The organism is Aquabacterium sp. CECT 9606 (assembly GCF_918741295.1).
Classification (GTDB): Bacteria; Pseudomonadota; Gammaproteobacteria; order Burkholderiales; family Burkholderiaceae_C; genus Aquabacterium.
Map to the genome: position 1 here is coordinate 453,109 of NZ_CAKKNB010000003.1, position 230,686 is coordinate 683,794.

A 230,686-nucleotide genomic window follows, 5' to 3' on the forward strand; every position below is an offset into this window, starting at 1 on the left:
CGGCTGCTCACGAGGCGGCCACCCGCATGCGGCAAACTCCAGGCAAAACAACGATTGAGCCCGCCTTGTCATGACGCCTGAAGCCACCCAGCCCCGCCTCACAAAACAGACCGGCAAAGTCGCCACCTGGTTGATCGGCGCCATGCTTGCCGCGGGCGCGTTGGGGGGCTGGTGGTACTGGCAGCACCGCAGCCAGGCCGCCCAGGACGGCGCCAGCCAAGCCAGCAACGCGCCAAACGACAAGAAGGCCGGGCGTTTTGGTGGGGCCAGCAAAGTCCAGCCCGTGTCGGTGGGGGTGGTCAAACGGCAGGACATCCGGGTCAGCGTCACGGCGATCGGCACCATCGCCGCGGCCAACACCGCCGTGGTCAAAGCCAAGATCGACGGTGAGCTCAAGGCCATCCACTTCCAGGAGGGCCAGGTGGTGAAGGCCGGCGCCCTGTTGGCCGAGATCGACCCCCGCCCCTTCCAGATCGCCCTGGCACAGGCCCAAGGCCAGTTGGCCCGAGACCAGGCGCAATTGCAGAACGCCAAACTGGACGCCGAGCGCTTCCGCGATCTGCTCGCCAAGGATGGCATCGCCAAGCAGCAGGTGGACACGCAAGACGCCCTGGTGCGCCAACTGCAGGGCACCGTTCAATCCGACCAGGCCCAGGTTGACAGTGCCAAATTACAGCTGTCGTACACCCGCATCACGGCCCCCATTTCCGGGCGGCTTGGGCTCAAGCAGGCCGACCTGGGCAACGTCTTGCACGCCAGTGACGCCAACGGTTTGATTTCCATCGCGCAAACGCAACCCGTGAATGTGGTGTTCGCGGTGCCCGACACGCAATTGCCGCAGATCACCCGCCAGTTCAAGGCTGGGCAGGCGTTGCCGGTCGAGGCCTGGGACCGTGAACAAAAGGTCAAGCTGGCCGATGGCAAGGTGGCCACTACCGACAACGCCATTGACGCGACCACCGGCACGATCAAGCTCAAGGCGCAGTTTCCCAACCTCGATGGCGGCCTGTTCCCCAACCAGTCGGTGAATGTGCGCCTGCAGCTCAATGTGTTGGAAGACAGCTTGGCCGTGCCGGGCGCCGCGGTACTGCGTGGCGCCAAGGGCACCTATGTTTACGTGGTCAACGCCGACAAGACGGTCAGCGCCAAGGTCGTCCGCGCCGGTGCCAACGATGGCGACTGGGTGAGTGTGCAAGGCGATTTGCAGCCCGGGCAGCAAGTGGTGGTTGATGGCACCGACCGCCTGCGCGAAGGGGCTCAGATCGACATCATCACGCCCGGTGCGGCGGCGTCGGCCTCATCCCCCAAGCGTCGCCACGGTGCGCCCTCGCACTGATCCAGGCGTGGCATGAATCCTTCCAAGATATTCATTGAACGCCCAGTGGCCACGGCGCTGCTCATGCTCGCCATCCTGCTGGCGGGCCTGTTGGCGTTTCGCCTGCTGCCGCTGTCCGCACTGCCCGAGGTGGACTACCCTACGATCCAGGTGTCCACCCTGTACCCCGGTGCCAGCCCTGACGTGATCGCTTCGTCGGTCACGGCCCCACTGGAGCGGCAGTTCGGCCAGATGCCCGGCCTGAATCAGATGTCGTCAACCAGCTCGGGTGGCGCATCGGTGATCACGCTTCGGTTCACGCTGGATGTGTCGCTGGACGTGGCCGAGCAGCAAGTGCAGGCGGCCATCAACGCGGGCACCAGCTTGCTGCCCAGCGATTTGCCGATGCCGCCAACCTACAGCAAGATCAACCCGGCGGACGCGCCCATCCTCACCATCGCCATCACCTCGCCCTCGCTCCCGGTGATCAAGGTGCACGATCTGGTCGAAAGCCGGCTGGCGCAAAAGATCTCGCAAGCGCCGGGCGTGGGCCTGGTCAGCATCGCGGGCGGGCGGCGTCCCGCCGTGCGCATCCAGGCCAACCCGACGGCCCTGGCCACCGTGGGCATCTCGCTCGATGATCTGCGCACCATCATCGGCAACGCCAATGTCAACCAGGCCAAGGGCAGCTTCGATGGCGCTGCGCGCGCTTCCACCATCGATGCCAATGACCAGCTCAAGGCGGCCAGCGACTACGCCAACCTGATCATCGCCTACAAGGCCGGCAACGCCATTCGCCTGAAAGATGTGGCCAAACTGGTGGACGACGCCGAGAACCTGCGCTTGGGCGCCTGGGCCAACACCACCGCAGGCGTGATCCTGAACGTGCAGCGCCAACCAGGCGCCAACGTGATTGAAACGGTTGACCGCGTCAAGGCCTTGCTGCCGCAACTGCAGGCCACCCTGCCCGCGTCCATCGATGTGAAGGTGCTGAGCGACCGCACCGTCACCATCCGCGCCTCGGTTGAAGACGTTGAGTTCGAGCTGGTGCTGGCGATTGTGCTGGTGGTGATGGTGATCTTCGTGTTCTTGCGCAGCGCCTCGGCCACGCTGATCCCAGCCGTGGCGGTGCCTTTGTCACTGGTGGGCACCTTCGGCGTGATGTACCTGGCGGGGTTTTCGATCAACAACCTGACCTTGATGGCGCTCACCATTTCCACCGGCTTTGTGGTGGACGACGCCATCGTGATGATCGAGAACATCGCGCGCTACGTGGAGGCGGGCGATAGTCCCATGGACGCGGCCTTGAAAGGCTCCAAGCAGATCGCCTTCACCATCATCTCGCTGACGATCTCGCTGATCGCCGTGCTGATCCCTTTGCTCTTCATGGGCGACGTGGTGGGGCGCCTGTTCCACGAGTTCGCGATCACCTTGGCCGTGTCCATCCTGATTTCGGCAGTGGTGTCGCTCACCCTCACCCCCATGATGTCGGCGCGCCTGCTCAAGCACACCCCCGAGGAAAGCCATGGCAAGCTGTACCAGGCCGTGGGCCGTGGCTTTGACCGGGCCATCGCCGGCTATGGCCGCATGCTCAACTGGGTGCTGGACCGCCAGGCCCTGACCCTGCTGGGCTTTGGCCTGACCTTGGTGATCACGGTGCTGCTTTACATGGTGGTGCCCAAAGGCTTCTTCCCGCTGCAGGACACGGGTGCCATCCAGGCCATCACGCAGGCGTCTCAATCCATCTCGTATGGGGCCATGGCCGAACAGCAGCAACGCCTGGCCGAGGTCATCCTCAAAGATCCGGCGGTAGAGAGCCTGTCCTCCTTCATTGGAGTGGATGGCGCCAACGCCACGCTCAACACCGGGCGCATGCTGATCACGCTCAAGCCCAAGGATGAGCGGGGCTTGTCGGCCAGCGAGGTCATCACGCGGCTGTCGCAGTCGGCCCGGGATCTGCCGGGCATTTCCCTGTACATGCAGCCCGTGCAGGACCTGACGATCGAGGACCGGGTGGCCAAGACCCAATACCAGGTCACCTTGAGCTCGCCCGACGCCAAGGACTTGTCAGCCGCCACCGCCCTCATGCTGACCCGCATGCGAACCCTGGCCCAACTGAGCGACGTGGCCACCGACCTGCAGGACGAGGGCCTGCAAGCGTTTGTCGACATTGACCGCGATGCCGCCGGCCGCTTGGGCGTGAGCGTGGCCGCCATCGACTCGGCGCTGTACAACGCCTTTGGGCAACGCATCATCTCCACGATCTTCACGCAGTCCATGCAGTACCGCGTGATCCTGGAGGTGGAACCCAGCTACCGGCTGGGGCCACAATCGCTGAACAGCCTGTATGTCTCGGGCACCGATGGCGTGCAGGTGCCCTTGTCGTCCGTGGCCCGCATCAGCGAAAAAGCGGCGCCGCTGGTGATCAACCACGTGGCCCAGTTCCCGGCGGCCACGTTGTCCTTCAATTTGGCACCGGGCGTGGCCCTGGGCGATGCGGTCGAAGCCATCAAGGCCGAGCAAGCCAAGATGGACCTGCCCGTCAGCGTCGAGACCGATTTCCAGGGCGCGGCCCGGGCGTTCGAATCATCCTTGAGCAACACCTTGCTGCTCGTGGTCGCGGCCGTGGTCACGATGTACATCGTGCTGGGCGTGCTCTATGAAAGCTACATCCACCCGCTGACCATCCTGTCCACGCTGCCCTCGGCCGCCGTGGGCGCCTTGTTGGCGCTGCTGGCCTTCCGGCTCGACCTGGGCATCATCGCCGTCATTGGCATCGTGCTGCTCATCGGCATCGTCAAGAAGAACGCCATCATGATGATCGACTTCGCGCTGGAGGCCGAACGTGACCAGGGCCTGAACCCGCGCGAAGCCATCTACCAGGCCTGCCTGCTGCGCTTTCGGCCTATCCTGATGACAACGATGGCGGCCCTGCTGGGCGCCCTGCCCATGATGCTGGGCACTGGCGTGGGCAGCGAGTTGCGCCACCCCTTGGGCGTGACCATGGTGGGCGGGCTGATCGTCAGCCAGTTGCTCACGCTGTTCACCACGCCGGTGATTTACCTGGGCTTCTCGGCACTGGTGCGGCGGTTCAAGCGATGAACATCTCGGCCCCGTTCATCACCCGGCCTGTGGCCACCACGCTGCTGACCATCGGCATGGCGCTGGTAGGGGTGCTGGCCTTCTTCCTGTTGCCCATCGCGCCCTTGCCGCAGATTGACTACCCGACGATTTCAGTGTCTGCGTCCCTGCCCGGCGCCAGCGCAGAAACCATGGCGGCCACCGTGGCCACACCGTTGGAGCGCGCCTTGGGCAGCATCGCCGGGGTCAACGAGATCACGTCCAACTCCTCACTGGGCAGCACGCGGGTGACCTTGCAGTTCAACCTCGACCGGGACATCGACGGTGCCGCGCGCAACGTGCAGGCCGCCATCAATGCCGCCCGGGCCTTGTTGCCCACCGGTCTGCCCAGCAACCCGACCTACCGCAAGGTCAACCCGTCCGATCCGCCCATCATGATCCTGTCTCTGACGTCCAGCACGCTCAGCACGGCCCAGATGTACGACGCGGCGTCCACGGTGCTGGCACAACGCCTGGCACAGGTCGATGGGGTGGGCGACGTGTCGATTGGCGGCGGATCGCTGCCCGCCGTGCGCGTGGACCTGAACCCCAATCAACTGGTGGCCAACGGCATTTCGCTGGACCAGGTGCGCATGGCTTTGGTCAACACCAATGCCAACCGGCCCAAAGGCACGGTGGAAGACGGCCAACGGCAATGGCAGATCGGGGCCAACGACCAATCCCGCACCGCCGCCGAATACGCGCCCATCATCCTGAGCTACCGCAACGGGTCGGCGGTGCGCCTGAAAGACGTGGCCGCAGTGAATGACTCAGTGCAGGACGTGCGCGCCTATGGCCTGGCCAATGGCAAGCCCGCCATCCTTTTGCTGCTCAACAAGGCGCCCAGCGCCAACATCATCGAGGCCGTTGACCGTGTCAACGCCATGCTGCCCCAGCTGCGCTCGTCCATCCCGGCCGGCATCGACCTGGACGTGGTGATGGACCGCACCCACACCATTCGGGCGTCACTGCGCGAGGTCGAGAAGACCCTGGCCATCTCGATCGGCCTGGTCGTGGTGGTGGTCTACGCCTTCCTGCGCAATGCCCGCGCCGTGCTGATTCCGTCGGTGGCCGTGCCGGTGTCGCTGGCCGGCACCTTGGGCGTGATGTACCTGCTGGGCTACAGCCTGGACAACCTGTCGCTGATGGCGATGACGGTGGCCACCGGCTTCGTGGTGGACGATGCCATCGTCGTGCTCGAGAACATCACGCGCCACATGGAGCGAGGCAAGACCGCCTTGCAAGCCGCCCTGGATGGGGCGCGTGAGATCGGTTTTACCGTGCTGTCCATCAGCCTGTCCCTGATCGCCGCCTTCATCCCCATCCTTTTCATGGGCGGCATTGTGGGCAGGTTGTTCCGCGAGTTCGCCGTGGTGCTGTCGGTGGCCATCCTGATCTCCATGGTCGTCTCGCTGACCACCACGCCCATGATGGCGGCCGCCTTGCTGCGCCCACGCCAGGCCGTGCGCCAGGCCCCGGGCTGGATCGCCCGGAAACTGGCCGCGTTTCAATCATCGGTGCAGCGGGGCTACCGCCGTTCGCTGGGCTGGACGCTGCGGCACCAGCCCCTGGCCTTGCTCGCCTTGGTCGCGGTGGTGGGCTTGAACGTCCACCTGTACCGCATCATCGACAAGGGCTTTTTCCCAACACAGGACACCGGCCGCATCATCGCCAATGTGCAGGCCGACCAAGGCAGCTCGTTCCAGTCGATGAAGACCAAGCTGGACAGCTTCATGGACATTGTTCGCAAGGACCCAGCCGTGGCCAACGTCACCGGCTTCACCGGCGGCGGGCAGCGCAACTCCGCCAACATGTTCATCGCGCTCAAGCCCTTGAGCGAACGCGATGCCTCGGCCGACCAGGTGATCGACCGCCTGCGGCCCAAACTGACCCAGGTGCCAGGGGCCAGCTTGTTCATGCGCTCGGGGCAGGACATCCGCATTGGCGGGCGCCAATCCAATTCCGAGTTTCAATACACCTTGCAGGCCGACGAACTGCAGGATCTGCGCACCTGGGAGCCCAAGATCCGCCAGGCCTTGAGCAAGTTGCCCCAACTGGAAGACCTGAGCAGCGACCAGGAGGACCGTGGCCAGCAGACCTCCCTGGTGATTGACCGCGATGCTGCCGCGCGCCTGGGTTTGACCATGCGCAACATTGACAACACCTTGAACAATGCCTTTGGCCAGCGGCAGGTGGGCGTCATCTTCAACCCGCTGAACCAATACCGTGTGGTGATGGGGCTGGCCCCCGAATACCTTCAAAGCCCGGATGCGCTCAAGAGCTTCTACATCACCTCGGACAGTGGCGAGCAGGTGCCACTGAGTGCAATTGCCCGCGTCGAGCCCACCTTGGCGCCCCTGTCGGTCAGCCATGACAAGGGCACTCCGGCCTCCACCATCAGCTTCAACCTGCCGTCGGGCGGCTCGCTGTCGCAGGCCACCGATGCGATCAACAACGCGGTGGCAGAGTTGGGTGTGCCGGTCTCCATCCGTGGCACCTTTGAGGGCACGGCCAATGCTTTCCAGGCTTCGCTCAAGAGCCAGCCGCTGCTCATCCTGGCCGCAGTGATCACGATCTACCTGGTGCTGGGCATCCTGTACGAAAGCCTGATCCACCCGATCACCATCTTGTCCACCCTGCCCTCCGCAGGCGTGGGCGCCCTGCTCGCCTTGATGCTGTTCAAGACGGAGTTCTCCATCATTGCCTTGATCGGTGTGGTGCTGCTGATCGGCATCGTCAAGAAGAACGCCATCATGATGATCGACTTCGCGCTTGAGCAACAAAGGCAGGCGACGGTGCGCGGCCAGGTGCTCAGCGCGGCCCAGGCCATCCACAAGGCAGCGCAGCTTCGTCTGCGACCCATCCTGATGACGACGTTGGCCGCCCTGTTTGGCGCCATTCCCTTGGCACTGGGCACTGGCGACGGCGCCGAGCTTCGCCAACCTTTGGGAATCGCCATCGTCGGCGGCCTGGTGCTCAGCCAGTTGCTGACGCTGTACACCACGCCTGTCGTCTTTGTGTGCATGGACCGCCTGAGCCGTCGACGCCAAAAGCGAGACCTGGTCCCGCATGCCCAGCCTTCCGCCGCCTGAGATCCCCCATGCCAGCCTCCTGCATCCGCCGCCTTTCACGCCTTGCCACACCTTGGACCTTTGCGCTGCTGCTGGGCGGCTGCGCGGTGACCCGGGTTGAACCACCTGTGCCGCCCCCTGCGCCCGCTCACTTCAAGGAGACCTCGCTGTGGCAACGCGCGCCCACCAACCCGGCGAGCCATGTGCCCGACGAGTGGTGGACGCTGTTCAACGACCCCGTTCTGAACGAGCTGCAGGGCCAGTTGCTCATCGGCAACGAGAACCTCAAGTCCGCCGTGGCACAAGTGGCCAGCGCCCGCGCTGAACTGGGGGCCAGCCGGGCCGCGCAAATGCCATCGTTGTCGGCAGGCTTGTCGGGATCGCGCAGCGACAGCGGCAACCAGACCAGCACCTCATCCACCTCCGGCCAGCGGGGGCCGCAGAACAGCATCTCACTGTCGGCCACCGCCGCCTGGGAGCTGGACCTGTGGGGGCGCTTGTCGCAAGCCACCCGTGGCAGCGAGGCCCGCTACCAGGCCAGCTTGGCCGACCTGGAGGCGGCCCGGCTGTCCGCCCGGGCCACCTTGGCACAAACCTACCTGTCGATGCGCACGGCTGAAGCCCAGCAAGCCCTGATCGAGCGCAGCATCGCGGGCTATCAGCGTTCGCTGGACCTCACGCAAGCCCGCTATCAATCGGGCGTGGCCGCACAGACCGATGTGCTGCAAGCGCAAACCCAACTCAAGACCGCACAAGTGCAGGGCCTGGAAGCCGCCACGCAGCGGGCCCAGCTGGAACATGCGCTGGCCGTGTTGCTGGGTCAGCCGCCATCGGCTTTCAGCATCGCGGTCAACCCTGCTCTGCCCAAGCCGCCCGAAGTGCCCACCACCTTGCCCGCCACACTGCTGGAGCGGCGGCCAGACATCGCCGCCGCGCAGCAACGTGTGAACGCCGCTTATGCCCAGATCGGTGTGGCGGATGCGGCCTTCTTCCCAGCGCTCACGCTGTCGGCCACGGCGGGTTACCGCAACTCCACGCTGAGCAACCTGCTGAGTGCGCCCAACCTGTTCTGGTCCATCGGACCAGCGCTGGCGCAAACCTTGTTCGATGGTGGCGCGCGGCGTTCTGCCAGCGAGCAGGCGCGGGCCAACGCGGATCTGGCCACGTCAACCTACCGACAAGCGGTGCTGACAGCCTTGCAGGAAGTCGAGGACAACTTGGTGTTGGCCAGCCAACTGCGGGCAGAAGCCCAGATGCAGCAAGAGGCGCTTGAATACGCCCAGCGCAATCTGGCCATCACCAACGAGCAATACCGCGTGGGCACGGTCAGCTACCTGAATGTGGTGACCGCGCAGACCTCGGCGTTGAGCAGCGAGCGCACGCTGCTGGACGTGCGCAACCGCCAACTGGCGGCCGTCAATCAATTGCTGAAGAACATCGCTGGGCGCTGGCAAGGTGCCCAGGCCCGGTGACTGACTGACGACATCAGTCGTTTAGACCTGGTCGTCGATCAGCTCTTCGCCATTGGTGCTGCGCATGGCCTGCTCCACCACCGCGCGCGTCAAGGTCGGCGCAAAGGTCTCGATCAAGGCAAAAATATAGGCACGCAAGAAAGCGCCACGGCGGAACGCGATGCGCGTCATGTTGACGGCGAACAAGTGCCCCGCATCAATGGCGCGCAGGTTGCGGTCACGCTCTTCGTCATAAGCGATCGAGGCCACCACCCCCACACCCATGCCCAGCTCAACGTAAGTCTTGATCACGTCAGCATCCATCGCGCTCAGCACGATGCGGGGTTGGATGCCTTCCTTGGCAAAAGCCTCGTCGATGTGCGAGCGGCCGGTGTAGCCCGAGTCGTAGGTCACCATCGGGAAGCGTGCCAGGCGCTGCAGGGTCAGGGGCTGGCCATCCAGCAAAGGATGATCGAGCGGCACCACGACGCTGTGCGTCCAGCGGTAGCACGGCAAGGTCACCAGTTGCTCGTACTGGTCCAGCGCCTCGGTGGCCACACCAATGTCGGCCTCGCCGCTCAGCAGCATTTCGGCCACCTGGCGGGGCGAGCCCTGGTGCAGACTCAAGGTCACCTGCGGGTACAGCTCGCGGAAGTCGCGCACCACCGAAGGCAGGGCGTAGCGCGCTTGCGAGTGGGTGGCCGCGATCGACAGCGGGCCGGCATCCTGCTGTGAGAAATCGCGCGAGGCGTTGCGCAGGTTCTCGGAGTCGGCCAGCAGGCGTTCGATGATGGGCAGCACCTCGGCGCCGGGCACCGTCAGGCCCGTCAGCCGCTTGCCAGCACGCACGAACAGCTCGATGCCCAGCTCGTCTTCCAGTTCGCGGATCTGGCGGCTCACGCCTGGCTGTGATGTGTGCAATGCATTGGCCACCTCGGTCAGGTTGAAGCCCCGGCGCACCGCCTCTCGCACTGATCTCAATTGTTGGAAATTCATAAGCGTTCAACCATCAGGAAGTGGTATCGGCAAAGCGGCGCACACGGCGCGGCTTGAGATGAACCGTGGCGCCCGTCACCAGGATGCCGCTATCGCGCAGGGCCGCGAACTCGCCACGGGGCAGTTCCACATCCACCTCGCCCTGGCCATCGGCCCGGCGAAACTCCAGGCGGGTGTTCGGGCCCACGGTCAACACATGCGCCAGGGTGACGGCGAGGCTGCCCTCCTCTGGATGGGCCAGCACCTGGATCTCGTGCGGACGCACATAGCTCACATCGTCAGAAGCACCCGTGCCCGCAGATTCAGCCACCGCGCCCGGTGCATGGTCACGGCCATGGAACAGGTTCACATCGCCCAAAAACTTGAGCACGAAAGGCGTGGCCGGGTGGTCGTAGACCTCATCGGGCGCACCGTCCTGCTCGATGCGGCCCTGGTTCATCACCACGATGCGGTCGGCCACTTCCATGGCTTCTTCCTGGTCGTGGGTCACGAACACGCTGGTGATGTGCACTTCATCGTGCAGGCGGCGCAACCAGCGGCGCAGTTCCTTGCGCACCTTGGCATCCAGGGCCCCAAAGGGCTCGTCCAGCAGCAGCACCTTGGGCTCCACCGCCAACGCGCGCGCCAGGGCGATCCGTTGACGCTGTCCGCCCGACAACTGGTGCGGGTAGCGGTCGGCGATCCAATCCAGCTGAACCAGCTTGAGCAGCTCGGTCACCTTCTTGCGGATCGTGGCTTCGTCGGGGCGTGTTTCACGGGGGCGCACACGCAGGCCAAAGGCCACGTTCTCGAAAATGCTCATGTGGCCGAACAGCGCATAGTGCTGGAACACGAAGCCGACCTGGCGATCGCGCACCGACACATGGGTGGCATCGGCGCCATGGAACAACACCGAGCCGCTGTCGGGCTGCTCCAGGCCGGCAATGATGCGCAGCAGCGAGGTCTTGCCCGAGCCCGAGGGGCCCAGCAGCGCCACCAGCTCACCCGACGGGATTTCGATGTTCAGGTTGTCACAGACCGTGACCGACCCGAATCGTTTGACGAGGTTCTTGACTTCAATGCTCATGCGGGAACTCCAACATCCTTGACTTGGGCCAGCTCTTGCCTGACCTGCCGCTCAACGATGAATTTCAAAACCAGGGTGACCAGTGCCAGGCTGGCCAGGATGGACGCCACCGCGAAAGAGGCGGCGAACTGGTACTCGTTGTACAAAATCTCGATGTGCAAGGGCAAGGTGTTGGTTTGACCGCGGATGTGGCCAGACACCACCGACACCGCCCCGAACTCACCCATGGCCCGAGCGTTGCACAAGATCACGCCATAGAGCAAGGCCCACTTCACATTGGGCAGCGTGACCTTGAAGAAGGTCTGCCAACCCGAAGCACCCAGCACCCGGGCAGCCTCTTCCTGCTCCTGGCCTTGGGCCTGCATCAGCGGGATCAACTCGCGCGCCACGAAGGGAAAGGTCACGAAGATGGTGGCCAGCACGATGCCGGGCACCGCGAAGATCACCTTCAGGTCATGGTCGCGCAACCATTCGCCCCACCAGCCTTGCAGGCCGAAGAGCAGCACGTAGATCAAACCGGCGATCACGGGCGAGACCGAGAATGGCAAGTCGATCAAGGTGAGCAAAATGCTCTTGCCCCGGAAATCGAACTTGGCAATCGCCCAGGCGGCCGACACGCCGAACACCAGGTTCAAAGGCACGGCGATGACGGCGGCGGTCAGCGTCAACCAGATGGCCGACACAGCATCAGGCTCGGTGATGGAGGCCACATAGACCTCCCAGCCCTTCTTGAAGGCCTCGAAGAACACCGACACCAGGGGCAAGAACAGGAACAGCGCCAGGAAGGCCAGCGCCACGCCGATCAGCAGGCGGCGCACCCAGGCGGGCTCAGTGCGGCTGTTGGAGATATTGGGAGGTGATTGCGACATGTCATTTGCCTTGACGTTTGCGGGTCCACGCTTGCAGGGCATTGATGGCCAGCAGCATGACGAAGGACATCAACAGCATGACCACGGCGATGGCGGTGGCGCCCTGGTAGTCGTATTGCTCCAACTTGGTGATGATGAGCAGCGGCGTGATCTCGGACACCATGGGCATGTTGCCCGCGATGAAGATGATCGAGCCGTATTCGCCCAACGCACGGGCAAAAGCCAGGGCGAAACCGGTCAGCAGGGCTGGCGTCAGGATGGGCAGGATCACCTTGGTGAAGGTTTGCAGGCGCGTGGCGCCCAGGGTGGCCGAGGCCTCTTCCAGCTCGCTGGCCAGGTCTTCCAGGACGGGCTGCACCGTGCGGACCACGAAGGGCAAACCGATGAAGGTCATGGCCACGAACACGCCGATGGGCGTGAAGGCCACCTTCAAGCCGAGGGGTTCAAGGTAGCGCCCAACCCAACCATTGCCGGCATACAAACCCGTCAAGGTGATGCCGGCCACGGCCGTGGGCAAAGCAAAGGGCAAGTCCACCAGGGCATCGATCAAGCGCTTGCCAAAGAACTCGTACCGCACCAGCACCCAGGCCACCAGCAGGCCAAACACGGCATTGACGATCGCCGCGGCCAGCGAGGCGCCAAAGGTCAGCTTGTAGGAGGCCACCACGCGGGGCGAGGCCACGGCCTCCCAGAAGGCCGGCCAGGTCATCGTGAAGGTTTTCAGAAAGGTGGCTGACAAGGGCAGCAACACGATCAGGGCCAGGTAGAGCAGCGTCAGGCCCAGCGCCAGGTCGAAGCCCGGCAGCACGCTGGGCTTGCGCAGTAAAGTTTTAGAGAAAATCATGAGTCAGCCGTTTGATACTGCCACGGTCACTTCTTGCCCACACCCAGGATCTGGTCGTAAGCGGCGCCATCGTTGAAGTGGTCCTTCTGCGCCTTTTGCCAGCCGCCAAACACCTCGTCCACGGTGAAGGTCTTCACCTTGGGGAACTCCTTGGCGAACAGGGCCTGGGCTTTGTCGGTTCGGGGGCGCAGGTGGTTCTTGGCCGCAATCGACTGGCCTTCGTCAGACCACAGGTACTTCAGGTAGGCCTCGGCCTGCTTGCGCGTCTTCTTGCGGTCAACCACCTTGTCGACCACGCTGACGGGGTTCTCGGCCAGCACCGTCCACTTGGGATAGACCACTTCGAAGTCGCCGCCGAACTCGTTCAGGATCAAGGGCACTTCGCTCTCGAAAGTGACCAGGGCATCGCCGATGTTGCGCTGGGCAAACGTGGTGGTGGCCGCCCGGCCGCCACCATCGAACACCGGCACGTGGGCAAAGATCTTGTGCACCAGGGCCTTGGCCTTGGCCGTGTCTCCGCCAGTCTTGATCACCGAGCCCCAGGCCGCCAGGTAGGTGTAGCGGCCATTGCCCGAGGTCTTGGGGTTGGGGATCACGACCGAGATGCCAGGACGGGCCAGGTCATCCCAATCCTTGATGTTCTTGGGATTGCCCTTGTGCACCAGGATGACCGTCACCGATGCGGTGGGCGCGCTGTTGTTGGGAAAGCGTTTGGCCCAATCGGCCGGGATCAATTGACCGCGCTCGGCCAACAGGTCGATGTCGTTGGCCTGGTTCATTGTGATGACGTCGGCCTCCAGGCCGTCGACCACGCTGCGCGCCTGCTTGCTGGAGCCGCCGTGCGATTGGTTGATGGTCAAGGTTTCACCCGTGGACTGCTTCCAGTACTTGGCGAAGGCGACGTTGTAGTTCTTGTAGAACTCGCGCGTCACGTCATAACTGACGTTGAGCAAAGTGGTGTCAGCGAAGGCAGCGCCAGCCAAAGCCGACATCGACAGAGCACCCACCGCAAAGTGGGCAATTTGTTTCTTCCAAGAAAAACGCATGACAAGACCTTTGTTGATGCAGCAAACGAATGTTAGAGACCAAACATGTGCAGAAGAAGCGCGCATTTGTCAATTACATATGCGATTAACGACTATGCAGAACAAAAATAGGCGGCTCTGACTGAATCAGAGCCGCCCGAATTGATGCCTTTTGGCTTCCGTTCAGGACGCCGCAGGCACCACCCCACTCGCTAGAAAACTGATCTTTGAGATTTATTTCTTGGTGTAGATCTGGTCGAACACGCCCCCATCGGCAAAGTGCGTCTTTTGCGCCTTGGCCCAGCCACCGAACACGTCATCGATCTTGATCAACTCGATCTTCGGGAATTGCTTGGCGTACTTGGCCAAGGCTTTGGCATCCGTGGGACGGTAGAAGTTCTTGCCCGCGATGTCCTGGCCTTCGGCCGAGTACAGGTATTCCAAGTAAGCCGTGGCCACCTCACGGGTGCCCTTCTTGTCGACCACCTTGTCAACCACGGCCACGGGTGGCTCGGCGTAGATGCTGAAAGGCGGATAGACGATGTCGAACTTGTCGGCGCCAAACTCCTGCAGGGCCAGGTGGGCTTCGTTTTCCCAAGTCAGCAAGACATCGCCCTGGCCACGCTCAGCAAACGTCACCGTTGAGCCGCGGGCTCCCGAATCCAGCACAGGCACGTTTTCCAGCAGCTTGCCCACGAAGGCCTTGGCCTTGTCATCGGAGCCATTGGTGCGCTTGAGCTCGAAGCCATACGCGGCCAGGTAGTTCCAGCGTGCGCCGCCCGAGGTCTTGGGGTTGGGTGTGATCACCGAGGTGCCGGGCTTGACCAGATCGTCCCAGTTCTTGATCTTTTTGGGGTTGCCTTTGCGAACCAGGAACACGATGGTGGAGGTGTAAGGCGAGCTGTTGCCCTTGAGCTTCTTTTGCCAGCCCTTGTCCAGCAAGCCGACGTTGGCGATGGCGTCGATGTCGTAGGCCAGGGCCAGGGTGACCACGTCAGCCTCCAGACCGTCGATCACGCTTCGGCCTTGCTTGCCCGAACCGCCGTGGGAGGCTTTGACCAACACGGTGTCACCAGTCTTGGCCTTCCAGTACTTGGCGAAAGCCTCGTTGTATTCCTTGTAAAGCTCGCGGGTGGGATCGTAAGAAACGTTCAGCAGGGTGACGTCTTTGGCCTGGGCGACCGCAGGAACCAAAGAAGCCACCCCCGCCACGGCGGTCAAAGCCGCGAGCGCAAGAACGTTGAAGGTGCGGCGAGTGCGAGAAGAGACTGCTTGCATGGTTTGAATCGTGGGTTGTGGTGGATCAATGGATGAATCCTAAAAGCCAGCCCATCGAAGCGGAACGAATAAAAATAGCTTTGCATATTCAATTAACAAACTAAAGCACGCAACTATCTGTTTTAGCGGAATAGTTCGAACATTGCAGCGGAATTAATCCTTTGATGTGCGCTGGCGCTGCAGCAGCCGCTGGACTGAAATACATATTTAATTTAATAATTATCAAATACGTAAAACAAATATGAGCGGGTTGTTGAGTAAAGCGTCGCTTGACCACGCATATCTCCTCAGGCACGGTCTTGTCACTTTTCACCATAGTCCCACAGCCGCTGCCTGCTCCATGACACATGCCCCCAAACACCCCATTGAAACGGCCCACACCGATTGGAATCTGGCCTCAGTGGTCTCTGGTTTGCGCCATTCACGCGAAACCACCCACAATATTCGCCACAAGGGGCGAATCAGAGAATTGCCCTCGCGCGAAGCGCTGGGCCAGATACTCCAGGGATTGCTGGCGGTGCTATTTCCCACACATTTGGGGCGGCCCGACCTCAATGACGAAAGCATTGATTATTTCGTGGGCAACACCTTGAACAGCACCCTGGTGGTGTTGGCCGAGCAAGTGAGGCGCGGCCTGCTGTTCGTGACCGACGCCGACGTTGAGAACGACGCCGCGCTGAGCGCCAAGGCCACCGAGATCACCCGCGAATTTGCCGCCCAGTTGCCGCAAATCCGAGCCCTGCTGGTCAGCGACTTGCTCGCGGCATTCCATGGCGATCCGGCCGCCAGCAGCCCTTCTGAAGTCTTGCTGTGCTACCCCGGCATGACGGCCATCATGTACCACCGCCTGGCCCACGCCTTGTATGAATTGGGCGCGCCCGTGCTGGCCCGGGTCATCTCCGACATTGCGCATGCCAGCACGGGCATCGACATCCATCCCGGCGCCAAGATCGGTGGCAGCTTCTTCATCGACCACGGCACGGGCGTCGTGATCGGCCAGACCACCATCATCGGCCAGGGCGTGCGCTTGTACCAGGCCGTGACCCTGGGCGCCAAGCGCTTCCCGGCCGACGACAACGGCGTGCTGATCAAAGGCAACGCCCGCCACCCCATCGTGGAAGACGACGTGGTGATCTACGCCGGCGCCACGGTGCTGGGCCGCATCACGATCGGCAAGGGCTCGACCATCGGCGGCAATGTGTGGCTGACACAAAGCGTGCCACCGGGCAGCCATGTGACCCAGGCGCAGTCCCAGTCCAAATAGTTTTTCCTCACCTTCCTGAATCAACGGAGTATCGAATGTCTGACATCCAAGAACAAAGCACGGCCCTGGGCGACGTCGCCGCCCGGCAGTTGGCCATCGCGACACGCACCGTGCCGCAAATGGCAACGATCACGCCTCGTTGGCTGACGCTGCTGCTGCAATGGGTGCCTGTCGAAGCCGGCATCTACCGCGTGAACCGCGTAAAGGATGCGTCCGCAGTGACCGTGGAATGCTCTGGCCGCGATGAACGCACCCTGCCCCAGACCTTCGTCGACTACATCGAAAACCCGCGCGAGTACATGCTGTCGGCCGTGAACACGGTGCTGGACGTGCACACCCGCGTGTCCGACCTGTACAGCAAGCCCTACAACCAGATCTCTGAACAACTGCGCTTGACGATCGAGACGATCAAGGAACGCCAAGAGAGCGAGCTGATCAACAACCCCGAGTACGGCCTGCTGGCCAGCATCGCCCCGGCCCAGCGCATCAAGCCGCGCACCGGCGCGCCCACGCCCGATGACATGGACGAGCTGCTGGCCAAGGTTTGGAAAGAACCCGGCTTCTTCCTCGCCCACCCGCTGACCATCGCCGCCTTCGGCCGCGAGTGCACCCGCCGTGGCGTGCCCCCACCCACCGTGTCGCTGTTCGGTTCGCAGTTCATCACCTGGCGCGGCATCCCGCTGATCCCGTCCGACAAGCTGCAGATCGAAGACGGCAAGTCCAGCATCATCCTGATCCGCACGGGCGAGAGCCGCCAGGGCGTCGTGGGCCTGTACCAGCCCGACCTGCCCGGCCAGCAAAGCCCCGGCCTGTCGGTGCGCTTCATGGGCATCAACCACAAGGCGATCGCCTCTTACCTGGTGTCGCTGTACTGCTCGCTGGCCGTGCTGACCGATGACTCGATCGCCGTGCTGGAAGACGTCGAGATCGGCAAGTACCATGAGTACAAGTGACTCCATCGCCGGCTTGAGTCTGCCGGATGTGGACACGCTGTCGAAGTTGGCGAACCAGTTCTTCTCGGCGCTGCCCAGCGGCGTGCCGGGGACCAACGGTCTGCCCTCCGGCTTGTCGCATCTGAGTGCGGCACAAGCCCACCAACCCAAGGTGCCGGGCATCCCGGCAGACGGTTCCGTGCCCACGGGCTCACCGGACTTCGGCTTTTCGCCGGGGTTGGTGCCGAGCGCGACCTCGGCCCTGCCCAGCGCGGCGGCGGCCACGGTCGGCACCCCTTTGCCTGAGACACCTGCGATTTCGCCATCGGTCCCGCGTTCGCTGCCGGTGACTCCTGCGCCGACCGTGCCGCCGCATCTGACGGGTGATGTGCCCTTGGGTGCATCCGCCCATGGTGTAGGCCAACCGAGCGCGCAGGGCGTGCCGGCGTCGCCAAGCTTGATCAACCCGCTGGCCAGCTCGCATGGCAACATCTACAGCCTGCCCGTGGCCAACCCGACGGACTTCGGTCTGCCGACGGACGCGGAGTTGAAGGCCTTGCTGTTACCGCGTTCGCCGGCTGCGGCCCTGTCGGCTCCCCCCTCGTCAGGTGGCCCTGCGTACTACTTCCTGGAGCACGCAGGCTTCCGTCAACCGGTGGGCCTCAATGTGCCCGGACTCAGCCCCGAGCCGGTGGCAGCTCAGCCTTTGGTCTTGTCCAACGCTTTTGACGTGAACCTGGTGCGTCGGGACTTCCCCATCTTCAAGGAGCGCGTCAATGGCCGGCCTTTGATCTGGCTGGACAACGCCGCGACCACGCAGAAGCCGCAGTCGGTGATCGACCGGATCTCGTACTTCTACGAGCACGAGAACTCGAACATCCACCGCGCGGCGCACGAGCTGGCGGCCCGCGCCACCGACGCCTACGAAGGCGCCCGCGAGACCACGCGCCAGTTCCTGAACGCCCGTTCGGTGAACGAAATCGTGTTCGTGCGGGGCACCACCGAAGCCATCAACCTGGTGGCCAAGAGCTGGGGCCGGGCCAACGTCAAGCAGGGCGACGAGATCATCGTCAGCCACCTGGAACACCACGCCAACATCGTGCCGTGGCAGCAACTGTGCGCCTTCACGGGGGCCAAGCTGCGCGTGATCCCGGTGGACGACGATGGCCAGATCCTGCTCGACGAATACGCCAAGCTGCTGAACCCGCGGACCAAGCTGGTGTCGTTCACGCAAGTGTCCAACGCCCTGGGCACGGTGACGCCGGCCAAGCAGATGGTGGCGATGGCGCACAGCGCGGGTGCCAAGGTGCTGGTGGACGGCGCGCAATCGGTGTCGCACATGCGTTCCGACGTCATCGACCTGGACTGCGACTGGTTCGTGTTCTCGGGCCACAAGATCTTCGGACCCACGGGCATTGGCGCCCTGTACGGCAAGGAGGCCTTGCTGAACGAGACACCCCCTTGGCAAGGCGGCGGCAACATGATCAAGGACGTGACCTTCGAGCACACCGAATACCACGATGCCCCCGGCCGCTTCGAAGCGGGCACGGGCAACATCGCGGATGCGGTGGGCCTGGGTGCGGCGCTGGAGTACGTGATGCGGCTGGGCATCGACGCGATCGGCGCTCACGAGCACCAGTTGCTGGTCTATGCCACGCGCCTGCTGAAGGACGTGCCGGGCCTGCGCCTGATCGGCACGGCGGCGGACAAGGCCTCGGTGATGTCATTCACCTTGCAGGGCTACAAGACCGAAGAGGTCGGTGCGGCCTTGAACAAGGAAGGCATTGCCGTGCGCTCGGGCCACCATTGCGCGCAGCCCATCCTGCGCCGCTTTGGCCTGGAAGCCACGGTGCGGCCGTCACTGGCGTTCTACAACACCACGGGTGAAGTCGATACGCTGGTCAACACCTTGCACCGCCTGTCAGGGGCGCACCGCAGGGTTTGAAAAAAAGCCAGCCCGTCGCAAAACGTGGCTGGCTTTTTGGTTGGGCCTCAGCTGGCTTCACCCCGGCGCATGGATCTTGGTCAGCGGGTTCATCGCCTGGAGCTGCGACGACGAACTCGTGTGGGTTGACAGGTCGGGTTGATCGCCCGTCCAGCTGGGGTCGGGGATCGAATCGAACACCTGCCGCAAACGCTGGCCCCAAGAACTGCGGATCATGCGGAAGTAAGCATTGGTGTCATCGATGTTGATGATTTTGTCGACCTTCAAGGCGTCGGCCTCGTAGACCATCAAATCCAGCGGCAAACCCACCGACAGGTTGGACTTCAGGGTCGAGTCCATGGAGATCAAGGCGCACTTGGCGGCCTCTTGCAAAGGCGTGTTGGGCGTGACGACCCGGTCGATCACGGGCTTGCCGTACTTGGATTCGCCGATCTGGAAGTAGCAGACGCCATCGATGCCCGCTTCGACAAAATTGCCGGCCGCGTAGACGTTGAACAGGCGCATGGTCTCGCCCTTGATCTGCCCACCCACGATGAGGTTGCAATTGAAATCGATGCCGTGGTGCTGCAAGGCATCGGCGTCGCGCGCGTAGACCTTGCGGATGGCGCTGCCCACGATGCGGGCCACGTCGAACATGCTCTTGGCGTTCCACAGAGTCACGGCCTTGCCGTCAGGGCCTTCGATCTGCTCGGTGCCCAGCAACTGCTTGACGGCCTGCGTGATGGCCAGGTTGCCGGCCGACAGCATCACGATGACCCGGTCATCGGCCTTTTCGTAGACCGTCATTTTTCGGAAGGTGCTGATCTGGTCCAACCCCGCGTTGGTGCGCGAGTCAGAGAGAAAAACCAGCCCGGCATTCAGCCGCATGGCAACGCAATAAGTCATGTTGAACTCACGGATTTGAGTCGGTACAAGGCGTCAAGCGCCTCGCGTGGGGTCAGGGTATCAGGATCGATGCTGGCGAGCATGGTCAAAGTCTCGGCTTCCGCAGGGGTCAAACCCTCTCCAACTGCCGGCGCCAGCGCCAATCCATCGTGCGCATCCAGGATCGGGTCCGATGCTACCGAGACCGCGAACAAGTCAATCTGGTCATCAGCATGGCGTTGCTGGGCTTCCAATGCCTCCAGCGTGGCGCGTGCCTGTCGGATAAGAGCATGCGGCATGCCAGCCAGGCGGGCCACTTGCACGCCGTAACTGCGGCTGGCGGGGCCCGGCTGCAACTCATGCAAAAAGACGATGTCGTCGCCCGACTCGGCCACGCCCACGTGCACGTTCATGGCGCGCGGGTGCTTCTCGGGCAGGGCCGTCAATTCGAAATAGTGGGTGGCGAACAGGGTGAAGGCCTTGTTCTTGTCGTGCAACTGGCTGGCGATGGCACCAGCCAGGGCCAGACCGTCGAAGGTGGAGGTGCCGCGGCCGATCTCATCCATCAGCACCAGCGAATGCTCGGTGGCGCCGTGCACGATGGCGGCCGCCTCGGTCATCTCCATCATGAAGGTGGATTGGGCGTTGGCCAGGTCGTCGGCCGCACCGATGCGGGTGTGGATGGCGTCGATCGGGCCCAGGCGGCAATTGGACGCCGGCACATAAGAGCCCATGGCGGCCAACAAGGCGATCAGCGCGATCTGGCGCATGAAGGTGGATTTACCGCCCATGTTGGGGCCGGTGATGACCAGCATGCGGTGGTTCGCGTCCAGGCGGCAGTCGTTGGGGATGAAGGTGACGCCGCTGGTTTCCATCAAGCGAGCTTCGACGACCGGGTGACGGCCTTTTTCGATCTCGATGCAGGGATGGGTGACGAACTCGGGGCGCGTCCAGCCCAGGGTGCCGGCACGTTCGGCCAGCGCAGCCAGGGCATCGAGCGAGGCCAAGGCGCGGGCCAAGGCACTCAAGGCGCCAAGGTGCGGCTGCAGGGCGTCCAGCAACTGGTCGTAAAGCCACTTTTCTCTGGCCAGGGATCGGTCTTGCGCGGACAAGGCCTTGTCTTCGAAGGCTTTCAGCTCCGGCGTGATGAAGCGCTCGGCGTTCTTCAAAGTCTGGCGGCGTTGGTAATCCAGCGGCACCTTGTCGACCTGGCCCTGCGTGACTTCGATGTAGAAGCCATGCACCTTGTTGTATTGCACGCGCAGGTTGCCGATGCCGGTGCGGGCGCGCTCACGGGCTTCCAGGTCGAGCAGGAAGGCATCGCAGTTCTGCGAGATGGCGCGCAGCTCGTCCAGATCCGGGTCAACGCCCGTGGCGATGACGCCGCCGTCGCGCAGCAGCACGGCAGGGGTTTCGGCCAAGGTGCGTTGCAGCATTTCGGCGATGCCCGGGTCGGGTTGCAATGCGGCGTGAAGTTTCTTCAGCAGCGCAGAACAGGCGCCCTCGCCTTCCAGGATGCCGGGCACGCGCAGGCGAAGTTCAGGCAGCACCAGCAAAGTGTCGCGCAGGCCGGCGAGTTCGCGCGGGCGCACCTGGCGCAAGGCCACCCGGGCGGTGATGCGCTCCACATCGCTCAGGCTGCGCAGGGATTCACGCAAAGGCTCAAAGCCTTGCTCTGCCGACAAAGGCTGCAGCAGGCAGGCCATGGCATCGTGGCGTTCGCGGGCGATGGTGCGGTCACGCGGCGGGTGCGTCAGCCAATGGCGAAGAGTGCGGCTGCCCATGCCGGTGCGGCAGGTGTCCAGCAGTGAGAGCAGCGTGGGCGAGTCTTCGCCGCGCAGGGTCTGGGTCAGCTCCAGGTTGCGCAGCGTGGCGGGCGGCAGCTCAAGCAGGTCGCTGGCGCGGGCCACGTCCAGGCTGGCGACGTGGGCCAAGGCCCTGCCCTGAGTGTGCTCGGCATAGCTGAGCAAGGCAGCGGCGGCCGAGTGGGCCAAGGTCAAGTCTTGCGCGTTGAAGGCCTGCAGGCTGGCCACCCGCAGTTGCTCACACAGTTTGCGTTGGCCCAAGGCGCTGTCGAACTGCCAGGTGGGCCGCGAAGTCAAGGCCGAGCGTGTTTGGTTCAGGTGCGCTTGCAGGCCAGCAGGGATGCGGTCGCGGTCATACAACAACTCGGCGGGCTGCAGGCGCGCCAACCAGCCCGGCAACTCGCGCTCGGCGCATTCGCTCAGGCCCAGGTTGCCGCTGGACAGCCCCAGCCAGGCCAGGCCACAGCGCGCCGGGCCATTGGCGCGGCCACGCTTTTCAAGCACCACCGCGACCAGCAAGGCATCGGCGCGCTCGTTCAGCAATTCGGTGTCGGTGAGCGTGCCGGGCGTGACCACACGCACCACCTTGCGCTCGACCGGGCCCTTGTTGGCCCCAACTTCACCCACCTGCTCGGCGATGGCCACCGATTCGCCCAGCTTGATGAGCTTGGCCAGGTAGGTATCGAGCGCGCTCACGGGCACGCCCGCCATGACCACAGGCTCGCCGCCAGATTGGCCACGCGTGGTCAGCGTGATGTCGATCAGGCGGTTCGCCTTGCGGGCGTCGTCAAAGAACAGCTCGTAGAAATCGCCCATGCGATAGAAGAGCAGCGTTTCGGGCTGCTCAGCTTTCAGGCGAAAGTACTGGGCCATCATCGGCGTGTGGCCGCTGAAATCCTTGTGATCACTCATTCTGGTCGCCCCACCCCGCAAACCTCACCCTACCTTGGTAGCGCCTTTCAGCGACGACCAGAACCACCATCTTCGCGCAGGCGGTCAAACGTCCGCGGGGTGGCCTTGATGCGCGTGCGGGTGGGCGCTTCGCCTGCGGTGGGCGCAGCAGCAGCTTGCTTCAAGGCCTCCAGTGCGGCATTGCCTTCGGCCTCGTCTCCGCCGGCCAGCGTGGCCGCTTCCTTGGCCAATTGCTCAGGAATGGTGCTGTAAGGCGACAAAATCTTGACCAGCTGGCCATAGATGCGCGGGCTGCCTGCCAACACTTCGCGGCGGTACAAGAAGTCGGACTCGCCGGTGAAGTTGCCGATCAGTCCACCGGCCTCGGTGACGATCAGCGCGCCAGCGGCGGCATCCCAGGGGCTCAGGCCGGTTTCAAAGAAACCGTCATACCAGCCCGCGGCCACGTAGCACAGGTCCAGCGACGCAGCACCCGGGCGGCGCACGCCAGCGCAGGCGGCCATCACCTCTTCGAACATCTTCAGATAGCGCTGGAAGTTGTCGCCCTTGCGGAAAGGAAAGCCGGTGCCAATCAGGCAGTCGAGCAAGCGGGTGCGTTTGGACACGCGCAGGCGGCGGTCGTTCAGGAAGGCGCCCCGGCCCTTGGAGGCGTAGAACATGTCGTTGCGGCTGGGGTCGTACACCACGGCCTGCTGGATCTGGCCACGGAAACTCAGCGCGATCGACACGGCGTACATGGGCAGGCCGTGGATGAAGTTGGTGGTGCCGTCAAGCGGATCGATGATCCAGACATAGTCGCTGTCCTTGGCGCCGAACTCGCTGCCCGATTCTTCGGCCAGGATGCCGTGGCCGGGATACGCTTCAAGAAGCGTAGAGATGATCGCGTGCTCTGCGGCCTGGTCCACCTCGGTGACGAAGTCGTTGTGCGACTTGGACGTGACCGTGAGGCGCTCCACGTCGAGCGATGCCCGGTTGATGATCGCCCCGGCTGCACGGGCAGCTTTGATGGCGATGTTGAGCATGGGATGCAGGGCTTGGGACATGGACAGACCTTGGGGAACTGTACAAAACCGTACAGAAAAGATGAAAGCCACCTGACCAGAAAAACCGGAGAGGCCAACGGCAGAGACGCGCAGCTATGATCAAAGAACGAGGACAATCTTCCATTGTAACGATCCCTCCTGCTTTTTGCACCCCCTCTTCAAGCGAAATCCTCATTGAATGAAGGACTTGGTGCATGTTCTTGAAGCCATGAATTCAATCCCCAACCGCTCCGACCCTACCCGATTCATCCTGATCGGCACCAGCCACCCCGGCAATGTGGGTGCCACGGCGCGGGCCATGAAGGTCATGGGCTTTTCCGACCTGGTGTTGGTGCGCCCGCGTTTTGCCGATGTGCTCATCCAGGAAGAAACCGTGGCGCTGGCCAGCGGTGCGGCCGACATCCTGGTCAGGGCGCGTGTTGTCGAGACCTTGGAACAAGCGCTGGACGGGGTCACTTACGCCATCGGCACGGCCATGACGCCGCGCGACTTCGGCCCTCCCACCTTGACGCCCCGCGAGGGCTTCGCGGCCTTGGCGGCGCAAACGCCGGCGCACCGCCTGGGCCTGGTCTTTGGCAGCGAACGCCATGGCTTGTCCAACGAGGACGCCTACCGTTGCCACGCCGTGATGAGCATCCCGACCAACCCCCACTATGGCTCGCTCAACCTGGCCCAGGCGGTCCAACTGCTCTCTTATGAATGGCGGCAGGCGTTGGGTGGTTTCGGGGTCAACGCACGCACGCCCGATCCCGAGCTGGCCGATGGGGCCGCCGTGCAGGGCCTGCTTTCGCATTGGGAAAAAGCCTTGGTCCACCTGGGATTCCTGGATCCCGCTGCGCCCAAGAAGCTGATGCCCCGGCTCAACCAGTTGTTCAACCGTGCCCAGCTTCGGCAAGAAGAGATCCACATTCTGCGGGGCGTGGCCAAGGCGATGCTGGACGCCGCACCGCCTGAGCACACCCTCCTTGCCTCGCGCCACCCCGGGTCTTTGCCTGAAGGCTAAACTGACAAGCTTCATCGGATAAGTCATAACAAATACACCCCATGCTCTTTTCCCGCCTGCGAGAAGACATCGCCTGCATCCTTGAACGCGATCCCGCCGCTCGCACGGCCTGGGAGGTGCTGACCTGCTACCCCGGCCTGCACGCACTGGCCATGCACCGTGGGGCCCACTGGTGCTGGACGCATGGGCTGAAGTGGTTGGGGCGTTTCTTGTCCAACTACAACCGCTTTCTCACGGGCATCGAGATCCACCCGGGTGCCACCATCGGCCGGCGGGTGTTCATCGATCACGGCATGGGGGTGGTCGTGGGCGAGACCGCCGAGATCGGTGACGACTGCACCATCTACCAGGGCGTGACCCTGGGCGGCACCTCGCTCAGCAAGGGTGCCAAGCGCCACCCCACCTTGGGCAAAGGCGTGATCATTGGTGCCAACGCCCAGGTTCTGGGCGGCTTCACCGTGGGCGATGGGGCCCGCGTGGGCTCCAATGCCGTGGTGACCAAACCAGTGCCGCCCGGTGCCACGGCCGTGGGCAACCCGGCCCGCATCATCGTGGCCAAGGTGGCGGTGCTGGATGCCAAGCAAGCCGAACGCGAAGCCCTGGCCGCCCGCCTGGGCTTCTCGGCTTATGGCGTGACCGAAGGCGACGACCCGCTCTCCCAGGCCATGCGAGGCCTGATCGACCACGCCTCGGGGCACGAGCATCAGATCACATTGATCTGGCGCGCCATCGAAAAACTGGCCCATGAAGCCAAGACCGAGGCGGGCCGCGACTGCCTGCCTTGCGATGCGCAGACCACCGAGCAGTTCAACGCCGAAGAGCTCAATCGCCTTGTGAAGTGAGTTGAACGCCGCAAACGCAGCGGCGCTCAATTTCCGGCCCAGCCCGCCGATATACCGCACGACCCGGAGAAATAATCCGGGCTGGCATGGGCTTCGCTTCAATGCGCACAGGCAAGCCCGCCGATCACAAACATCAAGGGCCAGATCCGTGAGCGCATGCCGCACCATCCGCCAGAAGTTCCTCGGGCCTGACGTCGCCCTGCGGGATATCCACGACTGGCGCGATCGGCTGTTGACCGCCATCTTGATGGTTGCGCTGGTGATGGGTTCGCTCACGGCCGTGCCCAGCGTGATTCAAGCCTGGCGGGAAGGCCAGACCGCCATCGCCGCTGTGGATGCACTGGCACTGGCCTGGGTCGTGTTCATGTGGCGCAAACGCGGGCTGAGTTTTCATTTCCGAGCCTGGAGCCTGCTGCTGGTGCTTTACGCCGTGGGCCTGGTGTTGCTGCTCACCATAGGCCCGGTCAGCCAGATCTACCTGATGGCCTTTCCGGTGATGGCGGCCTTGCTGCTGGGCTTGCGCGGCGCCTTGTTCGCCTTGGCCCTCGACGGGTTGACCTTGCTTCTGGTGGGCTACCTGGCCAATGCCGATTTCCAGCTCCCCGGGTTTCAAGGCCAGTCCCTGGGCAGATGGGCCGTCATCGCGGCGAACTTCATGTTCGTCGCCTCCCTGATCGCCCTCTCGTGCGCAACGCTGCTTCAGGGGCTGGAAAAATCGCTTGACCGGGTGAAGAAAGATGCCGCTGCACGCGAGGTGTCCGAGGCCGCCCTGCGTGCCAGCGACGCCCGCTGGAAGCTCGCGCTGGAAAGCACTGGCGATGGCGTCTGGGACTGCGATCTCCAGCACCGCAAGATCACCTTCTCGGACCGGTTCATTGAGATGTGCGGTTATGCGCCTGGTGAGTTGCCGCAAGACATTGACGCGCTGGACCACCTCATCCATCCCGAAGACCTGCCCCGCCTGAGGGAAGACCGGCTGGCCCACCTGGAAGGGCTCACACCCACCCATACCAATGAACACCGGGTTCGCTGCAAGGATGGCAGCTGGAAATGGCTCTTGACGCGGGGCCTGGTGATCGGCCGTGATGCAGATGGCCGCCCGCAACGCATGATCGGCACGCAAACCGACATCACGAGCCGCAAGCAATCCGAGGCCTTGATCTGGCAACAGGCCAACTACGACGGCCTGACCGGCCTGCCCAACCGGCAGATGCTGCGCGACCGTCTGGAACAGGACATCAAGAAATGCAAACGCGACGGGCAATCCGTGGCCGTGATGTTCATTGACCTGGATCACTTCAAGGAGGTGAATGACACGCTGGGGCATGACCATGGTGACATGTTGCTGATGGAAGCCGCACACCGAATCCGCCATTGCGTGCGCGACTCGGACACCGTCGCCCGGCTCGGTGGTGACGAGTTCACCGTTGTTTTGCCCGAGCTGGACAAGCTGCCCCGGGTTGAGCAAATCGCGCAGGACATCATCGCCGTCCTGGGCGAGGTCTTCCAACTGGGCAACGAGCGCGCTTACGTGTCGGCCAGCATCGGCATCACCTTCTACCCGGACGATGCCACTGAGATCGAGGACTTGTTCAAGCAGGCCGACCAGGCCATGTACGTGGCCAAGGACAACGGCCGCAGCCGCTTCAGCTACTTCACGCCATCACTGCAGGAAGCAGCGCAAACGCGCGTGCGCCTGACCAACGACATGCGCATGGCCTTGACGGAGCAGCAGTTCAGGGTGTTTTACCAACCCATCGTCGACCTGCAAACCGGCCGGGTCCGCAAGGCCGAAGCCTTGATCCGCTGGCAGCACCCCACGCGCGGCATGGTCAGCCCGGCCATCTTCATCCCCATTGCCGAGTCGAGTGGCTTGATCAACGAGATCGGGGATTGGGTGTTCCGCGAGTCCGCGGCCCAGGTCAAGCGCTGGCGGGCGCAATACCAGCCAGACTTCCAGATCAGCGTGAACAAATCGCCGGTCCAGTTCCGCCACGAAGACAACACCCTGCAAGACTGGTTTGCGCACCTGGACAAGCTGGAGCTGCCCGGTCAGGCCATGGTGGTGGAGATCACAGAAGGGCTGCTGCTGGAGGCCAACGCCGACGTGAGCGGCCAACTGCAGGCGCTGCGTCAGGCAGGCATCGGCGTGTCGCTGGATGACTTTGGTACCGGCTACTCCTCGCTGTCCTACCTGCAGAAGTTCGACATCGACTACCTGAAGATCGACCAGACCTTTGTGCGCGGACTGGCGCCCGCCTCCAAGAACCTGGCGCTGTGCAAAGCCATCATCGTGATGGCGCATGAACTGGGCATGCTGGTCGTGGCCGAAGGTGTGGAAACCGCCGAGCAACGCGCCTTGCTGACCGAGGCCGGCTGCGATTTCGGCCAGGGTTACCACTTCGCCAAACCCATGCCGGCCGATGACTTTGAAACCTGGTATCACACCAATTTGCCCGCGCTGACCGCCTGATAAGATCTTGCCATCAAGCCATGCTCGGGAGGGAGCAAGTTGGTGATTCAAGCCTGATGTCGCTCGACACGCTCTACACCGCCGAAACGCCTGAGGGCATCGCCTTGTCCCTGCGGCCCGCTGGCGTGATGTCCCGCTCCCTGGCCTACCTGGTCGATGCCGGCATTCGCCTGGTCATCTTCTTCTTCGCGGCCCTCATCGCCCGCCCCATGGGTGGCGTGGGGACGGCCTTCCTGATGATCCTGTACTTCGCGCTCGAGTGGTTTTACCCGGTCGTCTTCGAACTGACCAAATCGGGGGCCACGCCGGGCAAACGCATGTTGGGCTTGCACGTGGTGATGGATTCGGGCCTGCCCATCACCCCGGCGGCCTCGGTCACGCGCAACCTGTTGCGCGCGGCCGATTTCCTGCCCCTGGGCTATGCGGCTGGCATGCTGTCCATGATCACCCGACACGATTTCAAGCGCTTGGGCGATCTGGCTGCGGGCACTTTGGTGGTCTACCACCAGACCGTGCAACTGCATGGCGTGCCACCACCCGCACCGGCCACGCCGCCCGCCCGAAAACTGTCGCCCAGCGAGCAAGCCGCCATCATCTCCTGGGCCGGGCGCTCGGGGCGATTGACTGCAGCCAGGCTGGATGAACTGGCGGTGCTGGCCAACTCGGTGACCCGCCAGGAAACCGGTCTGCACGCGAAAGGCGAGCACGATGCCACGCGGCGGCTGCAAGGCGTGGCGCAATGGCTGCTCGGCCACCGCCAGGGAGGCGGCTCGCCATGACGCCATTGCAGTTCGAGAAGAACCACTCCGCCATCTGGGCCGAGCTTGAGGCCGCGCTGGACCGCCTGGAAGGCCTGAAGAACATCAAGAAGCCCAAACGCGGCGAACCGCCCCTGCCCGCCGTGGACGGCGCCCGCGTGGCCGCGCTGTACCGGCGCAGTTGCGAGCACCTGGCCTTGGCACAGGCACGCGCCTACCCCATCCACGTGACTCAGCGCCTTGAGACGCTGACCCAGCGCGGACACCGCCTCATCTACCGTCAGCATGACTACGGCGTGGCGCGCCTGAAGCAACTCGTGCTGGTCGGTTTTCCGCAAAGTGTGCGCGGCCACCGCTGGTACCTGCTGGTGGCCACCTTGTTGTTCGTGGTTCCCATGGTGGCGATCGGCTGGACCACTTACCTGGACCCTGGCTTCGTGCTGCACCTGATGGACGCCAATGAAGTCCAGAACTTCGACAGCATGTATGGCGACAGCAACCGGTCCATCGGCCAACAACGGCGCGCCTCGACCGACTGGCAGATGTTCGGCTACTACATCCAGCACAACATCGGCATCGGCTTTCAATGCTTTGCCAGCGGGCTGTTCTGGGGCCTGGGCAGTTTGTTCTACCTGGTCTTCAACGGGCAGTCCATCGGCGCGGTGGCCGGCTACCTCACCGCGCGTGGCTACTCCGAAACCTTCTACTCCTTCGTGGTCACCCACTCGGCGTTCGAGCTCACCGCCATCGTGCTGTCGGGGGCGGCGGGCTTGCGCTTGGGGCATGCGTTGTTGTCGCCTGGGCGCCTCACGCGGCTTGAATCACTCAAGCATGCTGCCAAGGATGCCATCACCGTGGTCTATGGCGTGATGGGCCTGCTGTTGATCGCAGCCGCCGTCGAGGCCTTCTGGTCGTCAGCCCGCTGGGTGGCGCCGGGCGTCAAGTATGGCGTGGGGGCCACTTGCTGGGTGCTGGTGATCGCTTATCTGGGCTGGCAAGGGCGCCCGGCCAGGAGCCCCCATGCGGATTGATGCGCTGACGGTTGAGCTGCGCCCGCGCAGCATGTACGAGGCCTCGGACCTGGGCGTGCTGCTGGTGCAGACCCACGCCCGCTCGGTCTGGCGCACCTGCGGTCCGGTCTTTGGGGTGGTCATGCTGCTGGCCCTGTCCACGGTTGAGATCGCCCCGTGGCTGCCCGGCCTGCTCATCTTCTGGCTCAAGCCCTGGCTGGACCGCAGTGTGCTGTTCGTGCTCTCGCGCGCCCTGTTCGGGCAGCCAACCACCTTCGCCGATTTGTGGCATGCCCGCTCCAGCGTCTGGTGGCAGCAATTGCCCCGCACCCTGACCTTTCGCCGGCTGTCACCCTGGCGGTCTTTCACACAGCCCATCTACCAACTGGAGGGCCAATCCGGCCGCGCCTTGCGTCAGCGAAGCTCGCAACTGCTGTCGGGCCAGCGCTGGGAGGCCAGCCTGATGCACACCGTCTTTGCCACCGCTGAGATGGTGCTCAACATCGGCCTGGTCGGCGTGCTGATCTGGCTGGCCCCCAATGGCGGCGGACTGGGTTTTTTCCAGTGGCTCACCAGCTCCGACCACGTGCTGACGTCGCTGCTGGGCACCCTGGCGTATGCCGTGGTGGTATTAGTGCTGGAGCCGTTCTACGTGGCGGCCGGCTTTGCCATGTACCTCAACCGCCGTGTCGAGCTTGAGGCCTGGGATGTCGAGCAGGAGTTCCGGCGTGCATTCAGTGCTTGATCCGATGAAGGCGTGCCGCACCACCCTCCTGCTGCTGGCCCTGTGCGCCGGTCATGGTCTGAGCTGCGGCCAGACGGTGCCACCGCCATCGCGCGAGCAGGTGCAATCGGCCCGCGACCAGGTCCGCAAGGACCCCAACCTGGGCGGCACCCGTCAGGAGCAAACCTTGCGCCTCAAGGACATGGACGCCTGGAAATCCAAGCCGGCCAAGAGTGAACCGCCCCCCATGTGGTTGGTCGGCATGGCGCGCTGGATCGCGGACGCGGGCCGGCTGCTCATCTGGGCCCTTGGGGCAGTGGCCGTGGCCTTGTTCCTGGTGGGATTGCGCCATTGGATTCGGGTGCGCGCCGACGTGGTGAACATCAAGACGCTGAAGTTGCCCAGCCACGTTCGCGAGCTGGACATCCGGCCGGAAAGCCTGCCCGACCAGATCGGGGCCACCGCGCGCGGCCTGTGGCTGCGCGGCGAGCACCATGCGGCACTGTCGCTGTTGTACCGGGGCGCCCTGTCCCGGCTGGTGCACGATCACGCTGTGCCGATCCGCGCGGCCAGCACCGAAGGTGAATGCGTGCAACTGGCCGCGCTCAGCCTGAGCCCCGAGCGGAGCGCCTTCGTGTCGCAACTGGTGAGCGCCTGGCAACTCACGGTGTATGGCGCGCGCACGCCCGATTCAGTCAGCGTGCTGGCCCTGTGCACCAACTTTGATGTCCACCTAAGCCCCATCGCGCCCCAGCCGGAGACCAAGCGGTGAAGCTCGATCTCTTGCTGAAAGCATTGCTGATGGCTTTGTTGCTGGCCGTGGGCGCATGGATCGCCACCCGCACCGAGTGGGTCACGGAAGAAGTGGCCACACCGCCCAAAGGCGAGGCACTGACCAACGAGCTGTACGCCACCCAGCAACTGCTGCGCCATCTGGGCGCCAAGGTGGTCCACCCCAAAGAGTTTTCCACCATGCCGCCGCGCCAGGCAACGCTGTTGCTGAACTCCTGGCACTGGGATTTGTTTCCCGAACGCGAACGCCTGCTGCGCGCCTGGGTGCACGGCGGCGGCCACCTCGTCATCAGCGCCGACATGCTCTACAACCAGCGCCTTCAAGCCTGGCTGCCCATCCAGTTGATGGATGACGAAAATGAAGATGAGGATGAAGAGGAGGCAAAGGATCCCGTGCCCGCCCCGGCATCAGCACCCTCGGTGCTTCAAAAGCCCAAGGTACCTGACTGCGACAAAGTCATCGAGCCCGATGGCGTGAGGCCGGCTTACGGTGAACGGCGCGAGTACAGCCTCTGCGGCGGACACGGCTATCCCCGGATCAAGGCGCCAACACCAGTTCAGTGGGCCATTGAGGGTGATCGGGGCCACGATGTGGTGCGCATTTCCGTCGGGCAAGGCAGCGTCACCGTGGTCACCAGCGAACGGCTGTTCCTCAACGACCAGGTCTTGTTGGGTGACAACGCCCTGCTGGCCATGGCCACCTTGCAAGTGCGCAAAGGCACGGAAATCTGGTTTGTGTCTGAAGAGGCGCGTCCGCCCTTGCTCACGTGGCTTTGGACACAAGGCTGGGTCGCCGTGGTGCTGGGTTTGCTGGCTGTGGCCGCCGCATTGTGGCGCGGTGCCATCCGCTTTGGCCCGCTGTCGGCCAAGCCGGTGCATGGCCGCCGCTCCATCGCAGAGCAAGTCAAAGGCACCGCCCAATTCCTCAGCCACCACGGGGCCCACGCCTTGCACGCGGCCCAGGTTCGCGCCCTGAATGAGGCCGCGCAAAACCACCTGCCCAATTACGCCACGCTGGAGCGCGGCGCACGCGCCAAAGCCCTGGCCCAAGCCACGGGTCTGGACGCCGATGCCCTCGCGCGCGCACTCGACAGCAAAGTCAAACGCTCCGACCGCGAACTGGCGCCCACGCTCGAATTGCTGGAGACAGCCCGCCGGCGCCTCAAGCCCTCCACACCATCCAGCCGATGAGAACACCCGATGCAAATCAAACCTGAAGACCTCACGCGCGCCGCCGAGCTGCTCAATGGCCTGCGCACGGAATTGTCCAAGGCCGTGGTCGGCCAGCGCGAAGCCGTGGACCAGACCCTGGTCGCCCTGGTCGCCTCCGGCCACGTGCTGATCGAAGGCGTGCCGGGCCTGGGCAAGACTTTGCTGGCGCGCACCTTGGCCAAGGCCATGACCTTGAAGTACGCGCGGGTGCAGTTCACCCCCGACCTGATGCCCTCCGACATCACTGGCCATTCGGTGTTCGACGCCACCGCGCGGGGTGAATCTGCCAACGGCATGGGCGCCTTGCGCGTTCACCGCGGCCCGGTGTTCACCAACCTGCTGCTGGCCGATGAGATCAACCGCGCGCCCGCCAAGACGCAAAGTGCCTTGCTTGAAGTCATGCAGGAATACCAGGTCACCCTGGAAGGCCAGACGCTCAAGCTGCCCCGGCCTTTCATGGTCATGGCCACGCAAAACCCCATCGACACCGAAGGCACCTACCCGCTGCCCGAAGCCCAGCTCGACCGCTTCCTGTTCAAGATCGACATCGGCTACCCCACCCACGACGAGGAGACCGCGATCATCCGGCGTGCCACCGAACGCCAGATCGGCGATCAACTCTCGCTGGATGGCATCGAGCCACGGCTGGACGAACGCCTGGTGCTGGCCTTGCAAGAGATGGCCTCCCTGGTTCGCACCGACGAGCGCGTGGCCGACTACGCGGTGCGGATCATGCGCGCCACCCGCCAGTGGCCCGGCCTGTCTTCGGGCGCCGGCCCACGGGGCGCGATTGCCCTGGTGCGGGCAGCCCGGGCCTCGGCCCTGCTGCAAGCGCGCGATTTCGTCACCCCAGACGACATCAAGGGCCATGTGCTGCCAGCCCTGCGCCACCGCGTCATGCTTGCGCCAGACGCCCAGCTGGAAGGCCGCCGTGTTGACGAGTTGCTCCGCGATGCGCTCGACAGCGTCGAGGCCCCGCGCCTTTGACTTGGCACGCCCGATGAGCCTGACCTTGATCCCCAGCCGCCGCGCGGTCACCGCGCTGACGGTACTCGCCCTGGCCAGCGCCTGCGCCTTGGTGGCGGGCGCGCCCTTGGCCGCAGTGGGATTGGTTTCAGGCTTGGTGCTGCTGGCGGGTATCGCTTGGGCGGGACTGGATCTTTGGCGCAGCGAGCAAGCCTGGCGCCAATCGCCCTTGCGCATCGAGCGCACCGTGCCCCACGCGTTGGCCCTGGGGGTTCAGCGGGTGCTCAGCCTCACGGTGATCAACGAAGGCAGCCGGACATGGCAAGTGGCCTTGTTCGATGAAGTTGACCCCAAGTTGGAGTTCCAAGGCCTGCCGCAGAACGTGAGCATCCCCGCGGGCAGCCGGGTTGACGTGCGCTACACCGTCACGCCACGCCAGCGCGGCATCGTGCATTTTGGCGCCACCCAGGTGCGCATGCAGACCCTGGGCAGCAGCTTCGAAACCCTGCGCCCACTGGGGCAGGCGCAAAGCCTGCACGTTTACCCCAACTTCGCGGCCGTGGCGGGCTATGCCTGGCTGGCTGGCGACCGCCGTCTGGCGCAAATCGGCATCAAGAGCTACGCCCAGCGCGGCATGGGCACCGATTTCAAGCAATTGACCGACTACAAGATGGGCGACCCCATCCGCCACATCGACTGGAAAGCCACCATGCGCCATGGTCGCCCCATCGTGCGCGAGTTCCAGGATGAGCGCGATCAATGCGTGATCTTCCTGCTGGATTGCGGGCGCCGCATGCGGGCCGACGAAGGCGTGGTCAGCGCCGATGGCAGCCATTTTGACCAAGCCCTGAACGCCCTGATGCTGATGAGCTATGTGGCGCTGAAAGACGGCGACGAGGTCGGGGCCATGACCTTTGGCACGGCCCCCGGCCAGCAACGGCACTTTGCACCTCGCAAGGGGTCGTCCACCCTCAATGCCCTGATGGCCCGCCTGCACGACATCGAACCCGACGCCACCCATTCCGACTACCTGATGGCCGCCCAGGACCTGCTGCGCGTGCAGCACAAACGCGCGCTGGTCGTGTTGTTGACCAACTTCAGGGACGAGGACTCGGCCGAGCTGCAGCCCGCGCTGAAGCTGCTGCGCGCACGCCACCTGGTGCTGGTGGCCAGCCTGCGCGAACGGGTGCTGCGTGAAGTGGCCGAGCAAGCCATCGAGCAACCCCGCCAGGCCATCGAGGTGGCCGGCGCCCACTTGTTCGAGCAGGCCCGGCGCGATGCGTTTCGCCGGGTCGTCGGCCTCGATGCCCTCTCGGTGGACGTGGAGCCTGGCCAGTTGGCCGTCGCCCTGGTCAACCGTTACCACGCCGTCAAGCGCTCAGGTTTGCTTTGATTTGATTTTCAACCCCAAGGAGGACGATGATGAGTGTTGCCAATCCCTACCAACCACCCCGCGCCGATGTGGCCGATGTTCGAAGCTCGTCGACAAGCTACCAGCCTGTGAAGTTCTGGTCTCGGCAGGGCCGAGTCAGCCGCCTGCAGTACCTGGGATATTTGATGGGCGGCTACCTGCTGACGATTGCCGCCGCGGCCCTCCTGGGCGGCATTGCCGGCGCGCTGGGCTTTGCAAAGGTGGCGCCCTTTGTGGGCTTTGTCGCACTGGTGCCCTATTTCGTGTTCTCGATCATCATGTTGATCCAGCGCACGCATGACATGGGATGGTCAGGCTGGGCGGCTTTGCTCGCACTCATCCCCTTTGCAGCGCTGGTGTGGATGTTCAAGGCGGGCACGCCTGGCGAAAACCGCTTTGGCGCACCGCCCCCACCCAACACCACCAGCGTGAAATTGCTGGCGTGCACGCCCGTGCTGATCGGGATATTGGCGGCAATCGCACTCCCCGCTTATCAAGACTATGTGCAGCGCGCCAAAGCCGCACAACTCCAGCAGCAATCAGCGCCCTGAGGGAGCTCAATGACTCAGGTCGTCAGCACGGTCCGCTGTGCTGACTTGGGCCGGAAAGCCGCGCACACCTGGGCATCGGTCTCAATGTAGGGGCCGCCAATCAGGTCAATGCAGTACGGCACCGCCGCGAAAATGCCGGGGACCACCGAGCGGCCCTCGACATCACGCAGCCCTTCCAGCGTTTCAGCGATGGACTTGGGCTGCCCCGGCAGGTTCAGGATCAAAGCCTGCTTGCGGATCACCGCCGTTTGCCGCGACAAGATCGCGGTGGGCACAAAGCGCAGGCTGATCTGGCGCATCTGCTCGCCAAACCCCGGCATTTCCTTGTCGGCCACGTCCAGCGTGGCCTCGGGGGTCACATCACGTGGCGCAGGCCCGGTGCCACCCGTGGTCAGCACCAGGTGGCAACCCTGCACGTCCACCAGATCGCGCAGAGCGGCAGCAATGCCCTCGCGCTCATCGGGGATCAGGCGGGGCACCCAGGTGATCGGGTTGCGCACGGCGCGCCCCAGCCAATCCTGCAAGGCCGGCAAGCCCTTGTCTGTGTAAACGCCCGAACTGGCCCGATCAGAGATCGACACCACCCCGATGCGAACCTCGTCCAGTTGGGTGCAAGTCAAATCGCTCACGCGTCAATCCTCGCCTTCGCCCTCGTCCAGCAAGTCGTCGCCATCGCCCTCGGTGCGGCCTGCGCCTTCCAGGGTCTGCTTGATGTGCTGGAACAACTCGCGGAAACCACGCCCGCTGCGGTTTTCAGGCGCAGCAGCAAAGTCCTTGCGGGCATTGCGGATCAGGGCGCGCATCTTCTGCACGTCAGATTGCGGGTACTCGGCCACCCAGCGCGTCAAGGTGTTGTCATCGGCCACCAGTTCGGCACGCCAGCGTTCGGCGTCATGCAGGGCCAACGCATTGCGCGCATGGCCCAACTGGAACGAGGCCACGGCCTCCTTGATGGGCTCCGGATCGACACCGCGCAGCAGCTTGCCGATGTATTGCATCTGCCGGCGCTTGCCCTCGAAGGACTTGGTGCGCTTGTAGTCATCGACCGCATCGCTCAGGGATTCGGGCAGGTCAATGTCTGCCAGGCGGTCTTTCGGCATGGTCACCAGGGCTTCGCCCAGGGCCTGCAGGTCGTGACTGTCCCGTTTGCGCTGCGATTTGCTCGGCCGACGGTAGCCGTTTTCGTCGACTTCGTCGTCGTCTGAGGGGGGAAACTGATCTTGATTCATGTGGTCGCTATGATACGAGGTCACACCCCTCACCGTCGCGAACCGCATACATGGCCGCCAACAAATCCTCCAAGTCCTCTTCTTCCAACGCCAAGCAGCCCGACTTGTCCGGCTTTGCTTACTCGCGCGATCAGTTTCAGCAATTGATCGAAGACGCCTTGAACCTGGCCCAGAAGCTGGGGGCGTCCGACGCCGCCGCCGAGGTCTCCGAAGGCATGGGGCTGTCGGTGTCGGTGCGCAAGGGAAAGCTTGAAAACGTCGAGCGCAACCGTGACAAATCCATCGGCATCTCGGTGTACCTGGGCCAGCGCCGGGGCAACGCCAGCACTTCCGATTTCTCACCCGCCGCGCTCGAACAAACCGTTCGCGCCGCCTACGACATCGCCCGCTTCACCGCCGAAGACCCGGCCGCCGGCCTGCCCGACGCCGAAGACCTGGCCACAGGGCGCGCCGCCAAGCGCGACCTGGACCTCTTCCACCCCTGGTCCATCGACGCCGCTCAGGCGGCCGAACTGGCGCGCCGCTGCGAAGACGCCGCCTTGACGGTCGACCCGCGCATCACCAACTCCGAAGGCGGCGGCGTGTCGGCCCAGCAATCGCACTTCCTGGCCGGCAACACGCGCGGTTTCCGGGGTGGTTACGCCAGCTCGCGCCACTCGCTGTCGGTCTCGCCCATCGCCGGCCGCGGCAACGACATGCAGCGCGACTTCTGGTATTCGTCCGAGCGCGATGCGCGCGATTTGGCCAAACCCGAGGTCATCGGCCGCTATGCCGCCGAGCGCGCGCTTGCCCGCCTCAAATCCCGCAAGATCGCCACCTGTGAAGTGCCGGTGCTGTTCGAATCACCCCTGGCCGCCGGTCTCCTGGGTGCCTATGTGCAAGCCACCAGTGGTGGCGCGCTGTACCGCAAGTCCACCTTTTTGCTCGACAGCCTGGGCACGCAAGTGCTGCCCAAGCACATCAACATCCTGGAGGATCCGCACATCCTCAAAGGCAAAGGCAGTGCCCCCTTCGACGACGAAGGCGTGCTGACCCGCAAACACCACGTGCTCAAGAACGGCGTCGTGCAAAGCTATTTCCTGTCGAGCTACTCGGCGCGCAAGCTGGGCATGAAGACCACCGGCCACGCTGGCGGCTCGCAAAATCTGATCCTGCAAAGCAAGCTGACCGACCCGAAGGACAACCTCAAGGCCATGCTCAAGAAGCTGCACCGCGGCCTCTTCGTGACTGAACTCATGGGCCAGGGCGTGAACTACGTGACGGGCGACTATTCGCGCGGTGCGGCCGGCTACTGGGTCGAGAACGGCAAGATCGCTTTCCCGGTCGAAGAGATCACCATCGCGGGCCACCTGGGCGAGATGTTCAAGCAGATCGTGGCCGTGGGCGCCGACGAGTACACCTACGGCAGCAAGACCGTGGGCTCCATCCTCATCGAGAAGATGAAGATCGCCGGGCATTGAACCCGGCAAATTGACGCAGGCGGGCAACACGGGAAAGCCCGCGCTTGCCCCGGTGCCGCCAACGCACCCAGCGCTTCTAGAATGTTCGAACCAAGCCCCGCTTGAGCTTCAGACCATTCCCAGGAGACCCGCCATGCAACGTCGTTCCTTCATCAACCGCGCTGGCCTGGCCGGTGTTCTGGCAGCCGGTGCCGCTCCCGCCATCGTCCGCGCCGAGCCCAATGTGCGCTGGCGCCTGGCCTCCAGCTTTCCCAAATCCCTGGACACCATCTTCGGCGCCGCCGAGGTTTTCACCAAGAAGATCAGCGAGATGTCGGGCGGCAAGTTCGTCATCTCGGTGCACGCCGGTGGCGAGCTGATGCCGGCCTTTGGCGTGGTCGATGGCGTTCAGAACGCCACGGTCGAGATGGCCCACACCGCGCCCTACTATTTCGTGGGCAAGGACGAAACCTTCGCCATTGGCAGCGCCATCCCCTTCGGCCTGAACTCGCGCCAGATGAGCGCCTGGATGTACGAAGGCAACGGCCTCAAGCTCATGCGAGAGTTCTACGCGCAGTACAACATCATCAACTTCCCCGGTGGCAACACGGGCGCGCAAATGGGCGGCTGGTACCGCAAGCCCATCAAGTCGCTGGAAGACATGAAGGGCCTGAAGATGCGCATTGGCGGCTTTGCCGGCAAGGTCATCGAACGCCTGGGTGCCATTCCGCAGAACCTGCCCGGCGGCGAGATCTACCAGGCCCTTGAAAAGGGCACCATCGACGCTGCCGAGTGGGTCGGCCCTTATGACGACCAGAAGCTGGGCTTCCAGAAGGTGGCGCCTTTCTACCACTACCCCGGCTGGTGGGAAGGTGGCCCACAGCTGGACTTCTTCATCAACAACAAGGCCTTCAACGCCTTGCCGTCTGAATACAAGGCCATGATCGAAGCAGCTGCCTCGCATGCCCACGTCGAGATGCAGGCCAGATACGACGCCGCCAACCCGCTGGCGCTCAAGCAACTGGTGGCCGCCAAGGCGCAACTGGTGCAGATGCCCAAGTCGGTCATGGACGGGGCCTTCAAGGCCTCGATGGAGATCTACAGCGAGCTGAACACCAAGAACAAAAACTGGGCCAAGGTCTATGCCGACTACGCCAAGTTCCGTGCCGATCAGAACCTGTGGTTCCGCTTCACCGAAGCCACATTCGACCGGTACATGCAGGCCGCCAAGCTGTGACCTGAGGCCCAAGCCAGGCCGGCCCAGGCCCTTTTGATCAAGGGGCCTCGGGCACGGGCAGGCCGCCGTCAGATGCCGCTGATGCCGCGTCGTCCACAGGACCTGACAGGTCGGCCGGCATCTCAATCTGGACGTTGTCCACATCGACCGCGGTTTCTTTGTCCAGCCAGTAGGTGACCGACTGGGGCCAGAAGATCACCACCGCCACCAGCATCAACTGCATCACCACCCAGGGAATGGCACCCAGGTAGATGTCGCGCGACAGGATGGGTTTGCTGATCGCGCCGCTTTTGAAGATTTGGTCGGCAATGCCCCGCAGGTAGAACAGCGCGAAGCCAAACGGCGGGTGCATGAAGCTGGTCTGCATGTTCACGCACAACAACACACCGAACCACACCAGGTCGATGCCCAGCTTCTGGGCCACGGGGGCCAGCAGCGGGATGATGATGAAGGCGATCTCGAAGAAGTCGAGGAAGAACGCCAGGAAGAACACGAAGATGTTCACCGCGATCAGAAAGCCCAACTGGCCGCCCGGCAGGTGCGACAACATGTGCTCGACCCAGCGGTTGCCATCCAGGCCCTGAAAAACCAGCGAGAACACGCTGGAGCCCACCAGGATGAAGATGACCATGGCCGTGACGCGCATGGTGCTGTCCATGGCCTGCCACAACAAGCTCACCGTCAGGCGCTTGTGGATGGCGGCCAGCACGATGGCACCCAGCGCGCCCAAAGCACCAGCCTCGGTCGGCGTGGCCAGCCCCATGAAGATGGTGCCCAGCACCATGAAGATCAGCACGACCGAGGGCACCATGCCCCAAAGCACTTTCTTCCACAGGCCCCAGCCCCGTTGCAAGCGGGCCTCTGGCGGCAACGGTGGCACCAATTTCGGGTAGAAGATCGCAATCAGCGCGGTGTAGGCCAGGAACATGCCTGTCTGCATCAGCGAGGGGCCAATGGCCCCCTTGTACATGTCGCCCACGGAACGGCCCAACTGGTCGGCCAACACCACCAGCACCAGCGAGGGTGGGATCAACTGGGTGATGGTGCCCGAGGCGGCGATCACGCCGGTGGCATAGCGCATGCTGTAGCCGTACCGCACCATGATCGGCAAGGAGATCACGCCCATGGCGATGACGCTGGCGGCCACCGTGCCCGTGATGGCGCCCAGGATGGCCCCCACGATGATCACGGCAAAGCCAAGCCCTCCAGGCCGGCGGCCGAACAATTGCCCCGTGCCCTCCAGCAGGTCTTCTGCCAGGCCACAGCGCTCAAGCACCGCGCCCATGAAGGTGAAAAACGGGATGGACAGCAACAGCTCGTTGGACACGATGCCAAACAAGCGAAGCGGCAGGTTGCCCATGAACTCGATCGGCAGGATGCCCAAGGCCACAGCGCCGTAGCCAAAAGCCAGACCCAGGCCGGCCAGCGAAAACGCCACCGGAAAACCAAAGAGCATGACCAGCACCAGCGCGCCAAACATCAATGGCGCCATGTGTTCCAGAGTGATCACTGCAACGGTCTTTCGTAGTGGGTGTCCATGTTGTAGGTGCCGCGCAAATAACCCACGCGTTTGATGATCTCGGACACCGCCTGCAAGGCCAGCAGCGCAAAACCCATGGGAATCATCGCCTTGATCGGCCAGCGCAACAGGCCGCCCGCGCTGGGCGACACTTCTTGCTGCACATACGAATCGTGGACCATGTGGACGCACAGCCAGCCGGTGATCAGGCACACCGGCAATAACACCAGAAGCAGCCCCAGCAGGTCGATCCAGGCCCGAGTGCGGGGGGCGCGCGAACCGTAAATCACGTCAACCCGAACGTGCTCATTCAGCTTGAGCAGCGCTGGCGCGCCCAGGAACACGGCCGCGCCAAACAGGTACCACTGCGCCTCCAGCCAGGCATTGGAGCCCAGGTTGAAGGTGTAGCGGATCAGGGCGTTGCCCGCGCTGAGGGCACACGCCAGCGCCAGCATCCACGCGGCCAGGTGGCCCAGGCGCACCGACAGGGCATCGACCCCTCGAACGAAGAGATGGCTCACCTGACCCATGGCCTGGCGCGCCTCAGCCCAATGCCACAGCTTGGCTGAACAGGCGCGAAGAGCGGGCCCCGCTGCGGCAGAACATCAATGTGGGGCGCGGCAAGGTCTTGAGCAACTCAGCGGCCTGGGCGATCTCTTCGGGCGACTGGTAACCGCCCTGCACTGGCAGGTAGGCGTAGGCCAAGCCAGCGGCCTTGGCAGCGGCTTCGATGGCGCTGGTGGTGGGTTGGTCGGGGCCACCTTCAAAATCGGGGCGGTTGTTGACGACGCTCTTGAAACCAGCGGCGGCCACGGCGGCCATGGCTTCGGGCGTCAACTGAGGTGCCACGCAAACGTCTTCGCTCACGGCTTGGATCGGCAGGTTCTCGGACATCATCTTCCCCTTAGGTTGAAACGTTCAGCCGGCCAAAGCGGCCTTGACCGCGGCGGAGACCAGGCCCATGTCGGCCTTGCCAGCCAGGCGCTGCTTGACCGCACCCATGACTTTACCCATGTCGCCAGGACCAGAGGCACCCAGCTCTGCGACGATGGCCTTGACTTCGGCATTCACCTCGTCGGCCGACAGGCGCTGAGGCAGGTAGGCCTCCAGCACACCGATCTCGAAGGCTTCCTTCTCGGCCAAGTCAACCCGGCCGGCGGCCTGGAATTGCTGGTGCGAATCCTTGCGCTGCTTCAGGAGCTTGTCCACGATGGCCACCGTGGCGGCGTCGTCCAGCGTGATGCGCTCGTCAACTTCCTTTTGCTTCATGGCGGCCAGCAACATGCGGATGGCGCCCAGGCGCTCAGCCTCTTTGGCGCGCATGGCGTTCTTCATGTCTTCGGTGATCCGGTCTTTCAAGCTCATGGTTGGCTCCTATTCTTGTTCAGAAACAACAAAGCCCGCATGGGCGTCCCCGCGCGGGCTTGTTCAGTCAGCGACCGTGGGAAGCGTTAGCCACCGCAAGCAGTCGGACAGGGAAACTGTGCTTAGTACAGCTTTTTGGGCAGCTGCATGCTGCGCACGCGCTTGTAGTGGCGCTTGACGGCGGCTGCCTTCTTGCGCTTACGCTCAGCGGTGGGCTTTTCGTAGAACTCGCGGGCGCGCAGTTCGGTCAGCAAGCCGAGCTTTTCAATGGTGCGCTTGAAGCGGCGCAGAGCCACGTCGAACGGCTCGTTTTCCTTGACACGGATGGTCGTCATTGATCAATCACTTTCAGTATGAATGCATTCACAGGGTCAACGTGCGCCATTGAAAGCACCACAAAGGCAAACCACCCGGGCCAGGGCCCGTTCCCAGTTTCCGCGGAGGAAACGGGCATGCCCCACGGGGATTGCCATTGTCGAGCTTTGTCAAGCCGCCTGCTTGTTTTTGTCAACAATCAAGCGTTTATTTTGACCCACCAACAAAGCCAGAGATTCTACTGCGAATTTCTGGGTTATTCCAGCGAAATCCCCTGGGAGGCTGCCAATTTGGCCCTTTCAGGGCCTGGCAAGGGTATCGGATCGGTGGATTTGGGTGGTAATTGACCCAACAACTGGGCCAAGGGTTCTTGCACAAAAGCCCGCTCGGTCATCCTGGGATGGGGCAGGATCAAGGCTGCGGAGTGGCGCATCGCGCCCTCCATCCACAGCAAATCCAGATCCAGGGTGCGGGGTGCGAGCGGTTCGGGGCGCTCCCGTCCCAAGGTCAATTCGATGGCCAGCAAGGCATTCAGCAACTCGTGCGGCGCCAAGGATGTGCTCACGGCGGCCACCGCGTTGAGGTAATCAGGGCCCTCCGTGCCGACCGGCTTCGTCACGTAAAACGAAGACACGCCCTCCAGGCTGGTCCAGGGCAAGGCCTGGAGTTGCACCAACGCCTCTTGCAGATTCTGGCGGGCCGGGCCCAGGTTGGCGCCCAGGCCCACAAAGGCCCGAAAGCGGGGCAGGCCTTCAATCACCCTAGCCTCCGTCGTTGGATGGCGCGCTGTCAACCGCACTGCCACCCTCGCCTTCACTGGGCTTGCGACGACGCCGGCGGCGCTTCTTGGCGGCTGGGCCGGGGCCGGCGTCGGACGCGAAGCCTTCGTCGCTGGCCGCCGAACTGGCATGGGCATTGGCGCTTGAACGGTTGCCCGTCCGAGGGCCTTGGGCAGCGCGCTTGGCCGACTCTTGCTGGCGCGCCACGTCCATCAGTTCGCGGCGTTCGTCGTTGTCGGCCAGCGAGAAGTCTTCCCACCAGGTGGCCAGTTCCTGGTCGGCTTCGCCTGATTGGGCGCGCAGACGCAGGAAATCAAAGCCTGCGCGGAAGCGCGGCTGCTCGACCAGGGTGAGCGGCCCGCTGCCCACGCGCTTGTCAAAGCGCGGTTGCATCGTCCAGATCTCGCGCATGTCGGACGCCAGCTTGCCGCGCCCGGAAATGTCGCCAATGCGGGCGTCGAACACCGCATCGGTCGCGGCTTGCAGGGCTGGGAAGGCGGGCTCGCCCTTGGCCAGATTGCGTTTCCAGTGGTCCAGCACGTCATGCCACAACAGGCAGGCGAGCAGGAAGCTGGGCGCCACAGGCTTGCCTTCAGAGACGCGGCGGTCGGTGTCGTTCAAGGCCAGCTTGACGAATTGCTCGCGGCCAGGATGGCGGCGAGCCTCATCAAACACGGCGTCCAGGATGGGGAACACACCACGATCCAGTCCCAGCTTGCGCAATTGATCCAGCGACGCCTGGGCGTGCCCTGTCTGCAACAGCTTGATCATCTCGTCAAACAGGCGCGATTGCGGCACATTGGCCAGCAGCTCGGACATGGCCAACAAGGGCTCGCGCGTTTTGGCTTCGATCTCGAAGTTCAGCTTGGCGGCGAAACGCACCACGCGGATGATGCGCACCGGGTCTTCCCGGTAGCGCACATCGGGCACGCCGATCATGCGCAGCACCTTCTTCTTGATGTCCTTGATGCCGCCGTGGTAGTCCACCACCACGCCCGTGCTGGGGTCGTAGTACATGGCGTTGACGGTGAAGTCGCGCCGCGCCGAGTCCTGGTCCTGCGGGCCCCAGACGTTGTCACGCAGCACACGGCCGCTGCCATCGACCACATGGGACTTGCCGGCCAGCTCGGATCGCGAGGTCTTTTCGTTGCCGGCCACCTGTTCGGCCGCGTCGGCGTCCAGGTAGGCACGGAAGGTGGAAACCTCGATCACCTCGTTGTCGCGGCCGCGGCCAAACACCACGTGGACGATGCGAAAACGGCGCCCGATGATGAAAGCGCGCCGGAACAGGCCCTTGACCTGCTCAGGCGTGGCGTTGGTGGCCACATCGAAATCCTTGGGCCGCAGTCCAACCAACAAATCGCGCACGGCACCGCCCACGATGTAAGCCTCGAAACCGGCTTCTTGCAAAGTGGTGCAGACCTTGACCGCGCGGTCGTCCACCAGGCTGGGGTCAATGCCATGCTCGGAGGCCGGCACTTCCACCCGTTTGCCAGTGGGAATGCGAGGCTTGCGCCCGGCTGCCGTCGCCCGAGGTGGTTTGCTGGGGTCTTTGCCCAGGATCTTGTCTATCAATCTCTTGATCATGAAAACAGTCGAAGAATGCGCCAGCCGCGCTCACGGGCCACGGCCTCGAGGGCCGGACTGGGATTGGTGGCAACGGGATCGCTGGCCAGGTACAGCAAAGGCAGGTCGTTGGGCGAGTCGCTGTAGAAGCTGACCCGCTCGAAATCAGCCAGGGCGTGGCCGCGTTCCGCCAGCCATTGTTCCACACGTGTGATTTTGCCCTCCCGGAAGGACGGAACGCCGTGGATTTCCCCGGTCACGCGCCCTTGGGAATCGCGTGCCAGGCCCACCGCCAACAGATCGGGCACGCCGAACGCATCGGCGATGGGCCGGGTCACGAACTCATTGGTGGCGGTGACGATAGCCAGCAGATCGCCTTGGGCCTCGTGCTCGCGCACCAGTTGCAAGGCTTGCGGCTGGATGGCTGGCAGCACCACCTCGGCCATGAAGCGTCGCTGCAAATCGGCTTGAGCTTCCAGGCTCAACTCGCGCCACACGCTGGTGCTGAAGCGTATGTACTCGGGCAACTGCAAAGTGCCTGCCACGTACTGCTGGTAGAAGCCATCGTTGCGGCGCCGGTATTCAAGCGGATCGGCCAGGCCGATGCGGATGAGAAACTCGCCAAACTCGTGGTCCGAATCGAGCGGCAACAGGGTGTGGTCAAGGTCAAACAGGCACAGGTTCATTCGGTCTCCAGGACCAGCATCCGCTTGAGCAGGGGCACGGTCACGGTTCGGTGTTCGGCCAGGGCGAACCGATCCAGTCGGTCAAGCAGCCCCATCAAAAAGCCCAGATCGCGGCTGTAGCGCACCAGCAGGTAGGACACGACGCCCTCGTCCAGCTCGATGCCGCGTCGGCTTGCTTCGCCCTGCAGCGCTTGGCGCACGCCAGTTTCGCTCAAGGGCGACAAAGCGAAGACCAAACCCCAGCCCAGGCGGGTGCGCAGGTCATCACGCACTGGCAGGTCCACGGGCGGAACGCTGCCGGCCGCCATGATTGACAAGGGACCAGCCACCTCGGAGGCGCTGGCCGACTCGATGAAGAGGTTGAAGGCCAGGTGTTGGAGGTGGGTGTCCAGCCGCTCACAGTCATCGATCAGGGCCAAGGTGGGTGCCTCGGGCAACTCGGCGTCCCACATCTGGCAACCCTGGGCGCTGACCCACATCACGTGGTGGCCGTGCGCCAAGGCCACTGGCACCATGGCACGCAGCAAGTGCGTCTTGCCACTGCCGGATGGCCCCCAGAAATAGGCCGCAGGCACCTTGGTCTGGTGCCCCGAAGGCCAGGCCTGCAACCAGCGCAAGGCCTGCAGCGCCCCTTCTTCGGCGATGAAGTCGTCCAGCCCCGGCATGGAAGCCGGTCCCAGGTCGAGCGGAATCTGCCGCATGGGCAGGCCAGACAGGGTCAACACATCACCCCTGCTCTGGATCGGGCGAGCCCAGGAACACCGGGCTTTGCCGATAGCGGGTCAAGGCACGACGCGCCAGCACCAACAGCAATGCGCTCACGGGCAAAGCGATCAAGACGCCCACGAAACCCAAGGCCTGACCAAACAACAGCAAGGCAAAGATGACCGCCAAGGGGTGCAAACCAATGCGACCGCCCACCAGGCGGGGCGTGAGGAAAAAGCTTTCAAGGACTTGCCCACCGCCATACACCACGGCCACCACGATCAACGGGTAGGCCATGCCCGAGGTGGTGGGGCTGAATTGCAGGACTCCCGACAACAAGGCCAACACCAAGCCCACGCCAAACCCCAGGTAGGGAATGCACATGGCCAGACCGGTGAACACGCCAATGGGCAAAGCCAGGCGGAAGCCGCCCAGGGCCAGCGCCACGCTGTAGAACACCGCCATGATCAGCATGACCAGCACCTGCCCACGCAAGAACTGCCCCAACACTTCGTCACAGTCGGTCAACACGTCCTTGACGGATGGACGCCAGCGCGGTGGCAGCAAACGCCAAGTCCGGTCCGCGATGTCATCCCAATCCATCAGCCAATAAAAGGCCAGCATGGGCACCATCAGCAAAAAACCCAGCAGGGTCATCAAGCCGCCGCCGCCAATCAGCACGGAGCTCAGGATGGTCCCGGCCCATTGCGATGCGTGGGAGTTGATCCAATCCACCAGCATCGCCTTGCCTTCTTCAAGGCTGGGCAACTCCAGCCCCAACTGCGACAGCCAGGGTTGCATGCTGATCCAAAGGTTGGAGAACAGATCGGGGACCTGCGTCTTCAGCATGGGCACCACTTGCGACACGATGGGCACCAGCAACACCAGCAAGGTCAGTACCATCAGCACGGCCAGCAGCACGCACAAGGCCACCGCCAGCGCGCGGGGCGCACCTCGCCTGACCATGCCGTCTACCGCTGGCTTGAGCCCGTAGGCCAGCACCAGGCTGAGCACGAAAGGCGCCAGCGCGGCGGCAAACTTCCAAACAAACAGCACCAGGACCGCCGTCAGCAGGCCCCAGACCAGTTTGGACTTGTAGGAATCATTCAACGATGTCATGTGAGGAGGATTCTATAGACCTCCTCGGCCCCAACCATGGCGCCATCATTGTTTGGCGTTGCCGTAGACAGCGCGCCGCGCTGCCTCCAGATCGCGCTCAAGTGCAGCCTGGTCACGCTTGCCTTCGGGCTGGGCCTGCCAGGAAGCGACAATGGCAGACTGGCGCCGCTTGAACTCCGTCAGGCGCTCCGCCTCGCGGGCAGCCTGCTCCGCATCGGGCTGGGGCGCCAGGCCCTCCAGCCGCGTGCGCATCGCGCCGAGGCGTTGCTCTCGCAGACGCTCATCGGACTCCAGATCGGTGAGCAAGGCGGTGCTCAGCAGCAAGGCCTCGCCCATGGTGACTTCGCCCTTGGCCAGGCGATCGGGCACCTGGGTCAGGAGGTTTTCGGCCAATTGATGACGCTGTTTCACGTCGCTGGATTCCGCCAGTGCTTGCCATTGCTCGAAACTGCGCTGAAAACGCAGGTAGGTCACGACGCGCTCCATCTCGGCTTTGCCATTGGGCTGACTGCTCATGGCGGCCTTCAAGGCGGCCCAATCCTCAGGTGTGAAATCCGAAGGCCGACCGTCGGCCAGCACCGTGGGCACGGACGCTGGACCGGTGACCAGCTCGGCAAAGACCGGTCTTTGAGCAGCCGATGCGGGCGAGGACGCCGACGATGAGACCTCGCTGGCATCCATGGCCTCCTGGTGCGCTTGCCACCACCAGACACCACCGCCCACAGCGAGCCCACCGATCAGCGCGGCGAACCATGATCGCTGCCAGAACTTGGTACTTTCTTGATATGTGATCATGAGGGCGGATTGTCCGGTTCAGCGTGAAATGCGGCTGCGCTCTTCCAGGGCCTGCTGCACCTTGGCCGGATCCGGGTTGGGTCCTTCCGTGAGAAGCCCGGGCAGGATGCGCATGTCTTCCACCCGCTTTTGCTCTGCCTGGACTTGGGCGTCGTCCGTGGGCTGCGGCGCGGCCAAGGCCATTTTCTTGCCCCACTCCTCGACTTGCTGTTCGCGCTTTTTCTCGTCGGGCTCCAGGTCTGACAGCAGCACCGTGGTCATCATCAGCGCCTCGCTCATCGAAAACTCGCCCTTGGCCAGGCGATCAGGCATCTGGTTCAGCAGGCTTTGCGCCAATTGGTGGCGTTGCTGCGCGTCGCGCGCGTCTTCCAGGGCTTGCCATTGCTCGAAGCTGCGCTGAAAGCGCATGTAGCTCAGCACTTTGTCGACTTCGGGTTTGAGTTGAGGCTTGGCGGTCATGGCCTTGTCCAGGGCGGCCCAGACGCCAGGCGCGAAATCGGAAGGGCGGCCACCGGCCAAGATGGTTGGGTCTGTGGCGCCCGGCAACACCGGGGCCGTCGTCGTGACCGCGCCACTGCTGGCCATCATGGGCTCGGAGGCCGTTGTGCTGACCGGCGTGGTCGCGTCCGGCCCGGAGTGCCCGGCGAACCACCACACACCAGCGCCAAGCACCGCACTGCCCGCCAGCACGATCAACAAAGGACGCTGCCAGGAATTTTTGGATTGATAAGTAATCATGATGTCCACAACCGATGTCAGAGAAACGCGCAGATTGTCGCCAATTTGCCCCGTCTTCAAGCATGGCATAAACCCACAAGCCGTGTAAACGCAACCACTACACTGGCGACCTGTTTTCAATGCCGCACAGAACTCATGGATTCGCTTGTTACCGATCCCAGGCTGGTCATCACAGTCTCCGTCGTGTTGTCCTACTTGGTGGGCTCCCTCTCATTCGCCGTGATCGTCAGCCGCCTGTTTGGCTTGAATGATCCGCGCACTTACGGATCGGGCAATCCCGGTGCCACCAACGTGCTGCGGTCTGGCCACAAAGGCGCCGCCGTGTTGACGCTGTTGTTCGATGCGCTCAAAGGCTATGTGCCGGTGGCCATTGCCCACCACATGGGCATGGCGCAAACAGCTGTGACCTTGATTGGATTGGCGGCCTTCATCGGGCATTTGTGGCCAATCTTCTTTCGCTTCGAAGGCGGCAAGGGTGTGGCCACCGCGGCGGGCGTCTTGCTGGCCTTCAATGCAACCCTGGGTGGCCTGGTGCTGGCCCTGTGGTTGGTGATGGCGGTGGTGTTCCGCTACTCGTCGCTGGCAGCGCTGACCGCGTCCCTGGCCGCGCCGGTCATTCAATGGCAACTCATGGGTGCCGGCCCGATGACCATCGGGGTGGCCATCATGAGCGCGCTGCTGATCTGGCGGCACGCCGCCAACATCCAGAAATTGCTGGCCGGACAGGAAAGCAAACTGGGGCAGAAGGCCGCCCCCACCCCACCGCAGCCATGAACGACATGGCCCGCCGACCTCATCAATGGTGGGTGCTGGCCGGCATCATGCTGGTGTTCGTGGGGGGCAGCAAAGGCTGGTCCTGGTGGGCCCAAGAGCGCGCGGCCTCCACCATCAGGCAGTTCGTTCAACCGGGCGACATCACGATGTATTCCACCGTGAGCTGTATCTATTGCGCCAAGGCCCGCGACTGGCTGGATAGCCACCAGGTGCCCTGGCAGGAATGCGATGTCGAATTGAACGCCGTCTGCCGCCAGACCTATGAGGCGCATGGGGCGCCAGGCACGCCGCTGATGTCCGTCAAAGGCCGATGGCACCTGGGCTTTGACCCGGCCTGGATGAGCGAGGCCATGCGTTTGCCGCCGCTCAACTCAAACCGGCCAGGCCCAACCTAGACAGATCGCCGCCGCCCTGGCGAACCACCACGGCATCGCCCGAACTGAGATCGATCACGGTCGTGGGCTCCAGAGGACAAGCGCCTGCATCGATCACGGCCTGAATCTGTTTTTGCAAGCGCTCGCGGATGTCGTTGGCATCGTTGAGCGCCACTTCATCGCCCGGCATGATCAACGTGGTGCCCAGCAAGGGCTGGCCCAGAATTTCAAGCAGCGCCTGGGCCACGGTGTGATCGGGCACGCGCAGACCCACAGTGCGGCGCGAGGGATGCGAAACACGGCGTGGCACTTCCTTGGTTGCCTCAAGGATGTAGGTGTAGGGGCCCGGCGTGCCCATCTTGAGCAGTCGGTATTGGCGGTTGTCCACCCGAGCATAGTTGGCCAACTCGGACAGGTCGCGGCACAGCAAGGTCAGGTGATGGCGCTCGTCCACGCCCCGGATGCGCCGCAGTGCCGTCACGGCATCCTTGTCGTCAAGGCGGCACACGAGCGCGTAGCTGGAATCGGTGGGCAAGGCCACCACCCCACCCTTTTGAAGGATGTCGGCGGCTTGCTTCAGCAAACGCGTTTGCGGATGCTGCGGGTGCACTTCAAAGTATTGAGCCATGGAGCCCTTTCAGGGCCGAAAGATGCGGTGCTCCAGGGCCTGCCACACAGGCTTCAAACGGCCAGGCAAATCGGGCAAGGTGCCCAGGTCGGTGTGACTTTCAGCAGGGTCGTGGAAATCGGAACCCCGCGAGGCCAGGAGGTCGAATTCGATCGCCATGTCGGCGTACTTGGCGTATTCGGGCACGGTGTGGCTGCCAGTGACCACCTCCACGCCACGCCCACCATGTGCCTTGAACTCGGTGAACAGCGCGTACTCTTCGTTGGGGGTGAAGCCATAACGGCCAGGGTGGGCAATCACGGCCTCGCCACCAGCGGCGGTGATCCAGTGGATGGCGTCAGACAGTTTGGCCCAACGATGCTCCACATAACCGGGCTTGCCCTCGGTCAGGTAACGCTTGAAGACCTCATGGGATTCGGAACAAATGCCCAGCTCGACCAGGTAGCGGGCAAAGTGGGTGCGCGAGATCAGATCGGGGTTGCCCACATAGCGCAGCGCGCCTTCGAAGGCGTCAGGGATGCCCACCTTGGCCAGGCCTTCGGCCATGTCGCGGGCACGGCGCTCGCGGCCACCTCGCGTGTCGACCAGGCCCTGCTGCAAACTGGGGTGGTCAGGGTCAAAGCCCAGACCGACGATGTGCACGGTCTTGCCCGCAAAGGTGACTGAGATTTCGGAGCCGGTCAGGTAGGCAATGCCTTGCGCATGCGCCGCAGCCCTGGCCCGGTGTTGGCCGCCGACCTCGTCGTGGTCGGTCAGTGCCCACAGTTCCACCCCGTTGCGCTTGGCCCGTTCGGCCAGGGCTTCCGGGGTCAATGTGCCATCGGATACATTGGAATGACAGTGAAGATCAGCGTTGAGCAGGTGCATGGATGTCCGTCGTGTGAAAGACATTTTACAAACCCGTCATGGCCAAGGCCATCGGGGATTGCAATAACCACACCAGCTAGCGGCCCCAGGCTCGCAAACAGGCTTGGGTCAGCTCTTTCACGAGTTGACCGTTGACCGGGATGCGGTAGCGCGTCTTGATGTGGCGCATGCCGCGGCCGGCACCTTCAAGCTCGGGAAACTCGCCCATCAACAGCACGCCATTGAACACCTGCAAGTGCGCATTGGCCTTGTGCAACACGATGGCCATCACATTGTCACGGTCGTTGACGAAGCACAAATTGCCCCACTTCACTTCCTGGCGCAGATGGGGCGCGGCATCCAGGATGGCCTGCTGCATGGCTTGCGCGGTGTCCCGCTGCTCAGGACGAAGACTGTCAAAAAATGCGCTGATTAACGCGGGAGACTGAAGCGGACGGCGCATGGGGGTGAAGGCCCGAAAAATAGATACAACATGGGGCATTGACGCACATCCACCCCCTCTCGAAAGTCAACAGTGACTTCGCGTGGATGTAAAGCACGAACACCTCTACCGGTGCTCTGAGGTGCGTGAAGCGCACTCAAAGCCGACTGATCAAATGTAACGGATCGTAATCACTCGTTGAATCCTCCAAATGAGGGTCATGAATGAATGTCGGCAATAGTTCTTCAAGTTTTAGGAAGGGTTACCCCGGTTTGGCCTTGGTATTTGCCACCCCGGTCACGGTAACTGGTTTCGCATACTTCATCGCTCTCGAAAAACAGCACTTGTGCACAACCTTCGCCGGCGTAAATCTTGGCGGGCAATGGCGTGGTATTGCTGAATTCCAGGGTGACGTAGCCCTCCCATTCAGGCTCGAAGGGCGTGACGTTCACAATGATGCCGCAGCGGGCGTAGGTGCTCTTGCCCAGGCAAATGGTCAACACACTGCGTGGAATCCGGAAATATTCAACAGTGCGCGCCAATGCAAAGCTGTTCGGCGGAATGATGCAGTAATCACCTTTGACATCCACAAAACTGCGTTCATCGAAATTCTTCGGGTCGACGACCGTGGAATGAATGTTCGTGAAGATTTTGAATTCATTGGCGCAGCGGATGTCGTAGCCATAACTGCTGGTGCCATAACTGACGATGCGCTGGCCGTCCGCCGATGCCCTGACCTGGTTGGGCTCGAAGGGTTCGATCATGCCGTGCTCTTGGGCCATCTGGCGGATCCAGCGGTCTGACTTGATGCTCATGGGGGTCTTTCTCTCCTACTCGACAGCCGCGATTGTCACTGATTGCGAGGCGGTCTCAGGTGCGGGGCAGGAAGGCCAGCCAGTAAATCAGCAGCAGATTGAACAAGATGGACATGCCCAGGGCGATTTGCCACAGAACCACCGGGTCGCGCGCCATCAAGGGCGTGGCGTGGGGCGCCAACAAAGGTCGGGAGGCCCCTCGCTCCAGCGCCAGGAGCAACTCCTCGGCCGTTTCGAAGCGCGTTTTCTTGTCGCGTGCCACGGCCTTCAGCACGATGTGGTCCAGCCAGATGGGCACGTCCGGACGGATGCGCGACGGCGCCACCGGGTCACGCCGATAGCGGCCGGTCTGGTAGGGCTCGATGTCGCCGTAGGGCAATCGGTCTGTGAGCCACTGGTAGAGCGTCACCCCAAGCGCGAACAAATCGCTTTGGGCATCGGCCATCGACTCGGTGGGCACCGCGCTCCATTGCTCGGGGTTCATGTAGCTGGGTGTGCCCGCGTGCAGCTCGCGCAGCGCCTGCGGCTCCTTGCCGGACAGGGCGACGCCCAGGTCGAGCACCCGCCACAGGCCATCGTTGCCCAACTGGATGTTGTCGGGCTTGATGTCACGGTGGATGACGCCGTGCTGGTGCAAACGCCCCAAGGACCGGGCCACTGTGGTGGCGCCCTCAATGATGTCGGGAACGCTGAAACGCTGTTTGTTGGCCAGCATGGCGCCCAAGGTGCGGCCCGCATGCCACTCGAAGAGGGTGTAGAACGCCGTGGGCTGGTAAGGCTCGAACACCTTGACCCAGCCACGCGCATCGCGCTCGGTGACGCGGGCCCCCAGCCACGCTTCGTGCGCCAGCATGGCGCGCTCTTCGGGATCGTTGGCGCGCGCTTCGTGCAAAGTCTTCAGGGCCATGACTTGGCCGGTGCGCTCGTCCAGCACGCGGTACAAGCGGTGCACGCCGTTGTTGAACACGTCGGCTTGCACGCGCAGGCCATCCAGCACATCGCCTTCCTTCAAGCGCGGCGGCACCGGCAGCAAACGCCCTCGCCTTTCAGCGTCTTCCAGCAAGGAGGCGGCCAGCCCTTTGATGCGGATGACCAGCGCCGTGGCGTTGTCGCGGCCGCCGCCGTTGACCGCTTTGGACACCAGCGCATCGCTGGCTTCCTGGGCGGTGCCTTGCTCGGCCAGGGCGCGAAGCTGCTTGGCCTTCAGCACACCATGCACCCCATCCGTGGTCAGCACGAAGGTGTCGCCGATCTGCAGGTCGCCTTCGATGTAATCCACGCGCACGCCGTCGTCCAGGCCCACCGCGCGCGTCAATCCATTTTGAAACTCCAGGGGGCCCAGGGCGTGGTCTTGCGTCAGTTGGGTGCACTCGCCGGCCCGGATCAGGTAGGCGCGGCTGTCACCCACATGGCCCAGGGTGAAGCCATGGCCGCGCAAGACCAAGGCGGTCAAGGTGGTCATGGCAGCCATGCCCCCGCCCGTTTCAGACTTCAAACCTTGGCGGCGGCGGTTGTGGTCGGCCAGCCAGGCATTTTGGGCGGCGATGACGCGGTCGAGGGCAACTGTGGTGTCCCAGGTGGCAGGTGTGGCGTAGTAGTCGGACACCAGCCCGAGCACGGAAGTTTGGGCGGCCTCCAGTCCCAGTCCACCGCTGGACACACCATCAGCAATCGCGGCGATCACACCCCATGCCTCTTCATGGGGCGCGGGACGGGCAGCGGCCGCGAAATCCTCCAATCCCTCACGCGGCCCACGGTGGCTGGCTTGGCCCACCTCAATGTCAAAGCTCATTTTTGAATCTCTTTTTCACATGACAAGGGCCAGAGCGCACCAACTTGATACATGCCCAGCCATTTTCAAAGCCTGAATGCAAGATTCTTGCCCACACGCGGTGCGTGATTGGGTTTCTCAAAATCGAACCACAGTGGTGCGCACCAAAAAGATCTGGCCTTGATATTGCTTCCAATCGCGGACAACGATCGGGATGTCCTGCTGGGGGTTGGTGAATCATGAAAAAGATGAAGCTGGTGATGGTGGGCAACGGCATGGCCGGTGTCCGCACACTGGAAGAGCTGCTGAAGGTCGCGCCGGATCTGTACGAGATCACGGTGTTCGGCGCCGAGCCACATCCCAACTACAACCGCATCTTGCTGTCGCCGGTTCTGGCCGGTGAGCAAACCGTGGACGAGATCATCCTCAATCCGCTGGCCTGGTATGCCGAGCAGGGCATCACGCTGCACCTGAACAAGAAAGTCACCAGCATCGACCGCAAGAAGCGCCTGGTGACGGCCGAAGACGGCACCGAAGCAGAATACGACCGCTTGCTGATCGCCACGGGCTCCAATCCCTTCATCCTGCCCGTGCCGGGCAAGGATCTGAAAGGTGTGATCGCCTACCGCGACATCGCCGACACGAACACGATGATCGAGACGGCCGCCACGCACCAGCACGCCGTGGTGATCGGCGGCGGCCTGCTGGGCCTGGAAGCGGCCAACGGCCTGATGCTGCGCGGCATGAGCGTGACGGTGGTGCACATCGCGCCTTGGCTGATGGAACGCCAGCTGGACGATGTGGCCGCCAAGCTGCTGCAGAAATCGCTGGAAGAGCGCGGCTTGAAGTTCATGATTGGCGCGCAGACGCAAGAGCTGGTGGGCAATGCCGACGGGCGCGTGCAATCGGTCAAGTTCAAGGATGGCACTGAAGTTCCAACCGACCTGGTGGTCATGGCGGCCGGTATCCGCCCCAACACCGAACTGGCCGAGAAGATCGGCCTCCATTGCAACCGCGGCATCGTCGTCAACGACACCATGCAGACGGTGACCGACCCACGCGTGTACTCCGTGGGCGAGTGCGCAGCACACCGGGGCATCGCTTACGGCCTGGTCGCCCCTTTGTTTGAACAAGGCAAGGTCTGCGCGAATCACCTGGCCATGTTCGGCATTGGTCGCTACACGGGCTCGCAGGTGTCCACCAAGCTCAAGGTCACGGGCATTGATCTGTTCTCTGCAGGTGATTTCATGGGCGGAGAAGGGACGGAAGAGGTGGTGCTGTCAGACCCGTTTGGCGGTGTCTATAAAAAACTGGTGCTGCGTGACAACAAGCTCATCGGCGCCTGCCTGTACGGCGACACGGTGGATGGCAGCTATTACTTCAAGCTGATCCGCGAGGGCCGCAGCATCAACGAAGTGCGCGACAAGCTGATGTTTGGCGAGTCCAACATCGGCGACACAGGACACCAGGGCCACAGCAAGGCGGCCGCCATGTTGGACACTGACGAGGTCTGCGGTTGCAATGGGGTCAACAAAGGTGCGGTGTGCAAGGCCATCAAGGAAAAAGGTCTGTTCACCCTGGACGAGGTTCGCAAGCACACCAAGGCCAGCGCCTCGTGCGGCTCGTGCACGGGCCTGGTCGAGCAACTGATCATGTTCACGGCCGGAGGCGACTACTCGTCCACGCCCAAGAAAAAAGCCCTGTGCGGCTGCACCGACCAGAGCCATCAGGATGTGCGCGAAGCCATCGTCGAGCAAAAGCTGCTCAGCATCAACGGCGTGTACAAGGCCTTGGCGTGGCGCACGCCCAATGGCTGCGCCACGTGCCGCCCTGCCATCAACTACTACCTGCTCAGCAGCTGGCCCAAGCAGGCCCAAGATGATCCGCAAAGCCGTTTCATCAACGAACGCAGCCACGCCAACATCCAGAAGGACGGCACCTACTCGGTCATCCCGCGCATGTTCGGTGGCGAGACCACGGCGGCCGACCTGCGCCGCATCGCCGACGTGGCCGACAAATACCAGGTGCCCACCATCAAGGTCACCGGCGGCCAACGCATCGATTTGCTGGGCGTGAAGAAGGAAGACCTGGTCAATGTGTGGAAGGACCTGGACATGCCTTGCGGCCATGCCTACGCCAAGGCGCTGCGCACAGTGAAGACCTGCGTGGGCAGCGAGTGGTGCCGCTTTGGCACACAGAACAGCAGCCAGTTGGGCATCGACCTTGAGAAGGCACTGTGGAAGATGTACGCACCACACAAGGTCAAGATTGCCGTATCAGGTTGCCCGCGCAATTGTGCCGAGTCGGGCATCAAGGACGTGGGCATCATCGGGGTCGATTCCGGTTGGGAAATCTATGTGGGCGGCAACGGGGGCATCAAGACCGAGGTGGCGCACTTCTTCACCAAGCTGAAGACCGCCGAAGAGGTGATGGAGTACAGCGGTGCTTTCCTGCAGCTGTACCGCGAAGAAGGCTGGTACCTGGAGCGCACGGTGCACTGGATCCACCGCGTGGGCCTGGACCACGTCAAAAAGAAGATCCTGGTAGACCATGAAGGCCGACAGGCGCTGTGGGCCAGGTTGCAGTTCTCGCTGGAAGGCGAACCCGATCCTTGGTTTGACTTCAAAGAGGCCAAGGTCGACACCCGCCAGTTCGAGCCCTTGGCCATTTGAGTTTGGCACCGGTTTTGTTGTCGTTGTTCATGTTGTTGTCAGGAAGTTCGAAGTATGTTGTGGCAGTCCCCCTTGTGTCGTCGTGCCTGGATGAAAAGCAGTTTGAAAGGCGGCTTGGCCTTGGCCACATTGACGGCACTGCCCGCCCAGGCCGAGATCAACAGCCTGAATGAAGCCATCAACAAGGCAGGACGGCAGCGCATGTTGTCCCAACGCATGGCCAAGGCCTGGCTGGCTGTGGGACAGGAGATCGATGCCGAACGTGCAGAGAAAATTCTGCTGGAGTCGATGGCCTTGTTCGACCGGCAGTTTGTGGAACTCAAGGCCTACGCCCCGTCATCGGAAATACGGCGCACCTACCTTGCCATGGAGCCTTTGTGGAGCGATTACAAAAGTGCCTTGATTGGCAGCACGCCCGAACGCAACTCGGCGCTCAACTTGTTGGCGCTGGATGCACAGGTCTTGAAGCTGTCCCACCAAGGTACCGAACAGCTGGAGCAGTACTCAGGCCGCGCCGTGGGAAAATTGGTCAACCTGGCGGGGCGGCAACGCATGCTGTCCCAACGCACGGCCAAGTTTTACCTGAGCCAGAACTGGGGTGCCCCCGTGCCCAATGCCCTGAAGGAGCTCAACAAGGCACGCACCGAATTCGTCACCGCCTTGCAAACACTGATGAACGCGCCGCAAGCCACCGAGGCCATCCGGCAGCAGTTGGGCCTGGCCGAGCAGCAATGGGTGTTTTTCGACCAGGCCTTGTCACGCTTGGGCGAAGGCAGCGGCGGCGTGCGCCGTGCTCGCGATGTGTTTTCGACCAGTGAACAGATTTTGCAGATCATGGACAAGGTCACCGGGCTGTACAGCCGCCTGGCCTGATCCGATAAAAAGCGCCGCCCTTGCACGCAAGAGGTGGCCTCCCGCTGAGATATTTTTGAGAGATGAACAACCATGAGCCAATGGAAACCCATTTGCAGCGTTGACGACATCCCCGTGCTGGGCGCACGCCGGGTGACGCGCGCCCAAGGCGCCGAAGTCGCCGTGTTCCGCACCGCGGATGACCAGATCTTTGCTCTGCTGGATCGTTGCCCGCACAAAGGCGGGCCTTTGTCGCAAGGCATCGTCTTTGGCCACAGCGTGGCTTGCCCCCTTCACAACTGGACCATCGGCCTGGAAGGCGGTTGCGCCCAGGCCCCCGATGAAGGCTGCACGCCCAAGTTCAGCGTCAAGGTCGACTCGGGCCAGGTCCACCTGGATCTGGACGAACTCAACAGCATCGCGCTGGATGATCCCAAGGCGCTTGCATGAACGCTTCTTCGAACGGCGCCACCCAGACGCGCGCCACCTGCCCTTACTGCGGAACGGGCTGTGGCGTCTTGATCGAATCGGTCAAAGGCAAGATCATCAATGTGCAGGGCGACCCCACGCACCCAGCCAACTTCGGCCGGCTGTGCACCAAGGGCAGCACCCTGCACCTGACCGCCGCCACTTCAGTCCAACAGCAAACTCGTTTGCTGACGCCCATGCGGCGTGCCGCCCGCGGCACTGCGCCTACCACGGTCGCTTGGGATGATGCGATGAACGACGCCGCCGACCGGTTTGCGGCCATCATCCGCGAGCATGGTCCCGAGGCGGTCGGCTTTTACGGCTCGGGCCAGTTGCTCACCGAAGACTATTACGTCATGAACAAGCTGGTCAAAGGCTTGATCGGGACCAACAACGTCGACACCAACTCGCGCCTGTGCATGAGCAGCGCGGTGGCCGGCTACAAGGCCACGCTGGGCTCGGATGCCCCGCCGTCTTGCTACGACGACTTCCAGCACGCGCAGACGATCTTCATCGTGGGGGCCAACACGGCCTACGCGCACCCCATCCTGTTCCGCCGCATCGAAGACGCCAAGCGCGCCAACCCGGCGATGCGCATAATCGTGGCCGATCCGCGCAAGACCGAGACGGCCGAAATGGCCGACCTCTTCCTGCCCATCCTGCCCGGCACCGACGTGGCCTTGTTCCACGGCATGCTGCACATCATGCTGAACGAAGGCCTGGTGGACATGGGCTATGTGGAGCGCCACACCCAGGGCTTTGAAGCCCTGCAGGCCATCGTGGGCGATTTCACGCCCGAGGCCGTGGCCAGCGCCTGCGGCATCAGCCAGGACGACCTGTTCAAAGCGGCACGCTGGTTTGGCGATTCCACCGCCACCCTGTCGCTGTACTGCCAGGGCCTGAACCAGAGCAGTAGCGGCACTGACAAGAACGCCGCCCTAATCAATCTGCACCTGGCCACTGGCCAGATCGGCAAAGCCGGCGCAGGACCCTTCTCGCTGACCGGCCAACCCAACGCCATGGGCGGCCGCGAAGTGGGCGGCATGGCCAACCTGCTCAGTGCCCACCGCGACCTGGGCAACGCGGATCACCGCGCCGAAGTGGCCCATCTGTGGGGCGTGCGTGATGTGCCCGCCAAGCCCGGCAAAACCGCGGTCGAGATGTTCGAAGCCGCCGCCAGGGGCGAGATCAAAGCTCTGTGGATTGCCTGCACCAACCCTGCCCAATCGCTGCCCGACCAGGCCACGGTGCGCAAAGCCCTGGAGACCGTCGAGTTCGTGGTGGTGCAGGAAGCCTTTGCCACCACCGCCACCTGCGCTTACGCCGACTTGCTCTTACCTGCCACCACCTGGGGCGAGAAAGATGGCACGGTCACCAACAGCGAACGCCGCATCAGCCGCGTGCGCGCCGCCATCCCGGCCGCGGGCGAGGCTCGCCACGACTGGGCCATCTTCACCGACTTCGGGCGCCGTCTGGAAGAGCGCCTGCCGGAACGCAGCGGCGCATATCGCCGTGACGTGACCACCCTCTTCCCTTACGACAAGCCCGAATCCATCTGGAACGAGCACCGCGAATCAACGCGCGGACGCGACCTGGACATCACGGGCCTGAGCTACCAGATCCTGGAGACCAACGGCCCGCAGCAATGGCCCATGCCCGATGGCCAAGCCACCGGCAAGGTGCGCTTGTATGAAGACGGCGTGTACCCCACCGCCACCGGGCGCGCCAGCTTCTCGGCCATCCGCTATGAGCCCGTGGCCGAGAGCCGCGATGCGCGCTTCCAGTATTCGCTGAACACGGGCCGCTTGCGCGACCAATGGCATGGCATGAGCCGAACCGGCACGCTGGGCCGCTTGTTTGGCCATGTCAGCGAACCGCTCATCGACATGAACCCCCAGGACATGGCCCGCCTGGGCCTGGCCGATGGCGATCTGGTGCAAGTGACGTCCCGCCGTGGCACCGTCGTCATCCCCGCGCAGGGCAGCGAAGCCATCGCGTCCATGCAATCCTTCATCGCCATGCATTGGGGCGAGGAATACCTCAGCGGCATTGATGCCGAGGGCAAGCCGATGACGGGCGTCAACGCGCTCACCGTGCCCACGTTTTGCCCCAAGTCCAAACAACCCGAACTCAAGCACGCGGCGGTCAAGATCAGCAAAGCCCAATACTCCTGGCGCCTGCTGGCCGTGGCCTGGATGCCGCAAGACCAGGCCCTGACGGTGCGTGAAGCGCTCAAGCCTTTGATGTCGGCGTTCGCCTTCACCAGTTGCGTGCCCTTTGGCCGCGAAGGGCAATCCGAGGGCGGCCCGGGCAAGGTTGGCGTGCTGTTCCGCGCCGCCGCACTAGAGCCTGCCAGCGATGCCCTGGTAGAGCGCATCGAACTGCTGCTAGGCATCGGCGGTGGCGATGTGCTGCGCTACCAAGACCGCAAGCGCGGCCAACGCCGGGCCATGCGCATGTCGCGCACCGACGATGGCCTGAAGCTGCAAGCCTTTGTGCTGGCGGGCGACATCAGCGCCGAGGCCTGGATCCGGCCCTTGCTGCAAGACGAGCTGGCCGCGGATGCCTACGGCCGGGCCTTGCTGTCGCCGGGCAGCACGCCACCGGTCGCCATCCAGAGCAAAGGCCGCCAGGTCTGCACCTGCTTCAACGTGACCGAGCCCGCCATCGTGGAAGCCCTGGGCCATTGCCCAGGCAATACCGATGAGCGCCTGGCCAGCCTGCAAGGGCAGCTCAAATGCGGCACCAATTGCGGTTCATGCATCCCCGAGCTGCGCAAGCTGATCAAGCTGCATCCCATGCCCGTGACCACGCCTTCCTGAGCCCACGATAATCAAGGTTTCAAGGAGACGCCGTTCGCGGCCAGCAGCATGAGCATCAGCGCGTACATCAAGGTCATCGGCCGGGGCAAGGACGGCGCCCGGCCCCTGACGGCCGAGCAGGCGCATGACCTGATGAGCCAGGTGCTGGCCGGTCAGGTGACTGACCTGGAGGTGGGTGCCTTTTGCCTGGCCATGCGCATCAAGGGTGAAGAGCTGAACGAGCTGGATGGCTTTGTGCGGGCCACGCTGGCCCATTGCCTGCCGATTCCCTCGGCGCCCTCTGGCGTGGTGCTGCTGCCCTCATACAACGGGGCGCGCAAATTGCCCAACCTGACCCCCTTGTTGGCCCTGCAACTGGCCAGGCAAGGGGTGGCCGTGCTGGTGCATGGACCAAGGCACGACCCCACACGCGTGACCACCGCGCAGGTGTTTGACGCGCTGGGCTTGCCCACGGCGGCCAGCACACAAGATGTGCAAGACGCCTGGCAAGCGGGCCGCCCGGCCTTCATGGACATCGCCACACTGTGCCCGCCATTGGCCAGGCTGCTTGATGTGCGCTGGACCATTGGCCTTCGCAACCCAGGCCACACCGTCGCCAAGCTGCTCGATCCCATCGTGGCCGAAGCAGGATCACGCACCATGCGCGTGGTCAACCACACCCATCCCGAATACGCCATTTCGCTGAATGCCTACCTCAAGCATGCCCAGGCCAATGCCCTGTTGATGCGTGGCACCGAAGGCGAACCCGTGGCAGATCCGCGCCGCCAGCCGCGCTTCGATGTGTTCATCAAAGGCTTGCGTGACGAAGGCCTCTCACGCGCCCCGGTCGACGGTGTGCTGACCGAGTTGCCCGAGCTGCCCAATGGCTTCGCCGCCGACACCACCGCCCGCTACATCCATGAGCTGATGTCGGGCCAGCAGCCACTGCCGTCGGCCATTTCTGCCCAGGTCAACTGCCTGGTGCAGGCCTTGAAGCAAGCCTGAGCGCCGCCCCCCGAGGCAGGGGCCAAATGCAACCTTATGTATATCGGACAGCCAAAGGGGCTTTGCTGTCATCAATAATGGGGCGCTATTCGCGAGTTTGTTCGGTAAAGCCCTCATGGGGGCCGTGCGCAGATTCGATTCAATCAGAAGCTTTCCAAGTTGTAATCGCACCCGGATGACGCCCGACGCTCCCAAACCAAGGTATTTGACGCTCCTCGTCGCCGCCGCACTCCTCAATGTCTACCCAGCATGGGGCGTGGCTCACGCGCAAGTCAAAAGCGAAGCCGATGCGTTGGCCAACTTGTCGCTGGAAGAGTTGATGCGGGTTGAAATCGTCTCCGCCAGCCGCCGCACCCAGGCCCTGGCCGATGTGCCCGACGCCGTGCACGTCATCACCCGCGACGACATCCTGCGCTCAGGTGTGCGCTCCCTGCCCGAAGCCCTGCGCATGGCCCCCGGTGTGGACGTGGCGCAAATGTCGCCCTCCGGGTGGGCCGTGGGCGTGCGCGGCGAGGCGGGCCGCTTTTCCAACAAGCTGCAAGTGCTCATCGATGGTCGCAGCGTGTTCTCACCCTTGTACAGCGGCGTCCTCTGGGAGGCCGAGCGCGTGCCGCTGGAGGACATCGAGCGCATCGAGGTCATCCGCGGCCCCGCGGGCGCCATCTGGGGCACCAACGCCGTCAATGGCGTGATCAACATCATCACCCGTGATGCCCGGAACACGCAGGGCAGCCTGGCGGTGGCCAGCGTGGGCAGCGACGGATCGGACCGCCTGCTGCTGCGCCATGGCACCGCCCTGGGCCAGGATGGCTGGCTCCGGTTCTATGGGCAGGCCGATCGCCAAGCCGATTCTGTCGATTCATCGGGCGCGCGTGAAAACAACAGCGCCCATGCCGAGACCGTCGGACTGCGCTACGACCAGGTCCTGCGCAACGGCTCACGGCTGTCCGTGCAAGGCCAGGCGCTGCGGTCCACCAAGAATGGCGAACTGCCCTTGCCCGATTTCACTGATTTGGCGCTGGCACCGACGGTTCAAAGCACCGAGAAAGCCATCATCAGCGCCTCGTTCGACACGCCACTGAGCGCGGCGTCCGAGTTGCATGTCCAAACCACCTTGCAGAGCCAGCGCAACGAGCAAAGTGGTTACGCTGTACAGCGTTCTGAATCGGCCGATCTGGACGTTCAACACCGATGGCACCCTGAGGCTTCACGCCATGACGTGCTGTGGGGCCTGGGCGTGACCTGGTACCAGGACAGGATCGACAGCGTGCCGCTGTTCACGGTCGACCCTGCAGCGCAGACTTTGGTGCATGGGCGGGTGTTTGCGCAAGATGAGTACGCGTTGCTGCCCGATCAACTCCTGTTGACCTACGGTGCGCGCGTCGACCACGATCCCTACTCCGGCGCGCAGGCCTCTCCCAACGCCCGGTTGCTCTGGAAAATGAGCGAGCGCTCGTCCAGTTGGATCGCGGCATCGCGTGCGGTTCGTGCGCCAGCCCGTGGGGAGGCAGATGGTGGCATCAACATCGAATTCCAAGGCACCGGTACCCCCCTCACCGCGAGGCTCGGGTTCAATCCGGGCGCCCGCATCGTCGAGAAAGTGACCGCGCTGGAGGCCGGCTGGCGCAGCCAGTTGCGCCAGAACCTGTCGGTCGACATGGCGGCCTTTGTTCAACGCTACAACCCTTTGCTGGGTGTTTCGCCCGATTTCATCAACGACTTCGTCATCGTCAGCGACACCACCATCAATGGCCGCCAAGTCGTCACCGCCGCCCTGACCTCTGGCACGCGCGCCACCACACGTGGCATCGAGCTGGCGGCCGACTGGCGCATCGCCAAATTCTGGCGCCAGCAACTGGCCTACAGCTACATGGAGACCCGTTTCTCCACGCCCGCGCTCATCACCACCCTGGGCGGCACGCCGCGCTCGCTCGTCTCACTGCGCGAGTCGTTCGATTTGAGCAAGCGCTGGATGCTGGACGTCTGGCTGCGCTACACCTCGTCTCGCAAAGACCCCTTGGTGCCTTGGCTCGACGTGCCATCCCGCACGGCACTGGACCTGAATTTGCGCTGGATGATGACCCCGGAGGTGACTTTGTCGGTGGGCGGGCACAACCTGGGCCGCCAGCGCACGCAAGAAATCAACCCGCGCATTTCGTCGCCGGTCGAGCGTGCTGGCTACGCCAAGGTAGAGGCATCGTTCTGACCATGCAGCGCCCAGCCACGACCACCCCGCAAGCCCTGTTGAAGGCAGCGCTTGGCCGTTGGCGTGAATCGCTGCTGGTGCTGGCCTGCCTGGGCACCGCGGCGTTTCCAGAGGCAAGCCAGGCCGCGGAATCAGAAGCCAGCGAAGCCGCGATCCAGGCGGCTTACCTGTTCAACTTTGCCCGGTTCACCGAGTGGCCCGCCAGTGCTTTCGTGACCAAGACCGCGCCGCTCAATTCATGCCTGCTGGGCCGCAGAGAGGCTTTGGCCAACGCCATGATCAGCCTCAATGACCGGCCCGTTCAGGGCCACCCGCTGCGCTTCTTCCAGCCTGAACGGCCCGAGGAACTCAAGTTATGCCACCTGGTTTTCATCGCCGAGACCGACAGCCGGCGGCGCGCCCAATATCTGCAGATGCTGGCCACGCAACCCACGCTGACGGTCAGCGACATCGAAGGCTTTGCGCAGGATGGCGGCATGATCCGGATCATGCGGGTGGGCACCCGCTTGCGCTTCGAGATCAACCGCAACCAGACCCAGAAAAGCGGCTTGAAGCTGGCCGCCGACCTGCTCAACCTGGCCACCAACATCGTGGAACCTGAGAGCGGGGCCAGCCGATGAACCCCTGGATCCACCCCCGTCAATGGAGCTTCAGGCGCAAGCTTTCCATGGTGCTGGCCGCCTCGACCATGTTGGCGGCGATCGTGCTGTTCGTGGCCACCACCATCCTGGACCTGCGCTCCGAGCGCAACCGGCTGTACACCAACACCTCCAGCGTCACGCAGATCCTGGCCTTGAACGCCCGCGCTGCTTTGGCCTTTGGCGACTCGGACGCGGCCCGCGCCGTGCTCAACAGCCTGAATGCCTTGCCCGAGGTCAGCCAGGCCATTCTGCTGGACCCCGCTGGCCGAAAGCTGGCCATGTTCGCCCGTGCCGAGATGTACGTGGAAGACACGCCGGGCGCGAGCGACGAATTGATCAAACAAGCCATCCATGTTCAGCAAGAACAGTCATTGCGATACGACTGGACCGCCTTGAGCCTGGCCCAGCCCGTGGTGCTGGACGGCGCGCGCGTGGGCACCTTGCTGGTCGAGGTCGATCCCCGCCACATGCTGCAAGGCATCTACTGGCGCGCCGGCCTGTTGCTGAGCCTGAGCCTGCTGGCCTCTCTGGCCGCCATGACGGTATTGCTGCCCCTGCAAAAAAGCGTGATCCAGCCAATCGTCAAGCTGGCCGACAGCATGCAAAAGGTCTCGCAAGACCACCAGTACGACCTGCGGGTCAAGACCCACCACCGCGACGAGATTGGCTCGCTCTACCAGGGCTTCAACGGCATGCTGGAAGAGATCCAGGCACGCGACTCGACCCTGGCCGCTTACAACGCCTCGCTGGAAGACACCGTGACCATGCGCACGGTCGAGTTGCGCCAGGCCAAGGACGCCGCCGAAGAGGCCAACCGGTCCAAGTCGCAGTTTCTGGCCAACATGAGCCACGAGATCCGCACACCCATGAACGGCGTGCTGGGCGTGCTCGACCTGCTCAACGACAGCCTGCTCAATGACCGCCAACGGCATTTCGTGGGCCTGGCGCGCTCGTCTGCCGAATCCTTGCTGGCCATCCTCAATGACATCCTGGACCTGTCCAAGATCGAGGCGCAAAGCATGCGCCTGGAGTCCATCCCCTTTGACCTGGGCGAGTTGGCCGAGGAAGTGGCCGGCCTGTTCGCCCAAGAGGCGCAGTCCAAAGGGCTTGAGCTGATCTGCGAAGTGACCCCCGAGGTACCACCGTTGCTGGTTGGCGACCCGGTGCGTGTTCGTCAGATCCTGGCCAACCTGATGTCCAACGCCATCAAGTTCACCACCGTGGGCGAGGTCATCACGCTGGTCAAGATGACCCCGGCGGGTGACGTGGAGCTGACGGTCCGCGACACGGGCATCGGCATCCCGGTGCCCGTCCAGCAAAAAATCTTTGAGGCCTTCGCGCAGGCCGACGAATCCACCACGCGCCGCTTTGGTGGCACGGGCTTGGGCTTGAGCATCACGCGCTACCTGTGCGAACTCATGGGTGGCCGCATCAGCCTGAGCAGCATCCCCACGCTGGGTTCGACCTTCGTGGTCAGGCTGCCCTTGCCTTCCTTGGCACGCCCCGCCTTGACTGCACCCGAATCGGTTGAAGCACCCGAGCCTTCGTCGCCCCTCGCAGGGCAGCGCGTCCTGGTGGTTGAACCTCACCCGGCCACGGCCGCCCTGCTGGTCCGCTACTTGAAAGCCATGGGGATGGTGACCACCTCGTGCCCGAGCGACCACGAAGCCGCCAAGCTGATGGCCGAAGCCAGTGCGGCGTTTGACCTGGCCGTGCGCTGCAACAGCGCCGGCTCCAGCGCACCGGCTTTGCTCAGGCAGGTGCCCACGGTGTTGTTGACCTCGCTGGAGGGCGACTTCTCGTCCGACCCGGAAGCCAACCGCCCCGCGCCACTCGTGTGGCTGAGCAAACCCATCCGGCGCCGCAGTTTGCAAGAAGCCTTGCACAACGTATTCCAACGGCAACGGGCGACCGACCCGCAGTGGAGCCGCGCGCCCTCACCCGTCAAGCCCGCGGCCAGCGTGCGTGTGCTGCTGGCCGAAGACCACCCCGTCAACATCATCGTGGCCGAAGAGCAGTTGCGCCAACTGGGCTGCGATGTCGTCATCGCCAACGATGGCGCTGAAGCCACGCAACTGTGGTCCACCGCCCAGCAGTCACAAACCCCGTTCGACCTGGTGCTGATGGATTGGCACATGCCCGTGCTGGATGGCCTGGGCGCCACCGAGGCCATCCGCTTGTACGAGGCACAACGTGAGCTCAAGCCCACGCCGATCATCGCGCTGACCGCCAATGCGATGAGTGAAGACCGCGAACGCTGCCTGCAAGTCGGCATGGACGACCACCTGGCCAAACCGTTCGGGCGCGCTCAGTTGGCGGCACTGCTGGCGCGCTGGGCGCCGGGCTGGCGCGAGCCTCGGCGATCACGCCGCGGGCCCAATGCCCCCTCGGTTGCGCTGCCCTGATCGGATCGCGCTACATTGACCAGGTTGCACTGCCTTCCCCAGGAACCTGATCATGGCCAGCCCCCGCCTTCCCACCTATTTCATTTCGCACGGCGGCGGGCCCTGGCCCTGGATGACGGCGCAAATGAACGGGGCTTATGACCAATTGGAAGCCTCGCTGAAGGCTGTGCCCGGCCAATTGGGCCAGACGCCCAAAGCGGTGTTGGTCATCTCCGGCCACTGGGAAGAGCCCGAGTTCACGGTGATGGCCGCGCCCCAGCCCCCCATGATCTACGACTACTCGGGCTTCCCGCAGCACACTTATGCCATCACCTACCCCGCGCCGGGCTCACCGGCATTGGCCGAGCGCGTGCAAACGCTAATCAAGGCAGCGGGTTTGCCAGCGCGCTTGGACGCGCAGCGAGGCTTTGACCATGGCACGTTCGTGCCGCTGTTCTCCATCTACCCAGAGGCGCAAGTGCCCGTGCTTCAACTGTCCATGAAAAGCAGCTATGACCCGGCCGAGCACCTGGCCCTGGGCCGAATCCTCGCGCCTTTGCGAGACGAAGGCGTGCTCATCATTGGCAGCGGCTTGAGTTACCACAACCTCCGCGCCTTCGGGCCTGGCGGCCAGGCAGCGTCCAAGGCCTTTGACCAATGGCTACAAAGCGCCTTGGTCGATTCAAGCCCGGCCGAACGGTCCCGGCGCTTGCTCGATTGGGCTTCGGCACCCGCCGCTCGCACGGCGCATCCGCGTGAAGATCACCTTGTGCCGCTGATGGTGGCAGTGGGCGCCGCCGAAGGCGAAAGCGCCCAATGCGTTTACCACGAAGACAACCTCTTCGGCGGCATCACGGTGTCCAGCTTCATGTTCGGCGAAGGTCATGCCCCATCCTGAACAGGACGTGGCCCAGCATGGCTTGGGCCAATTCGTGTTCACCGATGAAGATCTTGCCCACTTCGTCTTGCTCCAGCAAACGGCCTTCGGCCTCGTTGTGGGTGCGCACCACCACCTCAATGGCGGGGTTCAGGGTGCGGGCGATCTCCACCATCTTGCGCACATTGAACGAGTCGGGCGTGGCAATGACCAGCATGCCGGCCCGCGCCACGTGGGCCTGGATCAGCACGGACGGGTCAGATGCATTGCCCCAGACGGCCGGGATGTTGTTGGCGCGCAGTTGCTCCACCACTTCGCGGTTTTCCTCAGCCACCACAAAAGGCAGGTTGCGGTCGATCAGGGCCTGGGCAATGCGGCTGCCCACCCGGCCGTGGCCCACCAGAACCACCTGCCCCGTGAGCACCGATTGGGGCACGGACATGGGCAACTCGGCAAGAGGGTCGTCGCGCAGTTCCAGGCTGCGCGCCAGCGCCGAGCGGGACCTGATCCAGTTCTGCGCCGGCTCAATGGCCGCGAACAGCAATGAATTCAACGCGATGGAAATCAGGGCACCGGCCAGGATGAGGCTGTAGCCTTCGGGCGTCAGCAATTTGAGTGTCACGCCCAGCCCTGCCAGGATGAACGAGAACTCGCCGATTTGAGCCAGGCTGGCACTGACCGTCAATGCACTGTTGAGCGGATAGCGGAAGGCCAGGACCAGCGCCATGGCAGCGAGCGTCTTGCCAACCATGATGATCGCCACCACGACCAGCACCCTGAGTGGCTCTTGCAACAGCACGCTGGGGTCGAACAACATGCCCACCGACACAAAAAACAGCACCGAGAAGGCATCGCGCAGCGGCAGGGATTCTTCGGCCGCGCGGTGGCTGAACTCCGACTCGCGCATCATCATGCCGGCGAAGAAAGCGCCCAACGCGAAGGACACGTCAAACAGCTTGGCCGAACCATAGGCCACGCCCACTGCCGTGGCCACGACGCACAGCGTGAACAACTCGCGGGAACCGGTCTTGGCCACCAGCCACAGCACCTTTGGGAACACACGCCGCCCCACCACCAGCATCAGCGCGATGAAGGTGGCCACCTTGCCCAAGGTCAGGCCCAGGGTGAGCCAGAGGCCTTGGCCGGAGGCAGCAGCATGCGGGTCGACCGTGCCGCCCAACATGGGTGCCAGCGCTGGCAGCAGCACCAGCACCAGCACCATGACCAGGTCTTCCACCACCAGCCAACCCACGGCGATGCGGCCGTTGACCGATTCCAACACGTTGCGCGCCTCCAGCGCCTTGAGCAGCACCACCGTGCTGGCCACCGACAAGGACAGGCCAAACACCAGCGCGCCACCCAGGCTCCAGCCCCACAACATGGCCGTGCCCATGCCCATGGCGGTGGCCACCGTGATCTGAAGAATGGCCCCTGGGATGGCAATGCGCTTGACGGCCAGAAGATCGGCCAGCGAGAAATGCAGGCCCACGCCCAACATCAACAGCATCACCCCGATTTCGGACAACTGCCCCGCCAAGTCCATGTCTGCAACGAAACCGGGGGTGGCAGGGCCGATCACGATGCCGGCCAGCAGATAGCCCACCAAAGGCGGCACTTTCATGCGCGAGGCGATGAAGCCAAAAATGAGGGCAAGCCCAAAGCCTGTGGCAATGGTAGAGATCAAGCTGACGTTATGGGGCATGCAGAAGAAGCTCCTGTGAATGGGTGTTCAAAGGTGCAGTCTATCGGCAGTGCGCCAATGCGGGGCTCAGGGTTCGATGCGGGGCTGGCCGTTGAGTTGATGGCGCATCTTGGAGATCTCGACGTAGACATCCTTGCGCACACGCGAGATGCCACCCAGTGGGCGGTGTTCGGCAATCGAATGCCAAGGCGTGAAGGAGCGGATTTCGCAAGCTTCACCCTGCTCAGGCACCTGGGCGCTGATCTGGATCTTGGCCACCGGGATGAAAGGTGAATCTTTTTCTTTCCACTCGATGGTGGGGTCTTCAATTGGCATGGTGCTGGGCTTGACCCGCGTCTGAACCATGAAATCGAAGCAAGCGCCACCCGTGGCCAGTTGCGAGGTCAAGTTGTCGCCCAGGCGATCCTTGGTGTCGGACGTGGTGTTGAACGTGCTGCCCGCGCAGGGCTTGGCCGAGAACTTCATCTGCTGGGGGCCCAGCTTGGAGGGCGTGGTGCTCCAGTATTGCGAGGCCAAGGGGTTGACCACCTTGCGGCCCTGGATGGCCAGCAGGATGGCGGTTTCGTGGAACAGGTGCGTCGCCAGCCAGCCGGCCGCGGTGAACCCATTAGTGGACATGGCTTTTTGGAACACCACGTAGTCGTCTGCGTCGCGGATGAAGAACACCGGGCTGTTCATCATCAGGAAGTCCTGCGTGCTGGCCGACTGCTCATCGCTCAGCAATTTCTGGCCGCCCACCCCCATGACCTTGACCGCCATGCCGCGGGCGTCGCCAGTGTGGTCGTCCTGGCTTTGGCCGGACCCGTTTGAAAAACGGACCACCGCGTTGTAGGAACGGGGCGTGGCGAACAGGCCCTGCGCCAATGCTGGTGGCAGTTGACCCAGCACGGTGAACGTGGATTGCACACAGCCATGCGCCTTGCGATGGGCATCGCGGAAGGCGTGGCCGTTCTCATCAAAGCCCTTTTGAACCATGGCGCGGATGCCCGTGACCATGGCGGCCGTGGCCTCCGCCTCGCCAGCGGGGATCAGCTCGCCATCGGCTGACGGGGTGGCTGCGGCCCAAACTTGGGGGGCCGTGGCCAGCAAGCAGGCATACAGCACTGTTGACAGAACGCGGGGGGTGGACATGGATGAACCTCCGATTTGTTTTAGATCGTTAAATGAGAAACGATCAGATCTCAGGAGGATAAGCGGTGCCGCTCATTTAACCCATAAGGGAAAGTATCCCAATCCGGCTTGAACCGTGTCGTCATGGGCGGGCACCACCACCAGCGCAGGGTCTTGCTTGAGCAGTTCGCGCATTTGCTCGATGGTGTGCTGGGTTTGCCCGCGGTCCTTGTCCACGATCAGGCTGGCGGGCCAGAACTTGGGCCTGCCATCCTTCAAGGCGTCGGCCCGCCAGACCGCATCGCCGCAGAAAAAGAAGCGTTTGCCGGAATCCACGGTGACAAACATGCCAATGGACCCCGGCGTGTGGCCGAACATGGGCACCAACACCACCGTGCCATCGGCAAACACATCAATGCTGCGATCAAAGCCTTTGTAGGGCTGCGGCTTGAAGTCGAGCGCCTGCCAGCGGATGGACTTCAAAGACACCTGCGAAGGCCAACTGCCGCCCAGGCCCGGCGCGGCGTGTTCCACCACGTGCAGCTCCTCAGGCGCGGCCCAGACCACGGCCTCGGGGAAATCACCCAGCCCGCTGGCATGGTCCCAGTGCGCATGGCTGAGGAAGATGCGCTCGATCGGCGGGATGCCGGCCTGGTCCAGCTGTTGGCGGGCAGGCACCACCGGGTCTTCGTACTTGAAGAAGGCCCGGGCCCACCAGGGCATGTCTTGCTGATACTGCTGGGCGACTTTGCTGCCCAGGCCCGAATCGAAGAGGAAGTGGGTCTGGCCATGCTTGACGAGGATGGCTGAGAAATTGCCGTCGACCTTGGTGGTGAAGCCACCGCCCGACACCATCATGCCTTTGAGCGTGGTGGTCTTGCCGGTTTTGACGATGGCAAATTCGACGCCAGCTTTGGCTTGCGCGTGAACCGACCAACTGGCCAAAGCGATGATGAGGGACAACAAGTACTTGAACATCAGGATGCTCCCTTGGCGGAATGGATGAGGATGGGCAGGTGGGTTTTGAGGCGGCGCAAAGGGTCGCAGTTGTGCTGGGCGCGGGCGAGCAGCAGGGCGCCTTCGATCAGCATCAACAGGTTCTCGGCCAGGAAGGACGCCTGGGCGATGCCATGCCCGCTGAAGTAGGCCTGCAGGCCGTCCTGCCATAGGCGATAGGCGCGCGCACAGGCCTCGCGGATTTCGGGCGTGAGAGAAGCCTGCTCCAGCGTGGTGGTGGCCACGGGGCAGCCTTTGGTGAAGTTGGAGGATTCCAACTCCGCGATGAAGAAGTCGATGACCGCCACCATGGCCGACTCCGGATGGGCGTGTGGCAAACACAGCGCCGTCAAGGCTTGGGCCAGCTGACTGGCCGACTGGTCCAGCGCGGCCACGGCCAGTGCCACCTTGCCCCCCGGGAAGTAGTGGTACAGCGAACCCTTGGGCGCGCCACTTTCGGCCACGATCTGGTTCAAGCCAGTGTTGTGGTATCCGGCGGTTTGCAGCAGACGCGCGGTGGTGTCGATCAAACGTTGTCGGGCATTCATGGCGTAATTATAACGACTGGTCTATATACAAAGCAAGGCCGCGCGGCTGCAAGGTTGATGGCGGCATGACACCATGCCCCTCACGAAGATTTGCGCAGGTCTGGAGAACTCATGAAATACCGCGAACTGGGCCGCACTGGCTTGAAAGTCAGCCTGATCGCTTTGGGCACGATGACCTGGGGCGAGCAGAACACCGAGGCCGAGGCCCACGAGCAGTTGGATGTGGCGCTGGATTCGGGCATCAACCTGATCGACACCGCCGAGATGTACCCCGTGCCGCCCAAGCCCCAGACCCAGGGCTTGACCGAGCAATACATCGGCACCTGGCTGAAAAAGACTGGCCGCCGCAACGACATCGTGCTGGCCACCAAGGCCGCCGGCCCCTCGCACCAGGCCGCGCGCCCCTCGCACATCCGCGGCGGGCGCCTGAATTTCAACCGTCAAAACCTGTTCGAAGCGGTGAATGACAGCCTGAAGCGCCTGCAGACCGAGCACATCGACCTGTACCAATTGCACTGGCCCGACCGCCCCACCAACATCTTTGGCCAGCGCAATTACGAACACATCAAAGATGTGGTGACCGTGCCGATCCTGGAGACGCTGGAGGCGCTGCAAGACCTGGTCAAGGCCGGCAAGATCCGCCACTTCGGCGTGTCCAATGAATCGCCCTGGGGGCTGGGCAAGTTCGTTCACCACGCCGAGACCCGCGATCTGCCGCGCGTGGCCAGCATCCAGAACGCCTACAGCCTGGTCAACCGCAGTTTCGAGACCGGCCTGTCGGAGATGTCATTGCGTGAAGACGTGGGCCTGCTGGCTTACTCGCCGCTGGCCTTTGGCGTGCTCAGCGGCAAGTACCTCAATGGCCAGCGCCCAGCCGGCGCCCGGTTGACTTTGTTCGACCGCTTCACGCGATACCACGGCGAGAACACCGGGCTGGCCACGCAGGCTTATGTGGATCTGTTCAGGCAGCACGGCATCGACCCCGCGCAAGGCGCCCTCGCCTTCGTGAACAGCCGCGACTTCGTCGCCAGCAACATCATTGGCGCGACCACCTTGGTGCAATTGCGCAGCAATATTGCCAGCGTGGATGTGACTTTGCCGCAGGCGGTGCTGGACGGCATCAACGCCATCCACGACCGCTACCCGAACCCGGCGCCTTGAACAATCAATCAATCAGGCTTGCGTGGGCCGATAGCTCCAGCGCGGGATCAACAGCAAAGCCGCGAACGAGGCCACCGCAATCACGATGGTGATCCACACCATCACGGGGTTGTTGGCCATGCGTTCGGGGTAGATGCGAAGCATGGCACCAATGCCGATGGCATTGCCACTGGCCACCAGCACCGCCGCAGCGTAGTCGTGAAAGCGCCGTGCTCGGTTGGCGCCATGGGCCCACTTGGGGTCGGTGTTGTAGCTGGGCAGTTCACTGCCTTCATTGCCCAGGCGCTCCAGCGTGGACATGAAATGGCGCAGATTGGTGATGGCCCGCTCGGCCTTGTAGTTCAGAAAAGCCAGGCAGGTGGAGGCCACTGGAAAGCCCAGCACCAGCCATTCGATGGGCAACTCGTGCGAGCCCGCCCCCGGTTTGAGCGCCACCAGCGCCGCCAGCAGTCCAACCACCAGCGACACGTACAGCGACAAGGATTGCTGCCGCTGGCTGATGCGCGCATTGACCTCTTGCGAGGCTGCGATGAAGCGGTAGTTGGCGTCGACCAGGTGCTGTTTTTGGCTCATTGCGCTGGATCTTAAGGCTTGATTGCCTCGGCCAGGCGTTCGGCGGCCCAGGGCGCGGATCAGCCGCATCCCGTCCTCGTGCCTGATGTCGTCGTGTTGCCGGGGCCAAGTCGGGCTTGGTCCACACAAAGCCTTGCTGAAACTGCAGCAAGCGCACTGCCTTTAAATGCTGGCTTTGCGGCATCGGCGACACGCAAATCACCAGCATTGATCGATGTTTGCACGCAAGAGACGCCCTCTTCATCAGATATACGTGGAAATGAGCTAGAGCTTTGGCACAATCACGCTGCCCGCTTTCGGGTGCAACGGATAAAAGCGTCACATGAACAAAACCGAACTGATCCAGCATTTGGCCACCAAGCATGACCTGACCAAGGCCGATGCTGGTCGCGTCCTGGAAACCTTGCTGGACGTGATTGTCTCCACCGTCAAGAAAGGCGACTCCTTGACGATCCCTGGATTCGGCTCCTTCAAGCAACACGCCCGCGCTGCCCGCAGCGGCGTCAACCCCAGCACTGGCGCCAAGATCAAGATCGCCGCCGCCAAGCTGCCCAAGTTCACGCCTGGCGCCACCTTCAAGGCCGCCGTCGACCCGAAGGCCGCCGCCCGCAAGGCTGCCAAGGCACCTGCCCCCAAGGCTGCTGCTAAAAAGGCCCCTGCCAAGAAGGCCGCTGCCGCCAAGAAAGCCAAGAAGGCTTGATTGACCTGAGGTGCGGGGCTCAACGCGGGCCCTGCACTCTTGCACGCTTCCCAAGCATGCATATGCCAATCGCTTCGTTGTGAACACCTGGCCTGGGTGGATACCCTCAGTCCATCACACAGCAACAACGAAGCCGCCCCATGACCATTTCCGCCATCAATGTCCGCAATCAGTTTCGCGGCAAAGTGCGAGCCATCATCGAAGGTCCAGTGGTTTCAGAAATCGAGGTCGAAACCCCTTCCGGCCTGATCGTCTCGTCAGTCATCACCACCCGGTCTGTCAGGCAACTCGGCCTGGTCGAAGGCTCCGATGTGATCGCCCTCGTCAAATCAACCGAGGTGTCGATCGCCACCCTGTGATGCAAGGCGCTCTGCCAATGCGGCACACCGCGCGCATATGCAGACCTGGCCACGCTGATCCTCGGGCACCCGCGCCAACAGCGCCGCACTGAACGTGGCCTGGTGGCACCAGCACGAGCCCGCATCTGCTCCCGCCGCCACCGCGCAAGCGTTGGGGCCGCCGCAAAGGGGGCAATCGGTTTGGAGCAAAGTCATGCATGCACTTTATCTGATGCCGGTCGCCGCGTATCTTTAAGCAACAGGTGTGTGAGAGTCGCGCGCTGCCGAGGGCCGCAGCGCCCACTTCGATGCATCAACTTACAGATCAAGCTGGGTCGACGTTATGGTCGCCACCTTGCTTTAATGGAGGTTGGACATGGAACAAATGATGCAAGCTTATGCAGGGCGCGATGCGGTGATCGTGCGCGTGCCAGTGGGCGGTCGTGGCGTGCGCGTGCTGGTGTCCAGAGAAGCCCTGGAAGAACGGTTCGCCGCAGGCCCCGCGCCACAAGACTGGGTGTATGCCTACCAGTCACACGCCGAAGTGATCGATGCAGTGGTGCGTGCCAAAGTGGCCAAGGCCAGCCCCGAACCGGTGGTCATCTCCAAGCATGATTTTCCGCTGGTGCAGTGAGCGTCATTTCAAGTTCGTGATCGCCAACATGATGATCACGAACAAGGCGACACCCGCATCCACCCACCAATCGCCAAGCAGGCGATCCAGGACGGATTTCTCTGATTTGCGTCTCATGGTGTGAACCCCTTTCACTCGCATGGCATGACTCAGAATTGATGCATCAGCGCCATGGTGCTGGTGCTTCGCGGAAAGCGATTGTTCATCCGAACTGGGCCACTTGCAAACCACTTTCGACGCGAGAAGGGCCTTTCAAAAACCCATGCAATTGGCGTAGTAAGTGACCGTGCCAGGCCAGTCGGAAAACACCCCCTCGACACCCACTTTGCGGGCCAGTACATCCAGTGCCTTGAGCATGTCGCTGTCCTTCTTGATGGCTTTGCCTTCGGGGTCGAACTGGTAGTAACTGCCCTGCCCAGCCGCACCTTTGGTCAGGTTCACGCGCTCGAACGACCAGGTGATGATCCGGAAGCCCGCGGCCTTGATGTCAATCGCATAGCTTGAGGGCACGACCTCGTTGGCATCGTTCACGGCCAGCAGGGCCCACATGGGTGGCGCGATGATCTGGACGCCCGCTTTTTTCAGCTCGCGCAAACGTTCCTTGCTCATGCGCTCGATCTTGAGCGAAGGCTCGATCGGGTCCAGGTAAACCGCTTGCTTGCCAAACGCCGGCTCCTGCTTGATCCAGTACAGCACGTCGTTGATGTTGAAGGACTGCGCGTACACCTTGCGAGGATCAACACCCGCGTCCTTGTAGGTGTCGATCAGTTTTTGAGCGTACTGTGCCTGGCCGCCAAAGATCGACTGGATGCGAGCAGCATCGCCGTCCTTCAACTCAGGCGTTTGTGACACGCCCCATTGCTTGACCAAGGCGATGTGCTCTTTCAAAGTCACGACATTGCCAGCTGGGCGGCCGGTGTACAGATCAGTGCGCCAATTGGCCGTGCCCCCCAGGTAGCCAGCAGCCGTGGTGGCGGCCGGATTGCTGGCGTCCATCTTGGCCCTCAAGGATCTGAACTCGCTCAAACTGATGTCGCTGGTGCAACACTTGGGGGCCGGGCCACCGGGTGTCCAAGGCACCGTGCACGAGGCATTCAAGGGGGTGTTCACGATGTTGGTGGTGGTGTGCAGATCGCACTCCGAATGGCGGCACACCAGTTCGCCATCCTTGGTGAAGCTCACATCGCATTCGATGATGCCCGCGCCCATCCGGTTCGCGGCCTCGTAAGACTCGCGCGAGTGCTCAGGAAACTCCAGCGGGGCACCACGGTGGCTGATCGAGAACTGGCTGCGGTAGAACGGCCCGGTCTCGCATTGCTGCAATCGGCTTTTGAGCTTGCCATCGTCCAGACCATCCACCAGGTAGAAGGGGCGCACGCCCACCTGCACGTTGGTTTTCTCGCCATGGCGATGAGGCCTGTCATCGTCAGGCCGGTCGCCGGCCCAGGCCGCGCCGCTGGCCCATGCCGACGCTGCCAGGATCGTTGCGCAGATCAAACGTTGGAGCTTGGCGTTCATGGTGGCTTGTCCTGATTTGATGGTTGGTGATGCCAGCGAATTCTTGACGCGGCTGCCCGACAACCATGTGACAGGGCCTGATCATTTCGGCGCCAAATTCACGGTTGACACAGCCCTGATTTATTGTATAAATCGTTTATATCAATTCATCAAACTGTCATCATGAGCAATACCGATACCGAGAACGTCAAAACCAAGCCTGAAGCCAAGGCAGCCAAGCCTGCCGCAGCACCCGCCAAAAAAGTGGCTACCAAGAAGCCCCCGAAGGCGAAGGCTGCTGCCCCGGCCCCTGCTGCCAAGAAAGCCGCACCGCGCGCCGCTACCGCCAAGCCCACCGTGGTGGCCACCACACCCGTCAAGATCAACAGCCCGGCCAAGGTCAAGCAAAAGCTGGTGCGCGACAGCTTCACCATGCCCCGTGCCGACTTCAGCCTGATCAACTCGCTCAAGGAGCGTGCCCTGACCTTTCGCCGCCCCACCAAGAAAAGCGAGTTGTTGCGCGCCGGGCTTCACGCCTTGTCATCACTGCCTGACGCCAAACTGAAGCTGGTGCTGGAAGGCCTGGTTCCGCTGAAAACCGGCCGACCCAAGAAGGGCGAATGAGCCATTCGGCTCATGCCTGAACCTGCGCCAACACCATGGCCAAGCTCTTTCGCCTCGACAAACGCAGCTTTGTTCCGTCTCAAACGCCCCAGCGTTTGACGGGCCATGACGCGCCCGAGGCCCTGATCGAGCTGAGCGATCTTCAGCGCATCCTCGACGAAGCCGGCTCACAGGTCGAGGTCACACAGTTGTGCGAGGTGCAAGCCGGCCCCCACCGTTTTCCGGTGCAGGCCATCGCTTTGGGCAACCCCAGCAAGCAAGTTCCTGCGGTGGGCTTCTTCGGTGGGGTGCATGGCCTGGAGCGCATTGGTTCGCGCGTGGTCATGGCTTACCTGCGCAGCCTGGTCATGCGCTTGAAATGGGACCACCAACTGCACCGCCAGCTGGAATCCATCCGCCTGGTGTTCATGCCCATCGTCAACCCGGGCGGCTTGTGGGCCGGCACGCGCGCCAACCCCCATGGCGTCGACCTCATGCGCAACGCGCCCGTGAACGCCAGCGAGGCCGTGCCCTTCATGCTCGGTGGGCAGCGGCTCAGCCCCGCCCTGCCCTGGTACCGAGGGCCCGCTGGCAAACCCATGGAGCTGGAAAGCGAAGCACTCTGCCGGGTCGTCGAGCAAGAGCTGCTCAGCCGCCGATTCAGCATGTCCATCGATTGCCATTCCGGCTTTGGCATGGCTGACCGCATCTGGTTTCCACATGCCCACACCACCCGGCCCATCAGGCACCTTCCGGAGATGCTGGCACTCAGCCAGATCTTCGACCAGGCCTACCCTCATCACCGCTACGTGTTCGAGCCGCAAAGCCGGCAGTACCTCACCCACGGTGATCTCTGGGACCATCTGTACCTGCGAGCTTGCGCCCAAGAAGATAGAACCCTATTGCCTCTGACCTTGGAGATGGGCTCCTGGCTCTGGATCAAGAAAAATCCACGGCAGATCTTTTCCAAACAAGGCATCTTCAACCCCATGGCCGAGCACCGGCAGCAGCGCGTGTTGCGCCGCCACATGGCCTGGCTGGACTTCATCACCCACGCTGCGGCCAGCCACGCCAGCTGGGTGCCCGAAGGCCCAGCCCGGCACGCCCACCGTCAAGCCGCCCACGAACGCTGGTACGGATGACTGGCCCAACCCACGTGCCCGAAACCTGGATCTTGCTGCGCGGACTGACCCGCGAACAAAGGCACTGGGGTGACTTTCCTGGTTTACTGGCCGCCGAGCTGCCAGGCGCCCGCATCGTGCCGCTGGACTTGGCGGGTAACGGCCGCTTGTGCGCGCTGCCCAGCCCAGCCACCGTGCCCGACATGGCTGAGCAATGTCGAGCCGAACTTGCTCGCCAAGGCATTGCGCCGCCATACCACGTGCTGGCCATGTCGCTGGGCGCCATGGTGACCACAGCCTGGGCGCTGGCCCATCCGCACGAAATACAAGGCTGCGTGCTCATCAACACCAGCATGCGCCCTTTCAGCCCGTTCTACCGGCGCCTGCGGCCTCGCAATTACCCATTGATGCTCAAGCTGGCTTTGCTCGGCGGCATGGCCAGGCAATGGGAAGAAGCCATCATGGCCATCACCACGCACCACCCACCCCAGCGCGAGCAACGTTTGCGGGACTGGATCGCCTACCGCGACGAGTGCCCCGTCTCGCGCGCCAATGCACTGCGCCAGCTGTGGGCTGCCGCACGCTACACCGCGCCCATGGAAGGGCCCTCAGTCCGCACCTTGATCTTGAGCAGTACGCAGGATGGCCTGGTCGCGCCCCAATGCTCACGGCAACTGGCCGCCTGCTGGAACACCGACTTCGCCGATCACCCCAGCGCGGGCCACGACCTGCCGCTGGACGATGGCCTCTGGGTGGCCTCGCAGGTCAAGAAATGGCACGACGCCGGGTCAAGTCACTGAAGAAACGTCCAGGCGTTTGGCGCCAGGCACCTCGATCACCACATCAGACAAGGGATAGGCCACGCATGGCAGGATGTAGCCGTCGCGCTTTTCTTCCTCGCTCAAGCCGGGCCACTCGATGCGGTACGCCACTTGGCCGTTGACCAAGCGGCAAAGGCAAGTCCGGCAGGTACCGTTGCGACAGGAGCGCGGCAACTCAATGCTGGCGGCCAACGCGCTCGCCAGCAAAGTTTGGTCGGCCGACACCGGCAGGTGCATGCCCATGGGCTCAATGATCAACTCATGCAGGCCTGCACCACTGACTTCGCTCATCCATCGCTCCAAACACGGGCACGCCGTTTGCCAGCCGAAGCAGGTAATGCCCTGGAAACCAACGTGAACGATACCCTGCAATCCACCTCTTCCCCAAGCACCACGGCGTATGAACCCGTGTCTTCCCGGGCCTACCGTTGTCGCTGTGGGCGTCCCGTGTTCTTTCGCAACTCCGTGTGCCTGGCCTGCAAAACACCCTTGGGCTACGAGCCCACCCAGGCGCGCGTCATCCCCCTGGACCCTGCCGAGGAAGCCAACGTCTTCGTGCGAGCAAGCCCGCTCCAAGGCCAAGATCAGGATCTGGACCAGAACCAAGGCGAAAAATACGTCCGCTGCGCCAACTTCGCCAGCGCGGCCGAGTGCAACTGGCTGCTCCCCCAGTCACAGGCCGCCCAGGGCGTCACCCTGTGCCAGGCCTGCCGCCTGAACCGCACCATTCCCGACTTGTCCGACCCTGAGAACCAGGAGCTGTGGCGCCGTACCGAGACGGCCAAAAGGCGGCTGGTGTCTCAACTGATCGCCTTGAAGCTGCCCGTGGCCTCCAAGGTTGGAGAGGATCCTGAACGCGGTCTGGCCTACGACTTCCTGCGCTCACAGCCCACCGAACCCAGGGTGATGACTGGCCACGACAGCGGACTGATCACCATCAACCTGGAAGAAGCCGACGATCCCACGCGCGAGCGAACACGAAAAAGCATGGGCGAACCCTACCGAACGCTGCTCGGTCACTTCCGCCATGAGGTCGGTCACTATTACTGGGATCGCCTGGTGGACCACACTGATTGGCTCGAACCCTACCGAGCCCTCTTTGGCGATGAACGCCAGGACTACGACGAAGCCGTCAAAGTTCATTATCAAACAGGCGCCCCGCTGGACTGGGGCGTGCATTTCGTCAGCGCCTACGCCTCTGCCCACCCTTGGGAAGATTGGGCCGAAACCTGGGCCCATTACCTGCACATGGTGGACACCGCCGACACCGCCGCCAGCTTTGGCATTGACCTCACGCGAATCGGCCTGGAAACCGAACCCTTTGACACCGAAGTGCTTTGGAACAAGGACACAGGTGCTGAAGGAGACGCTTTCCTGGCCCTGGTGAACGATTGGGTGGGCCTAACGGCCGTGATGAACGAGATGTCGCGCAGCATGGGGCAGCCCGACTTCTACCCCTTCGTACTGTCGCGTGAGGTGGTCACCAAGCTGCACTTCATCCACTGCGTGATTCACGCTGGCTGGCAGTAGGCTGCGTCTACCCGTTGGGTGCGCCTTGCTGCTCGCCCCATGTGCCCACCTCAATCTCAGCCCACTCTTCGGGTGGGACATGGCCGCGCACGTCTTGCCACAACTCCACCGCCACCAAGGTGGCCAAGCTGGGGCGCAACTGGGGGCGCAGCTCAGCAATGCGCTGCGCGCAACGCTGGATCCAGGTGGTTTTGGGATGCGCATTCATACTGTTATTTTATACAGTATTTCATCCAAACTACCCTACCCACATCACGATCAAGGTTCCTGCCAAGGCCAATGCCGCGCTGATGTCGACCACCCAATCGCCCAGCAGACGTGAGAACAAGGACTTGGATGAGGTGGGCTTCATGCTGGGCTCCATATCTGGTGGTTGGTCAACACAAGGGATCTCCAGATTGGCTTGCTCGTGTGACACGGGGAAGACAGACCATGCTCACCATGGCCTAACCGGGGCACACCCTGTCTGGTTTGGGCGCTGGTTGCCACTACCATGGCCTCACCATCTTCCCGGAACAGAGCCATGACCATTGAAGAACGCATCGACAAGCTGGAAGAGGACATCGCGCAGCTCACCGTGCAGAACAGCGAGCTCGTTGCACTGCTGCAAAATTTGGGAGGCCACCAGCGGATGTACCACGCGGCCATCGAATCGATCATCATTTCCCATCCTTATCCCCAAGCGCTGCGGCCCGTGCTTGAAACGCTGCTGGCGGCGGTCGATGCGGCCATCGTGGCCCGCGCCGAGTCCGACGACCACCTGGAAGGCGCGCAAGCCAGCCAGGAATGCTTGATGGCCGCCCTGGAGGAAGCCGAGCGCTTGAGTGAGCTTGAAGACGGTGAAGCCTGACACGGCTTGCCCACATTGCTGCGTGCTGACTACCAGGGCCACGTCAAAATTCCCACCACGGTGCACAGCATCAAGCCGAAGTCCAGGCACCAATCCAAATCAATGCGCCCTGCCTGGGCCCTTCTGGCGCCCCCGCTCCGCTCCTGTGGAGCCCGCAGAACCTCGGCTCTCGGGCGGTATCCCCAGGACACCACCTCGAGGTAGGCGCGACGCTCAGCGGGAATGATTCCTTGCTCGTCCTCCCAGAGGTCTTTGGCCGCCAGGGCGGCAACGCGAGGGCGCAACACGGGCTGAAGCTCCATCAGGCGCTTAGCGCATTGCTCAATCCATTGGTCTTTAAGTGACGCTTTCATACTGTATATTTGTACAGTATTTTGGCTTGCTTGTGAAGCGCTTATGGAGTTTCCACAATGCTGCCCGAACTACTTGACTTCAGCTTTCCAGGCACACCCAAACAAAGGAGCCAGCCCCATCAGGGCAAAGGTTCCAGGTTCAGGCACCGCCGGAACTCGATAGCCCACCCCTTACGGACGTCCAGAGTGTTCTAGGTGTTGCCAGGACTGAAGCCACGCTTGACACTCATCGCATCTTCAAACCTAGCCCACCCAGAGGTCCTTATGCTGCGATGTCTGCTTCTATTCGTTGCCTTCATCGGCCTGTCCCCTGTGGCGTTCGCACAGGTCTGCTGTCCTGGCGGGTGCGTTCAAGATGGGGCCCGTTGTATTCGGACAGGTCCGACTCCTTCGACTTGCCCAGTTCAGGCATGCCCACAGTCAAGGCAATCCACGAGAACTCCGGCCATTACCGGTAGCGGTGGAAGCGTTCGGTTTCCGACCAGAGAAGGCCAGCATCTGTGCTGTGACCCGACACGCGCCCCAGGTGGGAGCTATACCAAGACTTGCCGCGACTTGGAGATGCGATGCGTGAATGCCAATGAACTCCTGGCGACATGCGGAAGCGGCCACGGATGGGTCAGGAGCACGTTGCCCAATGTCAACTCCTGCCTAAAAATCGAGAACATCAACGGAGAGTTGAAGTGCAAGAAGCGCACGAAGAGGCCTCGCACGGAATGCTAGTTTGCATGTAGAGGGGCCTGCAATCCAGCGCTCAAAACAAAATCCCCCTAGGAGAACTATGCCTCATAGGGGGATTTGAATTTGTGGGGTGGCTGATGGGAATTGAACAATTCAATGAAGACCTGATGCAGCCTGGGTTTTCAAAGTCAAAACCACCGCTGTTCCCCTACCTGTTCCCCTACAGCGCAGGCCCTCTTGCGAGACTCTGACAGTGGGCCCAACATGTTGCACGCGCAATCCGCCAAGAAAACGAACCGTGCTTTCGAAGTCGCGCTAACGCACGATATCTTCCAACGAGAGCAACTCAGCATTACTACTTTTTACGCCGACGAGAACTTCCTCATCGCGATCAATATGCCGCCTGCGGGCGAGTCGTCTGGCAACGCCGCCCCTCAATGAATCAAAGTCTCCAAGGCTCACCCTTTGGCCGGACACTGTCACGGTAAACGTCAGCTGTGTCAGCCGCTCAACTTCGGCGATCGACACCTGGAACGTCATGTATGGTGATGACAGCTGATCAACGGTGCCTTAGCGCGAGAGACATCTGCGCGCAGCCGGACCGCCTCCAACTGAGCGAGCAGGGTCTGCGTGGCCACAGTCCAATCAAAGCGACCACCAGGGCGCCCAGAGCGAACGCCGACCAGAAGATCGCTGTCATGACAATGACTCGCTCATGGGCGGCCGCGGGTTCAAACAAGGACGGCCACGACAGGCCGACGCATGGACAGTGGCATCGCCGGCCCGCGGCCGAAGCGCACCACCAGATCCGGCCGTTGGCTGCCCAGGCCGAGCGCCCGTGCGAACTGAGGCCGGATCGACCCGACCTCGACGGGCTGATTCAGGAAGGCGTTGCGCAGGCCCAGGGCGCTGGCCTGCAAGGCAAAGCGCTCGTAGCAGCGGCCCGCTTCGATCCAGTGCGCTTTGTCGCTGGCGTCGGAGGCAAACACGGCGATACCAGCCGAGTTGCGGATCTGCCGCGCGTAACGATCATTCTCGGACTTCGGCGTGTAGAACAGGCCCATGGCGCGGCTAGCCAGCCAGCGCGGCATGGTCGGATTGCCGGTCGTGGCCGCAAACAGGCCGTCACCTGTGCTTTCAGCCTCGCCAGCGCTGAACCGGATCCATTCCTTCAATTCGGCAACGAATGCGGGATTGTCCATCTGTGCGGTATTGCCCGCGACCACGTACGCCAGCACCTTTTCCATGGCTGCGCGTCCGGTCAATAGCATCACGCGCACACCGTTGCCAGTACCTGCCCGCTCCAGAAGCCGAAGCTCGTCGTTTGAAATGGGCTTGCCGTCGTAGTCCCCACGGGTGCATTGACGCTTGGGGATGACCTGGAACAAGGGCGTGACCGAGGCCCGAGTGGCTTCCAAGTGCACGGTGATGGCGCCCTGACCCCCAGGATCAAAGCGGGCGTTGGCCTGCATGCCAGCGGCCAGCGCCGCGTGCGCCAGGTTCTCTGTGGCGCAGCCCAATGAAACGTAGAGGTGGTGGTCGTCGGGATCGACAGCAGGGCAACGCCGAGACAGGTCGGGGGCGATCACAATGGCCTGGTCCTGCAGGTGAAAGGTCCAGCATTGGGTGTTGTGGCTTGATGGCGCCAGCGTCGCGAACCTCACCAGTTCACGCATCAGAAACGCGCGGTCGCCGTCGGCGCCTGCAAGCGGGCGGCGCAGTGCGCGAGCCGCGTCTTGCTCGTTCGAACTTGATGAACACGCCACCAGCGCTGGCGAAAGTACGCCGCAGGCAGCGGCACCGAGGACGACTTGTCTGCGCATCAACATTGTGACTTTCGTTGGTGGTTCAATGGGGGGTGCATCAACCTGCCTCAGGAGCAAGCAAATCTGGCCCTAGTGCCTGCCATGCCTGCTCTCTAAGATCTGCAGGAACTTGGTGTCATGCGCACCTCACCCAAGCACCACCCGCTCGTGCCCGTGCACAAGCGCTGTGTCGGACCGGCAAATGGCGCTGTGCAATGAGTAAGGCATGGATCTGTTTCTGGCTGGGCTGCTTTTCAGCTTGGGCGAGCACGGTGGATTTCTCACATGGCCTTTGACTCGGACACCGTAGCACGCGAGGGCCTCAATCAGCGTGCGCTAGGGCGCATAGGGGCTGAAGGGCGAGGTTCGAAGGCCATTCGCCCCCGAGACGAGGCTGCGCGGCCGGGGAAGGCACTGACCTTGCGCCCTCTGGTGGCGTGTCTGGCTGCGTCATGGACGGGCTCATCGGTGGCAGCAGTCGCGTTAGACCGGTCATGGCCGGGTCTCAAAAAATTGCGAGCTTGACGGACTGTCCAATGGGCCAGTAACCTCACCACAGAAAACTGCATGCCCAATTTGGGATATACATGCCATCAAGCCCCACTTACTGCTTGCACCGCAAACACTTGGTGAGTGGGCCGCATCCAGGTGATGCGTCATCCTTGACGCATATCCGTTCACGGCATCACCTTCGGTGAGGCCTAAATTGAAGTGGGCCTTGCCCCCTCAGCTGTCCCTCTACTAAGGAGTAGTTCCATGTTCGATCACATTGGCTTTGGCGTTACCGACTATGCGGCGAGCAAAGAATTTTTTCTCAAGGCGCTCCAGCCACTGGGAATCAGCATCGTCATGGAAGGAGAACATGGTATTGGCATGGGGTCGAACGGGAAGCCCTCCCTGTGGCTGTACCAAACCTCCGAGAAACCAGCGCCAATGCATCTGGCGTTCACAGCCGAGAATCGCAAGCAAGTCCAAGACTTCCATCGCGCCGCCCTTGAAGCTGGCGGCCAAGAAAACGGGGGCCCTGGCCTGCGTCCGCACTATCACCCAAACTACTATGGTGCGTTCGTCATTGGGCCCGATGGTCACAACGTTGAGGCAGTCTGCCATCGCCCCGAGGCCTAGCTCGCTGCCGAAATGCCAGTCGATTCAATCCAAGCCGATGTGGCGTGGCGCAGCGCAACCAGGTGGCAAACGGCGACGCCACGGCTAAGGCACTGGACTACAGCCTCAAACGCTGGGAGGCGCTCATGCGCTACATCGACGATGGCAGGCTACCCATCGACAACAACTGGATCGAGAACCAACTGATGCGGCCTATATCAGTCGGGCGCAAAAATGGGCGTTTTGCAGGATCACATTCTGGCAAGCCAGCGCGCCGCTGCGTTCATGAGTCTGGTTCAGTCGGCCAAGCTCAATGGAGTGGATCCGCACGCCTACCTGCGCGGTGTGCTGCCAGGAGCGCCAAATACCTCGCATAAAACTCAAGGCGTATCTACTATCTACTATCTAGTTGAAGTTTCTTGAGAGTGCAATGTATCGAGTGGGCTCAGCACCCCTGCCCCAACCAAGATCACGTGCCGTGTAGATCATGGTGGTGCTGACATCACTGTGCCCCAGCAGTTCTTGCACGGTACGGATGTCGTACCGTGCTTGCAAGAGGTGCGTGGCGAAGGAATGGCGCAGTGTGTGGGGCGTGGCCAGCTAGACCAACTTGACCGCCACCACGGCTTTCTTGAACGCCCGTTGAAAGGCCTGATCCTGAACATGATGCCGCCGCATGAGGCCGGTCTGGGGATCTAGCGCAAGGTCGGACATCGGAAAGACCCACTGCCACGCCCATGTCTTGCCCGCATCCCTGAATTTATGATCCAGCGCATGGGGAAGCCACACGCCCTGGACACCACTGGCCCGTGAGCGTCTGGCCGTCCCATCTTGCACTCGGCGGATGACGTACTGACCATGGTGTCCACCTATTTTTGGTGGACACCTATGAATCCCAATCGCTCTAGTTGCTCCAATCGCCGCACCCACAGTGCCGAGTTCAAGGCCCAGGTTCTTAGCGAATGCCAGAAGCCAGGTGCGTCCGTGGCGGCCGTCGCCGTGGCCCACGGCCTGAACCCCAACGTCGTTCGCAAGTGGCTCGCTGGGCAGAACCTCAAGCGCATGGGTGCGTCGATGCCTGCGACTGCGCCGCGCGTGCCGCCCTTGCAGTTCGTGGCGGTCGAGTTGGCCAAGCCCGAACACCATCTGGCCAACCTGCCTGCCTCGCAGCCCGACATCCGCATCGAGCTCGAACGCGGCGGCTTGCAGCTGAAGTTGCAATGTTCCGCCAGTGCGGGGCCAGCGTATGCGGCCCTGCTGCGTGCGCTGGCAGACACGATGGCTGTTGCCTGAGGATGGCCGCCATGATCCGCATCGACACGCTATGGCTGTGTACCCAGCCGCAGGACATGCGCGCCGGAGCCGAGCGGTTGCTCAACGTCGTTGTCAACACGGTCGGCCAGGCCCGAGCCCACCACGGCTACCTCTTTGCCAATGCGCGAGCCACGCGCATCAAGCTGCTGGTGCACGACGGCTTCGGGGTGTGGTGCGCCACCCGCCGGCTGCACGCCGGTCGCTTCGTCTGGCTTGAGCGCGACTCGGCTGTCGGTTGCGCAGTGCCAGCACTGCAACTGACCGCGCAGCAATTCGACGCCCTGGCACTCGGACTGCCCTGGCAGCGCTTGGGTGAGTTCAACGTCATCAGCCGCTCCTGAGTGCGGCGGCCCACCGCAATCGGTTGACATCGCATCTGCTGATGTGCAGCCGGCCTTGGCTGGTGCAACATGCCGACCATGCTCGGCGAAGTCGCTACCCCCCGCATCGACATCACGCAACTGCCTCCTGAGGCAGCTGCGCTGATCGCACGCCTGCAGCAGCAGATTCAGGCCCAAGCCCGAGAGATCGCCTGGCGTGATGCCAAGCTGGAGAAGGTCAACTTCGAGCTCGCACGCCTCAAGCGCTGGAAGTTCGGCGCCAAGACCGAGGCCATGACGGCCCAGCAACGCGCCCTGTTCCAAGACACGATGGCCGAGGACGAGGCCAGCCTGCGCGCACGCCTTGCCGCGCTGCAAGCCGACCTGCCACAAGCACCCAAGACGCCCAAGGCAGCGCCGCGCAAGCCACGCCGTCAGAAGCTGCCCGAGCACCTGGAGCGCGTCGAGCACCGCCACGAGCCCGAGGACACCAACTGCCCGAACGCCGAATGCGGCCGGCCCATGAAGCGCATCGGCGAGGACGTCAGCGAGAAGCTGGACATCATCCCGGCCAAGTTCTTCGTGCACCGGCACATCTACGGCAAGTGGGTCTGCAAATGCTGCCAACTCATGCGCCAGGAGCCGGCCGAGCCGGACGTGGTCGATGGCGGCATCCCGGCCAGCGGCCTGGTGGCGCACACGATGATCAGCCGCTTCGTGGACCACCTGCCGTATTACCGGCAAGAGCCCATCAACGCCCGCTCGGGCGTGCACACCCCGCGCTCGACGCTGGCCACCTGGGGTGGCGCCGGAGGCGCCAAGCTCGAGCCTTTGTTCGAACTGCAACGCCGCTTCGTCCTGAGCTGCCGGGTGCTGCATGCTGATGAGACACCGGTGCCGCTACTGGAGCCAGGCGCGGGCAAGACCAGGAAGGCCTATGTCTGGGCCTGGGCACGCAGCCATCACGACCCGCATCCGGGCGTCATTTACGAGTTCTGCCTGGGCCGAGGCGCCCAGTACCCGCTGGCCTTCCTCGGCGGCAATGGGCCGCCATGCCCTGAGCCGGGGTGGAGTGGCACCCTGATCACGGACCAGTACGCTGGCTACAACGCCGTGCTGGACGCCAAGGTCTACCCGCAGCGCCGCTCAGCGCTGTGCGCCGCGCATGCTAGGCGGTACTTCGAGGAACTCAGCCGCGGAGGCAGCAGCGCCAGTGCAGTGGCCAGCGAGGCCATGCACCGCTGGGCGAGGATCTACCATGCTGAAGGCGCCTTCGCCGAGATGGACCACGACGACCGCCGACGGGCCAGGCAGCAGCTGAGCAAGCCACTGTGGGACGAGTTCGAGGTGTGGCTCAAGCTGCAGCGAGCGCAGGTCCTCGATGGCAGCAAGATCGCCCAGGCGATCGACTACAGCCTGGGCGCCTGGAAGGCACTGACACTGCACCTGGATGACGGCGCGGTGGCCATCGACAACAACCACATCGAGCGGCAGATCAAGCCGTGGAAGCTGGGCGCCAAGAACTGGCTGTTCGTGGGCAGCGAGTTGGCTGGTCGGCGCGCGGCGGTGGTGATGAGCCTGGTGCAATCGGCCAAGCTCAACGGGCTGGACCCGTGGGCCTATTTGCGCGACGTGCTGGCACGCATCCACTCGCATCCCAGCCACCGGCTCGGTGAACTGCTGCCGCACCGCTGGCGGCCGGAGTAACGATGATGGGCGTGATCACGCAGGCTGTGATGGTTCAGGCGGACATCGACGTCAGGGGCATGGGCCCTGCACAGAAGGTTCACCTGGCCGACGAAATCTTCGCGCAGCAGCCCAACTTGCTGGCCTCGATCCTGGTGCTGCCCAACATGGGCGTAGACATGCTGACGCTGGAGGTGCCGCTGCACATCCTGTTGGTGGCATTCAAGGCGATGAAGCTCAGCGGCCATACATGGCCGCTCATCTCGGAGGACGTGCAGGAAAGGTGCCTGCAGCGCTTGACGGCCCGCGTACGCTTCAACGAAGGATTGCCCGAGCATCTGGCCGACCAGATGGTCCAGCAGTTCTGCGACGAGCATCGCGAGCGCTACCTGCTCGCGTTCGTCTACGGATACCTCGGCGACCACGATCTGATGCAGGTGCGCACCGATGCCGAGAAGTACCTGATGCTGGCCGCCCTCAACCTCGTGGAGTGCCTCGCCGACGTGGGGGCCACGACTTCGTCGTGACGATCACGGGCTCGCGCTCGGGTCAAGGTGGGATGGCTGGACGCTCACACTGGCCCGATCGGCCTCCCACATGGCGCGTGATGCTCTCAACTGAATTCGCAGTGGGTCGGCCAACTTGGCTGGCAGCATCACCACCCGGTCCTTTGCGCCCTTGCCTTCTCGAACAACGATGGTCTGGTGTGCGAAATCAACGTCCTTGACCCGAAGCCGCAGACCTTCCATCAAGCGCAGTCCGGTCCCGTACAGAGTTTGGCCGATCAGCCGATGGCTGGGATCGATAGCCTGCAGAACCGCGGCCACCTCTTCGGGGCTGAGCACCACGGGCAGGCGTCTGGTGGCCTTGGGGCGCCCTATTTCCGCCAGCCAAGGAAAATCCATGCGCAACACTTGCCGGTACAGGAATAACAAGGCCGACAGCGCCTGCTTGTGGGTGGAGGCCGAAACCTGGCGTTCATTCGCCAACCAGGCGAGGTAGGCCTCCAGCTCAGCTTGCCCCATGTCCTTGGGGTGCCGAAGCGCGTGAAACCTGATGTACCCCTTGATCCAGTAGAGGTAGGCTTCTTCCGTGCGTATGCTGTAATGCATTGAACGAATGCGGTCGCGAACATCGTCCAGCAGTCGCGGCGCCTTGGCTGTTGTTGATTGCGGTTCGAGCATTGAGGCCTAACTTTGAGAATAACCTGGGAGGGCAACTGTATGGATATACAGATCATTGGCGAAAGGTGCTGTCACCACAAGCCCTCTGGAGGCGGTGATGCGACGCATAACCTGCCAGGTTATTCATCAATGCCAAGGCCTAACTTGCCAGGTTATGTGGCGTGTTGAGTCATACATTGCGTTAGGCTTTTATGCGTAATTTCGAGACTGACAATCCATCGCTCTTCGAACGCTGCTTTGCAGCCGCTTTCTCTGGCCTGGCAGCGGGAGCGACGTATGCAACCTGGCTGTTCTTTCACACTGGCACATGGGGCCCCGAGCAAGTAGAAGCATTCAAAGACATCGGGAAGTGGGTTGTCCTTGCTGGAGCCGTCGTCGGTTTTCTGGGCGGAATCTCTTTAGTCGCGTGGCTTTGGGGCGAAATCTGGGATACATCAAGCCAGCCGCTCTTCTCACTTCGTACTGCGGTTGTTCTGCTGGTATTGGCCGCAATAGCTTATGGCATCTTCAAGCATATCCCCCAATGAATCCCCATAACAAAGCCACCCTGCCTACGCGCACCAGCCTAACTTTTTGGTCAAGCCGACACCCACAAGCTCCGCTTGTGGGTACCCTCCGCACTTCGTGCTCCGGTGCGGCTTACCGCGGGCGTTAGGCCTCTCAGTCTGACCATGCGCAAAGTCTTTTATATAGTGCTGGTGAACCTCCTAGCGGCCCTGGCGTTCTGGGTCCCTGAAGGCAATTGGGTTGCATCTACCTATTCATCTCAGGTCATTGGTAGACCGCACGTGAAATCATCACGCGGCAGCTACTACTTAATGATCGGAAAAAATGTAATGGCATGTCGCGAAGGAGCCATTGGGATCACTCCAGAGTGCCCGTCACTACCTCAGCTTCTAAAGCAATCTTCTGCATCTTGCATCGCAAGCCTTGCCACCATCCGCACAAAGTTTGGCCTCAATCGCGAGGTCCTGGTTGCGCTCGAGTGTGGCGGCCACTATGTCTATGGTTTCTCCGCTGAGTCGCTTCAAGCCTTCCGCGTGCGTACTCGCGATTTCGATCTTCGCTACTTTTTCTGGCCGGCTCAAACGCTCTTGTTGGCGTACTCGCTAACAAAGTTATATCCTGCGAGTCATCGGCCATGAGTTCACAGAAAGATTCAACAACGTGCCTACGCGCAGCGGCCTAACTTTTCGGTCAAGCCGACACCTACAAGCTTCGCTTGTAGGTTCCCTGCGTGCTGCGCACTCCGGTGCGGCTTACCTGTAGCGTTAGGCTTTTGGTTGCCTTCAATCAGCAAAGTGGCAGAAGCCTCTGGCCATTGATGCTTCCACCGTTTGATCGTTTCTCGGCGTTGCTTTCTTTGGCACTCATGCACTGCGCATTCTGGCCAGGTCCGGCGCCCAGAAGCACCGGGGTTCGCAACGCGGTGGCGCAGCAGGTCTCCATCTGGCTGTCTGCCCTTTGGCAGCCTGCTCACCGCAATGCGGCACCAAAGTGCCACATGCCGCCGCTTGCTGGCTTCCTGTCCTTCGGCAGTCAGCACAAGGTCATCAGTTGGCCAAGGCTGCCCAGGCCATCACCAAGTCGCAGTCAGGCACTTGCGGTGGTTCACGGCTTGGCGTTTTCCAAAGCTGGGAGCGAACTTGGGGCGCGGCAGGAATCAAGTGTCAAACGAAGCAGGCTGATCGCCTGCTGTTTGCGTTCTGGCCAGGCGCAAGCGCATAAGGCAAAATCTCTGCACGCACACAAAGGGAGTCCGGGCATGCCACCGTCAAGCATCCAGCAGCAAAGCAAAGCTTGCGTGCGCTCATCGGCTGTTCCTTCTCGCCCCAGCCTAACGTGTCGGTCAAGCCGACACCTACAAGCTCCGCTTGTAGGTTCCCTGCGCGCTTCGCGCTCCGGTGCGGCTTACCTGTGGCGTTAGGCTCTTTGCGCAGTAGGAAACGACGGATGCCAACTTGCCGTATTTGCCAGCACGCCTTCAATTCTCTGAAATTCCAGACTGAGAACATCAGTATCTGCACACGTTGCGTCAACACTCTCAACGAATCCCCAGAGCCCGCACGGAGTTCAGAGGCGCGCTTATCCGAAAAGCTGGCTCGCGGTATGCAACGGAATGCCGAAGGTGACTTGCATGCCGATGAAGAATGGAAGCGGCAAAAAGCCAAGAGAACCTTGGCGGACATAGATGCCGCTGTAGCAGCAGGCCTACACAACTGGATCACAAGACTGCTGGCGAAGCCAGAAAACAATACGCGAGACTTCAAGCTCATGCGAGCCCATCGACGGGGGCTACTACGCGCAGAGGGATTCGCCGATTACCCCAAAGAATGGGCGGATGTCGCCCATCGAATTCGACGCCGGGATGGCTACAAATGCACATCCTGCGATGCCACCGACACCACGCTGGACGTGCATCACATCATCTATTTGTCTAACCATGGCACTAATCAGCAAAGCAACTTAATCACGTTGTGCAGGAAGTGTCACGAAGCCGAGCACAAGCGGATATTCGATTGGCCAGAAGCGAAAGACCCAGAATCACCAAACCCAATTCGACCATCCCCAGAGGTCCAAACATCTACACCACTTACCACACCGCAAGAACAGCCTTCAGTCATGCCAACAACTGGACCGGCACTAACCATGTTGGCCGATATAGTTGCGCCGCCATCACCTAGAACTGAACTGTGCTGCCCAAACTGCCTCACGGAGCTGACCATCCCATCGAATTTGGCGTTACCTGGAAAGATAGTTCGCTGCCCCAAATGCATCGTCACATTCGATTTCGAAATGTCAAGGTCCAGGGCAGCACCGGCACAAGTAGTACGGACATCCAACCAGTCTGTAGTTCAATCCCCATCCCGGCCTACTGACTTTTCGCGTGATACCACCCGAAGCCCAGATGTGATCCTTACATCAAAGTCGCGTAAGCCAGTCAGTATGGGTACGATTGACCTGCTGGTCGTCTTGGCCGCAGCATTAGCATTTATTTTCCTCATTTCCTCTTCATCTTTTTGAGCAGAAAATCCATCCCGTGATTTCACATGTCAAATGCAACACCGTGCCTTCGTCCACCGGCCTAACTAGTTGTTCAACAGGACGTCTACCAGCTCCGCTGGCAACCGCCTGTTAACGCGGGCGTTAGGCTTTCAGCTTCCTTCAATCAGCAATTCGGCATGGCCCTGGCCCTGGCCATTGATTCTTCTGCCGTTTTATCGTTTCACGGCGTTGCATTCTTTGGCACTCATGCACTGTGCATTCTGGCCAGGTCCAGCACTAACAAGCGCAGCAGTTCGCAACCGGGTGGCGCAGCAAGTCTCAACCTTGCTGTCTGCCCTTCGGCAGCCTGCTTGCCACCGTGCAGCGCCAAAGTGCCACACGCTATCGCCGCTTGGCTTCCTGTCCTTCGGCAGTCAGCACAACTCCCATCAGTTCACCAAGGCTGCTCATGCCATCGCCAATTGGCCTGCATCCACATGCGGTGGTTCACAGTTCGTATTCAAATATCAAGGTCGGTGGCATTTCCACGGCTCACACTCCACCGGCGTATTCCCAGCTTGCGGCGCGTCAGGCACAATTCCATCTAGTCACACAAGGGAGTTTTGGCGTGCAAAGGTCAAATGCTAGTCAGCAAAACACGGCGCGTTTTGGCTCATCCGCCGTTCCTTCTCGCCCCAGCCTAACGTGTCGGTCAAGCCGACACCCACAAGTTTCACTTGTGGGTTCCCTGCGCGCTTCGCGCTCCGGTGCTGCTTACCTGTGGCGTTAGGCTTTGAGAATCGCACGTATGAAGGCAGCAACTTTAATCGTAGCTTTGGTTGCTGCTCTAGCAGTTCCGACACTCCTATTTATCGGGAATGTTGGTGCCAGCAAGGTCCAATCAGAGTTGTCTGTGGTGTCGGGGGAGTTGAAATTCAATGCGGGCAAGAGAGGAGACTCTCCCAGCATCGAAGTCAGCACCTCGACAAGGAAGCTGAAGTTTGTATGCCCAAGAAGTGTGCGAACATTCCCTTGCAATGAACCACAGGAAGCGTTTCGTCTTGTTGCTGGTGGTGCAGGAACAATCCGTTACTACAAGTACGAAGTTGCACCTGCCGATGCTGGGCAGGGCATCATCCAATCAGTACAGTTGGGCAATCGCTTGTATTCATTCCAATAGTCGGAAGTCCTGCATGTACTCAACGCCCTCTCCTACGCGCACCAGCCTAACATATTGGTCAAGGGGACAATTATGCTTCGCATAATCGCCCCTTACCGCGGGCGTTAGGCCTCTCGACATGGGAAAGAAATTGAGTCCGCAAGAGCTTGCTATTTATCGTGCAGTCGATGAAGTGCTGCACTACGTCTGGGACCCGATTGGCGTTTCCACCGTGCCGTACGCCCGCGACGAATACCATGGATATCTGCCAAAGGTTTTTGATCTTCTTATTGCAGGCAGCGCCGCCGAAGCAATCGCGGCACATCTATCGCAAATAGTCACAGAACGGATGGGGCTATCCGAAAATCTCGGCCACGACCTAGCGATTGCCAAAATCCTTTTGGAGTGGAAGGAAGTCATTGGTGAAAAGCATAAATAGAAGCAATTCGCAAAATCAGCCCTTCGGCATTTCCATGCAAACCGTGCCTTCGCGCAGCGGCCTAACTGGTTGGTCAAGCCGACACCAACAAGCTTCGCTTGTTGGTTCCCTCCGTGCTACGCACTCCGGTGCGGCTTACCGCGGGCGTTAGGCTTTTAGTTACATGGGTCTCGTTATCCTTCCTATCGCTTTCGCCATTGGGCTTACTTGGCTTGCAGGCACATTTTTTCTTGCATACAGCGTGTGGCTGCTTCTAAAAAAATTTCCTTCTGGTCGCACATTGGGCATATTCTCCGCTTGCATTATCTGCTCGCTTAGCTGGTACTTTCCTAACAGAGAAAGCATTGCAAAGCGCCAGGAATTTAACCGCCTTACCACCGATTGTGGCTGGACAGTAATTCACACAACTCAAGAAGTAGATGGCATATACCTTGAATCCAAAGATGCCTCGACAAACGTGGAACAATTCAGCTCTTTGCTTAAAAATTACAAAATAATAGAGTATGCCGAAGAAGGAGGGAGAGTCGCGCAACAAACCCAGTCATCAACGGGCCCTTCTGTAATAAAATTTAACAGTTCGCGTACACAGCGGTACGGCCTCAGCTTCCAAAGCTCAAAATTCAAATATTTTCGCCGCGATGAAGCAGTGATTTTTGATTATCAAACAGGGCAGAAGCTTGCCGTAGATATCCAGTATTGGCCTAACGAAACGCCAGATACTTGGGCCGACTATGCTTTACGCTTACTCTTAGCCGGCCCAAAACCTGACTATTGCCAATCGACTCCGGTTGCCCTCAACGAAAGGGTCAGCAGCGTATTAGTTCCATTGGGCATGAAATGAGGCCTGCATATAACAAATGCAACGCCATGCCTTCGCTCACCAGCCTAACTTTTCGGTCAAGCCGACACCAACAAGCTCCGCTTGTTGGTTCCCTCCGTGCTGCGCACTCCGGTGCGGCTTACCTCGGGCGTTAGGCCTTTTTGAGGTGCACAGCAAACATGGAGCCCAAAGATGGCCAAAAATGATGAAACTTATCGCGTTGTTGTCGTCGAGAGTTTTGCCCCTAAATCCACATCGGGGTTACATGGCGAGGTTCATGTCCGACCTATCGATGGTCAGGGTCTCCCCACGACATTGCACGTAGAGTGCTCGAAGAAGCTATGCAGAGACTATCCAGTGGGCACGCGATTTCGCATTCGAGCAAAGCTCACAGATCGCGAAGGCAGTGGAGACTTCCTCTACAGCTACCACGCATGGCCAGTAGAAGTTCTGACCTAGGGGCGCTTGCATGACTTTTGTGAGCACTCGAACCCAACGCAGCTGAGCGAACATGCCGAATTCTGGCTTCGCGCCCCAGCCTAACATTGCGTTGCAGCTGACGCCAACAGCTTCGCTGTTGGTACCCTTCGCTGCGCTCCGGCGCCGCTGAACTTGGCGTTAGGCTTTTGGTTGCATGAAGTCATGCAATGTGGCGAAGTCTGGCCATTGATGCTTCAACCGGCTTCGCGTATGTCGGCGCCGCTTCCTTTGTTGGCCAGGCATTCCGCGTTTTGCAAAGCACAGATTTAACAGGCTTCGCGGGTCACAACTTGGCGGCCAGGCCAAGTCTCAATCTGGCTGTCTGCCCTGCGGCAGCCTGCTCACCACCGCTGTTCGCCAATGCGCCTCACGCCATCGCCTCATCGCGGGCCGTCCTACGGCGGCCCAGGTTCACCACTCGCTCACTGCAAGCCAACGCACAAACCATCACGGCATATTGCTTGGCCAAAGTCACGTTGAACATTCAAGCCACTGCAGGCCATTGCCTGCAGCAAAGTGGCGGCACAATGGCCAAGCAACTCCAGGGGGCAGCTATGCGGTTCGCAATCAAATTCACGGCACGGGTAAGCGGGCTCAACCCCTCTTCCACTTCGCGCCCCAGCCTAACTGTTCGGTCAATCCGACACCCACAAGCTCCGCTTGTGGGTACCCTCCGTGCTTCGCACTCCGGTGCGGCTTACCTCGGGCGTTAGGCTTTTGGCTGCCTTGAACGTCAGCTATATGTGGCATCTCTGGCCATTGATGATTCCACGGCTTGTTCGTTTTGTCGGCACTGCATCCTTTGGAACTCGCGCGCTGCTCGTTTCTCAAGGCACAGATTTGTCAGGCTTCGCGGGTCACAACTTGGTGGCAAGGCGAAGTCTCAATCTGGCTGTCTGCCCTGCGGCAGCCTGCTCACCAACGCTGTTCGCCAACATGCAGCACGCCATCGCCTCATCGCGGGCCGTCCTTCGGCGGCCCAGGTTCACCGTCGTCTCTTGGCAAGCCACCGCCCAAACCATCACGGCATATTGCTTGGCCAAAGTCACGTTGAACATTCACGCCTCCGCAGGCTCTTGCATGGCCGCAAAGTCGCGGCACAATGTTCAGCAGCAAATCCAAGGGGCGGCTATGCGGTTCGCAATCAAATTCACGGCACGGGCAAGCGGGCTCAAACCCTCTTCCACTTCGCGTGCCAGCCTAACTGGTCGTTCAACAGGACGTCTACCAGCTTCGCTGGTAGCCGCCTGTTAACTCGGGCGTTAGGCCTTCACTAGCGACAGAACATGCAGCTCATCAAACAAAGCGAAATACAGGTGTTGCGCAACTCCGGAGTGGAATCGGAGCAGTTAGTTTTTCCAGAATCATCACCGGATGCAAAAGCAACCGTCACCCGCGTCACAGTGCCGTCAGGCACAACCAACCAACGCCACGTGCACGAAACGTCTGAACAAATCTGGGTGGTGCTTTCTGGAGGTGGCACGCTTCTACTCGAAGGCACGTCTGAAGTACAAATCCAAGAGGGTGACGTAGTACGCTTCGCCCCAGGCGACGTTCATGGCTTCTTCAACAGCAGCAGCAGCCCGTTTGTTTACTTATCCGTGACAACACCACCCCTGAACTTTAGAAGCGCATACGCTAAAGGCTGGGGCGAGAATTTGAAGCTGTAGCTACTTATGGCCATCGCCATGCAAGGCCGCATCATCATTATCCATAGGCAGTTCAGCGTGGTCTCATCTGTCTTTGCATCTGTCACCCGCCTAACTCGGCGTTCAACTGGACATCAACGTGCTGCGCACGTTGCTGCCAGTTAACTGGGGCGTTAGGCCTCCAGAAGCACCATCTATGACGATCAAGCAAAAGCCACCAAAGGGCGACAATCGCTACCGGGTACATCGCTCTGTCAAGCTTTACGTAGCGAAGCTTGAATGCGGCACCGTCAGTTGCACTTGGTATATCAATGAGTCCATCGAGCGCGTCGTATATGTCGGATTGAACGGAACTGAGAAGGTGCTCTACAAAACGGACTTCTATGAGCTTCAGTCACCAGAACGGCTAAAGAGCTTGGTGAAGAGCCAACTAAAAAGTGGCGGCGGCCTTCATATTGGCGGCAAGTCGGTCAGTGCTGTTGATGGAGAAAGAACCTATCAAGCGTATCCTTTCATCGACATCTCAAACCAAGCGGACAGAAAGCAGCATGACATATACCGTAGGGTTCAAGGGCAGCAGAGAAGCGAGCAAAAATCAAAGTAGGGGAATCGCAGTGAAATTTACAACCAAATCCACGGCCAAGCCAAGTCAGCCTCACCCAACTTCCTCTTCGCGCCCCAGTCTAACTCGGCGTTCAACTGGACATCAACGTGCTGCGCACGTTGCTGCCAGTTAACTGGGGCTACAAGGGCTTCCCCATCTGTCAAGCAAAACGAATCCCTGACCAATCGCGCAAGCGATTGATCTGACGAATACAAACCACCAATCTTCAGGGAGAACAAGCGGGGACATCGAGCAGGGATAAGGACGGCGACACTACAAACGGCCTTTGTTGCAGCTCATCGCTGCGGGCCCTGATGAAAGACGCGCGCGGGGGCTCCATTCGTTAGCCAAGGTCGCCAGATGGCACCTTCCAAAGTTAACCGAGCATTCCCCGCGCAGGTCCAACCTGGCTCATCAACGCTTTCGTCACACCATGAAGATTCGGTTCATCAATCGTGCCGCTTCATCAAGCCAAGGGCTTGAACGCTTCGCCTTTGCTGAGCATCGCCCAGGCCATGCGCGCATTCTTGGCCGCAATGGCCACCACCGCTTTCCAGTAGCCTCGCCGCTCGGCCACGCTTTGCGCCCAGCGACTCAATCTGTCCGTCTTGTTCTTACTGCTGACCAGCACCGCTCGGGCGCCCAGGATGAACAAGCATCTCAAGTACGAGTCGCCCGTTTTGGTGATGCGCCCCAGCCGCTGCTTGCCACCCGAGCTGTACTGCCCGGGCACCAGACCCAGCCAGGCCGACACCTGCCGACCGCACTTGAAGTCGTGCCCATTGCCGATGCTGGCCAGCAAGGCGCTGGCCGTGGTTGGGCCAATGCCGGGCATGGCCATCAACTGGCGGCCTCGCTCGTCCGATTGCGCCATCACTTTGATGTGCTGGTCGTACTCGGCGATGCGCCCGTCCAGGTGGTGCAATTCGCTCAGGCTGTCACCGATGGCCGTATTGGCCCAACCGGGCAAATCTTCCAGGTGCAGGCCCGCTTCGCGGCGCACCACTTCGGCCTTGAGCGGCAGCACGATGCCAAACTCCGACAGCAGGCCTCGGATGCGGTTGATCGTGGCCGTGCGTTGCTCAACGAACCCTTGCCGCACTCGGTGGATGCTCAACCGCCCTTGGGCGTCTTCGCTCTTGATCGGCACGAAGCGCATGTGCGGGCGCTGCACGGCTTCGCAGATGGCCTGCGCGTCGGCCGCGTCGTTCTTGCCTTTGCGCCCCGACAGCCGATACGGCGCCACGAACTTGGGCGCCATCAAGCGCACCGTGTGGCCAAAGGCCTGGAACTGGCGCGCCCAGTGGTGCGCACCGGAGCACGCTTCCATGCCGATCAGGCACGGCGGCAACTTGGCGATCATCGGCAGCAGCGCGTCTCGCTTGACTGCCGGCTTGATCAACACCGCTTTGCCCGCTTCGTCGATGCCGTGAACTGCAAAAACGTTCTTGGCCAAATCAAGGCCGATTGCAATAATGCTCATGACTTCCCCTTCCGAATGAACCGTTGATGGAGACTTCGCACTTCCCATCTTGGTCCTTCAAGACCATTGCCGCCAATATCCGGCGGATAGTTCGGGACGGGGAAGTCCCTTTCATTCGTTAGGCTTTTGGTTGCATGAAGTCAGCAATGTGGCGAGGTCTGGCCATTGATGCTTCAGCCGTTTGCACGTATGTCGGCGCCGCTTCCTTGGTTGGCCGGGCATTGCGCGTTTTGCAAGGCACAGATTTAACAGGCTTCGCGGGCCACAACTTGGTGGCATGGCCAAGTCCAATCTGGCTGTCTGCCCTTCGGCAGCCTGCTCACCACCGCTGTTGGCCAACGTGCCGCACGCCATCGCCTCATCGCGGCCCGTCCTGCGGCGGCCCAGGTTCACCAGGGTCTCACGGCAAGCCACCGCACAAACCATCGGCATATTGCTTGTGCAAAGTCACGTTGAACATTCAAGCCACTGCAGGCCAATGCCTGCAGCAAAGTCGCGGCACAATGGTCAGCAGCAAATCCAGGGGGCGGCTATGCGGTTCGCAATCAAATTCACGGCACGGGCAAGCGGTCTCAAACCCTCTTCCACTTCGCGCCACAGCCTAACTGTTCGGTCAATCCGACACCCACAAGCTCCGCTTGTGGGTACCCTGCGCGCTTCGCGCTCCGGTGCGGCTTACCTCGGGCGTTAGGCTTTTGGGTGCCTTCAATCAGCAATGCGGCAGAAGCCATTGGCCATTGATGCTTCCACCGTTTGATCGCTTCTCGGCGCTGCTTCCTTTGGCACTCACGCGCTGGTCATCTTTCCAGGCACAGCGCTAATGGTCATCGCGCTTTGCCGCGTGGCGGCCCGGCAAAACTCAAGCTGGCTGTCTGCCCTTCGGCAGCCTGCTGACCGCAATGCAGCGCCAAAGTGCCACGCGCAGTCGTCTGCTGGCTTCCTGTCCTTCGGCAGTCAGCGCAAGGTGATCAGTTGGTCAAGGCTGCCCAGGCCATCGCCAAGTCGCAGTCAGGCACTTGCGGTGGTTCACGGCTTGACGTTTTCCAACGGGTGGCGGCGAACTGGGACCTCTGCAAAAATCAAGTGTCACACGGGCAGTCCGCCTGTCGTCGGCCTGCAGGCACATGTGCATCAGGCAGAATATCGGCACATCACGCAAAGGGAGTTCAGCATGCCAAGGTCAAGCATCCAGCAGCCAAGCAAGGCTTGCTTTTGCTCATCGGCTGTTTCTTCTCTCACCAGCCTAACTTTGCGGTCAAGCCGACACCTACAAGCTCCGCTTGTAGGTTCCCTGCGCGCTTCGCGCTCCGGTGCGGCTTACCTGTAGCTACAAGGGCTTCCCCATCTGTCAAGCAAAACGAATCCCTGACCAATCGCGCAAGCGATTGATCTGACGAATACAAACCACCAATCTTCAGGGAGAACAAGCGGGGACATCGAGCAGGGATAAGGACGGCGACACTACAAACGGCCTTTGTTGCAGCTCATCGCTGCGGGCCCTGATGAAAGACGCGCGCGGGGGCTCCATTCGTTAGCCAAGGTCGCCAGATGGCACCTTCCAAAGTTAACCGAGCATTCCCCGCGCAGGTCCAACCTGGCTCATCAACGCTTTCGTCACACCATGAAGATTCGGTTCATCAATCGTGCCGCTTCATCAAGCCAAGGGCTTGAACGCTTCGCCTTTGCTGAGCATCGCCCAGGCCATGCGCGCATTCTTGGCCGCAATGGCCACCACCGCTTTCCAGTAGCCTCGCCGCTCGGCCACGCTTTGCGCCCAGCGACTCAATCTGTCCGTCTTGTTCTTACTGCTGACCAGCACCGCTCGGGCGCCCAGGATGAACAAGCATCTCAAGTACGAGTCGCCCGTTTTGGTGATGCGCCCCAGCCGCTGCTTGCCACCCGAGCTGTACTGCCCGGGCACCAGACCCAGCCAGGCCGACACCTGCCGACCGCACTTGAAGTCGTGCCCATTGCCGATGCTGGCCAGCAAGGCGCTGGCCGTGGTTGGGCCAATGCCGGGCATGGCCATCAACTGGCGGCCTCGCTCGTCCGATTGCGCCATCACTTTGATGTGCTGGTCGTACTCGGCGATGCGCCCGTCCAGGTGGTGCAATTCGCTCAGGCTGTCACCGATGGCCGTATTGGCCCAACCGGGCAAATCTTCCAGGTGCAGGCCCGCTTCGCGGCGCACCACTTCGGCCTTGAGCGGCAGCACGATGCCAAACTCCGACAGCAGGCCTCGGATGCGGTTGATCGTGGCCGTGCGTTGCTCAACGAACCCTTGCCGCACTCGGTGGATGCTCAACCGCCCTTGGGCGTCTTCGCTCTTGATCGGCACGAAGCGCATGTGCGGGCGCTGCACGGCTTCGCAGATGGCCTGCGCGTCGGCCGCGTCGTTCTTGCCTTTGCGCCCCGACAGCCGATACGGCGCCACGAACTTGGGCGCCATCAAGCGCACCGTGTGGCCAAAGGCCTGGAACTGGCGCGCCCAGTGGTGCGCACCGGAGCACGCTTCCATGCCGATCAGGCACGGCGGCAACTTGGCGATCATCGGCAGCAGCGCGTCTCGCTTGACTGCCGGCTTGATCAACACCGCTTTGCCCGCTTCGTCGATGCCGTGAACTGCAAAAACGTTCTTGGCCAAATCAAGGCCGATTGCAATAATGCTCATGACTTCCCCTTCCGAATGAACCGTTGATGGAGACTTCGCACTTCCCATCTTGGTCCTTCAAGACCATTGCCGCCAATATCCGGCGGATAGTTCGGGACGGGGAAGTCCCTTTCATTCGTTAGGCCACTCGAACCCGCCATGCCCACATCTTCGCCACCAGAGTACCGCGACAAGTTTGTAGCCTTCATTGACGTACTTGGCTTCAAGCAGATGGTGGAGCAGTCGACTCGTGGCGACGGCGAGACTCTCTCTGAAGTCTTAGCTATGCTAGAAGCGTTCGGTACGCAAAACGAGCGTTCGCTGTTCCAGCAGTATGGCCCCATGGTATGTCCTTGCTCTCGGGTAATTGAACGAAGCATCCTGCCAGAGTGCGTCATCCGAAGGCGTCTCACTGACGCGCCCTCTCCAAATCGCTCCGACTTAATCGCTCAGCAGAGGCGTTTGGCGGTGATTCGACTGGATGAAGAAGCGCCCACACAGAGGGTCAAGCCCATCAATTTCTCGAGCAGTCTGCAAATCTCGCGCCATACATGTGATGCCGAATTTTATCTGCCGCCCCCCCCCTAAGTGAGGGGTGAAGGGCGGGTGATTTCCATGGTAATTTTATAAAACATGAATTGAGTCGGATTTCGCCTCAATTCAAATCTGAAAAAACAGGGGTGGGAATGATCATCAAGTCAGTTATTGATGGAATGTCATGGCGACGTGATCGTCGCCAAGTCAACTGCGTTGACCCAACCCCTTCATTTAATTTAGTGCCCTGCAATTAGGCCGCACTTGGGTTCGGCTACCCTTTTCACATGCAATCATGTTAAGAAGAAATTTTCTACAAAAATTGTGTACCGGAATTGCAGGGTGTACACCTGCATTCCACGTTATCGCATCAAATGCTGTCGGATCTGAAAATCCAAATTGGCCATATATTGTTGGTTCTTGGCAAATTAAAAATAAAAAATTTATCGGCGCTTGGTCTGGAACGCTATTAAAGCAAATTGAAATACCCTTTCGCCCACATGAATTACTGTTTGATCCAAGTGACCAAACAAAGGTAATTGCAATTGGGCGAAGACCAGGTCGCTTCATTGCCAAAATTGACCTTAAGAATGATTGCGTTCTTTTTAAAAAACACATTGAATCCGCCCGTCGATTTAACGGGCATGCAGCTTTTTCAAATGATGGACAATTTTTATATACAAGCGAAAATGGGGAAGGCTCAGGGCCAGGCTTTATTGTCACACGAAGAGCTGACACGTTAGAGAAAGTTAGGGAGTATTCATCCTATGGCGTCGGACCACATAGCATCATTTTAGACGACGCCACCCCTAACACAATTATTGTGGCTAATGGAGGCCTTTTAGCCATTCCTGACACATACGATTTTCGAGAGCCAATCGACTTTGATTCATCGCTTGTTCGAATTAATTTAATTGATGGGTCGTTGATTGGCCAATGGCGACTAGAGGATCAAGATCTAAGTATTCGACATTTAAATCGCTCTCGCAAAGGAGTATTGGGGGTAGCCTTGCAAGCGGCGCATTCCGATATTTCAAAGCGACTTCGCGCCCCCGTACTTGCAATTTTTAACGGCGAAGATCTTCAAATTGCAGAGTCGAGTAATGATATACCTCTAAACGGCTATGGTGGAGACATAACCTCTAGCAGCATTGCTGGCCAGGAGTATTTTCATGTTGGTTGCATGCACGCAAATTTGCTCGCATGCTGGGACTCAAGTGGAAAATGGAATGGAGCTTTGCCCCTTAATACAGCGTGTGCGGTCAAATCAGTTGGCGGGGTGATTTACTCGCCAACGGAAGGTGGGACGATTACCTCGACTGTCCTGAACAAGAAAATAAAAGACATTGAATCGGGACTGTCTTGGGATAATCATATAACCATACCAAGCCATCCGCCAATATGAAAAAACATCAATTTTAATTTAAAATGGCATGAATAGAAATTTAATCTTTAAAGTACTTGTTTGCTCTTTTATCTTGACAGCAAACAATGCCGAGGCAGGTGACGGATGCGGCAATGTTGATGGGTGCGATTATGATGTGCCTATTGATTTTGATTACATTGAAGCGCAGATGGCAATGCTGCCTGATACAATAATTTCAAATTCATTTTCGAATGAGAATTCGGCATTCTCGTTTTCAATCTACTCCACTTCATATAATACCGGCCCAAACATCCAGGGGGCATTGCCGACAACAACGGTAAGCGGGTCGGCTAGTAATTTTAATTTTTCACTTCCAATGCCCACATTATTTCCAAATGCGAATATTGGCACGCCGGGTGGAGGAGGTGGCGGGGGTGAACCAGGAGTTGAGGTTTCAAGTGCTCCGGTGAATGACGAGTGTAAAACAGCTCGTCCCGTAGTAATTAGAACGGGAACTAAGATTCGTACTGATGTTGATTTCAAAGGCTCGCATAGCTCTGCTTTATACCTAAAGCGAACTTATGGCTCAAAGATTGCGCCCATCTCTATTTCTCGCCCGGGTGTATTTGGACTCGGTTGGGTGTCAAATCTGGATTTGCGGCTACTACTTTTATTTCGTGATGGAAACGTGTGCAACACCCCACAACTCCCGTATTGCGACTTTGAAAATCCTGAGGACGTGTATGCATTAATGCGAGTAACTCCAAATGGGACCTATGCCTACACAAGAGATGGGACAGGCACCATGAGAAGAGTAGATTCCATATATGCCTATGAAACCATTAATTACGACACTGTGAATTTTCTATGGAGCATAGAATACAAAGATGGGACCATCGAAAAATATGCGCGAGAAGGGCACCTTGTTAGCATAACAGACAGGCATGGGAATGTAATAAACTACGATTATGTATATGGCACTCCAGCGCGGATAACATCCGTGACACACTCGAACGGATCCAAGATTAGTCTCGGCTGGACAGGAGATAGAGTGACGTCGGCGACGGACATGAATGGGAATGTGGTGAACTATGGGTATACCAACGGTATATTGACGACTGTAACCTATCCAGGTCCCACTCCCACAGCTTCCGCCTACACGTATCACTACGATACGACGGTCGATAAGTTTGTAGGTGTGTCTATTGGTGGAGCCCGCTATACGATCAATGACTATTATCCGGATGGCAAGGCCTATCACAGTGGCCTGGTCGGAGGTTTAGAGAAGGATACTTTCTCGTACGGCACTAATACGGATGGCAGCTATTTTACGCAGGTCACGGATGTGAACAACCTAACGGCAAAATATACCTTTAAAAATATCGGAGGTGCTGAACGTTTGATCAAGGTGGACAGGGGCGCTGGTGTCGGATGTAGCGCGGCGGGCAGCAGTCAAGCTTATGACCCATCCGGCTTGTTGGTCAGTCGAGATGATTTTAATAATCATAAAACTTGCTACAAACTTGATGCCTATGAGAACGAACTTGCTCGGGTTGAGGGACTGCCTAACACAGCGGTTTGCTCATCCGTTTTAGCAGATGGCGCGACGCTTCCAGCAGGGGCTCGTAAAATATCGACCAAGCTGCATCCAGACTGGTTCTATAAAATAGATCAATTTGAACCTTATAGAAGGACGACTTGGGTTTATAACGGACAACCCGATCCAACTAACAATAACGCGTTAGCCAGTTGTGCTCCTGAGAACGCCGTTCTGCCTGATGGCAAAAAGATTGCTGTTCTGTGCAAGAAAATCGAGCGGGCCACATTAGATGCTAATGGAAGCGCTGGCCTGGGTGCCTCAATGAACAATGTGGCGCTTGTGCGCGTCAACAATTACACTTATAACGAAACTGGGCAGGTTTTGACTTATACAGACACCAATGGGAATAAAACTGGTTTTGTATATCACTCAGATGTCCTATTCACCGGGATTGCACCCAATATGGCGGGGCACTCAAAAGGAGATTTAAAAGAAATTACTGATGCCAAAGGTTTTTTAACGCAATTCACATCCTACGATAAATCTGGTCGACTTTTGGGAATGACAGATGTGAATGGTGTTAATTCCACATATAGCTATAACGCCAGGGGACAGGTTCAAACCATGAATCAGGCCGGTCAGCAAATCAGCTTTGAATACTGGCCAACAGGTCTGTTGAAAAAGGCTATCCAAGCTGATGGTAGCTCACTCAGCTATACCTACGATGCCGCCCTTCGTTTGACCGACGTCAAGGATAATTTGGGCAATTCTGTCCATTACACCTTAGACGATGCAGGAAATCGTTTGTCTGAGGATGTGAAGGACAACAGCGCGACGCCCGTTCTTACTCGGAATATTACCCGAACATATGACGCCTTAAATCGCGTGCGTACGCTTATCGGAGCTGGGCAATGATTCGTGATGTTGAACCGTTAAAAGGAAATTCGATGCTGCCACCTATCAGCTGTAAGGCAATCGTAGTGATATTGGTAGGGTTGGCGCTTTTGCCGCCTGCAGCATTTGCACAGCAGGCAAGCTCAAGTCAATTTGAGTACGACTCGCAAAGCAATTTAATAAAGTTCACCGATCCCAATGGAAAGGTGACGGACTTGGTGCCAGACAACTTGGACCGATTGCAAAAGCAAACTTTGCCAAAGCCGACAGCCGCCGCTGCACGTCCTGAAATTAGCTACACCTATGATGCACTTAACCGGCTGACGAGCATCAAGGATGCGAAAGGGGCAATCACTACATATACGCCAAGCGGATTAGATGACCTTACTCAGCAGAGTCCAGACACGAACTCCTTGGTACGAAACTACAACAAAACAGGTCAGCTCAATCTCCAAACAAACCATAAGGATCAGCAAAGCGAGATTCAATACGATCCGCTTAATCGACCAAAATATATTTGGTATTACGACGAGGCGGGTCAATACTTAGGTCAGACATTGTTTGGCTATGATGCCTATAATACAACCTCTGGTTCAGAGAACTATGGTCGGGGGCGCCTGACTACGGTGGCCGAATTCGACGCCAATGGTTTAAGCCTCACTTCGACAGCGTTTCGTTATGATCAACTGGGGCGTATAACAAGGCGCTGTCAGTTCATCAGTGGTGCGGACACGGCCACAGCGTGCACGGAAACCGATGCCCTTTACTACCGTTGGGGAGCTATTAGTAGCGTTAATGCAGGTCGACTGGTTGGATTGACTTATCCCTCTGGACGCAAAGTGGATTACCAGTTTGATGCCTTGGGCCACATCACAGGAATCACCACAACCCACCCCAATGGGAGTTCCGCGATCACGGTGTTGTCTAACATTGTGTACACACCGTTAGCGATGGCTTCCAACGGTTATGCAATTAAAAGTTGGAACTTTGGAGCCACTCCAAGCACACCGCAGCAGTCCTACAGGCGTGGCTACGACACATCTGGGCGACCATCTTACTTTACCTTGGGCAGAGGCGCCTTTGGCGTCACCAACTCGATTAATCAATTGTATTTGGATGACGCCGGGCGGGTCATGACCATCAACAGTTACACCGACACTGGTAGTTTGCAATATCAGACTTATGGCTATGATGATTTGAATCGTTTGCGCAGTGCCAATTTGAATGGAACGACCTATAGTTACGACTACGATGCTAATGGGAATCGCACACTGAAAACGACCTCTGTGGTCAGCACAGCTTATACGTACTCGGGTATAAGTGGTCGGCTTGCCACGGTCAAGGTGGGTGCTGCGGCTAGTCAAGCAATCACGACTGATAGTGTTGGCAACATCACACAGGACCCAGTTGCCCCGGCAGGTAACGTCAAGTACATCTACGACAACCGTAATCTGGACCCTTATGGACGATTAATCAAGACGCAGGGGCCGGGAGCTCAGTACAGCTATTTGAACAACAATTTTGGGCAACGCCTCAGAAAAACGGGAGCAATATATACTCCCGCAGGTGGGTCGGCCATCAATCCCGTGGCCTACATTGGAAGCACCGACACTGTGTTCCAGTACGACCTGCAAGGGCACTTAATCGCAGAGCAGGATGCCAGTACAAAGCAGATCAAACGGGAGTACATCTGGCTAGGTGACACGCCCGTCGCGGTGATTGCCGGCAGTACGCCAACCAGCATGGTCACTGCAAGCAATATTGCAACTGTCTATTATGTCCACACTGACTACCTGAGCACGCCAAGATTGGTAACAGACACAGCGGGCAAAAAGCGCTGGAATTGGTCGATGGTGACAAACGAGCCCTTTGGTGCCAGTGCCGCCAATGAAGCCCCGGAAAGTCAGGTTGCAGCTCAACAGTTCACTCTGAATCTACGCTTCCCAGGGCAGTACTTAGACAAGGAAACCGGCACTTTCTACAATTACCATCGCACTTATAATCCAGCAACAGGTCGTTATGTCCAATCCGATCCCATCGGGTTGGATGGTGGGCTCAATACATACGGCTATGTTGGCGGGAATCCGCTCAGTGCTGTCGATCCAGCGGGGCTTGAGATGCTCATCATGCTCAATGCCAGCGACGTGAATTACTCTGCCGCCATCTCAACTCCCGACACGCCGGGTCTGTTGACCATAATCTCCCATGGCAGTCAGCACTCCGTCAGCCAGATGAATGCAGGACAACTCGCCAATTACATAAAAAATAGCGGGAAATGGGAAAATGGCATGCCCATTAAGCTGGACGCTTGTAACACCGGGCGAGGGGCGGACAACATTGCAAAAAATTTAAGTAGCCTGCTTAGTGTCCCAGTTACTGCCCCTAATGCAAAGTCACTTACTTTTGGTTCTTACAACATGGGGGCATGGAACACCCTAAACATTCCCTTCACAAATCTTGGTATTGCCATTACTCCGGGTATGTGGATAACATACGACATGGGAGGGCAATGAAATGTCGAGAACTAGTAAGTTCGCTGCTTGGGGATTGGCTGCGGCGATTTTAATGGTACTTGCTCTTGTACTTGTTCACGAGACAGATTGTTGTGAAAAATCGGATCCACAAGTCAAATCCCTCTTGGCATTAGCTGAGCAGGGCGACCTATTAGCCATCCGAGAACTGTATGTAAAAGCAAGTTCAGATGGAGTTACTCCTATGGTTGAGCATTGGGCGCTGGAAGGCGCCATTCGCGGAGACCCGAAGTTGCGAGAAGACTTTATTCTTCTTTTTGGGCGGATGGACGTCGGTCGCAAAGGGCAACTTCTCAGTGTTCTACGGCGCCGAACTGATCAGCCGGGCACAGCTTGCCTCCTTACTTTACTTGAAAGCCCCGGCGCGCCGATGGGTGATCACTGCTTGGAAAACACGACACAGAAAAGAGTTGGAAACGGTAAAATATAACTCGAACTTTCTGTAAAAATTTCCACAAAACACGTGGGTTACATGCCCGCAAATTTGCTCGCTTGCTGGGACGCAAGTGGAAAATGGAATGGGGCCTTGCCCCTTAATACAGCGTGTGCAGTCAAATCAGTTGGCGGGGTAATATACTCGCCAACGGAAGGTGAGACGATTACCTCGACTGTCCTGAATAAGAAAATAAGAGACATTGAATCGGGATTGTCTTGGGATAATCATATAACCATATCAAGTCATCGGCTAATATGAAAAAAACAGTCCTTTTTTAAAAATCGCATCATTTTTAATTAAACCCAGCATGAACAGAAATTCGATCCTTAAAGCACTTGCTTGCTCCGTTATTTTAATAGCCAACAATGCCGAGGCAGGTGATGGATGCGGCAATATTGATGGATGTGATTATGATGTGCCTATTGATTTTGATTACATTGAAGCGCAGATGGCAATGTTGCCTGATACAATAATTTCAAATTCATTTTCGAATGAGAATTCGGCATTCTCAATCTACTCTACTTCATATAATACCGGCCCAAACATCCAGGGGGCATTGCCGACAATAACGGTAAGCGGGTCGGCTAGTAATTTTAATTTTTCACTTCCAATGCCCACATTATTTCCAAATGCGAATATTGGCACGCCGGGTGGAGGGGGTGGCGGGGGTGAACCAGGAGTTGAGGTTTCAAGTGCTCCTGTAAATGACGAGTGTAAAACAGCTCGCCCCGTAGTGATTAGAACGGGAACTAAGGTTCGTACTGATGTTGATGTCAAAGGTGCGCATCGCTCTGCTTTATACGTAAAGCGAACTTTTAACTCAAAGGTGGCATCTACACTCTCTTCTTTTATAGGGATATTTGGTCCTGGGTGGGTCTCAAATTTGGATCTGAGATTGATTCCTATATTTCGTGACGGATCCACATGCAACACTATGCCAGGATCTTATTATTGTGAGTATGAAAATATTGAAGATGTACATGCATTTATGCGAATATCTTCAAATGGAATTTATGCCTACGCCAGAGATGGCGGCGCAATGAGAAGGGTAGATTCAACGTTTGCATACGAAACTATAAATTTCGACGACAATAATAGCATGTGGTGGATTAAATATCAAGATGGAACAATTGAAAAATATGCAATGGACGGAAGGCTTATTTCTATAACAGATAGATACCGCAATACAATAATTTATGATTATGCATATGTTAACAAGTTAACATCAGTCACCCATTCGAATGGATCCCAAATTAGCCTTGGTTGGACCGGCGATCGAGTGACGTCGGCGACGGACATGAATGGGAATGTGGTGAACTATGGGTATACCAACGGTATATTGACGACTGTAACCTATCCAGGTCCCACTCCCACAGCTTCCGCCTACACGTATCACTACGATACGACGGTCGATAAGTTTGTAGGTGTGTCTATTGGTGGAGCCCGCTATACGATCAATGACTATTATCCGGATGGCAAGGCCTATCACAGTGGCCTGGTCGGAGGTTTAGAGAAGGATACTTTCTCGTACGGCACTAATACGGATGGCAGCTATTTTACGCAGGTCACGGATGTGAACAACCTAACGGCAAAATATACCTTTAAAAATATCGGAGGTGCTGAACGTTTGATCAAGGTGGACAGGGGCGCTGGTGTCGGATGTAGCGCGGCGGGCAGCAGTCAAGCTTATGACCCATCCGGCTTGTTGGTCAGTCGAGATGATTTTAATAATCATAAAACTTGCTACAAACTTGATGCCTATGAGAACGAACTTGCTCGGGTTGAGGGACTGCCTAACACAGCGGTTTGCTCATCCGTTTTAGCAGATGGCGCGACGCTTCCAGCAGGGGCTCGTAAAATATCGACCAAGCTGCATCCAGACTGGTTCTATAAAATAGATCAATTTGAACCTTATAGAAGGACGACTTGGGTTTATAACGGACAACCCGATCCAACTAACAATAACGCGTTAGCCAGTTGTGCTCCTGAGAACGCCGTTCTGCCTGATGGCAAAAAGATTGCTGTTCTGTGCAAGAAAATCGAGCGGGCCACATTAGATGCTAATGGAAGCGCTGGCCTGGGTGCCTCAATGAACAATGTGGCGCTTGTGCGCGTCAACAATTACACTTATAACGAAACTGGGCAGGTTTTGACTTATACAGACACCAATGGGAATAAAACTGGTTTTGTATATCACTCAGATGTCCTATTCACCGGGATTGCACCCAATATGGCGGGGCACTCAAAAGGAGATTTAAAAGAAATTACTGATGCCAAAGGTTTTTTAACGCAATTCACATCCTACGATAAATCTGGTCGACTTTTGGGAATGACAGATGTGAATGGTGTTAATTCCACATATAGCTATAACGCCAGGGGACAGGTTCAAACCATGAATCAGGCCGGTCAGCAAATCAGCTTTGAATACTGGCCAACAGGTCTGTTGAAAAAGGCTATCCAAGCTGATGGTAGCTCACTCAGCTATACCTACGATGCCGCCCTTCGTTTGACCGACGTCAAGGATAATTTGGGCAATTCTGTCCATTACACCTTAGACGATGCAGGAAATCGTTTGTCTGAGGATGTGAAGGACAACAGCGCGACGCCCGTTCTTACTCGGAATATTACCCGAACATATGACGCCTTAAATCGCGTGCGTACGCTTATCGGAGCTGGGCAATGATTCGTGATGTTGAACCGTTAAAAGGAAATTCGATGCTGCCACCTATCAGCTGTAAGGCAATCGTAGTGATATTGGTAGGGTTGGCGCTTTTGCCGCCTGCAGCATTTGCACAGCAGGCAAGCTCAAGTCAATTTGAGTACGACTCGCAAAGCAATTTAATAAAGTTCACCGATCCCAATGGAAAGGTGACGGACTTGGTGCCAGACAACTTGGACCGATTGCAAAAGCAAACTTTGCCAAAGCCGACAGCCGCCGCTGCACGTCCTGAAATTAGCTACACCTATGATGCACTTAACCGGCTGACGAGCATCAAGGATGCGAAAGGGGCAATCACTACATATACGCCAAGCGGATTAGATGACCTTACTCAGCAGAGTCCAGACACGAACTCCTTGGTACGAAACTACAACAAAACAGGTCAGCTCAATCTCCAAACAAACCATAAGGATCAGCAAAGCGAGATTCAATACGATCCGCTTAATCGACCAAAATATATTTGGTATTACGACGAGGCGGGTCAATACTTAGGTCAGACATTGTTTGGCTATGATGCCTATAATACAACCTCTGGTTCAGAGAACTATGGTCGGGGGCGCCTGACTACGGTGGCCGAATTCGACGCCAATGGTTTAAGCCTCACTTCGACAGCGTTTCGTTATGATCAACTGGGGCGTATAACAAGGCGCTGTCAGTTCATCAGTGGTGCGGACACGGCCACAGCGTGCACGGAAACCGATGCCCTTTACTACCGTTGGGGAGCTATTAGTAGCGTTAATGCAGGTCGACTGGTTGGATTGACTTATCCCTCTGGACGCAAAGTGGATTACCAGTTTGATGCCTTGGGCCACATCACAGGAATCACCACAACCCACCCCAATGGGAGTTCCGCGATCACGGTGTTGTCTAACATTGTGTACACACCGTTAGCGATGGCTTCCAACGGTTATGCAATTAAAAGTTGGAACTTTGGAGCCACTCCAAGCACACCGCAGCAGTCCTACAGGCGTGGCTACGACACATCTGGGCGACCATCTTACTTTACCTTGGGCAGAGGCGCCTTTGGCGTCACCAACTCGATTAATCAATTGTATTTGGATGACGCCGGGCGGGTCATGACCATCAACAGTTACACCGACACTGGTAGTTTGCAATATCAGACTTATGGCTATGATGATTTGAATCGTTTGCGCAGTGCCAATTTGAATGGAACGACCTATAGTTACGACTACGATGCCAATGGGAATCGCACACTGAAAACGACCTCTGTGGTCAGCACAGCTTATACGTACTCGGGTATAAGTGGTCGGCTTGCCACGGTCAAGGTGGGTGCTGCGGCTAGTCAAGCAATCACGACTGATAGTGTTGGCAACATCACACAGGACCCAGTTGCCCCGGCAGGTAACGTCAAGTACATCTACGACAACCGTAATCTGGACCCTTATGGACGATTAATCAAGACGCAGGGGCCGGGAGCTCAGTACAGCTATTTGAACAACAATTTTGGGCAACGCCTCAGAAAAACGGGAGCAATATATACTCCCGCAGGTGGGTCGGCCATCAATCCCGTGGCCTACATTGGAAGCACCGACACTGTGTTCCAGTACGACCTGCAAGGGCACTTAATCGCAGAGCAGGATGCCAGTACAAAGCAGATCAAACGGGAGTACATCTGGCTAGGTGACACGCCCGTCGCGGTGATTGCCGGCAGTACGCCAACCAGCATGGTCACTGCAAGCAATATTGCAACTGTCTATTATGTCCACACTGACTACCTGAGCACGCCAAGATTGGTAACAGACACAGCGGGCAAAAAGCGCTGGAATTGGTCGATGGTGACAAACGAGCCCTTTGGTGCCAGTGCCGCCAATGAAGCCCCGGAAAGTCAGGTTGCAGCTCAACAGTTCACTCTGAATCTACGCTTCCCAGGGCAGTACTTAGACAAGGAAACCGGCACTTTCTACAATTACCATCGCACTTATAATCCAGCAACAGGTCGTTATGTCCAATCCGATCCCATCGGGTTGGATGGTGGACTTAACACATATGGCTATGCAAATGGAAATAGTCTTAGCAATATCGATCCATATGGCCTATGGACAGTGGAAGTAGGCGGGTATTTGGGCGGCGGAGGGGCCCTTACTTTTGGGCGCGATCCCTCAAGCGGCACTGGTTTCATGGCATTAAAACTTGGAAAGGGTCTTGGATTTGGTGCAGCCTATGACCCCCTTGGTGGCCGCGCGGGGGGCGATGCCACTCAATGCGGCAAAGGAGGCGTAGGTGTCGGATTCTTTGCCCAGGGAGGCGGAAATTTGGGTCCCTTGTCAGCCAATGTTGAGGCCAATGTAGGAAAAAACTATTTTGGTTGGTTTAGTTCGTCAAGCTCTTACGGAGGAGTTTCGCCAAAGGCTTCTTTAGACACCAAATGGGGGATCGGCGCCGGGGCAGCTGCGGGTGTCGAATTTACGGTGTTTGGTCAGCCATGAAGACTTCATCTCGACTACGAAATGGAATGGGGACGGCATTGTTGATCCTTGCTGCGCTGATCTTTCTACCTCCCTTGGTTGTGGACAAACTTGACGCATGGCACGAGGCACCATCTCTTTTGGCAGAAAATTCTCGTCTGATTGAGCAATGCGGACTTGGGGTTCGCGTTGACTTAAGTAGATGGTTTTACACCTATCGATTCTCTGGCAGCAACGCATATGCTAAATTTCGTGCCACGGCTATAAGCTCTGTATGTAACAAATCATTAATTGTGGAATTGAAGAAGCAGGGAAACGTTTGGCAGTTAGTAGAATGGAAGGATTACTGAATTGTCGTGGCCTTGCGTGCGGTAGGGCCACGTATTGGCAGCCTTGATCGTGAACTCCATGGCAATATATACGATGCGGTTTTACATGCCAATGTTATCTGGATTGAATCAATGCATTGGGGGTGATTGAATGCGTCAGCTGCTTTCATTGCCTTTTCTGAATACAATCCTCGGTGACACGTCCGACTTTTAAGTTGGTTGTAGTTTATACTTGCGGCATGGTGCATAGTTGTTATTAAGAAACCAATGCGCATATTTAGACTTTAATCACCCAAAGGGTTCGAGGCAGTACTCGTATTAAAATTAAGGTGTTTGGAATTAACGTGCTTTATATTCGACTCATCCGGAACCGCGGCTTTACGTTGTTAGAATTGCTGGTTGTCATGGTGATCATTGGCCTGCTGGCCAGCTACGTCGGCCCACGCTTTTTCGAACAAGTTGGCAAGAGCGAAATCAAGGCCACCCGCGCCCAGATCGATGCCTTCAGCAAGGCACTGGACACCTACCGACTGGACATCGGCCACTACCCCACCACCGAACAAGGCCTCAAAGCCTTGATTGATCGGCCCGCCAACGAGGCCAAGTGGGGTGGCCCTTATTTGCAGAAGGACGTTCCGGCCGATCCCTGGGGACAGCTATACCAGTACAAAGCACCGGGCGACAACAAGCGCGACTACGACATCGTCTCATTTGGCAAAGACGGCCAGCGCGGTGGCGATGGTGACGCTGCCGACATCGCCTCCTGGCAAACCGGCCGTTGAGCTGATACCCATGCGCTTCCATCTGGATGTGGTTCAGGGCCGAAGCGCCCCTCAAACATTGGTGATGGACGCCATCAGCCTGGACGATGCCAAGGCGCGCTTGCAGCAACAAGGCTACATCGTCCTGTCCGGTCGCGAAGAAAGCGGCGCGTTCAAATCCAAAGCTGTCGGCCAATCCAGCGCCAGATCCAATCGGCGTGATCTGGTGCTCTTCATTGAGCAGCTGCACGCCTTGCTGCAAGCCGGGCTCAGCCTCATTGAAGCGCTGGAGACCTTGCGCAAGGGGGCGAGCGGCCGATGGGCAGAGATCATCGGCCAAGTTGACACACACCTGCGACAAGGGCAGACCTTGTCCAAGGCCATGGAACATCAGCCCCTGTTCCCACCCCTTCTGATCGCCATGGTTCGGTCGGCTGAGGTGACCTCCGATCTACCGCAAGCATTGACTCGTTATCTTGAGCACGAGCGCCGCTCGGAACAAGTCCGGCACCAGATCACCTCAGTGGCGCTGTACCCGGTTCTGCTGATGGGCGTGGGCGGCAGCGTCATGCTGTTCTTGATGCTCTACGTCATGCCTCGCTTTGCGAGGGTGTTTGAAAGCATGAACAACCTGCCCTGGTCCGCCAAGGCCATGGTGGCTTGGTCTCACCTTCTCAAAGCCCACGGCCTTGACCTGTTGCTGGGGGCGGCCGTGATCGCAGCTGCATTGGTGAGCGTTTTGGCGGTGCCCACCTACCGCGCCAAGCTGCTGAACCGCATCCTGGATATCGGGCCGCTGGCCAAGCATTTGCGCATTTATTTTCTGGCCCGCTGGTACCGGACCATTGGCATGTTGGTGGAGGGTGGCATGCCCCTGCCTGAATCGCTGGCTCTGGCCAACCAGGTGCTGCCCCTGGGCCTCAGGTCAAGTGGCTTGGCCGTCGAACAAGCCATGCGCCAAGGACTGGCCCCATCGAATGCCTTCATGCTGGTTGGCATGGCCACGCCCGTGGCCGAGCAGCTTCTGCGGGCGGGTGAACGCTCAGGCGATGTGGGGGTCATGCTCGGGCGTGCCGCCGAGTTCCACGAAAACGAGGTGGCCAAGTCGCTGGACAAGACCATGCGGATCATTGAACCGGTCGTGATGACCGTGATCGGCCTGGGTGTGGGCGTGGTGGTGGTGTTGATGTACCTGCCCATTTTTGAGTTGGCCTCGGCCATCCAGTGAAAGCCATCGCAGCACCCATGACGCCAGTTTCCTTTTTGTCTCAAAAATTGCCCGATGCCATTCGCGCGGTGTCCTCCGGGGGCCAGCCAGCAGACTTGCTGGTCAGCCTGCAGGCGGGGTTCGAGACCAATGGTGCGCTGGTCAGTTGGCTGGCCCATGAACTGGACATGCCCGTCGTTCAGATGGCCGATCTGGGCAAGTGGACGCCCCGGTTTGACTTGCTGTCGTTCGTGGACAGTTCGCGCATGCGCTGCGCCTTGGCTCAGGATGGCGATGGCGGCTTGCAACTCGTGGTCACCGACCCCTTCGATCAAGACCGGCTTGCGTGGGCGCACACGGTTCTTGGCCCACACACCGTGAGTTTGGCCAGCAAAGAGACACTCGAAGCTTGGCTGTCTCACTGCGAGGCCCACATGAGCGCCTTGGGCACGATGACGGTGGCAAGCTCCAGCGGCGGCGCTGTCAGCGCTGCAAAAGCAGAACAATTGAGTTTGCTGCAAATCGGCGCCGACGAGAGCCCGGCTGTGCGCTTCGTCAACTCGACCTTGTTCGATGCACTGCGCACGGGCGCCTCCGACATCCACCTGGAATGCGACCCCAACGGCTTGAGCGTCAAGTTTCGGATCGATGGTGTGCTCAGCCTGCAGCGCCACATGGACAGCATCGAACTGGCCACCCAGGCCATCAGCCGCATCAAGGTGATGGCGCAACTGGACATTGCCGAAAGGCGCATCCCCCAGGACGGCCGCTTGCAGATCAATTTTGAGGGACGCAGCATCGACATCCGCGTCTCCATCATGCCCAGCATCCATGGCGAAGACGCCGTGCTGCGCGTGCTGGACCGCCAGCACCTGGCCCAAAGCCTGGAGGGGCTGACTCTGTCCAAGCTGGGCTTCAATCCCGAGGCCATCACCGCCCTGCAACATTGGAGTTGCAAATCGCACGGCATGATGCTGGTTACCGGGCCGACTGGATCTGGCAAGACCACTACTTTGTACGCGGCCATTGCAGAAACCCACAACCCGCGGGACAAGATCATCACCATTGAAGACCCGGTGGAGTACCAACTCCCCGGCGTTCTGCAGATCCCGGTGAACGAACGCAAGGGCTTGACGTTTGCACGCGGGCTGCGCTCCATCCTTCGCCACGATCCGGACAAGATCCTCGTCGGAGAAATCCGCGATGCAGAGACCGCCCAGATTGCCATCCAGTCGGCCTTGACAGGGCATTTGGTGTTCACCACGGTGCACGCCAACAATGTGTTCGATGTGGTGGGCCGCTTCACGCAATTTGACATTGACGTCTACACATTCGCATCGGCCATCAACGGGATCGTGGCTCAACGGCTGTTGCGCAAGGTTTGCCCACACTGCGCCATCAAGGCCACACAACCGTCCGACCTGCCCTCGGCGCAGGATCAAGCGCATCTGGTGACATCTTCCAGTAGCCACCAATGGCTGCAAGCCCAAGGTTGTGAGCACTGCAGAGGTTCGGGCTATTCGGGGCGCTTTGCGCTGGGAGAGATCCTGGAAATGACGCCCACCATGAAGGGGCTGATTGCCGCTCGGGCGCCTTTGGATCAATTGCAAATTGAAGCGCAAAAGAATGGCTGGGTGGGTTTGCGGGGTTTGGCTTTGAACGCCGCCGCGCAGGGGAAGACGACGATTGAGGAGGTCAATCGTGTGGCTTCCTGACGCGTGGCGCTCGCCACCCTACATGCTGCGACTGGGGCAGGCCTTCATTCAACTGTGGCAGTTCAATGGCCGCGACTGGGCGCAGATTGAAAGCCAGGCGGTGCATCACCTGGCCCACGATCAGTACACGGAACTTTCAGAACTGCTGCCAGGCATCACCCAGGCCCTGCCTCACGGGGCTCGCGTGCAGGTGGTGGCCGATTCCAAATGGATGCCGGTCAGCCTGATTCTCACAGGAAGCAAGCCTTTGTCGAGAGCCCAAATCGATGTTCTGGCCAAGCACCGCTTCTCGCAGATCTTTGGCGAGCACGCCAAGGTCTGGAACATCCAAAGCAGCTATGTGGCAGGTGATCCCCAAACCATGGCGTTTGCCTGCCCCAGTGGACTGCTGACCGGCTTGCGTCAAGGCATCGAGACCCAGCAGCCGGGTGGGCATGTCCGGCACCGGCTGGTTGGGCTTGCGCCCACCTTGTCCTGGACATGGGAGCAAATCTGGCGCTCAGGCGCAGGGCAAGCTGCTACTTGGCTTGTCCTGGCAGAGCAAGACCGCAGCATTTTGGTCAGGGCCCCCAAAGGGCAGGCCCTGGGACTGCAACCTGCTGGACCGATTCTGCAAAGCCCTGCTCATCTGGACAAAGTGCTCCGCACCGAAGCCCTGCGCTTTGGCGTGTTTGAGGAGTCCACCTCCGTGGCGGGCTTCTCGTTCGAGGCCATTCCAGAGATGGCGACCCGCCCTTCATCGGATGCATTTCATTGGCAAGTGCTTGGAACCCAGGGGTCCACTACGTGAGGGCCCTGCGCATTGACTTCGTGAGGTCGCCAAGCCAGCCCATGCTTGGTTGGCTGGTACTGGCCCTTGCCTTGGCGATGCTGGGCTTGGCGGGCTGGCAATACCTGGCGCTCAAGCATCGGCAAGAGGCCTTGGCCAAAGCGCATCAACAGCAAACTCAATTGCAAGCTGAAAGCGAACGCCAGCGTCTGGTCGCCCTACCCCCGCCCATGCCGGCGTATGTGGACGACAAACGATGGCACCGCGCCGCCCACGAACTGGCCCTGCCTTGGATCAACACCTTGCGGGCCTTGGAGCAGGCGACCAAGCCGCCCATCTTTTTAGTGGGATTCAAATCTGATCCGGCCACTGGACGACTGCAATTGGACGCGGAGGCACCCAGCCTGGATGCTGCACTGGATTTCGTGACTGCGCTTCAAGCCGCGCCTGCTCTGTCTCAAACTCAGATCTTGTCTCACGACGAGTCCTCTGATCCGCAGGGCCGACCCTTGACCCGCTTTTCTCTGCAAACCAGGTGGGTGCTGGCACCATGAACACGCAGCTTGTCCGCATCGCTGCTGCGCGTCTGTTCTTGCTGCTCGGCTGGCCTGGTTGCGCCGGAGTCGCCGGCATGGCAATCGCCTTGGCACTGTTGGCGTGGGTCCATCAAACCCATCAGGCGGCACGGCCATTTTCAGCGGCCACGCCAAGCACGCTCACCGCGCCTGCTCAGGCCGCATCGGCGCCATTGAATCCCATATTGCCCCATGCCACTGAAGCCATTGCGATCCTTCGGATTTTGGAGAGTGAGGCCAAGGCCAACGGCCTGGCTTGGCCGCAAGCCGAATACCGCATCACCCCCTTGAGTGATGAAGCCTTGTCCGCCCTGGAGATCCGAACGACGCTCAAAGGCCCCTACCCCCAATTGCGGCAACTCATCACCACCTTGCTGGACAAGCAGCCCGCCATGGCCTTGCGCGAATTGGCCTTGTCCCGCCCCAATGGGGATGCCATCGAGGTGGAGGCCAAGCTTCACTGGACGGTGTTCCTGGCAGATGGCTGGCCGCCAGCCACCCAAGAGGACAAGCCATGAGCCGTCAGCGGCTTGTGTTGTGGCTGGGTTTGTTGGCGCTGGTGCTCGTCATTCGGTGGTGGGACCCCATGGGGCGCCCCAAAGCCATCGAAGCCGCCTCAGGCGCTGTGGAGCGGGTGAGCCAGGCTGTGGCCCCCAATCCATCGCCTGCGGCAGAAGCTGCTTCTGGCGAGGGGCCCTCTTGGCCGGTACGCCCAAGCACACACGATGAAGACGCGGGCAATGCTTTCCTGGCCCGTGGGCAAGTGCCACCTCCAACTCCGCTCAAACCTACCCCTGTTGCAGCGCCTGCACCCACGGTCTATGTGCCGCCTCCACCACCACCTCCAACGCCCCCACCTTTGCAGATCATCGGCACCTGGGGCGATGAAACCAATCTTGCCGTCTTTGTGGGCGGCCCGCAAGGCACCGTCCTGGCACGACAGGGTGAAGTCATTTTCTCTGACTACCGCGTGCAAAGCATCACCACACAGCAACTGACATTGCTTCAGAACAGCAACCAGCGCACATGGAATTTGCCCATACCTGCAGCGCCCTCGACTTTGCAAACGTGGCCTGGCCGATGAAGCGCTTTGTACTTCATTGCTCTCTGAACATTTCCACACCGCGACGTTGCAACGGCGCAGGACACCCATGAGTACGCATTCATTCCTCAGGCTTGCTCAATCTGTTTTGGCAGTGCTGTGCCTGACCAGTTGCGCTGGCTACCAAACTTACCGAGAAGGTCAAACGGCCATTGCCGAAGGCCGTGTGGTGGATGGCTTGGACAAGATCAAGCAAGCCTCTGAGCTTGCTCCTGGCAACTCGGACTACCGACGCGCCTACCTGAATCAGCGCGATGCGATCGTCAACAGCCTGATCCGCCAAGCCGAACTGAGCGTTGCCAACAACAACTTCGGTCAAGCCAAGAACACCTACAACCAGGTGCTGCTCATGCAGGTGGACAACACCCGAGCACGCGCAGGGCTGAACAATGTGGAAGCAGCGCAAAGACACGCCAAGTTGCTGGATGCCGCTGTGGCCATGGCGGAAGCCGGTGACTTGGACGCTGCCATCGTCAAAGTCCGGCAGATCCTGTCTGAAAGCTCCACGCATCGGCGTGCCATGGCCACCCTGAAACGCCTGATGCGTCAGCAAGCAGAAGCCACGGGCAAGGAATTGGGCATCTATCCCCAATTGAAGGCCACCTACCGCACACCCGTGTCGATGAGCTTCACCAACGCCAGTCTGCGGCAGGTCTTTGAGGCCTTGAAGCTGGCCTCCGGATTGAACTACCTGTTCGACAAAGACATGGCCCAAGACAGCCGGGTGACCATGTCGTTCAAGGACAAACCCGTTGAAGACGTCTTACGCCTGGTCCTGGCCACCAACCAACTGGCGTACCGGATCTTGGACAGCGACACCTTGCTGGTCTACCCCAACACGGCCGGCAAATCGGCGGACTACCGCGAGATGGTGGTCAGGTCCTTTTACCTGAGCAATGCCGACGTCAACAAAACGGCCGCCATGATCAAAGGCATTGCCAAGGCCAAAGACGTGTTCGTGGATGAACGCCTGAATCTCATCGTGATCAGGGATTCCGCCGAGATTGTGCGCTTGTCAGAAAAGCTCATCGCCGCGGCCGACATCGTGGAACCTGAAGTCATGCTGGAACTGGAAGTGATGGAGGTCAATGTCAACCGTCTTCAGGAGATCGGAATCCAATGGCCAGATGCCATTTCCGCCTCGATCACTGGGGCCAGCGGCGTGGTCGGCCAACTCACACTTGATGAACTGCGCCATGGCGGTGGCCTGGTCAACGTCAACGTTGGCAATCCACTGGTATCGGCCCAACTGCGAAGCCAGAAGGGGGACTCCAACGTTCTGGCCAATCCCCGGGTTCGCGTTCGCAACCGACAGAGCGCCAAGATCATGATTGGGGACAAGGTGCCGGTGATCACGGTGACCAACACGGCCAACGTGGGTACGTCAGAGTCCGTCAGTTACCTGGATGTCGGACTGAAGCTGGAAATCGAACCCACGATTTCATTGGATGACGATGTGTCCATGAAGCTGAGCCTGGAGGTCTCCAACATCGTCGACACCATCACGCGCACCAGTGGTACTCAGACGTATCGGCTGGGAACGCGCAACACCTCGACCGTGTTGCGGGTGCATGATGGGGAAACCAATGTGTTGGCCGGCCTGATTCAAAAGGAAGATCGAAGATCCAACACCGGGATTCCGTATCTGAACGAGTTGCCCGTGCTGAGCAAACTGTTTGGACGCTCTTCAGACCACGACTCCAAAACGGAACTTGTTTTGTTGATCACGCCACGCATCATTCGCAATCTCGACGTTCCTGGTGTTGGCCTGCAAGAGTTCACATCAGGCACCGAAAACGCCATCGGCGCTGCCCCGATTCAACTGGGTATCGGCAAAACCCAGACCGAGCCAAAGCCGGGTACAAGCACTGTGGCGCCTTCCCCAGTGGCAGCGCCAACCTTGGGACCAGCTTCCATGGCCCAACCACCCTCAGACAACGGCTCACCGCAATCGATCGCCCCGACAACGGCTATTGCACCTGCGGCAGCACCCTCTCCCGCCCCGCCAGCGATGCAACCTGAGGCTGAACCCGACATTCCTTTTGCGCCCCCGCCTCGTCGTCGCACCCCCAACACCCTGCCGCCTCCGGCTGCTGTCTCGCCCAAGCCTTGACTGAGGCCACCACGATGCAGCCTTGCAACCATTCAAGACAGCCACCAAACGGGTTCAGCCTCATTGAACTGCTGGTGGTTGTGGCGATGGTGTCGATATTGGCCTCCATTGGCTTACCTTTGGCTGAACTCGCACACAGGCGCACGCAAGAAGAAGAGCTGCGCCAGTCTTTGCGTCAGATTCGCTCCGCCCTGGATGCCCACAAGAAGGCCACCGATGCGGGCCAGATCGTCAGACAGGTGAACGCCAGCGGCTATCCGCCCAGCCTGGATGTTTTGGTCACCGGGGTGGTTGATGCGCAATCACCGAGGGGCAGCAAGTTGTTCTTTCTTCGCCGACTGCCCAGGGACCCCTTCGCGCCTGAAGAAATCGGCGACGCGGCCCAGACATGGGGCTTGCGCAGCTACGAAAGCACGGCAGAAGACCCAAAACCAGGTAAGGACGTCTTCGACATCTATTCCAAATCCGAGGGGGCCGGCATGAATGGCGTACCCTACAGAAAATGGTGAGCATGCCCCAGGGTGAGCGTCATTCACACAATCGTGGGTTCACCTTGATTGAACTACTCGTGGTGCTGGCCATCATGGCGACGCTGCTGTCCATCGTGGCGCCCCGGTACTCGGAGTCGGTTGACCGTGCGAAAGAAGCCACCTTGAAGACGAACTTGCGGATCTTGCGCGAGTCCATTGACAAGTACCGCGCGGACACCGGCAAGCTGCCCGAGGCACTGGACAGGTTGGTGGCGGCCAGGTACATCCAGGCCGTGCCTGTCGATCCCATCACCGACCAGGACAACACGTGGCTGCTGGTGCCGCATCCAGATGGAATCACCCCAGGTATCTACGACGTTCACAGCGCTGCAGAAGGCGTCGGGCGTGACGGCAAACCGTTCAACCAGTGGTGAGCAAGGGATGACGGCCCCCGCACAGCACCGCCAAAACGGATTCACATACATTGGTGTGCTGATGGCCATCGCCTTCATGGGGATCGGTTTACTGGCGATCTCGGAAGTATGGACAACAACTGCGGAGCGCCAGAAAATGGCACAGCTTGATTGGGTGGGTGAACAGTATGTACAAGCCATTCAAAGCTACTACTACGCCAACACCGGGTCGCTTCATATCTATCCGAGCAAGCTGGAAGACCTTCTGGAAGACAAGCGGCACCTGAGCATCAAAAGACACATCAGGACCTTGTATGCCAACCCGTTCACCAACGGCGACTCCTGGCAAACACTTCCAGCGCCCGGAGGTGGAATCCAGGGCATTGAATACCAACGGCGCGACTCAGATTATCCGGTCACGAAGCAGTTCGTTTTTGTCCCTGCAGTGAGCGGCAGCAGATGACGAAATGCTGCTGGCCAGCCGGACTTCCCCGCTGCCGAATGACCCAGATGATGACCCGCAACTCACTTCGCAATGGGACAGAGCGCTGAAGGTTGTAACCATAGGGGAACAAGCTCCACATTGGCCGGCACAAGCCTGACTGTTCCCCAATATGTTCCCCTCATTTTAGCGGGATACAATGACACGGCATGAGCCGTCAAGGCATAAAAAAACCCCTAAGTCATTGATTTACTTAGGGGTTTTGGGCCTTTGTGGGCCGTCATCAATTGTTTCAATGGGGTGGCTGATGGGGATTGAACACTTCAATGAAGCCCTGATGTGGCCTGGGTTATCAAAGTCAAAAACATCGCTGTTCCCCTACCTGTTCCCCTAAAGCACAGACCCGTTTGGTGGTGCCGTCATCGGGTGGGTGCGTCCATCCCATTGCTTACTCTGAGCCACCTCTTTTTTTAGGTGGTCAGTTTTCGGTCGGCGAGGTCCTCCTCCAGTGACAAGTCGGCCAAAGCGCTCGAATCGAATATGCTCCATGCGACAACATTGCCTGAGCCATGCTAACAATCCTTCGAGCCGCTTGCCTCGTTCTCCTGGCCCTCGCGATCTTTGCGGTGGCAGCTTGGCTTCACTTCTTGGGTACCGGCTGGTGGTCTGCGGCAATTGGCGCAATCCTTGGATACGCCGCACTGCTGTCGGGCTTCTATCTCGGCAAGGGTGACGCTTGGCATCAACAAAGCTTTCGTCTTGTTCACGACTTTGCCCTCGCTACCGAACGACGCGCAACCGAGTCGCTGGCTGTTCTGGCTTTCGTCGTGGTCGGGCTCGGCTACGGCGCATACGGGGCCAGGCCAGCACCCACAAACTATTTCGAGGTGCGCGTCTATGATCGGGTCGACTTACCTGGGAAGCACCTTGTTGGCACGGCTATCCTCGTCCACACGCGAACGGACGGATTGACCCATCGCGAGGTCGTGGGTGACGATGGAGGTGCTGTTTTCCGCTCTGTGACGGCACCGACGACACTCGTCTATCAGGTCGACATTGCGAGCGCTACACCCCCCTTCGTCACTGGCGGCAATTACACACTGGACCGCTTGCCTGCCCAACTGGCGATCGATGTCGCTCAGATCCCCGCCGAGCGACGCATCGCATTGTCGCGCGGCGGCGGATCCGTACCGATCACCCAGATTCAGAGCTCCTACCTGGCCGGTGTCGACGAAAGGGGAGATCGATCACTGCAGGCTGCCAATGCTCCGTGGGGGGTGCCGGAAGCTGCCATCGTCGTCAATCGTTTCAGTTATGTGCTCGGGTTCGACCCGGTCAAGCGCCTGCCGCGATGGGTTGCTTACTCTATCGGCTCAACTCAATCGCGGGTTCTCCGAGATAAGCAATTCATCAGGGATCCGGCTATTGCGCCGGACGTCCAAGCGCGACCGAGCGACTACACGAGAACCGGGTACGACCGAGGCCACCTCATCTCTCCAGCTGATCTGTTCTTCAAGGGGCCAGTCGCAGTGGCGGAGGCTTTCTACATGTCAACGGTAGCGCCGCAAACCCCGTGGCTCAATCGAACTGCTTGGGCGACCCTCGAACAACGCGTCCGTTCCCAGGTGCTTGCGCGTGGCGAACGCGCCTTCGTGATTGCGGGTCCCCTTTACTTGAGCGATGCAGGTTCTCCTGGATTGCCCAATACGATCAACAACGGAATCCCCGTGCCTTCACACTTCTTCCGCATCGTTGCAGTGGCTAGGGGCCACGAGTCGCCCGACGTCTTTGCTGTGATCTTACCCAATCTAGAGAACGGCCAGGCATCGATCCAGCTCGACGACTACGCCGTTTCCATATCGAACTTAGAAGTCCAGAGCGGTTTGACATTCTTCCCGTTGCTCGAACCGGCAGTTGCCAGACGAATCAAGGATCGGGTCGTCGTCCCATGGCGGTGACATCGGGGAGTGAGCTTCGGATCCATGATTCAGATTCCCACTTGTGGCTGACCCCTCGGGAAACCCTCAAATCACAACGTCAAAGGTGACGATCAACCATGGATCGTCAACGGACTCGGCTACGTTCCTGGGAATCGCCACAGTAGGCGCACCGTTTCCTTCCTTGACGATCACCTCCTCAAACTTCGAGAGTCTCCACTGGCCCTCCTGGTCGAGCTCCATCCAAGCGAACGTGGCTACCCGTCCCACATTCAGCCGTGATCGAAACATGAACGGGAACAGTTCGTCTCTGAGTTGGAGTGTCACCGGCGCTTGCGGCTGACGTTTTGCCTGCTGCCACTCCGCCGCAAAATCCTGCCGAACTGAAATCAGATTGACTAGACCGCTCTTGCCGTCGCCGCGCACGAGTGCGTTGAGCTGAGCCGAAAGCGATTGGGTCGCCAGTTTCGCCAATGGCTCTCCTCCGTCACGCGAGGTGTATCGAACGTGCACCACAAGATCCGAAATCGTTGAGTAGTCGAATGCGCGAAACTCCTTTGGCAATGCAAACGTCCAGTCCGAGATCACTCCACCACCCTCGAATGGAAGAAACCGCTCATCTCGAAAATTCAGCTCGAACAGGCCACTGTCGTTTTGGCTCGAACTGGTTGCGATCGGCTGCAGGGCCAAGTAAGCGGCCGAAAAGTTGGATTCGTCCGCGTATGTCCCCTGCACTTGCTTCGATCGGCGTAGCCAGGACTTCGTCAAGCTCAGCGTGCCACTGACGCTGGTGTAGGGACCCACCACGCACGGCATAGAGATACTGACGCTCTTGATCCGGCGCATGAAGTGCCCTGGGAAGTCCAGATCGAACAGCACCTCTGGCAACTTGAAAGAACACTCACCCGTAGCTCGCAAGACCATCAGTGCCTCGCCGTCAAGTTGACGCAGCGAGACGTGCTTTGTAATCTCGAGTTCCCTTTCATTCTTCTCCAGAAAAGCTGCTTCCATGCGCCGGATGTCGAGCGCCAATGCCTCTCCGGCCATCAGGCCCTTCTTGAGGTTGTCCCAATAGCCTACCTGAATGAAGTTCGAGTCTTTGTCTTCGAGGCCAAGCTCAAAGCGAAAGGCCTTTTCGGCCCGCCGTGCCGCCGCAAGCGCCATCTGGAAGGCACGAAAGTGCAGCCCTGCCGCCTGACCGCTCATCCAGCGAAAGAGCTGCTGGTTGCTGAACTTGTCGCGCATCAGAGTGTCAATTACGTCGGCATTCTCGATCTGCTTTCGATGATTCTTCTCTTCCAGTTCAGCGATCGCTGCGCGCAGTTCTGCCGCGGCGATCTGCATGTCGACCTGCGCCAATTCTTTGGCCGCCAAGTTAGACTGGAAAGCCCACTCGTCAACACGGCGCTTGTGGCCGCCGATAGTTGCGCTGCGGTTGCCTTGGAAACTCGCGGTGCTAGCGCCGACTCCCTCAGCACTGCCAATTGCGCCGAGTGAATACCCGATATTTGAACCACCGAACGTGGTCTTATACGGGTCTGAACCAATTGTAAAGTTGGGGAATGCGTGCGCAATCCCAGCAGCCGTCTGCCAGTGTCCACTGGCAATGGTGTGGTCGTTGGCCACGTTGAGCCAGCGCAAGTGCTCGTTCTCACTCGTCGTTAGTGCCAAACCACCTGTGTCACCGCCGGCTGCCTGCGCGGCGGCAGTGGCTCGTTCGGGTGTACTTTCGAGATGCGCGATCACGCCTTCAGCCGGTATGGTGGCGGATGATTTTCCAAGCAAGCGTTGATACTGAATATATCGAGTAGCAATAAGCTCCCGAGTCTTGCACAACGAAGCGGCGTTCAGTAACGCCTCATCCACTTGGCTTTGTCTTACCGATCTGATCAACTTCAGCATTGCGACTTCATGCGTTGATCGCGTCAATGCCAGCATCTCGCCATCCTGTCGCTCGATCGACGACAAGAGGCTGGACCCGAGTGCCTTGACTTCATTGGCGAGTTCTAGCGCTTTCTGGATCAACATGTTGAACCGGTGGAAGGGCATCGGTCCCTGCAAGTCGCTGATGACAGAAGCGATATCGACGCCAGCCGCAGTCGCCCGAACAAGGATTGCGGGATCGATAGGGGGCTCATACAGAGGCAATTGTCGCGCGGTACCTTCGATGTTCAACGAGTTGCGCACTTTGAATAGGCGGTCCTCGACCGTAGCCCAATAGCTCGAAAGCTCATGGTTGGCTGGAATGCCGAAATACAGGCCCCAGAAGCTAGATGACGCACTGGCCACATTGTTGCCAACATTGACTCCACTGGCTGCTGGAATCATAGATTCCAATTCGACGAGCACATTGGAGAAGTCATCGATACCCTGGAGTTCTCGATAGGTCCTGACGTCCGCCATCGTGCCGACCGAAACGCGCGAGGGTCGTCGCCCGAGGATTCGGGAGGCCAACAAGTAAAGCTGGGTCGCCTCGTTGATACTTTCGATGGTGTCGGTTAGGAACAGCCTGTCAGCCCACGCGATGAGATTATCCAGGTACTTCATCACCACGAAGAACTCGTAGGCCCTCGGGCGCGCGCGCGCAATTGCGTGCGGTTGGAAAGGGACCTCTCGCCATGCAGCTATCTGATCCTGCAACTTGGTGCTGCCTGCAGCCAGATGAAGCAATTCCTGTTCAATCGACATGCCCGAGGCGCCGAGCCTCTGGAAAGGCGCAAAGCGCCAGAATCGTCGTGCATCATCGCCTTCTCTGTCCGACATCGGATCGAACACGAGATGGAACCAGCGCTGCGCTTCTTCGTAGCGCTGATTCCCGGTGAGCTGTGTCGCCACCATGATCGGAACGTGAAAGAACGTCTCCCAGTTGTAGACGCTCCACGGCAAATCGGCATCAAAGCCGATGCTGATGGACGAATAGCTCTTCTCGGCATCAATGGCAGTGCCATTCATAATCTGGATGGCCGCAAATGACTGCTGCAACTCCATTGCATGGATCAGCTTGCCATTGCCAAGGGCGCGGCGCAGTTGGGTTCCCCAAAGGCAAGAGGAAGGCACAACGTTGAACAAGGGATTGCCGTCAGGCACTGGGGCGCGACGGCGCAAGATCAAGTCATAGCTAGCGTCACTGTAGGCTGAAACGAATGCCGGATGGCTGCTCGACAACAACGGTGGCGTAGCTACGAATCTTCCCGCAGTGGCCTTTTGCAGCTCAAGGCCCGAATCAAGTTCTGCTGGGCTTTCTATCCCGGCGACTTCGCGATACATCGACAAATAGTCATCGGTATTTCTATAAGGTATCGCCACGGCCTCTTCGGAAACTTGCACTTCGCTCATTGCTATCAAAGCAAGGTCTGTCAGAACAAAGCTTCCGACAATCGCGGTGACCGGTAGTGGTCGGTCAGGCGAGACGAGTGCTTTTTGTACCTCGCTCATCTTATCCGGACGGACGATCTCGAATACTGCATCGCCGATCAAGGAGAAGCTGTCTATCGACGATACGTTGAAGCTCTCGCGCGTGCTCAGGGCTTCGTACTGGCCATTGGAATCGGCCCTGCCAACGCCGAATCTGAGAGAAGCCACACGCCTGGCGTCATCAGGCGGGTCCCCGGGTAAAGCCGATTCCTCAGTGACGAGATGCTCCAGCAGGGGACGATCACTTCCGAATTTGAGTTCGCCCTGTTCGCCTTCTCCTGTTCCAAACGCAACTCCCCTGGGTGATAGCGTTGCGTCCAGCGTGACATCGAGATCCGTCGCTACCCAGTGGTAGATTCTGCCAAACGTGTCGCGGTATCGGGCCAGGTTGCGGACATGAACCGAGGCGACTTGAGGCCTACCGGCAGTATTCTCAGGGCGCTTGTAAGGCACGATCTGCAGAGCGAAGGGTCTTGGAGTGACCGCAGTCGTCCACTCCACCGCTCCTCGGCAAATGATTCGCAACTCATCCGAGCCGTGCTGAACCAGCCGAAACGCCAACCCGCGGGCTTGGTCAATGTTTGGCGGCGAGGCCCACCACAACTGCCCTTGTCCGCGCTTCGGTGCTGTCCAACCTGTTCGCTTATGGCGTACGAAATTCATGGTGATCTTCATCGCCTTCTGGTCACCCTCGGCTACTACTGTGGGCCAAGCGACGTGAATTGCGCCTGCGAACTTGAAGATCAACACGTGCTCGCTGTCAATTCCCGCCACCACCTCCTCCCACGGCGTCCAGTATCCCGCGTCTGAATGGGGTGGAATCCGCCACTGGCGGTAGTAGTGTCGATGCGGCGAGCTTCCGTCACGACCCAGCAAATGCACGATACGCAGACCATCATCGGCCGATTCGTCGCACATGCTGACGACCGTCAATCGAGCAATGTCGCCGAGCCTCTCCGCGTAAGCCTTGAAGGCTTCCAGGCCTGCCTCGTGGTTAACATCGCTCTGCAGCAGGTCACTTTCAAGCTGACGAAACACCTCGGACTTGTCATCCCGCAGTTCCGGCTCGATCCAATTTTCGGGAAAGAGAAAGACCTTGCGGTTTGCCTCCCAGACGCGGTAGTTCTTCATCCACACCCACTGCTCGGCGTCGATGGCCTCGGGCGGCACATCAGGCTCCAGATTCAAGAGGCAGCGCTGAACGAACGATTGCACCGACGCGCAGGCCTGCTTGATGCGCGATGTCTGCGCCGCAGGGCGCATTTCGACATCAATGAGGTACCGGTCGTACAAATCGATGCTGTCGCGCAATTGATCGCGGCCTGACAGATACGCCACCAGGGCAGCGCGCTGCCTCTCACGAAGCGTGTCCCGCAAGGGCTTCGACACTGCGGCCCAGCCGCTCTCCGTATGGCGGGATCGCGCCAGGCGGCGAATGTCCGCCGCGGCAGTGAGGTTGACGTCAGCCAGGGACCAGGCTAGACACTGCTGCGCAGTCGCGCCGATGCGGCGCATCACCGCAAAGCATTCGACGAGGCGCTTCAGCACGTACTCGGACTGCATGGCGGCCTTGAGTGCATCGGCATCAGGGAAGTTGAAGCCACGCGGGCCGAGCAGGGCGGCAAGGTCCTCGAGGTTCCACTCGGTTGCCAGATGCACCTGCTCAAGCACTTGTTCGCGACTCGCGGCGCCATCTGCGGCGACGGCAAAGATGCGGGCCAGCGAGGCCTCTCCATCGGGCATGGCATCCCGCAGTCGAAAGAGATTGACGGCGCGCAGCAGAGGGCTAAACGACTCCGGCGACTCGTCGGACGCGGCCGGCAAACGGTTCGGGTTGAGCCATCCAAGCGGGCCCGCAGACGATCCAAAGAGCCATGACAGCGACACGTCAGTCAGCTTGAATTTCATCACAAGCGCGGCCACCTTGGCCAGGCGGGCACAAGTTCGAAACAGCTGAGGGAAGCACTCGGACGTCACGGGATCTGACGGATCGCTCAACACGAAGTCGGCATTGAGAAAGTCATTGATTGCAAAGCCCAACGAGTCATTTGCCGACGAAACGAGCCACTCGCTGAGCAGCTTTCCGATGGTGCTTGACGCCATGCCGAAAGCCGCCTGCAGGCGATTTCGTACGAGTGTGGTCCTTTGCTGCTCGATCTGTTCGGACTCTGGCTGGGACGACGCAGTTCCAGTGACGGCGGCGAGTTCCAGGCGCAATTCACCAAGGAGACGCGAAGTAGACTTCTCTTCCTCGCCCGCTTCAGCGAGCGACTGCTTGTGCGATAGCAGGCGCAATGCTTCGCGCGGTGTAAAGCCAGCAGCTTCAATATTCTCGACGATCAGTACTCTGGAAGAGATAACCCCGTGCACCACGAAGCCGACGTCGCGGAAGTAGTTCGTACTGTTCTGTGAGTTCGTCGGGAATCTGCCCGCCTCGCCAATCACACCGTTCTGGCCGTCGCCAACAACGGTAAGGTAGCCGTCCTGGGCCCGCGCCACGCCGTTCTCAGTGAACGCGTACGATGTATTCGCATTAACCGAGACGATGTACACCGTGCGAGCCTCAATGCGCACCGAATGAGGCAGGCGCTGCTCCTGCCAGCCGGAAGAGGACTCGTGGCGGAAGTGGACCTCAGCCAACTGCTTGCCCGCCACGTTCCAGAGCCGACCGACGTGAACGCCGGTTTCACCTTGGGGCTTCCAAAAGCGGATTGTGTTGACCTCGCCGGGAGTGCTGGTTTCAAATTTCAGACCAAGTTCGACGGCTTGTTGGATCGCTACGTTGCCCTCCGGATCCTTCCACACTGACGCCATGCTGTCGGCCATCCTCAGGCTGAGAACATCAAGCAGGGCCTGAACCTCTATTTGTTTGGTCCGCACAATCAAGCCGGACCAGAACATTGAGGACAAAAGGACGAGATTCAGCTTGGGATCCTCGCCATGCCAATCGAGAAGCAAGGACGTGTCTTGAAGCGAAAGCCCACACGCTGCCGCGATGTGGGGGAGGTGATCACGGGCGTTCGCTTGCGGGTCAACAAGTTCGTTTCGCGCAGCGTTCAAGCCGAAAGCCGGGTCCGGCGGATTGGCGATCGATTTGTTGAGGAACAACCTCTCGTACAGGCACTCGAGCAGTGGCTCGCCGGTCGCGGTGCGGTCACGGTATCGATGTGTGGCGAACAGGCTGAGTGCATGCTCGGAACGACCATAGTGATCGCGATTCAACAATTCGAAGCGGTCAATCACCGCGATCACGTCGCTGGCAATCTTAGGCCAGAGGGCTCCGCCTGGACGCGATGCGAAGGCCAGCGCTTGATCCAGGTCGCGCATCGGCCAGCCGATCTTTCGCCACAGCCTGACGAAAATGTGCATGCGGTTGAGCACTGCCACGACATCGGCCTCTTCTCTCGATGTCACCAGCCTGGCGCGGTTCAGGTCGCTGCTGCGCACTTGGCGGTTAGTGTCCTCAAGCTGGACCGTGCCCAGTTCGACATGCAGGACCCATTCTTCATCCTCGATTAGCCCCGCGCGGATGGTCGACAACTCACTCCATGCTGGCTCGGTGGGGTCAGCGCCTTCGAGATCACCGTCTGTCAGGATGGTCGGCGTGGCGACTCGGCTTCTATCGTCAGATGTATTGACAAAGCGCATCTCCAACAACTCGCGCAATTCATCGTAAGTAAGGCCAGACTGTTGCAGGAAGACGCCCACGCCGCACTGCACTGTGCCAGTCTCATCAATCCAGCCCATCAGGACGTTGACCCAATGCCCCCGCTCAATGCGTTTGGTGCTGTCACGGGGATCGGGGATCGAATTGCTGGGCGACAGTTCAGCCGCCTTGAAGCCCCAGAAGTTCCAAAGCCCCGAGTCCGGGTCACCTGCGGTGCCCGTGCCTTGTTGCTCGCCTGAGATGATCCGCATCTCGGCGGAAGTGAACCCCCGTCTTTCAACCGCCGAGCGAGCGTTCGCGCTCGTTAGCGGGGCATTTTCCGGGGCCTGAAAGCGAGTGCTGCGGTCGAACGTCTCCATGAGAAGGGCCCGCGAGACGCCAAGATGCGAGAGAAAGATGCGAGACTGCTCGCAGGGCAGATCGAAGGGCATTGTCCAGGGATAGCCGGCGCTGCTCAATCTTTCGTACGCCTGTCCGATTGCGTGCTCTGGCTCACTTGCGATCTGCTCGGCGCCATCAGAAGTCTGAGGCACAAACCAGTCAAGGACGAGCGTCGTGCTTTCGCCCCGGGAGATTGCAATGCGGTATCCCTTGCCTGTGAGCTGCCATTGCGAACTCGCCTTCAACACATCAACGCGGTCAAGTTCAGTTGACTTAACACCAACGGCCCTTTGCAGTGCTGCTTGAAGCTGCGTGGGTATGCGCTGGGTATCAAGCGCTGTGACGATGCCGGGAACTTCAGCGGCCTCAATCTTCAGATTGATCGGAAGTCCTCCGACGGCAGCACTTTCAAGCGTCTCAAGCACCAAGTCCACATAAGGAATCACCGTTTGACCATTGGCGCACGACAGCTCGATGTCAATGAGGTCGGGGCGCCGCTGCAAGAGCGCTCGAAGCGCGGACCGCTGGTTATCAGCGATAGGTTCCGAGTGCGCTAAGAGAGCGTCCGGTACTTCATCTGGCGGCACACTCGCAGGCCATGTTATGGTGAAGTTACACGTTGCGTTGGCCACGTCGGGATGGCGCGCGTTGAATAGCTTGGCCGCGAACGAAACGTCGCGGATAAAATCCTGCGGGTTGGCGGGCTGTTCGTACCGGAGCGTTCCTGTGAAGGTGCGGTTAGCCAGATCGAGAGTCGCATTTTTGGTTACTCCGTCTGACGAGTCGAGTTGTATTTGAAAATCAGATGTTCCGGATATTGAAAAGTTGCCGCCAACGTCCACATCGCGGTCCTGGCCCCGCTGCCCTCTGATCGGCGGAACTCGCTTTGGGTCAGTAATCTCTATTGAGCCTGAGACTGGCGCCTTGCTCAGAAATATCGTTCTCGTGACGGTATCCAAAACACGCTCGACTCTATCAACGACCGTTTTCAGTTCAACCCGATAGGTCCACCCTGTGTCAACGAATGCGATTCTGGTTGCTGCAAGAAACCTGTTTGCGGTGCCAAATTCAGCGCCTGTCGCCTCATTGACATTGTTTGTCACCGTTATTGAGAACCTGCTCACCCCTGAGACTTCGTAGTCTCCGTCCACAGTGAAGCGATACTCTTCCTCGTTGTCTTGAATCGTGATCTTCGAATCCGAAGGTACAACATTGAAGAGTCGCCCAGCGGGATCCCTTCTTGAGACATTGAAGGAGTGCGTGGCTTCGGCAAGGACCTTGGCGTCCGGGGTTGATCCCTTCAGCAACTGGACCACGATGGTCTGCTGCCCTGCGGGCATCTTGAACAATCGAGAGTACTGGGACGCAGCGGCTATCAACACAGGTTCTTGAGACGATGTGATTTTTATCCATGTATCGGTCACGCCCCCGGTGTCGCACTCACCGACTACCTCGACGGCAGCGTAGTCTTCGTCAGCGTTGAAGGAGAAAGTCGAGTTAGGTGTGGGAGATAAAATGCTGATGGACGGCAGCCTCACCCGCTGGAGGAACTGAAGCAGGTCCACGTAATAGGCCGAGGGGCTGAGCACCGACAGGCAAGGGTCGCTGGACGAGCCGTCAAGCGATCCAAAAAGCGTTTGCAGGTCGGGCAGAACCCTGCCACTTGCCAACAAGTCAGAATCTCTGGGGATTGCTCTTGCGACGGACGACGCCATCACCGCAGGGTCGTTGCCAGTCGCCCGATACTTCAAAGCAAGATGCAGTGCAGTCGAAGCGATCTGTTGCGCAGTGCCATAAATCTCCTTCGCCTTTTCTTCACCGATGGCCGGATGGCCGCCGAGCTGACGGATAAACGCGCGCCTGCTTTGACCGGCGATGGCTAGTGCGGAAGTGAAGCCCTTTGCCAGCAGAACACCCTGTTGCCGGTAACCGTCAGTGAGCTTGACGGTCCGCTCCAACTTCAACAAATCGCGCCTCAAGGCATGGTTGTCTCGAATGCCAGCGCGCTCTGCAGTGGCTCGCTGAGACAGCACGGCATCAACGTAGCGCTTGCCGAACTCGAAATCTGGGTTGGTGTTGAAGAAGTTGATCAGATCGGCCGTGGCGACACCTGGCCATGTGAGAACGTTCTGCTTGATGCGTGCAGCAATCACTGCGGTGCGGCAAGAACGTTCCACACCCCGCTCCAGCTCGGCTGCATAGGACGCGTGTGCCTCACCGGCGCCGGCTGGGTCGCGATTGGCGGACGCCCCAGGCGTGTCGAACCGCTGCACCAGACTGCGCCAGTCTTCGGCCAGCAACGGTGCGAGGTAAGCCAGCGAGCCATATGGCCGGTTCACATCAATCACTTCACGGTGGTGCAGTTCATGCACCAGAGGCAGATGATCCTTCGTCAACGCAGCCAAGGCCAGCAGGCGCAGCGTCAGGGCAATCTCGACCGGTTCGAACCCGTTTTCTGCCAGTCCGTCTGGATCGATCATTCTTTCGGTCTCGGCGTCCGCAAGCAGCTCTGCCACGACGTGCAGCTTCTCCTCAGACAGGAGAGCTGCCACAGCAGTCGCTGCGGTCCCTTCGGATTGCGTCGGCGCACGAAAGAGATCAGCGGCTGAGAGAGCCTGACCTTTCACTGTAGCGCTCAGTTCACGAGCCACTCGACGCTTCCAGATCAGGTTTGCGGCCGCATCTGTCCAGGAATCGCCCACGTCAGTGCGCGTTCGCGGCATTGTGTTTCGTCGTTCCGCATCCGCGCCCGATGCCCGCAATCGGTCGACCTCTGCCGGCTGCGGCGCCGCCACGATGTTGGCCGACTGAGCACGCTCAAGCGCTTGCCTAAGTCGGGTGAGCGGCTGCATGACCAATTCCGGTACGGCAGTGGGCAAGCCTTGACTGAGCCATGCGTAGAGTACTGATTCAGGCAATTGACCGTCACTACCATGCGCCGGGAAGTCGCGCGCTAAGCGCGCGCTGGCGGCTAGTCGTTCGATGTGCTTTGCATGTTGGCCGGTAACTGCTGCGAGGAAGGTTACCTGGTCAGCGGTGAGATCATTTAAAGCAGTGCCGCGTAGCCTCGGCTCAATCGCCGCCTTCAGCCGTTCATATTCTGATTGGATAACAGCAGTACGTTCTATCAGCAAATCAACAACTGCGGCTGAACCAGCTCCTGGGATGAGCGGCGAGATTGCCAGCAGCTCGCCCTCTGCGCCCATAGCTTTCACAATCAGGTCAGCAACTGTTTTGTTTCTCTTGCTGAGTAGCTCTGGGGAATAAGTCATTAAATAGACGCCCATCGCGTCGGCTGAACCCTCTCCTAGCTTGAGTGGCTCGCCGACCAAGTCGCAGTCAAATGCTACTAGGTCGCAATGTGCGGCGGGTGTGCCGTCCGAATACGTAACTGACCCGGATATGCGGTACAGGCCTGCATCTATTTGAGTGATTATATGAGTCAAAACGCTGCTCCTCAAACAAAGGAATTCGATTTTGATTGGCGGCAGCCTAATGATTTAGGTAGGCAGCATTTGTTAACAGTCAGGGCTTAATTTGTTGGGGGCCGGTTTTGTACAGCAGCGATTCAGCAGGTCAACCAAATTACCGGAGCCCAGGGCGGTCTGCAAACGGCCGAATGTCAGATGACCCTTGTCGCCTGCGATCACAGTCACGATGCCCCAGTCACCCAGGACGACACCGGTTTCGACCAGGTTGACGATGGATGGCGCGATTTGCATTTGTGTGGGTGCCAAAATGTAAGGGCCTCGTAAATTATGTCAAACGGAAGGTTAAGGTTTCAAAGCCCATTGCTTCACTGAATGCTGTGTAGGGCTCATTCCGTTTGACGAGTAGCTTTGATCAATAATCACGAATCCACCTTGATCAGCTAAGCCTGTGATCAATGCCCTCTCCACTGCAATAGAGTTATCCAACCATCCGGCCCCTAAGGTAAGAGCGAACACTCCCGCCTTTTTCATGCCTGGTGACTCGTCAGGATCAAATACATCTCTTGAAGTTGTAGCGTTCCCGTATTGATCAGCTGCGGCGATAGCACCTGGAAGTGCGGACAACACTCCTACGGTTCTTGCTACAGTGATAAGTGTCTTTGCCCCGGAATTTGCAAGGCCTAGAGCCTTGGTCAAAAATCGAGACAAAGGCGACGGTGCGCTTGCAGTCGCAGTCGCGGTCGCGGTCGCTACGCCTTCTGCTTTCAATCGGTTAAAGGCATCTGCCACTCTTGGTGATAAATTGGCCGGGGGCTGTGTCTTACCCTTTAATGCATCGTCCCACATTAGCGCGCGGTTGGACGGCTTCATGTCGATTGAACGCTCTCCGGTTTTAGGATCAATTACTATATTTGCTTCTGCATAAACTTCTTTTAATAGGCTCATTTCAGGACTTTTATCGGTTAAATGCAGCTTGTTAAATTTAGTTGCAGCGGTGTCGTAACCAACCTTTCCTCCACCTGATTTAGAAGTTGATGCTTTATCCCAAATTGCTTTTAGCTCATTTGTGTCTCCATGAGAAGCTTGCAGCATTTTTTGTCCAGCTTTAGAAAAGGCCTGTTTACCGTTTAATTTCGCGTTTTTCAGGCTAATCGGTTCGACTGGCGGTCTTGGACTTACAGATTTGACACCTTTAAAACTATTTTCTCTTGCCGTATATGTGGTTAAATTAAATGGATTGACTGCTTCGTTTGGAAATTTACTCTTAGGTAAAGTATGCTCATTCGTCAAAACTAAATCTGACCGAGTTAATATTGGGTCATCTGGGGCCATGCCATATTTGTCTGTTTTACAGATAGGGGTGCTGGCACAAAATGTATATGGACTCACGGGCAAGTTGCCGATATCTGGATCAAATGATACCCACCTACCCAACCATGGTGAGTAATACCTTGCCGTGTGATAGCTCAACCCACTCTCCTCATCCCGCCCCATCCCAGTATACCGATAGCGCTTCGGCGGCGCCTCTTTTGCCCTATCCATCAACCGATACGCACTAGTCCCATACGAATGAAATTCCTCATAAGAAATGATCTGACCCTCAGTATCCAACTCCAGCCCCACCGTGCCCAAATGGTTGCTATACTGGTAACGGAACAACGTCTTCGCACTAATTGATAAACCATCTGGGCGTGAGTTGTCAGCGGAGATCACGTCATCCACCAGCAGCACCTGCTGCTCGCCTTCAAATAAATGCAGTGACTCAATTTCTTCCACCACAACGTTTTGCGCATTGCGGCGGCGGTACAACTCATAGCCACCAAGGTAGATGCGATCTTCCTTTAGCGTGCCGCCGTTTTGCGGGTTGCGGGTGATGTGTTTGCGTGTGCGCTGCTTGTCGATGCCATAGTGATAGCGGGCCAAGCCCCCGCCGCCCATGTCGAAGCCACGAATCATGTCGCGCCAGTCCCACTGAATTTGTCGGCCCCACCTTTCGTCCTCTCTGATCGGCGGTGGCGCGTCTGTGTCCCGCCGGTTCAGGTTGAGCATGCTGCCGCGGGAGTCGTGTTGGAGGGTGAGAGCATCTTCTGTGTTGTTGCCCAGCCAGGTCTGGTGCAGTCTATTGTTGTCCGCCTGGGTCCTGTAGTGGCGCGTCCAACTGCCGGCACCGGCTTCATGCGCCATCTCGACGAAATTGCTCACCGGGTCGTAAAGGTAGCGTTGGGTGTAGTTGCGCAACTGGTCGCCCGACGGGAAGTTGCCTGGGCGCCAGGGGCCCTCGCGCAGTGGCGGGGGCTCCTGCTCATCATGCTCGCGTCCGGTGGCCTCGGTCAGGCGGTAGAGCGCATCGTAGGTGTAGTCGTTGCTGGGTTCGACGAACTGGCCCTTGAAGAACACCGCATCCTGCGCGTCGTCCTGGATGTGGGTAATGTTGCCCACGGGGTCGTAGCAGTAGCAAAGGTTCTGCACACCGCAGGGGCGCTGCGGGCGCGGTTGTGAGGCGGTATTGCTGATGCAATCGTCTGGAAACTTAGCTGCCGATCGCCGCGTGTAGAGATGGGTCAGGCGAAAGTTCCTTTCGTCGTAGCTGTAGCGCGTTTGGGCACCGTTGCCCAAATTCAGGCTTAGCTTCTGTCCCTTTGCGTTGTATTCGATGTGCTCGATGGCCTGGGCGCTTCGGGTCGGGTCAGGTTCGAAGGTGACTGCACCATCGGCGCGGGTGGTCTTGCTGGCCCGTACGTGCAGCCACTCGCTTTGCAGCGCGCCACGTTCGTTGTAGTTGGGCTCATAGACCGCCACCCTGTTGGTCTGCCCGGGAGTGTCTTGAAACGTGCCGTCGGGCGCGAAGGTGATGTCGCGGTGCCAGTTGTACAAGCGCGTCATGCGGCCCAGCGCATCGAACTCTGTGATGTGGCGAAAGGTCTCCTGCTCCAGCAGCTCGTTGCGTGCGGCGGTGTGCCAGTTCAGCAGCCCGTCGTCACCGTCTGAATGCGGCAGGATCAGCCGGCGGGTCACGTGGGTGGGCTGGCCCAACAGGCTGACGCGCTCAACCGTGGCCAACCCGCTGGGGTCGAAGTGGCTGACGGACTGGCCGATGAGGTTGCGCTGCTGCGCATCCGCCAGGCTGATTGGGCCGGCTGCATCGCGTGGTGAGGCGGCATCGCAATAGTCGAACGCTTCCACCATAGCCGGCGCATCTGCATCGATCTTGAGCCACTGCGCGGTGGGCCGATGCAGCGGGTCGTAGTCGGTGCGGTACAGGCGTGCCTGGATCGCCGTGTCGGGGCCACGGTCGTTGAAGTCCCAGGCCAACATTGGCTTGCCGGCAGCGTCCATCAACATCCAACGGTCACCGGCGTCCATGCTGTGCTGATAGAGCAGGTTGCCAGCCATGTCGTAGGTGGGTGCGCTGTAGACAGTGGCCCCGCCTACCGGGCGAGACGGGATGTCCTCGTTGTCTTGATCTGCCAGCCGAGTCGGCTTGTTGGGAAGGATGTACTGCATCACGAGGTTGTCGCGCGCATCGCGAATCCACAGCGGCTTGCCTTCCGCGTCTAGCTTGGTGTACGTGAGGTAGTAGTCGTCCGTCCACTGCTTGCCGCCGAATTTGTGAGGCCCTGTTTCATCTTCGACGCGGTTGTGCGCCACGGCGATGACGTCCCGCCCCAGGCTGTCCAGCAAAGTCAGCGACGGCGTCTCAGCATGGCGCGCGGTGAGCCAGCAAGCCCGCTGTTCGTGGTCAACAGGGGAAAGGCCTGGAAGTGGAACGGGCAAAGGTGATGCAGGATCGAATTGATTGCGGGCCTTGTACCAGGCCGATTCCAGAACCGTGTCGTTCTGGTCCCAGGTCTTCGCATGCCATGGAGAAAACTCGACGCGGCTCAGCGTGCCGTCAGGGAACTCGGTGCGGACGACGCGCCCGGCGGCGTCGTAGTACATGACCGGTGAGACGCCGGTTTCGACAGGCTCTTCGAACCAATGAGAGTCGGTAAAGTAGGGCTCGTACTGTTTGACCGGCTTGCCCTTGTTGTTGAGGATGGTCTTTCCGTTGACCACCCACCGCGGTAGCGAGACGGCTGAGATGGCACCAATCCCAAACCCTTCTCCGCCGTCGCCGACGTAGCCACCGCTCTGGGTAACGATGTATATGCCACTTAGAAGTGAGAAGTCTGCCGGCCTAGTGGGGTCTGCAATCTTCGTGCGGAAGCTGTCAAAGCTGAAGTCGACATCAAAAGGATCCGCATGCGGCCCGATGTTCAAACTGAGTTGGGCATAGTTGTTGGCCTGACCTCGAAAGTACAGCAACACATTGAAGTTGAGTCCGCGTGGCGCGCTGAGAAAGCGAAAACGCAAGGCGTTGTAGTTGCCAAGGTCCAGCGAGATCGGTGTGTATCGGATGTAGGTTGTGCCGTAAGACCAGTCGAACCGGTGATACGCGCCGACGTCGCTGGAAAAAGCGAAGGCGTTGGAGGCACTTGCGATATCCAATGATGCGGCCTTTCCTGCATCGCCCCACAAGGACATTCCCAAAAAGCGCTCGCCGCCGACCATCGAGCCAGCCTGGGATTGAACAACATCAATGCGTCCGCCGCGAAGCAGTTTGTCTGAATCGACTTCTCCCAGCAGGTTGGCAATGCGCCCTGGCTCGCCAACAAGCTCACTTGTCGTGGCTGACACACCTTCCATCTGTATCCCTGTGAGAACTTCACTGCTGGTCGCGCCCGCCCTATCTGAGGCGTTGACAGGTAAATCAGAGCTTGAGATCAAGTAGCTGGAAGCGAACGGACCCGTCGAGAAGTCGTCAATCACCTGCTCGGCTGGTTGTGGGTCTGTTGAGCTTGTGGGCCTGGCCTCCGCACGCACCTTTTTCAGGAGCAGATTGCCACTGCCATCTGAATACTCGAATGCGATTTGGAGTGGGCTTTTCTGCCCCCGCTCGAGGCTCGCAACGTGCTTCTCGCGTTGGATGGTTGCAGCGCACGGAGGATGTTGACCGTAACGGACCGACCCATCGGGCGCCAGCGTCTCGCCGAAATGGTGGACGTGCCGAATGCTTGCGTCTTGCAGCAAGCCACGGGCAACCGGCATGCTGAAGTCTTGCGTGAAGAAGGCGATGCGCTCGGCGAGGCTCGGCTCGAGGTGCTCATCAAGCGAAGCAAGGTTGTCGCCCTCGTCTCCTTTGCCTTTGACCGCCGCAGCTGCAGGCAGGCCCAGAACGTTGAACGCTACTTCGGACAGGTTGCCGTTGACGTCCTGTACCTCGCGAGGTGCCAGCACCCGGTAGTCGAACCCTACGACCTTCGACGTGTTGCCGAGTGCGTCGGCCGATGCGGCAACGAACAAGTCGAGCGGGTCGTACTGCAGCGTGGTTTCATTTTTGAACGGATCGGTGTAGCTCTCCGGCAAGTAAAAGTGCCGGTGCGCATCGCTGGCGAATCCGGCAGTGCCAGAGCGCATCCAGTATTCGCTGGAATGCATGCCGATTTCAGAGCCCGGCCAATACCCGCTAACCGTGATGTCATCGAGCAAGTCCAGCGCCGTGCGAGCGGGGCGGTTGCCTTCTGCAGGCAGCGCCTCCCAGGCCAGCTTGTCGCTAAGCGGACCCGCAGCATCTGCTTGGCGAAAGACAGCGCTCAGCAGGTCGGCTGTGAGTGCAAGCTTGTAGTCTTCAAACTTCAGCCCCCGGGGGCCGTGCTTGCCGAAGGGCAAGGGCTTCTTGTTGTCGAGCGGTTTCTCATCACTTGCGTCATCGAAGTACGCGCTGCGCGCATGCTCGACGATGCGTCGTTGTGGTACGGCACCATCAGCCACCTCATGGTATTGCTTGAAGGCGACAGCAATCGGTGGTGGCAAATGGCTGGGTTGCGGGCCGTACACATCGCTCAGATGCAACTTGCGAAAATCCGCAAGGCTGAAGTAGTCGGCATCGGACCTGGCAATGCCGTTGAGTTCATAGCCCAGCACCTCAAACGGCAGCCTCAGCCGGTGGTGGCGGATCGGGCTCGCATCGCCCGCCCGTGCGGGCGTGACGATGTCTTGTGTGTAGTGCGACTCGGAATACGCGACGTGAAGCTCAGCCTGCAACTGGGCAATGAGTTCCGCGCGCGGCAGACCCGGGTAGATAACTGGCTGGACGCGACCATAGCCAACTGCAATGCTTTGCTGCGGGTTACCCAAATCGTCGTGGCTCAGATTCAAGGTGTGGGCGACCCGCGGATCAGGCTTGAGTGCAGATTGATCCTTGGGAAGTGGCAGCTCATAGTGATAAGTCAGCGCTTCGCTTTCCGTGACCAGGAACACGGAATGAAGGTTGGTGCCCCGTGCTTGCAAGCGCTGGATGTGGCAGTTGTGCGTGGCACTGGAGTAGAGGCGAACCGGAGTGTGCTTGGATGGCATGGCGACCAGATCGCCCAGGTCCAACTCGTATGCCTCCAGCCGCAGCACCATGCCTTTGCAGGCACGGAGGGCCTCGCGCCACTCGTCCGCGCTGAGGTCACTGGATAACTCCGGCTCAGGCAGCCGCTTCTCGCGGAAGGCGCCAGGTCCTTGAGGCAGGCGCGCTGCAAAGCGCTGCGGAAAATACTCGTGCTCGAACTGACTCAGGATGCGCTGCCGCTCGAGCGCCGCGCCGGTGTGGTACCAGGTGATCGTCTTCACCGGTGGCTGGTAAAGCGTCTGGTCCTTGGTGATCCACGGGCTGCCCACATTGCCTGCCGCGAAGGTGCCAAAGTCTTCCACATCCAGCTGCTCCACACGGCCGAACCCTCGAAATTCGCGCTCGGTGCCGTCGAAGTAGCCATGGTGGTAGCTGTAGGTGCTGCTAAATGCTGTGCCGCGCCACTTGTCGCGTGCCGTCACCTTGCTGACGCAATGCACCGGAAAGGGTAGCCGGGTGATCCAAGGTTGACCGGCCTGCTGATCTTGCAGATAGAAGCGGGTGGACGGTGTGTATTCGATGTCAGTGGTGGCGCCGAGGTTGTTGTCGACCTTGATCAGCAGGTGCGGCTTTTCGTGCTGGCGATGGCGTTCGATGGACTCCAACATGCCGCCCATTAGATCGATGTAGCAAACGGGGTGGCTGGCGTCGGCCGGCAAGTGCGAGTTCCACACCAGGCATGCCGTGCCGTTGCCAAACAGATCGACGACCTGCACGGCGCCGAGGTTTTCGGTGGCAACCGGCAGATTGACGGTGAGTGGATTGCTCAGGCTGTTGCCGGATCGGTTGAAGTAAAGCTTCGCACCCTCGCGGCCAAGGTAGATGATGTCGATGGGGCCACTGCCGTCGATGTCTGTCAGGCGGATTCGTCTAGGGTCGAACAGGTCAACATGGTCGAAGCGAGGCGAGTTGCCGAGGGTTACCTTGCGGCCGAATCGGCCATACCCCAGGTTGGGCCAATAGCACACCTCGCCGTTGCGGATGCGCACGAGGTCGGTCAGGCCGTCGCCGCACATATCGGCCAGGAAGATGGTCTGGGTGCCATCAGCAAAAACGATGCTCGCCCCCGCGTTTTCATCCGGCGCCAGGCGGGTTTGCTGAGCGGCGCTGAAACCCCGTTCGTCGAGCGAGGGATACCAGGTGAATACCTCTTGCTCTGTGATCAGCGCGTCGGCGTGGCCATCGCCAGTCAGGTCCACGAAACGCAAGTTGGGATCTTGCCAATCTATGTTTGGAAGGTTGGCAAAGGGAACATGTCGCTTCCAGCCGTCGTCGCGGTCGCGCTCATGGAAGCCAGGCGTCGCGCCGTCGAATTCAACGAGGTCGATCTGCCCGTTCCCGGATAGGTCCATGAACTGTGTTCGACTGCCGTCAGCCACGGCCATCGCAGGGGTGCGCGCCACTTGGCGCATGGCGCCGAACTGGCCATCACCAAGGTTAGCTTTGTAGAACCACCCGCCGGCTTGTTCGGCGAGAACGCCAGAGAGTCCTTCCCCATCCAGATCAATCCACCGGTAGCCGGGACCTTGAACGCCTACCGGCAGATTTTCAAGCTGAACCGGATCGATGATATGCACAACTTGGCTGACGACAGGCTGGCTGTAGTCGAACTGCACAGGCGGCAGCTCTCTCCATTTGTACTTGGGCATAGCCGCCGGAACCACCTTCTTGTAGCTGCGCTGGCGAACGCGCCGCAGCGTGGCGTACCCAGTGTGTAAGGCATCGAGCAGTGCGTCTGGCTTGTCGTACTCAAAGTCCGTCGAACGAACGAGGCAGCCTTGGCCGACTTCCTGCGCCTTAGGGAAGTTGTGGAACATCAGCACGCGCTGACAAAGGCGGTAGGTCCGAACTTCGAAGCCGGCGCGGTGACTGGAGAATGCATCGTCTCGCGAAGCCCAGTCGGTGTCGGGCTGCGGGGTAGGGAACCTTCCGTCCTCGGCGCGTCCTTGGTGATCGCCATAGTCGAATACAGCTTCGAACATCCAGGTCTGTGGCAGCGCGTCAACGGCCAAGGAGTCCAGCTTGGGCAAGTAGGGCTCGACATTGCCGTACAAGATCCGCTTCAGATAGCGGTTCGATTGTCGCGCCGCATCCTGGCGATTGGTTTCCCACACCGTCCTCGTGTCAACATTGCGAGCATCCTCCAGAATGTATTGGTAGACCGCGACGTTGCCCTTGTCGTCATGCGTCTGGCAGATCAGCCATTGATAGACCCGGCTCGGATCGGCAGGGTCGACGACTTGGCTGCCATCGTCCTTGCCATACCAAGTGGTGATGTTGTCGCGGCTGATCGTGCGCCAGAACGAGGTCTTGCTCTCCCCGTCGACCACCCACCGCTCGATGCGAGCAAAGAGCCCTTCGATGCGAGGTCGGTATCGATGGATTCGGTACCATTGCCCCGCGAGTTGAACTGCGGCATCAACAACGCGATTGCCAGCGTCGTCAAGAAGAGGTACCAAGTCTTCGGCGCCAGACAAGAGGAACACGTCAGACTCATCCGCATCCAGGTAGCGCGGGAGGCCCTTCTCGGTCTTTCGGCTAATGCTCGGCAAAGCAAGCGACCAACCTAGCCCGAACGTGCCCTGGCCGGAGCCAGAGTCATAGCTCAGTGCCAGTTGGGGTCCAAACCCGCCCCGTCCTGGCGACAGCGTAACCGGGACAGACATGGAGCCGGTACCAGTAATTGGATTGGCCGAGAACTTCTCTCCGATGCCGCGCATTGCACCGCCACCTTTGGGCAGTGACACCGCCGGTGGTGACACCAAGAAGTTGCTGGCGGCATCGGACCGTGGAGAAGGCGACGCTCGAAACGCAGCAGCGCTACCGCCATGGTGGCGGCTTTGCTCCGACCTTGGCACCCCAACAGTGTCCTCTTGCATCGCGGCAGGTCCCTGTAGATTCGTCGCGGATTCGATTCGCCCAGGACCAGACCCCTCCTGCACGGCCCATTCTGGAAGGAGACGAAACGCAGCAGACACGAACTGTTTGGCGTTGTCGCTGGCTCCTTTTTTTTGAATGCTAGCTGCTCTTTGATCGGCTGCCAATGCCTTGAGCGGCTTTCTATGGGGCTTCGTGTTGGCGCCGAGCCAGAAATGAGCCAATGTGCCGACAGGTCTTTGAGCCAGTCCAATATGGGCAAACGCGCATGAACGCTCATGAACGCTCATGAACGCTCATGAACGCTCATGGTGTCTCGAAATGGTGGCTCACAGCTTCGTCGGAACGGCCCCCTGATCTGGCTCACTTTCGCGTCGGCCGCAACACTATTCCTATCCGTAAGATAAGCGATAGTCCGTGTCCGGTGAATCAGGGGGCCGTTTCACTCTTCCGTATCGACGTCGTAAAGCAGGAACTGGTTAAGCTCGTCGAACTCTTCCTCGGATAGCGGGGCAAATGGATTGGCCATCGATTGAATGCGGGATACGGCAACGACCGTGATTCTCGCTCGCCCATCACGGGTGCGACGTGCCCATCACGATGGGTATGGGCCGCAAGGGGGGTGGTCTATTGACCGCTTACGTTTATTCCGTGAAAGCGAACCTTTGTCCTAGGCCTCGCTCCTCCGCGGCTTTGACCACCCATGAAGCCACGGCGAGGTCCAGAACCCCTAATCCAAAGGGGCTGAACACCCGCAAGGTCGGTGTCGGAAAGACTGGTTGTTCGAGCCGGCCCTCGATTAACTCTGCCAGCGTACCGGCAATGAAATGGTGATGGCCAGCTTCAATCGCCGCCTTGTGCAGAGAGGTGCTCTCTCGGCAAACATGGTCCACATCGTCGACCAGGTTCCAACATTTATGAATCGCCTCAGCCGTAAAGTCTCGTAGAGAGACGTGGAGCACCACCGCACCCGGCTTGAAGCTCGCCGCATCGTCGAGGTAAGGACGCGAGGCGGTCGTTGCAATAGATACCAGGTCGGCGTGTGCAATGGCTTCGGGTAGCCGGGAGGCTATGGTGACTTCGCATCGCGGCATGATCTGGCCGACTTCATTCGCTAAGCTATGCGCGGCCAAGCCGTCTGGATCAAAGAGGACTATAGACTCGATACTGGGCATCAGCGCGCCAACGAACCCGGCTATCTCTTGGTTGATCCGGCCACCGCCTAGAAATGCCATTGTTCTTGGCGGACTGGATTCGCAGAGCCAGCCAGCTGCGAGGACAGCGCTGGCCGCCGTCCGTTTTGCGCTAATGAGGGCGCCTTCCAGCATGGCTATCGGAACGCCGGTTCGCATGTCGTTCAACACGATGACTGCAGAGGCACGCGGTAGCCCGTTTCGCACATTGCCGGGAAATGACGAAATCCACTTGACACCTGCGACGTTGAACTCCTCTCCAAGGTAGGCTGGCAAGGCGATAATACGGTTGACATCACTGTGCGGAAACCGGAGGAAGACGGAATGGGGCAGGCTAGTGTGCTTGCGCGAATGCGCAAGGTAGGCAAACTTGACAACTTCTACCAGTTCACGCTCACGGGATGCGAGCAAAGCAGCAATCTCGCGCGAGCTGAGGATGATCACGGTGTTGCCACGGCACTGCGTTCACCGTCCTCTTGTAGTAGGCCATTGCGCCGCGCCCACTCATCTGAAAAGATGGTGTCAAGGTAGCGTTCACCACGGTCGGGAAACAACAGTACGCAGGTGAGTCGGCCTGACAGTGATTGGCCGCGCTCCATGTATGCCGCCGTCACTGCCCCGGATGAACCGCCGACTAGCAGCGCTTCTTTCAAGAGCACTGTCCGACAGCCAGCAACGCACTGTGCATCACTGACTCGAACGAGGTCGTAGCGGTTAGGCTCTTTCATCAACGGCGGGATCACGGCTGCACCCATGCCAGGCAGCAGTCGCGTGCCCGATGGTTTGGCGAAGATAGAACTGGCGACCGAGTCGACAGCGATAATTCGAGTGGGGAGGCCCTGCTCGTCAATATAACGAGCGCAGCCGACCAGCGTGCCACAAGTGCTGACAGAGCAAATGATCAGGTCGGGAGGGTAAGTAAGCGCCTGCACAATCTCATGCATGGTGATTTCGTGTGCCGCTGGGTTGTCGGCATTGGCGTACTGGTTCGGCCAGTAGCTGTTGGGGACAATTCGCAGCAATTCCTGGACGCGTCTTAGTCGCTGCTCAAGGAGACTGCGGGCTGAGTTCCCGCCCAACGTCACGACCTCAACTTCGGCGCCCTGCAGTTGCATCAGCCGTAGATGGGTAGAAGTTGCGCGCTCATCGGTCACACAGATGAAGTGCAGGCCTAATCGGGAACATATTTGGGCCAAGCCGACACCCATGTTGCCTGAGCTAGATTCGACAACCGTGCCGCCAACTGCTAGTTCACCGCGTTGCATAGCTCCGGCGATCATGGCCATCGCCGAGCGATCCTTAGAACTGCCACCAGGGTTGAAGCCCTCGACCTTGGCATACAACTCGTGCAGGGGAGTTAGCGCCAACCGATCCAGACGTACTAGAGGCGTATTGCCGATTGTGGCCAGAACGCCAGGCAGTGGCGCAGTCACAGGATGACTTGTACCCATATTTCGCTCCCCTTCCTTGTTCAAACGCTTTCGAAATAGCGCTCCAATTCCCAATCTGTAACAGATGAATTGAACTCCGCAACCTCGAACCTCGCATGCTCCGAGTAGTGATGAACAACTTGCTCGCCGAAACAATTGCGTGTGAAGTCGCTTTGTTCAAAATGACGGATGGCATGCTCCAACGCGGTCGGCAGGACTTCCTCTTGAGCCTGAGCATAGGCATCACCTTCGCATCGCGGTCCAGGATCCAGTCGTCGCCGCAGGCCCTCCTCAGTCGCAGCCAGTACGGCAGCCAGTAGTAGATGCGGGTTGGCATCGGCGCCAGGAACACGGAACTCGAAACGCCGAGCGTCCGTGCCGTCACCGCAGACGCGGCAGGTGGTGGTGCGGTTGTCTATGCCCCAGGTTCTCCCATTGCCCGCGAATTGTTTGCTGGCCGTGCGGCGATATGAATTGATGGTGGGCGCATACCAAAGCATCAGGTCAGGAAGATGAGTAAGAACACCACCGATGGCGTGGCGCAATAGAGGGTTGGTGTCAACCGAGCCTTCGCGCAGCAGGTTGAGTCCGTTTGCATCGTGTAGCGAGCAATGCACGTGGCAGGAAGACCCGACGTCGGCCGCAGAGGGCCGAGCCATGAAACTTGCGCTAAGGCCAAAGGCATGCGCGATGTCTTTGCAGGCCATCTTCAAAAGGCATTGGCGGTCCGCCATCTCCATCGGATTGTGATGATGGATGTTGATTTCCCATTGCCCACGGCCCCACTCGGAACGTGAGAAGGCGACTTCAATCCCGCTTTCGATCAGGCTGCTGCGCAATTGCCTGAAAAACGGCTCGAGCGAATTGGTGGCACGGTTGATCAGGTCTTGGGACCGAACACCGGGCGTTGGCTTCAGTTCACGCCAGGATCGGCTCCGGCTGGACTCATAGTCGCCCTCGAACAGGAAGAACTCTAACTCCGTCCCGACCTGGGCAAAGCGGCCGGCACTCGCAAGCGCTGCCTGCTGACGCCTGAGGATGGTCCGCGGCGCGATTGATATCTCGTTCTTACCGCCTATCTCAAACAGATCTCCGAATGCAAAGGCCGTACCGTCAAGCCACGCCAGCCGGCGTAGAGTCGCAAGGTCGGGCACGAGCCGAATGTCGTGCCAACCGGTGTGATAGCCGGTGAAGGAGACCTGCATGCCGACAGACTGCGAGAAATCCCATCCCAGCGCGCATGAAGACACGTTGGTACCGACCTCCAGAACACGAAGGAATTCCTGTGACGACAGCCGCTTGCCGAACGGCCGCCCTTGCAGGTCGATGCTCGCAACAATAACTGTATGGATGTGGCCTGAGTCGAGCAACTCCCGGGCTTGATTCTCGCCGTTTCCCATGGGCGAGTTACCGCCAGAGCGAAAGCTTTGAGGTCATAGGGTTGACTAACACCTTCTCTCCGAACACGATAACGGCCAGTGGGTCGCCCGCAGAATCCTTATGCACTCTCATGAGAAGACTAGATTCAACGGCACTGTCCTGCAGCCTGTTCAGTTCGCCGACCTTGGCTTTCATCACAATCAGCGAAAGCGCGGAGATATTGGCATGGCACCATCCGCTTGCGTCTTCGAATTCGAGCAGGTGCATGTGCACGACATCTTCGGCTTTCGCGCTCCCGCCTAACGCCAACGCTGCGTTAGCAGCTGCCTCTAAGAGAAGCTGCTCATCTGAATTCTTGCGCAGCGCGAGGGTAAACTTGTGCGTCGTAGCTTCGCCACTCATAACGTTACGCCTTCGGCTGACAAGTTTGACGTGGGAGCCAGCGCCGCCACCTGTTCAGCTTGACCAGCGACCAAAACGGCGTAGTACTCGAGTTCTTCCGAAGCACTGGCCTTGGTGCGTTGCAGTTGCTCGACATAGGTGTCGCCGGTCATGGTCTGTGTGAAGTCGACAAGCATCAGCCCCTGTGAACGGGCACTCTCACGCGAGTCGCGCAACTGCTGCTGCGAGCATCTAACGACGCGCAGCGGCGTGTTGCTCTGCTTCAGCTGGGCTCCCATGCCGACGCAGGCATGTGCCAAACCGTTGACGACTACACCGAATGGCTTGTCGCCATCGACCATTGCAAGTATCGAGTACATAGTGCCCCTATCGTCAAGCAACCTTTTTACACACAAAGAAATACGCCTCGTGTTCGTGCACTGTCGGCCGAAATGGAATATGCGGCGGGTCGGTCCACCGGCGTTTGACGCTGTCGATCACGCGCAGTCCTTTCGGCAACAGTCGCTCGACGTCGCCGTGTTCGAAAAAGCGGAACAGCGTATTGTTGAAGAGATACGCATTCTCCCCTACCCTCTCGCCCTCACCAAAGGCCGCGTCGCCTGGGGTAAAGACATTGAAGCCATAGAGCCCGCCAAGCCGGAGGATGCGCCTCGCTTCAGCCATGCCCTCCGCTGGGTCGACGATCTGGGGCAAGGCGTCATAGCACTGCACCACATCGAATTGATCGCTGCTCAGCGGCGTACAGCTCATGTCGCTCTTCAGTAAAGTGGGCAGGGAAATGTTCTCATCCTGACAGCGCTTGGCAATGCGCTGCAGTGCCGTGGCGGACATGTCAATGCAAGCAACCGTGCACGGGCGCATGAGCCAAGGCCAGAGGTTCCGGCCATCGCCGCAACCCATGTCAGCCACATGAGGCGAATTAATTGAACCTACCCTTCGCTGTAGGTCGAGCACCGCCGCATCCGGCTCGTCCTTCCAGGCTGCAGCACTAGCATTAACGTAATAGGATTCCCAGCCTGAATAGACATCCATTACCGCCTCTCCCGAATTCATTTATGACAGTACTATGACGCTGCCGAATCATCCTGGACGACGCGGAGGCCGCAATGCTCGAACCTATCAGCAGGATCGTCGGCCGCTCGCAAGAAGGTCGCCGGGGCGCCCACATCATGGTACCAACCGCCTCCCCTGTCAACACGCCTCAAGCCCTGCTCACCAGTGAACTCTGGGAATCGGCCGCCTCGCCTCGCAACGATTTCTAGGTCTGCAATATCGATAAAGCAATTGGCACACCACTCCCACACGTTGCCCGCCATATCAAGTGCGCCACAGGGCGAAGCGCCACCTGGGTACATGCCGACCGGTGTTGTCATGCCAGGTCCAGACTCCCAGCTGTTCAACAGCGAAGGGTTCCAGTCGTCGCCCCAAGGGTAACGATACTTGCGGTCGCTGGAGGCATCCCAACTGGCCGCTTTTTCCCACTCCAACTCAGTTGGCAGACGAATGCCAGGAAAGCGTTGCGATGCCCACCGGCAGAAGATGTCCGCCTCGAACCAGCTGATGCCGACGGCTGGATGCTCGGCCAGCGACGCCCCGTCTGCCGCTTCAACAAACAAGGCTGGCGCCTGCAATGCTGGGTCGAAGTGACTATAGATGCGGTTAGTAATGGCGACCCGGCCGATGCGGAACTTAGGTAGGTCCGCACGCAAGCTGACGCAAACCCAGGGTGGCTTCAGCGGGTCGTCCGCTGCAGCCCCGAGTTCGAATGGGCCGGCCGGCACCTCGCACCAATACGGCAGCCTATCCGAACCGAGATCAATCGGATCGAACAAGTCGTCTGGCGGCGGAGGGATGTGCTTGAATAGATCGGCCAACAAAGTGCTGACTCGACTGCCGCCCGAGCGCAAGCATGCTTGTCGAATGAAGTGGAGGTCACCTCTCGGGATAGCGCTTCCCATCGCCTCGTGGTAGGTACGCAGCACGCCAATGAGTTCATTGGGTGCAAGCAGGCTCTCCAACTGCTCAAACAGTGTCTGACGCTGGTGCATGTCGGTGGTGTCGGGCAGTTGCAGGATCTGCAACGCGGTGACCGAATCAACATGACTGACTTCGGCCAGTGCCCGCAAAGCGAGTCCTGGCGGGCCGCGGAGCAGTTCAAGAACGTATCGCGAAGGTAGCGCTGACATCCCTGCGTAGAAGACGAGCACCTCGGCCCATTGCGGATCGTCCACACGATCACGAACAAACTCTTCGATTTCTACCAACGAAAGGCTGCTCAGCGCCCGAGCGCAGAGATATTCTCTAAAACCGCGATGTAGGTAGCGAAAGGCACGCCTTAATGCGTCGACCGGTAGCAGCAGGCCCGTGTTGGAAGTGAGCTCCGCTAGATAGTCGCGCGCGCCTTGCCAACCTGCTTGTCGCAAGGCAGGGCCGGAGGATGACACTAGTAGCGATTCGATCTGCCGCCCCGTATAGACCTCAGATGGTGCCCGCGAATCGGCTGCATGCAGGTCATAGCTGAGCTGCGCCAGGATGCCTTCTGCAGCTTCTGGATTGCGCATACCGCGACCGCCCCTATGTCGTCCTTCGAGAAGCATCTGCACGGCGGTCTCGAACAGGGCTGAGCGCTTGTCCAGGGTCACGCCCAATTCGCCCTCCTCCTCATTGGCCAGAAGCCCAAGCAGCGACAACGTAAGCGGCATGCCGGCTAGGTCACGCAGGTCGGGATTTCCAGCGATGCTGCGCAGCAAGAAAGCGCAGCGGACCGGGCCACAAATCGGCAGGAGCAGGCTTCTTTGCTGGTCGTGCCGGAAGGGGGCAATTTCCCAGACCGAGAACTCCGGCGCAGCTCGAAAACCGACCTTGCGTGATGCGACGATGGCGACGTTCCCTTCATGACGAGCCAACTGGCTCAATAGGCGGAGCAGCAATTCGTCACGGCGAAACTCTGTAACCTCGTCAAATCCGTCGAGCAGTAGGACGAGCCGGCCTTCGTCCAGATACCGGGAGACCACGCTCCACATGCCCTGAATAGACAGTCCTTTGCCGAGTGCTTCTACCGCGTCCTCCAAAGACCAGGAGACATCACGGATGTGACTAGCCTCGAACTCCGCGAGCGACAGCAGAACCGGAAGCTCGCCCGAGCCTTCACGTGCTAAAGCACCCAGCCTCGCAGCTTCCATCTGTAGCATGGTCGTCTTACCACTTCCCGGATCGCCAAGCACGAAAGCGCGGCGCGTGCGGCGCTTGCGGATCAAATCGGCCAAAGTTAGCTTCTCTCTGAGCGCGAGCGGGGACAGGTCGCGCTGGTATCCGGAGCTAAGTCGGGGTAACGCGCCAGCGGTATCGCGAATGCAAATGTCAACGGCGACCGAAGGTAGCGCGACACCGACCGGGAGAATTGGTGAGGTCTTGCTTTGCCATGCGTCGACAAGACTGCCGGCAAAGGTGCGAACCATCTTTGCTGCTTGGTCGAGTGGCGCTGGCCGAGGGCGCAGCTCACTAGTGCCTTGCAGGGGCCTGCCCGACTCGCGAGTAAAGGCTAACGTCAGCCCAATGCGGTGGCACAGCCGCGCCATCCGCTCCAGCGGCGTGCCATAAAATCTGCCGCTGGCGCTTCGGCGATCACCTACTTCGCGCGTGAGGCCAACGACAAAAAGGCCGGCCTCCTCCTGCTCGTGTGAAAAAATACAAACGGGTGCACCGGAGATACCACGGAGTTGCTCGTGCGTGAAGACCTCCGCTGCCAATTCCAGCATGTCGATGCGATCGGCAGCTGCATCATCCGAGCGCAGTGATTCCACACCGGCCACCCGCCCCCAAAGATTTGAGAACTGCGTCCGCATTCCGCTGGCACATCCGCGAACCAAGAAAGTGGCGCGCGACAACTCTTCCAAGTCCCACATTGCGCAGGGCAAAGGTTCGAGCAAAGGATCCTCTGATAACTCAAGGATAGCGATATCGCCACCGGTCAAGTAGGAGTCAACACCAACCACACACCTAACCCCGACCGTGCGATGGTCAAAGCGCAGTCGCATGTCGGCGTCCTGGCCTAGCGCATGTGCTTCGGCCACACAATGATGGGCGGTGATCGCGAACTTTCGCTCGGCGTCCGAGGGATCGCGCAAGTCGATGAGAAAAGCCGTGCCCAAGCTAGCTAGGACTTCTTCTGCGACCGACGATGGGCCCAGCATCTCCGCACTTGCGGCCCGCAGTCGCTGTAGGTCGGTCAGCTCAGACATGGCCAGGCGAACCAGTCAGACCAGCACCTGGAAGCCGCCAGCCGGCCGCAGCTGGATCAAGGCAATCTGCTTATCGCCCCACAAGGGCCTTTTACGTTGCAGCGCACCGAGGGCTGCCTGCACGTCACTTTCCGCAGTAGCTTGGTTCCCTGAACCTTGGCGAACGTAGGCCAACGTTTCAACTGCAGTCGGAAAGCGCGCAGGCGATTCCTCATTGGCAGCCTTCAGCCAGAGCAGCACCTGCCACTCTAGTCGATCCTCAACGAGGCAGCCTGAGGACAACGTTGCCCCAAGGATCCGGAACGCGAATGTCAGCGCTGCGATATAGCCAGCCACGGGTAACACGTTTGCTCCAACTGCTGCCTGTAATGCAATCGGAATAACAGAGACAACTAATGAATTGATGTCTCGGGGCGCGTCTTCGACAATGGCCAGGCGAAAGGGTCCGATCTGGCGTGTCGATACACCAGTGGACGTACTCTGCGCCAGTCCGAAGTCTGCCAGGATGTTACATAGGCGCCAGGTAGAGGGTGCTTCCAGGATAGGCACTTCTGATGTGTCTGGGTGCGTTTCCTTCAAATACCCATTGACTGAGTCCGCAATCGATTGATCCAGTGACCGAAACATGAATTTCTCCCTATTGGTCAATTTGAAGCACTTTGCCATATCCGCCAATATGGTAGAAAGTGTCTGAGCAATCCTACGCGCTCGTCAATAGATTTAAGTTTTCTTCTAGGGAAGGTCTGCACAAATGAGTGCTGACTGCACGAGAGGTGCCTGAAGTGGCGATTGCGGCGGCAAACCGGCCTTTTTTGCGGATGGTTGGTCAGCAATCGCCCCATCCCGGTCCATTTGGACGCACTCATGCCAGGGCTATCAACAACTGCCAACGCGCCGTCCACAGGTTGGACAGCGCAAACAACGTATGGAACTGAGCCGTGTTTTTTGCCAAGCCGCGATAGCGGACTTCACGCGCCCGAACTGACGCTTATTGAGATTTCCGTAAATCATGACAACCGCTGAGCCATTCGTGCGTTGTAGCAATACTTGGCAAGTATTGGGTGCATGGCATGGTGACAAAGCGATTGGATGAAACGGTAAAGCGGCGCGTGCGTGCAGGGCGAATGCTGCTGACGAGCAAGACGCCAGCGCAGGTGGCACTCGCTGTAGGCGTGGCACGGCAGACCGTGTACACGTGGAAAGCGTTGCTCGATGAGGGTGGCATTGATGCCTTGCGAGCGATGCCTACGCGAGGCCGACCGGCACGCCTGGATGACGCCCAACTACAGGCACTGGCGCGCGCGTTGTTGGACAAGCCCACCGAGTACGGCTTTGGCACCGAACTGTGGACGCTCAAGCGCGTAGGCGTACTCATAGACGCCTGTACGGCGTCAAGTTTGGCCAGACGCAAATCTGGCGCATCCTGGGCGGCCTGGGGTTCTCCGTGCAAAAGCCTGAGCGCCGAGCCATCGAGCGAGACGAAGATGCTGTGCAGACCTGGAAGAGCAAGACATGGCCTGCGCTCAAAAAAAAGCCAAGCGTGAAGGCCGACTGATCGTCTTCATCGACGAGTCTGGCCTGAGCGAGAGGCCCACGCGGGTGCGCACCTGGGCGCCCAAGGGGCAGACGCCAGTCATCCAGTTCCACTTCAATTGGAACCACATCTCCGTCATCGCTGGGCTCAGTCGAACGAACTGCCTGTTTCGCCTGCACGAGGGCTCGATCAAGAAGGAACAGCACGTCGAGTTCCTCAAGGCGCTGCGTGCTCATTTGAAGCAACCACTGCTGATCATCTGGGACGAACTGAAGGCCCATCGCAGCAAGCTTGTGCGCGAGTACCTGGACTCCACCGACGGGGCCGTGCAGATGGCATTCCTGCCGCCGTACTCGCCGGACTTGAATCCTGTCGAGTTCCTGTGGGCCTGGCTCAAGCGCCATGCCTTGGCCAACTTCTGCCCAGCCAACCTTGACGAACTCAACGTCACCGCCCGCAACAAACTCAAGAGTGCGCAACAACGCCCCTCCATCATTGCGGCGTGCTGGGTTCAAGCAGGGCTCTGGTGATGTCGCCATTTAGGGAAAGCTCAATAATCACGCGGAACGGGTGCTCGACCTTGGCCCGGATCTGTGCCTTGACGCGCTCGATCTGATCGACCAGTTTGCCCTGCGGGCTGTCCTTGTCGAGTGCCCGCAAGCCTGGACGCATGGCAATTTGCCATTGCACTTCTGGCTTGGCGTCTGGCCGTTTGGCGCCCCCCTGGTAGCCCGCATCGCCGAAGGCGTTGACTTCGTCGGCCTTGCAAAACCACCACACCCCCGATGAATACAGGGCGAGTCGTGCAATCGGGGATGGTCAGAACTCTGGATTTTCGGTTCAATGGCACTCAGTTTCTGGGCGTTTTGAGAATCTGAACAGATGAGCACGCCCGACTTCTTTCGCGCCCGGCTGGACACCATGATCGACCTGCGCCACCCGCTGGCCGTGCTGGCCACACGGATGCCGTGGACCGAGATCGAGAAGTCCCGGGCGCCGTCGTTTGCACGCAAGGCGCGCACGGGCAGCATGAAGCTGGAAGCCGATATGTTCGGCCCCACCGCCGTCGTGGTTGCCGCGGTGGCCTTAGCGCTGCTGGACGCCCGCGTCTGCCCATCCGCCTGATGGTGGCGCTGCTGTACCTCAAGCACGCTTTCAACGAGAGCGATGAGTCGGTGGTCGAGCGCTGGAGCGAGAACTGCGTTTGGCTTCTTCAGCGGCCAGCAGTACTACGAGCCTCGCATACCCTGTGACCCCAGCCAGATCGGGCGCTTCAGACGTGTGCTCGGTAAGGCCGGGGTCGAGCAATTGCTCAAGACCACCATCGAGACGGCGGTGCGCATCCAGGCTGTCAAGAAGAGCGAGTTCGAGCGCGTCATCGTCGACACCACAGTGCAGGAGAAGGCCATCGCCCATCCGACGGACAGCCGCTTGCTGGAGGTCGCACGCGGACAACTGGCCGAGATGGCCAAGAAGCTGGGGCTGTTGCCCAAACAGACCTTTGAGCGAGAAGGCCAGACGCTGCGGCGCAGGGCTGGGGGCTACGCTCACGCTCGCCAGTTCAAGCGCCTGCGCACCCGCACGCGCTGTGACAATGGCTCAGGCACCTGCATTTGTGCCGATCAATCTGGCACCTGCAGCCGAGCCCATGGACCGTTCTACCCTCGCATCAGCCTCCGGTATTTGCATTGAGGTTCTGGCCACTCAATGGCGACGCTGCCTGCGCGCAGTGTTTGCGCGATTGGCTTAAGTGATCCGAATCGATGCAGCCTTGCTGGCCGTCGAACCATTGGACATGCGAGCAGGCACTGATACGGCACTGACCCGGGTGATAAAGGTCTTCGGCGCCGCTCACCCGGCCGACACCAAGCCCGAACTGCTGGCTGTGGCACCCAACCAGGTTTGGTCCTGGGACATCACCAAACTCAAAGGGCCAGCCAGTGGACGTGCTTCCACCTCTACGTGATCCTGAACACCTTCAGCCGCTTTGTCGTGTGCTGGATGTTGGCGCCGCGCGCGAGCGCCGAGCTGGCCCAGCAACTCATTGCCGAGACGGTCTCACGCCATGACGTGGCGCCTGGCACGCCGATCGAGGCGCCGCCATGCGCTCCAAACCGGTGGCGAGCTTGCTGATCGATCTGGATGTTGCCAAGAGCCATAGCCGACCTCACGTATCGGACGACAGGCTTCCATGAAATTACCGGCAACGTTCAGCACCATCGTGCCAGCCAACGCGACAAGTGAACGTCTCCTGTTGGAGAATACGCGGCAGCAACTTCCTTCGCGCAATGTCCCAGCGCCGATGGCCATCTCCGCACCGGCGCCTGCAGCACTGACCAAATCTTCCGGGACCCAGCAGCATGGTCATGATCCGCTTGCCAAAAGCAAAGGGGACAAGCACAGGCGAAAACGTTGAGTTCAGTCGGCGAAGCTGACTTACAAACACCCCGGCTTCGGGCTCGGTCAAGTGCGCTTTTTCGCCCAGATTAATCTGCTGCTTTTAGCGAATCTCAGTCGGCAGCTTCAGCAGTCCTGAAGCAGGCCCGCAAACCCGCATCGAATCACGCCACGCGAGTTGGAAATAGCTGCTTCAACGATGCGTAAAAATTTCCTGCGTGAACGTCGTAGCCGCCCGAAGAAGGGTGGAGTTCGTTGTGCCACCAGCTTGCGAGGTTGGGCAGCAAACCTTGCCCGTTCACGAAGGTGACATGCGGATGAGCGCCGGCGAGTGCCTGTATTTCCATCGCAAAGGTGGCAAGCATCACCCTTACAACTGCTGCGCGGGCCTCTTGCGAAGGAAAGCCACGCAAGTCAAATGCGGGCTTCATCCATGGCCCTAAAGCGTTAAAGCACACGCCCCTCCCGTCTGGTATTGCAAAGTCGTAGCCGTGGAACACCAGGCTGGTGGTGGGGCTCAACCGGTCACGCATCGCGATCAAGTCCTCGTAGCCCGCACGCACGAGCGAAAGCGCAGCAGCGAAACGAAGTGTGTGGAGGTGCGACTCTGGCGGCTGGGTGGCATCCCAGTCCTTGATCCATAGTGCCATCGGATTATCGACGATGTCGTTGCCACCTCCAGAAAACAGCAGCACATCCCACGCGCCCCCGGCAGGGCAACCATTTTGCAGATGCTCTGCAAGCAGCTTGTACTGCTCAACGCCCAGCATGAATCGCACCTCGTCGCCCGCCTTGGCGAGGTTGAGAATCGGCACGCCAAGGCGCCGTTCCAGGCGGGGTACCAAGCCGCCCTTGATCGCAAACGGCGGGTAGTCGAACCACGAATCTCCTTCTGCCAAGATTTGCAGTGGCACGAACCCAGCTGGTGCCGTCGCAGGCGACCTAGGGGCACGACCCGCGACTGCTGGAACAGGCGCCCGAAGAGAACTGCGCACGCCGCGCTGTTTCAGGATTGTCATCGTCGCTTCGTACTCGCGCACGCGGCGGACGATTTCCGCATCTTGTGCCTTACGCAAGCTTTCGCGCTCGGCAGCGACGCTGCGAGGCGTTGCCAACACTGGCTCCATGAGTGCAGCCACTGGCCGCGCCATGGCCTTGGGCCGCTTGGCCGCCGTCAACGCCTTGGCTTCGGCCAGGGTCAATGGCCCGGTCGAAGGAACCTTCTTTTCGAGGCCAGCCGTTAGTGCCGTGGCGTTATGTGCTCGCTGGCTTTGCGCCTTCGCAGTTTTAACCGGTGCTGTTATCGCCGTCTTTGCTACATTTAGTGCAGCTTTTTTGGGCAATTTTTTTGTACTGGCTTTGATACTCTTCGCTGGCGCTGTCTTTTTCGTTGAGACCATAAGGAACCTCCCTTGAGTTGCTGCTAGTTCGCACCGCGTAATCCTCAGGGAAATACTCGGGCCTTGACAACCCCCAAGACGGCTCTGTCCCCATCACGATACATTTTTCGAAGTCAACCCCTGCCAAGTTAGGGGGCTGCACGCCATGGGAAGCGCGCTTACCATCTCGATGAATTCTTTGACGACGCACGTGCCGATGGCGCGCGCTATATGTTGATCATGGAGGTAAAGATGTCGAACGCCAACGCAAGACAATGGATCTGCGCAACGCGGCAAAAGCGCCCGCCGGGTGTTGAAACCAGAGGCCTGGCAGACAAGAATCTGCTATGGCAGCCCGGTCAGGAACTACTCATCGGCTTCTTACAGGGCTCGACGAAGTTGCAAAACCGAGTCTTCGAAACCGCCCTGCACTGGACCTCACCCGACGAGGGCGGCGCTAACCTCGTCTTCAAACGCGCAGACAAGCCCGAATCAGCCCAAATCCGCATCAGTTTTGACGAAGCAGGTGGTTCATGGTCGATGGTGGGCAAGGACGCTCTGGCCGAGAAAAAAACCCAACCTACGATGAACCTGGGTTGGGCCACCGAGACCACCAACGACCAGGACTTCTCCAGCGTCGTGCTGCACGAGTTCGGACATTCTCTAGGCCTTCTGCACGAGCACAACCACCCTGAGTTGACGCTGCGCTGGAAGAAGGACGTGGTCTATGGCGACCTAGGGTCACATCCCAACAATTGGTCGAAGGACGATGTGGACTACAACGTCTTCGAGCAGTACTCAGATGAACGTGTGGTGATGTCCGACAAGCCCGACCTAGTGTCCATCATGATCTACACGATTCCCGCTCGTTGGCTCGATGGGCAACAAGCCATCACGCCGTCGGATCATCTCTCCAAGGGAGACATCCAGTTCATCCGAGAGATTTACCCCTGACGGGCTCGTCCCTTAGTACGACATGCCAACCGATGCCGTGATTGTCAGTGTGGCCGACTATCCAAGCGGCAACCGGTTGCTGCGCGCACTGCCCGGAGCAGCACGCGACAGCCAGCGCATGCAGAAATGGCTGCAGGCGAACACCGAAGGAGTATCAATCAGGGATTTCACTTGGCCCCCACCGCCGCCCGCGCTCCCAGGTGCCGATGCATTGCCATGGAATCGGCTGAGCATCGAGGCCACAATGCAACAGTTGCTCGTGAGCGGGTTGCATAAGACACGGGACCGATTGTTCTTCTACGCCTCGGCGCACGGCATGTCGGTGCCCACCAACCCGGCGATGCCTGCGGTCTTTTGCGCGTCTCATTGGCCGACTACCGCGCCAGATTTGTTCTTGTCAAGCGGGTGGGTGCCGCAGTTCACGGGGGCACCCGTCTACGACGAGTACCTGTGCTTCTTCGACTGCTGCAATGAGTGGCAACCCGGCACATTGCCGGTCTTCCAACCACTGAACCTGCCAGCGCGCCCGGTGCCCCCGCGTGTTTTAGTCGTAGCGGCGTGCAAACCGGGACAGCAGGCGCTGGACACCCCCACTGGCGGTGTGTTCACCGACGTGCTGCTCGAAGCGCTGAGCGGCTCGGCTGGCAAGCCGGGCACAGCCCAGGTGACTGCTGCCGATGTCGTCGCGTACCTTAAGGAGAACGTTGTCATCCGCGCTGCGCAAGTCAAGCCTGGTCACGTGCAGACGCCAGTTGAATGGATGGACCCCAACGCGCACGCCGACCTGAACGCGTTCTTGCTCTTCGACCGACTCCCCGTCAATGCCGCTGACGTGACCTCCTTGCTGGACGGGCGAGATCCCTCCAACGTCGAGGTGCTTGACGCAGAACTTGAGCCGAGCGGCACGGTGCTGGCGGCGCCCGATGGCGTCGCGATGCTGCCAAATCTCTTCGCCGGCAAATACGTGTTGCGCTGCGCAACCGACGGTTGGAAGAAGACCATTCGACTCAAGACCACGGTCGCCGATGATGGCAGCGTCGTGTCTCGAGTAGAGGCTTTGCCGTGAGCCGCGCCGTTTACCACCTTCACATCGCCGGCCCGGCCGGCGCCGTGTTCCGCGTGACGGATGGCGCGGCACGCTGCGTCGGCACTGGAATGCACCTGCTTGACATCGATCTGCCACAAGGCATTTACACAGTCAGCGCCTCGATGGGTCGCTCGGTCGAGACGCGTGAGGTGCTTCTCGACGAATCGCAGAGCATCGAACTTAGTTCAACGATGCCCAGCTTCGGCGAACAGGCGTTCGCCATCGCGCCTGAGGTCCTCGTCGCACTCGGATCACATCCCCTCCAGCCAGGAGGGCAGCTGATCGCGCTGCGGGGCCCCTGGCGTGACGAGCAGACCGCTGCCGACCGCGTGTCACTCGATTGTGACGGCCGCGCCGTGGCAGCGCTCCGTGAAGGTCTGGTGCCCGACCCGAGTGGAGTGGGTGTGTGGAGCTGGCAACTGTTCAACCTTGACACGGCGTCCAGACCTGCGGTTTTCAACGTTACTCGGTCAGTGTGCACCAAGTCTAGCGCTCAAACCCGACCGTCGGCCGATGTGGCTACCACGGGATCCAAAGACTCGGCACCGCAAAAGGTTAGTCATGTGCTGCCGCACTGGGGCGACTGGATGGTGTGGGCCGCCTACCCGGCTACGGCCTGCGGAGCACCTGCAGGCGTGGATCTGCCGATGCCCTACTACCTGCGCCTGCGCCTCACACGTGTCGGCGCCGCGCCCGCCGCGTTCTTGCAAAGTCTGTCGGACCAGGTTTTCACAGCACTGGCCGCGCGCAGCGGCCTGCCTTTAACCAAGCCTGTGCTCGATTTGCTGCTTTTGCCCGACGATATCGATCCGCTACTGGTGCTTGCCGCTGCGCACCTCGCCTCAATCACGCTGGCTTCGCTCGGACGGCTGCCTCAACTACCTCACGATGCGTCAGCTTCGACTTCGCAGCCCAATGGCTCATCGAGCGCCACGCAAAACGAGGCGCTGATGATCGACACAGAAGCCCTGCACCAGCGCTTCCACGCTTGGCTAGCGAAGCACGAAAACGGGCCGCTGGCCAATGCACCCGACTTGGTGGCCGCGCGCTTTCTCTTCGCACTCAGCACAAGCGCGCACTTGCGTGTTCCGCCTGTGCTGCTGCGTTCGCTCGACAGTTTGATCTACGTCATGGAATCGCCAATGTCCCGCACGGCAGGCGCCATCTTCGACGAGACCGTCTGGGGCCCTAGGCTGCAGATTTCCGACTCGTTCGCCTTCCTGCAATGGCTGCCAGATTCTGACTATGCGCAAGAACTGCTGAACAACGTGAAACGTTCACTCGAAAATGCTCAAGCAATGCAATCCATCGCTGGGATCATCGAGCAAGCCAGCGCCAAGATCGCTCGGAAATACGTGATGGCCTCGGCGTCACGGAGCAAACAGCCCGAGCTGCCAGCCTCCATGCCGGCAATGCGACACTTGCCGCCCGGCTCGGACTTTGACACGACTTTCGAACAGCCGCGTGAGCCGCAAGGGCTCGACGTCGAGGCATTCATCCAGAGCAACGTCATGAGCTTGCGCATTCCCGCCTCAGCGATGGAGCGCCTCGGCACAGTTCTCGGCAGCTTGTCGATCGATCAGGACAGTGTAGGGCGTGCAATGCAGCAATTGGCCGTACGAATCAAGAATGACTGAGAAGGACGCACGTGTGGTCGGTTGCAGGAATCAAGGTTTCATTCCATCGCATTGGATTGACCGACTGGACGCCCAGCGGGGTGTTGCGCAGTTGGGCGGAGGCGCACTGGCAGCCAACCCCTGGTGGCGTGGCGATAGCCTGCTTGCCGACCGAGGCACTCTGGCTCGGCTTCTCCGACAATCCCCGGCCAGCCATGGTCGTCCTGACCTGCACAGACACCGCCGAGACCGCCCGTCTGCAAGTGCCATTGCAGTGGCAGCTTGGCTTCTTGGTTGGGGCAGATGCACAGAATCGCCCCATCACCCTGCGCAATGCAGCGTCATCCAACTTTCGACTCGACGTTCAACAGCGAGAACCCACAAGCCGCGATTCGTTCGAACTGGTACTGATGTCGCCCCTAGCCTGGAAAACACGTTTCGGACCGATCGACATCGCGGCAGCCGAGCCCCCTGCGGTTGTACCAGCGTACTCGCGCATCGTGCGGCCCAAGACCGGTCCACCGCGTTGACAGAACTGACGCACTCCGACTACCCATCCCATTTAACTGACACCCACCGACGGAGTTCCGAACCATGGCACGTTGCCCTTTCTCCCTTTGGAGCCCCATCACCGGTTCATCAGGGCCACATCTCGGCGGACCATTCAAGATCATTCATCACACCACAGAAGGCAGTAACGCGCAGGGCGCGTTCAGCGCCTTCCAGCGCAATCGCTCGGATCCGCACTTCACCGTCGATGCGACGACGATTTACCAGCACATCGACACTGCGGAGGGTGCCCGGGCGCTTCGCAACGAGGTAGGCGGGGTGCAGACCAACCGTGACTCTGCCGTGCAAATCGAATTGGTGGGCTTTGCGCACCTCCCCAAGGACCGAAAGGCGCTGATCAACCTGGCGCGCCTGTGTCGCTGGATCGAGCAGACCCATGGCGTACCCAACATCTGGCCCGCAGGCCTGCCTAAGCCAGCCAAGAACGGCCGTGACCCAGGCCAGCACAACCGGAGCGTCAACACCTGGGACAGCCAAAGTGGTCATTACGGCCACTGCCATGTGCCAGAAAATTCGCATTGGGACCCGGGCTACACAGAAGACGAGGCCAGCTTCCTGATGGAGGCCAGCTTCGACGCAGCCGGCAAGCTGATAAGCCCGCCCCCTCCAGCAGTGCCAACACGTGCGCCGCTCAAGCGCGCAGCCGGGCTGGTACCGAACAGCCATGCCCCACAACAGACCACATCAACCATGCCAGACCACGGCGTCGTGCCTACGGGCCTGCAGGCTTACGTGCGCGACTTGGCACTGTGGCCACCCTCCCCGCCACTACCAGGCACGCTCCCAAGCGCCGCCAAGAAGACGATCCGCCGTGCCGCAAATGCCCAGGTGACCAAGGATTCAGCCGGCATCAATATGGGTGGCGTGCTCTCTTTTGTCGAAGGAGTGAGCGAGGAGGATAAGAACGACGTGCTCTACTCTGTGCAGCTTGCGCAGCGCGCGGCCAGCGGCATGTTCGACCGATTCACTCAGACTCAGTTTTGGTATCAGAAGTACACCGAGGTTCTGCAGGCCCTGGGATGGGCCAGCGAGCAATTCAGTTTTTCTCTCTTCAAGCAGGACGAAGGTGAGTTCCGCATGGACCAGGCCGCACTGGGCATCATCACTGCCGTGGCCACGCAAAACCAACTCGCAGTACTGAAGCAGGCAGTCGATGCGTTGTCAGAACTGGCCGAAGACGACGGTCCGATCGTGCTGTTTGACTTCCATTCGTCAGTGCAGTCCAGTGGCAACTTCCAACTGGGAGCGGTGCAGCGTACCGAGAATGGCGCTGTGTCGATGGCCCTCGGCAGTTTCTACTTTCATGCCGTGGACGGCCGTCGACGCTTTCTCTTCCTCGGATGGGGTGCGCGCAAAGTCCAGTTCTGGTCCGCCGCGCAGCGCATGACTCTGAACAAGGACTTCTACGCCCGCCGGCGTGCCGACGTCATTGCCAAACTCGACGCGGATGCCAAGAACTACATTGCAGACTTGAAGATCACCAAACGCTGATGCAGCATATATGGCCTATTGGGCAGAAGCGTACATCGCGGCCACGAAATCAGGCAACGCATGGAACCGCAATACCGCCAATCACTTCTGCTGCACTGACTTCTTTTGCTCATTGCAGACTCATGACCACATTTGTCAGACACCCGTGCCGCATCTCTAGGTACTCTGCGATTCAGCATCATCTTAGCGCCGATATTTCATGAGGCATCTAGATCTCGTCCCGCGAGAAGTCGTAGCCGTTTGCGTAGCCCTTTTGATCGTCGCGTGCGTCTTGTTAGGCTCTCACTTTCTGCGTGCCGTGAATCGGATCAAAACAACGCGTCAAGGGGCCACGGACTTCCTTTCATACACGGCAGAATGGACCAAGTGGATGGCAGGCATCCAGACAGCAGCGCTTGGAGTGCTGGCCCTTGCCGTGCTGGACAAAGACTATCTGCATGGTCGAAGTCTCTCCGGAATGCAGTCGGCACTTGCCGTCTGCGCATTTGTATTGCTTGGATGCGCGCTTTTGGCCAGTGCATGGGTGCTCTCCTCGATACCATCTCAGGCAATTCGGCTTCATGCCGTTCTCGCCAAACAAACCGAACTGAACGCAGCCTTTGATATCTACGAACAGCCCGTTTACGGCTGGTTGGTCAAAGCTGATGGTGACCAAACGAAGAGAGATTCCAGGTGGGCAACGAAAGTGTTCACGTTCGGATACCTCCTAACTGTTAAGCACACATTCTGGGTCCTCGGACTTCTATGTCTCGGGGGGTTAGCGGCGACCATCTTTCTCACTCCGCCTCCGGCAAAGGCTGAGTGCCCTTCAGCCTCCCCCACGGTACGCACTACGCCAGCTGAATCGAATCAAGGACCGTGATCGACGTTGGTCTGGCGTGCCGTGGCGCAGGCATAGGTTTAGTTCGACGCCACCAGCGTGGCTACGAAGATCTCCGCGGCGCTGATCTCACCGGTAAGGGGGTCGATGACGGGCACAGTCTGCCCTGCCTGGGCCGCAAACAGCTTCTCACCGCCCACATGGGCTTGGCCCATCGAGCCGACAACTCTTGAGCGCACGGACAACCTCGGTGTAACTGAGATTGGCGTGGAGGTGCAGGCGCAATGCTTCTCGGACCTGGCGCGTCGTGAGTCTGTTGGTTGGCATCGGCTCGGACCGAATAAAGCGGCGAACGTGAAGCCGGGTCAAACGATGTGAAATGGCCCCCTGATTCACCGGGCACGGACTATTGCTAATCTTACGGTCATCACTACCAATCAGTGCCGCAGGCGCTGATCCATCGAAGAGAAGTCGGCCCTCATGCGCCCCACTTACGAGGCTGGCCAGGCCGTTGATACGTCGACTTGCAGATCCTGTGAGGGTTTGGCGCGTTCAAGCCTGCTACCTGAGTCTGTCGAGCGCACCGATGCCCTCCTTGCAAACCAAACTGCCTTTGTTGCTCGACATAGGTTTGACCTTGCCCCCGTTTGTAAAGCTCCCCCAACGCCAGCAATGAACCCGTCAGCGTCGCGCAACCGAGAAACGGCATCAACAGCTTGTTCATTGAGGCGAACTCGACGGCTGCCCTGTTGTCTTCGAGGACGAGTTCGACTTTGTGCCACCCTTGCCGCTGATGCGCGACACCATGGCCATGACCGACGATAGCTGCGCACCCTCGCGTGTCTGGAACGAGCCCAAAGTCAAGGCCGCCTTGCCCTTTTCCGCGTAGCCCCAGAAGTCCCAGCATCCCTTTGGGTTGAAGCCCGCGCTGAACAAGTTTCCATTCGAATGCAAGGCTTGCGGGTAGAGGATGACCGTGCTGCTGGCGTCAGCCCATTCGTTGAACCCCGCTTGAAGTACAAAAGGCGGCGCTCGCTCACCGACTCGCTGTGGCAGATAGCCTTGCCCCAATTCGCATCCATGAAAAACGACGTGCAGCTTACAAACCCCTGCCACCCTCTTGCACTGCGGCGGGATGTACAGCCAGCCCGTGCTGTCGAGCCCCAGCGCAGTGGCAGGGCGTGACCAGAACTCCTGCTGATCAAATCGGACGAATTCTCCGCTTGCAGTGCGCCGCTGCGGCGGAGGTACGTTCTTGCCCTCGCCTTGGAGCCATTGCAGGATGGCCCCGGCCGCATCGAACTTACAATTACCCAAGCCGATTTGCAGGGAAGATTCGCAGGGCCCGCCCTGATTCAACGTGGGCATCACCCGACCGGCCTTTTCAGTGGTGAGCACTTTGACAAGGGTGCTGTTGCCTTGAACGGAGCGGTACTGCTCCTCGATTTGTTTCGAATGAAAGGGCCGCACCAAGGCGTTCTTGCCTTCCGCGATGATCATGACACGCTGTCGATCCAGGTTCTTAGAGGGGTCAATGAGAGCAGCCGACTCTAGTCGATGGAGGTCGTTTTTGAACAGCGCCACCAGTGTCTCGGAGGGAAGGACCGTGCATTGGCTATTGGCATCCACCGTCGGGAGACATGCGCACTTGAAAACGGCGCCACTTATGGACCCACGGCTGCAGTTGTACGGCGCGCCTCCGATGGTTCCTATACCTGCGATGGACGCGGAATGCGCAACGGCCAGTTGAACAGCCATATTGGCGCCAGAATCAAACCCCGACACGGAAATTCCAGACGGATCAATCGATAAGCGAGGCAAGAGTTGAGCTCTTACCCGGCCCAGCGCGCTGACTTCGTCCCGCAGGGCGATAGACTGTTTTCGCACAGTCGGTTCTACCTCGCGTCCGACCTGCCTGGCATCCAGCTGATCGGCCTGGGCGGTGAGCAAGGCCTCTCCTGGTCGGCTGTCTCCCTTCTTCAGCGCTTCCAGCGCGGCTTTCTGTTCAACGGTGGCATTGGGCTGGGCCGCCTGCTCTGCGAGCCGTGCGGCGGCAGCCAGGCGCAGACTGTAGTTCTCGTCCATCAACTTTATGTTGCGCTCCTGCAATTGGTTGTTTTGCTTCTGCAGCGCGCGAAGGAGGGCAGGGTCGCCTTGGATGATGGTTTGTAGCCGTTGGTTGATCGACACCTTCGAGTTGCTGACGTTGCCCAATTGCACATCCTGTTGCCCCTTTGTCGTGCCGACGCGAGGAAGCAAGGCGCACAGACCTGCGGAGAGCAGAAGAAGAGGAAACCGTGTCAACCAAAACTTCAAAATGAAGCTCACTGGATTTGGTTGAATTTAACTTCAGAGTCCTTCACATCACTCGCTTTCCCAATTTGCTTCAAGGGCTTGCTCGCACCTGATATCGCCGATTGGTTAAAGGTAACTTTGGATTGCTCAATTCTGCCCAACTCCGCTGTTTGCGTCCCTGTGGGTTCTGAAGCGGCGGGGACAGGCAAGGGTATGGACGAGGCGACTGCCTCCGATGGACGGGAGGCAGCCTGATCACTCCCAGGGTTCATTTGCCACGCGAGCAGGAACCCTCCCAAGACGACCAGGAACGCCAGGCTGTAGCAAGCAACAGGCCACCACGTCGGTACACTTTGACCATTTCTCCGCGCTCCGAAGGCGAACACCGCGGCCAAGGCGACGCTGATCAATGCGATGGGATGGGTGACGACATCTGGGATGGCTGACATGGATGCGCCTCTGTCTAAGAACTAGTGGAGGCTCGACGTCAGACACGTCTACCCAGTCTTGCAAGGCTACGGCTGTCAAGCTTGGCTGACCCTCCCTAGCCTTAGGGATCGACGGGGGACGTCTGAAACGCCCACATGTTGCCGAATTGATCCCTTCATCTCCGCCCCGTCTCAGCCAGGAGGGGACGTTTGCCAGGGGTGGCTGAATGGGCAATCGCGCGCTTAGGAAATGGTTTTCGGACGCGGTGGCGACACGACGGGTGCAATCGAAGGCCGCGTGCTCTCGCCTGACTTGCCGAACACGAAGGTCATCGCACTCGCGCCCATGAGCACCGCCCACCCGGCGTCAATCCGCGCAACAGTCCCCAATTGGATCAGGTCTCGCCAGACGATGTACAGGACAAGCAGATTGAAGAACACGACTTGAACGCGGTGAAGCGCAAGACCGTCTGCATCATCGAAGAAATCCTCCCAAAATCTGGTCTCGACTGGGTTCGTTGGCTTGCGAATCAGATCAATCAGCGCGCTGAAGCCGGTGGTTGCACCGCTGATGGCCAGCATGAACACAAATCCGCTTTCCGTCGCCGACGGCATTGCGCCGATGCGCAGCACCATAAGCAGCACCGCCGATATCGTCGTCAAAACCCAGAGGCTGAGAAGCAGGCGTGACACGGAATAGCTCATGTAGCCATCGCGCCGATCCTGCAGCAGCTTGGACCACCGCCATAACGAGGCCAGCAGGAGAATTGAGCCGAACAGTGCACCCCAGGCCCAGCGCGGACCTCCTATGCCGAGGGTCAACTTCAACTTCTCTTTGGCAACCCCAACCTGCGTGCTACCGAGGCCTACGCCGACAGTTACAGTGCGGATTCCGTCGGTTGCCCACAGCTTGGCAAGCAACTCGGTCCATCCGGGACTGCTTGTGACAGGGCGATTCACACGAAACGCGAGGGTCACCATGCCTCTGTGATCACGAATACGCTCCACCGGCGTGAGCCCGGTTAGCGGATAGTGGTCGAGGAACAGGGTCAAGTCGCTCTCGAGGCACTTGGCGACGAGAGATTCGACTGGGTCGAATGTCACTTCGATACGGCTACCCCACTCCGCAGTCGCTCCTTTCATCAGTTTAGGCTGAGGGATCTTGAAAGTTTCGGGTGTGACAGCTTTTGCGGTGGCCTTAGCAGCCAGTTCGGTAGAGGCCTGTGTAGCTCCGGCGGCCATTGCGGCTTTAACTGCAGCGGCTGCCGCTGCTACAACAACCACGTCCTGCGATACCGTCTGAGGATCGGGTGCCAGCACAGTGAGCGCAGGGCACTGCACCGCGTTGATCAAGGAAGTTGGCGATGCCGTGGCCTGAGCTAGCGCAAACTCCGACAGGAGCAATGCCGATACTGTCACCCAAAGATACACGCTCGTTTGACGGAAGCACATTTCGGACACCCCGGGACTTGAGCGGATCATCCGCCCTGAATCTGATTGATAACTCCTGCGACTTGGCCCAGTCCGACCATGATGGACTCAACGGTTTCGTCCCGGGCGATCATCACTGCCAGTTGAGCGGTTAGGTCCTTTACCAGCTGTACCTGGGCAGCGTCTGGTGGGTTGATTGCGAGAGCGCTCGCCTGAAAAGCGAGCATCCTCGCATCTTGGACCTTCATTCGCGACTCGGTTCCGAGAACCAGGCTCTGGAGATGCAACACTACTGCGTGGTCGACCCCTGCAGGATCACGCGACGCGTCGATGATGGCGAACTCTGCTTCTTGCCGCTTCGTGATGAGCGTGTTGTATTCGTCGTTGTAGACGATGAAGTAGTTCGATAGCTCGCGACCTGCGGCAGCCGCGTCCTCCAGATTTACTCCGGTCATCCGCTCTTGAAGTTGTGCAAGGTTTGGCATAGAGGATCCTCTCTTGACTATTTGCTGATTGCAGCGGCAACCGAGGTCGCTGCGGCCGCTGAAGTCGCGTCAAGCTTCGCCTCTGCTTCGTCCCGTGCTTTCTTGCTGTCGTCCAACAATTTTTTGGTCTCGGTACGGGTGTCCTTGAAAAACTGTATGAGGAAAGCCGCTCGCTCCTCAGAAGTTTGCTGTTTGGCAAGCCCGGCCAACGTCAGTGCAGCCTTGTCTAGTTTTTCAGTCGAGATTGACAGAGGCGAGAAGGCTGCGCCTAACTCGGCCTTGGAGGCCGCTTCTGCGGCCTCAGCCTGAGAGGACGCAAGTGCTGCTTTATCACCGTGCGCGACAAGTGCTTCGAACATCTTGATGATGTCTGTGCCATCGGTCTCCCTCAAGATCGCGATTTCCCGCTCAGTTTCTGTTTGACCGTTGTATGCCAAGGTCCGCACAGAGTTGATATGGGCAACCCTGACTGATGCGGTTGCGTTAAGCCCCTTCTCGAAGGCTGCCAGTGCAGCAGAGGCGATGGCAACATGCTTTGCAGCCAGTTCCGCCGAGGCGGCTGCGGCGTCAGGCGCCGCTACAGCCCGCCCGGCGACCAACGCCAGCATGAAAAGGAGTGCATTGCCTATGTGGTTCAAGATTGGCTCCTACTTGATGTTGACTGCGATGCCCACCGCAGCTAAGGCCTGGACGATCTGCGCAGTGAGCGACGCTGCCTCTATGGTTGTCACACCGTCCAAATGATAGGCTTGGAGTTGATTGATAGGCACAGACAGCAGCGTGTTCCAACTCGCGAGCGCCGCCTCCGATTTCACCAGCGCCTCCCGGTACTGGGTGTCGATCAGGCGAAGTTCCGCCGTTCTTTGCTGGTCGCGAGCGACGCTGTAGCTCTCAGACAGTAGGGCCAGTGCACGATAGGCTCGGCGGCTACCGCTTTCTCCAGCGCCATCAGGCGCTCGCCCGAGCGACTTATCCTCTTGGAACTGCCTCAACGAGGCGCAAAGCACAGTGGGCTTTTGCGGGCAATCAACGCGCGGCTTGGGTGGCTGGCCTAGTGCTCCAAGCTCTGCCTTGGCCCTCACAAGGAGCGAGACTTCCGACTGCGTTGCATCGAGGTACTCCCGCGCATGGTGAACCCGTGCCTTGGCGAGTTGCACGCCCGCCTGGGCCGCCGCAAGTTGGGCCGCAGTCAACTGTTTGTCTATCAGAAGCGGCTCCAGTGCAGGCAGCTTGCCCACTTGTTGGTATTGTTTCAAGGCCTGTGCAAACCGTGACGTGGTGCTGATGATCGCTAGCCCGGTCTCCAGGTCTGGATCACTTGAAGTCGCCTCGGCGCCACCCAAGGCCCCGAGAATGGCATTTAGCTGATCTAGGCGCTCCTCGTTGATGGCTTTGACGCCAAAGTCGCCGAGCTTCCGCAGTTTGCCGATGACCTTGCACAACTCATTCTCACTCGGGTCTGCAGCCGGATCTACGGCTTTGTCGCCACCCGCGGGGGCACTTGCTGCTGCAGCTGGCGCGGCGGCGTCCTTTTGGGTCTTGCACGTCAGATCGACAGGAATGCTTGCGTCTTTACCAGCTTTCTGAGCTGCTGCGAGAGCTGCGGCTGCGGTCTTGAGCTTGCCCCCCTCTTCTTTCGCCTGCTGGTCCTGTGCCTTGAGTTCGCCCTCAAGTCTTTCTAATTCGGCAGTTGCGAACCTCAGTTGGCCGCCAGTATCCTTCGCTGTTTTCGCCAATTGCGCCCGTGCGGTGAGAACCTCACTGCACCGCTTGCCCACGGTCTTGATCGGCTCTACGAAAATCTGAGCGATAGGCGAGCTTTTGAGCTTAGGGTCAGCGTTCTTTAACAGGTCAATGGCCTTTGACGCGTCGGTGCTGAGCTCCAGCGCACTTACCTCCGAATTGCAAGCAGGCAGGGACGAGAAGGCTGGCTGAAGCGCCGTCAGGTGATTTCGTGCCAGCTTCTCTCTCAGCTCTGCGTCCCGCACCGCAATCTTGCCCTTATCGTGCGCCTTTGAACCCGCGACTGGGTTCTCATTCACACCGGTGAGCTCTGCCAGTCGGGCATCCGCCAACTTGTGAAAGCGCGCAACGATCCCATCATCGGTCGTTCGCTGCTTCGACGTCCCGGCCTCGCTGACCAGCGCCAGAAGTTTCAGGTTGCGCTCGGCATGATTGGTGACGCGAAAGGCCTCAACCTCCTTGGTGTCCAATGCGTCAAGGATCGCTCGAGCCGCCTTGATCGACTCCGTGATCTTGCTGGCGTCGTAGTCCTCTTTGGCGCTCGTGGCGGCCGTGTCGGCCGCTTTGTTGTAGAGATGCAATGAGCCGCAGCCCATAAGCGTGCAAGCCAGGCCGACTGCGGCCGCCAATCGTGTCAGCTTTTGCATAGCATCCTCCAGCGTGGAATCTTATGAATCCGGGGCAAGAAGCGCCATCCCAAAGGGTAAGGATGGCGTTTGTCCGCATTCTGTGGTTAGAGTGTCTGCGCCGATTCAAATCTGAGCCACCGGGGGGGCGGCGGAAATTTTGGACTGGTTAAGCAGCAAGCCCCAGGCTGACTCGGTACTCGGCAGGACTCCGAGCGCCCAGGGAAATCTTGATCCGTTCTTCGTCGTACCAGCAGATGTATGAGCCCAGGGTCCCGAGTCGAGATCATCTGACGCGGCACGCCGTTTTAAAGTCTCACGATTTCAACCCGACAGCATCTCGTCCCCACCGCTCGCCGACGATCGGAGCAGCAAACGGATCTGAGCGGCAAAGTTATTGACATCGATGGGCTTGGAGATGTAGCCATCGCACCCGGCAGCACGCATTTTTTCCTCGTCGCCCTGCATTGCAAAAGCGGTGAAGGCCACAATCACGATGCAACCTCACTTCCTGAAGATCCCAATGCGTCAGCTCCGTGGGATGTCAAATCCTTTCACACGATGTCGCCATGGTGATCGCTGGAACCTCAGCCTGCACAGGCTTGTTCTTCCGCCACGGCATCACGCCCACGACCACCACGCTGCAGCATTTCTGCGATTGGCAATGCCGCGACTCCCCTCATTCACTGAGCGATGGCGTAAACAGGTCGTTCGTGAGGGTGCCACCAGCTTCGCGCTGCATATGACTACTCGGACCATGCGCCCCTGCCGCGACAAGCTGACCGCCCTGAACCAGCAAGCCATCGTAGGCCAACACTCTCAAGCGATTGATCCGCTTCGTCCCCTTCGGGAATCGGATCAGGTCATCGTAAAGCCTGGGGTGATCAGCCCGGGTCAGCTCAAACACCATGCGGATCGGCTCACACGGCGGTTTGGCATCGCCGCTCATTCAGCACCCCCGGACTCGGCCTCACCTGGGCCTGAACGCGATGCCTGCATGATGCTGCGGGCATAGTTCTGCCCTGCGAGCTGAAACCCCCGCACATTGGCGAACATCGGCTCCTTCACTTCATGGATCTTGTGCAGCGGGAACGCCGCCTTGACCGCTTTACGGAACAGGAACGCCCCGCCCCCAACCAGGATGATGTTCTGCAGGCTCTGCGGTGATTCGATCCACTCCCTCATGGTCGACACCGCCTGCGCCGCAACCGATTCAGCCATGGGCAAGTGGCGACTCATGTCGTAGGCCTTCTGATAGATCACCGGCGACTTGCCGGTACGCAGAGCCCGGTCAATGACGTCGTAGTCGTTGTATGGCGTGCCAATGCTGTTCGTGATGTCACGGGCAAGCAGTCGAAACACATCCGACATGCCTCGGTTGAGGGAGTGGCTTTGCTTTTGCACCATGCGCATCCCCCTGGCTACGATCCAGTCGAAAGTTCGCGAACCCGGATCGATGATCAGGCTTTGCTCGTTGCCAATGGTGGTCATTCTCTTGTGCTCGGCGGCGTAGTGAACCAAGGCGCCCTGGGGCTGCGCTACGGCGAGCGCCTTGCCAACCGTCACCGTTCGTCCACCGCCCACATCGTGGCTGCCCACCATGAGCTTTTCCAATGCGGTCTTCTTGGCCGCGAAGTGTGAAACGGGCAAGCCAACGACGAGCAGATCGATGTGACGCAGCTTCATCATGCTCAACGCCCCACGCAGCAGTGCCAGGTACTCCGGCGACTCGGTGTATGCGTCATGCAGTTGTCTGGCCCGGAAGGTATCTGCTGCAAGGCCAACATCAGGGCCGACCTCGTAGAACAGAGGCCCGACGGGGATGCACACCGTTTGGCGGCGCTCGCTTGCGGGCAACGCTGGCAAAGCATCGCTGCTGGGGTAGGCGACGGACTGGAAGCCGGCGCAGCGGATGTCTGTGCCCGTTGCGGCCGTGACGAACTTGGTGTTGCCTGATCCGACATCCACCGCTCTGACGATCAATTCCATGATGAGACTCCAAAACAAGGTTTCAGGGGTGACCAGCATCGACATGCCGATGCGATCTCGCCACGCAAAATCCCCGCTCAAATGACTCGGTTTCGTCATCAGGCCAACACGGTGTCAGCCAACTTGCGCTGCACTGACATTGAATTGGCGCTGGAGGTCGCCGGGATGAGCTTGGGGCCTTGCGTGTGTCACCACGTTCTCATTCGAATGACACCCGTCAACCCCTGGCACCAGGCCGCCCTGCCCTCAATGCCCCACTCCAATTCGCTTTCGCAATTGACCGGATGGGAACCAGAGGCAAGCCGATCTGCTGTCAAGCCCGCATGCAGCCTGGCTCTGCGGCCCTATCGGTAAATAAGCACGGCTCAAGGGTGCGTCCCGACACCCACATTCGCCACCCGCATGGCCCCACGATCCGGGGCGATTGCGGCGGCCTGCCTTGACCTGGTTTGGCCATCGGCGTCAACTACAGATTCCCGAGGGCCGTCCTGGCCCTGCTCCTGATGGAGCAAAAGGCGTCGCAGTCGTTACCTGCCCTTCAAGCTCCGGCCTTTTGAGCCGGATCTGTCATCGCCCCTTGAGGTGATGGCCGTGAGGATTGTTTCGCAGTGCATGCACCAGTGGCCTGGCCAGCGTTCGCGCTGGGCGTTCCTGAAACGCGCCATGGTCTTCGAGCACGCAGTCGGCACCCGATGCCGAACCGCTGTTCCCGTCATCCCTTTGAGCACGCGCCTCAGCGCACCGCACGGTTGTGTTGGCATTTTTAGGCTCCCCGTGCGACCTCGCTCATGAACTCGACACCGCCCTGGACTTTCGGTCAGGGGTGGACCCATGCGAGTGGATGGCGCTCCGAATCCAGAACTGATCCACCACAGACGCGTGAGGCCAGACCTTCGCGCCGATGCCATCCATGCCCCCGAGGCACCTTGGCATCACCAACCCCAGGGCTGCAGAAATGCACGACTGGGCCGGATCAACCATTTCGTTTTTAAGACAGACCGAGCGGGCCGGTGTCGATGCATCACAGCAGGCACACCGACCGGCAAACCTTTGGGTAGGCGCAGCACTCGTCGTGGTCGGGTGGCGCGCTGAATCTTTGACCACGAACCGATGGGGCGACGGAATCCGTGCCATCGGCGATCTCAATGGGATTCCACCTTCACGCACACCATCGTGCGCACCGTCGTACAACCCCAACTCGCTGTTCGGGCAGCGGGCACCTGACCATGGAATTCACATCATGTCTGAGCCATCCACCCCTCGACCCTCCAGGCGCCGGATTCAGGAACCCTCCAGCCCCGGGCGCTCAAGCCAGCATCAGCCCACGCGACGGCAAAGCTGGGCAGGCAAGACGCCGCAGGAGATCCTGGCTCGCCACCCCGCAGGCCAGACACCGCCCTTGAAGGTGCTGGAGGTGTTGATCGAACTGTTCAACACCCTGCACACCTCGCTGGCCAAAACCGTCTCGCACAAGACGCGTCAGGAGCGTGCCCAGTTCTTGCGGCGCTTCTTTCGTGAGCTGAAGGCCAAGGCCGGGTTCAAGACCGTGCCCGACCCGCGCAACCTGGGGCAAAAGCACATCCAGGCCATGGTGCAGGTCTGGCAGCAAGAGCACCTGGCACCGGCCACGATCCAGACCTACCTGAGTTTTCTGCGCGGGCTGGCCATGTGGATGGGCAAGCATGGCTTCGTGCGAGCGCCAAGCCACTATGGCTTGAGCCTGGACGAATACCAGCGGCATGAATACGCCAGCCGGGACAAGAGTTGGTCGGCGCAAGGGGTGGACATCGACGCACTGATCGATCAGGTGTGCCAGCACGACCGCTATGTGGGTGCATCGCTTCGGCTGATCCACGCGATGGGGCTGCGGCGCAAGGAATCGGTGCTGTTCAGGCCGTTCGACAGCATCGTGCCCTTTGAGGCCACCGGCCTGCCGCCCGATGAGCAGGAGGCGGATCGGTATGCGTGGGTCAAGGGCAAAGGGGGACGGGTGCGCTACATCCCGCTGGACCGCCCAAGCAGGGTCCTGGCGGTTGAGTTTGCGCAGGGCGTGGTGTGCAGCCAGGATGCGCACATGGGCGATCCAGCCCATGACCTGCGCAAGAACCTGAGGCGCTTTGACTACGTGGTGGCGAAGTTCGGCATCACGGTTCGCGAGTTGGGGGTCACCGCGCACGGGCTGCGGCACGAAGTGCTGATCGGGCACTATCAGGCCCTGGCCGGTGGCCCGCCCCCGGTTCGCGGTGAGGGCACGGTGGCACCCGAGCTTGATCGGGCTGCGCGGCAGGCCGTGGCCCACCTCGCTGGCCATGCCAGGCCCCGCGCGGCTGGTGCTTATTTAGGGGCCGCCCGCCCTCGGAAAGACCCGCCCGACCTTGACGGCCATGCGGATTGCGAGCCTTCCCACCCATAGGGCCGGAAGGGCTGAAACACATGACAGCGGTGGTGCAAGATCATGACACTGAGCCACCTTGCAGGCTGTTTCAGGAAATGCCCTGGCTCACACCGCCAGTTCACCCACCGCATCAGCATCGGATGCCCCGACATGGACGGCGCCACCGCCATCGCCAAGCGGCTTCGATGAGGTACCCGTGCGCAGGCACATCGGCAACCATGCCGCACCGGCCATCGCCTGCTCGGCCCCGCTCACGGCTGCGTCCTTCTTGAGCGCCGCCAGTGGCGCTGCGGCATTAATGTCCACCGCCTCGGTCACCACCTCCAGGATGCGCCCCTTGGACACATGGTCCAGGTACGAAGGGCCACTGGCTGTCCACCAACGGCGCATGTCCAGGCCAAGCGCCAGCGCCAGGGCATCCGTCCTTTGGGTCGCAGGCTCCACACCGTAGATGCCCGTGACCGTCGAGGCAACGGCAAAGGTCAGCAGTTGCAGCACCGTGGCCTGGTCTTGCGCCAACAGCCAGGGGAACATGGCATCCAGGTCTTGCGGGAGCTTGTCAGCCCAGGTGCGGCGCTCGGCATCCATCCGCAGCCACGCCGGACTGGTTTCGATGTCATCGGCGGCAGCTCGCAGATCAGACTGGCTGTCCGTGGCCGTGATGGCCAGGACCGGGTCCTGCTGGTGACAGCGGTAGCCGTGATTCAGAAAGAGCTTTTGCGCCAGTTGGGCCGTGATCGCCACCAGCGCCACATCCGGGCGGGCAATCAATTCGGCCTGCACGGCGGCCACCCGGTGGGCGGTCAGGCGGCGCATCAGCTTGTCGGAGTGAACAGGGCGGGTCTTGGGTGATGGCAGAGACACCATGCCCGCTTGCACCCCGCCCTCGCCTGCTTGCCGTGCCGCTTGCGCCATGTCGCTGCGGTCATCGGGGCGAATCAGGCCGCGCTTGACTGTCGGCGTGCCGTTCTGGTCCACATGCACCACACAGCCCGCCTGCTTCATCAATTCGACAGGCCATGTGCTCAGGTCGGCCTCGATGGCCTTGCCCTGCACCTGCAGTGCCGCGACCTCACGCTCCAGCTCATCGGCTTGATCTTCATCGCCTTCATCCAAGGCATCCATCTGATCCTGCAAAGCGGCCATCCTGGCTTGCAGCGCATCCAGACTGGCCGCTTCCTGCTCGGTGGGGGCACGCCGGGTCTTGTGAAGCTCACCATGGCTCAGGTAGTCGTCACGGACCCAACGCGCCTGCACGTCCACCCACTTCCAACCTTCGGCGGCCACCTGCCTGGCCTTCTTGCGCAGCTTGTCCGTCGCGAGTTGATGCAGCAGGGGCACATCCAGCAGGTAGGCCTTCTTGTCATCGTCGCTGAACAGGTCGCGCCGCAGGGCACCACCGGCCTTCTCGTAGGCCTTAAGCGTCACGTACCTGGCCACCGGATCCCGGTCGGACTCGACTTCATCCTGGGTGAGCAACTGGCGCAGGCATTCAGGGCGGCGGTTCCATGGCTGCAGGCCCGCCCAGGCTTGCTCCTGCTTGTCATGGTCATCGACCAGGGCCAGCGCCATCAGGCAATCCAGGCCGATCTCATCTGCCCGAAACTGCGCCATCAGCTTGGGCGACACGCTGGCCAGCTTCATCCGGCGTTTGACCACCAGGGGCGTGACACCAAAGGCTGCGGCCACGTCCTCCACGGATTTGCCCTCACCCAGCAATTTGGCAAAGGCCAGGTACTCGTCGGCCGGGTGCATGGGCACATGAAAAACGTTCTCGGCCAAGCTGGCCAGCAACGCCTTGTCAGCGGGCACGATCAGCACGGGCACCGGGTAGTTGTCAGGGATCTCGCCGCTGCTCGCCAGCAGGCTCAAGGATTCCAGGCGGCGGCCTCCGGCGCACACGTCGAACTGGCCCTGCACACCTTTGACGACGATCAGGTTCTGCAACACGCCACTGTCCTTGATGGAGGAAGCCAACTCGGCAATGCTCAGTTTTGAAGTGCTGCCGCCCGGGCGCACCTGGTAGTCCACCGACAACACCAGCTTGTTCAAGGGCACCGTGGTGCGAGGGGATGCCGCGATCACGGCATCGATTTCTGCTTTGGTGAATTTCATGAGGGCTCCTGCACGGTTGAGGGGCAGGCGATGCGCCTGTCCATGCATTCAGAATCTCATCGGGCGCGCTGAATTCAAGTCCGCACACGGCAAGCAAAATAGCCATCGCCCAGGTCTTGAACAGACCCGCCAGAAACCCTTTCCCCATCGATCCACAGACCTGCGTTGGTCACGATCAGGTGACGAAGCGCGGTACCATTTCGACTACTCCGGTAGGGCTGATGATTCCTGCCAAACCATTCACCCCTGATCGGTCAGAACACGCAGTCAGTACGCGCCGATACATCCTGACGAGGTCCATCGTTGAACGCATCGGCCACCACTGCGCTTTCTGTCCTCAGCTTCTGGCGTGACCTGGAAGTCTTCAACATCCCGACCGCGCCATCGGCCAAGGACGGCTCGGACCAAGTCAAGATCGTCACGCCCCCACGCGGCAGCAAACTACCCTGGCAGAGCGCTGAGTTCAGACCAACCGAGACTCACGGCTACATCCACGTCGTCTATGTCGGCGTGGCCGACACCGAAGACCTCTCGCGCCTGACGCTGCAAGCGGTGTTCCCTGACCAGGACCTGAGTGAGCGCGAGCGGCAGCAGCGTACCCCCGGCAACGGTTGGCTCGCCGCCTTTGTCGCCAACGAACACGGTGTCCCCAAGCTGGACAGCTACCTGCCCGCCAGCTTTGCCCATGGCGTCGATGCGCTTTGGCATTCGCAATCCCTGGACAAGATCAATGCCAGGCTGGTGCGTGCCCGCGACGAGTTCGGCCAGCGACGCCACCGGATGTCGCAGGTGTCAGCCACCCCCGACCACAACCCCGATCCCAATCTCGATACCAAGGCCATCGCCAATGGGGAGGCCAACACCGACCAGCCCCTGCCAGGCCCCTTGACCTGGGCCGACCTGGATGAAGAGGTGGCCACCGTGCTCAAGCTGCTCGGCTCGGGTGCCGATGCGCCGGACATGGTCTGGCGCGTGGTCGTGCGGGTCACTCGCGTCAAGCGGCGCTTCCTGGATGCCAACCTGGATGCGGCCACCGACTACCTGAACTCGTTCTACCTGGACGACCTGGATCGCCTGATCACGCAGGCGCGCAAGAACAAGCCCTTTGGCAAGGCCCTGGGCAGCTACCTGGGTGCGCCCCTGGATGACAGCCAGCGCATCGACATCCTGGAGCAGCACACGGCCATGGGTGAGCTGCTCAGCGTCGCGCGCCTGCCCAGTGCACGTTGGCCCGCTTCGGCCAAAGCACCGCTGGCACTCGCTCAGCAAGCGGCTGTGGCGCAAGTGCTGCATGCCTTGGGCCGCGATGGCGGCACCCTGGGTGTCAATGGCCCACCGGGTACTGGCAAAACCACCTTGCTGTGCGACGTGATCGCCGAGGTCGTCACGGAGCGGGCACGCAAGATCGCAGCGCTCAGCCGCCCGGTCGAGCTGTTTGACGACAGCGTGAAGGTGGCAGGCAAGAACTTCTTCCCGCTCAAGGCCAAGGTGGTCGGGGGCAGCTCCATCGTGGTGACCAGCACGAACAACAACGCGGTCAAAAACATCACGCAGGAATTGCCTGCACGACAGAAGGTGGCCGAGGAATTCGGGCCGGTGGCGTATTTCGATGAGGTGATCCGCGAGGTCTTTGCCGCACAAAAGGTGGTGAACGACGACAAGCAGCCCATCGACTGCTGGGGGCTGGTGGCCGCTGCACTGGGCAACGCGGGCAACCGCCGCGCGTTCGCCAAGGGCTTCTTCAGGGCGGACTACACCGGGTCCCGTCGGGCTACGACAAGCGTGTCCGACTCGGTCCAGGCCGATGGCGTTGATCCCGACGCAGCAGGTGACAGTGCCCCCAGCCTGCCAGTGAAGGAGCTGCCCCCGTCCATGAAGCAATTGCTGGAAGCGGCCGACAAGGACTACGCCCGCTACCAGGCTGAATGGCACGCGGCCAAGAAGGTGTTTCTGGGCCTGCTGGATGATTTCGAGGCGCGCCGCGCCGTCCTGCTCCTGGCAGAAAAAGCAGCCCTGCGCATCGACGATTGCCGCGACCGCCTCGATGCACAGCGCGCCGCCGTGCACTCGCTGTCAGGCCGCATCGACCTGGCCAGCAAAGACCTGGTCAATCGCCGCGACAAGCTGTCCATCCTACGGGCGCTGGTCGAATCCCGGCAAGCCACGGTCGTGCAGCTTCGCTCGCACGGCTTGCCCAACCTGTGGGACAAGCTCTGCGCCTTGTTCGGGCGCGAGAGCGCCCGCATGGCCACCCAGCGCCAGGCCTTGAGCGAGCCCACGTCGGCCCTGGCCCAAGCCGCCGAAGCCTTGGCCGAGCTGGCGCGCGAGGCTGCGGTGGCCGAGGCGCTGCTCGACAAACAGCAGGCACAGCACCACACCCTGGTGTTGGAACAGCAAGCTGTGGCCCGTGAGTTGGCCAGCCACCAACGCGCCTTGCAAGCGGGGCACGACACCGGGGCCCAGCACTTCCCGGATGCCCGGCTCTGGGCCTTGCCCCCCGGCGAGCGCCATCGCGCCTCGGTCGCGGTCAGCCCGGCGCTGGACACCCTGCGCGCGCGCATCTTCCTGCAGGCGATGGAGTTGCACCGCCTGACCGTGATGGCCAATGCAGGCAAGTTCATCGGCAACCTGAAAGGCGTCGATGGCATGCTGACCGGCGCCCTGAAAGAGCAGTTGCCGCTGGAACAGCGCCCCTTGCTGTGGGATGCATTTTTCTTCATCGTGCCGGTCGTCTCGACCACCCTAGCCTCCTTTGACCGCCTGTTCATGGGCATGGGGCAGGACAGCCTGGGCTGGCTGCTGATCGACGAGGCGGGCCAGGCCACGCCGCAATCGGCGGCGGGGGCCATCTGGCGCAGCCAGCGTGCTGTGCTGGTAGGCGATCCGCTGCAGATCGAGCCGGTGTTCACGGTGCCGCTGGGCCTGGTGGAGGAGTTGCGCCAGCGCCATGGCGTGCCCGCCCTATGGTCACCCAAGGACGAGTCCGTGCAGACGCTGGCAGACCGTGTCACGCGCCATGGCTCGTGGGTGGCGGCTTCGGTCGGCACCAAAACAGGAGACGACAACAGCGCGCAGCGCCTGTGGACGGGCATGCCGCTTCGCACCCACCGGCGCTGTGACGAGCCGATGTTCACCGTGGCCAACCGCATCGCCTATGCCGGGCAGATGGTGCATGGGCGGGTGGATGAGCAGGGGCACCCAAAGATGGTGGCGTTTTCATGCGTGCTGGGCGAGAGTGCCTGGCTGGATGTGCAAGCCACCCGCAGCCAGCACCCGGTGGTTCAGGATGAGCTTGATGTGCTGGAGGACTGCCTGCGTGCGCTTCAAGGGCAACCGGCCTTCACCCCGGCAGGCAAACCAGGCGGCACTGCCAAGGCGGCGAAGATCTTTGTGATCTCGCCGTTCCGCAAGGTCAAAGCTGCCTGCGACTCGCGGATCAAGGCCGCTGGCATCCAAGGGGTTGACTGCGGCACCGTGCACACCTTCCAGGGCAAGGAGGCTGAGATTGCCTTCCTGGTGCTGGGCACGGCGCCGGGGCAAGCCGGATCGGGCGCCCGGGCCTGGGCCTCGGGCAAGCCCAACCTGCTGAACGTCGCCATCACGCGGGCCAAGTACCGCCTGTACGTGATTGGTGATGCCGCCCAATGGGGAACACTCAAACACTTCAGCGAGTTGCACAGATCCTTGCCAGCGGTCAAACCCACGCCAGCAAATGAGCCCGACCTCGTTGCAAACATGCGCTGATGCAGCGACTCATGGGCCCCCGCGCTGTTCGCAAACCAGCCTCGCATTGCCGAAGTGACCGCACCGACTAACCACATGTAGTTATCCACAAAAACTGGGGATAACTACATGTGGGTTTTAGATCTTCCCCAAGTGACACAAGGGCGTTCTCGGCCCGCCTAATTTTCAGGCAATGCCATACATGGCAGTGGACCAAACGTGGGCACAAACGATGGTGCAGCCTACTAGGAACGCGAACCCCACATACGATGGTCGTCACAATGACAAACCACCAGACCGGTGACGGCATTTGCCCGACACGCCTCAGGCAGCCCTGCGAAGCTTGACAAGGAGCAAAAGCCAACGCACCATGCCGACAACTGAGCCACGCTCGTCGCAAAACGCAAGTCAATGAATTCGCCGTCCATGCGCCAACTGCAAAAATTGTTCTGGGCCTCAGCAACCTTTTCAAAACGAGCCGCAGGGTCGATCCGAACCGGATGTTCTCGGGGGCCTCTTTGCCGTATAGGAAGACGCCCACCTTGGTCTTGATCTCGCCTTCAGGGTCGGTCACGAAGTCCTGGGACTCGGTCTGAATGCCACCGCCGCCGCAAGCTGGGTCGTAAATAGTCAGGGGGTTGGGGAGTTGATCCTTGACGGGGATGAGCACCAAGTTGGTCATCAACTTGATGACCTCACGCGGCGTGAAGTGTTCACTGCTTGGAATGGTGCGAGCACCATATTCGCCTGCTTCGGGAGCAGCTTGAGGCCCACGAAGTGTTTGGCGATCGACTCCTGGGCGCTTGCCTTCACCCCGTGATGGTCCCCTCAATCAACTACACAACGGGTGAACCGGTTGACTTCGGTACAGAAACCAGGACTTTTTGCATCGTTTCCCGAACACTTTGGCCATCCGGCCCCGGGCAAACGCTGTCCTTTTGGGGCTTCTTCGACGACCAGAAACGTAGATAGCATTCAATAATGCGACAAACGTGCCGAAAGCTTGTCTGTCGGTGGTCCATCCCATATCGAGCAGCAAAGAGATGAGGCTCGATCCATGTATGCCGCATTGTGTGGGATGCCCAGTCGACAAACAACTAGCCGGATAGCCCATGAAACTCAACCACCTGAAGATCAGCCAACGTCTAGCCCTCGCATTTGGCTTGATCACGGTTCTGCTTGTGGCTTCATCCGGCCTTGCGTTGCACGAGTTGGGCTCGGTCGAGCAAAGCCTCGATAGCATCGCCACCGGCAGCAACGTCAAGGTGAAACAGAACAACGAGATGGCCGAGTCGGTACATGTCGTTTCACGCGTGATACGTACAATGGTACTGCTTCACGAAAAGGACGAGGTCCGCGCCGAAGAAATCAAACTCAAGCAAGCACGCGCGCACTACGACAAGATCTGGGACACGCAGCAAAAGCTCCCGGCCAGTGAGGCCGACAAGGCAATCCGAAGCAAGATTGCCCGCGCAGCTGAAGCCGCGCGCGGTTTGAACAACAGTGTGATTGAGTTGGCTCATGCCGGCAAGGACGAGCAGGCCATCGCCGTATTGCTCAAGGAGGCCGGGCCGGCGACCCAGAAGTGGCAAGATGCGCTAGACGAGTACATCGCCCCCAGGAAGGCGAAACCAAACGGCAACTGGAGGTGGCCACCATGGGCTACGACCAAGCGCGTGCAGTTTTGATTGGCACCGACATCCTGGCTGTGACGCTGGCCGTACTGCTGGGCTGGCTAACCAGCCGCTCAATTACCGGACCGATGGAGCAAGCCAAAGCGGCTGCAGAGCGTATTGAAAATGGCGACCTGACGGTTGAGATCACGGCCGAAGGCAAAGACGAGACCGCACAGCTGTTAGGAGCCCTGTCAAACATGAAGGACAACCTGACCCACATCGTCAGAGGTGTGCGCGAAAACGCTGAGAGTGTGGCCACGGCCACGGCCGAGATTGCCCAGGGCAACAACGACTTGTCAAGCCGTACCGAACAACAGGCCAGTGCCTTGCAGGAAACGGCTGCGTCGATGGAAGAGTTGAATTCCACAGTGAAGCAAAACGCCGACAACGCCAAACAGGCCAATCAACTGGCATTGGGTGCCTCAACGATCGCGGTCAAAGGAGGCGACATGGTCTCGCAGGTGGTCGATACGATGAAGGGCATCAACGACAGTTCCAAGAGGATCGCTGACATCATCGGTGTGATCGACGGCATTGCCTTTCAAACCAACATCCTGGCCCTGAACGCGGCTGTGGAGGCAGCGCGCGCCGGCGAACAGGGGCGCGGCTTCGCGGTGGTGGCCGCCGAGGTGCGTAGCCTGGCCGGGCGTAGCGCCGATGCCGCGAAGGAGATCAAGGGGCTGATTGCCACCAGCGTCACACGCGTTGAACAGGGCACGGCGCTGGTCGATCAAGCTGGCGCGACGATGACCGAAATCGTCGTCGCAATCCGCCGCGTGACCGACATCATGGGGGAGATCAGCTCAGCCTCGACCGAGCAGAGCACAGGCGTGGCGCAGGTTGGGGAGGCCGTGAGCCAAATGGATCAGGCCACGCAGCAGAACGCGGCGCTGGTTGAGGAGAGCGCCGCCGCCGCGGAGAGCCTGAAACACCAAGCATTGCAACTGGTGCGGGCTGTGGCGGTGTTCAAGCTCAGCGCAGGCATGCCGGACTCATGCGAAGTATCCGATCAGGACCCGCCCTCCATGAGGCCCATTCTCAACAACCGCGATACCGCTGAGCAAGCCACCGAATTTCGACGGCGGATGCGGCCTGATTCAAAATGACGCAAGCCATGAACTCGTCTCCGGCGCTGCTCCATGCCGATCCTTTGGCGCCCGTCGCCTTGGGTGACAACAACGCGGCACTCTTTCGCAAACTGCTGCTGGGGGTGTCTGTCATGGCCGGCCTCACGCACCTTTGCTTCCTGCTGCTGTTCTACAACAGTGGGGTGACGCAGCTGGCCATCATCAATGTGGGCAGCATCCTTTGCTACGCTTTGACCTTCTCATTGCTGTGGCACCACCATGTGATTCAGGCCTGGATGCTGATCATCCTGGAGGTGGTGGGGCACGCGGTTCTGGCCGTCTATTTCGTGGGCTGGGAGAGTGGGTTCCACCTCTACATCATGTTGGCACCGCCGGTGATGATGTTCAGTTCGCTGGGCAACTGGCGCGGCAAGGCGCCTCTGGTGCTGGGGCTGGCAGCCTTGTACGTGGGCTTGGACTTCTTCTTGCGCCCGGCCACGCCGATCTCGGCGCTGGCGCCTTCGGTGCTCAATGGCTTGTACTACTTCAACCTGATCACCGTGCTAGGGATGCAGATTTTCCTGGCGGGCATGTACTACCGCCTGGTGGTCCAAAGTGAACAGCAGCTGCGTGAGATGGCCACCACCGATCCGCTGACCCGCCTGCGCAATCGCCGCAGCGTGCTGGACACCTCAACCTGCGAGGCCGCCAAGCAGCGTCGCGATGGCCGGCCCTTGTCCTTCATCCTGTGTGATGTGGACCACTTCAAGACGGTGAATGACACCCACGGCCACGAGGCCGGTGACGAGGTCCTGAAGGCGGTGGCCAAGATCTTGCGCTCAGGGGTGCGGGAAGTGGATCACGCCGCCCGTTGGGGCGGCGAAGAATTCCTGCTGCTTTTGCCCGAAACCGCCTCGCCCGGTGCCGAGATGGTGGCCAACCGCCTGCGTGAAGCCATCGCCGAGCTTCGGGTGCCCGGGAAGGACGGTCCTTTGACAGTGACCATGACCTTCGGCATCAGCAGCCTGCACCTCAACGAGCCCATCGACCAGGCCATTGCCCGTGCAGACAAGGCCCTGTACCAAGGCAAGCACGGTGGCCGCAACCGGGTTGAATTGGCCACCGAGGATGTGTTGCTGCAGGCCTGACCCGGGTCAGCTCGGCAAGGCCACGGTGGACAACACGAAGACCCGAACGTCGCTGGCGGGAGAAGTCCAATGTTCCATGAGCACACGGAAGACTTTCAGTCGATCTCGAACATGCACATGCGCAACCCAATCACCCCCTGCCCCAAACCATCATTTGGCGATCAATAGCTGGTCCGCTCCAGGGCGGCACTGACAGCCCCCGTCAGCAACAGTCGCCACGGTTCACCTAGTGTCCTGTCCCGCTGATACGTGAACAAAGTCTGTGTAGCTTTTCCAGGATCGAATCAGCAGTGGACTAAACCGCTCGGGCGGTAGGCGCTTCGACCCGATCGGCGGTGGTGCGTTGAGCCTGCGGCTCTGCGATGTTGGTGATCGAGGCAATCCGCCTCGTTCATCGACTGGAGCCCACCATGGAGATCACCACTCGCCCAGGCACGCCGCTGCGCCACCGCATGCTCGACGACATGCGCATGCGCAAGTTTGCCGAGCACACGCAGGACGGCTACATCCGCGCCGTTCGCAAGCTGGCTGCATTCCTGGGCCGATCGCCCGACACCGCCACCACCGAAGATCTTCGACGATTCCAACTGCACCTGGTGGACGCCGGCACCGGCCCGGTGACGATCAACGCCACCATCACGGGGCTGAAGTTCTTCTTCGACATCACGCTGGGCCGACCTGAGGTGATGGCCAAGATGCAGCACGTGAACGTGCCGCGCAAGCTGCCCGTCATCCTCAGTCCCGAGGTGTAGGCCGCCTGATCGCCGCGGCGCCGAACCTGAAGCACCAGGCTGCCATGTCGGTGGCCTACGGCGCCGGCCTTCGCGTCAGCGAGGTCGTCGCATTGAAGGTCAGCGACATCGACGGCCAACGCATGACCCTGCGCGTGGAACAGGGCAAGGGCCGCAAGGATCGCTACGCCATGCTCAGCCCGGTGCTCTTGGAGCGGCTGCGGGCCTGGTGGCGCTTGGGCCATGCCCAGGGCAGGATCCTGCCTGGCGGCTGGCTGTTCCCGGGCATGGATCCAACCGATCACGTGACGGCACGGCAACTCAACCGGGCCGTCCACCTGGCCGCAGCCAAGGCCGCTCTGGACAAGCGGGTGACGCCGCATGTCCTGCGCCACAGCTTCGCCACCCATCTGCTGGAGCAGAAGGTCGACATCCGCGTGATCCAGGTGTTGCTGGGCCACAAGAGGTTGGAGACCACGGCCCTGTACGCCGCGGTGGCCACCGACCTGCTGCGCAGCGTGATCAGCCCGCTGGATCAGACATCGGACAAGCCTCGGCCCGAGTAGGCCGCCGCAGTGGTGATGCAAGGACGGCCTGCCCTGGAGGTCGCCGACATCTTCCGCACCCACGGACCCGCCTGGCGTGAGACCCAGCGCGGTCACCTGAGCCTGGCTCAGCTCAAGGTGATGTCGGCCATCACCCAGTGTCGCACGGCGGCACTGGGTGGCCATGTCCTGCGCTGCGACGGGTGCGGGGTCGAGCAGGTCTCGTACAACTCGTGCCGTAACCGGCACTGCCCGAAGTGCCAGAGCAGCGCGGCCAAGCGGTGGCTGGATGCGCGCCAGGCCGATCTGCTGCCGGTGGAGTATTACCACGTGGTCTTCACGCTGCCGGCGCCGATCGCCGACATCGCGTACCAGAACAAGGCGGCCCTGTACGGCCTGCTGTTCGACATCGCCGCCGAGACGCTGCTCAGGATCGCAGCCGATCCCAAGCACCTGGGCGCCAGCATCGGGGCCACGCTGGTGCTGCACACCTGGGGCTCGGCGCTGACCCACCATCCGCACGTGCACGGCATCGTGCCCGGCGGCGGGCTGGCACCGGACGGCCAAAGCTGGATCGCCTGTCGGCCCGGCTTCTTCCTGCCCGTGCGCGTGTTGTCGCGGCTGTTCAGGCGCCGCTTCCTTGAAGAACTGCAGCGGCTGTACGACCAGGGACAGTTGAAGTTCTTCGGCGAGCACCAAGCGCTGGCCAACACCCAGGCCTTCGCCGCCTGGATGGCTCCGCTGCGCACGTGCGAGTGGGTGGTCTACGCCAAGCGGCCGTTCGCAGGGCCGCAGGCGGTGCTGGCCTATCTGTCGCGCTACACGCACCGCGTGGCCATCTCCAACAGCCGCCTGCTCGCGATGGACGAGCATGGTGTGACCTTCCGCTGGAAGGACTACCGAGCCAAGGGCAAGACACGCCACAAGGCGATGACGCTGAGTCCGCAGGAGTTCATGCGCCGGTTCCTGCTGCATGTCCTGCCGGGTGGCTTCCACCGGATTCGCCACTACGGTCTGCTGGCCAACGGCAACCGAAGGGCCAACCTGGCGCTGGCGCGCGAGTTGTTGCACGTCGCGCCGCCGTTGCCTGACGAGCCGGCTGACGAACCGTCGGCCGCGCCGGTGCCGACCTTCGTGTGCGGGCACTGCGGCCACGCCATGGTGGTGTTGCAGGTCTTCTTGCGTGACAACTCGATCCGGGCGCCGCCAGCACCATGACCGAGCTCCATCAACGCCGAACAACTCGACGCCGAACACGGCGTCCGGTGGATGGCTGCGTGCGTTGTTGGATCACCGCTCCTGGACGACCCGCCAATGGCCGCTGCTGCATCGAAGTGGCGCGCCGCAGGCCGCCCTCGTTCGTCAGTGCCATCTCGATGAGGCGTCGCGGGCTAAGGGCTCACGATGCACGCGCAGACCAATCGCCATAGCCGCTGCGCCCAACGACCACCGTGACGTTCGCCGCGGTTTCCTCCCTCGAGGCTTATGCAACACCTGCCCGGACGCATCGTCGGCAAGCGATCACCTGCGCGCGAGGGCAGGTGTCGCACAAGCCTTAACTGTAGCAGTCCATTTGAACGGTTGGCAACTCGCGTTGTGCGCGGCCACGAAGTGATCAATACGCTGCACGAGTTGTTTGACGCTGGTGAACGAACCTCGCCGAATGGCCTTGTCGGTGATCAGCGCGAAGAACCGCTCGACCTGATTGAGCCACGAACTGTACGTCGGGATGAAGTGCATGTGCCAGCGCGGTCTGGCCGTTAGCCAAGCCTTGACCTTCGGGTGGCTGTGCGTTGCATAGTTGTCGACGATGCAGTGGACATCAAGCTCGGCCGGCACAGCCTTATCAATCTCGCGCAGGAAGTCGAGAAATTCCTGATGCCGGTGGCGTGGCTTGCAACTGGCCAGCACCGCGCCATTGAGTACGTTGAGGGCGGCAAACAGCGTGGTTGTGCCGTGACGCTTGTAGTCATGAGTGACGACTTCGATATAGCCAAAGCCCATCGGCAGCATGGGCTGGGTGCGTTCCAGTGCTTGGCACTGGCTCTTCTCGTCCACACAGATGACCAACGCGTTGTCCGGCGGACTCAGGTAAAGACCCACAACGTCGCGCAGCTTCTCGATGAAGAACGGATCGTTCGACAGCTTGAAGCCCTCGCTGCGATGAGGCTGCAGACCAAAGAGTTGGAAGTAGCGCTGCACGCTGGTTTTGGAGATGCCGGTCTCGGCAGCGACGGTTCGCACGCTCCAGTGCGTCGAACCGTTGGCAGGCTTGGTATGCAACGTCGTCTTGATGAGTTCGGCCACGCGCTCGTCGTCAATGGTGCGGGGCTTGCCTGGGCGCATATCGTCGTACAGTCCGGCGATACGTCGTTCGATGAAGCGACAGTGCCACTTGCCCACTGTCGCTTTGCTCAACTCCATGCGCTCGGCGATCGAATTGTTGGGCTCACCGTCAGCGCTACTCAGAACAATGCGAGCCCTGGCGCTCAACGCCGCCGGCAGCGATCGGCTACGTGCAAAGGCTTGAAGCTGCGAACGCTCATCGTCCGTCAGCAGCAGATCAGTCTTTGGTCGGCCTGTTCTCATCGCGGTATCTCCGTTCCCAAGATACCGCACGGCATACAAGATTAATGCCAGTTATTTGCGGGACAGGACACTAGCGGGCCCATTGCGCCATTTGCTCAATCGTCAGCGGTCCCGTATGGCCAGTGTTGGTGACGAAGCGTTCAAAGGTGGACAAGGCGCGAGCAGTTGAACACAGCTTGAACCCAAGTCGACGTCGCTCATCCAGGTATTGCCGCACCCTGGAGGCCAAGTCGCTGCTGGGGACGCCCGGGGCGCTCATGCTGCACTCCCTGGCCAAGGCAGGGCAACCTCGGCAAGCGCTTGCAAGTCGAGTTTGGCGTAGATCAACGAGGTGTTCATAGATCAATGCCGAAGTACGTCGGCGACCTCCTTGATCGAGCTGCCTTTGTTGACCAAGCGGCATGCCAGCGTGTGACGTAAAGCGTGGCTGCTAGGAGCGATGCCAGCGTGTCGCAGAGCACGACCGATGGCGCTGCCGACGGGGCCGTCGTGCGGTGCCACCCGCGTCAGTTCGGTTGCAATGAAGCCGCGAACGTCTTCTGGCTGCAACTCACCGATGGCGATGGCTTTGCCGGCGAATTTACACAGGAGTAGCCTGCCTACGATCGCCAGTCGCCCCGCGCGCGTGCCGACCCCCAGGCCGCGGGCGTCGCGCATGTGCACGTTGTAGCGGTGCAGTTCCTCCGCAATGGGGCCGCTGGGACCGGAGAGTTCCAAGATAACGTGCTGTTCACGAAGCACGGCCAACAGGTGCGCAAGACTGGCCCGCAGATCGTCATGGGTGCGCAATGCGGTGGCATGGTAGTCGCATCGCGGCAAGTGCGAATCCAGGAACTGCCGGACCAGGGCCTCGTCAATCTGATCGACAGTCAGCCGACATCGTGTCATCCAATGGGCAAAGTGCGCCAATGCGCGTAGGTCGGTCGCCACGGTACCTTCCGCGTACCGACCACGTTCAATACGGCTTACTGCGACCGACCTAAACCGGTCAGCCAGATGTACAACGATTGCCACTGGCGCATGCCTTTTATACAGAATCTTCGAGCGAACCAATGAGCGCGGCAACGAGAACGCCTCCTGGGATACGGACTTCGACAGAGTGGTCTTCGGTGTACGCATCAAGACTGCTGCATCAACTGAGCGATGCCACTGTGCTGATTGGCCTGCTGAGCCAACTCACGTTCTGCCGCTGTTGCGTAGTCGCGGTCCCAAGCCTGCACCTTGGGCGTCATCAGCTTGTGCCATAGCGGCGGGATCATGGCTGCCACGATGGTCGTGAGGTAGCCACCCACCATCATCGGGGCTTCAGGAAAAGGCTTGAGATCCTGGTAGGGGACTTCACCCTGTGCGTGGTGGTGCGAATGTCGCGTCAGGTTGAACATGGTCCACGAGCTAATGCGCTTGTTGGTGTTCCAGGAGTGGCGCGGCTGAACCGGGGTAGCGGGGTCACGCACCATGCCGTAGTGCTCCATGTAGTTGACGATCTCCAACAAGGCCTTGCCCCACAGTGCGCATGCCAGGAAGTAGGCGGCCGCTTGCGCCCCCCCCATGAACCAGGCGCCGACCATCAGCAGCACACTCATCAGGTGTCCACGGATGACAGCATTGAAAGGGCTAAAAACACCGTGCCCTTCGCGTTTGAGGCGTTTGCACTCGATTTGCCAAGCGCTGACGTTGCCCTTGAGGGTTGATGCGATCACATGGAAGTACACATTTCGACCGCGTGGCGCCGTGGCAGGGTCTTCCGTTGTCGAGACGTAGCGGTGGTGCCCATAGACGTGCTCGATCGAGAACACGGTATCGAAACTGAACGCCAGCAGCCAACGACCAATGAGCATCGAGATCGGGTCCCAGGTGCGGTGGGTCAACTCATGCCCCGGTATGGTGCCCATCATGCCGATCATCAGCCCCGTGAGCAGGACACCGGAAACATGGTGCCCCCAATGCGAAGCGTCTCTGCTCGCCAGGGCATCGAAGCCTGTGAGCCGCTGCACCCAGTCCCCAAAGCCAAGCGGATCACCTGCGCTGAACGACCACACCGAAGCAAAGACGATGAGCGCCAGCAGAGGCAAGGCCATCCAAAGCTGGAAGGTGAGGATGCCAGGGTGGCCAAAGCGGGGCGTTGTGGTGTCGTCGCCGCAGATGGCGTCACCAACCAAGTAGGTCAGCAGCACGGCCACGAGGCCCGCTGTGGTCCAGGGCCCACCGACCACCAAGACAGCCAGCGAGAGCAGGCCGACCACGTGGAACAGAAAATACTTGAGATAGTGGAATAGCATCATGTGTCGTCCTCGGTGTTGTTGTCGAAAGGAGATCAGGCAGCAGCCGACACGTCGTGCTGGGTCGTGAACCGGTCCGCGTGGATGTGGGCACGGTCCACGCCGTGCTGAAGCAACAGGGCGGTGACAGCGTCGATCATGGCGGGGGGGCCGCACAAGTAGGCGTGACACCCCGGCCGCAAGCGTTCGGGGATCAGGTCAGTGACCAAGCCAAGACGTCCAGTCCAACTGGACGGCTCCGGCTCTTGCGACAGAATGGGCAGGAACGTGAACGCCTCGGGCCAACGTCGGCTGATTTCCCCAATATCCTCCAGGGCATACAGGTCGGCCTGGGTCCGGGCACCGAAGATCAGGGTGGCCGGTCGTTTGACGCCTTCATGCAACGCCTCCTGCAGCAAGGCAAGGATGGGAGCCAGACCGCTGCCGCCCGCGATCAGCAGCAGGGGGGCTGAGGCCGGCCGCAGCCAGAAGTTGCCGCCAGGCCCTTCCACAGACACCCTGCTGCTGACCAGCGACTGAGCATGCACATGTGATGTGAACACCCCATCGGGCACCTTGCGCACGAAAAAACTCACCTGTGAGTTGGGCTGCACACGGGTGGCAAACGAGAAGCTGCGCGCCACGCCGGGCAGATCCTGCACACTCAGTTGGGCGAACTGACCAGCCTTGTACGGCAGAGACTCGTCCAACTGAATGCGCAGGTGAACAATGTCATGGGTCAGGCGCTCCTGCCCTACGACCCGGCCACTCACCTTGCGATGCGCCTCAATGTGGCTGGTATCGACCTTGATGCGCACATTGGTGCTCGGCACGCTCTGGCAGGCAAGAATGAAGCCCCGGTCAAGCTCGTCATCTGAGAGGATGTAGCCTGCCTGGGTCAACTCCTTGACCTTGCCTTCCACCAACTGGCATTTGCAGGTGGCGCACCCACCCACGCGACAGCTATGAGGAAAATCGATGCCCTCGCGCAACGCAGCCTGCAGTAGCGTTTCTTTGGGACGAACCGTGATGACCACATCGTTGATGAGCGCCGTGACCGCCCTGGGCTTGGTGAAGAAGCTGAACAAATGGATTCCTGGTGGGCAGCAAGAGAGATGTGCTCATTGTGGGAATTGACGACACATCAAGGGAGGGCTGAGATTGACAGGTGCGGGTCATTTATTGACAATTTGAGGTTCACCATGAGCACCAGGCCAGCCACCGACTTTTTCTTGCCCACCCAGTACATTCACCAGATCGCCGATCAGGTGACGCGTATGGGAGCCCGCCTGCCCGACTGGTTCCTTCAGTTGCTGCACCCTGGAGCTAACGGCGAGCTCGATGTCCAGCACTTGTCTTTCGAGGCATTTCAGCGCCTGGTGCGCGAGGCCATGGCCCTCACCTCGGAGCCTGCATTCGGCTTGCTTGTAGGCGAGAGCCTGCTGGTCAATAGCCACGGCATCCTGGGTTATGCGGCTGCGAACAGTCAGACCCTGCGACAGGCACTCGGTGTCATTGAGCGATACCTGCTGCTACGCACGTCCTTGCTGGCGATCCAGCAAGAGGCATCGGGGAAGCAGTTGCGCTTGGTTTTCGTTGAACCCCATCCGCTGGGAGACGTTCGCGCAGCCGTGCTGGAGGCAGTTGTGCTGACGGTCAAGAAGCTGATCGACTACGTCACCATGGGGACCTGTCAGGTGTCCTGCGTGGTCTTCCCGTTCGAGCAGCCGGCTCACGCGGCGCTGGCACACGAGTTGTTCGACTGTGCAGTGCGATACGACGCCAGTTGGTGTGGGCTGGAGTTGCCGGCGGCACAACTGGACCAGCCCTTGCAAACGGGCAATCCGCAGGCCTGGCTGGACGCGGTGCAGAGGTGCCAGGAAGAAATGTCAAGGCTGCAGAGGCAGCAAGCCCTGTCGATCCGTGTACGCCAACTGATGTTGTCCAAACCAGGGGGGTTCCCTTCCCTGCAGGTGACAGCGCGCCTTCTCAACCTGACGCCCCGCACCCTGCACCGCAGACTGCAGGACGAAGGGTCATCCTACCGCGATCTCCTGGAGGACACCCGCCACCGACTGGCCATCGATCACCTCAAGGCAGGGCGCCTCACCATGCAGGAAATAGCCTTCATGCTGGGCTACGACGACCTCGCCAATTTCCGGCGCGCTTTTAAGCGGTGGGAGGGCGTGGCGCCAACGACGTTTCGCAATCGCGTCACGAGCCAGCCTCGAAATCGTCCTGTGGTTCAGAAATGAACGACACGTGAGACACTTGATGAAGGTCAGCCGTACCATCTAGATGCGCGTGAAGGCCCGCATTGCGTCGTCGTTATCGAAGCGAACGCCCAGTCGACAATCCTCTCGATGCAAGATGTAGCTCATTTCCCGTTGTTTAGACGGCGCAGAAATATCCGGCCAGTGATAAGTGCAAGATGCAGCCGGAACGCGCTGTGCTCCCCACCCGAAAGCCCCGGATGCGATCCGTCGGTGTGCAGCATCTTGAACAGCCCATTGATGTAATTTTTTGCCATCAGTAGTCCACTCGTTACGGTCCTTGGCGGGCTCAGAAGTGAAGTGCAACACCTTAGTCGGCCTTGCAAAATTCATTTTTCGACCCAATGCGGGTGCGCAAAGCCGAGTTGTGAGGTCTTGCGGGCATGTCGGCTGAGTCAGGCCCGCACACCGAAGTGGTTGCCTGCAGCTTTGAACGTGCCAAATAGCATGACGACCATGGACAGCAGAAAAAATAAAGGCGCAAAAAAGCCTTTGAGGCCTTTGCGGGCGATGGCCCGCAGCAGCCACCGCAGGTTGAATCCAGCCGCACACAGCACCGCGTGCAAGGCATCGCCTTGCTCCCCCTTGAGCCAGCATCGCTGCATCCCGTGGTCTTGCTTGACGTGGCCGATGACGGGCTCGATGGCCTGGCGGCGCTTGAGCCAGCGCCGCTGTTGCCCGGTGAGTCGTTTGGACTTGCCACGGTGGATCAGTTCCACGGGCGCGATCTCGGCATCGACACCGCGGTAGCCAAGATCGACGATGGCCGTCCTGGGCAGGACATCCAGGTCTTGCAGCAGGGTGCTCGTCTGTTCCAGTTGTGCGGCCAGGGTGTGGCCGTCATAGGGGTTGCCGGGGAAGCTGCGCGCGCCGACGATCAAGCCTTTGGCATGGGTGATGGCCAGGCTGACCTTGACACCGAACTCATAGGGCTTGCGGGCCTTGCCCTTGCTGATGCACTCTGCCTCCGGCGCGTGCAAGGCGTAGAGCTTGCCCCTGCCACTGGAGTTGCCTTTGGCTGCCGTCTGAGCGTGGATGCGTTGGGCCTTGTCCAGCATGAGCTGCAACTGCTTGCGGGCCTCTTGGGCCAGCGTGTCCATCTTGCGCTGCACATCGCGCATGAGCACGCCCAGGATGGTGCGCTGACGCCGCAGCACACTGCGCAACCGCTTGAACTGGCGGGCGTGGGCGTAGCCGCCCGCCTTGCGGCGCAACTGCTTGGCTTCGCGCTCGAAGGTCTGCTTGGGCGTCATGCCCAGCTTCTTGGCCAACTCGGCTAGTTGGTCGCGCGCGACATCGAGCAAGCGGCTGTCCGTGGGGTGGGCAATCGACTTCTCCTGCACTGTCGAGTCGACGATCAACTTTTGCAGCTCGGTCTTCTTGATGGCTTGCAGGCGCACGGCCGTCTCGATCGTTGACTTGAGCAACTGCTCAACCCCGGCCTCACCCAGCACCCGGCGGAATCGCCCAATTTGGCTGGGGTCGCATGGCAGGCGATGCTCGTAGTACTCCTGGCCGCTGAAATACTGGAACAGCACATCCTGGGCCCAACGCTCGACAAGCGACTCATCGCTCTCGTTGAAAGCGTGCTTGAGGTACAGCAGGGCCACCATCAAACGAATGGGCAGCCTGGGTCGTCCTGCTGCACTGACGCCACCGGCCACAACCACGGCCATGGGGCCGAACATGTCGGCGTCTTCACGCTGCCTGCCCATGCGCGCCTTGCGCGCAAACAGCGGCGCCAGCGACTTCTCGATCTCGACCCAGGGCATGCGCCGACCCAACACTGCCAATGGATGGTTCAGGTCAATCATGCCGTCCAGCCGGGCGCGGAAGAAGTCGGGCGTACTCATCAGTTTGCATCCTCAAAACTCTCAGGAACTGAACGCTATTGCACCCAAATCTGAGAGTTCTGACTACCCCCAATCACACGGTTCGCCCAGTGTTCATCAGGGGTGTCGCTATTTTGCAAGGCCGACACCTTAGCCTACCTTGACACGCGCCGGAACCCATCGTACCTTGCACGTCAAAGTGAATCTCATCTCAGCGTTATAAACAAGAAATTCGGCGCAACAAGACAAACAAGATTCATACCCGCAGCCAATTTTGAACGTTTCAAAGCATAGGTTAACTGGCGTGGTTCTTTACGTCTTACACTCAGAGCGCTTCGCACTGGCTCCGATGCAAAATTTGGAAAAGTTCGGCCTTTAGCATCTTAAGTTAAGGAACCGCTGATCAATGACCGCTTCGCGTGCACCCATCGACTGTGATGGGTTTGAATGTCGCGACAGCGGTCAAATTCAGCTGGAATTCATGGTTTTTAGCCTTCTCAAAGTGATTTCAGACCCCTTTCGAGGCTCACTGGAGCCATCAAGACGCACCTCGCGGGCATCAAGCGCCAACAGCTTGGAGCGAGTGATCACCAAATTGACCAAACCATTTTCATTATGACGAAACCTTACCACCCAGCAGGCAGCTCCCTTGAAAAAACATGCAAAGCTGAACCGAATTCCGCCATTCACGCGGCGAGGCAATTCTCCAACGCCGTGCCTCACAACTTCGACCTGGGCATGATTGTGGAATCCATGAGCAGCACAGCGGCAGTAATGCGACTACCCTACCGCAACATACTCATGGGCGACTCGGAAAAAGACTGGCTCTACAGCAGCACCCTTTACAGCCTAGCGGACGCTGCGTCCGGCATGGCTGTATTTTGCGCATTGAATGAGCTGACATCCATCGCCACGCTGGACATGCGAATTGACTACTTGCGCCCCACGCCTATTGGCCGCGATCTGTTGGCCAATGCGACTTGCTACCGCTTGACCCGCCAAGTCGCTTTCACGCGCTGCTCCATTTACTTGGCCGATGATGACGAGATATGCGCTATCGCCACAGGCACATTTTATTGTGGAAAGCGATCTGCCACGCACACCATCAAAGCCAAGAGAGACTCGATATGACCCAACGCATGAACGCTGTCCTAGAGGCCCTTGCCTCTAACCGCTATCAAGACCTACTTGACGCCATTCCTTATGTTCGCCATTTGGGCATTCGTGTAGAAGGCGAGCAGGATGCCCGAAAAAGCACTCTTCTCTTCCATCTGCCATTTCGCAATGAGATCATTGGGAACCCTATGCTGCCAGCGCTGCATGGCGGCGTGGTTGGCGCACTACTGGAAACAGCCTCGATGATCCAAGTCATTGCCTCTGAGAGGCAGTCACGCATGCCCCGGCTGATTGATTTCTCAGTAGATTACTTGCGCTCAGCGCGCACGAAAGATTGCTGGGCAGAGTGCAACGTTGTTCGCATGGGCAGCAGCATTGCTGCAGTCAGCGTGCGCTGCTGGCAAGACGATGAGACCGCCCCTATCGCCACAGCACGGGCTCATTTGTTACTGGTCGAGCCGATGCCACAGCAACACGGCGGATTGCCGATGAAACCCCAACCATTTGATATATAAATCAATAAGCAGGAGCATATCATGCAAATCATTGATATCCCAGATCGCCCCTGGGTGAACTTTCATCAATCACAGCCTGACTTCAATCAAAAAATATTGGGATTGGCCGACTTTATCGAGCAGCATGCGAGCGAACGCCAAAAAAAGGCGGCGGCCGAATACCTCGGCGCAACCATAAGCTACGCCGAACTGAATTTTTTGGCAAATAAGCTGGCCAATGCGCTACGAGACCGTGGCGTGCAGCGCTCGGAGACCATCGGACTGCACCTACCGAATACACCAGAGTATCTTATTGCCCTTGTCGCAGCCTCTAAGTTGGGCTGCCCAGTAACTGGTGTTTCACCTCTGTTGACCACACCAGAAATTGAACACCAACTTCAGGATGCGGGCGCCCGATTTCTGATTTCAATGGAACAAGTTTATACCACGTCCGTGGCACCTGCTGATGGGCGGCTCTCTTTGTTGCGGGGCGTGTTTGTCACCAGTCCCATTGGCATTTTGCCAAAGTGGAAGCAGCACGCGGCTTATTTTTCTGGAAAGCTGCCGCGCCCAAGTTGGAAACCAATGATCCACACTGCGACCGAAGCGTTCATGCCGGCGGTGCAAAACGCTTCGGATGCCCACGCCTACGCTTCGGTTGCCGAGGATGAAACTGTATTTATCCAGTATACAGGCGGCACCACCGGAAAGCCCAAGGGGGCAGAGCTCACCAAGCGGAATATGTTTGCCAACGGCTTGCAGGCCATGTCCTTCATCGGGGGTGACAGCGGGGATACTTTTGCGTCTGCGTTCCCGTTGTTCCATCAGGCTGGCCTGGCGATTTCATTGATGGCGTTGCGCGCAGGAGCGCGGCAGTTACTGATTCCGAATCCGCGTGACATTGATTTTTTCATTACTCAGATGAAAAAATTCCCTCCAACCATGCTCGGCAACGTTCCTTCTCTCTACCAGATGCTGTTGGAGAAACCAGCATTTCGTGAGATTGATTTTTCGCGGCTACGTGTCGCCTTTTCAGGGGCTGCACCGTTTGCACCAGAAGGCATCCGTCAGCTTGAGGTCGTTGTCGGTGCCGGCAAACTTTGCGAAGTCTATGGCATGACTGAAACCAGCCCACTCATCACTATCAACCCACCTGGTCGGACCAAACCCGGCACCGTGGGGATACCACTACCAGGCAGCGATGTGAAAATCATGGACGCGGAAACCGGCAACGTTGAGATGCCGGCTGGAGAAGTCGGCGAAATCACGACCTGCGGCCCCAATGTTATGAAGGGTTATCGAGGGCACAGCGAAGCCACTGCCCAGTCAGTGCGTGAAATCAACGGTAAGCGCTGGATGTACACTGGCGATATCGGGTTTTTTGATGCCGAAGGTTACTTGACCATTTGTGATCGAGCCAAGGATATGCTCATTGTTGGTGGGTACAAGGTCTTTTCCGTCGAAGTTGAAAGCAAACTCAAGGAGTTGCCATGCATTGAGCTTTGTGCTTTGGTTGGCCTACCCGATCCCAACCGCCCCGGCAACGATATCGTCAAGTTGTATGTGCAGCTTTCGGCCGATTCGAGTTCAGTCAACCGGGATGTTTTGATGGTGCAGATTCTTGACTTCTGTCGGCAGAACATGGCTCCTTACAAGGTGCCCAAGCACATCGAGTTCATGGCAACGCTGCCACTGACACCTATTGGCAAGCTGGATAAAAAGGCCTTGCGCAATTGACGAACCAGCGAAGGTGCCCGTACCCAAACACCTGCGTGGTGCGGGTGGCCTTGCTGATTGAAATATGGACCGGAGAAAACCCAATGAATGAACACCCGAACTTGGGCACGCTAGCCCCGACGCCACTGATTGACAGCGACCATCCCGATGTGCTCGCTTTCGCAGAACGTCACGCCAAAGGTGCTAACGACCGTGAGCGAGCTATCGCTCTGTACTATGCGGTACGCGACGGTTTCAAGTACGATCCTTACCGAATTGATCTGTCATCCGACGGGATGAGGGCCAGCCGGGTGATCAAGCTGGGTGTCGGCTGGTGTGTGACAAAAGCGACGCTGCTGGCTGCTGCGTCGCGCGCGGCTAGGATCCCGGCGCGTTTGGGCTATTCTGACGTGCGCAACCACCTGTCGACCGAGCGCATGCGGCAGACGATGAAAACCGACTTGTTTGTATGGCACGGCTATGCCGAAATTTGGCTAGAAGGTGCTTGGGTCAAAACCACCCCGGCGTTCAACATAGAGCTTTGTGAGCGATTCGGTCTGCTACCGCTCGATTGGGACGGTCACGCCGATTCGCTCTACCACCCGTTTGATCGAGAGGGCAACCGTCACATGGAGTATGTACGTCAGCATGGCAGCTTTGACGATGTCCCGTTGGCGGAGATCTCAGCCGCCATTACTAGCACTTACCCTGATTTGCATGCACTGTCGGTACCAGAAACGAGCTTTGAAGCTGACGTTCTGCGCGAACAATCTCGATGAGTGCGTAAAGCCCGCACAGGATGATTTCGACGACGGGCCGGAGGCAAATTAGTAGCTCAAGAGAGTCAACGTTCTGCTCTTGAGCCGGGGGCGATCACTCCACAGTCAACAGGACCTTCACCGAAGGGTCCACTGCGCTTTTTTCGATGTAGCCAACTGCATCTGGATTGGAAGCCAAGAGCTTTTTCACTTCGGCGCTGTTAGCAAGCTCCTTGGGCGGCAGCGCCTTACCCGAAAAGACCAGACGCGACCATATTGCCTTCACTTGTGCGGCCGACTTTCCGGCTACTTTAGTGTAGAACTGTTCCCGGATAGTGGTTGATTCGGATTGATCTACCAACACCGCGCTGCCAGCACCAGGGAGTTGAGCATTTTTGCCAAGAAAGAGGCCAGCGGTTTGTTCGGCATTGAGTGCGGTAGCCGGGCTCTTGGCCCCAACCACGATGGCGACTTGAGCGTGCGCGGCATGAACAGAGCAAACCACTCCAGCTGCGAGCAGCCAATGATTGATTGATTTCATGATAGACCTCAGCTCAGAAGACGAAGTCCACAGCTAAGCTGTAGACATTGACAGGATTGGCACCAAACCCGGGTTTGACATCGGTGAACAGGCCGACGCCACCGGTGTCAACCTTGATTCGATCGAATTGCGCTTTTACAGCAAGATTTTTGCGAGCATCCCAGCGTAAACCGACGGCAGCGGTCTTTTGACCAACAGACGCCAGTAAAGTGTTCACACCCCCAGCAAGTTGGTCAAGTCCGGGGTCGATACCTGTGGGGATGACTGACGACGAGATCGGGCTATCCTGAGAGAGTCGAGAGATCGTGACATAAGGCGTCCATACACCATACCGACGCCCAAGCGTCACGTACCAGCCCGTGGTGTCAGCAAAGAAGGCATCGACTCGGCGCTTGGTGTATTCCGCAGTGCCCACGAAGTCATTCCAGTCAATCGCGAGGCCTATTCCGGAGAAGGATGCGGCCTTGTCACTGGTGTCCAACTCTTCCGCCAAAGGGACAAGGGCCTCCAAACCCGGGCTTTGGCCTGCTTGACGCAGCCCGGCAAACAAGCCGTCCAAGCCTGAATTGCCACTCAAGTTGAGCTTGCCTTGCATATGTCCCAACCGCAGCGTCACGGGCCCATATTCGGCTGAGGCGTTGAAACCTACCCCACTCTTTAGCTTAGCCTCACCCCCGAACATCTTGCCGGAGGTGCTACCCGTAAATACTTGAGCATTCACGTTAGTATCGCCAATGCTGCCTTGATAGGAAACATCCACACCATCGAGATGGCTAAACGGAATCTGACCGTAAACATCAACGGGGGGGCGAAGCCAGGTGTTGGCATAACCGACGTCACGGAAATCGCTGACGAGGAAGTAAGGCGTGCCTGTCCGGCCCACTCGCGCGCTGAAGCCCTTTCCGAGTTTTATCTTGGCAAAACCCCACTCGAGTTCCGGGTTCCAGTTACCCTCACCGTTGCGTTTGGTGAGTATCTGAGCGGTTAGCGAAAACACGCTGTTCGGGGTGGCTGAGACTTGCAAACCAAGCTTGGAGTCAACACCGTAATCGACTTTCTTTCTTGCCCCCCCCTCCTGAGGAAAGATGCCATAGGCTCCAAGATCTGTGTTGGTCTTGACGGCTCCCACGGTGCCAAAACCGGAGAAGCTGACCATGGATGGTTCAGTGGTTTCTTCGGCATGAACACCACTTGCATGGACGGCAAAGACCGCAAGTACTAGGGCACTGGACATAATTCGCATGAGTGATTCCTTCTAAAAGAGGTAGCGCATGGGATTAACGAACTACTTCGCCACGCAACGAAATTTACTATCGGCCAATCGACTGCTATCTTCAGAACAATCTGTGATAAAGACCCTTCAAAATTGTTTCACACTGCGACAAACTCACGCGATTGCTCGCTCCCACCGCTAGAGACTCAAGGCTGGACACCATCCTCCACCATCACGCTGACTTTCTGGAGGGTGGATACGATAGGTCTGTGTGCCCCATCCGACCAATAAACCTTCAGCGTATGAGGGCCTATATTGACAGGCAAGTCGAAGACGAAAAGGTACCGATGGTGCCCGAGCCGTATAAGCTGCTCATTCGATGGCATCAAAGACTTGCTGTCTACTTCGACATGCAGGTGCGTCCTAACGGCCTGCGAACTCATCGTCAACCGCCGCATGTCGCCAGATGTTTCAAATATCATGGCGAGTTGTTTGCCGACCCTGGCACCATCCGAAGGCATGAGAATGCGTAGCGGCGGAACCACCATCCCTGCGCTGCCAGTCGCCTGACCTTGACCTAGACGTTCCTTGGTAGGGTGGCTGTGGTCATGCACATGCAGTTGGTCGGCAGCACCGCCATGCACAAGGGGAGGGGCCAGCATCAGGGCACCAAGCACGACTGCAAACTGGAAGGTCTTCATATGGATTGAGTCCTTGAACGGCGAGCTGAAATTGAGTCAATGAACATGATCGTCAGGGGAAGGTTTGAGCTGAGGTTCAGCATTAAGCTGAACCAGTTCCGGGAATAATCGATCCAAGTCATCCCAGCCAGACCGATCTTCTTCTGGGATCCAACGTGCCCGGACATAGCCGAAACGGTCAATCAAGAACTCCGCCCTTGCCCAGTCCATTCCCAGGCGGTCAGGAGCTCCGCGATTGGAAGCGGTGCGCGACAAAAGTTCGTACGCGTCCCAGATTTCCTTGCTTGAACTGCCAAGAACAGGGAACGGCAGATCTGATGGGGGTGTTACGCCCACCATTGGCACCACCAATAGAACGGCCGTGCGCAGGCTTTGCAAGCGCGGATAACCCGCCACGAGCCTGCGAATCCGCTCAGCCGACCGCTCATCTCTGTCAAGGAATACCAACAAGACATTGCTGCCCCCCCGGTAGTTCTTGAGTTCGCTGATTTCCGCACTGCCTTCAATGTAGAAGTTTGGCGCACCTAACCAAGCTTGACCGGAAACAACGCGTGAACTGAGTAACCGCCCTTCAAAGCCCTGAGAAAACGCGCGCAAAAAATTGATCAAGTCCCATCGTTCCGAGGTCGACAGCACCTTGCCAAAGCCAGGCATCCCGCTCTCTTGAATACCGTGCGTCAGCCACCAATACACATCGCCTACAGTGTGCAGCGCCGTGTGCGGTTGGGTGAGGTTTGCCGGAATTTTGGGAAGCGAAGAGGCTAACGGTCCATCACCGAGACCGCCGCCACCGTGGCAGTGGATACAATGCGCCTGAAAAAGCGCTCGTCCCTCCGCAATAGATGCAGTGAGATAAGGAGATTCCGAGCGCCTGTAACTGTCCGGGTAGGCCTTGACGGCCAGTATCCATGCGAGTGCTACAGCGCTGGTCACGAAGACAAACAAACCTGATTGGCGCAAGGTACGATGGCGACCAAATGTCGTTGTCAACAGACCTACAGCAAGACAGGCTGCTGCGGTGAGTATCCAAGGGCGTTGCGTAGTCACGATCCATGCCGCATCCAGAGCCCAACGAAATGGCAACCACCAGAACGACGCATCATGCAGCGCTGGCGTTGTCTGACCAAGCCACGCCGCGCACCCAAGCACCCCAATTGCAGCAACGAATTCCATCGCAACATGACGTGCAGCCAAACGCGAAGCCATGGCCAAATTACCGGCCACGCGCAACTGCGGGAGAAAGCCCCTGCGAACACCATTGGCCAGCAATAAAACAACCGCCAAGATGCAAAATTTGGCGACCAGCAAGCCACCATATAGCGTACCAAGCAGGTCTCCGGCATTGTTAATGTAAGTGTCGGCTAGTAACGCACCACTCAATACGATGGTGCACATGGCACCTATTGCCAGCCAAGAAAAGCGTGTCAGCGCATCCTCAAGCTGGGAGCAAGAAAGACCAGATTGTCCATTTGCAAATGCGCGCACGGTCAGCACCCACAACGGTAAGGCGCCCATCCAAATGGCCACAGCCAAGACGTGAGCAATATTCAGAACCAGTGTCCAAGACAGTGCTCCGGCTCCGGCTGCGTGCCCCCCCAGTGGACCAAGAACCAAGTAAAGGGCAGCAAAGCCCGCACTGATTCGCAAAAAAGATCCATGTAATTGTTCGCGCCGTATTATGAGTATTGACGCCAGCAGCAGACAGGAAATAATAGCCCGATAAACCCAAACACGACCAACATGTGTATCGCTCAAAAGCTGATACCAAGCGTTCGTGTTGCCAACAAAACCCCCTAAAATAGAGATTTGCGCTGTCAGCTTACCAAGATGCGCAAAGACCAATAGAAAGCCGGGCAGCACATACAACAAGACATCGACTCTCTTAAATCGAGAGTTAGGCAGGCACGTTGCGCTGGGCAAGCATATGTGACGGAAAACTGTCGTGCCGACGACAACTGAGCCAGCCGCCAAGGTCAACCATTGACACAAGGCGGAGATGAAGCTAATCAACGGCCTTCTCGTGGGCGTTCAAACGAAATCCATACCCATATTCCACTACATGCCCATCCACAGAAAGGACACGATATTTAACCGTGTATGCACCATTACTCAACAAAGGCAGCGGAACATAGATACAACTGGGCTTTTTGGGATCCTTTGCCGGGACTGACAATGGCACCAGCTTGCCCTTCGCGTCTTCAATCGTGACCGTCGAGAAACTAGCCTCTACGTCTTCGTTAAAACACAAACGGATTTCTTTGGGCACCATCGTCAGCACCGCACGGCGCCCCGGTTCGGAGCTAATCATTCCCGCATGAGCCATGGCAATAGAGGGACAAAGTGCAACGCTCAGCACTGTCAGCCCCACTGACGAACGGACTATTTGCCGGATGAAAACAATCATAAATTACCGCCCGAGGCTTGCTTGCCCGACGCTCGGTATTTACGCGAAGTCAGGTAATAGGCCAAGCCTGCCAATCCAAAGGAAAACAGAAAGGCGATGACATAACGACCGTACTGAAGGACGCCGACTTTGAAGGGAAAAACAGAGTGATGTACAACACCGGTTTTCAGGTCTGTAGCCGTCAACATGCCGATATACCACCCCGGCTGGACAAATTGGTGATCGAAGGTGACGGTTCCACGAGGATAGACTGATGGCGCCATTTTGACAACTGTTGCCGCATCAATTTCCTGCTGGGTACCCAAGTCCTCATAACGTCCAGCAGCCTCCCGATTTTTGACATCCCTCAGAACCCGAACCTCGACATTCATTTGACGTAATTCAGACGAAATATAGTCAATCACAATGATTGCGCGCCCGAGCTCTGGGATGTCCTCACAGAACTGCTGTGTGGCACGCACCTCTGGCTGATAGCCGGTAAAGTGCGCCGTCATGTTGGATACCTTCATGATGCACTTATCGTCCTCAATAGACACTCCGCCGTGCGCAAAGACCAGCGAAGGCGACAAGGTAACGAGCAACATGGCAAGTAGCTTTTTCATTACTCACCATTCAACGAAATACTGGGATCATTGGGCCGCCAAATTCAGCCAGATAACGCTGACCACGGTCAGTGTAGAAGAACAGCATGCCGGCCACCACCGCATCGGGTGATGCGATCATCGTGGTCATCCTTTCGGTTTCCCACATGGCATCATCAGCGTAGAGCACCACGCGCTTGGTTTCACCTGCTGCCACTGGGCCACCTTCAACGCGTAGAGCATCAGGTGCGACCAGATCACTCTCGTCGAGAGGCTTGACCTTGCGCACAGCCGAGTTGATGAAACGCAGACTCCCAGCATCAAACTCGCCAATGGAGACGGGTTCATTGCCACGATTGGTGACTTCAATTTCCAGACGAAAACTTCGTCCAGGAATGCGATAACGGGCCTCGATCAGCTTGATCGACACTGGGTTTGGCTCCCGCTCAAGCGAAGGAACCTCCACCCGGCCAGTCTGCAGGGGCGTCGTGATCGGATATTGGTCTTGGGCGTGGAGATAACTGCCTCCGATCAGACTCAAGGTCAGAAGCAGAAACACGGCGGCCATGACGCGATCTATTGGCGTAATCATCTTGTCCGCATCTGCACCCAGCTCCTGCGCACGCTTGAAGCGCGGCACGATGATCGGGCACTTCGTGAGCCAGTAAGCGAACCAAGCTAGACCAACGGCAAACCACAAAATAGACCAGAACTTGACATTATCAAACCCATAGGTCTCCATATCAATGACCTTACCCAGCAGCGTGGTCGCGTTATTCTCGAAATCTGCTGCATTACCGGTAACCTCAACCCAGATTCCGGGGCCGATTATAGGACCCGTGCCCTCAACGTTGATGACTGGGTGGACGTGATAGCGACCAGGTTTACGGGCTTTCAGCTTGACTTCGAAATCATATAGCTCACCCTTGTTGAAGGACGTCGATCGAATCATCGGCGTGCCGTTGACACGAGAGTCGAGTCGAACAAATGAAGGGCCTGGAACACCAATATTAAGAAATGCCGTCCCCTCAATTGAATTCACGTGGTGCGGCCAATATTCAGATGGCATGAACTGCCCCTTGACCATGACCAACTCATTCACCGCCAACTTCGTTGTCGACACCTGCACGTCCATCCAGTGCACGGTTCTCATGCGCAATTGGGGCATCTGTGCGCGTTCGCCATGCGCAAAAGCGGACGAAGAAATGAAGGCACCCATCAGCGCAAACAGCGCAATGCACATTGCAATGATTCTTTTCATATTACCTCCTCAAACAATTTTCCGGATCCAGATCGCCTTCGACCCCAAGTAACCAATCCATATCCAGAACCACAAATTAAGGATATTTAGAAAGCCTGCAAAAACTGCCGTCAACGGCGTCACCGCCTCACCAAAGGTACGAAGCGTTGACTGCTCAATGATGCGCACATATTCAGGAATTGCCGTGCGGATGTATTCATAACCAATTAAATCAGCCACAGTGAGCATCGTGCCATGCAGATTCACTGGCACCATGAAAGGCGCGAGCAAAGCCCAATTGAGTGGATAAATCAGCACACCAAAAGCGAATCCACCAAATAGGCCCGTCCAAAAAAAACTACCCGTCAACAGTAACAAACAGTCCAGTATCAAGCCTAGCCCTATATAGGTTGAAGGCCAGACAAAATTCATCGGAAAATCCGCGAACAGATGAAAATTGAGGTAGCGACTGATCCAAGCGGCGAAGGTCAGGCACAAGATAGACAAGGTTCCACCAAGTGGCAGCCGCAGCTTTGCCCAAAATACATAGGAGAAGACACCTGGCAGAACAGTCAGTGCCAGAGGGGTTACCAGAGGCCACCAACGACGATCACGCCAATCGACCCAATAATCCCAATCACCAACCAGCAAGGCAAAGTGAAAGCTGAAGATACCCGCAAACAGCAAGACAACCAGCGGGATGACAAACAAATCCACCTGGATATATGCCCGTTTTTGCTCCTCGGGTGAAATCATACCCGATTGGGCCAATACCGTATCCGAATCGCTTGTCATTTGTTATTTCCTTAAAACACCGAATGCTCATCAGCTGGTGATTTTGGCAGTTTGGAAAAAAACATCCCGAGCACCAGCCAAATCATTTTATTTTGTAATGTAAACAGCAAAGCGCTTCACTCGGCTTCAGCACTTGCTCAAAGAAAACTAGTGTGCTCAGCTTGCAGAAAACGGCATGCGCATCTCGCGCATGCCGTTTTTAGGTAGAAAGGCCAGAGCCGTCAAATCACATTCAATTGACTGTTTGCAATTTCTTGGCAGTATCGTCATCGCCATGACCGATAACTCTAGTCAACTCGACGATGCGGGTCAACATTTGCACCAGCAAACCTCCAGCCGCGAACGCGGACCACCCAAGCAACACGAATCCCCAGTGGATAGGCGCCGCGAACAACTCTTCAGCATAAAAAAAAGTGTGCCCCCATTCATTCAATCCGAGATTGGGCATGATCATGATCGGGCCAGCCACCAACAATCCAAATGGCAGTGAAATTCGGTTGGCAAACTGCGGCAGTCTTGTGCGCGCATAGATGAAGGCCGAGACGCCAGCGATGATGAACATCGGAATGCCAAAGTAAAATAGCACTATGTGTGTCGGCGTGAAATCGGTATCGCGCACCGTCACCTGGTGCCAAGCGGCATCAGCTTCCGTGAACACCGAAGCCACGAGGTAAGCGATGACAGAGAACAGCAAAATCTGGGCCAGCAGTACAAAATAGCGTCTCAACTCATCCACCGGCTTTAACTGGTCAAGTCGGCGGTCACGCGTCATCAAAAGCCACACACCAATGCTGCACCCCACAAGAGCAAGTACTGGTAGTTGGATATAGAGCAGCCTCATCCAATATTGCTGGAACTCAGGCGAGAAATAGTCTAGCCCGACAGTGAATGCAGTTGCATGCTGGTAAATGCGATAACTGCCAAAAACAACAGCAACCACTAAAAGTCCCAAGAAGAATTTAGCCCAAGGGGCCTTCGGTGATTTGTAGGCTGATGAATTCATTGCGCAACTCCTTTTGAACGAAAGTGCCCGCCTGCACCAGAGCAAACCATGGCGACAGATGCTTTCGTATGTTGCAGAACCCACGTCATCGTTGCTATTAGTAAAATCACTTATGTACTTACCCAGCATTGACGACATCATCGTTACGCCCGAACCTTAAAAGTTACGCGTCACCGCTCTTTTTTTATTGGGTTCAAATCGTGTATCGCAGATGCATCTATCTTTCATGCTCAACAGCACACCTGGCGACGTTCAGCGTTCCTGAACGTCCTCATCAGGCCTACGCCGTCTATGGCGACTCGACTTGCGGGCAACGCGCGCGCTATCCCGTCGGGATGAGCGGCATCCCGGTCACCAATGCCTACGACAACTGCTCAACAGGCTCTACAGCGCTGTTTTTGGCGCGTCAAGCAGTTGAAGGCGATGCTGCGGATTGTGTACAGGCACTAGGCTTCGAACAAATGAAGCCTAGCGCGCTCGGCAGCTACTACAACGACAACCCCCTACCTACCCCCGTCGCGCCGTTTGAAAGCGCCCGTGCGGCGCTAGTGGGCTAGCCTGATGTGTGTGTGCCCCTATATGGTCATCTCTTTTGGCGGCGCTGGCATCGCTCACATGGAGAAATACGGCACCAAGGCCATTCGCCATGCTGCAAATAGTCCCGTGGCACTGTTTCGGAAGGAGGTAACCATGGAAGAAGTCATGAGTTCACCCGCTTTGATTGGGCCTCTGGCCCGTCTGATGGTCTGCCCCCCCACCGGCTGCGGCGCCGCAGTCATCGTTTGCTCGGAAGAATTCGCCAGGGCCAACGGACTAGCCCATCGGGTGAAGATCGTCGCCCGGTTCATGACCACCGACACACCCAGCACCTTTGAAGCGCGGAGCATGATCCAGTTGGTTGGCGGCTATATGACAAGCGCGGCCGCCACCCAGGTTTACACGGTGGCAGGCATTGGCCCAAAAGATGTGAATGTGGTAGAGCTGCACGACTGCTTTGCCACTAATGAGCCACTGACCTACGAGGCATTTGAACTTGAAATAGCACCAGAGGGTGGCGGCGAAAAAATGGTAGCAGATTGTGACAACACTTACGGCTGCCGCGTGGTCACCGATCCTCAAGTGGCTTGTTGTCAAAAGGACACCTTCTTTGAGCCACTGGTCTGGCTCAATGCGCCGAGCTGGTTCAGCAACTCCGGGGAGAAGCAGGCGCTCGCCAAGTGCATGGCGCCAGGGTGGCCTCACAACACAACCTGGGGCTGGGCGGGGCCGGCGTTGTCACGCTCGACCAAGCCTGAGGTGCGCACCAATGATTGATCCCAAACATATTGGTAGGCAATTGCCGCCTGTGGTCTTTGAAGTGGAAAAAGGCCGATTGCGTTTCTTCGCCAAAGCCACGGGAGAAACCCGACCGGAATATCTCGACGAAACGGCAGCGCGAGTTGCGGGCCACTCTAGCCTGCCTGCCCCCCCTACATTTGTCTTCAGTGCCGAGCTTGATGCCGGCAGCATGTTCTCACTGCTCGAAGAATTGCAGGTTCCTTTAACCCAGATCCTTCACGGCGAGCAGGAGTTCACCTACCACGCCCCCATCCACGCAGGAGATCTGCTAACCGTGCAATCGTCCATTGCTGACATCTATGCCAAAAAGGGCGGCGAACTCGAATTCATCGTCAAGGACTCCACGGTTAGCAACCAGCACGGCGGCAAGGTGGTCTCGACCCGTAGCGTCATCGTCGTCCGTCATCCCAGGAAGAAAACGACATGAACGCTGCACGACTTGATACTGTGAAGGTTGGAGATGACCTACCTCCGCTGACACTACCTGCCATCACGCGCACGACATTGGCATTGTTCGCTGGGGCCTCAGGTGACCACAACCCCATCCACATTGACTTCGATTATGCCAAAGCCTTCGGCATGCCCGATGTGTTTGCGCAAGGCATGTTGCCCATGGCCTATCTTGGTCGCCTTCTCACTATCTGGTCACCGCAGTCGCAACTGCGCCAGTTCAAGGTGCGTTTCTCCGCGATGACGCCCGTGGGCGCAAGGCTGACCTGCTTCGGCAAAGTGGTAGAGAAACTGGAGCTCGACAGCGAAGTGCTCGCCAGATTGGAGATTGCCGTAAGCGATGAGCACGGCGTCACCAAACTTGTCGGTGAGGCGCTGGTCGCTCTAGCATGAAACCTTCAATAAAGAACACAGGACACACCAAAATGAAACTTGCTGGCAAACGACGAACGCCACCAGATTGAACCCTGGTGGCGTTTTTGTTCAGGCCATTGAGGGCCGTATTGGTGGCCAGATTTGACCATCACCAAACCTGATCATCAGTCCATCGAATTGGCTGCTCACACTCATTAACCCTGACCTGATGAAAATGATGGAAGCCACCGTGCCGCTGGGTCGCGCCGGCACCCCCACCGAGGCAGCAGGCGCAGTCTATCTGATGTGCATACCCGAATCCGACTACGTCAGCGGCCAGGTACTGGTCTGCGGCGGCGGCTTTTCGATGTAGGACCGCGCCCAATGATCTCCAAAGGCCTGCACTGCGCCCGCCACCAAACCAGCAACTGGCACGAACACCGCTTTACCGGTGAGGGCGGCATCAGCCTCGCTTACGATGAAGCAGGCGATCCCACTGCCTCACCAGTCATTCTGCTACACGGCGGTGGACAAACACGCCACTCTTGGCATCAGACCATGGTGCGTCTTGCCGACGCAGGCTATCATGCCTTAGCTTATGACGCCCGTGGACATGGTGACAGCGACTGGTCAAGTACCGGTGATTACAGCCCGGACGCGTTTGTTGCCGACCTGCGGCAGATCATTGCCAGGCTACCTCAACAACCAGCGCTGGTTGGCGCCTCAATGGGCGGACTAACCTCTTTGGTGGCAATCGGTGAATCTGCAACACCCATCGCCGCAGCCTTGGTTCTGGTGGACATTGCAACCCGGCTGGAGTCCTCTGGCGTGGGGCGGGTGCTGGACTTCATGCACTCGCATACCGATGGCTTTGCGGCACTGGAAGATGCAGCAGTTGCCATTGCCGCCTACAACCCTCAACGCCCCCCACCAAGCGACCTAGAGGGCCTCAAAAGAAATCTTCGCCAGCGAGCCAATGGTCGCTGGTATTGGCATTGGGATCCCCGCCTGCTTGACCACGCGCCACGCAACACCGATGGCGAGGCTTTGCTACTTCAAAATCGCCGCGAAGCTGCTGCCCGTCGAGTCCGCACACCCTCCCTGCTTGTGCGTGGCATGCAAAGCGATGTGGTCAGCGTCGAAGGGGTGCTCGCTTTGCAGGCTCTGATTCCGCAGGCTGAACTGGTACATGTGCCTCGGGCTGGTCACATGGTGGCCGGTGACCGCAACGATGTTTTCGCAGAAGCTGTCATCGCCTTTCTTTGCCGACATTGCCCAACCCTCAGTGCTTCGTGACGTGCCCTACCTCAAGTATTCATTGTATTCCGCGCCCGCATCGGTGCGCGTGAGCGCCATCAAGAAGCGGGAAGGGTCATCGAGCACATCGCAACCTATCCCGGAGCCATTCTTCTCAACCCGCCATCAATACAAAGTGATCGGTCAATTTTGACCGCGCCGACTGGAGACCACCAATGAAGAACGATATAGCGCCCGAGCAACTGATCAATGTCAACGCCGAACACGCCGAAATCGAACGTGTGTTCGAACGTCAATTGGCTTCGGCGTTGCGACTGCGCTCTTCCACTGCGCATGATCGCTTGGTCAAGATAGAGCAACTCAAGCGTGCTGTGTTGCGACGGCGCGAAGAAATCCAGCACGCTGGCGCGCTGGATTTTGGCAAACCTGCGGCAGAAGTCGATCTGACCGAAATTTTGCCGGTGGTAGCCGAGGCGAATGACGCACGCCGCCATCTCCGCAAGTGGATGCGCCCTCACCGGGTATTGCCCACTTTGCTGATGTTTGGCACCAGCAGCCATGTGCGGTATGAGCCCAAGGGGCGCTGTCTGATCATCTCGCCCTGGAATTATCCAGTCAACCTGACTTTGGGGCCGCTAGTGTCAGCCATCGCGGCGGGCAACACAGCGATCATCAAGCCTTCGGAAATGACGCCGCACCTCTCCGCAGTGATCGTGGAGATTGTGCGGGAAGTGTTCTCTGAGGATGAGGTCGCCATCTTCGAGGGCGATGCCTCGGTGTCGCAGGTTCTGCTCGATCTCCCCTTCGACCACATTTTCTTCACCGGTTCTCCAGCGATCGGAAAGGTGGTGATGGCGGCTGCAGCCAGACATCTCACCAGCGTCACATTGGAACTTGGTGGCAAAAGCCCAACCGTGATCGACGAAACAGCTAACCTTGACGCAGCCGCATCGAACCTGATGTGGTCCAAGTTCGTCAATAACGGACAGACCTGCATTGCGCCAGACCACGTGTACGTGCATGACTCGGTGAAAGACAAGTTCGTGCAGAGTTGCAAGAAGGCTCTAGAAAAAGCCTTTGGCGACGCGACGGGCCCGAACTCGGCCCATCGGGCATGCATCGTCAATCAGCGCCATACCGAGCGCATCGTGCGGTTGCTTGATGACGCCAAGGCGCGTGGCGCGCGCACCCTTGTTGGTGGTGCCTATAACCTGGCTGAACGCTACATTGCGCCAACCCTGCTAGACAACCTGCCTTCCGACGCTGCGATCATGGAGGAGGAGATATTCGGGCCAGTACTTCCGATCTTTGGCTATCGCGATCTCGACGCAGTGATCGCCGCCATCAATGCTGGCCCGAAACCATTGGCGCTCTACCTTTGGAGCCATGACAACGCCAGCATCAACAAGGTGTTGCGCGAAACATCATCCGGTGGCGTGTGCATCAACCACAGCGTCGTGCAGGCCCTGCATGGGCGGCTACCTTTCGGCGGGGTCAACAACTCCGGCATTGGCAATTCACACGGCGCGTATGGCTTCAAGGCTTTCAGCCACGAGCGAGCTGTCGTGAGAGCACGGCTGATGCTAGCTTCCGTTTTCTATCCACCTTACAGCAAACTGTCACGCAGGTTGATCTCAATGGCGTTTCACATAGTGTAGAGAGCGGCTCAGCTCGCTTGAGTGGGTAAATTCGTGTCTACGCGAACGCAATAGCGGGGCGCCAAATGCCGGACTTGAAATCAGTACGGAAAGACTCTTTTCACATTCAATTTTTCAGGAGAAAAATCCATGGAATTTGACTACGTTATCGTAGGGGCCGGTTCGGCTGGTTGCGTGTTAGCAAATCGACTTAGTGCAGACCCCGGTGTGCGGGTCTGCCTGCTCGAAGCGGGCCCATCAGACAACTCGGCGCTGATTCGCACACCGATGGGCGTTTTGGGACTGCTGACCACGCGCTGGTACAACTGGTACTTTAATACTGAACCCGATGCGCAACTCAATGGTCGCCGCCTGTACTGGCCGCGCGGCAAGACGCTGGGCGGCAGTAGCTCCATCAACGCAATGGTGTACATGCGCGGTAACCCCGCAGACTATGACGCATGGGCTGCACAGGGCAACACGGGCTGGAGTTACCAGGATCTGCTGCCACTGTTCAAGGAGCACGAGAACAATGAGCGCGGCGGCTCGGCCTTCCACGGCACAGGCGGGCCGCTGAACGTGGCAGAAGTGCGCTCGCGCAACCCGCTGTCTACGATGTTTATTGAAGCCGCTCACCAGTGCGGGATTCCCAAAAACACCGATTTCAACGGAGCGATTCAAGAAGGCGTGGGTTTTCATCAGGTCACACAGAAGAACGGCGAACGCTGGAGCAGTGCGCGAGCATTCCTTCACCCTGTCATGCAACGCCCCAATCTCAAGGTATTCACAGATGCCCGCGCGACACGCCTGCTATTCGATGACAAGTGCATCAAGGGTATTGAGTACGTACGGGATGGTCGCACCGAACGCCTTGAGATCACGAAGGAAGTGATCCTGTCTGGTGGAGCCATTAACTCGCCACATTTGCTGCTGCTCTCAGGCGTGGGCCCCGAGGCCGAACTGAGCAAGCACGGTATTCCGCAGGTTCACGAGTTGCCTGGCGTTGGGAAAAATCTGCAGGATCATCTGGACATCACCGTCATGATCCGGGATCGCAAAAAGCTCGGTATTGGCGTGGCGCTCTCCTTCCTGCCACGTGCGGTGTCCGGTGTTTGGCAATACCTGCGGCGGCGCGAAGGCCTTCTAGCCAGCAATGTGGCGGAGGTTGGCGGCTTCGCCAAACTGGCACCAGACTCGACGCTGCCCGAAATCCAGTTCCACTTCCTGCCGACGTATCTACGCAACCATGGCCGGGATCTCGCCCCAGGCTACGGGGCCACCCTGCACGTATGTCAACTGCGCCCTAAAAGCCGCGGGTTCATCGGGCTCAAAAGTGCCGACCCAGTGGCTGACCCACTGATCCAGTCAAACTACCTGACTCACCCTGAAGACTGGAGCGAAATGATCGCTGGGCTCAAGTTAGCCAGGAAGATCTTGGCCGCGCCCGCATTTCGAGACATCAACGATGGCGAAGTGGCACCCGGGTCCGAAGCACAAAGCGATGAGTCATTACGCGCCTACATTCGCGACAAGGCCGAAACCATTTATCACCCAGTTGGCACCTGCAAGATGGGTAACGACGCACTTGCCGTTGTCGATGCGCAACTGCGTGTTCATGGTTTGATCGGTGTTCGCGTTGCGGATGCATCGATCATGCCCAGCTTGATTGGAGGCAACACGAACGCGCCGACCATGGTCATCGGCGAGAAGTGCGCTCGGGCGATTCTCTCTTCAGTTTCCGTATTAGGCCTCGCGCAGGACCTCAACGCAACTGCACGGGGTATTTAGCACTGATCGAGGGGGCCCTCCAAATGCTGGAACAAGCAATGACAGCTAGGCTCATCCCGAAGAAACAATTGAGGCAGTTTTCGTGATAATTCATCCAACCACTCTGTCAAGCTCATCCATAAACTGCCGAAGAACATTCATAGCTGAGCAATGGCATCAGTTTTGTTCAGTGATCCGCCCACAAACATGAAACAAGGAGTTTCCATGCGCCCTAAACTGCATTGCCTGCCACTTGTGTCAAGGCCCTCTACCTTAACGAGACGTGGGAGCATGTGCTTTGCCCGTCTAGGCAGCTCGCTCGCCATTGTCATCAGTGTGGCTCGCATTGCCAATGCGACAGAGAACTTCGATGTTCGGTATGCTCCAGGCCTTGGCGGCGCAGACATGTCGGCCCCGGTCGATCCTGGTTGGTATTTTCAGGCGCCATCGTATGCGTACGATGGCAAAATATCGCTGTCCTTGACAGATGATGTCGATCTCACGGATTTCGGGGCCCCCGGGGCCATCGCCACCGTGCCCACGCAGAGCCAAGTTCGTGTCAAGGTGGGTGGTATCGCTCCGCGCCTGACCTTCATGAGCACAACCCAGTGGCTGGGGGCCACACTTGGTGCGACCGCGCAATTGCCGCTGGTCGAGAAGAAGGCGGGAGTTTCTGTTTTGGTCGGGTCAGCGACCTTCAATACACCATTGGGCCAAGCGGCCGAGGACCAAATCGCCAGCGGAATCGGTGCTTCGATTCGGCAGCAGGCTGCCGCACTAACCAGCTCCAGGTTCGGTGTTGGTGATCTCGAAATCGCGCCGATCCTGCGTTGGGCCCGTGACCCTGAACAAATCTTGCTTGCAATGTTCTTATCACTGCCTACTGGCGAATACAACAAGAATCGCACGGCCAATCCAGGTGCGGGCAATTTCTACACGGTACGTCCCTTAGGGATGGTCTGAATAACTGGTTTGCGAAGCACTTGGTGGCGTGATGACATCGGCGAATGCACCGACCGCATCGAGAACGAGCTCAATGGGGCTCCAAAGCGACTTCAAGCGGTGCTCTGGCCCTGCAAAAGTCACCGCAGCCTAGGTTTTGGGCGCACTCATGCCCCACCAGCCATCAGTTTGCCCCGCACCATCCATAGGTTGCTGAGCATGAACAGGGTCTTGAGTTGTGCGGTGTTTTTCTCCAGCCCACGGTAGCGAACCTTCACATGGCCGAACTGCTTCTTGATGACCCGAAACGGATGTTCGACCTTGGCGCGGATGCTCGCCTTGACGCGCTCAATCTTGTCGGTGATGGCTTGCGCCGGGTCATTCAAATCCAGCGCCTTGCGCTTGCCCGGCCGCATGGCCACATGCCAGCTCACATCCCCCTTGGCCTCTGGGCGTTTGTGTGCGCCCTGGTAGCCCGCGTCAGCAAAGGCATCGACTTCTTTGCCGTGCAGCAGCTTGTGCGCCTGGGTCACGTCATTGACGTTGGCAGCCGTGCCCTCAACGCTGTGCACCAGACCAGAATCGGCATCCACGCCAATGTGCGCCTTCATGCCGAAGTACCACTGGTTGCCCTTCTTGGTTTGATGCATCTGCGGATCACGCTTGCCTTCGGCATTCTTGGTCGAGCTTGGCGCCGAGATCAACGTGGCGTCCACCGCCGTGCCCGACTTCAGCAGCAGCCCCTTGTAGGCCAGCAGGTCGTTGACGATGCGCAGCATGTCGGTGGCCAGGTCATGCTTCTCCAGCAAATGCCGAAACCGCAGGATCGTGCTCTCATCTGGCAAACGATCGAGCACGCCATCGAGCTTGGCAAATTCGCGGTACACCGGCATGTCATGCAGCGCTTCTTCCATCGCCGGATCACTCAGGCCAAACCACTGCTGCAGGTAATGAATGCGCAGCATCGTCTCAATGGCAAAAGGTGGGCGGCCGGTCTTGGACTTGGGCCAGTGGGGCTCAACCACGCCGACCAACACATCCCACGGCACGACCTTGTTCATCTGTTCCAGGAACTCACGCTTGCGCGTCTTCTTGGTCGACAGGTTCAATCCCAGGCTGACTTGCTTCATGTTCGTGCGCCACGCATCAACTTGACGAAATCATCATGCAAGACCCGCGCCCTGCGACGGAGTTTTGCAGACCTTCCTTAGTACAGTACAGTTATATAGGAGACGGGTGGGACGTAGCCGGGCGTGCAGCGTACTCAATGAATTCGCGCAACAAGGACACCAAATACCGTTCCGGCAACTACCTCAACGTCGATGTATCTTTGATGAAATCGCTGTCAGACTCGCTGCGCGTGGGTGCTGCTGGATACGCGCTAGTTCAGACGACGGAAGACACAGCCGAGGGTACGCCGACCCTCGCACAACGGCTGACAGTCGGCAAGAAAGGCCAGGTTTTCGGCATCGGTCCATCCCTTGCTTGGATCAAGGGGGCCGGCGATTGGCTCGTTGATGCTCGCTTACTCAAGGAGTTTTCGGCGCAGGACCGGCCGGAAGGCGCGAGTTTTTGGCTCAACTGGACGCTGCCGATTCGCTAAGGTATGGCGGTTTCAAGCTTGAAACCATCGGCGCGAAAATTAGTGCCGCAGGCGTGCGGCTGTTATGGTTTTGATGGAGATTGAAATGCATCGAATATTGCTCGGAATATGGTGTTTTGCCTTCATGTCATCGATTGCCCAGGCTGTGGCTATCGAAGTGGAAGGTGTTCCCTTGAGCGCCACAGCAATGGTCGCAGGTCAGCAACTCGTCCTCAATGGCGCTGGTTTTCACAAGCGGGGCTATTTCAAGGCTAATGCCACCGCCTTGTACCTTCCCGAAAAACGCACATCGCTGGATGCCATCAACAAACTGAGCGGCCCGAAACGCATCGCCATCCATGTACTCAGGGAGATTCCAGGCTCGACGATCTCACGCTATTTTTTGAATGACTTCAAGTTAGTGGCAACCGACGCCGAGTTTCGTAATTTGATCAACGAGGTTGCGTCAGTGGGTGCCATATACAGTGCCTTGCCGCGGGTACGCAAGGGTGACGTGGTCTTGATAGACTGGGTGCCTGGCAAGGGGCTGATCGTTACTTACAACGGCAATCCCATGGAGCAAGGCTTGTTCACACCCTACCTAACCACCCCGAATAGCGAGTTGTTGTACCAGATATTTCTGCGCATCTATGCTGGCGCAGCTATCCCCGAGGAGTTGCAGCGTAATCTGCTTGGTCAGTCGGTAAGCATGACCAACCAAACCGAGCACTGATGAGTATTCGGCGCCAACAATATGAAATTCGACTTGAAAATGCGATGCGCGCCGGTCTGAATGGTGCTCTACGGAATGACCACCAACAAACTTCAGCCACCACGCAAAAGCGCCCAACTTCATCGTCAATTCGCCATGGCGTCTGCGAAAGTGCAGCCACGCCCCCCTTGAGCACCGCTGCCCACCCTGGCCATACTGCGATGGCTACCTGTGGACATCGCGTCCACGAAGCCTTCAATGGAGATTTCGGTCTCCCTGAAGTCCAGCATCGCTGGCGTCGCAGTCGTGACCTGCCTTGTAGACGCGGAACTCCGGTTCAGCCTGGCCATTTCGGTGGCCATGTGTTTTGTTCTGCCCTCGGGCTGAACCTTCTGCTGTCGGCACACCTTGCGGTGTTGCCACCGAGCCGCTTCATCCATCAAGACTGAAGCATCCCAAGCTGGGGAACCATGTTCCCCACTGGGAAGGTGCGTTCCCCTTCACTTCCAGAAGGAGAACGCCATGTTCGCATCTCAAGCGACGATGGATGCGCGCGCCATCAGCGTGCTGATGGGAGGCTCCGGGCGTGCCCGCGAGCCTGTGATCCGCCAAGCAGTGCTACCCGCACTGTTGATGCCTCGACCTCCGATTTTACCACCGGCTGAACGGGCATTTGAGTACATCGCAGCGGCAGCGTGACCTCCATGGCTCACGCCACCCTGCTGCATCAGCATTTCAACCCCTGGGGAGTCCACCATCTTCCCACCGGGACAGGTGTGCCCTCCGTTTTCTGGAGATCACACCATGTCCTATGAGAAATCGCGTGTTCGCCCCAAGCGGACCTGCATCGAGATCGAAGAAGCACGCGCCTGGGTTGGCTTTTACCGACGTGTCAGCAGCGACCCCGCTGTTGCCACCGAAGTGATGGCCCAACTTGAGGCCGTGCCCGAGATGAAGCGCGCCCACCTGGCCCTGTACCTGTGTTGCAAGGAATCCTTGCGCACGCACAAGGCCACGCAAGCTCGCAACAAGCGGATCGGCCAGTTCGTGCGCTGGCTGGCCCATGGTTTGGTGATCGTGCCTGCGCAAAGCATGCTCAGGGCGCTCCACCAGGGCAGAGAGATGGCTGTCGAATGCCTGCCCATGATCGACACCAAAGCAGGCAAAGAGCCTGGCGTGCCTCAGGTTCGCCGCCTGAGGCAAGAGGCTGAGTTCGCCCAGGCCCAGGCATCGTTTGATGCGCAAGCCGGGGCCCCATCCAGCGAGCCCGCATCCACACCCGCTGTGAACAAGGCTTCGCCCCAGCCCAAGGCTGCGCCCACCGCAGCTTGAGCTTGCAGCACGTCATGGACTTGCTGTCCTGACGGTGGCTCACCGACACCACCCCTGGTGAGCCCAGATCGTCGAACGCGCATGCCCACCCCAGCGGTGGTGCATGCCGCGTTCGCCCCCTCCCAACGTCGCCCGCCTCGATTTGCCATTGGCAGATCGGCGCCCCCTTATGAAAGGACTCCCCATGGCCACCGTTGCCGAAACCCTGCATGCCATTGAGGTGCGTGCCGATCGCGCCATCGTCCAGGAACTGCGCTTGCTGATCAAGGAAGTGCAGGCGCTCCAGCCCTCACTGCTGGGGGACGACCGCGCGCATGCCCATGCGCTGTTGCTTAAGCTCGATCACCTGCGCCAAAGCCAGGTGGTGGACAGCATCGGCGATCAAGCATTTTTCTTGTTGTCAGCCCAAGGCTGATACCCATTCATCACGCCTGCGGGGCCCACGGCCCTGGCGGCGGTGCGTCCCCAGGTTTCCACCGAAGGAACCCTCATGGACAAGGTCACACTCAACCCTGAGCAAAAGCTCTACGTCATCGCGGCTGAATCAGGCTACAGCTGCTTTGGCTTTGACAACGCCCGCGATCATGCCAACCAGATCGCGCGACAACTTGGCAGAAGCGATCTGGCCTTCACGGCAGACGACTACGCCGCGCTGGCGGGCTATCAGAAATACCTGGATGCAACAGCCGAATGGGGATGCTCGCCACTGAGCCAAGGCACCTACTTTGCGCCCAGGACGGACCCCAAAGCGGCCAAGGTGCTGGAGGCCTATCGCCGAAGTGGCCAGACGATCCGCTTGATATTGGGTGACCTCACCACAGGCGAATCCTGGCTTGATGAGCACGGTGTGGTCGGCCGCATCGGTCGTTCTGGCGGCTGGCTCAAAGTCCCATTGCTGGTCGAGCCTGGTGAGTCGGGTGGTGGTGCCATCCTGACCAATTGCATCCTGTGCCTGGTTGACTGGCACACAGGCAAAACACCGTATCGACATCCAGCTTACCGCGAAGCCAACCTGAGCCTATCGCCCAACGAAGAACACACCCTGCCATGGGCGGTGAAGCGTGGGGATGAGGCCATCGCCTGCTTCAAGGACATCGGCAAGGCTGCGGCCTACCTGGCCTTCATGCGTGGCGCCACCATCGAGCCGAGCGTCTTTGCCTGAAGACCTGCGCGCCTGTTGGTCGTTGAGGCTCTAAGCCGCCTCACGGCACCGCTGGTACTCGCGGTCAATCAGCCAGTGCAAGAACTGCGTCTCCTTGGAGACGCCCCAGTAATGGGCCTTGCACAGCGCAATGTAGGCCGCCAGGTCGCTGAGTGATCGAATGCCGACGGGCTCCAGGTCGGTGATCTTCTTGAAGCGTTCGATCTCTCGCCGTGTCAGTCGAATGTGTTGGCCAAAACGAATCATGGTCGTGCTCGCTGCATCGATTCAATGAGCACATCTTGTTCAAATCTCCGCCCCTTGTCACTGGTTTTGGCCAGAGATGGATGAAGATTTTTCCATTGCAAATTCAGTGACAGTCCGTTGTCACAGCACTGTGCCGCACGCAATCCCCCGGGTCGCCGGGCTGTTGGCGGTGGCATCGCCCGGCCAGCGCTTGAACACCCCGGGCAGGCCGACCACACTGCGCCATGCCTCCCGCATTCCATCGCGGAATGCCCTCCCGACCTTGCGTCGGCGTCGCAGTCGTCACCTGCCTCATCAACCGTGCTGGCCTCGCGTCAGCACCTCCTGAGCGGGAACCTCCTTCCCCTCGGGGTTGGACGTTCCCGCTTTTCCTTTTTGTGAAGGAGAAATCCGTGAATGTCACTCATATGTCCAACACCGAACTGGTCAGCGAACTGCTCGCTGCACCTACTCGCCTTGAATCCCCCCATGCGCCCTGTGCCTGCAACCCAGCAGCCGCCTACCGGGCCGTTGATCAGGATCTGCCCGAACTGGCTCACAAGCTCAGCGTCGCGCGTGAACTGCTGTTGCGCAAGCTGCGCGCCAAGATGCTGGAGGGGCCCATCATGGCTTCACCCAGTGCCGTTAAAGACTGGTTGTGCCTGTACTGCGCCGGATTGCAGCACGAGGTTTTCCTTGTGATGTACCTGGACTCGCAGCAGGTCCTGATTGAGGCCGAAGAGCTCTTTCGGGGCACGCTGACCCAGACCTCGGTCTACCCACGCGAAGTGGTCAAAGGCGCGCTGGCACGCAATGCAGCAGCTGTGCTGTTGGCACACAACCACCCGAGCGGCCAAGTAGACCCCAGCCCGGCAGACGAGCTCTTGACCCAGACTCTGAAATCATCTTTGATGCTGGTTGACGTGCGCGTGCTCGACCACTTCATCGTGGGCGGTGACCGGGTCACGTCATTTGCAGAAAGGGGCTTGCTGTGATCAGTCCGTCCACCCTGGCCTGCATGGCACCGCCCTCATTCTTGCCAAGAGGAGTCCGCCTTGGATAACATCATCGTGACCAGGTTGTTGGAACTGGTCGAGCCTCTGGCCGCCTTGTCGATCTGCCACCTGACGGCCACCACGCGCCAGAAGCTGGCCAATGACGACCTGTCGGTCAACGTGTACCCGAACGACTATGGTGGTTTCGTCTATGTGGGCTCGCCGCCCTACACGGTGCCCGCTGAAAGCGACATGGCCATGATCTTCGAATTGGCCAGATTGGCAGGCATCGTCTGGCTCAAGTTCGACAGCGATGCGGCCATCTTGGAAGGCCTGCCCGTCTTTGACGACCTCGACCAGGGCCATTGACACACCGACAGATACCAACAGTCCATACGCCCTCACAGAGCGCCGCACCTCATGGTCGGCGCTCTTTCTTTGGCTGCTGCATCTTTATCGTTGACCCGGTGAAGATCGTCCGTCTTCCTTGTTAACCTCGGGCCGCCAATTCTGGCCAAAAAATGAAAGTACAAATCCCCATGAAGTTGCGAATCAAAGAAATCAAGGCAGACATCGAACTCAAGAACAACGGGATGGAAATTGAAGTCCGCGAAGAAAAGGAAGACGGCGCCAGACTGGGTGACATCATCATTGCCCGCGCTGGCATCACCTGGTGCAAGGGCAAGGTCGGCGCGGCCAACGGCATCAAGCTGAGCTGGAAAGAATTCATCGCCGCAGTCGAAGCCATCCAGCTGAGCCGCGCGCCAGCCGGCAAGAAGGCCAAGGTCGCCAAGAAGGCACCCGCTGTGAAGAAGGCCGCCAAGCCAGAAAAGACAGCCGCCAAGCCGCTGGTCTCGGTTGAGCCGGAAGCGACAACCAAAACGCCGAAGCGTCAGGCCAAGGCCAAGCCCAAGGCTGCGTAATGTGATCGTCCGAGGAAGGGTTGGTTGCCCCACCCCTTCCTTTGCCAGCAGGACGCACCACAAGCCATGCTCATGCCTCTTGGTGCGCCCAGGCTACGCTGCGGCCTGTCTCGCAGTGGCACCCTCTGATCTGGCGCCATGCTCAATGATTGAGCCATCAGAGACCATCGCATCCAGATCGATCACCACATCGGCCATGGCGGTCAACTCCGGGGTCTGCGACACGTAGAACTCGCGCCGGTAGCCACCCAGGCGCAAGACCTCGCGCTTCATGGCCATGAACATCCGCTTGCGCTCAGGATCGAGCGCGCCATCGGCCTCGTCAGAGAACAAGGTGTCGTAGCACCGGCCCGAATGCTGCGCCAGGTAGAGCGCCACAGCACGGGTCAGGCACTCGTTGACCCAGACCCGTTCGCCGCCACTCATCAGCCCGACGCTCTTGCTGTCGCCCGACTCGCCGTCATGCACCAGGATGTCGAAGCCTTCGCGCTGCTCTCCCTTGCCGGTCTCCACCAGTGTGAGGATGGACACCGTGAAGCGCGGGCCGTAGCAGGCCAGCAGCAGGTCATTGGCCAGGCCCGACAAGGCCGGTCCCGCATCATCAATGGCCAGGGCGATCAGGCCATCGTTGCTCATGCAGCGTGCGAACAGGTTCCAGGCGCCCAGGCTGTCCTCGACGCGGGACATGCGCGCCTCGATTAGCGCCCGCCGGGCCACCAGTGCTTGGGCCTGCTCCGTCAAGCCGACCAGCGTCTGGGCGTCTCGCTCAGCGACCAGATGGGACTGCTCCGCAGCCGTCACGGCCAGGCCGGAGCGGGTCAGTATCTGGGCGGCCGCTTCCAACTGAGGCGAGTCAAAGGGCGCGGGCAATGCCGCCAGCACACCATCGAGGCGATTCAGCGCGTCCCGGAAATGCTGTGCCTGCTGGGCCAACTGTTCGGTGATGTGCTGCCGTCCCGACATAATCTGCTGGCGTTCCGACTGTTCGTCGGCCGTCTCCGACCTATGGGTGCCCTCAGGATCTGGTCCGAGGGCCGCCAGTTCCGCTTCAATCGCCAGCAAGGACGAAAGCGCTTGGTCGATCTGAACGGACTTGGCCGCCAGTATCGCAAACCGAGACGCCCGAGTCCGGGCCGCCGCCACGCGGTGCTCGGCCCAGATCAGGGCCTGCGGTGCCGATGACAACGCATCGCGCTGCTTGCGGATCGCATCAAGCTCTTGCAGCACGATGGCCTTGTCAGCCGCCAAGCCCGCAATCTGAGCCCTCGCGCTGGGAATCAGCGCCCGGGCTTCCCGGGCATCGCCCAGCAGTTTGCACTGGCCTTGCAGATCGGTGCCGACGCAAGGCACCTCGCCCACCAGGCCGAAGCGATGGGCCAACTCCTGCGCCCTGAGCACCGCCCTGCCCGCTTCCTGCTCGATGTTCGCCAGCTTTTGCATCAACAGCCGCTCAGCCCCCTGACAATGGGTCAGTTGCGCCACGCGCTGGCGACAAGCGGCGATCCTCGCGTCACGCAAGGCCAGCATCTGCTCGGCCAGTGGCAGACGGACGCCTGCCCGCCGCACGGCATCCCTCACGGCGAGCGTCGCCAGGCAGTCGCGGCGTGATGCGGCCAGAACGGCACGCCGGTTGCGCTCTTGCGCCAACCGTGTCGTCACGCGTTGGTCAAGCCGATCAAGCCGCTGCACCTCGCCTTGCTCCTGCGTCTTGAGCGCGTTGATGGTTTGTGTGCCCGTGTCGATCAGGGCCTTGCGCTCGGTCAGCAACTGCGCGCGTCGCGCATCGGTGGACTGGGCCTGGCCCCGCTCTGCCACCAGGCGGGCGTGGTGAGACCGGTCGGCATCCAGCGCCACCTGTGCCGATTGGCGGTCGGCCAGCGCCTGCCGCACGCGGGCCGAGGCGCCATGCAAGCGCTGCTGCCCTGCAGCAATGCGTGCTTGCTCGGCGTCCAGCCCGGCCAGTTCCTGCCGGATCACCAGCAGCCCGGCCTTGAGCAGCTTGGCCGTCTCGCTGGCCTTCTGGCCCAGGGCCCGGATCTCGTCCTGGCCCAGCAGGTCGGACAACAGCGTTTTGATCTCGGCGTTGCGGTAGGTGCTGAGTTGACGCTTGCCTTGCGCCGAGAAGACCGAGGTGAAAAAGGTGTCGGCGCTGCCGCAAATGGCTTCAACGCAACGGTCGTAGGTCTCGACCTTGCCGTCGGACACCAGGCCATCATCCAGGCGAACGGGCGACCATCGGCCCGCGTCATCGAGCACATGGAGGTAAGCCTCCGTCTTGCGCCGACCGTTGAGGCGGATCACCACCTGGGAGCGATAGCAGCGGCTGCCATGTGCCCAGGTCAGGTGCTTTTCGTTCTCCGGCAGGCAGACATGGTCGTAGTAGGAAAAGCCACCAGGGCCGCCCAAGGCCGCGCGTGATGGCATCGTGAGGTAGGGATGCATGTTGTCCATCACGGTGGTTTTGCCACGCCCGTTGGCACCCGCGATGGCGATCAGTTCAGCGTCGTCGGCCAAGCGTTCAAAGTCCAGCGAGAGGACATCCCGCCCGAGGCCATTGCGGATGCCGCGAAAGCCCTTGAGGGTCAGCGATAGTGGTTGCATGGTGATGCTCCAGCGAGAGATTGATACCAGTCTCCGGCACGACCGGGCCCTGTCAAGCCAGGACCTCATCGGTCTGTCGAGACAGGTCCTCATCCAGCGGTGCCGACACCACCGGACAAAGCACCCGGTCGGCAATCTCAACGGGCTGAGCACTGCTCAGGTCGGCCAGACACGCCAACAAGGGCTCGCAATGAGCCTGCGTCACGTGCGCCCAAGCGGTGACCTTCTGCGCCAGACTGGTCAACTGTGAAATGCCCGCCGCACGCGTTCGCATGACAGGCACGATGCGCCCCTCCAGCTTGATGTCCACCGCATCGGCCAGCGCTTGCTGGATGGCCTCGCGGTTGACCCCATGCCGATCCTCGTCCGCCACGGTCCACCGCACCCGCACATGCGCCCCGGCAATGCTCTGCTCGACGATGGCCTTGCGCAGCGCGTCTAGGTCGGGCTTGCCTTCGAAGAAGATGTCCACCGTTCGGCGAGCAGGCGTTGCATGCAGGGTGCTGAGTGCCGACGCGGCATCCACCTCCCACAGCAGGAAGCCCTTCTCTCCATCCTCCCCATGGTGGAAGCGACCAATGGAGCCCGCGTAGGCAATGCGCTGTCGCCCTGCTCGGCTTTCACCATCCCAGACCTGATTCCGATGGATGTGCCCCAACAGGAAGGCCTGGGCCTCTGCGCCGAACAACGCACCCGTCGTGAACTCATGATCGAACCCAGCCATTGGCACGCCATGCTCGCTGAGGCAGCCAAACACCGTGCCATGCGACACACCGATGGACGGCACACCCAGCGCCTTGGCCCTTCGATGGTTGGGCGCCAAGCCTGCGAGCAAGGCCGACAGTTGCTCGCCCACGGCCTCGGCCGCAGCGCAGGCCCCGACCGTGACCGCCACAGCCGCCTTATTCACCGTGGGAATGCAACTGAACAAGGCCAGCATGCCCTGGGGTAATCCGTCGAACGCCCAACCGCTGGATGCCTGCCACCGGCCCTGCGGCATCAAGCCGACCTGCCCGATCCGGTCTGCGA

Annotated in this window: 185 protein-coding genes and 13 pseudogenes (1 of these 198 cut by a window edge); 111 read left to right on the plus strand and 87 right to left on the minus strand. The window is 59.8% G+C overall.

Annotation, left to right across the window (positions count from 1 at the left end):
* Window positions 1–70 precede the first annotated feature (70 nt).
* From LQ232_RS14790 to LQ232_RS14805, 4 genes are read left to right on the plus strand one after another with little or no spacing between them, the layout of a single operon-like run.
* Window positions 71–1,336, plus strand: coding sequence for an MdtA/MuxA family multidrug efflux RND transporter periplasmic adaptor subunit (locus LQ232_RS14790; RefSeq protein ID WP_230181112.1), 1,266 nt, complete (start codon window positions 71–73; stop codon window positions 1,334–1,336).
* 12 nt (window positions 1,337–1,348) lie between these two features.
* Window positions 1,349–4,417 (plus strand): MdtB/MuxB family multidrug efflux RND transporter permease subunit, encoded by a 3,069-nt coding sequence (locus tag LQ232_RS14795; protein ID WP_230181113.1) that lies wholly within the window; start codon window positions 1,349–1,351, stop codon window positions 4,415–4,417.
* Window positions 4,414–7,527, plus strand: coding sequence for a multidrug efflux RND transporter permease subunit (locus LQ232_RS14800; protein WP_230181114.1), 3,114 nt, complete (start codon window positions 4,414–4,416; stop codon window positions 7,525–7,527). The genes LQ232_RS14795 and LQ232_RS14800 overlap by 4 nt, the downstream gene beginning before the upstream one ends.
* Before the next feature lie 8 nt (window positions 7,528–7,535).
* Window positions 7,536–8,978, plus strand: a complete 1,443-nt coding sequence (locus LQ232_RS14805) for an efflux transporter outer membrane subunit (RefSeq protein WP_230181115.1) — start codon at window positions 7,536–7,538, stop codon at window positions 8,976–8,978.
* A 21-nt stretch (window positions 8,979–8,999) separates the two neighbouring features.
* Here LQ232_RS14805 and LQ232_RS14810 read toward each other — a convergent pair whose 3' ends face one another.
* The 6 genes from LQ232_RS14810 to LQ232_RS14835 form a co-directional block, all read right to left on the minus strand.
* Window positions 9,000–9,953, minus strand: coding sequence for a CysB family HTH-type transcriptional regulator (locus LQ232_RS14810; RefSeq protein WP_230181116.1), 954 nt, complete (start codon window positions 9,951–9,953; stop codon window positions 9,000–9,002).
* Window positions 9,954–9,966: 13 nt separating this feature from the next.
* Window positions 9,967–11,019, minus strand: coding sequence for a sulfate/molybdate ABC transporter ATP-binding protein (locus LQ232_RS14815; RefSeq protein ID WP_230181117.1), 1,053 nt, complete (start codon window positions 11,017–11,019; stop codon window positions 9,967–9,969).
* A complete protein-coding gene (gene cysW / locus LQ232_RS14820) occupies window positions 11,016–11,888 on the minus strand; it encodes a sulfate ABC transporter permease subunit CysW (RefSeq protein WP_230181118.1) in 873 nt (290 codons plus the stop codon). The genes LQ232_RS14815 and cysW overlap by 4 nt, the downstream gene beginning before the upstream one ends.
* A gap of 1 nt (window position 11,889) precedes the next feature.
* Complete coding sequence (gene cysT, locus LQ232_RS14825) at window positions 11,890–12,732, minus strand: sulfate ABC transporter permease subunit CysT (RefSeq protein WP_230181119.1); 843 nt, start codon at window positions 12,730–12,732, stop codon at window positions 11,890–11,892.
* 26 nt (window positions 12,733–12,758) lie between these two features.
* Window positions 12,759–13,778, minus strand: a complete 1,020-nt coding sequence (locus tag LQ232_RS14830) for a sulfate ABC transporter substrate-binding protein (RefSeq protein WP_256450050.1) — start codon at window positions 13,776–13,778, stop codon at window positions 12,759–12,761.
* Between the two features lie 213 nt (window positions 13,779–13,991).
* Window positions 13,992–15,035: a sulfate ABC transporter substrate-binding protein gene (locus LQ232_RS14835; protein WP_230181120.1), complete on the minus strand. Its 1,044-nt coding sequence runs from the start codon at window positions 15,033–15,035 to the stop codon at window positions 13,992–13,994.
* 340 nt (window positions 15,036–15,375) lie between these two features.
* Between LQ232_RS14835 and epsC the strand changes: the two genes are divergently transcribed.
* Genes epsC through LQ232_RS14850 form a run of 3 tightly spaced genes read left to right on the plus strand, consistent with a single transcriptional unit; the run spans window position 15,376 to window position 19,176 of the window.
* Complete coding sequence (gene epsC / locus LQ232_RS14840) at window positions 15,376–16,299, plus strand: serine O-acetyltransferase EpsC (protein ID WP_230181121.1); 924 nt, start codon at window positions 15,376–15,378, stop codon at window positions 16,297–16,299.
* A 35-nt stretch (window positions 16,300–16,334) separates the two neighbouring features.
* On the plus strand, window positions 16,335–17,252 hold the full coding sequence (locus tag LQ232_RS14845) for a family 2A encapsulin nanocompartment shell protein (protein WP_230181122.1): 918 nt from the start codon (window positions 16,335–16,337) through the stop codon (window positions 17,250–17,252).
* Window positions 17,239–19,176, plus strand: a complete 1,938-nt coding sequence (locus tag LQ232_RS14850; protein ID WP_230181123.1) for a family 2A encapsulin nanocompartment cargo protein cysteine desulfurase — start codon at window positions 17,239–17,241, stop codon at window positions 19,174–19,176. Before LQ232_RS14845 ends, LQ232_RS14850 begins: the two co-directional genes overlap by 14 nt.
* 57 nt (window positions 19,177–19,233) lie before the next feature.
* Here the strand turns inward: LQ232_RS14850 and LQ232_RS14855 are convergent, their stop codons facing one another.
* From LQ232_RS14855 to LQ232_RS14865, 3 genes are read right to left on the minus strand one after another with little or no spacing between them, the layout of a single operon-like run.
* Window positions 19,234–20,061, minus strand: a complete 828-nt coding sequence (locus LQ232_RS14855; RefSeq protein WP_230181124.1) for a proteasome-type protease — start codon at window positions 20,059–20,061, stop codon at window positions 19,234–19,236.
* Window positions 20,058–22,757 carry a DNA mismatch repair protein MutS gene (mutS, locus tag LQ232_RS14860; protein ID WP_230181125.1) on the minus strand — a complete coding sequence of 900 codons (2,700 nt, stop codon included), beginning with the start codon at window positions 22,755–22,757 and terminating at the stop codon, window positions 20,058–20,060. Before mutS ends, LQ232_RS14855 begins: the two co-directional genes overlap by 4 nt.
* 47 nt (window positions 22,758–22,804) lie before the next feature.
* Complete coding sequence (locus LQ232_RS14865) at window positions 22,805–23,800, minus strand: inositol monophosphatase family protein (protein WP_230181126.1); 996 nt, start codon at window positions 23,798–23,800, stop codon at window positions 22,805–22,807.
* A gap of 208 nt (window positions 23,801–24,008) precedes the next feature.
* On the opposite strand from LQ232_RS14865, the gene LQ232_RS14870 reads away from it, so the two are divergent.
* The 11 genes from LQ232_RS14870 (at window position 24,009) to LQ232_RS14920 (ending at window position 35,542) form a co-directional block, all read left to right on the plus strand.
* Window positions 24,009–24,803: an RNA methyltransferase gene (locus tag LQ232_RS14870; RefSeq protein WP_230181127.1), complete on the plus strand. Its 795-nt coding sequence runs from the start codon at window positions 24,009–24,011 to the stop codon at window positions 24,801–24,803.
* A 41-nt stretch (window positions 24,804–24,844) separates the two neighbouring features.
* Window positions 24,845–25,645: a serine O-acetyltransferase gene (gene cysE, locus LQ232_RS14875; RefSeq protein WP_230181128.1), complete on the plus strand. Its 801-nt coding sequence runs from the start codon at window positions 24,845–24,847 to the stop codon at window positions 25,643–25,645.
* A gap of 148 nt (window positions 25,646–25,793) precedes the next feature.
* Window positions 25,794–28,118, plus strand: a complete 2,325-nt coding sequence (locus LQ232_RS14880) for a bifunctional diguanylate cyclase/phosphodiesterase (protein WP_230181129.1) — start codon at window positions 25,794–25,796, stop codon at window positions 28,116–28,118.
* Between the two features lie 56 nt (window positions 28,119–28,174).
* Window positions 28,175–28,897: an RDD family protein gene (locus LQ232_RS14885; RefSeq protein WP_230181130.1), complete on the plus strand. Its 723-nt coding sequence runs from the start codon at window positions 28,175–28,177 to the stop codon at window positions 28,895–28,897.
* Window positions 28,894–29,907: a stage II sporulation protein M gene (locus LQ232_RS14890; protein WP_230181131.1), complete on the plus strand. Its 1,014-nt coding sequence runs from the start codon at window positions 28,894–28,896 to the stop codon at window positions 29,905–29,907. The genes LQ232_RS14885 and LQ232_RS14890 overlap by 4 nt, the downstream gene beginning before the upstream one ends.
* Window positions 29,897–30,631, plus strand: a complete 735-nt coding sequence (locus LQ232_RS14895; protein ID WP_230181132.1) for a hypothetical protein — start codon at window positions 29,897–29,899, stop codon at window positions 30,629–30,631. Before LQ232_RS14890 ends, LQ232_RS14895 begins: the two co-directional genes overlap by 11 nt.
* Window positions 30,615–31,382: a DUF4129 domain-containing protein gene (locus LQ232_RS14900; protein ID WP_230181133.1), complete on the plus strand. Its 768-nt coding sequence runs from the start codon at window positions 30,615–30,617 to the stop codon at window positions 31,380–31,382. Before LQ232_RS14895 ends, LQ232_RS14900 begins: the two co-directional genes overlap by 17 nt.
* Window positions 31,379–32,593 carry a DUF4350 domain-containing protein gene (locus LQ232_RS14905; RefSeq protein WP_230181134.1) on the plus strand — a complete coding sequence of 405 codons (1,215 nt, stop codon included), beginning with the start codon at window positions 31,379–31,381 and terminating at the stop codon, window positions 32,591–32,593. Before LQ232_RS14900 ends, LQ232_RS14905 begins: the two co-directional genes overlap by 4 nt.
* 9 nt (window positions 32,594–32,602) lie before the next feature.
* Entirely contained in the window at window positions 32,603–33,601 is a 999-nt protein-coding gene (locus LQ232_RS14910) for a MoxR family ATPase (protein WP_230181135.1), read from the plus strand.
* A 13-nt stretch (window positions 33,602–33,614) separates the two neighbouring features.
* A complete protein-coding gene (locus tag LQ232_RS14915) occupies window positions 33,615–34,973 on the plus strand; it encodes a DUF58 domain-containing protein (RefSeq protein WP_230181136.1) in 1,359 nt (452 codons plus the stop codon).
* Between the two features lie 29 nt (window positions 34,974–35,002).
* Entirely contained in the window at window positions 35,003–35,542 is a 540-nt protein-coding gene (locus LQ232_RS14920; RefSeq protein WP_230181137.1) for a DUF805 domain-containing protein, read from the plus strand.
* A 14-nt stretch (window positions 35,543–35,556) separates the two neighbouring features.
* On the opposite strand, the gene mog is transcribed toward LQ232_RS14920, so the two are convergent.
* The gene (gene mog, locus LQ232_RS14925; RefSeq protein WP_371820253.1) at window positions 35,557–36,171 is read right to left on the minus strand and encodes a molybdopterin adenylyltransferase; all 615 of its coding nucleotides are present in this window, start codon (window positions 36,169–36,171) and stop codon (window positions 35,557–35,559) included.
* Between the two features lie 3 nt (window positions 36,172–36,174).
* The gene (gene yjgA, locus LQ232_RS14930; protein ID WP_230181138.1) at window positions 36,175–36,771 is read right to left on the minus strand and encodes a ribosome biogenesis factor YjgA; all 597 of its coding nucleotides are present in this window, start codon (window positions 36,769–36,771) and stop codon (window positions 36,175–36,177) included.
* 50 nt (window positions 36,772–36,821) lie between these two features.
* Between yjgA and pmbA the strand changes: the two genes are divergently transcribed.
* Together pmbA and LQ232_RS14940 are read left to right on the plus strand one after the other, a co-directional pair.
* A complete protein-coding gene (gene pmbA / locus LQ232_RS14935) occupies window positions 36,822–38,231 on the plus strand; it encodes a metalloprotease PmbA (protein ID WP_230181139.1) in 1,410 nt (469 codons plus the stop codon).
* A gap of 133 nt (window positions 38,232–38,364) precedes the next feature.
* On the plus strand, window positions 38,365–39,447 hold the full coding sequence (locus LQ232_RS14940; protein WP_230181140.1) for a TRAP transporter substrate-binding protein: 1,083 nt from the start codon (window positions 38,365–38,367) through the stop codon (window positions 39,445–39,447).
* Window positions 39,448–39,484: 37 nt separating this feature from the next.
* Here the strand turns inward: LQ232_RS14940 and LQ232_RS14945 are convergent, their stop codons facing one another.
* The 12 genes from LQ232_RS14945 to LQ232_RS15000 form a co-directional block, all read right to left on the minus strand.
* Entirely contained in the window at window positions 39,485–40,939 is a 1,455-nt protein-coding gene (locus tag LQ232_RS14945) for a TRAP transporter large permease subunit (protein WP_230181141.1), read from the minus strand.
* Between the two features lie 14 nt (window positions 40,940–40,953).
* Window positions 40,954–41,487, minus strand: coding sequence for a TRAP transporter small permease subunit (locus LQ232_RS14950; RefSeq protein ID WP_371820254.1), 534 nt, complete (start codon window positions 41,485–41,487; stop codon window positions 40,954–40,956).
* 22 nt (window positions 41,488–41,509) lie between these two features.
* Window positions 41,510–41,860: a TIGR01244 family sulfur transferase gene (locus LQ232_RS14955; protein ID WP_230181143.1), complete on the minus strand. Its 351-nt coding sequence runs from the start codon at window positions 41,858–41,860 to the stop codon at window positions 41,510–41,512.
* Between the two features lie 24 nt (window positions 41,861–41,884).
* Window positions 41,885–42,331 (minus strand): GatB/YqeY domain-containing protein, encoded by a 447-nt coding sequence (locus LQ232_RS14960; RefSeq protein ID WP_230181144.1) that lies wholly within the window; start codon window positions 42,329–42,331, stop codon window positions 41,885–41,887.
* 122 nt (window positions 42,332–42,453) lie between these two features.
* Window positions 42,454–42,666, minus strand: a complete 213-nt coding sequence (gene rpsU, locus LQ232_RS14965; RefSeq protein WP_012346814.1) for a 30S ribosomal protein S21 — start codon at window positions 42,664–42,666, stop codon at window positions 42,454–42,456.
* A 236-nt stretch (window positions 42,667–42,902) separates the two neighbouring features.
* Complete coding sequence (gene folK / locus LQ232_RS14970; RefSeq protein WP_230181145.1) at window positions 42,903–43,406, minus strand: 2-amino-4-hydroxy-6-hydroxymethyldihydropteridine diphosphokinase; 504 nt, start codon at window positions 43,404–43,406, stop codon at window positions 42,903–42,905.
* A gap of 1 nt (window position 43,407) precedes the next feature.
* Window positions 43,408–45,012 carry a polynucleotide adenylyltransferase PcnB gene (gene pcnB / locus LQ232_RS14975; RefSeq protein WP_230181146.1) on the minus strand — a complete coding sequence of 535 codons (1,605 nt, stop codon included), beginning with the start codon at window positions 45,010–45,012 and terminating at the stop codon, window positions 43,408–43,410.
* Window positions 45,009–45,677, minus strand: coding sequence for an HAD family phosphatase (locus LQ232_RS14980; protein ID WP_230181147.1), 669 nt, complete (start codon window positions 45,675–45,677; stop codon window positions 45,009–45,011). Before LQ232_RS14980 ends, pcnB begins: the two co-directional genes overlap by 4 nt.
* Complete coding sequence (locus LQ232_RS14985; RefSeq protein ID WP_230181148.1) at window positions 45,674–46,402, minus strand: DnaA regulatory inactivator Hda; 729 nt, start codon at window positions 46,400–46,402, stop codon at window positions 45,674–45,676. The genes LQ232_RS14980 and LQ232_RS14985 overlap by 4 nt, the downstream gene beginning before the upstream one ends.
* Before the next feature lies 1 nt (window position 46,403).
* On the minus strand, window positions 46,404–47,501 hold the full coding sequence (locus LQ232_RS14990) for an AI-2E family transporter (RefSeq protein ID WP_230181149.1): 1,098 nt from the start codon (window positions 47,499–47,501) through the stop codon (window positions 46,404–46,406).
* A gap of 45 nt (window positions 47,502–47,546) precedes the next feature.
* Entirely contained in the window at window positions 47,547–48,296 is a 750-nt protein-coding gene (locus tag LQ232_RS14995) for a hypothetical protein (RefSeq protein WP_230181150.1), read from the minus strand.
* 18 nt (window positions 48,297–48,314) lie between these two features.
* Complete coding sequence (locus LQ232_RS15000) at window positions 48,315–49,034, minus strand: hypothetical protein (RefSeq protein ID WP_230181151.1); 720 nt, start codon at window positions 49,032–49,034, stop codon at window positions 48,315–48,317.
* A gap of 135 nt (window positions 49,035–49,169) precedes the next feature.
* On the opposite strand from LQ232_RS15000, the gene plsY reads away from it, so the two are divergent.
* Complete coding sequence (gene plsY, locus LQ232_RS15005; protein WP_230181152.1) at window positions 49,170–49,808, plus strand: glycerol-3-phosphate 1-O-acyltransferase PlsY; 639 nt, start codon at window positions 49,170–49,172, stop codon at window positions 49,806–49,808.
* Between the two features lie 5 nt (window positions 49,809–49,813).
* Window positions 49,814–50,203 (plus strand): glutaredoxin family protein, encoded by a 390-nt coding sequence (locus tag LQ232_RS15010; protein ID WP_230181153.1) that lies wholly within the window; start codon window positions 49,814–49,816, stop codon window positions 50,201–50,203.
* On the opposite strand, the gene LQ232_RS15015 is transcribed toward LQ232_RS15010, so the two are convergent.
* From LQ232_RS15015 to LQ232_RS15035, 5 genes are all read right to left on the minus strand, one after another.
* Window positions 50,175–50,810 carry an L-threonylcarbamoyladenylate synthase gene (locus LQ232_RS15015; RefSeq protein ID WP_230181154.1) on the minus strand — a complete coding sequence of 212 codons (636 nt, stop codon included), beginning with the start codon at window positions 50,808–50,810 and terminating at the stop codon, window positions 50,175–50,177. The two genes, LQ232_RS15010 and LQ232_RS15015, sit on opposite strands and share 29 nt — an antisense overlap.
* Window positions 50,811–50,819: 9 nt before the next feature.
* Window positions 50,820–51,677, minus strand: coding sequence for a 3',5'-nucleoside bisphosphate phosphatase (locus LQ232_RS15020; protein ID WP_230181155.1), 858 nt, complete (start codon window positions 51,675–51,677; stop codon window positions 50,820–50,822).
* Window positions 51,678–51,753: 76 nt separating this feature from the next.
* Entirely contained in the window at window positions 51,754–52,119 is a 366-nt protein-coding gene (locus LQ232_RS15025; RefSeq protein ID WP_230181156.1) for a DUF1801 domain-containing protein, read from the minus strand.
* 224 nt (window positions 52,120–52,343) lie between these two features.
* Window positions 52,344–52,913 carry a dCTP deaminase gene (gene dcd, locus LQ232_RS15030; RefSeq protein WP_230181157.1) on the minus strand — a complete coding sequence of 190 codons (570 nt, stop codon included), beginning with the start codon at window positions 52,911–52,913 and terminating at the stop codon, window positions 52,344–52,346.
* A gap of 55 nt (window positions 52,914–52,968) precedes the next feature.
* On the minus strand, window positions 52,969–54,705 hold the full coding sequence (locus tag LQ232_RS15035) for a bifunctional protein-serine/threonine kinase/phosphatase (protein ID WP_230181158.1): 1,737 nt from the start codon (window positions 54,703–54,705) through the stop codon (window positions 52,969–52,971).
* Window positions 54,706–54,923: 218 nt separating this feature from the next.
* On the opposite strand from LQ232_RS15035, the gene nirB reads away from it, so the two are divergent.
* The 9 genes from nirB to LQ232_RS15080 all read left to right on the plus strand — a co-directional run bounded on the left by nirB (window position 54,924) and on the right by LQ232_RS15080 (window position 68,611).
* The gene (nirB, locus tag LQ232_RS15040) at window positions 54,924–57,356 is read left to right on the plus strand and encodes a nitrite reductase large subunit NirB (RefSeq protein ID WP_230181159.1); all 2,433 of its coding nucleotides are present in this window, start codon (window positions 54,924–54,926) and stop codon (window positions 57,354–57,356) included.
* A 54-nt stretch (window positions 57,357–57,410) separates the two neighbouring features.
* A complete protein-coding gene (locus LQ232_RS15045) occupies window positions 57,411–58,229 on the plus strand; it encodes a type IV pili methyl-accepting chemotaxis transducer N-terminal domain-containing protein (RefSeq protein WP_230181160.1) in 819 nt (272 codons plus the stop codon).
* Window positions 58,230–58,301: 72 nt separating this feature from the next.
* Window positions 58,302–58,658: a nitrite reductase small subunit NirD gene (gene nirD, locus LQ232_RS15050; protein ID WP_230181161.1), complete on the plus strand. Its 357-nt coding sequence runs from the start codon at window positions 58,302–58,304 to the stop codon at window positions 58,656–58,658.
* Window positions 58,655–61,498, plus strand: coding sequence for a nitrate reductase (locus LQ232_RS15055; RefSeq protein WP_230181162.1), 2,844 nt, complete (start codon window positions 58,655–58,657; stop codon window positions 61,496–61,498). Before nirD ends, LQ232_RS15055 begins: the two co-directional genes overlap by 4 nt.
* Before the next feature lie 48 nt (window positions 61,499–61,546).
* Complete coding sequence (ybiB, locus tag LQ232_RS15060; protein WP_230181163.1) at window positions 61,547–62,482, plus strand: DNA-binding protein YbiB; 936 nt, start codon at window positions 61,547–61,549, stop codon at window positions 62,480–62,482.
* Window positions 62,483–62,738: 256 nt separating this feature from the next.
* Window positions 62,739–64,688: a TonB-dependent siderophore receptor gene (locus tag LQ232_RS15065; RefSeq protein WP_230181164.1), complete on the plus strand. Its 1,950-nt coding sequence runs from the start codon at window positions 62,739–62,741 to the stop codon at window positions 64,686–64,688.
* 2 nt (window positions 64,689–64,690) lie between these two features.
* Window positions 64,691–65,308 carry a YfiR family protein gene (locus LQ232_RS15070; RefSeq protein WP_230181165.1) on the plus strand — a complete coding sequence of 206 codons (618 nt, stop codon included), beginning with the start codon at window positions 64,691–64,693 and terminating at the stop codon, window positions 65,306–65,308.
* Window positions 65,305–67,734: an ATP-binding protein gene (locus LQ232_RS15075; RefSeq protein ID WP_230181166.1), complete on the plus strand. Its 2,430-nt coding sequence runs from the start codon at window positions 65,305–65,307 to the stop codon at window positions 67,732–67,734. Before LQ232_RS15070 ends, LQ232_RS15075 begins: the two co-directional genes overlap by 4 nt.
* A 52-nt stretch (window positions 67,735–67,786) precedes the next feature.
* On the plus strand, window positions 67,787–68,611 hold the full coding sequence (locus tag LQ232_RS15080) for a class III extradiol ring-cleavage dioxygenase (RefSeq protein ID WP_230181167.1): 825 nt from the start codon (window positions 67,787–67,789) through the stop codon (window positions 68,609–68,611).
* Here the strand turns inward: LQ232_RS15080 and ybaL are convergent.
* The 4 genes from ybaL to LQ232_RS15100 form a co-directional block, all read right to left on the minus strand.
* A complete protein-coding gene (ybaL, locus tag LQ232_RS15085) occupies window positions 68,580–70,292 on the minus strand; it encodes a YbaL family putative K(+) efflux transporter (RefSeq protein ID WP_230181168.1) in 1,713 nt (570 codons plus the stop codon). The genes LQ232_RS15080 and ybaL overlap by 32 nt on opposite strands.
* Window positions 70,293–70,358: 66 nt before the next feature.
* Window positions 70,359–71,423: a catalase family protein gene (locus LQ232_RS15090; protein ID WP_230181169.1), complete on the minus strand. Its 1,065-nt coding sequence runs from the start codon at window positions 71,421–71,423 to the stop codon at window positions 70,359–70,361.
* A gap of 72 nt (window positions 71,424–71,495) precedes the next feature.
* Window positions 71,496–72,380 carry an MBL fold metallo-hydrolase gene (locus LQ232_RS15095; protein ID WP_230181170.1) on the minus strand — a complete coding sequence of 295 codons (885 nt, stop codon included), beginning with the start codon at window positions 72,378–72,380 and terminating at the stop codon, window positions 71,496–71,498.
* Window positions 72,380–72,946 (minus strand): TetR/AcrR family transcriptional regulator, encoded by a 567-nt coding sequence (locus LQ232_RS15100; protein WP_230181171.1) that lies wholly within the window; start codon window positions 72,944–72,946, stop codon window positions 72,380–72,382. Before LQ232_RS15100 ends, LQ232_RS15095 begins: the two co-directional genes overlap by 1 nt.
* A gap of 111 nt (window positions 72,947–73,057) precedes the next feature.
* Here LQ232_RS15100 and LQ232_RS15105 point away from each other — a divergent pair, with 111 nt between their 5' ends.
* Window positions 73,058–74,107 carry an NADP(H)-dependent aldo-keto reductase gene (locus tag LQ232_RS15105; RefSeq protein ID WP_230181172.1) on the plus strand — a complete coding sequence of 350 codons (1,050 nt, stop codon included), beginning with the start codon at window positions 73,058–73,060 and terminating at the stop codon, window positions 74,105–74,107.
* A 12-nt stretch (window positions 74,108–74,119) separates the two neighbouring features.
* On the opposite strand, the gene LQ232_RS15110 is transcribed toward LQ232_RS15105, so the two are convergent.
* Window positions 74,120–74,680 carry a hypothetical protein gene (locus LQ232_RS15110; RefSeq protein WP_230181173.1) on the minus strand — a complete coding sequence of 187 codons (561 nt, stop codon included), beginning with the start codon at window positions 74,678–74,680 and terminating at the stop codon, window positions 74,120–74,122.
* Window positions 74,681–75,002: 322 nt separating this feature from the next.
* Here LQ232_RS15110 and LQ232_RS15115 point away from each other — a divergent pair, with 322 nt between their 5' ends.
* Together LQ232_RS15115 and LQ232_RS15120 are read left to right on the plus strand one after the other, a co-directional pair.
* Window positions 75,003–75,380, plus strand: a complete 378-nt coding sequence (locus tag LQ232_RS15115; protein WP_230181174.1) for an HU family DNA-binding protein — start codon at window positions 75,003–75,005, stop codon at window positions 75,378–75,380.
* 140 nt (window positions 75,381–75,520) lie between these two features.
* Window positions 75,521–75,739 carry a molybdopterin-binding protein gene (locus tag LQ232_RS15120; protein WP_230181175.1) on the plus strand — a complete coding sequence of 73 codons (219 nt, stop codon included), beginning with the start codon at window positions 75,521–75,523 and terminating at the stop codon, window positions 75,737–75,739.
* Here the strand turns inward: LQ232_RS15120 and LQ232_RS15125 are convergent.
* A complete protein-coding gene (locus tag LQ232_RS15125; protein ID WP_230181176.1) occupies window positions 75,710–75,934 on the minus strand; it encodes a cysteine-rich CWC family protein in 225 nt (74 codons plus the stop codon). The two genes, LQ232_RS15120 and LQ232_RS15125, sit on opposite strands and share 30 nt — an antisense overlap.
* Window positions 75,935–76,094: 160 nt before the next feature.
* Between LQ232_RS15125 and LQ232_RS15130 the strand changes: the two genes are divergently transcribed.
* Window positions 76,095–76,352: a DUF1488 family protein gene (locus LQ232_RS15130; RefSeq protein ID WP_230181177.1), complete on the plus strand. Its 258-nt coding sequence runs from the start codon at window positions 76,095–76,097 to the stop codon at window positions 76,350–76,352.
* A 252-nt stretch (window positions 76,353–76,604) separates the two neighbouring features.
* Here the strand turns inward: LQ232_RS15130 and LQ232_RS15135 are convergent, their stop codons facing one another.
* Entirely contained in the window at window positions 76,605–77,870 is a 1,266-nt protein-coding gene (locus LQ232_RS15135; RefSeq protein WP_230181178.1) for a glycerophosphodiester phosphodiesterase family protein, read from the minus strand.
* A 162-nt stretch (window positions 77,871–78,032) separates the two neighbouring features.
* Here LQ232_RS15135 and LQ232_RS15140 point away from each other — a divergent pair, with 162 nt between their 5' ends.
* The 3 genes from LQ232_RS15140 to LQ232_RS15150 are packed head-to-tail and all read left to right on the plus strand — an operon-like array spanning window position 78,033 to window position 80,373.
* Window positions 78,033–78,473, plus strand: a complete 441-nt coding sequence (locus tag LQ232_RS15140) for a hypothetical protein (RefSeq protein ID WP_230181179.1) — start codon at window positions 78,033–78,035, stop codon at window positions 78,471–78,473.
* A gap of 35 nt (window positions 78,474–78,508) precedes the next feature.
* Window positions 78,509–79,594 carry a M14 family zinc carboxypeptidase gene (locus LQ232_RS15145; RefSeq protein ID WP_230181180.1) on the plus strand — a complete coding sequence of 362 codons (1,086 nt, stop codon included), beginning with the start codon at window positions 78,509–78,511 and terminating at the stop codon, window positions 79,592–79,594.
* A complete protein-coding gene (locus LQ232_RS15150) occupies window positions 79,591–80,373 on the plus strand; it encodes an alpha/beta fold hydrolase (RefSeq protein ID WP_230181181.1) in 783 nt (260 codons plus the stop codon). Before LQ232_RS15145 ends, LQ232_RS15150 begins: the two co-directional genes overlap by 4 nt.
* Here LQ232_RS15150 and LQ232_RS15155 read toward each other — a convergent pair.
* Window positions 80,362–80,685, minus strand: coding sequence for a 2Fe-2S iron-sulfur cluster-binding protein (locus LQ232_RS15155; protein WP_371820255.1), 324 nt, complete (start codon window positions 80,683–80,685; stop codon window positions 80,362–80,364). The genes LQ232_RS15150 and LQ232_RS15155 overlap by 12 nt on opposite strands.
* Window positions 80,686–80,748: 63 nt before the next feature.
* On the opposite strand from LQ232_RS15155, the gene LQ232_RS15160 reads away from it, so the two are divergent.
* A complete protein-coding gene (locus LQ232_RS15160; protein WP_230181182.1) occupies window positions 80,749–81,924 on the plus strand; it encodes a putative zinc-binding metallopeptidase in 1,176 nt (391 codons plus the stop codon).
* Between the two features lie 7 nt (window positions 81,925–81,931).
* Here the strand turns inward: LQ232_RS15160 and LQ232_RS15165 are convergent, their stop codons facing one another.
* A complete protein-coding gene (locus LQ232_RS15165) occupies window positions 81,932–82,132 on the minus strand; it encodes a hypothetical protein (protein WP_230181183.1) in 201 nt (66 codons plus the stop codon).
* Between the two features lie 315 nt (window positions 82,133–82,447).
* Here LQ232_RS15165 and LQ232_RS15170 point away from each other — a divergent pair, with 315 nt between their 5' ends.
* Window positions 82,448–82,774, plus strand: coding sequence for a hypothetical protein (locus LQ232_RS15170; RefSeq protein WP_230181184.1), 327 nt, complete (start codon window positions 82,448–82,450; stop codon window positions 82,772–82,774).
* Window positions 82,775–83,196: 422 nt separating this feature from the next.
* Here the strand turns inward: LQ232_RS15170 and LQ232_RS23660 are convergent, their stop codons facing one another.
* Complete coding sequence (locus tag LQ232_RS23660; protein WP_371820256.1) at window positions 83,197–83,295, minus strand: PEP-CTERM sorting domain-containing protein; 99 nt, start codon at window positions 83,293–83,295, stop codon at window positions 83,197–83,199.
* 777 nt (window positions 83,296–84,072) lie between these two features.
* On the opposite strand from LQ232_RS23660, the gene LQ232_RS15175 reads away from it, so the two are divergent.
* Window positions 84,073–84,249, plus strand: coding sequence for a hypothetical protein (locus tag LQ232_RS15175; protein WP_230181185.1), 177 nt, complete (start codon window positions 84,073–84,075; stop codon window positions 84,247–84,249).
* Window positions 84,250–84,539: 290 nt separating this feature from the next.
* Here LQ232_RS15175 and LQ232_RS15180 read toward each other — a convergent pair whose 3' ends face one another.
* Complete coding sequence (locus tag LQ232_RS15180) at window positions 84,540–85,637, minus strand: Tat pathway signal protein (protein WP_230181186.1); 1,098 nt, start codon at window positions 85,635–85,637, stop codon at window positions 84,540–84,542.
* A gap of 732 nt (window positions 85,638–86,369) precedes the next feature.
* Here LQ232_RS15180 and LQ232_RS15185 point away from each other — a divergent pair.
* Entirely contained in the window at window positions 86,370–86,738 is a 369-nt protein-coding gene (locus tag LQ232_RS15185) for a VOC family protein (RefSeq protein WP_230181187.1), read from the plus strand.
* A gap of 44 nt (window positions 86,739–86,782) precedes the next feature.
* Window positions 86,783–87,140: pseudogene (locus tag LQ232_RS15190) on the plus strand (transposase); the annotation flags it as partial.
* On the opposite strand, the pseudogene LQ232_RS23620 reads toward LQ232_RS15190, so the two are convergent.
* A pseudogene (locus LQ232_RS23620) lies at window positions 87,119–87,533 on the minus strand (tyrosine-type recombinase/integrase); the annotation flags it as partial. The pseudogenes LQ232_RS15190 and LQ232_RS23620 overlap by 22 nt on opposite strands.
* A 72-nt stretch (window positions 87,534–87,605) precedes the next feature.
* Between LQ232_RS23620 and LQ232_RS15200 the strand changes: the two are divergent.
* From LQ232_RS15200 to LQ232_RS15215, 4 genes are all read left to right on the plus strand, one after another.
* Entirely contained in the window at window positions 87,606–88,010 is a 405-nt protein-coding gene (locus LQ232_RS15200; RefSeq protein ID WP_230181188.1) for a transposase, read from the plus strand.
* A gap of 11 nt (window positions 88,011–88,021) precedes the next feature.
* A complete protein-coding gene (tnpB, locus tag LQ232_RS15205) occupies window positions 88,022–88,372 on the plus strand; it encodes an IS66 family insertion sequence element accessory protein TnpB (protein WP_230181189.1) in 351 nt (116 codons plus the stop codon).
* A gap of 69 nt (window positions 88,373–88,441) precedes the next feature.
* Window positions 88,442–90,058 carry an IS66 family transposase gene (locus tag LQ232_RS15210; RefSeq protein ID WP_230181190.1) on the plus strand — a complete coding sequence of 539 codons (1,617 nt, stop codon included), beginning with the start codon at window positions 88,442–88,444 and terminating at the stop codon, window positions 90,056–90,058.
* Window positions 90,059–90,060: 2 nt separating this feature from the next.
* Window positions 90,061–90,564 carry a hypothetical protein gene (locus tag LQ232_RS15215; RefSeq protein ID WP_230181191.1) on the plus strand — a complete coding sequence of 168 codons (504 nt, stop codon included), beginning with the start codon at window positions 90,061–90,063 and terminating at the stop codon, window positions 90,562–90,564.
* A 51-nt stretch (window positions 90,565–90,615) separates the two neighbouring features.
* Here the strand turns inward: LQ232_RS15215 and LQ232_RS15220 are convergent.
* Window positions 90,616–91,221: pseudogene (locus LQ232_RS15220) on the minus strand (phage integrase N-terminal SAM-like domain-containing protein); the annotation flags it as partial.
* Between the two features lie 191 nt (window positions 91,222–91,412).
* Between LQ232_RS15220 and LQ232_RS15225 the strand changes: the two are divergent.
* The 7 genes from LQ232_RS15225 to LQ232_RS15255 all read left to right on the plus strand — a co-directional run bounded on the left by LQ232_RS15225 (window position 91,413) and on the right by LQ232_RS15255 (window position 99,357).
* Entirely contained in the window at window positions 91,413–91,748 is a 336-nt protein-coding gene (locus LQ232_RS15225; protein WP_230181192.1) for a hypothetical protein, read from the plus strand.
* A gap of 1,582 nt (window positions 91,749–93,330) precedes the next feature.
* Window positions 93,331–94,245, plus strand: coding sequence for an HNH endonuclease (locus LQ232_RS15230; protein WP_230181193.1), 915 nt, complete (start codon window positions 93,331–93,333; stop codon window positions 94,243–94,245).
* Between the two features lie 769 nt (window positions 94,246–95,014).
* Window positions 95,015–95,386 (plus strand): hypothetical protein, encoded by a 372-nt coding sequence (locus LQ232_RS15235; RefSeq protein ID WP_230181194.1) that lies wholly within the window; start codon window positions 95,015–95,017, stop codon window positions 95,384–95,386.
* Between the two features lie 118 nt (window positions 95,387–95,504).
* Window positions 95,505–95,804: a hypothetical protein gene (locus LQ232_RS15240; protein ID WP_230181195.1), complete on the plus strand. Its 300-nt coding sequence runs from the start codon at window positions 95,505–95,507 to the stop codon at window positions 95,802–95,804.
* A gap of 163 nt (window positions 95,805–95,967) precedes the next feature.
* Window positions 95,968–96,645, plus strand: a complete 678-nt coding sequence (locus LQ232_RS15245; protein WP_230181196.1) for a hypothetical protein — start codon at window positions 95,968–95,970, stop codon at window positions 96,643–96,645.
* Between the two features lie 1,745 nt (window positions 96,646–98,390).
* Window positions 98,391–98,774 carry a cupin domain-containing protein gene (locus LQ232_RS15250; protein WP_230181197.1) on the plus strand — a complete coding sequence of 128 codons (384 nt, stop codon included), beginning with the start codon at window positions 98,391–98,393 and terminating at the stop codon, window positions 98,772–98,774.
* 175 nt (window positions 98,775–98,949) lie between these two features.
* Window positions 98,950–99,357 carry a hypothetical protein gene (locus LQ232_RS15255; protein WP_230181198.1) on the plus strand — a complete coding sequence of 136 codons (408 nt, stop codon included), beginning with the start codon at window positions 98,950–98,952 and terminating at the stop codon, window positions 99,355–99,357.
* Window positions 99,358–99,823: 466 nt separating this feature from the next.
* Here the strand turns inward: LQ232_RS15255 and LQ232_RS15260 are convergent, their stop codons facing one another.
* Together LQ232_RS15260 and LQ232_RS15265 are read right to left on the minus strand one after the other, a co-directional pair.
* Window positions 99,824–100,840 (minus strand): IS110 family transposase, encoded by a 1,017-nt coding sequence (locus LQ232_RS15260; protein WP_230181199.1) that lies wholly within the window; start codon window positions 100,838–100,840, stop codon window positions 99,824–99,826.
* Between the two features lie 1,654 nt (window positions 100,841–102,494).
* A complete protein-coding gene (locus tag LQ232_RS15265) occupies window positions 102,495–103,511 on the minus strand; it encodes an IS110 family transposase (protein WP_230181199.1) in 1,017 nt (338 codons plus the stop codon).
* Window positions 103,512–104,319: 808 nt separating this feature from the next.
* Between LQ232_RS15265 and LQ232_RS15270 the strand changes: the two genes are divergently transcribed.
* The 19 genes from LQ232_RS15270 (at window position 104,320) to LQ232_RS15360 (ending at window position 127,790) form a co-directional block, all read left to right on the plus strand.
* Window positions 104,320–105,429: a DUF1513 domain-containing protein gene (locus LQ232_RS15270; protein WP_230181200.1), complete on the plus strand. Its 1,110-nt coding sequence runs from the start codon at window positions 104,320–104,322 to the stop codon at window positions 105,427–105,429.
* A 28-nt stretch (window positions 105,430–105,457) separates the two neighbouring features.
* Window positions 105,458–107,845, plus strand: a complete 2,388-nt coding sequence (locus LQ232_RS15275) for a DUF6531 domain-containing protein (RefSeq protein ID WP_230181201.1) — start codon at window positions 105,458–105,460, stop codon at window positions 107,843–107,845.
* On the plus strand, window positions 107,842–110,337 hold the full coding sequence (locus tag LQ232_RS15280) for an RHS repeat-associated core domain-containing protein (protein WP_230181202.1): 2,496 nt from the start codon (window positions 107,842–107,844) through the stop codon (window positions 110,335–110,337). Before LQ232_RS15275 ends, LQ232_RS15280 begins: the two co-directional genes overlap by 4 nt.
* Before the next feature lies 1 nt (window position 110,338).
* Window positions 110,339–110,785 carry a hypothetical protein gene (locus LQ232_RS15285; RefSeq protein WP_230181203.1) on the plus strand — a complete coding sequence of 149 codons (447 nt, stop codon included), beginning with the start codon at window positions 110,339–110,341 and terminating at the stop codon, window positions 110,783–110,785.
* A gap of 313 nt (window positions 110,786–111,098) precedes the next feature.
* Window positions 111,099–113,474: a DUF6531 domain-containing protein gene (locus LQ232_RS15290; RefSeq protein WP_230181204.1), complete on the plus strand. Its 2,376-nt coding sequence runs from the start codon at window positions 111,099–111,101 to the stop codon at window positions 113,472–113,474.
* Window positions 113,471–115,957 carry an RHS repeat-associated core domain-containing protein gene (locus tag LQ232_RS15295; protein ID WP_230181205.1) on the plus strand — a complete coding sequence of 829 codons (2,487 nt, stop codon included), beginning with the start codon at window positions 113,471–113,473 and terminating at the stop codon, window positions 115,955–115,957. The genes LQ232_RS15290 and LQ232_RS15295 overlap by 4 nt, the downstream gene beginning before the upstream one ends.
* Entirely contained in the window at window positions 115,954–116,286 is a 333-nt protein-coding gene (locus LQ232_RS15300) for a hypothetical protein (protein ID WP_230181206.1), read from the plus strand. The genes LQ232_RS15295 and LQ232_RS15300 overlap by 4 nt, the downstream gene beginning before the upstream one ends.
* A gap of 317 nt (window positions 116,287–116,603) precedes the next feature.
* Window positions 116,604–117,047, plus strand: a complete 444-nt coding sequence (gene gspG, locus LQ232_RS15305; protein WP_230181609.1) for a type II secretion system major pseudopilin GspG — start codon at window positions 116,604–116,606, stop codon at window positions 117,045–117,047.
* Between the two features lie 10 nt (window positions 117,048–117,057).
* Complete coding sequence (locus tag LQ232_RS15310) at window positions 117,058–118,254, plus strand: type II secretion system F family protein (RefSeq protein ID WP_230181207.1); 1,197 nt, start codon at window positions 117,058–117,060, stop codon at window positions 118,252–118,254.
* Window positions 118,255–118,271: 17 nt separating this feature from the next.
* Window positions 118,272–119,948 carry a GspE/PulE family protein gene (locus tag LQ232_RS15315; RefSeq protein ID WP_230181208.1) on the plus strand — a complete coding sequence of 559 codons (1,677 nt, stop codon included), beginning with the start codon at window positions 118,272–118,274 and terminating at the stop codon, window positions 119,946–119,948.
* A complete protein-coding gene (locus tag LQ232_RS15320; protein ID WP_230181209.1) occupies window positions 119,935–120,738 on the plus strand; it encodes a hypothetical protein in 804 nt (267 codons plus the stop codon). The genes LQ232_RS15315 and LQ232_RS15320 overlap by 14 nt, the downstream gene beginning before the upstream one ends.
* 41 nt (window positions 120,739–120,779) lie before the next feature.
* Window positions 120,780–121,271: a hypothetical protein gene (locus LQ232_RS15325; protein ID WP_230181210.1), complete on the plus strand. Its 492-nt coding sequence runs from the start codon at window positions 120,780–120,782 to the stop codon at window positions 121,269–121,271.
* Window positions 121,268–121,810 (plus strand): hypothetical protein, encoded by a 543-nt coding sequence (locus LQ232_RS15330; protein WP_230181211.1) that lies wholly within the window; start codon window positions 121,268–121,270, stop codon window positions 121,808–121,810. The genes LQ232_RS15325 and LQ232_RS15330 overlap by 4 nt, the downstream gene beginning before the upstream one ends.
* Window positions 121,807–122,376 carry a hypothetical protein gene (locus tag LQ232_RS15335; protein WP_230181212.1) on the plus strand — a complete coding sequence of 190 codons (570 nt, stop codon included), beginning with the start codon at window positions 121,807–121,809 and terminating at the stop codon, window positions 122,374–122,376. The genes LQ232_RS15330 and LQ232_RS15335 overlap by 4 nt, the downstream gene beginning before the upstream one ends.
* A gap of 67 nt (window positions 122,377–122,443) precedes the next feature.
* Entirely contained in the window at window positions 122,444–124,507 is a 2,064-nt protein-coding gene (locus LQ232_RS15340; protein WP_230181213.1) for a secretin and TonB N-terminal domain-containing protein, read from the plus strand.
* Window positions 124,504–125,016, plus strand: a complete 513-nt coding sequence (locus LQ232_RS15345; RefSeq protein ID WP_371820257.1) for a type II secretion system protein — start codon at window positions 124,504–124,506, stop codon at window positions 125,014–125,016. The genes LQ232_RS15340 and LQ232_RS15345 overlap by 4 nt, the downstream gene beginning before the upstream one ends.
* A gap of 2 nt (window positions 125,017–125,018) precedes the next feature.
* Window positions 125,019–125,411 (plus strand): type II secretion system protein, encoded by a 393-nt coding sequence (locus LQ232_RS15350; RefSeq protein WP_256450051.1) that lies wholly within the window; start codon window positions 125,019–125,021, stop codon window positions 125,409–125,411.
* Window positions 125,383–125,853: a type II secretion system protein gene (locus LQ232_RS15355; RefSeq protein ID WP_230181215.1), complete on the plus strand. Its 471-nt coding sequence runs from the start codon at window positions 125,383–125,385 to the stop codon at window positions 125,851–125,853. Before LQ232_RS15350 ends, LQ232_RS15355 begins: the two co-directional genes overlap by 29 nt.
* Before the next feature lie 548 nt (window positions 125,854–126,401).
* Window positions 126,402–127,790 (plus strand): DNA/RNA non-specific endonuclease, encoded by a 1,389-nt coding sequence (locus LQ232_RS15360; RefSeq protein ID WP_230181216.1) that lies wholly within the window; start codon window positions 126,402–126,404, stop codon window positions 127,788–127,790.
* A 66-nt stretch (window positions 127,791–127,856) separates the two neighbouring features.
* On the opposite strand, the gene LQ232_RS15365 is transcribed toward LQ232_RS15360, so the two are convergent.
* The 11 genes and pseudogenes from LQ232_RS15365 to LQ232_RS15415 form a co-directional block, all read right to left on the minus strand.
* Window positions 127,857–138,563, minus strand: coding sequence for a neuraminidase-like domain-containing protein (locus LQ232_RS15365; RefSeq protein ID WP_230181217.1), 10,707 nt, complete (start codon window positions 138,561–138,563; stop codon window positions 127,857–127,859).
* A 441-nt stretch (window positions 138,564–139,004) separates the two neighbouring features.
* Window positions 139,005–148,265: a SpvB/TcaC N-terminal domain-containing protein gene (locus LQ232_RS15370; RefSeq protein ID WP_230181218.1), complete on the minus strand. Its 9,261-nt coding sequence runs from the start codon at window positions 148,263–148,265 to the stop codon at window positions 139,005–139,007.
* A 354-nt stretch (window positions 148,266–148,619) separates the two neighbouring features.
* Window positions 148,620–149,612 (minus strand): 2,3-diaminopropionate biosynthesis protein SbnB, encoded by a 993-nt coding sequence (gene sbnB / locus LQ232_RS15375; RefSeq protein WP_230181219.1) that lies wholly within the window; start codon window positions 149,610–149,612, stop codon window positions 148,620–148,622.
* Window positions 149,609–150,619 (minus strand): 2,3-diaminopropionate biosynthesis protein SbnA, encoded by a 1,011-nt coding sequence (sbnA, locus tag LQ232_RS15380; protein WP_230181220.1) that lies wholly within the window; start codon window positions 150,617–150,619, stop codon window positions 149,609–149,611. The genes sbnB and sbnA overlap by 4 nt, the downstream gene beginning before the upstream one ends.
* 20 nt (window positions 150,620–150,639) lie before the next feature.
* Window positions 150,640–151,998: a glutamine synthetase family protein gene (locus tag LQ232_RS15385; protein ID WP_230181221.1), complete on the minus strand. Its 1,359-nt coding sequence runs from the start codon at window positions 151,996–151,998 to the stop codon at window positions 150,640–150,642.
* Between the two features lie 7 nt (window positions 151,999–152,005).
* The gene (locus LQ232_RS15390; RefSeq protein ID WP_230181222.1) at window positions 152,006–152,380 is read right to left on the minus strand and encodes a DUF2000 family protein; all 375 of its coding nucleotides are present in this window, start codon (window positions 152,378–152,380) and stop codon (window positions 152,006–152,008) included.
* Window positions 152,377–152,721, minus strand: coding sequence for a DUF2000 family protein (locus LQ232_RS15395; RefSeq protein ID WP_230181223.1), 345 nt, complete (start codon window positions 152,719–152,721; stop codon window positions 152,377–152,379). The genes LQ232_RS15390 and LQ232_RS15395 overlap by 4 nt, the downstream gene beginning before the upstream one ends.
* Window positions 152,722–152,752: 31 nt before the next feature.
* Window positions 152,753–153,412: a class I SAM-dependent methyltransferase gene (locus LQ232_RS15400; RefSeq protein WP_230181224.1), complete on the minus strand. Its 660-nt coding sequence runs from the start codon at window positions 153,410–153,412 to the stop codon at window positions 152,753–152,755.
* A gap of 32 nt (window positions 153,413–153,444) precedes the next feature.
* The gene (locus tag LQ232_RS15405; RefSeq protein WP_230181225.1) at window positions 153,445–156,621 is read right to left on the minus strand and encodes an SUMF1/EgtB/PvdO family nonheme iron enzyme; all 3,177 of its coding nucleotides are present in this window, start codon (window positions 156,619–156,621) and stop codon (window positions 153,445–153,447) included.
* Window positions 156,622–156,636: 15 nt separating this feature from the next.
* On the minus strand, window positions 156,637–157,248 hold the full coding sequence (locus tag LQ232_RS15410; RefSeq protein WP_230181226.1) for a hypothetical protein: 612 nt from the start codon (window positions 157,246–157,248) through the stop codon (window positions 156,637–156,639).
* Window positions 157,249–157,483: 235 nt separating this feature from the next.
* Window positions 157,484–157,611 (minus strand): annotated as a pseudogene (locus LQ232_RS15415) (IS5/IS1182 family transposase); the annotation flags it as partial.
* Window positions 157,612–157,691: 80 nt separating this feature from the next.
* On the opposite strand from LQ232_RS15415, the pseudogene LQ232_RS15420 reads away from it, so the two are divergent.
* Window positions 157,692–158,685 (plus strand): annotated as a pseudogene (locus tag LQ232_RS15420) (IS630 family transposase).
* A 25-nt stretch (window positions 158,686–158,710) separates the two neighbouring features.
* Here LQ232_RS15420 and LQ232_RS15425 read toward each other — a convergent pair.
* Window positions 158,711–158,911, minus strand: a pseudogene (locus LQ232_RS15425) (IS5/IS1182 family transposase); the annotation flags it as partial.
* A 126-nt stretch (window positions 158,912–159,037) separates the two neighbouring features.
* Here LQ232_RS15425 and LQ232_RS15430 point away from each other — a divergent pair.
* A pseudogene (locus tag LQ232_RS15430) lies at window positions 159,038–159,730 on the plus strand (transposase); the annotation flags it as partial.
* Window positions 159,731–160,007: 277 nt separating this feature from the next.
* Window positions 160,008–160,338, plus strand: a pseudogene (locus tag LQ232_RS15435) (DDE-type integrase/transposase/recombinase); the annotation flags it as partial.
* A 378-nt stretch (window positions 160,339–160,716) separates the two neighbouring features.
* Here LQ232_RS15435 and LQ232_RS15440 read toward each other — a convergent pair.
* Entirely contained in the window at window positions 160,717–161,952 is a 1,236-nt protein-coding gene (locus LQ232_RS15440) for a hypothetical protein (protein ID WP_230181227.1), read from the minus strand.
* A gap of 231 nt (window positions 161,953–162,183) precedes the next feature.
* Here LQ232_RS15440 and LQ232_RS15445 point away from each other — a divergent pair, with 231 nt between their 5' ends.
* The 6 genes from LQ232_RS15445 (at window position 162,184) to LQ232_RS15470 (ending at window position 168,511) form a co-directional block, all read left to right on the plus strand.
* Window positions 162,184–162,885 (plus strand): M12 family metallopeptidase, encoded by a 702-nt coding sequence (locus LQ232_RS15445; protein ID WP_230181228.1) that lies wholly within the window; start codon window positions 162,184–162,186, stop codon window positions 162,883–162,885.
* 22 nt (window positions 162,886–162,907) lie between these two features.
* Complete coding sequence (locus LQ232_RS15450; protein WP_230181229.1) at window positions 162,908–163,951, plus strand: caspase family protein; 1,044 nt, start codon at window positions 162,908–162,910, stop codon at window positions 163,949–163,951.
* On the plus strand, window positions 163,948–165,609 hold the full coding sequence (locus LQ232_RS15455; RefSeq protein WP_230181230.1) for a hypothetical protein: 1,662 nt from the start codon (window positions 163,948–163,950) through the stop codon (window positions 165,607–165,609). The genes LQ232_RS15450 and LQ232_RS15455 overlap by 4 nt, the downstream gene beginning before the upstream one ends.
* 11 nt (window positions 165,610–165,620) lie before the next feature.
* Window positions 165,621–166,118 carry a hypothetical protein gene (locus LQ232_RS15460; RefSeq protein ID WP_230181231.1) on the plus strand — a complete coding sequence of 166 codons (498 nt, stop codon included), beginning with the start codon at window positions 165,621–165,623 and terminating at the stop codon, window positions 166,116–166,118.
* A gap of 64 nt (window positions 166,119–166,182) precedes the next feature.
* Window positions 166,183–167,649, plus strand: coding sequence for an N-acetylmuramoyl-L-alanine amidase (locus LQ232_RS15465; RefSeq protein ID WP_230181232.1), 1,467 nt, complete (start codon window positions 166,183–166,185; stop codon window positions 167,647–167,649).
* A 370-nt stretch (window positions 167,650–168,019) separates the two neighbouring features.
* Window positions 168,020–168,511, plus strand: a complete 492-nt coding sequence (locus tag LQ232_RS15470) for a hypothetical protein (RefSeq protein WP_230181233.1) — start codon at window positions 168,020–168,022, stop codon at window positions 168,509–168,511.
* 38 nt (window positions 168,512–168,549) lie between these two features.
* Here LQ232_RS15470 and LQ232_RS15475 read toward each other — a convergent pair whose 3' ends face one another.
* From LQ232_RS15475 to LQ232_RS15520, 11 genes and pseudogenes are all read right to left on the minus strand, one after another.
* Entirely contained in the window at window positions 168,550–168,708 is a 159-nt protein-coding gene (locus LQ232_RS15475; RefSeq protein ID WP_230181629.1) for a hypothetical protein, read from the minus strand.
* Between the two features lie 481 nt (window positions 168,709–169,189).
* Window positions 169,190–170,797: a hypothetical protein gene (locus LQ232_RS15480; RefSeq protein ID WP_230181234.1), complete on the minus strand. Its 1,608-nt coding sequence runs from the start codon at window positions 170,795–170,797 to the stop codon at window positions 169,190–169,192.
* Window positions 170,794–171,213 carry a hypothetical protein gene (locus LQ232_RS15485; protein WP_230181235.1) on the minus strand — a complete coding sequence of 140 codons (420 nt, stop codon included), beginning with the start codon at window positions 171,211–171,213 and terminating at the stop codon, window positions 170,794–170,796. The genes LQ232_RS15480 and LQ232_RS15485 overlap by 4 nt, the downstream gene beginning before the upstream one ends.
* Before the next feature lie 222 nt (window positions 171,214–171,435).
* Window positions 171,436–172,545 (minus strand): hypothetical protein, encoded by a 1,110-nt coding sequence (locus LQ232_RS15490; protein ID WP_230181236.1) that lies wholly within the window; start codon window positions 172,543–172,545, stop codon window positions 171,436–171,438.
* Window positions 172,546–172,670: 125 nt separating this feature from the next.
* Window positions 172,671–173,108, minus strand: coding sequence for a hypothetical protein (locus LQ232_RS15495; RefSeq protein WP_230181237.1), 438 nt, complete (start codon window positions 173,106–173,108; stop codon window positions 172,671–172,673).
* Window positions 173,109–173,125: 17 nt separating this feature from the next.
* Complete coding sequence (locus LQ232_RS15500; RefSeq protein WP_230181238.1) at window positions 173,126–173,746, minus strand: hypothetical protein; 621 nt, start codon at window positions 173,744–173,746, stop codon at window positions 173,126–173,128.
* Between the two features lie 9 nt (window positions 173,747–173,755).
* Window positions 173,756–175,498: a hypothetical protein gene (locus LQ232_RS15505; RefSeq protein ID WP_230181239.1), complete on the minus strand. Its 1,743-nt coding sequence runs from the start codon at window positions 175,496–175,498 to the stop codon at window positions 173,756–173,758.
* Between the two features lie 148 nt (window positions 175,499–175,646).
* Window positions 175,647–175,745, minus strand: a pseudogene (locus LQ232_RS23665) (IS3 family transposase); the annotation flags it as partial.
* A gap of 56 nt (window positions 175,746–175,801) precedes the next feature.
* Window positions 175,802–175,972 carry a hypothetical protein gene (locus tag LQ232_RS15510; protein ID WP_230181240.1) on the minus strand — a complete coding sequence of 57 codons (171 nt, stop codon included), beginning with the start codon at window positions 175,970–175,972 and terminating at the stop codon, window positions 175,802–175,804.
* 184 nt (window positions 175,973–176,156) lie between these two features.
* Window positions 176,157–176,426, minus strand: a complete 270-nt coding sequence (locus tag LQ232_RS15515; RefSeq protein ID WP_230181241.1) for a hypothetical protein — start codon at window positions 176,424–176,426, stop codon at window positions 176,157–176,159.
* On the minus strand, window positions 176,423–177,466 hold the full coding sequence (locus tag LQ232_RS15520) for a PRTRC system protein D (protein ID WP_230181242.1): 1,044 nt from the start codon (window positions 177,464–177,466) through the stop codon (window positions 176,423–176,425). The genes LQ232_RS15515 and LQ232_RS15520 overlap by 4 nt, the downstream gene beginning before the upstream one ends.
* Window positions 177,467–178,706: 1,240 nt before the next feature.
* Between LQ232_RS15520 and LQ232_RS15525 the strand changes: the two genes are divergently transcribed.
* Window positions 178,707–179,879 (plus strand): phage integrase N-terminal domain-containing protein, encoded by a 1,173-nt coding sequence (locus tag LQ232_RS15525; RefSeq protein WP_230181243.1) that lies wholly within the window; start codon window positions 178,707–178,709, stop codon window positions 179,877–179,879.
* Window positions 179,880–179,966: 87 nt separating this feature from the next.
* Here the strand turns inward: LQ232_RS15525 and LQ232_RS15530 are convergent, their stop codons facing one another.
* Window positions 179,967–181,976, minus strand: coding sequence for a ParB/RepB/Spo0J family partition protein (locus LQ232_RS15530; RefSeq protein WP_230181244.1), 2,010 nt, complete (start codon window positions 181,974–181,976; stop codon window positions 179,967–179,969).
* Window positions 181,977–182,279: 303 nt separating this feature from the next.
* Between LQ232_RS15530 and LQ232_RS15535 the strand changes: the two genes are divergently transcribed.
* Entirely contained in the window at window positions 182,280–185,720 is a 3,441-nt protein-coding gene (locus tag LQ232_RS15535; RefSeq protein WP_230181245.1) for a DEAD/DEAH box helicase, read from the plus strand.
* 67 nt (window positions 185,721–185,787) lie between these two features.
* On the opposite strand, the gene LQ232_RS15540 is transcribed toward LQ232_RS15535, so the two are convergent.
* Window positions 185,788–186,531 carry an N-6 DNA methylase gene (locus LQ232_RS15540; protein ID WP_371820258.1) on the minus strand — a complete coding sequence of 248 codons (744 nt, stop codon included), beginning with the start codon at window positions 186,529–186,531 and terminating at the stop codon, window positions 185,788–185,790.
* A gap of 280 nt (window positions 186,532–186,811) precedes the next feature.
* Between LQ232_RS15540 and LQ232_RS15545 the strand changes: the two genes are divergently transcribed.
* The 5 genes and pseudogenes from LQ232_RS15545 (at window position 186,812) to LQ232_RS15565 (ending at window position 192,084) form a co-directional block, all read left to right on the plus strand.
* On the plus strand, window positions 186,812–187,387 hold the full coding sequence (locus tag LQ232_RS15545) for an MCP four helix bundle domain-containing protein (RefSeq protein ID WP_230181247.1): 576 nt from the start codon (window positions 186,812–186,814) through the stop codon (window positions 187,385–187,387).
* 110 nt (window positions 187,388–187,497) lie between these two features.
* Window positions 187,498–188,481: pseudogene (locus LQ232_RS15550) on the plus strand (methyl-accepting chemotaxis protein); the annotation flags it as partial.
* Window positions 188,482–188,489: 8 nt separating this feature from the next.
* Window positions 188,490–189,590, plus strand: coding sequence for a diguanylate cyclase (locus LQ232_RS15555; protein WP_230181248.1), 1,101 nt, complete (start codon window positions 188,490–188,492; stop codon window positions 189,588–189,590).
* A gap of 410 nt (window positions 189,591–190,000) precedes the next feature.
* A pseudogene (locus LQ232_RS15560) lies at window positions 190,001–190,887 on the plus strand (tyrosine-type recombinase/integrase).
* Between the two features lie 15 nt (window positions 190,888–190,902).
* Window positions 190,903–192,084, plus strand: a complete 1,182-nt coding sequence (locus LQ232_RS15565; RefSeq protein ID WP_230181249.1) for an IS91 family transposase — start codon at window positions 190,903–190,905, stop codon at window positions 192,082–192,084.
* Window positions 192,085–192,387: 303 nt separating this feature from the next.
* On the opposite strand, the gene LQ232_RS15570 is transcribed toward LQ232_RS15565, so the two are convergent.
* The 4 genes from LQ232_RS15570 to LQ232_RS15585 form a co-directional block, all read right to left on the minus strand.
* Window positions 192,388–193,455 (minus strand): IS630 family transposase, encoded by a 1,068-nt coding sequence (locus tag LQ232_RS15570; RefSeq protein WP_230181250.1) that lies wholly within the window; start codon window positions 193,453–193,455, stop codon window positions 192,388–192,390.
* A 342-nt stretch (window positions 193,456–193,797) separates the two neighbouring features.
* Complete coding sequence (locus LQ232_RS15575) at window positions 193,798–194,385, minus strand: tyrosine-type recombinase/integrase (protein ID WP_230181251.1); 588 nt, start codon at window positions 194,383–194,385, stop codon at window positions 193,798–193,800.
* Window positions 194,386–194,573: 188 nt separating this feature from the next.
* Window positions 194,574–195,737 carry an alkane 1-monooxygenase gene (locus LQ232_RS15580; protein ID WP_230181252.1) on the minus strand — a complete coding sequence of 388 codons (1,164 nt, stop codon included), beginning with the start codon at window positions 195,735–195,737 and terminating at the stop codon, window positions 194,574–194,576.
* Between the two features lie 32 nt (window positions 195,738–195,769).
* Window positions 195,770–196,801, minus strand: a complete 1,032-nt coding sequence (locus tag LQ232_RS15585; protein WP_230181254.1) for a 2Fe-2S iron-sulfur cluster binding domain-containing protein — start codon at window positions 196,799–196,801, stop codon at window positions 195,770–195,772.
* Between the two features lie 144 nt (window positions 196,802–196,945).
* Here LQ232_RS15585 and LQ232_RS15590 point away from each other — a divergent pair, with 144 nt between their 5' ends.
* Window positions 196,946–197,968, plus strand: a complete 1,023-nt coding sequence (locus LQ232_RS15590) for an AraC family transcriptional regulator (RefSeq protein WP_230181256.1) — start codon at window positions 196,946–196,948, stop codon at window positions 197,966–197,968.
* 413 nt (window positions 197,969–198,381) lie between these two features.
* Here the strand turns inward: LQ232_RS15590 and LQ232_RS15595 are convergent, their stop codons facing one another.
* Complete coding sequence (locus LQ232_RS15595) at window positions 198,382–199,839, minus strand: IS5 family transposase (protein ID WP_371820260.1); 1,458 nt, start codon at window positions 199,837–199,839, stop codon at window positions 198,382–198,384.
* Between the two features lie 594 nt (window positions 199,840–200,433).
* Here LQ232_RS15595 and LQ232_RS15600 point away from each other — a divergent pair.
* The 4 genes from LQ232_RS15600 to LQ232_RS15615 all read left to right on the plus strand — a co-directional run bounded on the left by LQ232_RS15600 (window position 200,434) and on the right by LQ232_RS15615 (window position 203,923).
* Window positions 200,434–200,949, plus strand: coding sequence for a PaaI family thioesterase (locus LQ232_RS15600; protein WP_230181258.1), 516 nt, complete (start codon window positions 200,434–200,436; stop codon window positions 200,947–200,949).
* An 8-nt stretch (window positions 200,950–200,957) separates the two neighbouring features.
* Window positions 200,958–201,449 (plus strand): PaaI family thioesterase, encoded by a 492-nt coding sequence (locus tag LQ232_RS15605; RefSeq protein WP_230181262.1) that lies wholly within the window; start codon window positions 200,958–200,960, stop codon window positions 201,447–201,449.
* 21 nt (window positions 201,450–201,470) lie between these two features.
* Window positions 201,471–203,165 (plus strand): AMP-binding protein, encoded by a 1,695-nt coding sequence (locus LQ232_RS15610; RefSeq protein ID WP_230181264.1) that lies wholly within the window; start codon window positions 201,471–201,473, stop codon window positions 203,163–203,165.
* A gap of 83 nt (window positions 203,166–203,248) precedes the next feature.
* A complete protein-coding gene (locus LQ232_RS15615) occupies window positions 203,249–203,923 on the plus strand; it encodes a transglutaminase family protein (RefSeq protein WP_230181266.1) in 675 nt (224 codons plus the stop codon).
* Between the two features lie 94 nt (window positions 203,924–204,017).
* Here LQ232_RS15615 and LQ232_RS15620 read toward each other — a convergent pair whose 3' ends face one another.
* The 9 genes from LQ232_RS15620 to LQ232_RS15660 all read right to left on the minus strand — a co-directional run bounded on the left by LQ232_RS15620 (window position 204,018) and on the right by LQ232_RS15660 (window position 212,380).
* Window positions 204,018–204,443 carry a hypothetical protein gene (locus LQ232_RS15620; RefSeq protein ID WP_230181268.1) on the minus strand — a complete coding sequence of 142 codons (426 nt, stop codon included), beginning with the start codon at window positions 204,441–204,443 and terminating at the stop codon, window positions 204,018–204,020.
* 13 nt (window positions 204,444–204,456) lie between these two features.
* Window positions 204,457–205,686 (minus strand): hypothetical protein, encoded by a 1,230-nt coding sequence (locus tag LQ232_RS15625; protein ID WP_230181269.1) that lies wholly within the window; start codon window positions 205,684–205,686, stop codon window positions 204,457–204,459.
* Window positions 205,687–205,862: 176 nt separating this feature from the next.
* Window positions 205,863–206,357 carry a hypothetical protein gene (locus LQ232_RS15630; protein ID WP_230181270.1) on the minus strand — a complete coding sequence of 165 codons (495 nt, stop codon included), beginning with the start codon at window positions 206,355–206,357 and terminating at the stop codon, window positions 205,863–205,865.
* Window positions 206,358–206,393: 36 nt separating this feature from the next.
* The gene (locus tag LQ232_RS15635) at window positions 206,394–208,217 is read right to left on the minus strand and encodes a CopD family protein (RefSeq protein WP_230181611.1); all 1,824 of its coding nucleotides are present in this window, start codon (window positions 208,215–208,217) and stop codon (window positions 206,394–206,396) included.
* Window positions 208,218–208,359: 142 nt separating this feature from the next.
* Entirely contained in the window at window positions 208,360–208,761 is a 402-nt protein-coding gene (locus LQ232_RS15640) for a copper resistance protein CopC (RefSeq protein WP_230181272.1), read from the minus strand.
* Window positions 208,758–209,363: a hypothetical protein gene (locus LQ232_RS15645; protein WP_230181273.1), complete on the minus strand. Its 606-nt coding sequence runs from the start codon at window positions 209,361–209,363 to the stop codon at window positions 208,758–208,760. The genes LQ232_RS15640 and LQ232_RS15645 overlap by 4 nt, the downstream gene beginning before the upstream one ends.
* Before the next feature lie 10 nt (window positions 209,364–209,373).
* The gene (gene amoB / locus LQ232_RS15650; protein WP_230181274.1) at window positions 209,374–210,603 is read right to left on the minus strand and encodes a bacterial ammonia monooxygenase, subunit AmoB; all 1,230 of its coding nucleotides are present in this window, start codon (window positions 210,601–210,603) and stop codon (window positions 209,374–209,376) included.
* 9 nt (window positions 210,604–210,612) lie between these two features.
* Window positions 210,613–211,377, minus strand: a complete 765-nt coding sequence (locus LQ232_RS15655) for a methane monooxygenase/ammonia monooxygenase subunit A (protein WP_230181275.1) — start codon at window positions 211,375–211,377, stop codon at window positions 210,613–210,615.
* A 232-nt stretch (window positions 211,378–211,609) separates the two neighbouring features.
* Window positions 211,610–212,380 (minus strand): methane monooxygenase/ammonia monooxygenase subunit C, encoded by a 771-nt coding sequence (locus LQ232_RS15660; RefSeq protein WP_230181276.1) that lies wholly within the window; start codon window positions 212,378–212,380, stop codon window positions 211,610–211,612.
* Window positions 212,381–212,577: 197 nt separating this feature from the next.
* On the opposite strand from LQ232_RS15660, the pseudogene LQ232_RS15665 reads away from it, so the two are divergent.
* The 8 genes and pseudogenes from LQ232_RS15665 to LQ232_RS15700 all read left to right on the plus strand — a co-directional run bounded on the left by LQ232_RS15665 (window position 212,578) and on the right by LQ232_RS15700 (window position 220,146).
* Window positions 212,578–213,675 (plus strand): annotated as a pseudogene (locus tag LQ232_RS15665) (lipid-transfer protein).
* Window positions 213,676–213,686: 11 nt separating this feature from the next.
* Window positions 213,687–214,145, plus strand: coding sequence for a MaoC family dehydratase N-terminal domain-containing protein (locus tag LQ232_RS15670; RefSeq protein ID WP_230181277.1), 459 nt, complete (start codon window positions 213,687–213,689; stop codon window positions 214,143–214,145).
* Complete coding sequence (locus LQ232_RS15675) at window positions 214,142–214,561, plus strand: MaoC family dehydratase (RefSeq protein ID WP_230181278.1); 420 nt, start codon at window positions 214,142–214,144, stop codon at window positions 214,559–214,561. The genes LQ232_RS15670 and LQ232_RS15675 overlap by 4 nt, the downstream gene beginning before the upstream one ends.
* A 175-nt stretch (window positions 214,562–214,736) precedes the next feature.
* Window positions 214,737–214,895, plus strand: a pseudogene (locus LQ232_RS15680) (SDR family oxidoreductase); the annotation flags it as partial.
* Window positions 214,896–214,906: 11 nt separating this feature from the next.
* Window positions 214,907–215,818: an alpha/beta fold hydrolase gene (locus LQ232_RS15685; protein WP_230181280.1), complete on the plus strand. Its 912-nt coding sequence runs from the start codon at window positions 214,907–214,909 to the stop codon at window positions 215,816–215,818.
* A gap of 176 nt (window positions 215,819–215,994) precedes the next feature.
* Entirely contained in the window at window positions 215,995–217,437 is a 1,443-nt protein-coding gene (locus tag LQ232_RS15690) for an aldehyde dehydrogenase family protein (RefSeq protein ID WP_230181281.1), read from the plus strand.
* 129 nt (window positions 217,438–217,566) lie between these two features.
* Complete coding sequence (locus LQ232_RS15695; protein ID WP_230181283.1) at window positions 217,567–219,204, plus strand: GMC family oxidoreductase; 1,638 nt, start codon at window positions 217,567–217,569, stop codon at window positions 219,202–219,204.
* Between the two features lie 270 nt (window positions 219,205–219,474).
* Window positions 219,475–220,146 (plus strand): transporter, encoded by a 672-nt coding sequence (locus LQ232_RS15700; protein ID WP_230181285.1) that lies wholly within the window; start codon window positions 219,475–219,477, stop codon window positions 220,144–220,146.
* Between the two features lie 146 nt (window positions 220,147–220,292).
* On the opposite strand, the gene LQ232_RS15705 is transcribed toward LQ232_RS15700, so the two are convergent.
* Window positions 220,293–221,255 (minus strand): IS5 family transposase, encoded by a 963-nt coding sequence (locus LQ232_RS15705; protein ID WP_230181286.1) that lies wholly within the window; start codon window positions 221,253–221,255, stop codon window positions 220,293–220,295.
* A gap of 35 nt (window positions 221,256–221,290) precedes the next feature.
* Here LQ232_RS15705 and LQ232_RS15710 point away from each other — a divergent pair, with 35 nt between their 5' ends.
* The 6 genes from LQ232_RS15710 (at window position 221,291) to LQ232_RS15735 (ending at window position 224,913) form a co-directional block, all read left to right on the plus strand.
* Window positions 221,291–221,728 (plus strand): transporter, encoded by a 438-nt coding sequence (locus LQ232_RS15710; RefSeq protein ID WP_256450052.1) that lies wholly within the window; start codon window positions 221,291–221,293, stop codon window positions 221,726–221,728.
* Between the two features lie 124 nt (window positions 221,729–221,852).
* Window positions 221,853–222,440, plus strand: a complete 588-nt coding sequence (locus LQ232_RS15715) for a chalcone isomerase family protein (RefSeq protein ID WP_230181288.1) — start codon at window positions 221,853–221,855, stop codon at window positions 222,438–222,440.
* A gap of 501 nt (window positions 222,441–222,941) precedes the next feature.
* On the plus strand, window positions 222,942–223,118 hold the full coding sequence (locus LQ232_RS15720; protein ID WP_230181289.1) for a hypothetical protein: 177 nt from the start codon (window positions 222,942–222,944) through the stop codon (window positions 223,116–223,118).
* Window positions 223,119–223,223: 105 nt separating this feature from the next.
* Entirely contained in the window at window positions 223,224–223,751 is a 528-nt protein-coding gene (locus LQ232_RS15725; RefSeq protein ID WP_230181290.1) for a hypothetical protein, read from the plus strand.
* Between the two features lie 184 nt (window positions 223,752–223,935).
* Window positions 223,936–224,166, plus strand: a complete 231-nt coding sequence (locus LQ232_RS15730; RefSeq protein ID WP_230181295.1) for a hypothetical protein — start codon at window positions 223,936–223,938, stop codon at window positions 224,164–224,166.
* 75 nt (window positions 224,167–224,241) lie between these two features.
* Window positions 224,242–224,913 carry a hypothetical protein gene (locus LQ232_RS15735; RefSeq protein WP_230181297.1) on the plus strand — a complete coding sequence of 224 codons (672 nt, stop codon included), beginning with the start codon at window positions 224,242–224,244 and terminating at the stop codon, window positions 224,911–224,913.
* A 30-nt stretch (window positions 224,914–224,943) separates the two neighbouring features.
* Here the strand turns inward: LQ232_RS15735 and LQ232_RS15740 are convergent, their stop codons facing one another.
* Complete coding sequence (locus tag LQ232_RS15740; RefSeq protein ID WP_230181300.1) at window positions 224,944–225,159, minus strand: hypothetical protein; 216 nt, start codon at window positions 225,157–225,159, stop codon at window positions 224,944–224,946.
* Window positions 225,160–225,551: 392 nt separating this feature from the next.
* On the opposite strand from LQ232_RS15740, the gene LQ232_RS15745 reads away from it, so the two are divergent.
* From LQ232_RS15745 to LQ232_RS15755, 3 genes are all read left to right on the plus strand, one after another.
* Entirely contained in the window at window positions 225,552–226,133 is a 582-nt protein-coding gene (locus LQ232_RS15745; protein WP_230181301.1) for a RadC family protein, read from the plus strand.
* 60 nt (window positions 226,134–226,193) lie between these two features.
* The gene (locus LQ232_RS15750; RefSeq protein ID WP_230181302.1) at window positions 226,194–226,502 is read left to right on the plus strand and encodes a hypothetical protein; all 309 of its coding nucleotides are present in this window, start codon (window positions 226,194–226,196) and stop codon (window positions 226,500–226,502) included.
* Between the two features lie 170 nt (window positions 226,503–226,672).
* The gene (locus tag LQ232_RS15755; RefSeq protein WP_230181304.1) at window positions 226,673–227,056 is read left to right on the plus strand and encodes a hypothetical protein; all 384 of its coding nucleotides are present in this window, start codon (window positions 226,673–226,675) and stop codon (window positions 227,054–227,056) included.
* A 93-nt stretch (window positions 227,057–227,149) separates the two neighbouring features.
* Here LQ232_RS15755 and LQ232_RS15760 read toward each other — a convergent pair whose 3' ends face one another.
* Both LQ232_RS15760 and LQ232_RS15765 read right to left on the minus strand, forming a co-directional pair.
* The gene (locus LQ232_RS15760; RefSeq protein WP_230181306.1) at window positions 227,150–229,657 is read right to left on the minus strand and encodes a DNA repair protein; all 2,508 of its coding nucleotides are present in this window, start codon (window positions 229,655–229,657) and stop codon (window positions 227,150–227,152) included.
* A 52-nt stretch (window positions 229,658–229,709) separates the two neighbouring features.
* Window positions 229,710–230,686, minus strand: the 3' portion of a protein-coding gene (locus tag LQ232_RS15765) for a metallophosphatase family protein (RefSeq protein ID WP_230181308.1). It continues 304 nt past the right edge of the window; only the last 977 of its 1,281 coding nucleotides appear in the window; its start codon lies beyond the right edge, outside the window; it ends in the stop codon at window positions 229,710–229,712.

Excerpts from the sequence above, each read along its gene's own strand:
- LQ232_RS15645 (WP_230181273.1), bottom strand. The coding sequence starts at position 209,363 with ATGAAAAAGCTACTTGCCATGTTGCTCGTTACCTTGTCGCCTTCGCTG.
- LQ232_RS15670 (WP_230181277.1), top strand. The coding sequence starts at position 213,687 with ATGATTGATCCCAAACATATTGGTAGGCAATTGCCGCCTGTGGTCTTT.
- LQ232_RS15245 (WP_230181196.1), top strand. The coding sequence starts at position 95,968 with ATGGGTCTCGTTATCCTTCCTATCGCTTTCGCCATTGGGCTTACTTGG.
- LQ232_RS15135 (WP_230181178.1), bottom strand. The coding sequence starts at position 77,870 with ATGAACGCCAAGCTCCAACGTTTGATCTGCGCAACGATCCTGGCAGCG.
- LQ232_RS15125 (WP_230181176.1), bottom strand. The coding sequence starts at position 75,934 with ATGACTTTGCTCCAAACCGATTGCCCCCTTTGCGGCGGCCCCAACGCT.
- LQ232_RS15250 (WP_230181197.1), top strand. The coding sequence starts at position 98,391 with ATGCAGCTCATCAAACAAAGCGAAATACAGGTGTTGCGCAACTCCGGA.
- nirD (WP_230181161.1), top strand. The coding sequence starts at position 58,302 with ATGAGCCAATGGAAACCCATTTGCAGCGTTGACGACATCCCCGTGCTG.
- LQ232_RS15335 (WP_230181212.1), top strand. The coding sequence starts at position 121,807 with ATGAGCCGTCAGCGGCTTGTGTTGTGGCTGGGTTTGTTGGCGCTGGTG.
- LQ232_RS15715 (WP_230181288.1), top strand. The coding sequence starts at position 221,853 with ATGTCATCGATTGCCCAGGCTGTGGCTATCGAAGTGGAAGGTGTTCCC.
- LQ232_RS15145 (WP_230181180.1), top strand. The coding sequence starts at position 78,509 with ATGGCCAAGCTCTTTCGCCTCGACAAACGCAGCTTTGTTCCGTCTCAA.
- LQ232_RS15675 (WP_230181278.1), top strand. The coding sequence starts at position 214,142 with ATGAACGCTGCACGACTTGATACTGTGAAGGTTGGAGATGACCTACCT.
- LQ232_RS15290 (WP_230181204.1), top strand. The coding sequence starts at position 111,099 with ATGAACAGAAATTCGATCCTTAAAGCACTTGCTTGCTCCGTTATTTTA.
- cysT (WP_230181119.1), bottom strand. The coding sequence starts at position 12,732 with ATGATTTTCTCTAAAACTTTACTGCGCAAGCCCAGCGTGCTGCCGGGC.
- LQ232_RS14955 (WP_230181143.1), bottom strand. The coding sequence starts at position 41,860 with ATGTCCGAGAACCTGCCGATCCAAGCCGTGAGCGAAGACGTTTGCGTG.
- LQ232_RS15710 (WP_256450052.1), top strand. The coding sequence starts at position 221,291 with ATGCAAGACCCGCGCCCTGCGACGGAGTTTTGCAGACCTTCCTTAGTA.
- LQ232_RS15505 (WP_230181239.1), bottom strand. The coding sequence starts at position 175,498 with ATGCAAAAGCTGACACGATTGGCGGCCGCAGTCGGCCTGGCTTGCACG.
- LQ232_RS15130 (WP_230181177.1), top strand. The coding sequence starts at position 76,095 with ATGGAACAAATGATGCAAGCTTATGCAGGGCGCGATGCGGTGATCGTG.
- rpsU (WP_012346814.1), bottom strand. The coding sequence starts at position 42,666 with ATGACGACCATCCGTGTCAAGGAAAACGAGCCGTTCGACGTGGCTCTG.
- LQ232_RS15070 (WP_230181165.1), top strand. The coding sequence starts at position 64,691 with ATGCAGCGCCCAGCCACGACCACCCCGCAAGCCCTGTTGAAGGCAGCG.
- LQ232_RS15470 (WP_230181233.1), top strand. The coding sequence starts at position 168,020 with ATGGCAGGCATCCAGACAGCAGCGCTTGGAGTGCTGGCCCTTGCCGTG.
- LQ232_RS15120 (WP_230181175.1), top strand. The coding sequence starts at position 75,521 with ATGACCATTTCCGCCATCAATGTCCGCAATCAGTTTCGCGGCAAAGTG.
- LQ232_RS15615 (WP_230181266.1), top strand. The coding sequence starts at position 203,249 with ATGAATGAACACCCGAACTTGGGCACGCTAGCCCCGACGCCACTGATT.
- LQ232_RS15695 (WP_230181283.1), top strand. The coding sequence starts at position 217,567 with ATGGAATTTGACTACGTTATCGTAGGGGCCGGTTCGGCTGGTTGCGTG.
- LQ232_RS15035 (WP_230181158.1), bottom strand. The coding sequence starts at position 54,705 with ATGAGCTTTGACATTGAGGTGGGCCAAGCCAGCCACCGTGGGCCGCGT.
- epsC (WP_230181121.1), top strand. The coding sequence starts at position 15,376 with ATGACACATGCCCCCAAACACCCCATTGAAACGGCCCACACCGATTGG.
- LQ232_RS15270 (WP_230181200.1), top strand. The coding sequence starts at position 104,320 with ATGTTAAGAAGAAATTTTCTACAAAAATTGTGTACCGGAATTGCAGGG.
- LQ232_RS15700 (WP_230181285.1), top strand. The coding sequence starts at position 219,475 with ATGTGCTTTGCCCGTCTAGGCAGCTCGCTCGCCATTGTCATCAGTGTG.
- mutS (WP_230181125.1), bottom strand. The coding sequence starts at position 22,757 with ATGAGTGATCACAAGGATTTCAGCGGCCACACGCCGATGATGGCCCAG.
- LQ232_RS15260 (WP_230181199.1), bottom strand. The coding sequence starts at position 100,840 with ATGAGCATTATTGCAATCGGCCTTGATTTGGCCAAGAACGTTTTTGCA.
- LQ232_RS15525 (WP_230181243.1), top strand. The coding sequence starts at position 178,707 with ATGTCTGAGCCATCCACCCCTCGACCCTCCAGGCGCCGGATTCAGGAA.
- LQ232_RS15385 (WP_230181221.1), bottom strand. The coding sequence starts at position 151,998 with ATGGGAAACGGCGAGAATCAAGCCCGGGAGTTGCTCGACTCAGGCCAC.
- LQ232_RS15485 (WP_230181235.1), bottom strand. The coding sequence starts at position 171,213 with ATGTCAGCCATCCCAGATGTCGTCACCCATCCCATCGCATTGATCAGC.
- tnpB (WP_230181189.1), top strand. The coding sequence starts at position 88,022 with ATGATCCGCATCGACACGCTATGGCTGTGTACCCAGCCGCAGGACATG.
- LQ232_RS15410 (WP_230181226.1), bottom strand. The coding sequence starts at position 157,248 with ATGTTTCGGTCACTGGATCAATCGATTGCGGACTCAGTCAATGGGTAT.
- sbnA (WP_230181220.1), bottom strand. The coding sequence starts at position 150,619 with ATGGGTACAAGTCATCCTGTGACTGCGCCACTGCCTGGCGTTCTGGCC.
- LQ232_RS15295 (WP_230181205.1), top strand. The coding sequence starts at position 113,471 with ATGATTCGTGATGTTGAACCGTTAAAAGGAAATTCGATGCTGCCACCT.
- LQ232_RS14795 (WP_230181113.1), top strand. The coding sequence starts at position 1,349 with ATGAATCCTTCCAAGATATTCATTGAACGCCCAGTGGCCACGGCGCTG.
- LQ232_RS15010 (WP_230181153.1), top strand. The coding sequence starts at position 49,814 with ATGGCCCGCCGACCTCATCAATGGTGGGTGCTGGCCGGCATCATGCTG.
- LQ232_RS15075 (WP_230181166.1), top strand. The coding sequence starts at position 65,305 with ATGAACCCCTGGATCCACCCCCGTCAATGGAGCTTCAGGCGCAAGCTT.
- LQ232_RS15725 (WP_230181290.1), top strand. The coding sequence starts at position 223,224 with ATGTCCTATGAGAAATCGCGTGTTCGCCCCAAGCGGACCTGCATCGAG.
- LQ232_RS15740 (WP_230181300.1), bottom strand. The coding sequence starts at position 225,159 with ATGATTCGTTTTGGCCAACACATTCGACTGACACGGCGAGAGATCGAA.
- LQ232_RS15450 (WP_230181229.1), top strand. The coding sequence starts at position 162,908 with ATGCCAACCGATGCCGTGATTGTCAGTGTGGCCGACTATCCAAGCGGC.
- LQ232_RS14915 (WP_230181136.1), top strand. The coding sequence starts at position 33,615 with ATGAGCCTGACCTTGATCCCCAGCCGCCGCGCGGTCACCGCGCTGACG.
- LQ232_RS15520 (WP_230181242.1), bottom strand. The coding sequence starts at position 177,466 with ATGGAATTGATCGTCAGAGCGGTGGATGTCGGATCAGGCAACACCAAG.
- LQ232_RS15025 (WP_230181156.1), bottom strand. The coding sequence starts at position 52,119 with ATGCGCCGTCCGCTTCAGTCTCCCGCGTTAATCAGCGCATTTTTTGAC.
- nirB (WP_230181159.1), top strand. The coding sequence starts at position 54,924 with ATGAAAAAGATGAAGCTGGTGATGGTGGGCAACGGCATGGCCGGTGTC.
- LQ232_RS15210 (WP_230181190.1), top strand. The coding sequence starts at position 88,442 with ATGCCGACCATGCTCGGCGAAGTCGCTACCCCCCGCATCGACATCACG.
- LQ232_RS15185 (WP_230181187.1), top strand. The coding sequence starts at position 86,370 with ATGTTCGATCACATTGGCTTTGGCGTTACCGACTATGCGGCGAGCAAA.
- LQ232_RS15255 (WP_230181198.1), top strand. The coding sequence starts at position 98,950 with ATGACGATCAAGCAAAAGCCACCAAAGGGCGACAATCGCTACCGGGTA.
- LQ232_RS15660 (WP_230181276.1), bottom strand. The coding sequence starts at position 212,380 with ATGAATTCATCAGCCTACAAATCACCGAAGGCCCCTTGGGCTAAATTC.
- LQ232_RS15100 (WP_230181171.1), bottom strand. The coding sequence starts at position 72,946 with ATGAATGCCCGACAACGTTTGATCGACACCACCGCGCGTCTGCTGCAA.
- LQ232_RS15565 (WP_230181249.1), top strand. The coding sequence starts at position 190,903 with ATGCAAGGACGGCCTGCCCTGGAGGTCGCCGACATCTTCCGCACCCAC.
- LQ232_RS15110 (WP_230181173.1), bottom strand. The coding sequence starts at position 74,680 with ATGAGCCAAAAACAGCACCTGGTCGACGCCAACTACCGCTTCATCGCA.
- LQ232_RS15045 (WP_230181160.1), top strand. The coding sequence starts at position 57,411 with ATGTTGTGGCAGTCCCCCTTGTGTCGTCGTGCCTGGATGAAAAGCAGT.
- LQ232_RS14995 (WP_230181150.1), bottom strand. The coding sequence starts at position 48,296 with ATGATCACATATCAAGAAAGTACCAAGTTCTGGCAGCGATCATGGTTC.
- LQ232_RS15175 (WP_230181185.1), top strand. The coding sequence starts at position 84,073 with ATGTTGCACGCGCAATCCGCCAAGAAAACGAACCGTGCTTTCGAAGTC.
- LQ232_RS15090 (WP_230181169.1), bottom strand. The coding sequence starts at position 71,423 with ATGTCCACCCCCCGCGTTCTGTCAACAGTGCTGTATGCCTGCTTGCTG.
- ybaL (WP_230181168.1), bottom strand. The coding sequence starts at position 70,292 with ATGCCCCATAACGTCAGCTTGATCTCTACCATTGCCACAGGCTTTGGG.
- LQ232_RS15055 (WP_230181162.1), top strand. The coding sequence starts at position 58,655 with ATGAACGCTTCTTCGAACGGCGCCACCCAGACGCGCGCCACCTGCCCT.
- LQ232_RS15155 (WP_371820255.1), bottom strand. The coding sequence starts at position 80,685 with ATGAGCGAAGTCAGTGGTGCAGGCCTGCATGAGTTGATCATTGAGCCC.
- LQ232_RS15180 (WP_230181186.1), bottom strand. The coding sequence starts at position 85,637 with ATGTTGATGCGCAGACAAGTCGTCCTCGGTGCCGCTGCCTGCGGCGTA.
- LQ232_RS15095 (WP_230181170.1), bottom strand. The coding sequence starts at position 72,380 with ATGTTCAAGTACTTGTTGTCCCTCATCATCGCTTTGGCCAGTTGGTCG.
- pmbA (WP_230181139.1), top strand. The coding sequence starts at position 36,822 with ATGGCCGCCAACAAATCCTCCAAGTCCTCTTCTTCCAACGCCAAGCAG.
- LQ232_RS15395 (WP_230181223.1), bottom strand. The coding sequence starts at position 152,721 with ATGGTCGATGGCGACAAGCCATTCGGTGTAGTCGTCAACGGTTTGGCA.
- LQ232_RS14940 (WP_230181140.1), top strand. The coding sequence starts at position 38,365 with ATGCAACGTCGTTCCTTCATCAACCGCGCTGGCCTGGCCGGTGTTCTG.
- yjgA (WP_230181138.1), bottom strand. The coding sequence starts at position 36,771 with ATGAATCAAGATCAGTTTCCCCCCTCAGACGACGACGAAGTCGACGAA.
- pcnB (WP_230181146.1), bottom strand. The coding sequence starts at position 45,012 with ATGATCAAGAGATTGATAGACAAGATCCTGGGCAAAGACCCCAGCAAA.
- LQ232_RS15515 (WP_230181241.1), bottom strand. The coding sequence starts at position 176,426 with ATGAGCGGCGATGCCAAACCGCCGTGTGAGCCGATCCGCATGGTGTTT.
- LQ232_RS15570 (WP_230181250.1), bottom strand. The coding sequence starts at position 193,455 with ATGAGAACAGGCCGACCAAAGACTGATCTGCTGCTGACGGACGATGAG.
- LQ232_RS14865 (WP_230181126.1), bottom strand. The coding sequence starts at position 23,800 with ATGTCCCAAGCCCTGCATCCCATGCTCAACATCGCCATCAAAGCTGCC.
- LQ232_RS15275 (WP_230181201.1), top strand. The coding sequence starts at position 105,458 with ATGAATAGAAATTTAATCTTTAAAGTACTTGTTTGCTCTTTTATCTTG.
- LQ232_RS14910 (WP_230181135.1), top strand. The coding sequence starts at position 32,603 with ATGCAAATCAAACCTGAAGACCTCACGCGCGCCGCCGAGCTGCTCAAT.
- LQ232_RS15610 (WP_230181264.1), top strand. The coding sequence starts at position 201,471 with ATGCAAATCATTGATATCCCAGATCGCCCCTGGGTGAACTTTCATCAA.
- LQ232_RS15440 (WP_230181227.1), bottom strand. The coding sequence starts at position 161,952 with ATGGTCTCAACGAAAAAGACAGCGCCAGCGAAGAGTATCAAAGCCAGT.
- LQ232_RS15240 (WP_230181195.1), top strand. The coding sequence starts at position 95,505 with ATGGGAAAGAAATTGAGTCCGCAAGAGCTTGCTATTTATCGTGCAGTC.
- LQ232_RS14815 (WP_230181117.1), bottom strand. The coding sequence starts at position 11,019 with ATGAGCATTGAAGTCAAGAACCTCGTCAAACGATTCGGGTCGGTCACG.
- LQ232_RS14885 (WP_230181130.1), top strand. The coding sequence starts at position 28,175 with ATGTCGCTCGACACGCTCTACACCGCCGAAACGCCTGAGGGCATCGCC.
- LQ232_RS15330 (WP_230181211.1), top strand. The coding sequence starts at position 121,268 with ATGAACACGCAGCTTGTCCGCATCGCTGCTGCGCGTCTGTTCTTGCTG.
- LQ232_RS15405 (WP_230181225.1), bottom strand. The coding sequence starts at position 156,621 with ATGTCTGAGCTGACCGACCTACAGCGACTGCGGGCCGCAAGTGCGGAG.
- plsY (WP_230181152.1), top strand. The coding sequence starts at position 49,170 with ATGGATTCGCTTGTTACCGATCCCAGGCTGGTCATCACAGTCTCCGTC.
- LQ232_RS14945 (WP_230181141.1), bottom strand. The coding sequence starts at position 40,939 with ATGGCGCCATTGATGTTTGGCGCGCTGGTGCTGGTCATGCTCTTTGGT.
- LQ232_RS15225 (WP_230181192.1), top strand. The coding sequence starts at position 91,413 with ATGCGTAATTTCGAGACTGACAATCCATCGCTCTTCGAACGCTGCTTT.
- LQ232_RS15170 (WP_230181184.1), top strand. The coding sequence starts at position 82,448 with ATGACCATTGAAGAACGCATCGACAAGCTGGAAGAGGACATCGCGCAG.
- LQ232_RS15150 (WP_230181181.1), top strand. The coding sequence starts at position 79,591 with ATGACTGGCCCAACCCACGTGCCCGAAACCTGGATCTTGCTGCGCGGA.
- dcd (WP_230181157.1), bottom strand. The coding sequence starts at position 52,913 with ATGAGCATCAAGTCAGACCGCTGGATCCGCCAGATGGCCCAAGAGCAC.
- LQ232_RS15595 (WP_371820260.1), bottom strand. The coding sequence starts at position 199,839 with ATGAGTACGCCCGACTTCTTCCGCGCCCGGCTGGACGGCATGATTGAC.
- LQ232_RS15720 (WP_230181289.1), top strand. The coding sequence starts at position 222,942 with ATGTTCGCATCTCAAGCGACGATGGATGCGCGCGCCATCAGCGTGCTG.
- LQ232_RS15690 (WP_230181281.1), top strand. The coding sequence starts at position 215,995 with ATGAAGAACGATATAGCGCCCGAGCAACTGATCAATGTCAACGCCGAA.
- LQ232_RS14855 (WP_230181124.1), bottom strand. The coding sequence starts at position 20,061 with ATGACTTATTGCGTTGCCATGCGGCTGAATGCCGGGCTGGTTTTTCTC.
- LQ232_RS14805 (WP_230181115.1), top strand. The coding sequence starts at position 7,536 with ATGCCAGCCTCCTGCATCCGCCGCCTTTCACGCCTTGCCACACCTTGG.
- LQ232_RS15625 (WP_230181269.1), bottom strand. The coding sequence starts at position 205,686 with ATGCGAATTATGTCCAGTGCCCTAGTACTTGCGGTCTTTGCCGTCCAT.
- LQ232_RS15465 (WP_230181232.1), top strand. The coding sequence starts at position 166,183 with ATGGCACGTTGCCCTTTCTCCCTTTGGAGCCCCATCACCGGTTCATCA.
- cysE (WP_230181128.1), top strand. The coding sequence starts at position 24,845 with ATGCTCTTTTCCCGCCTGCGAGAAGACATCGCCTGCATCCTTGAACGC.
- LQ232_RS15545 (WP_230181247.1), top strand. The coding sequence starts at position 186,812 with ATGAAACTCAACCACCTGAAGATCAGCCAACGTCTAGCCCTCGCATTT.
- LQ232_RS15340 (WP_230181213.1), top strand. The coding sequence starts at position 122,444 with ATGAGTACGCATTCATTCCTCAGGCTTGCTCAATCTGTTTTGGCAGTG.
- LQ232_RS14980 (WP_230181147.1), bottom strand. The coding sequence starts at position 45,677 with ATGAACCTGTGCCTGTTTGACCTTGACCACACCCTGTTGCCGCTCGAT.
- LQ232_RS15730 (WP_230181295.1), top strand. The coding sequence starts at position 223,936 with ATGGCCACCGTTGCCGAAACCCTGCATGCCATTGAGGTGCGTGCCGAT.
- LQ232_RS14830 (WP_256450050.1), bottom strand. The coding sequence starts at position 13,778 with ATGCGTTTTTCTTGGAAGAAACAAATTGCCCACTTTGCGGTGGGTGCT.
- LQ232_RS15140 (WP_230181179.1), top strand. The coding sequence starts at position 78,033 with ATGAGCAATACCGATACCGAGAACGTCAAAACCAAGCCTGAAGCCAAG.
- LQ232_RS15230 (WP_230181193.1), top strand. The coding sequence starts at position 93,331 with ATGCAACGGAATGCCGAAGGTGACTTGCATGCCGATGAAGAATGGAAG.
- LQ232_RS15605 (WP_230181262.1), top strand. The coding sequence starts at position 200,958 with ATGAACGCTGTCCTAGAGGCCCTTGCCTCTAACCGCTATCAAGACCTA.
- amoB (WP_230181274.1), bottom strand. The coding sequence starts at position 210,603 with ATGAAAAGAATCATTGCAATGTGCATTGCGCTGTTTGCGCTGATGGGT.
- LQ232_RS15755 (WP_230181304.1), top strand. The coding sequence starts at position 226,673 with ATGAAGTTGCGAATCAAAGAAATCAAGGCAGACATCGAACTCAAGAAC.
- ybiB (WP_230181163.1), top strand. The coding sequence starts at position 61,547 with ATGAGCATCAGCGCGTACATCAAGGTCATCGGCCGGGGCAAGGACGGC.
- LQ232_RS14920 (WP_230181137.1), top strand. The coding sequence starts at position 35,003 with ATGAGTGTTGCCAATCCCTACCAACCACCCCGCGCCGATGTGGCCGAT.
- LQ232_RS15630 (WP_230181270.1), bottom strand. The coding sequence starts at position 206,357 with ATGAAGACCTTCCAGTTTGCAGTCGTGCTTGGTGCCCTGATGCTGGCC.
- LQ232_RS15015 (WP_230181154.1), bottom strand. The coding sequence starts at position 50,810 with ATGGCTCAATACTTTGAAGTGCACCCGCAGCATCCGCAAACGCGTTTG.
- LQ232_RS15445 (WP_230181228.1), top strand. The coding sequence starts at position 162,184 with ATGTCGAACGCCAACGCAAGACAATGGATCTGCGCAACGCGGCAAAAG.
- LQ232_RS15400 (WP_230181224.1), bottom strand. The coding sequence starts at position 153,412 with ATGGATGTCTATTCAGGCTGGGAATCCTATTACGTTAATGCTAGTGCT.
- LQ232_RS15620 (WP_230181268.1), bottom strand. The coding sequence starts at position 204,443 with ATGAAATCAATCAATCATTGGCTGCTCGCAGCTGGAGTGGTTTGCTCT.
- LQ232_RS15105 (WP_230181172.1), top strand. The coding sequence starts at position 73,058 with ATGAAATACCGCGAACTGGGCCGCACTGGCTTGAAAGTCAGCCTGATC.
- LQ232_RS15080 (WP_230181167.1), top strand. The coding sequence starts at position 67,787 with ATGGCCAGCCCCCGCCTTCCCACCTATTTCATTTCGCACGGCGGCGGG.
- LQ232_RS15200 (WP_230181188.1), top strand. The coding sequence starts at position 87,606 with ATGAATCCCAATCGCTCTAGTTGCTCCAATCGCCGCACCCACAGTGCC.
- LQ232_RS15285 (WP_230181203.1), top strand. The coding sequence starts at position 110,339 with ATGTCGAGAACTAGTAAGTTCGCTGCTTGGGGATTGGCTGCGGCGATT.
- LQ232_RS15115 (WP_230181174.1), top strand. The coding sequence starts at position 75,003 with ATGAACAAAACCGAACTGATCCAGCATTTGGCCACCAAGCATGACCTG.
- LQ232_RS15685 (WP_230181280.1), top strand. The coding sequence starts at position 214,907 with ATGATCTCCAAAGGCCTGCACTGCGCCCGCCACCAAACCAGCAACTGG.
- LQ232_RS15315 (WP_230181208.1), top strand. The coding sequence starts at position 118,272 with ATGACGCCAGTTTCCTTTTTGTCTCAAAAATTGCCCGATGCCATTCGC.
- LQ232_RS14890 (WP_230181131.1), top strand. The coding sequence starts at position 28,894 with ATGACGCCATTGCAGTTCGAGAAGAACCACTCCGCCATCTGGGCCGAG.
- LQ232_RS14850 (WP_230181123.1), top strand. The coding sequence starts at position 17,239 with ATGAGTACAAGTGACTCCATCGCCGGCTTGAGTCTGCCGGATGTGGAC.
- LQ232_RS15280 (WP_230181202.1), top strand. The coding sequence starts at position 107,842 with ATGATTCGTGATGTTGAACCGTTAAAAGGAAATTCGATGCTGCCACCT.
- LQ232_RS15390 (WP_230181222.1), bottom strand. The coding sequence starts at position 152,380 with ATGAGTGGCGAAGCTACGACGCACAAGTTTACCCTCGCGCTGCGCAAG.
- LQ232_RS15735 (WP_230181297.1), top strand. The coding sequence starts at position 224,242 with ATGGACAAGGTCACACTCAACCCTGAGCAAAAGCTCTACGTCATCGCG.
- LQ232_RS15530 (WP_230181244.1), bottom strand. The coding sequence starts at position 181,976 with ATGAAATTCACCAAAGCAGAAATCGATGCCGTGATCGCGGCATCCCCT.
- LQ232_RS15165 (WP_230181183.1), bottom strand. The coding sequence starts at position 82,132 with ATGAATGCGCATCCCAAAACCACCTGGATCCAGCGTTGCGCGCAGCGC.
- LQ232_RS15760 (WP_230181306.1), bottom strand. The coding sequence starts at position 229,657 with ATGCAACCACTATCGCTGACCCTCAAGGGCTTTCGCGGCATCCGCAAT.
- LQ232_RS15000 (WP_230181151.1), bottom strand. The coding sequence starts at position 49,034 with ATGATTACTTATCAATCCAAAAATTCCTGGCAGCGTCCTTTGTTGATC.
- LQ232_RS14845 (WP_230181122.1), top strand. The coding sequence starts at position 16,335 with ATGTCTGACATCCAAGAACAAAGCACGGCCCTGGGCGACGTCGCCGCC.
- LQ232_RS15640 (WP_230181272.1), bottom strand. The coding sequence starts at position 208,761 with ATGATTGTTTTCATCCGGCAAATAGTCCGTTCGTCAGTGGGGCTGACA.
- LQ232_RS15705 (WP_230181286.1), bottom strand. The coding sequence starts at position 221,255 with ATGAAGCAAGTCAGCCTGGGATTGAACCTGTCGACCAAGAAGACGCGC.
- LQ232_RS15310 (WP_230181207.1), top strand. The coding sequence starts at position 117,058 with ATGCGCTTCCATCTGGATGTGGTTCAGGGCCGAAGCGCCCCTCAAACA.
- cysW (WP_230181118.1), bottom strand. The coding sequence starts at position 11,888 with ATGTCGCAATCACCTCCCAATATCTCCAACAGCCGCACTGAGCCCGCC.
- LQ232_RS14895 (WP_230181132.1), top strand. The coding sequence starts at position 29,897 with ATGCGGATTGATGCGCTGACGGTTGAGCTGCGCCCGCGCAGCATGTAC.
- LQ232_RS15235 (WP_230181194.1), top strand. The coding sequence starts at position 95,015 with ATGAAGGCAGCAACTTTAATCGTAGCTTTGGTTGCTGCTCTAGCAGTT.
- LQ232_RS14990 (WP_230181149.1), bottom strand. The coding sequence starts at position 47,501 with ATGACATCGTTGAATGATTCCTACAAGTCCAAACTGGTCTGGGGCCTG.
- LQ232_RS15350 (WP_256450051.1), top strand. The coding sequence starts at position 125,019 with ATGCCCCAGGGTGAGCGTCATTCACACAATCGTGGGTTCACCTTGATT.
- LQ232_RS14790 (WP_230181112.1), top strand. The coding sequence starts at position 71 with ATGACGCCTGAAGCCACCCAGCCCCGCCTCACAAAACAGACCGGCAAA.
- LQ232_RS15580 (WP_230181252.1), bottom strand. The coding sequence starts at position 195,737 with ATGATGCTATTCCACTATCTCAAGTATTTTCTGTTCCACGTGGTCGGC.
- LQ232_RS14800 (WP_230181114.1), top strand. The coding sequence starts at position 4,414 with ATGAACATCTCGGCCCCGTTCATCACCCGGCCTGTGGCCACCACGCTG.
- LQ232_RS15370 (WP_230181218.1), bottom strand. The coding sequence starts at position 148,265 with ATGAGCGTTCATGAGCGTTCATGCGCGTTTGCCCATATTGGACTGGCT.
- LQ232_RS15325 (WP_230181210.1), top strand. The coding sequence starts at position 120,780 with ATGCTTGGTTGGCTGGTACTGGCCCTTGCCTTGGCGATGCTGGGCTTG.
- LQ232_RS15265 (WP_230181199.1), bottom strand. The coding sequence starts at position 103,511 with ATGAGCATTATTGCAATCGGCCTTGATTTGGCCAAGAACGTTTTTGCA.
- LQ232_RS15360 (WP_230181216.1), top strand. The coding sequence starts at position 126,402 with ATGCTAACAATCCTTCGAGCCGCTTGCCTCGTTCTCCTGGCCCTCGCG.
- LQ232_RS14810 (WP_230181116.1), bottom strand. The coding sequence starts at position 9,953 with ATGAATTTCCAACAATTGAGATCAGTGCGAGAGGCGGTGCGCCGGGGC.
- LQ232_RS14960 (WP_230181144.1), bottom strand. The coding sequence starts at position 42,331 with ATGAGCTTGAAAGACCGGATCACCGAAGACATGAAGAACGCCATGCGC.
- LQ232_RS15300 (WP_230181206.1), top strand. The coding sequence starts at position 115,954 with ATGAAGACTTCATCTCGACTACGAAATGGAATGGGGACGGCATTGTTG.
- LQ232_RS15495 (WP_230181237.1), bottom strand. The coding sequence starts at position 173,108 with ATGCCAAACCTTGCACAACTTCAAGAGCGGATGACCGGAGTAAATCTG.
- LQ232_RS15600 (WP_230181258.1), top strand. The coding sequence starts at position 200,434 with ATGACGAAACCTTACCACCCAGCAGGCAGCTCCCTTGAAAAAACATGC.
- LQ232_RS15555 (WP_230181248.1), top strand. The coding sequence starts at position 188,490 with ATGAACTCGTCTCCGGCGCTGCTCCATGCCGATCCTTTGGCGCCCGTC.
- LQ232_RS14870 (WP_230181127.1), top strand. The coding sequence starts at position 24,009 with ATGAATTCAATCCCCAACCGCTCCGACCCTACCCGATTCATCCTGATC.
- LQ232_RS14835 (WP_230181120.1), bottom strand. The coding sequence starts at position 15,035 with ATGCAAGCAGTCTCTTCTCGCACTCGCCGCACCTTCAACGTTCTTGCG.
- LQ232_RS15215 (WP_230181191.1), top strand. The coding sequence starts at position 90,061 with ATGATGGGCGTGATCACGCAGGCTGTGATGGTTCAGGCGGACATCGAC.
- LQ232_RS15655 (WP_230181275.1), bottom strand. The coding sequence starts at position 211,377 with ATGACAAGCGATTCGGATACGGTATTGGCCCAATCGGGTATGATTTCA.
- LQ232_RS15020 (WP_230181155.1), bottom strand. The coding sequence starts at position 51,677 with ATGCACCTGCTCAACGCTGATCTTCACTGTCATTCCAATGTATCCGAT.